Here is a 230,686-nt window from a genome sequence, read left to right on the forward strand (position 1 = left end):
TGAAACCGTCGGGAGATGAGGTTCTGACCGGAACTCCGGAAGAACGCCTGTACCGGTTCGTTGGAACGACAATCCCGGAATTCCTGGATCAGACGTTAAATTACGATCAGATCGTGAATAAATCTGTAAACCAGGGGATCGGAGTCAGCGAAAGTGATTGATGGAATGGAACGTATCGTGTATAATCAGATCGTCTGAATGAAACAGGATTTACCACAGACCAGGCAGAGACGCCGGATACACCGGCAGCTGCCTGGTCTGTCGGGCGCATGAGACACCCGAACGTTCCCGGCAGATCGCTGCGCTGTGTGGAAATGGAGAATGGGATCATCCGGACAAAAGATTTATGGAGGTTTATCATGGAATTTTTTGGCAATATCATAAAGGGAGTCATGATCGGGATCGCAAACATCATTCCCGGCGTTTCCGGAGGAACGATGGCGGTTTCCCTTGGCATCTACGATCGGCTGATCGGTGCGGTTTCAGGTCTGTTTAAGGAGTTTAAGAAGAACATCGCATTCCTGATCCCGATCATCATCGGCTGCGGGATCGGGATCGTGGGATTTACCTATGCGATCGAATATCTGCTCGACAAGCACACATTTGTGACATGTATGGCGTTCGTGGGTCTGATCCTCGGCGGACTTCCTGCGATCATTTCCTCCATGAAGTCAAAGATGACTTCCGGTGGGATCGGCGTGTTCGGGATCCTGGCGTTTGTGATCGCCTTCGTGATCTCCGGTGGAATGCCGCTCTTAAAGGAGAGCAAGGACGCTCTGACCGTGATCGCAGTGACTCCGGTGAATATGGTGATCTTATTTATTCTCGGAGTTGTGGCTTCTGCGACGATGGTGATCCCGGGCGTATCCGGATCCATGATGCTCATGATCTTCGGATATTATTACGCGATCATCAATACGATCAAGACATTCCTCGACAATCTCCGTGCGTTTGATCTCATGGGAATGAAGGATGGGATCCTGCTTCTGGCTCCGTTCGGGATCGGCGTGATCCTCGGGATTTTCCTGATCGCAAAGCTGATCACGTTCCTCTTTGAAAAATACGGGGTTCAGACATTCTGTGCGATCCTGGGACTTGTGATCTCATCCCCGATCGCGATTTTTATCAACACGGGTCTCGTATCGAAGCTTGGTTCCCTGTCCATCTGGGAGATCTTATTCGGGATCGTTCTCATGGGCGCGGGTGCGTTTGTGACGGTGTTTGTGGGAGAAAAATAATAAAAGAAAACCGGCGCTGCTGCTGGGATCCGTGGAAAGGGATTCCTGCAGACATCGCCGGTTTTCTTTCTGTCAGATGGTTTATTCGTGATCTTCGGTCACATTTGCCGTAGTCTCGGCGGATCCGTCTTCGAATTTCTCATCCGGAACCGTTTCGCAGGCGCAGGTATCATTGGATGTTTCGTTTTCGGCTGTCTCAGCTGTTTCAGCAGTATCGACAACGTCGACAGGAGCATCCTCCGGCATCACTTCCGCGATCTTAGCACCGCACTTGCTGCAGAAAGCGGCGGTCTTCTCGATCCTTGCACCGCATTCCGGACAGTGGATAAATCCTTCCAGGGTGGAGAGCTTGTCCTGGAGTTCATCGATCGTCTTTAAGCTTTCACGGATCAGGGCAAATTCTGCGGAGTAAGCTTCCTCGTCGGCTGTGTTTGCGGCTTCGAAGACTTTCTTGCCGATCTGGGCGTACTGGCGGTTCACCGCCTCTTTTTCTCTGGAGATCTGTGTTTTTAACTGAACGGTGTCGGAAACTTCCTTCGTTTTCTGAGCAACCTGTTTTCCGGCCTCCGTGAGACTGCGCTTCATATCTGTAAAAAATGCCATATGCAATAGACTCCTTTCTGAATATGGATCGTGAGCGGCTGTGTGAGAACAGACGCTGGATATTATCTTTATTTTAGTCTTTTTTGTGGGAGAAGTCAATCATTATGCTGGCAGCGTAACGACTTTGGTAGGTTGAAGCGGAAGAGAAAGTGTGCTATGATAATAGTCAGTTTACACATCGGACCACAGTCCGGGGGAAAGAGAGGAACTATTATGGGAGAGAAGAGAAAACCAGCAACGATCTGTATCCAGAGCGGCTGGAAGCCGAAGAACGGGGAGCCGAGAGTTCTCCCGATCTATCAGAGCACGACCTTTAAATATGAGACGAGCGAGCAGATGGGGCGTTTGTTCGATCTGGAAGAGGACGGATATTTCTATACAAGACTCGCAAACCCGACGAACGACGCAGTCGCAGAAAAGATCTGCGAGCTGGAAGGCGGTGTCGCTGCGATGCTGACTTCCTCTGGACAGGCTGCAAACTACTACGCAGCCTTCAATATCTGCAACGCAGGTGACCATATCATCAGCGCGGCAACGATCTACGGAGGAACCTCCAACCTGTTTACCGTTACGATGAAAAAACAGGGGATCGATGTGACGCTCGTTGATCCGGATGCACCGGAGGAGGAGATCGAGAAGGCGTTCCGCCCGAACACAAAGATGGTATTCGGCGAGACGATCGCAAACCCGGCGCTAGTCGTTCTCGATATCGAGAAGTTTGCCCGCCTTGCGCATAAACACGGCGTACCGCTGATCGTGGACAACACGTTCGCAACTCCGATTAACTGCCGCCCGTTCGAGTGGGGAGCAGATATCGTGACACACTCCACGACAAAATATATGGATGGCCATGCGATGACTGTCGGCGGCTGTATCGTTGACAGCGGAAACTTCGACTGGAATGCCCATGCGGACAAATTCCCGGGACTTACGACACCGGATGAGTCTTACCATGGAATCATATATACAGAGCGTTTTGGAAAGAAAGCGTACATCACAAAGGCGACAGCCCAGCTGATGCGTGACCTCGGATCGATCCCGTCCCCGATGAATTCCTTCCTCTTAAATGTCGGACTGGAGACTTTACACCTCAGAATGCCGAGACACTGTGAGAATGCACAGAAGGTAGCAGAGTGGCTGCTCGCGAGAGAGGATGTTGCCTGGGTCAACTATCCGGGACTCAAAGACAACAAGTACCATGCGCTCGCGGAGAAATATATGCCGAACGGAAGCTGCGGCGTGATCTCCTTCGGCTTAAAGGGCGGAAGACAGGCAGCAGGCGAATTTATGGACAAACTGAAATTCGTTGCGATCGTTACCCATGTCGCTGACGCGAGAACGTGCATCCTTCATCCGGCGAGCCATACCCACCGCCAGCTGACCGATGAGCAGCTTGTGGAGGCCGGAGTTGATCCGTCCCTGATCCGCTTGAGCGTCGGGATCGAGGATGTGGATGACATTATCGAAGATTTAAGACAGGCACTGGAAGATTAAAAACAGTTTTGCAGATCAGCCGACTGATCGGAGACTGATATGGACGAGATAAGTTGAGGCATAATATATGATGGAAATGGATGAAATGAAGGGAAAGGGAAAACGCGGACTTTTGAGAGTCGTATTCGGACGAACTGCGTTCTTCCTCTTATTTATCGCGCTGCAGCTGGCAGTGCTGTACTGGGTCTATGTGTGGCTGGACAAGCGATACCAGGCATGGGGATATGGTTCCTTTGCTGTGGTCAGCGCGATCCTCACGATCCATATCCTGAATGAAAAGCAGAATGCGAGCTTTAAGATGGCCTGGCTGGTCCCGGTCCTCCTGTTCCCGGTATTCGGAACCCTGTTTTATGTGTTCGTCCAGCTCCAGACAGAGACGAAGATCTTTGCGAGACGGATCGAACAGGTGAAAAAGAAGACGGATCATTACCTTGATCAGGACCCGGATGTCTGTAAGAGACTGGAACTCAGGAGCCGGAGCAATTCTAATCTCAGCCATTATATGAAGGAGAGCGGCGGCTATCCTACCTGGGACCGGACGAATTTCAAGTATTTCCCGCTGGGAGATGACTTCTATGAAGATGTTCTCCGGGAGCTTCAGAAGGCGAAGCGCTATATTTTTATCGAGTATTTTATTATCGCAAAGGGAGTTATGTGGGACTCCATCGTGAAGATCCTGGAGCAGAAGGTGAAGGAAGGTGTCGAGGTGCGGATCCTCTACGACGGAATGAACTCCTTCTCAAATCTGCCTCATGACTATCCGAAGGAGCTGGAGGCAAAGGGGATCCACTGCCAGATCTTTAATCCGATCCGCCCGGCGATCTCGACAAGCCAGAATAACCGCGATCACAGAAAGATCCTCGTGATCGACGGCCATACGGCATATACCGGAGGAGTGAATCTTGCGGATGAGTATATCAACCGGAAAGTCCGCTTCGGACACTGGAAAGACAATGCGATCCGCTTAAAGGGCGATGCGGTGAATAATTTTACCGTGATGTTTCTCCAGATGTGGGACGTCTGTGTGAAAAAGCTGGACTCCGATTTCGATTACAGCAGATATCTGGACACCGGCGATTATTTCCACGCCCCGGAGCTCAACATGGACGGCTTTTCCATTCCGTTTTCCGACAGCCCGATCGACGGGGAGCCGGTCGGACACCAGCTCTACCTGGACATCATCTACCAGGCGAGAAAATATGTGTACATCATGACTCCGTATCTGGTTCTGGATGACGATATGATCACGGCGCTCACCTATGCGGCAAAGCGCGGTGTGGATACAGTGATCATCATGCCGCATATCCCGGACAAGAAATCGGCGTTCATGCTGGCACATTCCTACTATACGGAGCTGATTGAGGCCGGTGTAAAGGTATATGAGTATCTTCCGGGCTTTGTCCATTCCAAGACATTCGTCAGTGATGGGGAGAAGGCAGTCGTCGGATCTGTAAACATGGACTTCAGGAGCCAGTACCTGAATTTTGAATGCGGTGTTTATATCTATGAGAATCCGGTCGTGAAGGATATCCGGTATGATTTTGATGAGACATTAAAGAAATGTGTCCGGATGACGAAGGAGAGTGTGGATGCACTTCCGACACTCCATAAATTCTGCGGAAAGGCGATGCGGCTCATTGCACCGCTGATGTAAAAAGAATCAGACGAAAAAATGGAGCAGAGAAGATCTGCTCCATTTTGTTTTCACTTGTTGAAATCCTGTGACGCAAAAGACCCTGTTATTCGTTTCCGCTCTTATCACTGAGCGGATCTGCAGAGGCTGTATTGACGGATGCTTCCGCGCGTTCCCTGAGACTTACTGAGGCATTTTCTTTTTTGTAAGCGGAGATGGCCTCAGCGATCCGTTCTTTAATGTACTGATCCTTTTCTAGTTTTCGTTCCGCTTCGTCCGGATTGTCGAGGATCGGCACAAAGAGAAATCTGCGGACAGCAAAGAGGATCGCGACGGCAATACAGCCGATGAGCGCCTCTTTTATGGCAAGGTGATCGATGACCATCTGTCTTGCGACAGAGAAGAGAAGAACTTCGACGATAGAGTCGATATCATGGCGGCAGAACATCTTCAGAAGCTCGACACCGATGACGAGATCAAAACTTTTCTTCATAAAGTCTGAGAGATCAAAGCCGTTGTCAAGATACAGACTGTACAGGTTTTGCGGGACCGGTATGAACGCGATACAGATCGCGACGATCAGGATCAGGGCACAGGCGATCTCAAGATAAGAGGAGACTTTCATGAGAAAAAGCTGTGTTCGCTGGATCCGTGGGCTGGTGTAATGTTTCATGTGGGGTACCTCCTGGGTGAATTTATCTCAGTCTGATAAGATCCCGGCTGCGTCCGGCCGGTAAAAAGCATCAGACTTATATACAACGTGAAAGCGTTCAGAAGATCTGATTCCATATGCCGGAAAAGTCATGACTTTTGTAACTTTAGACAATATGGACAAATAATTAAGAATATTATATAAAAATTTGGCAATGTTTTCAATTATAAATGTCGCTTGTGCAAGAAAAAATACAGGATCTGTTTTCTGGCTGACGACAGTGCCCGGGGAAGGAGCACCGTGTACAGTCACCGGGTGACGCCATGTTCACAATTTTTTAATAGAAAATTTTTTGCTTTTTGATTACAGATATGTTACACTAATGTTTGTATGTGCATGACAGGGACAATTGTCCCTGCCCACAAAACGCGCTGCTTCGTCTGATCGGAACGTGACAGACGGGGAGCGGAAATCGGAAACAGCATGGAGAGAAACATATGAATGATGATAAAGATACGGTAAACTATATGGATTCAATCAATAAAGCGAGCAGAAAGCGGAGAAGAAAACCGTCTTTCTGGGAACACTACGGGATCCTGGTGATCGGCGCAGCAGTTCTTGCGGTGATCGCCCTGGCGGTATTGTTCGGAGGAAAGGCTGTGACTGCGGTCCGCTCAAAGATGGCGGCAGCACAGGCGGCTTCCGAGTCGGCGGCGGAGAGCGAGAGTGCGGAGGAGTCTTCCCTTGCAGCGGAAGAGGAGAGCCGCGCTGAGATCGAATCAGAGTCTGAGGCGAGAGATGCGAAGATCCAGGAAGTGATCGATTCCTATTCAAATCTCGGGATCGCGAAGGTGACAGGATACCTGAATATCAGAAAAGACCCGGACGGAGCGGCGAATGTCATCGGAACGCTCTCGGACGGAAGTGCCTGTGAGATTTTAGAGACTCTGGATGGCTGGGTAAAGATCAGCTCCGGGGAAGTTGAGGGATATGCAAGCTCCGAATACATCCTCACCGGGGATGAGGCGAAAGAGGCTGCGAAGGACCTCGTGAAGGAGCGCGCCTATATTACGGCGGATAACCTGAATATCCGTGAGACTCCGTCCACAGACGGACAGATCGTCGGAAAATGCCTGCAGGGAGAGCTCCACGAGATCGTCGGGGAAGAGAACGGCTGGTATAAGATCTCCGGCGGTTACATCTCTGCGGATTATGCGGAGAAACGCTTCTGTATGAATGAGGCGAACAAGCTGGATATGAAGGCGATGGTCTTAAATTTCTATGACCGTCCCGGTGTTTCCAATGTCTCAAACTATCTGAATATCCGTGCTGGTGCCGGGGAAAATGAGAAGATCATCGGAAAACTCCCGAGTTATGCCGGATGCGAGATCCTGGAGGATGCGAACGGCTGGTACAAGATCAGTTCGGGCGGGATCACCGGATATGTAAAGAGCGATTATATCCTCACCGGAGACGAGGCTAAGCAGGCGGCGATGAACCATGCGGAGTTAATGGCGATCGTCCATGCGGACCGACTGAATGCGAGAACGGAGCCGTCCACCGATGCGAAGATCTGGACACAGATCTCTGAGAACGAGCGCTACCATGTCGCAGAACAGCTTGACGGCTGGGTAAAGATCGAATTTGATGAGAGCGGCGAGGGAGACGGAGATGATGAGATCTCGGCGGCCTATGTATCTTCCGAGTTCGTGGAGGTACGGTACGCCCTTTCCGAGGCGATCAAGTTCTCGCCGACGGAGGAGAGCGCGTCCTTAAGGAGCCGGATCGTAAACTACGCGATGAAATTCCTTGGAAATCCGTATGTATGGGGTGGAACGAGCCTCACAAAGGGAGCGGACTGCTCCGGATTTACAATGTCCGTTATGAAGAACTTCGGAATCTCCCTTCCGCATTATTCCGGATCCCAGGCAAAGAGCGGAAAACGGATCAAGTCGAGCGAGATGCGTCCGGGTGATCTGGTATTCTACGGAAACAGCCGTGGAAAGATCAATCATGTTGCAATGTATATCGGAAACGGGCAGGTCATCAATGCGGCGAGCCGCCGGAGCGGGATCAAGATCTCGACCTGGAATTACCGCACACCGATCTGTATCGTGGATGTGATCGGAAACCGTTCTTAAAACGGAGAATGACTCAAAACAGAATATGATTTCCTGAAATGGAATGGATAGGAAAACTCCTTTCTGTGCATACTGGGGATACCTGGTATGTCGGAAAGGAGTTTTTTGATATGAATGAAAAGGAACAGAAGGAGATAAAGGCGGAGGAGGAACGGATCCGGGAGAACGGTCAGGCGACGCTTGAGGAGAACGGAAAGCGGATCCATCTTTTGTCGATCATCGGGGAGATTGAGGGACATGAGAACCTGTCGGGAAGCACAAAGACGACGAAATATGAACATATCCTGCCGGAGCTCGCCAAGGTGGAGAGCGATGAGACGATTGGCGGTGTCCTGATCCTTGTCAACACGATCGGCGGAGATGTGAGCTGCGGACTGGCACTGGCGGAGATGATCGCCTCCTTAAGCAAGCCGACGGTGTCTCTTGTCATCGGGGACAGCCATTCGATCGGAGTTCCGCTTGCAGTGGCATCGGATTATTCTTTTATTGTGCCGACCGGAACGATGCTGGTGCATCCGGTGCGCATGAGCGGGATGGTGATCGGAACGGCACAGACGTATGAATATTTTGAGATGATCGAGGAGCGGATCATAAGTTTTGTGTCGGAGCACAGCCGGATCGACAGGGAAAGACTGAAAAAGCTCATGCACAATACAAAAATGCTGACAAAGGATCTCGGGACCGTACTTGTCGGAAAAGAGGCGGTGGAGTGCGGTCTTATCGACGGGGAAGGCGGGATCCGGGACGCGATCGGGAAATTAAACAGGATGATGGAAGAAAACGTTGTTTCCCACAGGTAGAAAATCCGGAACCGAAAATATGTTCGATTTGTGACTTCTTACGGTTGCATTTTGAAAATTTTTTTTGTATACTATACTTTGGGGTACTTGCCCTGTAAAATAAAAGGGGGAAAAGCACTTGGCTGGAACCAGGAAACAAAAAGAAACGACAAAACAATCACAGACGTCTGTGAGAACGAGATCATCATCAACAGCGAAGACAACAGGAAGATCCGCACAGGCGTCTAAAAATAAGACAGCAAAAAATCAGACAAGATCCACGGCAAAGAAGAGAGAGCCGGAACCGGAGTACGAGGAGGACACTGGATTTTTACAATCCGAAGCGGTGATCCTCGGAACATTCGCGGTATGTGTGCTGTTATTTTTGAGCAACTTCCATATCTGCGGATTCCTCGGAAATTTCTTCAGCCAGATCATGCTGGGTGTATTTGGCTGTATCGGCTATCTTGCACCGCTCCTGCTTTTCGCGGAGCTGTTATTTTACGCTTCAAATAAGGGAAATATCCGCGCGGTATACAAGATGATCGCGGTGGAGGTCCTGCTGATCGTGCTCTGCGGACTTGCGCAGCTGATCTTTGGAGGTGGATACCAGGAAGGGCAGACGATCCTCGATATCTACCAGTCTGCCGGCGCGAGCGGACTCGGCGGCGGTGTGATCGGCGGCGTCCTCGTCATGATCCTTCACACAGCGGTCGGAACGATTGGAGCCTATGTGGTCCTCATCGTGTTCATGATCATCTCCCTGGTATGCATCACGGAGAGATCGTTCGTGTCCGCGGTGAAGAGCGGAAGCGGAAAAGCCTACCAGTACGCGAAGGAAGATTACAGCAGAAGAAAAGAGATCCATGAGGAGCGCCAGGCTGAAAAGCGCAGACTCCGGGAAGAACAGCGCGTCCAGGGTGTAAACCTTGCGGCGACGGATTTCTCGAAAAATCCGGATTTCGGCGGGATCGCCGGCGGATATATGGGAGTTGTGGATGCCGAGGCGGTTTCTGAGACGGACGTGACGGAGGAGAAACAAGCAGCCTCCGGTACATATCATGAGGAAAAACAGGGTCAAAGATCAGAGGCGAAGCAGATGCAGCCGGATCCGGCCGATATCTTCAAAGGAAAGATCACGATGGGCGGACGTCCTCTTGAGGAGGCGGATGTCTCCCGGGAAGAGAGAACGGCGGAATCCCGTCCGGCGGAAGAGACTGCAAAGAATACAGAACGAGTTCCGTTTGCGGAAGCTCCGGCATCGGCCGGAACCCGTGAGGACGAGGACGTGTTTATCCGTCATGGGGAGAATGCCTTTGATGATCCGGATCTTTTCCCGGATGAAAAGAAGAGGGAGACGGAAGCCTGGGAGAGAAAACCGAAGGTGTCTGTCTTATCCAACATTCCGGATATCCCTGTCGGGGAGTCTGGGGAGGACGGTGAGATCCTCGCCGCGATGAGAAGAGACGCAGAGAGGAAAGCAAAGATCTTCCGCTCAGAGACCCCGGAGCAGAATGAGAGCGCAGAGAACCGGGAACCTTCAGAGATGCCGGAGACGGTATCCGCAGAGGGCGGACAGAAAATAGAAGCGGAGACAGGAGCAAAGAGCGGGGAAATGACCGCTGCCGCTGCTGAAAGTGAACCTGTATCCGTATCTGAAACCGCGGAAACTCCGAAAACGTCCCGGATTTCAGAAGAAAAGTCCGTGATGGATCTGACAGATGATGAACTTCTCGATACGGAGCCGTATGTGGAAAATGACGATTACTGGATCCAGGCGGCTGCGGAGCCGGGAAGCCGCGCTTACAGAGCGGCCCATCCGGAGAGTGCGGAGCACGATGATCCTGTGACAGAGTTCCATGATGACAGTGAACCGGACGAATGGGCTGAGGAAACCAGTCCGTCAAAAGTACAGGAGATCCCGGGGCCCGGACCAGGACCGGAGGATCCGATCGTGGAACCGGCGCCGGCTGCATCCGGACAGTCAGACATGGAACAGCCGACGTGCCGGGAAGAGCGTTCACCGGACCGTCCGGCAGCCCGCGAATCTGCAGACGACAGGCGCAGGGTCGTGACCGCATCCGGCAAGGTGATCGAAACGGATACAGAAGAGATCATAAAGAAAAAAGCGGAAGCGAGAAAGCGGGAAGCTGCCGAGAGAGAAGAGGCAGGAAACGAAGTCTTAAAGGAGATCAAACAGACGGAGGAAAAACCAAAGAAACCGTATGTGATCCCGCCGCTTGATCTCTTAAAGAAAGGTGTTCCTGTGACGGGACAGTCGGGGCAGGAATTTAAGGATACCGCGATCAAACTTCAGCAGACACTCCGGAACTTCGGCGTTGGGGTCACTGTGACGAATATCAGCTGCGGTCCGACGGTCACCCGGTATGAGCTTCACCCGGAACAGGGCGTGAAGGTGAGCAGGATCCTGTCTTTAGCGGACGATATCAAGCTGAATCTCGCGGCGGCGGATATCCGTATCGAGGCGCCGATCCCCGGAAAAGCGGCCGTCGGGATCGAGGTCCCGAACAAGGTCAACAGCATCGTATATCTGCGTGATCTTCTGGAAAGTCCGGAATTTAAAAACCATAAGTCAACGCTGGCGTTCGCCGTCGGAAAGGATATCGGCGGCCAGGTCATCGTTGCGGATCTCGCGAAGATGCCGCATCTTCTAATCGCAGGACAGACAGGTTCCGGTAAATCCGTGGGGATCAATACAATGATCATGAGCCTCATCTATCGGTCGTCACCGGATGACGTAAAACTCATCATGATCGACCCGAAGGTGGTGGAACTTTCTGTATATAACGGGATCCCGCATCTTCTGATCCCGGTCGTGACCGACCCGAAAAAGGCGGCCGGCGCGCTCAACTGGGCAGTTGCGGAGATGATGGACCGCTACAACAAATTTGCGGCCTCAAATGTCCGTGATCTGAAGGGATATAACGCGAAGGTTCAGACTCTGGCGGAGAGCGGGGATATCCCTGCTGATCAGATCCCGAAGAAACTGCCGCAGCTCGTCATCATTATCGATGAGCTGGCGGATCTTATGATGGTCGCTTCCAATGAGGTGGAGGACGCGATCTGCCGTCTGGCACAGCTCGCCCGCGCTGCGGGGATCCATCTTGTGATCGCGACCCAGCGTCCGTCCGTCAACGTCATCACAGGCGTGATTAAGGCGAACGTGCCGTCACGAATTGCCTTTTCTGTCGCATCCGGCGTGGATTCGAGAACGATCCTCGATATGAATGGCGCGGAGAAACTGTTAGGAAACGGCGATATGCTGTTTTACCCGTCCGGCTATCCGAAACCGCTCCGTGTTCAGGGTGCTTTCGTCTCGGACGGCGAGGTATCAAATGTAACCGAGTTCTTAAAAGAACAGAACACGGATGCAGGATATAACACGGAAATCGAAAAGAAACTGAGCCAGTCCTCCTTCGGAGGAGGAGCGGGCGGACAGAATGAACGGGACGCGCTCTTTACGGACGCGGGCAAGTTCATTATCGAAAAGGATAAAGCGTCGATCGGCATGCTGCAGAGAATGTTCAAGATCGGCTTTAACCGCGCTGCCCGGATCATGGATCAGCTTGCCGAGGCCGGTGTTGTAGGTGAGGAAGAAGGAACGAAGCCAAGGAAGATCTTAATGTCCATGGAAGAGTTCGAAGAATTCCTGGAAGCAGGATACTAGGAACTGCGGCAGCTGTGTGGATATCAGACGGCTGCCGGACGCGAACTGCGCAGATCCACTGAAAAGTTATGCTACTACAAAAGGAGGATACCGATTATGAAGACCGATATCGAGATTGCACAGGAGACAAAGATGCTCCCGATCACTACTGTTGCATCCCAGTATGGAATCACTGAGGATGACCTGGAACTTTATGGAAAGTACAAGGCAAAGATCTCCAATGAGCTCTGGCAGGAGATCAAAGACAGACCGGACGGAAAACTCGTTCTGGTGACAGCGATCAACCCGACTCCGGCAGGAGAGGGAAAGACGACCACTAGTATCGGACTTGCCCAGGCGATGGCAAAATGCGGAAAGAAAGCAATGCTTGCTCTCCGTGAACCGTCCCTCGGACCGTGCTTTGGGATCAAAGGCGGAGCTGCCGGCGGCGGATATGCCCAGGTTGTTCCGATGGAGGACTTAAACCTTCATTTTACCGGTGATTTCCATGCGATCACAACGGCAAACAACCTTCTGGCTGCTCTCCTGGACAACCACATCCAGCAGGGAAATGCACTTGGGATCGACCCGAGACAGATCCTCTGGAAGAGATGCCTGGACATGAATGACCGTGTGCTCAGAAACATCGTTGTCGGCCTCGGTGCAAAGGCGGACGGCTTTGTCCGTGAAGACCACTTTGTGATCACGGTTGCCTCCGAGATCATGGCGATCCTCTGTCTGGCGACGGATATGAAGGACTTAAAGGAACGTCTCGGAAAGATCATCGTAGCATATAATTTCGCGGGAGAACCGGTGACAGCGAAGGACCTCAACGCAATCGGCTCCATGGCAGCGCTCTTAAAAGACGCTATCAAGCCGAATATGGTCCAGACTCTGGAGCACACAGGCGCCCTTGTACATGGCGGACCGTTCGCGAACATCGCCCACGGATGCAACAGCGTTATGGCAACAAGAACCGCATTAAAACTTGCTGACGTTGCGATCACGGAGGCAGGATTCGGCGCGGATCTCGGAGCTGAGAAGTTCTTCGATATCAAATGCCGCAAGGCCGGCATCCATCCGGACGCAGTCGTTCTCGTTGCGACCGTGCGCGCGTTAAAGTATAATGGCGGTGTTCCGAAGGACCAGCTCTCCGAGGAGAACCTTGACGCGTTAAAGAAGGGAATCGTAAACCTGGAGAAACATATCGAGAATATCCAGAAATACCACGTTCCGGTCGTAGTTACCTTGAACTCCTTCCTCACAGACACCGAGGCGGAGTACGAGTTTATCCGGAATTTCTGCGAGGAGAGAGGATGTGAGTTCGCTCTGTCCGAAGTATGGGCAAAAGGCGGCGACGGCGGTATCGAGCTCGCAAAGAAGGTATTAAATACTCTGGAGACAAAGAAGAGCGATTTCGCTCCGTTATATCCGGATGAGATGGGAATCTCCGACAAAATCGAGACGATCGCGAAGGAGATCTACGGAGCCGGAAGCGTAAGCTATTCCCCGGCAGCGAAGAAGGCAATCGCAAAGATCACAGAGATGGGATTCGGCGATCTTCCGGTCTGCATGGCGAAGACCCAGTATTCCTTATCTGACGACCAGAAGAAGCTGGGACGTCCGGAGGGATTTGATCTGACTGTGCGCGACGTCTATGTGTGCGCGGGTGCCGGCTTTGTGGTTGCGCTCACAGGTGCGATCATGACAATGCCGGGACTTCCGAAAAAACCGGCGGCGGACAATATCGACGTGGATGAGAACGGAAAGATCACAGGACTGTTCTAAATTATAAAAGTGAAAGAAAACTTGCAGGCGGGCGCTTTTTGTTCCCGCCTGTGCGGGTTATGGGAAAGGATGACGACAGTGGTAATTGGAGATTGGTTAAAACGCATGAAATATGTTCTGGTTTCCGGCAGTCTGGATCAGAACGTGGATGAAGTGATCTATGATTCAAGAAAGGCGAGACCGGATTCTGTGTTCGTGTGCATTCAGGGCAGCACCAGGGATTCCCACGAGTTTATCCCGGATGTGTTAAAGGCGGGCTGCAAGGTCCTCGTGATAGAAAAAGAAGTGGAAGTCCCGGCAGATGTGACGGTGATCCGGGTAGAAAACGGAAGACTTGCACTGGCGGAACTCTCCGCGGCGAGATTCGGCTATCCGGCGGAGAAGCTGATCACGATCGGGATCACCGGGACAAAGGGAAAGACCACGACGAGCTACATGATCAAGGCGGTCCTGGAAGCCGCCGGAAAGAAGACCGGGCTTATCGGAACGAACGGAGCTGTCATCGGGGATGAGAAATTCCCGACCTCCAATACGACTCCGGAATCCTATGTGGTGCAGGAGTATTTCCACAAGATGGTGGAGGCCGGCTGCGAGTGCTGCGTGATGGAGGTTTCCTCCCAGGCACTGATGCTGCACAGAGTCGGCGGGATCATGTTTGATTACGGCCTGTTCACAAATATTTCCCCGGACCATATCGGGCCGAAGGAGCATAAGAGCTTCGAGGAATATCTTTTCTATAAATCAAGACTTCTGACTGTTTGCAAAACAGGTGTCGTGAACCGTCTGACCGACCACTATGAGGAGATCACCCGTGATGCATCCTGCAGACTGGTGACATACGCGCTGGGCGGGAATGCAGATTTTACAGGTAATGACATTCACTATGCGTCAGACCATGATTTCGTGGGGATCGAATTCTCCGTCCACGGACCGCTCAACGGCAGAGTCCGTGTGGGAATGCCGGGAAAATTCAATGCGGACAACGCTCTTGCGGCTCTCGCAGTGTGCTCTCTTGCGCTCTCCGGCGGAAGCGGAAACCTGGATGAAAAAACGCAGAAAGCAGTCCTTACTTCCCTTGAAAATGTCCGCGTGGACGGCCGCATGGAGATCGCCTATGTGTCAAAAACGTGCAGCGTGATCGTCGATTACGCGCACAATGCGGTCAGCATGGAAAGCCTGCTCTCGACACTCCGGGATTATCATCCGAAGCGTCTCGTCTGCGTCTTCGGCTGCGGCGGAAACCGTGCGAGGGACCGCAGATATTCCATGGGCGAGATCGGCGGAAAGATGGCGGATCTCTGCATCATCACAGCCGACAACCCGCGGTTTGAGAAGAATGAGGACATTATCAAAGATATCGAAGTTGGTCTTGCAAAGACGGACGGAAAGTATATCGTGATCCCGGACAGACGGGAAGCGATCTTTTACGCGATCCACAACGCTGAGGAAGGCGACATGATCGCGATCATCGGAAAAGGCCATGAAGACTACCAGGAGATCGAGGGAGTAAAGCACCATTTCCTTGACCGGGAAGTTGTGGAAGAGGCAGTAAAGGAGATTGGAAAGTAATGGAGAACGTAAGTGTTCAGGATATCGTTCGTGCCACCGGGGGCGTGCTGCTCTCCGGAAACAACGATGCCCTGTTAAATAAGATCCGTCTGGATTCCAGACAGGTGGAGGCGGGAGACCTCTTTGTGCCGATCATCGGTGAGAAGGTCGATGCGCACCGTTTTTTACCGCAGGTGGCTGAAAACGGCGCCGGCGCTGTCCTCACAAGTGAACAGAACGCGAAGACAGAGGAGATGGAAAAGACTTCTTGCGCATGGATCGCTGTGGATGACACGAAGAAAGCGCTCCAGGCAGTGGGACGTTATCTCAGAAAGCGCCTGACATTGCCAATCGTCGGCGTTACAGGAAGTGTCGGAAAGACTACGACGAGAGAGATGATCGCAGCGGCCCTCTCTGCCCGTTACCATGTATACAAGACTCCGGGAAACAGCAACAGCCAGGTCGGCGTCCCGATCACTGTGTCCGAGATCACAAAGGCGGATGAAGTCGGTGTCCTGGAGCTTGGAATGAGCGAGCCGGGCGAGCTCACCGTGATCGCGCAGATCGCAAAGCCGGATATCGCAGTGATCACAAATATCGGGATCACCCACATCGAGCAGCTTGGATCGCGCGAGAATATCTATAAAGAAAAGATGACGATCCAGGACGGACTTTCCGACGGCGGCGTTCTCGTCTTAAACGGCGATGACGATATGCTGCAGAAGACAAAAGGAAAGGACGGCGTGAAGACCGTCTACTACGGAACCGGTGAAAACTGTGATTACCGCGCGGTGGATCTCGTCCTCACGGACGGAAAAGCTGAATTTACGGCGCTCCACGGCGGAAAGACACAGAAGATCCGCCTGAATATCATGGGCATGCACAATGTGATGAATGCCATGGCGGCCATCGCGGTCTGCTGTGAGCGCGGCATGACGATGGCGGAGGCAGCGGAGGGACTTTTAACGTTCCACGGCTTCAAACACCGCCAGCAGGTCTATGCGGACGGACGCTTCACGGTGATGGACGATTCCTATAATGCAAGCCCGGCATCCATGAAAGCGGCGCTTGATGTATTTAAGGGACTCACCGGAAAGCGCCACATCGCTGTCCTTGCGGATATGAAGGAGCTCGGAGAAAATTATCTGGCCTACCACAGGGAGGTCGGTGAATACGCGGCAAATTCCGGGGTGGATCTCGTTGTGACACTCGGAGAGGCGAGCAAGTGTCTTGCGGAAGGCGTCCGTGCGGTGAAGGAGATCCCGGTCGTGGAGTTTTTAGACCGCGACGAGATGGTGAAGTATCTGGAGCAGGAAGTAAAAGACGGAGACTGTATCCTCTTTAAAGGATCCAACTCCATGGGACTTTCCGCTGTCGCGGACAAATTTGCGGAACTGGAAGAGAAGTAACATAAAAACTGCTATAAAGCTTCTCAAAGAAAGGAGGGACCCGGATTGGAACAGTACGCGGACATTATCATTGATCTTTCTGTAAAAAATGTGGACCGGATCTTCCAGTACCGGATCCCGGCCCATCTGAGAGAAGCTGTAAAACCGGGGGTACAGGTAAATGTCCCGTTCGGAAAGGGTGACACGGTGCGGAAGGGCATCGTCGTCGGGCTCTCGACGGAGACGGACTACGACCCGGAAAAGATGAAAGAGCTCATGTCGGTGGAGGAAGGTGCGGTCCCGATCCGTACCCAGATGATCTGTCTGGCGTTCTGGATGAAGGACCGCTATGCGACCACGATGAACCAGGCGTTAAAGACGGTCCTCCCCGTGAAGGTGAAAGTGACGCCCAGGGAGGAGCGGGTGATCGTTTCCTTAAAACCCCGGGAGGAGATCGAGACGCTGCTCATAGAAGCGGAAAAGAAGAAATTCCGGGCAAGAGTCCGGCTTTACCGGGCGCTCCTGGAAAACGATGAACTGCCGTTAAAGCTCACATCGGAGAAACTCGGCGTCACATCCGCTACATTAAAACCGCTGGTGGAAAAAGAGATCGTCGAATTAAAAGCGGCGCCGAAGGAACCGGGACACCTGGGAAGCTTTTCATCCGCGCGGAATATTTCCCTGAATGAGGAACAGAGACGGGCAGCAGAGACTGTGATCCGGGACTATGATTCCGGACTGAGAAATACCTATCTGCTCTACGGGATCACGGGAAGCGGAAAGACGGAAGTCTATATGGAACTCATCGATCATGTCCTGCGGGAGGGCAGACAGGCGATCGTTCTGATCCCGGAGATCTCCCTGACTTACCAGACCGTGATGCGCTTTTACCGGAGATTCGGAAACCGGGTCGGGATCATGAATTCCAGGCTTTCGGCCGGTGAGCGCTATGAACAGTCGGAACGGGCGGCAAACGGGGAGATCGACATCATGATCGGTCCTCGTTCCGCTCTTTTTACACCGTTCCCGGATCTCGGCCTCATCATCATCGATGAGGAACATGAAGGCGCATATAAGAGTGAGACGGCGCCGAGGTACGATGCGAGAGAGGTGGCGCGCGTCCGGGCAGATATGAGCGGGGCGGTCCTTGTTCTCGGATCTGCGACTCCGTCCGTGGAGAGCTACTACCGGGCGGAACGGGGGGAGTACCGGCTTCTGACACTCACAAAGAGAGCGAAGGAGAACAGCCGCCTGGCGGGAGTCCACATCGTGGATCTCAGGGAAGAACTCGCAGAGGGAAACCGCTCGATCTTCAGCCAGAAGTTAAAGAAACTGATCGAAGACCGGCTGGAGAAAAAACAGCAGGTGATGCTGTTCATGAACCGGCGAGGATATGCGGGCTTTGTGTCCTGCCGTTCCTGCGGAAAAGCGATGAAATGCCCGCACTGTGACGTGAGTCTTACCTACCACAGAAATGGCCGGTTAAAGTGTCATTACTGCGGATTTGAACGCCCGCTCCCGGATCGATGCCCGTCCTGCGGATCCCCGTTTATCGCGCCGTTCGGGACCGGGACTCAGAAGCTGGAAGAGTTCACAAAGCGGGAGTTCCCGACTGCCCGCGTGCTTCGGATGGACGCGGACACGACTGCAAAAAAAGGGGCTCATGAGGAGATCCTCGCCACCTTCGCGGAGGGGGGCGCGGACATCCTGATCGGGACCCAGATGATCGTAAAGGGACACGATTTCGAAAATGTGACGCTTGTGGGTGTCATGGCGGCGGACCTCTCCCTCTATGCGCCTGATTTTAAGAGCGCGGAGCGGACCTTTGAACTCCTGACCCAGGCGTCTGGCCGTGCGGGCCGCGGGGATCTTTCGGGGGATGTGGTGATCCAGACCTACGCGCCTGACCACTATGCGGTCTCCTCGGCAGCCGAACAGGATTATCTGCAGTTCTACCGGCAGGAACTTCTCTACCGGAAGATGATGGGATATCCGCCGCTCGTGGGACTCCTGACGATCGGTCTTTCTTCAAAGAGGGAGGCAGATGTTGTCCGGGCGTCGGAGGACTTAAAACGCGTTATCCTGCGGGAATACGCTCTGGACGGGCTGAAAGTCATCGGCCCTGTGGAGGATTCCCCGTATAAACTTAATGATAATTACAGAAAAATTTTATATATGAAACATGAAAGTTATGATATACTATTAAAAATCAGAAATTCTGCCCGGAAACGGGAGACCATCCCGGATCTCTTCCGGAATGTGTTTGTGCAGTACGATCTGACGTGACATCATGTTTCGGCAAAAACAATGCGGGAGCCTTTCTGGCCCCGGTATCATAAATATGAGAGGAAATAAGATAAAATGGCAATCAGACAGATTAGAACCATCGGAGATGAGATCCTTACAAAACCGTGCAAACCGGTAAAAGAAATGAATGAGAGAACGATCGAACTCATTGAGGATATGTTTGAGACAATGTACGAGAGCAACGGCTGCGGTCTTGCGGCTCCGCAGGTAGGTGTTCGCAAGCGCATCGTGGTCATCGATGTGGATGACGGAAACCAGTATGTACTGATCAACCCGGAGATCCTTGAGACGAGCGGCAGCCAGACAGGACAGGAAGGTTGCTTAAGCGTTCCGGGAAAATGCGGACAGGTGACCCGCGCGGAGCATGTAAAGGCAAAAGCGCTCAATGAAAATATGGAGGAATACGAGATCGAGGCGGACGGACTTCTTGCCAGATGCATTCTCCATGAGTGCGACCACCTGGACGGAAAACTTTATGTGGACCTTGTAGAGGGCGAACTTCAGGACACAGTCGGAGAGGAAGAGGAATAATATGCGTATCGTATTTATGGGAACGCCGGACTTCGCAGTTCCGACGCTGACCGCTCTTGTGGAGGGCGGACATGAAGTGATCGCTGCGGTGACGCAGCCGGATAAACCGAAAGGACGCGGAAAATCCGTTCTTATGACGCCTGTAAAGGAAAAAGCGATCGAGTATCAGATTCCGGTATACCAGCCGGTGAAAGTGCGGGATCCGGAATTTGTGGATCTCTTAAAAGTGATGGCACCGGACGCGATCGTCGTTGTTGCCTTCGGACAGATCCTGCCGAAAGTGATCCTGGATCTGCCGAAATACGGCTGTGTGAATGTTCATGCGTCCCTGCTCCCGAAATACCGCGGAGCTGCCCCGATCCAGTGGGCAGTCATCGACGGCGAGAAGGAGAGCGGTGTGACCACGATGATGATGGATGTGGGACTCGACACCGGAGATATGCTCGAGCAGAAAGCGATCCCGCTCGATGAAAAAGAGACGGGCGGAAGCCTGTTTGACAAGCTCTCTGCCCTTGGCGGATCAATGATCTTATCGACGTTAAAAGGACTCGAGGACGGAACGATCACGAGAACTCCCCAGGGAGAATCGGAGACTTCCTATGCGAAGATGCTCACGAAAGAGATGGGACATATCGACTGGACAAAGGATGCGGCGTCCATCGAACGCCTTGTCCGCGGCTTGAATCCGTGGCCGAGTGCCTATACTTCCTACGCAGGAAAAACCATGAAGATCTGGGCAGCGGATGTGGCTGACCTTCCGGGCGAGAGGACTCCGGGAAAGATCCATGTGACAAAAAATCAGCTCTTTGTGGAGACCGGTGACGGCGTCCTTGATGTAAAAGAGCTTCAGCTTGAGGGAAAGAAGCGGATGGATACGGCTTCCTTCCTGCGCGGCTTCCAGATGGAAGACGGAAGTTTCTGCGAATAAGGCCTGTGGCAGGATCACACTGCAGCGCTCAGGCAGAAAAGTGACTGTGAAGTCAACACGGGAACGGCAGAAACGACATCGAAAGGAGAGATGTTTATGTACGGAATGTATGGTTACGGTTATGGATACGGGTTTGACCCGACGATCATCCTTGTACTGATCGGAGTTGCCCTCTCACTCTGGGCGCAGGGACGTGTGAATTCCACGTTCTCCAGATACTCGAGAGTCCGCAGCATGACCGGGATGACGGGTGCTGAGGCGGCGAGACGCCTTCTGAATGCCCAGGGAATCTATGATGTGACGGTCCAGCCGATCGCAGGAGAGCTGACGGACCACTATGATCCGCGGACGAAGACCGTAAATCTGTCCCAGTCCGTATACGGGGCAACTTCCGTCGCAGCGATCGGTGTCGCTGCCCACGAGTGCGGACACGCGATGCAGGACAATGAAGGATACGCTCCGCTGCGCTTCCGGAGCGCTCTGGTCCCGGCGGCAAACTTCGGCTCTAAACTTTCCTGGCCGCTGATCCTTTTAGGACTTGTGTTCGGCGGACTTGGCTCCCCGCTCGTTGAGATCGGGATCCTGATGTTCTCCCTTGCGGTGCTGTTCCAGCTCGTGACGCTTCCGGTGGAGTACAATGCGTCCGCCAGAGCAGTGAGACTCCTGGATTCCCAGGGGATCCTTGCGGGCGAGGAAGTAAGCGGAACGAGAAAAGTTCTGAATGCGGCAGCCCTCACTTACGTGGCAGCGGCGGCGACCTCGATCCTGCAGCTTCTTCGTCTCATTATTCTCTTTGGAGGAAGAAACAGACGTGACAACTAATACGACAAATATCCGGGAGGTCGTCCTTGACGTCCTCCTGGAAGTCCTTGAAAACCACAATTTAAGCCACCTCGTCTTAAAACAGGCACTGGAAAAGTACCTGTTTCTGGAACGCCAGGACCGCGCATTTATCACAAGATGCGTGGAGGGAACGCTGGAATACAGGATCCAGATCGATGCGGTGATCGACCGCTTCTCAAAGGTAAAGACTGCGAAGATGAAACCGGTGATCCGCGAGATCCTCCGGATGTCGGTCTACCAGATCCTCTATATGGAACGTGTCCCGGATTCCGCTGTCTGCAATGAGGCGGTAAAGCTTGCAAAAAAGAGAAAATTCCAGGGACTTTCCGGCTTTGTAAACGGTGTGCTGAGGACCGTCTCAAGAGAAAAAGAAAATCTGTCCTGGAAGGATGCATCCATCCGGTATTCGATCCCGCAGTGGATGCTGTCCATGTGGGAGGAGATGTTTGGAAAAGAGACCGCGGAGACGATCGCGGCATCGTTCCTGGAGGAACGTCCGCTCACGGTGCGGTTTAACGAGAGTATTGCCCCTGCGGCGGAGACCGTCGAAGAACTGAGAGCCCAGAATATCACGGTGGATCTGTCAGATGTATTCCCTGGGATCGCTTCGATCCGCGGATTTGACTACTTAGACCGAGTCACCGCGTTCGCGGAGGGAAAGATCACGGTCCAGGATCCGAGCTCCTCTCTGGCAGCCCGGATGGCATCCATCAAGCCGGGAGACTTTGTCCTTGACGTGTGCAGCGCCCCCGGAGGAAAGGCCATGCACGCGGCAGATCTCCTGAGGGGGACCGGAATGGTGGAAGCGCGGGATGTGAGTGAGAGAAAGACGGACCTCATCGAGGAAAATATCATGCGCTGCGGATTTCCCAATATCCGGATAATGGTCTGGGATGCGACGTTCCTGGATCCGTCCATGATCGGACAGGCAGATGTTGTCCTCGCGGATCTTCCGTGCTCCGGGCTCGGGATCATCGGCAAAAAGCCGGATATCAAGGAGCGGATGACGAAAGATGAGATCGTGAAACTGGCTGGACTTCAGAGGGAGATCCTCTCTGTGGTGTCCCAGTATGTGAAAACGGGCGGAACGCTTGTTTACAGCACCTGCACGATCACAAAAGAAGAGAATGCAGAGAACGCGGACTGGATCGAAAAAAATCTGCCGTTTGAGAAAAAAGAGATCCGTGACCTTCTGCCGGAGGCGTTAAAAGTTTCCTGCGAGGAGAACAGGATCCAGCTTTTACCGGGAGTCCATCCGTGCGACGGATTCTTTATCTCGGCATTCAGAAGAAAATAACTGTGCAGATATACCGGACAGTTACAGAAAAAATAACAGAACTGCTGTTTTGGAGAGTGGAGAATGGAAAAGAAAGACCTGAAATCAATGACGTTGGAGGAGCTGACAGAGTTTGTGAAGGAACTCGGCGAAAAGCCGTTCCGTGCGAAACAGCTGTACCAGTGGATGCATGAAAAACTGGCCGCATCCCTGGACGAGTGCACAAACCTGCCGAAAGCGTTTAGGGAAAAACTCGCGGAGAACAGTACATATACGTCTTTACGGACCGTAAAAATGCTGGAATCCGGGATCGACGGGACGAGAAAATATCTGTTTGGTCTCGATGACGGGAACGTGATCGAGAGCGTCCTGATGAAATACCATCACGGAAATTCCGTATGCATCTCATCCCAGGTCGGCTGCCGCATGGGCTGCCGGTTCTGTGCGTCGACTCTGGACGGACTTACGAGAAACTTACGTCCTTCAGAGATGCTGGATCAGATCTACCGGATCCAGAGATCCACGGGAGAGCGCGTTTCCAATGTGGTGGTCATGGGAAGCGGAGAGCCGATGGACAATTATGACAACCTGGTCCGCTTCATCCGGCTCCTCTCCGACGAAAACGGCCTGAACATCAGCCAGAGAAACATCACGGTCTCCACCTGCGGGATCGTCCCGAAGATCTTAAAGCTCGCGGATGAAGGTCTTTCGATCACCCTGGCACTTTCTCTTCATGCGCCGGACGATGAGACGAGAAAGACCCTGATGCCGATCGCCAACAGCTACTCCCTGTCGGAGGTGCTTCCGGCATGTAAGGAATATTATAAAAAGACAGGAAGACGCCTGACCTTTGAGTACAGCCTGGTCCAGGGAGTCAACGACAACCTCGATGAGGCAAAGCGCCTGACAGCGCTCTTAAAGGATATGCAGGGCCATGTGAACCTGATCCCGGTCAACCCGATCAAGGAGCGTGACTTTAAACAGTCCAACCGGGACGCGATCGACGCGTTCAAAGGCTACCTTGAAAAACACGGGATCAACGTTACGATCCGCCGGGAGATGGGCCGCGACATCGGCGGCGCCTGCGGGCAGCTTAGAAAGAGTTACCTGAGTGAGGAGGGACTGTCATGATCTCTTACGCGAAGACAGATACCGGAATCGTGAGAAGATCCAATCAGGATTTCCTGTTTGCATCGGATCAGCCGGTGGGACCGCTCCCGAATCTGTTCATCGTTGCAGACGGAATGGGCGGACATAAAGCAGGGGATTTCGCATCCCGGTATGTCGTGGAACATATGAAAGAAAATATCGAAAATTCTGACGCTGTGAGTCCGGTGATGGTCCTGAGAAAAGCGCTTGAAAAGACGAATCTCGGCCTTTATGAGGAGTCCATGGAAGATCCGGAGCGGGAAGGAATGGGATCCACCCTGGTGGCGGCCACCATCGAGGACGATATGATGTATGTGGCAAACGTGGGGGACAGCAGACTCTACCTTCTGCGGGACAGCCTGGCCCAGATCACGCGGGATCACTCCCTTGTGGAGGAGATGGTCGCGAGAGGGAAGATGGAGCGGGACAGTGAATCCTACCGGAACCAGAAGAATATCATCACGCGCGCTGTAGGGATCGGAAAACGTGTGGAGGCGGACTTCTTCGAGGTGCCGCTTCTCGAAAGCGACTGCGTTCTGCTCTGCTCCGACGGACTGACAAACATGGTGGATGACGCAGAGATCAGCCGCGTCTTAAAGACGACGGATACACTGAAAGAGAAGACGGACGCCCTGATCGATGAGGCAAACCGGAACGGAGGAAAGGACAACATTGCGATCGTCCTTGTAGAACCTCAGATAAGTGAGGTGAATGTATGATTCTATATCCTGGAACGATGCTCCAGGATCGGTATGAGATCCTGGAAAAGATCGGATCTGGCGGAATGTCAGATGTGTATAAGGCAAAATGCCATAAGCTGAACCGCCTTGTCGCGATCAAGGTTCTGAAATCGGAGTTTACTTCCGACGCCACTTTTGTCAGCAAATTTAAGATGGAAGCCCAGGCGGCAGCCGGACTTTCCCACCCGAATATTGTCAATATCTACGACGTTGTGGATGAAGGAGACATCCACTTCATCGTTATGGAGCTCGTAGAGGGAATTACTTTAAAGAGCTATATCACGAAAAAAGGTCATCTTGAAGTGAAAGAAGCGATCGGGATCGCGATCCAGGTTGCCTCCGGGATCGAGGCTGCCCACGAGCAGCATATCATCCACCGGGACATCAAACCGCAGAATATGCTGATTTCCATGGACGGCAAGGTGAAGGTCGCGGATTTCGGGATCGCGAGAGCCGTCTCCTCCCAGACCATGAATGCGGCAACGGTAGTGGGATCCGTCCACTACATTTCCCCGGAGCAGGCGCGGGGCGGATACAGCGATGAGCGGAGTGATCTGTATTCTCTCGGTATCACGATGTTCGAGATGGTCACCGGTCATGTCCCGTTTGCGGGAGACAACACCGTGACAGTTGCGCTGGCACATCTGGAAGATCCGATGCCGGATCCGAGAACACTGAATCCGGAGGTTTCCCCGAGTCTTGCCCGCATCATCTTAAAATGTACGGAAAAGAGACCGGAACGCCGCTATCCGAGCGCGGCAGCCGTGATCAGCGACCTGAGAAGAGCGCTCTTAAACGACGATGATCCGAATGTCGGTGTGATCGAGGAGGAAGACCACAGCTCCGATACGATCGTGATCAGCCCGAATGAGCTGAATATGATCAAGACCAGGAGTGGAGAGCGGATCCGGGAGTCAAAGCCGGTGAAGGAGATCCGTGAGCGCAGGGAACGGCGTGATCTGGAAAAACGTTATGAGCAGCCGGAGGGCGCAAAGAAAGACCAGAAAAAGAGCAAAGAGAACGACGAAGCGACCGGGCTGGAAAAGATCCTGACCGGCCTGGGTGTTGCGGCAGCCGTGATCATCGTGGCGGTCGTGATCGTATTTATCCTGAAACTCGGCGGCCTCTTCAGGAGCAGCACGCCGGAAGATCCGACGGAGCAGGTCTCCCAGGAGGCGACCACGGAGGAGGCAAAGACCACAGCGGTATCGGAGACAACGATCAGCCAGAAAGAGGTCTACATGCCGAATCTTGTGGGACATTCACAGGATGAAGCTGAGAAGATTCTGCAGGGACTCGACCTTTCCATGCAGGTGGAGCAGGAAAATTCCGACGGTGTGGAAAAAGGCATGGTCATTTCCCAGAAAGAGAAACCGGATACCGTGATCCCGCGCTTTTCCAAGGTGACTGTCGTCATCAGCGCCGGATCTGACAAGGTGGATCTCGCGGAACTCGGACTTTCCGGAATGACTCTTGAGACGGCAGTGCGCCTCTTAGAGGGAAAGAACCTGAAAGCAGATGTGCAGGAAGAATCCAGCGAGGATGTCCCGTCCGGAACCATCATCCGCTATGAGCCGGAGGACAAAGTGGCACTCGGAAGTACTGTGACTCTGTATGTGAGCACGGGGCCGGAGGAAGAATTTGTCTCTGTTCCGAATCTCTACGGAAAGACAGACGCGGAGGCATCCGTACTTCTTTCTGCGGCAGGACTTGTGGCGGGCGAGATCTCAAAAGAGTATGACAGTACGATCTCGGCCGGTCATGTCATCAGCCAGGGCGTTGAGGCAGGAACCCAGGTCGCACCCGGAGAGACCGTGGATTATACCGTGAGTCTCGGACCGGAAGCGCCGAAAAAACAGTTTATCGCCTCCCTGGATGCAAGTTATCCTCTTCAGGTCTCCTACGGACCGGGGGCAGCGTCCTCCGAGATCCAGATCCTGATCCGTTTAAAACAGACGGTAAACGGAAAAGTGACCTACACGAAACTTGCAGAGCCGAAGTCCTACAGCGCGGACACGACCTTAAATATCAAGCTTGACAAGATCCGCGGCGCAGACGGCGTGCAGACCGGTGAAGTGGAGATCGTGGATCTCACGAACAATGTCGTTCTGACCTCGTACAACGTAACCTTTACGGAAGTTGACAGCTGATAAAAGGCGGCAGAGAGCGGATACGAAACCTGACTGCGGAGCATACGGGCAGTCAGGATGAGATATGGGAGAGTGTATGACTGGAAAAATCATTAAGGGGATCGCCGGATTTTACTATGTCCATGACGGCGTTTCCAAAGTATATGAATGCAAGGCAAAGGGCGTATTCCGGAACAGGAAGATCAAACCTCTTGTGGGTGACAATGTGGAATTCGATGTGCTCTCAGAGGAGGAATGCCTCGGAAACATCGTGGAGATCCTCCCGAGAGAGAATTCCCTGATCCGCCCGGCCGTCGCGAACATTGACCAGGCGATGATCGTGTTCGCGGTCGCTGATCCGGAACCGAACTTAAACCTTCTGGACCGGTTCCTTGTCACGATGGAAGCCCAGGATGTGCCGGTGGTGATCTGTTTTAACAAGACGGACCTCGGAAAAGAGGGAGAGGCTGACCGGCTCGCTGAAATCTACCGGAACGCAGGATATGAAGTTCACTTATCCTGCGCTCTTGAGGGAGATGGGATCGAGGCGATCCACGATCTTCTCCGGGGAAAGACGACAGCTCTTGCCGGTCCATCCGGTGTCGGGAAATCGTCCCTGACGAACCGCATCCAGCCGGAGGCGGAGATGGAGACGGGTGCTGTCAGCGAGAAGATCAGGAGAGGACGCCACACAACGAGACATTCCGAGCTGTTTTTCGTCGAGAAGGAAACCTTCGTGATGGATACGCCCGGATTCAGCTCGATCTTTGTTGACGATATGAAGCCGGAGGAATTAAAAGACTATTTCCCGGAGTTTGAAGCCTATGAGCCGGAATGCCGGTTCCTTGGCTGCGTCCATGTAGGAGAGCGGGAATGCGGTGTCAAGGATGCCGTAAAAGCAGGAAAGATCGCAGGATCCCGGTATGACAATTACCGGTTGATCTATGATGAACTTAAGAATAAAAGGAGATATTAAGATCATGTATATTTTAGCGCCATCGATTCTTTCAGCAGATTTTTCAAAACTTGGAGAGGATGTAAAGACTGTTTCCGACGCCGGAGCGCAGTACATCCATCTCGACGTGATGGACGGAGCGTTTGTTCCGAGCATTTCCTTCGGTATGCCGGTGATCTCTTCCCTCAGAAAGACGACAGATCGTGTGTTTGATGTCCACATGATGGTGGAGGAGCCGGGAAGATATGTAAATGATGTGAGAAAGGCCGGCGCGGACCTCATCTGTGTCCACCAGGAAGCCTGTCTTCACCTTGACCGTACGATTAACCAGATCAAGGAGACCGGCGCGAAAGCGGCTGTCGCATTAAACCCGGCGACACCTGTGGAGACTCTCTCCTGCATCTTAAAAGAGGTCGATATGTTCCTCATCATGTCCGTCAATCCGGGATTCGGCGGACAGAAATTTATCCCGTACACCTTAGAGAAGATCAAAAAGCTCCGCACCATGTTAAATGAGGCCGGTCTTACCACGGATATCGAAGTGGACGGCGGCGTCAATGCGGCAAATGTGAGAGATGTTCTCAACGCCGGTGCAAATGTCATCGTTGCCGGTTCTGCGGTATTTAAGAATGATGCGGCAGCGAATACACGGGAATTTTTAAAGATCTTTGACGAGTATTCTGCAAAATAGAACCGGCAAAGTCTGCGGTCACTGTGGTATCATACGGAATTCCCGCTTCAAGAATTCCCAGATACGAAGAGTAACGAAATCATTTCATCAGCCATGCGTTTCCTGTATGCCATGAAGATCATGGAACAGGAAACGTCATGGCTGGATTTTTATCTCAGTCAGATAAGATCCCACCTGATCGGATCAAAAGGAGTGTGACAACGAAAATGAGTTCAGATATGAAAGAAGCTGCGGACACTTGCCTGATCGTGTCCGGCGGGCCGACAGACCGGGAGTTTGCGGCAAAATTTGTGAAGAAGAGGAAGTACCCGTATGTGATCGCGGTGGACGCCGGACTGGCTGTCTGTGAGGACCTGGGACTTGTCCCGGATCTCGCGGTGGGGGATTTTGACACCTTTGGTCTGGAGCGGATGGAGGAGCTAAGGAAGAAGGAAGGCTGGGCAACGGATGTCCACAAACCGGAAAAGGATGAGACGGACACAGACCTCGCAGTTCGCTCCGCTCTCCGCGCCGGTTTCCGCACAGCCCATGTGCTCGGCGCTACGGGAGGAAGACTGGACCACGAGCTCTCCAACATTCACCTGATGAGGGCTGCGAAAGACGCCGGACTTTTTATGGAGATCTATGATGCAAAGAACCGGATCTTTCTCCTGACGCCGGACGATGAAGAACATTCCGTCTTTCGAAAGACAGACCTCTACGGAAAATACGTCTCTTTTCTGCCGCTCACGGAGAAAGTTCTCGGGATCACGCTGGATGGATTTAAGTATCCGCTCCATAATAAGGATATCTCGATCCTGGAAAACCCGAGTCTCTGCGTCAGCAACGAGGTCCCCGGGGAGTCTGCAAAGATCTCATTCCGTGAGGGGATCCTGATCTGTGTGGAATCCGGAGACTAAGATGCGGGATCAGGAAAACGCTGCAGAATGAAAAAGATGAAAGACTGAGCGCAGGACACAGGCAGAAGGCGGGACCGGAAGAGTGGAATAAGAATCTACTGGACTGCATAAAAAAACCAAAACTGGACATTTTGCACAATCCACATGCGTGTTACTATGGATGACAAGACAGAAGAGACAGCTCCTGCATGACCTGTCGGAATGGCTCCGGAAGCTCATATTCACGAAGAGCGATTCCTGATGCCGGACGGCATACATCTGAAGAGAACTGCCGGATGGACTGTCAGTAACACACGAGGGGAGACTTAATTATGAAAGAAAAGAATGACCAGTTAATGAAAATCGCGCAGGCGGGCCTGATGGCGGCGCTCTGCTATATCGGATATGCGGTGTTCCCGGCGATCTCAGCCAGCGGAAGCAAGATCCACATCGGAAATGCGTTCGTCGTCCTTTCCGCGTACCTCCTCGGAGGTGTCTACGGAGGTCTTTCCGGAGCGGTCGGCTTATCGATCGCTGATATTGTCGGCGGTTACGCGGCATCTGCACCGAGAACCTTTATCACAAAGCTTGTGATCGGCCTGATCGTCGGCTTCGTAGCTCATAAGATCGCGAAGCTTTCCGATGAACATGACCATGCGTATGTGATCCGCTGGTCCGCGATCGCTGCAGTCTGCGGTCTCGGCTTCAACTGCTTCTTCGAGCCGGCGTTAAAGTATGTATGGTACACCTTATTATTCCCGAATGCTGACAAAGCCGCATCCGCGATCAAGGCGCTCCTTGCGATCACAACGTACACGACGATCATCAATGCAGTGATCAATTCCGTGATCGCCGTGATCCTCTACGCAGCGCTCCGCCCGGCTTTAAGAAAAGCGGGGTTGATTGCTGCAGAGAGAGTGTAAACGATCAGGATTCAGGGAAAATAACTGAAAGATATGAATCAAAGTATTTTCCGCAGAATTTCTATTTGTCTATGTGCTGATGCCCGTGTGAACAGGAATCCCGGGAACGGCAGTGTATAAACGAGGGGGATTGCGGAAACACAGAAAGACTGGAAGAAAAATTATGCAGAAAAAAATTGCTGTGATCAATGATCTTTCCGGGTATGGCCGCTGTTCATTAACAGTGGCTATTCCTGTTTTATCGGTCATGGGCCATCAGTGCTGTCCGGTACCGACAGCGATCCTCTCGAACCACACGGAATTTCCGGTGTATTTCTTCGATGATTACACGGAAAAAATGACAGCCTACACTGACAAGTGGAAGGAACTCGGTCTCTCCTTCGATGCGGTGGCGACAGGATTTCTCGGCTCGGAGGCACAGATCGAGATCGTCATGGACATGATCCGGAAACTGGAGTCGGAGGAGACGTTTGTCGTCGTCGATCCCGTCATGGGAGACCATGGACATGCCTATGAGACCTACACGCCGGAGATGTGCGAGCAGATGAAGGAACTCGTCTGCATGGCGGATATCGTCCTCCCGAACGTGACGGAGTGCTGCATCCTCACGGATACCCCCTACAAAAAGGAAAACTGGACGCGGCGGGAGCTTTTAAATATGGCGATGATGCTTCGGCTCATGGGTGCGAAGTCAGTGGTCATCACGGGAGTCCGCGAAGGCAGCTATTACACGAACGTGGTCCTGGAACGCGGGCAGATGGAAGCAAAATTTATCAGGACAAGATCTTCCGGCGGCGAGCGCCCGGGAACCGGAGATGTTTTCTCCTCCGTTGTGGCGGGTGCACTCCTAAATGGAAAGTCCCTTCCCGAGGCAGTCGCTCAGGCAGCAGGTTTCGTGAAAGAGTGCATCAAAGTCTCCGATGAGGAGCAGATCCCGCACGCGAACGGCGTCTGCTTTGAGAAGATTCTGGGGAAACTGATAAAAAAGTAAGAGAAATCCCCTTCCTTTTCTCGAAGAAATATGATATATTTTTACCAAAGCGTGTTTTACGCAGAAAAGCCGTCAGATATCGGAGAACGTGTATCAGGAAAACTCCGGGTCCAAGGACGGCACCGGATCTGATAAAGCCGGAAGAGAGAAAATTTACGCGGCGTTTCCGCAGATCGACCGGAAATGAGCAGGCCTGATCCTGAAATGTTGGAATTGCTGCAAAAATAAGGAGAAAAGCGATGTTAGATTTAAGATTTGTAAGAGAAAATCCGGAAGTCGTAAAGCAGAACATCCGGAATAAATTCCAGGATGCGAAACTTCCGTTAGTAGACGAAGTGATCGAGCTGGACGAGGAGAACAGAAAAGTAAAGAAAGAGGCTGATGATCTCCGCGCAAACAGAAACAAGATCTCCAAACAGATCGGTGCGTTAATGGGACAGGGAAAGAGAGAAGAAGCAGAAGAGGTAAAGAAACAGGTTACCGCAGCTTCTGATCACCTTGCTGAACTTGAGGAGAAAGAAAAAGACCTCGAGGAGCGCATCAAAAAGATCATGATGACGATCCCGAACATCATCGATCCGTCCGTTCCGATCGGTAAAGATGACAGCGAGAACGTGGAAGTACAGAAATTCGGTGATCCGGTCGTTCCGGATTTCGAGATCCCGTACCACACAGAGATCATGGAGAGATTCAACGGAATCGACCTTGACTCTGCAAGAAGAGTTGCCGGAAACGGTTTCTACTACTTAATGGGCGATATCGCAAGACTTCATTCTGCAGTGATCGCATATGCAAGAGATTTCATGATCGACCGTGGATTCACATACTGCGTACCGCCGTTCATGATCCGCAGCGACGTTGTTACCGGCGTTATGAGCTTCGCAGAGATGGACGCTATGATGTACAAGATCGAGGGCGAGGACCTCTACCTCATCGGTACAAGTGAGCACTCCATGATCGGTAAATTCATCGACCAGATCATCCCGGAGGAGGAACTTCCGAAGACCTTAACAAGCTATTCTCCGTGCTTCCGTAAAGAGAAAGGCGCACACGGCATCGAGGAGCGCGGTGTATATCGTATCCACCAGTTCGAGAAACAGGAGATGATCGTTGTCTGCAAGCCAGAAGAATCCAAGATGTGGTTCGACAAGTTATGGCAGAACACCGTAGACCTGTTCCGTTCCATGGACATCCCGGTTCGTACCTTAGAGTGCTGCTCCGGTGACCTCGCTGACTTGAAGGTAAAATCTGTCGATGTTGAGGCATGGTCCCCGAGACAGAAGAAGTACTTCGAGGTAGGAAGCTGCTCCAACCTTGGCGACGCTCAGGCAAGACGTTTAAGAATCCGTGTAAACGGAGCGGACGGAAAGAAATATTTCGCCCACACCTTAAACAACACGGTTGTAGCTCCGCCGAGAATGCTGATCGCTTTCCTGGAGAACAACTTACAGGCAGATGGTTCCGTAAGAATTCCGGAAGTTTTAAGACCGTATATGGGCGGCAAGTCCGAAATCAAATAAATAAGGAATTTCATAAAGCTGTGGCGAGTCATTTTGTCACAGCTTTTTTCCGTTTTGTAACTGTTCAATACCCTCACGATTGCGGGCAGACATCCATTCCAAACCGGCTTCGCCGATGGGATTTTTGCCTTCAAACCTATGTTATATTACGGTCAGCGCAGCAAGTGCGCAGATCTACGGAACAGTTACTCTGTTTTTTATATTACAAAGGAGATGAGTTTCATGCCGGCAGCATTTGCACATGATCTTTACGGGAGAAAAGTATATATGGAGGCAGATCCGGTCATCAAGCGGATCATAAAGAAAGAGCGGTACTGCTTTCTTCTTGGCGCGCATGGACCGGATGTCCTGTTTTTTTACAAAGCGCTCGGAAAGAACAAGGTGAACCAGAAAGGCGTGAGAATGCACGAGGAACCGGCTGCAAAGCTTTTTGAGCGGGGAAAGATGCTGGTTCATGAAGCGGAGACGCGGGACGAGCGGGATGAGATGATCGCATACCTCATGGGCGTTGCCTGCCATTTTTGTCTGGATAACCGGGTCCATGCCTATGTGAACGCGGAGGAGAAACGGACCGGGATCACCCACGCGGAGATCGAGACGGAGCTGGAGAGACGGCTTCTGGAGCGCGAACACATGCGGCCGCTCCACTCAAACCTCACCTGCCATTTAAAGATTACTGCCCAGACTGTCCGCGCCTCCTCAAGACTTTTCGATGAGGACCCGATCAAGGTCGCAAAGGCCATTATGAGCTTTAGGACCATGAACCGGCTGTTCATCAACTCCAGCGAATGGACGAAGCGGTTCTGCTGCTTCCTGCTTCGCTTTACGGGCTGCTACGGGGTGATCCACGGCATGTTCATGAGAAAACAGCCGACACCGGGATGTGAGTCGATCACAGACCATCTGGAGAGCGAATTCCATGAGGCAGTCCCGGTCGGGGCGGAGCTTCTCAGCGACCTGTTTACATACCTGAGAGGAAAGGGACCGATGCCGGAACTGTTTTACGGAAACTTTAACGGGGAGACACCGGCGTAATTTTTGCAGACACAATGCGGAAAGAAACAAAAACTTGGAGAATAAAGGAGAACCATCATGCGGGGAAAGATCTATGGAATCGGAGTGGGACCGGGTGACCCGGAGCTTATGACATTGAAGGCGGTCCGCCTGATCCGAGAAGCAGATGTGATCGCGATCCCGGGAAAAGACCGGGAGTCCTGCACCGCATATCAGATCGCCAGCGGGGCAGTTCCGGAGATCAAAGATAAGGAGATCATCCCTGTGGTGTTTCCGATGACAAAAAATGAGACTGTGTTAAGGGAGAGCCATGAGGCGGCGGTTCAGAGCCTTACGGCGCTTATGGACCAGGGAAAGACCATCGCGTTTCTGACGCTGGGGGACGTGACGATCTATTCGACCTACGGCTATGTCCATCAGAAACTTTTGAGTCTCGGATATGAGTCGATCCTGGTAAACGGGGTCCCGTCCTTCTGCGCGGCGGCGGCAAAACTCGGGATTTCCCTCGGGGAAAAGGCGGAGGCGATCCACATTCTGCCGGGATCCTATCCGGTCGCAGACGGACTGGAGCTCCCGGGAACAAAGATCTTAATGAAGTCAGGAAAAAAGATCGGGGACGTGAAGCGGGAACTCATGGAAAGAGAGCTTCCGGCCTGGATGGTGGAAAACTGCGGAATGGACGGCGAACGGCTTTTTGAGAGCGCTTCGGATATTGCGGAGGACGCGGGATATTATTCCCTTATTATCGCGAAGGACAGGGAGGAACAGTAGCGCATGGAGACAAAAAAATGGCGGACGATCCGGATCGGAACGCGGAAGAGCAGACTGGCGCTCGTTCAGACAAAGATGGTTGCGGAGGCGATCCAGGCAGTATGTCCGGAGGTCGTGTGCGAGCTGGTGCCGCTGATGACAAAAGGCGATAAGATCTTAAAGACATCCCTCGTGGCGTTCGGCGGAAAAGGCGCGTTTGTCGAGGAGTTTGAGCAGGGACTGTTAAACGGGGAGATCGACCTTGCGGTCCACAGCGCGAAGGACATGCCGATGGATCTGAGCGACGGGCTCTGCATTGGGGCAGTTTTAAAACGGGAAGATCCGAGAGACGTCTTTGTAACGGTAAAAGGCCGGACTTCGGAGCGGATGCCGCGGATCATCGGAACGGGAAGCCCGAGACGCCAGGTTCAGATCATGGAGCGCGGGGACGTGGAGTGCAGACTTCTTCGCGGAAATGTTGATACACGGCTGGAAAAACTATATGCGGGAGAGTATGACGGGATCATTCTTGCTGCTGCTGGTCTCTCCCGCCTCGGACTTCTGGATGATCCGAGATTTTCATTTGAATTCCTGGAACCGGAAACCTTTATCCCGGCGGGCGGGCAGGGGATCATCGCTGTTGAGGCAAAAAAAGGCAGCGAGGTTTTAAAGATCCTGGAAAAACTGAATGACAGAGAGGCAGAGCGCGCCCTGTTTGCGGAGCGGAAGGTCCTGCGCCTTCTTGGGGCAGGCTGTACCGCGGCAGTTGGTGTGTACGCGAAGGAAGAGAATGGAAGCTTCCGGATGGATCTGATGAGGGAAACAAAGAACGGAGTAACCCGCACTCAGGTTTCAGGAGCAGCGGAGGATTCCATGAGACTCGCGGAGCTTCTTGTCAGACAGGGAACCGATGGGGATGTGCCGGCAGGAAAGGCATTTCTCGTCGGAGCAGGTCCGGGAAATGGCGGTCTGATCACTGTAAAGGGGCAGCAGATCTTAAAAGCGGCGGAAGTTCTCGTATATGACCGGCTTGGCTCCGAGGAATTATTGTCTTTAGTGCCGGAATCCTGCGAGCGGATCTATGTCGGGAAAGAGGCGGGTCACCACATCAAAAAACAGTCGGAGATCAACCGGATCCTTGTGGAGAAAGCACTGGAGGGGAAACGTGTAGTCCGCTTAAAAGGTGGAGATCCCTTCGTCTTTGGGCGAGGCGGCGAGGAGATCCAGGCACTCACGGAGGCAGGAATCTCCTATGAGGTCGTCCCGGGCGTCACATCCGCGATCGGAGCACTGGAAGCGGCCGGGATCCCGGTCACACACCGGAATATCGCAAGAGATTTCCATGTCTTTACAGGACATATCTCCCATGAGGACGGCGAAGGACTCTACGGGGATTACAGCTTGTATGCGAAACTCCCGGGAACCCTGATCTTTCTGATGGGATTATCCAACCTTGAGGAGATCGTGAAACGTCTCATAGATGGCGGAAAAGACGGGGAGACGCCCGCTGCCGTTGTGACGGACGGAACACTTTCGAGAATGCGTGTAGTGAGGGCATCCTTGAAAGACCTGCCGGAAGCCGTGAGAAAATCGGGACTCACACCGCCGGGGATCATCGCGGTCGGTGAGGTCTGCGCATTCCACTTTACATCCATGGTCCCGGGCGCGCTCACCGGAATTACAGTCGGAGTCACCGGAACGGAAGCCGTCGGAGGACGGATCATGGACCGGCTGGCAGTCGAAGGGGCGAAGACGATCCGCGCCGGGGAGTCGGTCGTAGTGAGAGAACCGATGGATCGCCTGGATCAGGCATTCACGGATCTTGCACAGTACAGCTGGGTGATCTTCACAAGCCGGAATGCGGTGAAGATCTTCTTCGAGCGGATGCATGAAAAGCATGTGGATCTCAGAAAACTCGGCTCCTTAAAGTTTGCCGCTGTCGGGCGCGGGACCGGGGAGTATCTCGCAAATATCGGGATCACGCCGGACTTTATCCCGAAAGAATACACGACGAAGGCGCTGGCAGACGGACTTGCGGCGCATCTGAAAGAAGCAGGAGAAATTTCCGGGATTTCCGAGAGTGGAAAACTTCTGATCCCACGGGCAAAACAGGGATCAAAGATCCTCACGGATCGGCTGGAAGAACAGGGATATCTGTTTGATGACATCCCGATCTATGATGTGCGGGCGGAGCAGACAGATCTTTCGCGGCTGAAACATGCCGACTACATCACATTTGAAAGTGGTTCCGGCGTCCGCGGATTTTTCGCAGGACGGGAGAAAGATGCGGCAGCTCTGTTTGGGACGGCGCGCCCGGTCTGCATCGGAAAAGTGACAGCGGCGGTCCTCGCGGAGTATGGAGTGACAAATGCCCTGACAGCCTCCGATTACACTGCGGACGGGATCCTGGAGGTGCTGCTGGCGGACCGGAATGAGATCGCGAGATAACAAAAGTTGCGGGGCCTGCAGGGGCAGAGGAAAACAATGGAGACGTTTGTATATAAGGACCATAAAAAGTTAAGATGCGGCTACACAACGGGAACCTGCGCGGCGCTTGCGGCCCAGGGGGCAGTGCGTTTCCTTCTCACTGGTTCCTGGAGAGAAACAGAGGAACTCATGACCCCGAAAGGCATCCCGGTTCGCGTGGCGCTGGAGGAGAAAACTTCCGGGGATGGCTGGGCGGAGTGCGCAGTCCGGAAGGACGCCGGGGATGACTATGATGTGACGAACGGGATCCTCGTGTACGCGCGGGCGGAATTTCCGGATGCAGAGACGGGAGCTGCAGACCATGCAGTCGGCAGTTTCCTTCCGCAGATCGTGATCGACGGCGGCATCGGGATCGGCCGTGTCACAAAGCCGGGACTCGACCAGCCGGTCGGCGCTGCAGCGATCAACTCGGTGCCGAGAAAGATGATCCGGGACGCCGTGGATGCGCTTCTCGAAGAGGCAGGGGAAGTCAGGTCTGTTCTCGTTACGATCAAGATCCCGGCCGGTGTGGAAGCTGCGAAAAAGACCTTCAATCCGGTCCTCGGGATCGAGGGCGGGATCTCGGTGCTCGGAACCAGCGGGATCGTGGAGCCGATGAGCGAGGAAGCACTCGTGGAGACGATCCGGACGCATCTGAATGTTTTAAAGGCGGAAGGGCGCCGCTGGGTCATTGCTGTACCGGGAAATATGGGAGCGGGATTTCTGCAAACATATTTAAAAAGCTGTCCGGGAAAATACAAATCCAAGGATGAGGCTTCAGGAATCTGCGATCAAACGGAACCGTTGGATCGTCAGTCCTCGGACTGTTCCGATCGAAACTCTTCGGTGAATTCTTCCGAACAGGATGAGCAGAAAAAAAGTCTGGAAAAATCACTCGTTACGATGAGCAACTTCGTCGGAAAGACGATCGACATCGCTGCAGAACTCGGCTTTTCCGGGATCGTGATCGCCGGTCATATGGGAAAACTCGTGAAGATCGGAAACGGGATCATGAACACACATTCAAAGGAAGCCGACGGGCGGATGGACACGCTCTTATCCTGCGCGCTTTCCGCGGGCACCGAAGATCTGGAGCTATTAAGAAAGATCCAGGGATCCAACACGACGGACGAAGCGATGGACCACTTAAAACAGGCAGGCATCCTGGAAGATACGATCCGCGTATTTCTAAAACGTGCCGCCTGGCATCTCGCCCACAGATCCCGGGACGAGCTGAAGACGGGAATGATCGTCTTCGGAACAAAAGGGGAGTACCTTGGTGAGACGGATGATGCGGCAGAGATCCTGAAAGAGGCACTGTCGGAGCTGAAAATGCAGTCGTTATGCGAAGAGGAAGATCATCGTAGGTAAGCCCGGTGTGTGGACATGTGATGACAGGGCATGAAGAATGTTAAATATCGATAAAAAATCGGGAGGAAGATGTGCATGATACATTTTGTTGGAGCCGGAAGCGGAGCGCCGGATCTGATCACGGTCCGGGGACAGAGATTCCTTCGGGAAGCGGATGTCGTGATCTATGCGGGATCCCTTGTGAATCCGGAACTGTTGAAAGAGACGAAGCCGGGCTGTGAGATCTTAAACAGCGCCTATATGACGCTCGACGAGGTGATCGATGCCATGGAGAAAGCGGAAGAAGCCGGAAAGATGACCGTGCGTCTCCACACCGGAGACCCGTCGATCTACGGAGCGATCCGGGAACAGATGGACCGTCTTGATAAGAAGAAGATCGCCTACGATGTATGCCCGGGCGTCAGCTCCTTCTGCGGGGCGGCGTCGAGTCTCCATGCGGAGCTCACACTCCCGGGCGTGTCCCAGTCCGTGATCATCACACGGATGGCAGGGCGGACGGATGTCCCGGAAAAAGAAAATTTCCGTTCCCTGGCAGCCCACCATGCGACGATGGCGGTCTTTCTCAGCACGGGTCTGCTCGCGCAGATGGAAAAAGAGCTGGCGGAAGCCGGATATGAGCCGGATACCCCTGCGGCGATCATCTACAAGGCGACATGGCCGGATGAGAAGATCGTCCGCTGCACCGTCTCCACGCTGGCACGGTCTGCAGAGGAAAACGGGATCCGGAAGACGGCGATGATCTTCATCGGTGATGTATTCGGGACAAGAGATCACAATGGTTATGAGGAGTCGAGACTTTATGCGCCGGACTTCTCCACAGAATTCAGAAAGGGGACGGACCAATGAAAAAACTGACTGTCGTCGGCATGGGCCCCGGCGAATATGAATCCATGACGCTCCGCGCCGTGAAAGCATTAAATACCTGTGATGTGATCGTCGGTTACACGGTCTATGTGGAACTCGCAAAGCCATACTTCCCGGAGAAGGAATTTCTGACGACCCCGATGAAGCGGGAGATCGAGCGCTGCGAGATGGCATTTGCGGAGGCGGAAAAAGGACGATCCGTCGCGATGATCTGCAGCGGGGATGCCGGAGTTTACGGAATGGCGGGACCGATCCTGGAGCTGGCAGAAAAATATGCGGATGTGGAACTGGAAGTAATCCCGGGGATCACGGCGGCGCTCTCCGGCGGAGCAGTCCTCGGCGCTCCGCTCATGCATGATTTCGCAGTGATCAGCCTGAGTGATCTTTTAACCCCGTGGGAGACGATCGAAACCCGTCTCGATGCCGCGGCAAAGGCGGATTTTTCCATCTGTCTCTACAACCCGTCGAGCAAAAAACGCGCCGACTATTTAAAACGTGCGTGTGAGATCTTCCTGAGGTATAAATCTCCGGAAACGGTCTGCGGGATCGCGAAAAACATCGGACGGGACGGGGAAATGAAGAAGGTCATGACACTCGCGGAATTAAAAGACTACGAGGCGGACATGTTCACGACTGTGTTTATCGGAAACAGCCGGACCGAAAAGTCTGTTCTTGGCGGACAGGACTGGATGGTCACACCGAGAGGATACCGGATATGAAAATAGAGGAAGAAAAAAAGATCGCGATCTTTGCGGGGACCACGGAAGGCCGGCTTCTCGCGGAGAGACTGGTCGGGAGCAATGTCCGGGCGGATGTTTTCGTCGCGACAGAGTACGGAAAAGAGGAGATCCCGGAGGCACCGAATCTCCATGTCTATGACGGGCGCATCGATGAGAACGGGATGGAGGATCTGTTCCGGGAAAAACGGTACGATCTGATCCTGGACGCGACGCACCCGTTCGCGAAAGCCGTTACGGCAAATATCCGCGAGGCGGCGAAGAAGACAGATACGGCGTTTTTGCGGATCCTGCGGGACGGAGGCAGGAGCGGAATTCGGGTCCAGACGCTGGAGGAAATCCAGGAAATGGCGGCTGACCGGAAAAATGAGCCGGTATTTGTCGATTCGGTCCGCACGGCAGTCGAATTTTTGAAAATGACCGAAGGACCGGTCTTTGTCACGACCGGAAGTAAGGAATTATCTGCGTTTCTGGAGCTTCCGGACTGGGAGACGAGAGTCTACGCGCGCGTCCTCTCGATGCCGGATGTTGTAAAGACATGTGCGGACATGGGATTCTACGGCATCCATCTGATCGCGATGCAGGGACCGTTTTCGGAAGAGCTGAATGTCGCGATGATGAGATCCGTCCATGCGAAATGGATGGTGACGAAGGAATCAGGGAAAGCCGGCGGCTTCGGGGAGAAAGTCAGCGCAGCGAAGAAAGCCGGAGTCGGACTCGTCGTGATCGGGCGTCCGGCGGAGGATGGGATCTCGCTGGAAGATGGAATCAAATATCTGGAGAAAAATTTTTCACTCGCAGCTTCCGATGGGCATGAAAAAGACGATGCGGACGACAGACCGGAACAGGTAGGAGAAAGCTGCCAAACAGATTCAGATCTGATAAACACAGATCATATCGCTCCGGAGAAAGCAGATCGGAACCAGCCCGCTCCTGCACAGGAAGACTCCGTCGGATCAGCGGTCGGAGAAAACATAAAAAACGAAAAAGTTCGCCAGGTTTTCCTCATCGGAACCGGCCCGGGAGATTCATCCTGGCTTACAGGCGAGGCAAAGAAACGTCTTGAGGCGTGTGACCTGATCGTCGGCGCCTCCCGTTGTGTTAGACAGCTTGCCGATTTCCATAAGCCGGTCTACGAGGCGTATCTGCCGGAAAAGATCGCAGATTATCTGGATAGCCATCCGGAAGCAGGGATCATCTGCGGAGCCATGTCAGGCGATACCGGATTCTACAGTGCGGCGGAGAAGCTCTCCACAGTCCTGGAGAAGCGTGGATCGTATGAAGTTACGATCATTCCGGGGATTTCATCGGTCGGATACTTTTTCGCAAAGATCCGGCACCCGTGGGATCATGTAACACTCTTCAGCATGCATGGTCAGGAGACAAATTTTGCGTCCGAACTGAAACGCACCGGACGCGCGTTCGTCCTTGGAGGCGGAGCCGATTTCTACGGGAAGATCTGCGGACAGCTGGAAGAACTCGGGATGCAGGATGCAAAGCTCTTTATCGGTGAGAATCTCTCTCTGGACGGGGAGCAGGTCCTCTCCGGATCCCTGGAGACATTCAGGGAGCGGAAGGCCCCGCCGCTTGCGGTCCTCTATGCGGAATGGAACGGTCCGCTCCGGCCGTTGTCACATGGTCTCCCGGATGAGGAATTTCTTCGCGGCAAAGTCCCGATGACAAAGATGGAAGTCCGCGCGGTTTCCGTATCGAAGCTGGAGCTGACGGAACATTCCGTTCTCTACGATGTCGGGGCCGGAACGGGATCGATCTCCGTGGAGTGCGCGGGACTTTCCGACTCGGTAAAAGTCTTTGCGATCGAGAAGAACCCGGAAGCAGTGGAACTTCTGGAGCAGAATTTCCGGAAATTTGCACTCACAAATGCAAAAATCATCGCGGGAAATGCCCCGGAGGCATTGAATGACCTTCCTGCCCCGACGCACGTTTTCATCGGCGGGAGCAGCGGAAAGATGGAGAAAGTCATTGCGCTCTGTCTCAAGAAGAATCCTAAGACAAGATTTGTCGTAAACCTCATCACACCGGAATCTCTTGCAGCTGTCCTTGCGGCGGCGAAGACACTTCCGGTAACGGAACCGGAGCTCGTGACCCTGACAGCAGCCAGATCAAAAAAAGCCGGAAACAGCCACCTGATGATGGGACTGAATCCGGTGTGGATCGTGAGCTTTGAAGGGAAGAAACAGGGAGAAGAACATGACGAAATATGAGATTTTGAAGGAGACGGAACTATTTGTCCTGGATATGGATGGGACTTTTTATCTGGACAATGATGTGATTGACGGAGCACTGGATTTTCTGGATGAAGTGAAAAAAGCCGGAAAACGATTTGTGTTTTTTACAAACAATTCATCCAAATCACCGGGAACCTATATTGATAAACTGGCAAAAATGGGATGCAATATTGGCAGAGAACAGATCATCACATCCGGCGATGTGATGATCCAGTATCTGAAAGAGTATTATCCAGGAAAAGAAGTCTACCTTGTCGGGACGCCGGATCTCGAGGATAATTTCCGCGAAAATGGGATCCGGCTGACGAAAGAGATGCCGGACGTGGTGGTGATCGGCTTTGATATGACACTGACGTATGAAAAGCTGGAACGCGCCTGCACATATATCCGGAACGGTGCTGTTTTTCTTGCAACCCATTTGGACATCAACTGCCCGACAAAAGACGGTTTTATTCCGGACTGCGGTGCCATATGTGCGGCGATCTCCCTGTCGACAGGGAAAGAACCGAAGTATGTCGGAAAACCATTTAAAGAGACAGTGGACATGGTCCTGGAACTGACCGGAGCGAAGCGTGAGGAAGTCTCCTTCGTCGGAGATCGTATCTATACAGATGTAAAGACCGGAGTGGCAAACGGCGCACATGGGATCCTGGTCCTGACCGGAGAGACAAAGCCGGAAGACATTCCGAAGTCTGACGTTGTTCCGGATGCTGTTTTCACAGGATTAAAAGAGATGGGAGAACTGCTCGGAGAAAAATGAACAGTGTCCATTTTGTACCCATCCATATGATACACTAAAAATAACCGATCCGCATAAATGCCGGAGACCGGAAACCGACCCGGCTTTCAGATAAGGCGGACATATGCGAAATCGGTCAGCAAAAGAAGAAAAGTGGATGACACATGGAAACAGATATGACAATGCTGGAAATCCCTGATCCCGTTCTACAATGTTTATACGGAGTATAAGCTGATGTGGAAACCGCAGCTCGCGTGGACTTACATCGGACTGGGAGTTTTCGCAGATATCTTTCTCGAAAACACAGGGACAAGCGCCCTGATGTTCCTCGGTGGTCTGATTTGCACGATTGCTTACCTTGTAATTGATTTCAAGGAAAAACAGCATGTTTCCAAAGCATTTGGACACGGTTTCGGCTTTGGCGTAGGACTTTTCTTCCTCCAGCCGATCTTCTCAATGATCCTCGGATTCGGAAGCGACCAGTACCAGGGAAATCAGTCATAAAAACAGAATATAAAAGATGGGAAGCAGGAGCACTTGGCGGCTCCTGCTTTTTTTGATGCAGAGGAAATAGCAATGAAATTTTTATCCAGGAGGACCTGTCCAAAAAATGTGAGGACAGACAGATATAATAAAATCATACTTCAGATGGAGAGTGAAAATAAGGAGTGGGGCAGGAGCAGAGAGATGAGAACGAAAATTCAGGACACGTGGGATATTTAAAGGACAGGTGAAATGATATAATAAAAATATCAAACAGGAAAGATGCAGGCAGAATACTTAAACCGAAGAAAAAAACACATGGAACAGGTTGCGGCATCATCCACAGGAATATCCGGAATTAGGAAAAGGGGGATCTATATGAGAAATATGACATTTGGAGGATTTTTAGCAGGCTTATGTACGATCATCGGACTTCTCTGTTTTATCGGAGCAGTCAGCGACGCAGCAGAACCGAAATGTATCGTGACCGGGTGCAGCAACAAGCGGGCACCGGAGAGCAGTTACTGTTATCTCCACAAACCGTACCGAAGATCTTATACAAGTTCTTACTCGTCGGGGAGTTCGGGCAGCAGTTCGTCCTCGTCCTACGGAAAGTCATCGGGAAGCAGCTCATCCGGATCATCCAGCTATAAAAGCAGCAGTACTTCCGGCAGCAGCTCTGCAGCATCCAGAAGCTCTTCTTCCTACAGCAAGCCGAAAAGTTCTTATGGAACCAGCAGCTACAGAAAAAGCACAGCGGATTCCTACGATGACGGATATGATGACGTCTATATGGACGGGGATTACGACGATGACCGCTATGCCAGAGACAGCGACTACGCGGATGGCGTCGATGATGCGCTGGATGAGCTGGGGGATGATTAGAAAAACAGCGGAGAAGATTGCAAACCATGTCTGGCGCTATGAAATTACTGATGGTATATAGAAACAAATGGAATGAAAATACAGAGTACAGGAGGAAACGTTTATGAAACATATTGTAATCGACCTGGAGATGAACAAGATCGCGCGCAGCTCAGAAGCGAGAAAAATCTGCAAAAGCGAGATCATAGAGATCGGAGCCGTCATGCTGGATGAAAACCTGCAGGAGATCGGGAACTTCCGTACATATGTAAAACCGGAATACAACGATAAGATCGCGGCGGAGATCCGGAATCTGACCGGGATCACAGACGCGATGGTAGCGAATGCACCGGTATTCAGGGAAGCATTCCGGATGTTCACAAACTGGTGCCTGGGAACCGGAGACGAGGTCACGATCTATGCCTGGAGTGACTCTGACTACAACCAGGTCGTAAAAGAGATCCTCTTAAAAGAATACGAGCTTTCCGACGAAGAACACGGTCTGATCGACACCGAGTGGACCGATTTCCAGAATGAATTCGATGCGCACATCGGATTCGAAAGACGGATCTCCCTGGAACTCGCCCTCGACATGGCCGGAATCGATTTCTCCGGCAGACAGCACGACGCCCTCGACGACGCCAGAAACACCGCCGACCTCCTCCACGTCTTCCGCGACCGTGATCTCTTCGAGAAGACTCTCCGTAAAGTCAAAGAAGCGATGGATCCGACGCCGCTGGGGAATACGCTGGGGAGTATGATTGATTTCTCGGGGTTTGTGGTGGGGTGATGCAGGTTAAAGCCAAACACTTGCAGAAATAGATTCCGAACACGGAATCAAATCTACATAAAGTGAAAATAAATTCCGAAATGGGAATATAATCCAGCTTTTCAACTTCAGAACTTCAGAACGAAAGTGTCATTAACTTGCCATTTAGATGTAAGAATGGTAAAATCGAGAATAACAGAAAAATACAGCAACGTAACATTATGAACGGAGTATACAGTTCATAACAAGTTTTTTTAAATTACCGGTCGGTGTCAACTCAATGCGTATGACATGCGGCTAGATAAGGCATTTCACCACGGTTATTATAAAGAAATGGTATCGTTGATCTGAAAAATTTTCGGACGGGCACTTAAAACGAATGATTCTCTACAATTCGCAGTGCTGACAGGGTGTCTTCGGGTCTCAAGAGCCTTATTTACAACAGATTATCTGACACGAGCCGGAAAAGCGGAGCGTGGAGTATATCAATCTTATAAAGGAGCAGCAATATGACAGAGCATAATTTGGCGAATGATTTGAGTAATACAGATTACACCTATTCGACAGATGTTATGACTGGTGGAAGTGATAGGAGAATGTATCTTTACTATCAGCTTATTGGCAGTTTGAAGAAAGCTGATAGTGTTGACATCATCGTCTCTTTTTTGATGGAATCCGGTGTTAAGATGCTCATATCAGATCTTGAAAATGCTCTGAAGCGAGGTGCAAAGATCCGCATATTAACGGGAAATTATTTGGGAATTACTCAGCCATCTGCCCTTTATCTGATCAAACAGAAACTAGGAGCTCAGGTGGATTTGCGTTTTTATAATGAGAAAGGGAGATCTTTTCATCCGAAATCGTATATTTTTCACTACAAGGAGCACAGTGAAATTTACATAGGTTCATCCAATATTTCAAGGAGTGCTTTGACTTCCGGCGTTGAGTGGAATTATAGATTCAGCAGCCGGACGGATGGTAGGAACTACGATAAATTCTATAATGTGTTTGAAGATTTATTTGAGAATCATTCAATCGTAATCGATGACGAAGAATTAAAAAGGTATTCCAAAGGATGGCATAGGCCTGCCGTTGCAAAAGATCTGGACAAATATGATGATTTCGATTCAGAAGAATCCAATGATGTTATCAGCATTTTTGAGCCTAGGGGAGCACAAATAGAAGCTTTATGTGCATTGGAAAGCTCAAGAGCGGAAGGCGCAAAGAAAGCCTTAATTCTGGCTGCAACAGGAGTAGGAAAAACATATCTGGCTGCATTCGACTCAAAGAATTACAAAAGGATATTGTTTGTAGCGCATCGTGAAGAAATATTAAAGCAGGCAGCAGAATCATTTCGGAATGTCAGGCACTCGGATGATTATGGCTTTTTTAATAATAATGAAAAAACTACAGATAAATCGGTGGTTTTTGCTTCTGTATATACGTTAGGGAAAAAGGAATATCTGAACGACCAATATTTCGAACCGGAGTATTTTAATTACCTGATTATTGATGAATTCCATCATGCGGTAAATGAACAGTATAGAAATATCGTGAAATATTTTAAACCACAGTTTATGCTGGGATTGACAGCCACGCCGGAGAGACTGGATGGTAAAAATATCTATGAAATATGTGACTATAATGTACCATATGAAATCACTTTAAAAGAGGCCATCAATAAGGGAATGCTTGTTCCGTTTCATTATTATGGAATTTTTGATCCGACGGATTATTCAAAGCTGCATATCGTAAAAGGCAGATATGATGAAACAGAGTTAAATAAGACTTATATTGGAAATGCGGTTAGATATGACCTGATTTATAAATATTATTGCAAATACGGATCTAACAGAGCACTCGGATTTTGCTGCTCCAGAGTTCATGCAAATGATATGGCCAGGGAGTTCTGCCGGCGTGGCATTCCTTCGGTAGCGGTTTATAGTAATTCGGAGGGAGAGTTTTCCGAAAACAGAGAGACAGCTATCAGTAAACTGAAGAACGGTGAAATCAAGGTGATTTTTTCTGTGGATATGTTCAATGAAGGAGTAGATATCACGTCTGTGGATATGGTTATGTTTTTACGTCCTACAGAGTCACCGGTGATATTTTTACAGCAGCTTGGACGTGGGCTCAGAAAAAGCAGAGGTAAGGAATATTTAAATGTGCTGGACTTCATTGGAAATTATGAAAAAGCCGGCCGTGTGCGTTTTCTCCTAACAGGTAAGACAGAGAATAAAACATATAATCAAGCAGATCGTTCTGACTTTCCGGATGACTGTATCATAGATTTTGATATGAAACTGATTGATCTGTTTTCAGAAATGGATAGAAAAAACCTGAAAATAAAAGATCAGATTGACAAAGAATTTTGGCGAATCAAGGATCAGTTAAACAAAATACCCACAAGGATTGACTTTTTTACATATGCGGATGACCAGATTTATGAACTGATGCTGGGACATGCTAAGGATAATCCTTTGAAAAACTATTTAGAGTATTTGAAAAGCTTTGATTTATTGACAGATGAAGAAAAAGTGCTCTATCAGGGGATTGGCAGGGAATTTATCAATTATATTGAGACCACAAATATGTCAAAAGTATATAAAATGCCTGTATTACTGGCTTTTTATAATCATGGTCAGATCAGAAATTGTGTAACGGAAGAACAGATTCTGGAAAGCTGGAAGGAATTTTTCTCAACCGGAACAAACTGGAAGGATTTACAGGATGGAATTACATATGAAAAATATTGTGGTCTTTCTGATAAAGAGCATTTGAAAAAAATCATTCAAATGCCGGTTAGATATTTATTGAAATCAGGGGTTGGATTTTTCAATCAAAAGGAAAAAACAGTGTTATCGTTCAGTGATGAACTAAGTAAAGTGATAGGAAATACGGCACTTATCCATCATATGAAAGATGCGATAGAATACAGAATCATGGATTATTATCAGCGTAGGTATAGAAATGAGGTGTGATATGGCAGATAATGAGAAGCACATGGATACGTCAACAATTGATTATTATAATAGAAATTATGATACATTTGTAGAGTCTACACGGGATGTAGATTTTTCTGAAATTCAAAATACATTTATGGATATGTTGCCTAATAAAGCTGAGATATTGGATTTTGGGTGTGGATCAGGTCGTGATACCAAATGCTTTTTGGATCAAGGATATCAGGTAGAGGCGATAGACGGATCGGTGGAATTATGTCGTCTGGCGTCAGAGTACACAGGAATTGAAGTAAGAGATATGCTGTTTCAAGAATTAGATGTACAAGAAAAATATGACGGAATATGGGCTTGTGCATCTATTCTGCATCTGAGTAGGACCGAATTATTTGATGTGTTAGAAAGGATGTCTCAAGCGTTAAAGAAAAATGGGATTATTTATACGTCTTTTAAATATGGTGATTTTGAAGGATTGCGAAATGGACGTTATTTTACTGATTTCACAGAAGAAACATTTGCCGTCCTGATATCTGGGATACCATCGTTATCAGTAGAAAAACAATGGATTACAGGAGATGCTCGAACGGGGCGCGAGAATGAAAAATGGTTGAATGTGATATTAAAAAAAGTTAATGGGTGTAGCGGTACTGATATGTAAATATAATCAGGTCGAAAATATAGGAGGCTGCCGATGGCAATAATCGAAATCAACAACTTAGGACCTGTTAAAAATTGTAAGATGAATTTGGAGCAATTCTGCGTATTAACCGGCCCGCAGGCGTCAGGAAAAAGTATAATAGCGAAAGCGCTATTTTATTTTCGGACAGTCAAGGAGATTGCCTGACTCTATATAGCAAGGAAAAGGCTTGCAGGAGAAGAAATGGAAAAGTTGTTGGCATGGTTTCTTTCAAAATGTGATAAAATGAATAGTTGCTAGTGGTTAAGTGCTAACAGAAGGGAGGTCAAAATCTGATGGGAACATTCGTAAATCCCGATAACAGCGCGTTCCAGGTTGCATTGAATTCAGAAATATATGTTGATAAAACCGGATTGATCGGATATACAAATAAAGTAATGAATACCTTGCAGGGCTACATTTGCAACAGCCGCCCGAGAAGATTTGGAAAGTCTATTACAGCTAATATGCTTACGGCATATTACAGCAAAGGCTGCGATTCAAAAGAAATGTTTGCAAATTTTGAGATTCGTAAACATCCGGATTTTGAAAAACATTTAAATCGATACGATGTGATTCATCTGGATGTTCAATTGTGTATGGAGCCAGCCGGCGGTCCAGATCAGGTGATCTCTTATATCACTAAAAAGACAATTGAAGAACTGCGCGCATATTATCCAGATGAAGTACCGGAGGAGGCGAATTCACTTCCGGAGGCCCTGTCTGGTATCAACACAGTAACTGGAAGAAAATTTATCATTATTATTGATGAATGGGATGTTCTGATCCGTGATGAGGGATCAAACAGAAAGATCCAGGACGAATATATTAATTTCCTACGTGGAATGTTCAAAGGAACAGAACCAACAAAGTATATTCAGCTAGCTTATCTCACGGGGATTTTGCCGATAAAAAAGTTAAAGACACAATCGGCGCTGAATAACTTTGACGAGTACACGATGCTTGATGCAGATATTATGGCACCATATATCGGTTTTACAGAAGAAGAAGAAGTGGTGTCGCTTTGCAAAAAATATGATAGAGATTTTGAAGAGGTGAAACGCTGGTATGATGGGTATATTCTGGAAAAATATCAGGTATATAATCCACGGGCGGTTGTCAGCTTGATGTTAAAAGGTCGATTCAAAAGTTATTGGTCAGATACTGGCTCATATGAGGCCGTGATTCCGCTGATTAATAAAGATTTTGATGGTTTAAAGACAGCATTAATAGAAATGCTATCCGGCGGAATGGTTCGGGTCAATGTCCGTTCTTTTCAAAATGACACGGTAAGTTTTGCAAGTAAAGATGATGTGATCACCTATATGATTCACTTGGGATATCTTGCGTATGATCAAGCATCGAAGAGCGCATTTGTGCCAAATGAAGAAATCAGACAGGAACTTACTGATGCAATAGAGAGCATCCCAACTTCCATCCGTCTCCCCCGCATCATGATCGCCGCCGAAAAGAGCGGCGGCGGGAAGACATTTTTCACCTGTGTGCTTCTTTCACTCCTAAAGGAGCGGATTGAGGCGGTGCGCGCCTTTAAGTGTGGCCCCGATTATATCGACCCGATGTTTCACCGGACGGTGCTGGAGATTCCATCGCGAAATCTGGACAGCTTTTTTGTGGGGGCGGATACACTGCGGTATCTGCTGGGACGGGAAGTTCTGGAGAATAAGGGGCTTCCGGCGAGACGGATCGCGGTCCTTGAGGGTGTGATGGGATTTTACGATGGTCTCGGCGGTGTCTCGGAGCGCGCCAGCGCATGGGAAGTGGCGGATCTTACGGATACACCGGTGATCCTGATCGTTGACATGAAGGGACGGAGTCTTTCGGCACTTGCCTCGATCAAAGGCTTCATGGAGTATCAGGAGAGGAGCCATGTTGCAGGCGTGATCTTTAACCGGCTGTCTTCGATGATATATCCGGGACTTAAGAAAAAGGCAGAGCAGGAGCTGGGGATCCGCGTGTTCGGATATATTCCGGAACTCAGGGATCTGACTCTGGAATCACGCCATCTGGGACTTGTCATGCCGGATGAGATCCCGGGGCTCAGGGAAAAGCTGGAGCTTGTAAAGGAGAAGATCCGTGCGGGGATCGATCTGGATGGGATACTGGAAGCAGCGGAGGAAGCTCCGGAACTTCTAATTAAGATTCCGGAAATCATAAAAAAACAGGAAGGAAAAACAATATCAGGAGTAGCAGCTGTCCATACTGCGTGTCATGCGGTTTTTGATGGAAGCAGAGCAATTTTTCAGGGAAAAAGAGAATTGGAAGCGCCTGTAGCAGATAATAAAAACTCCTGCATCCCCGTGATCGCAGTTGCAAGAGACGAGGCGTTCTGTTTTTACTATGAGGACAACCTGGATCTTTTAAAAAAACTTGGAGCCAGGATCCAATATTTTTCCCCGATCCGGGATCAGGAGATCCCGCCGGAGGCATCTGCGCTGTATCTTGGTGGCGGATATCCGGAGCTTCATGTGAAGGCACTTTCAGAGAATAAAATGATGCTTTCTTCGATTCGGGAGGCGATCAGGAATGGGATGCCCTGTATCGCAGAGTGCGGCGGCTACCTCTATTTGAAGGAGTCGATCGAAGATCCGGCTGGAAAGCGCTGGGAAATGGCCGATGTTCTTCCGGGAAACAGCCAGAATACAGGGAAACTTGGAAGATTCGGCTACATTACCGTGACAGCGAAAAAGGACGGACTTCTCGGACCGGAGGGAACTCAGTTTCGCGCCCATGAATTCCACCACTGGGATTCACCGGAAAATGGAACTGATTTTCAGGCGAAGAAACCGGTCGGGACCCGCGGCTGGGAGTGCGGATACACAACAGAAAGCTTCTATGCCGGTTTCCCACATCTGTATTTTTACAGCAATCCGGAGATCGCGGAGCATTTTGTAAAGCAGGCACAAAACTGGAGAGAAGCCTTTTGGGAAATCCAAAAAGAATGACATAAGGAAAGATAATGAGTGACAACACGATGACAACAGAGACAATCGAAGAAAAATTTCAAAGCTATCTGAAACAGATCGTCCCAGCCGACCTCCATGCGATGGAACTCGCAAAAAAGCGATGGGATTCCGTTGCAAAGCCGATCGGCAGTCTCGGGATCCTGGAGGACGATATTATAAGGATTGCCGGGATCAGGCGGAGTGCGTCCGGGATCACGCTTGATAAGTCCGCACTTGCAGTCATGTGCGCGGATCATGGCGTCGTTTCGGAAGGCGTGACCCAGACCGGGAAGGAAGTGACCCGGATCGTGGCGGAGAATTTCACGCGGGGGGAGACTTCAACTTCCAAAATGTGCCGGATTGCCGGAACAGATCTTTATCCCGTGGACATGGGGATGGACTGTGAAGTGATCGGAGTAAAACAGCCGGATCCGCACCGGATCATGGACCGAAAGATTGCGAGAGGTTCCGGAAATATCGTGAGAGAACCTGCGATGAGCAGAGGGGACTGCCTGCAGGCGCTTGTTTCCGGGATCGAACTTGCGTTTACGTTCCGGGATATGGGATATGAGCTTCTCGCTGCAGGTGAGATGGGAATCGGAAATACGACGCCTGCTGCCGCGATGAGCGCAGTGCTCACGGGACTTTCCCCGGAGGAAGCGACCGGACGGGGAGCCGGACTTTCGGATGCCGGGCTGGAAAAGAAAAAACGGGCGGTTTCGATGGCGGTTGGCCGCTTTTATGAAACATATCCGCAGTACCGGGGCGGAACGAAGGAAGATTATGAGAATGGGGCGCTCTCGGCTGTGACGGTCCTTTCGGAGCTTGGCGGTTTTGACCTTGCGGGAATGACCGGGCTCTTTTTAGGCGGGGCGGCGGCCGGACTTCCGGTCCTCATGGACGGGTTCCTCTCGACTGTATCGGCACTTCTCGCGGTCCTGATCCGCCGGGAGGCGAAAGATTATCTCTTTGCCTCGCACATTTCCAGGGAACCGGCCGGAAAAGCGGTTCTTGAGATGCTTGGACTTCCGGCGCCGCTCCATCTCGGGATGCATCTCGGCGAGGGAAGCGGGGCTGTGGCGATGATCCCGCTCTTAAAGATGGGGGCGAGTGTTTACGAAGAGATGAGCACATTTTCCGACATTTCCGTCGAGCAGTACGTGGATTATGAGAAGGAGGTCCGGACATGAGAGCGGCGATCATAGCGTTTTCGATGTATTCCAGGATCCCGATGCCGATGTTTGAGTGGAAGGAAGAGGACATGAAATACGCCATGTGCTTTTTTCCCGCGATCGGGGCAGTGATCGGAGCGGTGTTTTTTGGAATGTATCTGCTGCTTGACAGGATCCTGACGGGAAAGATCCTGGCAGCGGGGATCCTCCTCGCAGTGCCGCTTTTTATCACGGGCGGGATCCACATGGACGGATTTATGGACACCTGCGATGCAAGAGCGTCATATGGCGACCGGGAGAAGAAGCTGGGAATCTTAAAGGACACGCACACAGGAGCGTTTGCGGTGATCTTCGGAGGACTGTATCTGATCCTCTACGCGGCGGCGTGCACGGAACTTGATGAAGAAAGTGCGCTTCTCACAGCGATCGGGTTTATTCTTTCCAGGGCGCTCAGCGGCCTTTCCACCGCAACATTTCCGGAGGCGCGAAAACATGGGATGCTGGCAGATTTTATGAAGGATGCGAGAAAGAAGACCGTGGCAGTCTGCATGCTCGTGATCTTTTTCCTCGCGGCATTTCTGGAATTGCTCTTTGGTGGTATCTGCGGCGGTGTTGTTGTAATTACAACGGTTTTGATCTTTCTCTGGTATCGCCACATGGCAGTACAGGAATTCGGTGGTGTGACCGGAGATCTTGCCGGTTTCTTCCTGCAGATCTGTGAGCTTGGGATCCTGCTCGCGGCGGTGATCGGAAAGGCGGTGTTTTAAGTGAAACTTTTACTGATCCGGCATGGGGCAACGCCGGGGAACCTGGAGAAACGATATGTGGGCAGGACGGATGAGAGTCTGACGCAGGAATCCCTCGAAACGCTTGGCAAAGAGGCAAAAAAAATCCGGGAACTTGCCGGAAAACCTGCGGCGATCATCACAAGCCCGATGAAACGCTGCCTTGAGACTGCGGAAACACTATTTCCGGAACATGATTATCCGCAGGTCCCGAGGGTTCGGGTCGAAGATCTTTCCGAGTGTGATTTTGGAAAGTTTGAATATAAAAACTATCTGGAACTATCCGGGGACATGGAATATCAGCATTTTATTGATACGATGGGAGCTGAGGGATTCCCGGGCGGGGAGAGCACGGAAACGTTTAAAGCGCGGACTGTGAAGGCGTTCCGGGAGATCCTTGCGAGATTCTTCCGGGAGACAGAGGATCCGGACAAAACACTCGTCTTCGTCGTCCACGGGGGAACGATCATGGCCGTCATGGAGGCGCTTGCAAAAGAACGGAAGAGTTACTATGACTGGCAGGTCGGGAACGGCGAGGGGATCTTTGGGGAGATCGAAACGCCGGATGGACGGATCGGTCAGGTGCGGTTTCTTCGGAACAATCCAATATCATAGGGGGTGTAAAATCATGATTCTTTTATTATCGGTATGCAGCATCGGATTTCTGATCTACGGTGCACTTGTTGTCAGTGGGATCTATACGCCGATCAGCTCGAAAATTCTGGTTGAGGACGAGGAACGGGCGAAATGGTGCCATACGGAGGGCGTCACAAAGATGCTCTGGGGGCTGGATCTTGCGTTTTTGGTAATGTATCTTTGCCGTGTTTTCCCGGCATTTTTATGGCTTGGGCTGTTTCTTGTGCTGACGATCGTGATCATCATCATGGCTTATAAGAATAATGGAAAGTATTTAAAATGACGCAGAAAAACCAGACCAGTTCACTATATGAGGAATGCCGGTTTTGCGGTATGATAGACAACGAACGGAACAAACATTAAAGGAAGATTTTTATGACAGACAGACTCGAATTACTTGCAGTGGTCGCACTCGGATTTCTGCTCGATCAGGTCCTCGGGGATCCGCACTGGTTATATCATCCGGTGCGGCTCATCGGGGCTTATATTTCATTTCTGGAGAAAGGGATCCGGAAACTTTTTGGAGAGGGAGAGAGGGCGCTCTTAGCTGGCGGTGTGGTACTTGTTATTCTCGTGACCGGGACAACGGCGGTCGTATCCGGCGGGATCTTATACACCTGCGGCAGGATCTCCCCGTGGCTCCGGTTTCTGGCATCTGTGATCCTGTGTTATCAGCTTTTTGCGGTAAAATCCCTGAAGGATGAGAGCATGAAGGTGTACCGGGAATTGAAAAAGGACGACCTTGAAGCGGCGCGGTATGCGGTGTCGATGATCGTTGGGCGGGATACTAAAGTGCTCGATATGACTGGTGTCACGAAGGCGGCGGTGGAGACAGTCGCGGAAAATACGTCAGACGGTGTTGCGGCACCGCTCTTTTACATGGCGATCGGCGGACCGGTCCTCGGCTGGGTATATAAGGCAGTCAATACGATGGATTCAATGGTCGGGTATAAGAATGACAAATATCTGTACCTTGGACGGGCGGCTGCTAAACTGGACGACGTCTTGAATTTTATTCCATCGAGACTCTGCGCCTGGATCATGATCTTTGCGGCGTATCTGCCGTCCAAAGGGCACGAATTTGACGGAAAAAATGCGAAAAAGATCTTCCTGAGGGACCGTTTCAACCATGCGAGCCCGAATTCCGCGCAGACAGAGTCGGTCTGTGCCGGAGCGCTACGGGTGCGCCTTGCCGGGGACGCGTGGTACTTTGGAAAACTCGTAAAGAAGAAATATATCGGAGATGATCTGCGGCCGGTGGAACCGGAGGATATCCGCCGGGCAAACAGACTTCTTTACCGGACGTCGTGGATCCTGATGGGGATCTGTGCGGTGTGGGAAGCAGCTATGGAGATTTTATCGAAATTATAAGTAAGGAGCTAGGATTGACATGATCGATATTTATACAGAAAAAAAAGAATCTTCCAATTGGATCCTGAAAAATGATCTCTATTTTAATTTAACAAGAATCAGCAAGAATTCTCCCACCTCTATAGGTGGTGAGATGAATTGCCATCTCTTGCATAGTGCGATAGTTGGTATGTAGATATCAGATTATTGCACATAGCTGTGCTGTGTATTGTAAACTTCTCATATATTGATTTTTGTAGTCGTGCTATATCATCAATTCTGCATACAATGAATAAGCCTGAAGGAAAAATAGATTGCAGATCAAACAGAACAAATGTTCTGAAATGTAATAGACAAATGATCTCATTTGTGATATAATTAAATCAGTCGAAATAAAAAGAAAGGCTGATAAATATGAGAGAACTTGACAATAATGCACATTCAGTATTTTTACTCTGTTATCATCTGATTCTGGTCGTAAAGTACCGGAAAAAGGTCCTGAATGATCCGATCTCGGATCGCGCACGAGAAATCTTTGAATACATTGCGCCCAAATATCATATCACCCTGGAAGAGTGGAATCACGATGAGGACCATGTCCATATCATGTTCCGTGCCCATCCGAAGTCGGAACTCAGTAAATTTATCAATGCCTATAAAAGTGCCAGCAGCCGTCTGATCAAAAAAGAGTATCCGGAGATCCGGCAGAAGCTCTGGAAGGAAATGTTCTGGAGTCAGAGCTTCTGCCTCCTGAGTGCCGGCGGAGCTCCGATCGAAGTGATCCGTCAGTACATCGAGACACAGGGGGAGAAAAAATATGAACGTAGTATACCGGTTTCGGATCTATCCCAATAAAATACAACAGGAACTGTTTGCAAAAACATTTGGATGTGTCAGGTTCGTATATAACCGGATGCTGTCAGAAAAGAAGGAATGTTATGAAAAGACCGGAAAAAATCTGAAGGTTACTCCGGCAAAATATAAGGCAGAGTTTCCATGGCTAAAAGAAGTGGACAGTCTTGCTCTGTGCAATGCCCAGCTGCACCTACAGATTGCATATAAAAACTTTTTCAGGGATCCATCGTTTGGTTTTCCGAGATTCAAGTCAAAAAAGAATCCTGTTAAAAGCTATACCACAAACAGTGTCAATGGAAATATCCTGTTAAAAGATGGGAAACTGAAGCTCCCAAAGGCAGGCTGGATCCGGATCCGGCAGCATCGTAAGATCCGGAAAGATGCCTGCTTGAAAGGTGCATCCGTCTGTATGGAAGCTGATGGGCGGTATTATGTTTCTCTTCTGTATTTTTGTGAAGAAAAGCCGGTGGAAACAAGGAACATAAGGCAGGCCGTCGGACTCGATTTTTCCATGAAAGAACTATATGTAGATTCCAATGGAAAACATGCAGGTTATCCGCACTATTTCAGAAACAGCGAGGAAAAACTGGCGAAAGCGCAGAGAAAACTGAGCCATTGCCGGAAGGGAAGCAATCGTTATAAAAAACAGCAGAAAAAAGTGGCGCGGATCCATACGCATATCGCTCACCAGAGAAAAGATTATCTACATAAAGAATCAAGAAAGATAACCAATTTCTATGATATCGTATGTATTGAAGATCTGGATCTGAAGACGATGAGCGGGGAACATCATTTTGGAAAAAGTGTTCATGACAACGGTTGGAGAATGTTCACAGATTTTTTGCAGTATAAACTGGAACGGGAAGGAAAGAAACTTGTCCGCATCGACCGCTGGTATCCAAGTTCCAGAACATGCAGCTGTTGTGGAAAAATAAAACATGATCTGGAACTGGAAGATCGGGTATATCTTTGCAGCTGCGGAAACCGGATGGACCGTGATGAAAATGCGGCGGTCAACATCTGCCGGGAAGGCCTGAGAATATCCGGGATCATATTAGAAAAAAGCGAAAAAGCATCATAAAAATATATCAGACAAAAAGAACCGTGGGACACACGGGGATCGCTCGTGAATGCTTTGCCCAACGGGGTAATCGAACGAGAAGCCCCCACTTCAAGCGTGAGCTAAGTGGTGGGAGTATGTCACACACAAGCAATGAAGAAATGACAGAACAGGATAAAAATCTGATTTTTCAAGCGGATGATGCAATCCTGACACTTGATAAGCACATAGAAACAAAGTATGGACTGGGAACAATCCGAAACTTATCTTCTGGGTGTAAAACCTTGCTGAATATTGTAAAACATCCAGAAAAAGTGGTATGTGTTGAAGAGTGTGGTCCCAATGTTTTGAAGATGATATTTCAGCTGGATCACATAAAGATTTATATGTCACGTCCAAGTTTTGTTGAAATTCCGGACAATGCAGAAATTCGTTTTAATGAGAAAGATGTGGTGACAGGAAATGCTGGATATCAGACCTGGTGGACCAGAGAGTATGAAAGGAGAGAGAAAAATGATCTATAAAAATATTACTTTTCAGGCAGCTCCTTTTTCCTATGATCTGTCTTTTGACGATCGCATTACTCTTGTCGGAGGCGACAGCGGAACCGGAAAAACAGTCCTTTATGAAATGCTTGAGGACTTGAGACAAACTGACGCATATCATGCTATAAAATTATTTAATTATCGGTCGGAAAATATCCAGGAAGATCTTGAAACGTGCAGAAATAATTTTATTGTGATCGATAATGCTGATATTCTGATCAATGACGAGATCCGAAGATTTATTAACTTTGAGTTTTCAAATCAATATATGCTTTTCTTAAGGAACTGTGATGGCCTGAATGTTTCGGATAAGAGCTTTAAGGTATTGGAACTGGCAGATAATAAGATAACTCTAGAAGAGGAAGTTTGATATGAAGTATTTATGGACAGAGGACACTGGTGCAGGTCTTCATTTCTGGCAATTAGTAAATCAGCTTTTCTTCGAGGGTAAACTTATTGTCGAAAGTAAAGAGAGCAATCAAGGAATTCTGGATGCAATCTATCAGCTGCAGCCGGATACAGGAGATATCTATTATATTGTATTTGATTATGTAGTAGATAATCAGGATATCCGGAATAAATATCGTATTCTGAGATCATTCGCTGATCGGTCAGCTGGTCATGTTATAATCCTGGATATGATTTGTTTTGAATATCTGATATTGGCATTCGATCAATTAATTTCCTGGACAGGTACAGGGAAGAAGGATAAGATTGCGATGCGGGAAGAGATTCTTGCAGCAGTGGAAAATCATAGGATCAACCTGGCAGAGATTAAAGACGAAAAAACATTACAGTATTTAGCTGGATTTAAAAGGTTTTCAACAGAGCGTGTTATGAAATCACTGGCAGGTGAGCTGACTGAAAATGAAAAGTGGTCAATTCGGGGAGCTTTGTTGGGAGAGTGCTAAAATAATATTCCCGAGTGGATGCAAATTCACGCAGGAAGACAACATGACTGAAAAAGTGAAACACCACACAGTGGAGGAATTAAAATGGCAAAAGTGATCATGATCCAGGGGACCATGTCGAATGCGGGGAAGAGTTTTCTTGCGGCGGGGCTCTGCCGGATCTTTAAGCAGGACGGGCTTAGGACTGCACCGTTTAAGTCCCAGAATATGGCCCTGAATTCTTATATTACGCGGGACGGGCTTGAGATGGGACGGGCCCAGGTCATGCAGGCGGAGGCAGCCAGAATCGAGCCGGAGGCGGCGATGAACCCGATCCTTTTAAAGCCGACCTCGAACATGGGATCCCAGCTCATCGTGAACGGCGAGGTCCGCGGCAATTATCCGGCGGCGGAGTATTTTAAGATGAAAAAGAGTCTGATCCCGGACATCATGGATGCCTACAATTCCCTGGCATCCCGCTTCGATGTGATCGTTGTGGAAGGCGCGGGAAGTCCGGCCGAGATCAACTTGAGGGAAAACGATATCGTGAACATGGGACTCGCCGAGATGCTGGATGCGCCGGTACTTCTCGCCGGGGACATCGACCGGGGCGGCGTTTTCGCCCAGCTCTACGGGACAGCGGCCCTGCTCACAGAAGCGGAGCAAAAGCGGATCCGCGCCTTCGTGATCAATAAGTTCCGCGGGGATAAAGAGATCTTAAAACCGGGTCTTTCCATGCTCTATGAGCGGATCCGGATCCCGTTTGCGGGTGTGATCCCGTACATGGATGTGGACGTGGACGATGAGGACAGCCTCTCGGAGCGCCTGACAGAAAAACATGGAACCGGACCTCTTCTTGACCGCTCCGGCCATGCGGCTTTTGCGAAGATCTCCGTGATCCGGCTTCCGAGGATCTCGAATTTCACGGACTTTAATGCACTGGAGCGACTGCCGGGGATCGCGCTTTCTTATGTGAGCCGTCCGGAGGAACTGACCGGATCGGATCTCATCATCCTCCCTGGGACAAAGAACACCATGGGAGATCTCAAGTGGCTCCGCCAGAACGGGCTGGAAGCTGTAATCACGCGGATGGCGGGAAAAGGGATCCCGGTCATCGGCGTCTGCGGCGGGTTCCAGATGCTGGGAACGAGTCTTTCCGATCCGCATGGTGTGGAAGAAGGCGGAACGATGCGCGGCATGGAGCTCCTGCCGATCCGCACGAGCTTTGCGGAGAAGAAGACGAGGACGAGAGTAAATGGAACGGCAGCCGGGTTTTCAAACGATGGAGTACCGGTAAAGATCAACGGATATGAGATTCATATGGGAGAGACGATCCGGGACGGCGGACAGCCGTTTTCGTGGATCCAGTACGAAAATGGGGAAAATATCGCAGCGATGGCGACGGATTCCGATGCGCGTTCAGGATATAAAACGGATTCGAATCCGAATGGAGCTCCGGCCGGTGGGAAAGAAGACGGCTGTATCAGCGGAAACGTATTCGGAACCTATGTCCACGGAGTATTCGACACAGAAGAGATGCAGCATGCGATCCGCTATTTCCTCGCAGAGAGAAAAGGTGTTCGTCCGGAGACATATGAAAACGGGGAAACATTCTCGATGGCAAAGTATAAAGAAGAGCAGTATGACAAGATGGCTAAGATTATCCGGGAAAATCTGGATATGGATATGATCTACCGGATCCTGGAACGAAAGGATGTGAGATGATGAGTGGACTTGACTGGACCGAAGAATTAAAAAAGCGGACGGGGATCGATTTCCTGACAACCCGCCCGATGGAGATCGAAAAAAAGAGTTTTGAGATAATAAAAGGAGAGCTGGGCGAGGAATTTGTTTCCCGGTATCCGGCTGATGCACTTCCGGTTCTCTGCCGTGTGATCCACACCACCGCCGATTTCTCCTACCGCGACACCCTCACGATCACAGAAGGCGCGATCGGACTGGCAAAAGAGGCGATCCATCGGGGGCTTCCGATCATCACCGATACGACGATGGCGGCATCCGGGATCAACAAGACGGCGGCCAGAAAATTCGGGATCGATGTGCACTGCTTTATCGGGGATGAGGATGTGAAGGAAGCTGCAAAGGCGAGCGGGATGACGAGATCCGCGGTCAGCGCCGAAAAGGCGGCGCGACTTTATTCGGAGTGTATCTATGCAGTCGGAAACGCGCCGACGGCGTTAATGCGCCTCTATGAGCTGATCGAAGAAAAAAAGATCCGGCCGGCGCTCATCATCGGAGTACCGGTCGGATTCGTGAACGTAGTCGAGGCAAAGGAACTGATCCTTCGGACGGATGTCCCGGCGATCGTCGCCAGAGGACGAAAAGGCGGGAGCAATATCGCCGCGGCGATCTGCAACGCACTGTTATATGAGGCGGGAGGACGATAGCGGTTCGCTACTTTACTTCCTGCACCGGGATTCCCGGAACTGCCATCAGAGAGTAGTTGGTGTGATAGACAACGAAACCTGGTGCGGCTCCGGGAACTTTTTTTAAGTTCTTCCGCTGGATATAGTCGACTTCGACCTTCTCATTCCCGCGGCCTTTGGAGTAGTAGGCAGCCAGCGCACCGGCTTCCTCAAACACGCGGTCCGGGAGCTCTTTTCCCTCAGTCTTTACGATGACATGGGAGCCCGGGATTCCTTTTGCGTGGAACCACCAGTCACCGCCGTTGGCAAACTTGAAGTCGAGTTCTTCATTCTGGTAGTTGTTTTTTCCGACATAGATGTGGAATCCGTCGCTGGAAAGGTAGTGGAACGGGCGGCTTGTGATCTTCACCTTTTTGCCGCCTGTGTAGTGGCGCTTGATATAGCCATACTCCGTGAGCTCTTCCTTGATCTGGACAAGGTCCTCCTCGAGTCTTGCGATGTCCATCGATGTGCTGATGGATTCCAGGTGGGCGATCTCCGCCTTCGTCTGTGCGAGCTGCTCGGTGACGGCCTCATAAGTCCGCTTCTGTTTATTGTACTTGTCAAAATACCGCTTCGCGTTCTCCTGAGCCGTCATCGTCGGATCCAGCGGGATCGTGATCTCTGTATTGTCGTAATAATTCAGACACTTAAAACTCTTTTCTCCGCCGGAGAGACCGTACCCGTAGGTATTTAAAAGTTCTCCGTAGATCCTGTATTTTTCCCGCTTTTCCGTATCCCTTAACTGCTTAGTCTGCAGATCCAGCTTTCGGACGCTGCGCTCCAATGCGTTGGAGATGATCTTTCTGAGGTCCGTGGATTTCTGGTGGATCCTGGATACCATGTTCTTTTCCGCATAGTAGCGCTCTAAAAGTTCACTGATGGAGGAAAAGTTCACGGTCTTATAATTGCCGCCTTCCATCATCGTGAGCGGTACCGATGCGAATTCGACCGGTTTCTCGCCTTCATAGATGATATTCGGCGTAAAATTGCCTTCGCGGACATCGTCCATGATCCAGGTGAACGCGTGGAAGAGATGTGTGAGTTCCGCATCGGAAAATTCCTTCGCGGAGACATCCCCGTCGAGTGATGCAAGGTGGCAGATCTCGGCGGCAATGACCGGGCTTAAACCGGTGAGATCCATGTAGAGGGCCTTTGAGAGGTTCTGCGGGGTGTTGTGCAGGAGTTCCTTAAATTCTGTCTCCGTGATCGTCAGCGGATCTTTCTTCTCCCCGGAGTGCGGGATAAAGTAATCGCGTCCCGGGAGTACCTCTCGGACAGAGCTTACCTGTGCGGAGATATGTTTGATGCTGTCGAGGATCACGTTGTTCTCATCGCAGAAGATGATGTTGCTGTGTTTTCCCATGAGCTCGATCACGATGAATTTTCTCCGGAGATCGCCCATCTCATCGAGATGCTCGACCTCGATCCGGACGATCCGCTCCAGTCCCGGCTGGGTCACGGAGATGATCCTGCCGTTTGCGATATGCTTTCTTAAAAGCATGCAGAAGTTCGGAGCCGTCATCGGGCTCGGTTTGTTGTTTGATGTAAAATAGAGGAGTGGGAGACTGGCGTTCGCCGATATGAGCAGACGCACGTTCTCCCGGTTTCCTTTAATGGTAAAGAGTAATTCGTCCTTTTCCGGCTGGGCGATCTTTGAAATCCTGCCGGAGGCGATCTTTTCGTTCAGGTCGCGGACAAGGTTCGCGATCACGATTCCGTCAAATGCCATGGTGTATGAGTTCCTTTCGTTTTATCGATCATAAATTCTAAGATTGTCTGATATGTGTACGCTCGGGAGACTCTCTAAGAGTATCTCCCGAGTGTGGGAATGGGCGGATCGGATCTGCTTCATGAAAAGTGTTCATGAAAGATCGCGTTGATCCGTTCCGTCAGCTCTGCGACCGAGTGGGCCCGGCTTCTGGAACATTCCCGCGCAGGGCGGCCGCAGAGGAGACAGGTCCGGCCCGGCTGCCCGATGTCACTTCTTGAGATCTTTTTTCCATCCCGCCCGATGATATCGATGTCGTAGAGTCTTCCGAGATCGGACGCGTCCTCTAACGGCACGAGAAGGCGTTTTACAGCGAGCGCATCCGCATCCACGCAGAGAAATGCCTCCGGACCGGTCTTATCGAGGATTAGGCTGCGCTTTAAGACCGAGATCTTTGCGGTATCCAACGCGGAAACGATCTCCGAAAGTGCAAAGGCAAATGCCTCCGGAACAAGCGGCAGGACCTTGACCGGCCCCGGGATATTTAAGGTGAAGGAGACGAGAACGCCGGGAAATTCGGAGAGAAGCTGTTCCTGCATCCAGACGCGCCGTTCCCTGGCGTTTAACATATCCGGAAGCTCGGCATCGGCACCGATGAATTTTTCTAATGTTTCTTCTTCTGCGTCATTTAATAATAACTGTTCTATTTCTGGATCATTCCATAAAAATTTTTCCATAAAAACCTCAGATCTCATGCAGGATCTCAAGAAATCCTTTCATATATTTTGTGAGATACATGTCCTTCCGGTAGCAGGCGTAAAAATGTCTTGGATTCTCCACACCGAGGATCGGATAGGAGAAGTAGGCGGAATCCGGCGAGTTATCAGTCTCGACATAGGAATCCGGACAGGCCATCACGACAGGACTTGCCGCAACGACATGTTTTCCGACCTCGATGCTGATCGTGACAAGGTCGATCTTCGGCTTCATGTCCCTCGTGATAAAGAGGGAGTCCTGGATCGTCCGGACGGAGTGACCGGACTGGCTGGAGATGAAGGTCTCATCGCGCGCCTCCAGGATATCGATCGGTGTCCCGGGCGCGATCCGTTTCGCAAGTTCGCATTCGCGGTTCACGATGAGGACAAGCTTTTCCTCCTGGATCAGGTCGTAGACCAGTTCCTCGTGGCGCGGGAATGTCGTGAGAAGTGCGATCCCGACTTCCCCCTCCAGGACGCTTTTTTCCATGGTCGCAGATCCCTGCTCATGGAGTTCCAGCCCCACATGGGGGAATCGTTTCTTAAAACGCGGGTATAATTCCGGTAACAGCTCCATGCCGCGCTGGACCGAGATCCCGAGGCGGATGGTCCCGAATTCTTCCTTGCTCAGCTCCTCGACCTGTTTTCTCAAGTTTGTGGAGATCGTTGTCACCTGCCTCGCCGCCTCCACGTAGAGCTGTCCGGCCGGCGTCAGGGTGATCGGATCGGTGGAGCGGTCAAAGATCGGGGCGCCGAGATTGCTCTCGGCGGTCTTTATGATCTGGCTCAGAGAGGGCTGGGAAACGTAGAGCTTTTTTGCCGCGTTTGTAAAGCTGCCTTCCTTCAGGACGGTCAGAACATACTGCATGTGTTTTTCATTCATAGAGGCGTCCTCCCCTGACTTTTTATCTCAGTTAGATAAAACTCCTGTTTTTCCTTTCTATTCTATCACATCCGGTCGGAAAAGACAACGCGGGGAAACCGGAGCGTTCCTGCCGCCGGACCGAGCCGATGCCCCATAAGAATTTCCCTATATTCGCTATAGAGGGATATGTATTGGATTAAAAAAAATGCAAGTGATATAGTAATGCCATAGAAAGTTATAGAACTCAGGTGGGAAAACAAACGAAATTTGTGCATCCTGCATAATGAGAAACGGAGGGAATATATGGAAATCAAGAAGACAGCCATGGCCGGCACACTGGAATCCAGCGATGCCCAGGTAACCGTGGAGCCGGGCGAAGGAAAGATCGAGCTCACGATCGAGAGCAGCGTGATCCATCAGTACGGCAGACAGATCCGGAAAGTCACACTGGAGACCCTGGACCGTCTCGGCGTGGACAGTGCAAAGGTCACGATCTTTGACAAAGGAGCGCTCGACTGTACATTAAAGGCGAGAGTTGAGTGTGCGGTCTACCGTTCCAACGGCATCACCGAAAATCTTCCGTGGGGAGGTGTCATCAAATAATGCATCCGAATAAAAAACGCTTAAGAAGATCCATGATGTTTTTAAACTGCCAGAAACCGGGTCTCATCAAGGATCCGTATATCTATAAACCGGACTCCATCATGTTGGACCTTGAGGACGCAGTTGCCGAGAACCAGAAGGACGCAGCGAGATATTCCTTATATCATGCACTTCAGGAGATCGATTACCGCGGTGTTGAGAGAGTCGTAAGAATCAATGGTCTTGATACCCCGCACTGGAAAGAGGATATCCGTGTCTGTGTTGCCGGAGGTGCTGATACGATCCGTATCGCAAAGACCGAGACAGCACAGGATGTTAAGACCGTTGAGGAGCATGTCCTTGCGGCAGAGAAAGAGTTTGGACGCCCGGAGGGAAGCACGCTCTTAATGGCAGCCTTAGAGTCCTGCAAAGGTGTTTTAAATGCCTTGGAGGTATGTCAGTCTTCTGACAGACTTATCGGAATCGCTTTATCCGGCGGAGATTACACAAAGGACCTCCAGACAACGATCACAGGAACCGGAGTGGAGCTTATGGGAGCGAGACAGCACATGATCATGGCGGCGAGAGCGGCAGGTGTCCAGTGCTGGGATACAGTGTTCACAAACCTTGACGACATGGAAGGTTTCGAGAATGAGACAAGAATGATCAAGATGATGGGCTTCGACGGAAAGTCTCTCGTAAACCCGAGACAGATCGCCATCGTCCATAAGGTCTTCACACCGTCGGAAAAAGAGATCATCTTCGCGGAGAAGGTTGTCCGCGAGATTGATGACAAGAAGGCAAAGGGAATCGGAGTCTTCACCGTTGACGGAAAGATGATCGACATCGCATTCTACGACGGAGCAAAGAGAACACTCGCCATGGCGAAAGCAGCAGGCGTTTATAAGGGGGATTTATAAGATGATCAATGCAGTTGGAAGAGAAATTCCCGAAGAGATCTTAAAAGCAACAGGCAAGGAGCCGTTCAAGGGCGTCTATGCCTATGATAATTACGAATATACAAAGGCGGCTCCGACCGTCCGTACATTAAACGATCCGACAAGAAGCAAGCTTGTCGAGAACATCCATGATGCCCTTGTAAAATGCGGCATTAAGGACGGCATGGTCCTTTCCTTCCATCATCATTTCCGTGAGGGTGACTATGTGGTAAACATGGTCATGGAAGAGGTCCATAAGATGGGCATCAAGGACATCACGATCTGTGCAAGCTCCTTAGGAAAAGCTCACGATCCGATCGTTCCGTACATCGAGGATGGCACCATCACAGGAATCCAGTCCTCCGGTGTCCGCGGAAAGATCGGTGAGGCGATCTCCACAGGACGGTTAAAAAACCTTGCGATCATGCGCTCCCACGGTGGACGTGTCCGCGCCATCGAGTCTGGCGAAGTCCATATCGATATCGCCTTCATCGGTGCTCCGACATGTGATGAGTATGGAAACATGCGCGCAAACGGCGGAAAGAGCGACTGCGGCGTATTATCTTACGCAATGGTCGATGCCCAGTATGCGGATAAGGTTGTTGCCGTGACAGACTGCCTCGTTCCGTTCCCGAACATTCCGGCAAGCATCTCCATGGTCGATGTGGATTACGTTTGTGTCGTAGATGAGATTGGAAATCCGGCCAAGATCGCGACAGGTGCTGCAAAACCGACGACGGATGTCAGAAAGATCATGATGGCGGATTACTGCACAAAGTTCGTAGTCAACACCCCGTATTTTAAGGAAGGTTTCTCCTACCAGACAGGTGTCGGCGGAGCTTCCATCGCCTCCACGATCTCCCTTGGAAAGATCATGGAAGAGAGAGGCATCCATATGGGACTTGGCCTCGGCGGAATCACCACTCCGATGTGTGATCTGTTGGCGAAAGGTCTCGTAAACAAGCTCGTTGATACCCAGGATTTCGATCAGGGTGCCATCGAGTCCATCAAGACAAATCCGAACCACTTCGAGATCTCTGCGTCCGAGTACGCGAACCCGTTCAACAAGGGCGCTTATGTCAATAAGCTGGATTTCGTGATCCTTGCATCTCTTGAGGTTGACGTAAACTTTAACTGTAACGTCGTTGTCGGTTCCGACGGCATGATCACAGGTGCTCAGGGCGGACATCCGGACACGGCAGCAGGAGCGAAGTGCACGATCGTCATTGCTCCGCTGCTTCAGGGAAGGATCCCGGCAATCTGTACAAATGTTACAACGGTAACGACTCCCGGTGAGTCCGTTGACGTTGTCATCACAGACTACGGAATCGCCATTAACCCGAGAAGACAGGACCTTATCGAGTGCATGAAAGGCGTTGACCTTCCGTTCTGCACGATCGAAGAGCTCCGCGATAAGGCGTACGCCATGGTCGGAACTCCGGATCCGGTGCAGTTTGACGACCGCGTGGTCGGCGTGATCGAGGCCCGCGACGGCACCATCATCGATGTGGTCAGAAAGATCAAAGACTATGAATTTGAGGATGAACAGTAATCTGCCCGTCCCGGTGCTGTGAAAACAATTTCCCCAGACATGTTTTCGCAGCGTATACCCCCTTGATAAAGGAGAATTTGAGTATGTCTGAAATTCCCGATGATCCTCGGTGTGATCCTCGTCCTTTTCGGATACTACACCTGGGACAACTTTGCAAAGCTCATCAAGAGCGGCTTTTCCAGCACCGGCCCGACAGCGGCACTGTTCGTATTCAGCGTCCTGTACTTCGGGATCATGACAGATGCCGGAATGTTTGATGTCATCATCAACAATCATGCGGGTCCGGCACTGACCATGTGTTCGACTCTGATGGCGGCGGCTGTCCTCATGGGTGTCCTTGTAAAAGAGGTCGAAGGGACCACGAGCGTCATCACCTGCATGTCCGGACTGATCAGTACCTTCCTCCCGGCAGTCCTCGGCCGTCATCTGCCGCTCGCACTCGCGTTCGACACCGACAGCTACTTCTACGGAATGCTTCCGGTCATGATCGGCATCGGAGAGGGCTTCGGGATCCCGGCGCTCCCGATCGCCGCAGCGATGGCAGTCTGCAGAAACTGCGCGACCTTCATCAGCCCGATGGTACCGGCAACACTCCTCGGAGTCGGCCTTGCGGATGTGGACATCAACCAGCACATCAAGAGCAACTTCTTGTGGGTATGGGGATTCTCCTTTATCTGCATGATCGCCGCGATCCTGTTTGGGATCATTCCGGTGTAAGCACGTTTACAGAATGGACAATTTCCCTGATTTTGATATAGCGGCTGTCTGATATACCCCACCGGACAGCGCAGAATACCTCCCATATGAATGAAAAATCCCCAGCGGTCAGAATGCGAAAAGCCGCTGGGGATTTTTCTGCCTTATTTTTCATATGCGATCAGAAACAGAATATTTGCACAGAAATCTGGTTGACTGTAATTTTTATTTGCCGTATAATAATGGTTATCTATGGGAAAGCGAGGCATGTCTGAATGATTAAGAGCATGACCGGATTCGGCCGCCACGAGTTAGTGACGGACGAGTGTAAGATTTCAGTAGAGATAAAGGCGGTAAACCACCGGTATCTTGATCTGGGAATTAAGATGCCGAAGAAATTCAATTACTTCGAAGCATCCATGCGTACCCTCTTAAAGGATTATATCCAGAGAGGAAAAGTAGATATATTTGTGACATACGAGGATTATACCGACGCAAAGGTATTCCTCAAATATAACAAGTCTCTTGCACAGGAATATATGGACAGCTTTAAAAAGATGGCTGATGACTTTGATATCGACAATGATGTGAAAGTGTCCATGCTGGCAAGATGCCCGGAAGTCCTCACGATGGAGGAAGTTCCGGAAGATGAAGACCATATGTGGGAGCTCCTGAAAGATGCGCTCTCAAGAGCCTGTGAGGGATTCGTGGAGTCCAGGATCCGCGAGGGCGAGAATTTAAAGAACGATCTCGTAGGAAAGCTCGAATATATGCTGACACTTGTCGACTTTATCGAGGAGCGCTCCCCGAAGGTGATCGCGGAGTACCGCCAGAAGCTGGAAGACAAGGTAAAAGAACTTCTCGCGACCGCATCCGTGGACGAGTCCCGGATTGCAACGGAAGTTACGATCTTTGCAGATAAGATCTGTGTGGATGAGGAGACCGTCCGCTTAAGAAGCCACATTGAGGGAATGAAGAAGGAACTTTTAGCCGGCGGAAGTGTCGGAAGAAAGCTCGACTTTATCGCCCAGGAGATGAACCGTGAGGCAAACACGATCCTCTCAAAATCAACGGATCTCGAGATCTCCGACCGCGCGATCCTCTTAAAGACAGAGGTCGAGAAGGTAAGAGAGCAGATCCAGAACATCGAATAAAGATTGTGTTAGTACGGAATGCGGAGCAATCCGCGGTCCGCGAAACCAGCAGAATACATGATTGAGTAATCAGGAGGCATTTGTAATGCAGACAAAAGGAGTCCTCGTTGTAGTTTCCGGATTTTCCGGAGCAGGAAAAGGAACCGTGATGAAGGCGCTCTTGAATAAATATGATAATTACGCGCTTTCTGTATCGGCGACCACGAGAAATCCGAGACCGGGGGAGGAAAATGGAAGAGAGTACTTTTTCCTGACCGAATCCCAGTTCGAGGATATGATCAAAAATGACGAGCTGATCGAACATGCACGTTATGTAGATCATTATTATGGAACACCGAAAAAATATGTGGAAGAAAAGATGGCTGCAGGAAAAGACGTGATCCTTGAGATCGAGATCCAGGGAGCACTCAATATCAAGAAGAAATTCCCAGACGCGCTTCTCGTATTTATCGTACCGCCGACTGCGGAGGACCTGAAAAAACGTCTTACCGGCCGCGGAACTGAGAGCGCGGAAGTGATCGAAAAACGTCTCCGCCGTGCCGCGGAGGAGTCCGACGGAATGGATTCCTATGACTATATCGTAGTCAATGACGATATTGATACCTGCGTGGAAGATCTCCACAGCCTGATCCGCTCCAGCCACTTTAAAGAGTCCGCGAATACGGATCTTGTGGCGAGAATGAAGCAGGAGCTGCACGATATGACAAAATAAAGAATGTATCCGTAAAAATGCTACATGCAAAACCGGATACTTCAGATATTTAAAATTTATAACAAAAAACAGCAAAACTTCTCGCATCTTTACAGATGGAGAGGAAAGCTGCAACCAGGAAACTCATGATCTGAAAGGGGTATATTTTATGTTACATCCGTCTTATACAGACTTAATCGAAGCCGTAAACAGCGACGTTGAGCCGGGCGAGCAGCCGGTCGTTCAGAGCCGTTATTCCATCGTCATCGCAGCATCCAAGCGTGCGAGACAGCTGATCGCTGGTGACAAACCGCTCGTAGCAGGCGCTGCCGGAAAGAAACCGCTGTCCACCGCTGTCCAGGAGCTTTATGAGCAGAAAGTAAAGATCCTCACAGAGGACGAGGAGCCGGAGATCGAGACTGATTTCGAGGTGAAGGAGAGAACTCCGGAAGAGATCAAAAAAGAAGAAGAGTACGCGGAAGAATAAAAGCGATCCGCCCGGCCGTGTGATGCCAAGCCACGGACGGACGAACCGGAGAAATATGTTGGAAAGGGGAGGAAAACGGCTGAATCTGGCTTTAGTTTCCTCTTTTTTTCGCTGGCGGTTCCAAAAATGCCGGATACAGCTGCGGACCGCGAAGTTATACAGAGAAAGGAAAAACAAACAGAATGAATTTACTTTTCATATCACTGGGCTGTGATAAGAACCTTGTCGATACGGAAAAAATGCTGGGAATCCTCGGGAAAGAGGGCTATTCCTTCGTGGATGATGAAAATGAGGCAGATATCGTCGTTGTCAATACCTGCTGCTTTATCGGCGATGCAAAAGAAGAGAGCATCAACACGATCCTTCAGATGGCGGAGTTAAAGAAAACAGGCCGCTTAAAGGCGCTGATCGTAACCGGATGTCTCGCACAGCGCTACAAGCAGGAGATCATTGATGAGATCCCGGAGGTAGATGCGATCCTTGGAACGACTTCCTATGAGGCAGTCGGGGAGGCGATCAAAGAAGTCATGCACGGAGAAACACCGGAGGTCTTCGAGAGCATCGATGCGCCGGTGAGCAAGACTACAGACCGTCTTGTGACGACAGGCGGACATTATGCGTTCTTAAAGATCGCGGAGGGCTGTGACAAGCGCTGCACGTACTGCATCATTCCGTATCTTCGCGGAAAATACCGCAGCGTTCCGATGGAGCAGCTTGTGAAGGAAGCGGAGGAGCTTGCAGAAAAAGGCGTGAAGGAGCTGATCCTGGTAGCCCAGGAGACAACTCTTTACGGAAAAGACCTCTACGGCGAGAAGAAACTTCCGGAGCTTTTAAGACGTCTGGCAGCCGTATCCGGAATCCAGTGGATCCGTCTCCAGTACTGTTATCCGGAGGAGATCACCGATGAGCTCATCGAAACGATCAAGACCGAGGAAAAAGTCTGTAACTATCTGGACATCCCGATCCAGCACGCAAGCGATGCCGTGTTAAAACGGATGGGCAGAAGAACCAACAACAAAGAGATCCGCGGACTGATTGCGAAACTCAGAAAAGAGATTCCGGACATCGCACTCCGCACGACGCTGATCTCCGGTTTCCCGGGAGAAACCGAGGAAGACCACGAGATCCTGATGCAGTTTGTCGATGATATGGAATTTGACCGTCTCGGCGTATTCGCATATTCCCCGGAGGAAGATACCCCGGCATTCAGCTTTGAAAATCAGGTTCCGGAGGAGGTAAAACAGGATCGCCGCGATGAGATCATGGAACTCCAGCAGGAGATCGCTTTTGAGAAGTCTGAGGCAATGAAGGGACGCACCCTTGAAGTCATGATCGAGGGCAAGGTTGCTGATGAGAACGCCTACGTCGGACGTACCTACATGGACAGCCCGAACGTGGATGGACTTATCTTTGTAAACACCGGACTTTCCCTGATGTCCGGAGATTTCCTTAAGGTACGCGTCACAGGCGCGTCCGAATATGATCTGATTGGGGAGGCAGAGGATGAATTTACCGAATAAACTGACAATATTACGAGTGATCATGATCCCGTTTTTCGTAGCTGCGCTTCTTTATGACGGCGGCGCAAACCAGAACATGCGTTATGTGGCGGCGGCGCTCTTTATCATCGCGAGCCTGACCGATATGCTGGACGGAAAGATCGCGAGAAAGTATAATCTGGTAACAAATTTTGGAAAATTTATGGATCCGTTGGCGGATAAACTGCTTGTCTGCTCCGCACTGATCTGTATGATCGAGCTTCGTGAGCTTCCGGCCTGGATGGTCATCATCATTATCAGCCGTGAGTTCATTATCAGCGGCTTCCGTCTGGTGGCATCCGACAACGGTGTTGTCATCGCGGCGAGCTACTGGGGAAAATTTAAGACCACATTCCAGATGATCGGTGTGGTTCTTCTGATCTTTAACATTCCGGCATTGTCCACATTGACGACAATCATTGTCTGGATCGCTCTTGCATTGACAGTAATTTCACTTGTTGACTACATTGTGAAGAACGCCGGCGTTCTTACGGAAGGAAAAATGTGATGATTCGAACAGAACAGGGTTATGCCCAGATATTTAAAATTTACGGAAAAAGCGAGACGGAAGTAAAGGAAAAGCTTCAGGACCTCTTAAAGTGCGGCGGCGCTGTCGTGATCTACACGAGACGCCGCGGAAAAGATGTCCATGTTCTTGCGGAGACACAGGCGGAGGATGAGGAGTCCGCCAAGGCGGCGTTAAAACCTGTTGCCAAGGAGATAAAAAAGGCACTGGGCGACATGTATTATTCCACGAAAGAGAATGAGACGATGGAAGAGACCGTTGTGCGCCTCCTCACAAAGTACGGACTCACGGTGACAACGGCGGAGTCCTGCACCGGCGGCATGGTGGCTGCAAAGATCATCAATGTGCCAGGTGCGTCTGACGTATTTGATCAGGGTTATATCACATATTCGAACAAATCAAAGAGAAAGATCCTCGATGTCAGCAAGGCAACTTTAAAAAAATACGGGGCAGTCAGTGAGCAGACCGCAAGGGAGATGGCACTCGGCGGTGTTCTCGCGGCTGATGCGGATGCCTGCGTTGCTGTAACGGGGCTTGCTGGTCCGGACGGTGGAACAGAGGAGAAGCCGGTGGGACTCGTATACGTTTCCTGCTGCATGAAGGACGAATTGATTGTGGAGGAATGCCACTTCAACGGTACAAGACAGGAGATCCGGGAACATGCCGCGGTCACGGCGCTGGACCTTTTGAGAAGAATGATCATCAGATCTAGACAGTAGACCGGGTCCAGGCGTGACCTGGTCATAAATATTAAGGGATGAGCAGGTGAATCATGCGCTGGTATGAAAAACTGTATGTCGGGGAAAAAGCGAAAAAGCACAGATACGAAACGATCCAGGCGGTCCGAAATGGAAGACCAATGGGCTTTTATGTCCTGACTCCGGCGGCTGGGGAGCGTAACCTTTTAGATATCTATCCGGCGCTGACATTAAAGCTTCCTTACTATGAAAAGCAGGATCTTCTGATCGTAGGGATCGCTGCGGATTTTGAGGATGCGGCGGCGCTTGCGGGGCGGATCATCTGTGAGGTCTACAAAAAGACCGGCGGGTATGATGTGAACTCCTTTCTTTTCGGAAAGGGGTGCTGCGAGTGATCCATATTTTGCTGATGATCTTAAAGGTCATCGGAGTCATCCTGTTAGTGATCCTTGGACTGATCCTCGCTGCGGTATTGCTGATCTTGTTCGTTCCGGTGCGATACCGGGCGGATGTCTCCTTCGAAGGAAAACCGGACGGGGAGGCGTCAGTGAGCTGGCTTCTACATCTCGTGCGGATCCGGGTGAGTTATCACGAACACGCGGATGTATCCGGGCGGGTGCTGTGGTTTAAGCTGTTTGATGTGAGATTGTGGCCGCCGGAGGATGAGGAAGAACAAAAAACAAAATCAGAAACGGAGCCGGTTTTTGCGGACTTTGAAAAAACACCGGTACTGTCAGAAAATGATTCTGAAATCAGAAACACAGAGGTATCTGTTTTAACTGAAAACGAGCAGCAGGAAATACCTTTGGAAACAGTTGCGGAGACATCGGAAGCGGAAGAGAAAAAAACTGCTGTGGATGACAGGACAGCTGTCCCTGCGGAAGATGATGAACTTGTTGTCCATGCAACGGAGCTTGTTTCAGGATCGAATGAATCTTCTTCTCCCAGCGCACTGCCGGCGGGTGCTTTGAAAAACTCCTCAAAGGGAAATTTTAAGGAACCCTTTGAGAAAGAGGAACGTGTGGAGAAGGTTAAGAACTGTTTCGGTGCGAAGATCAAAGAAAAATTGGCGCGGCTTATAAAAAAAGCCCGAACTCTTTGGAATAGGATCCGGGAACTGCCCGGAAAGATCCGGAAGCTGGCCGATGGGATATCAAAGAAGAAAATTTCTCTGGAAAAGACCTGGGACAGCATCTCGATGTTCTGGCACGACGGGCAGAACCAGAAAGCGTTTCACCTTGTCTGGAAGCGCGCAAAAAAACTTGTCCGCTACGTTCTTCCGAAAAAGATGCAGGGACGGATTCACTTCGGTTTCGATGATCCCTACGATACGGGGCAGGTTCTTACGGTGGTCAGTCCGTTTTATGGCTTATACGCGAGAACACTGACTCTGGAGCCGGATTTCAACGGAACGGCGCTTGACGGAGAACTTCATTTTAAGGGGCGGATCGCCCTGTGGTATCCGCTTTGGACGGCAGCAAGACTGTTTATCAGTAAAGATTTCAGAAGATTACTTCGTTTCTTGAGGAAAAGAGATTCTGGGATGAAAAAAGCATAGATTTAGGAGGAATCGGTATGGCAGAAAATCAGTTTCCATCTACCGTGGATGCACTGTTTAAGGGGATGGATCATTTCATTACATCAAAAACCGTTGTGGGCGAGCCTGTGAAGGTGGATGAGAACACGACGATCATCCCGCTTGTGGATGTGACCTGCGGCATGGCAGCCGGTTCCTTTGCACAGTCCGCAAAGACAAATGGCGGCGGCGGTATGAGCGCGAAGATGAGCCCCAGTGCCATCCTCGTGATCCAGAACGGCATGACAAAGCTCGTAAATATCAAACATCAGGATGCAGTCACCAAAGTCCTTGACATGGTCCCGGACATTGTAAACCGCTTCACCGGCGGCAATGATATTACTCCGGACGCGGCGGCAAAAGCGGAGAAGATGGCAGCTGAGATGGAGAAAGAGAAATGAACACAATTCCTCGGAGCGATCCGGGGAATTGTTGTATCTGAACGCCATTTATGATAAAATGGTTTTAACGATTTCGGGGTATGAGAGGAGGGAATAAGCGTGACACATTTAAATATCCCGGTAGGAATTTCTGATTTTGCTGAGATCCGGCAGAACGGATATTATTATGTCGATAAGACAGGCCTTATTGCCGAGGTATTAAAAGCTCAGGCAGTAAAAGTGACACTGATTACCCGTCCAAGGAGATTCGGAAAGACATTGGGGATGAGTACTCTGGAAAATTTCTTTAGTATCCGAAAAGACAGTGCGGTATTGTTTCAGGGACTGGGGATCATGAATGCTTCGGCGCTCTGTCAGAAATGGATGAATCAGTGTCCGACGATCTTCCTTTCGTTTAAAGATGTGGATGGCCTGACTTTCGATAGTGCCTACGGAATGTTGGAAGCAACGATTGCTGAATTATTTCGAAAATATACAGACCTTCTGGACAGCGAAAATGTAAATGATTATGACAAAGAAGCTTTTCGCCGTATCTTAAAAGGCGAAGCCGGTACGACCGGAATCAAGAAAAGTCTCTCTCTTCTCATGCGAATGCTGAGTGATCATTATGGAAAACAAGTGGTGCTGTTGCTGGATGAGTATGATGTTCCTGTGGCCAAGGCGAGCAATCACCATTATTATCAGGAAATGTTAGAAGTAGTGAAAGCAATGATGAGCACTGCATTAAAAGACAACAATGCCCTTCAATTTGCAATCATTACCGGCTGCCTGAAGATCGCGAAAGAGAGTATTTTCACCGGAACAAATAATTTCGTGTCAGATACGATCACTTCTTCCAGGCTGAATGAATACTTTGGATTTACGCAAGATGATGTAGACAGGATTTTACGGGATGCGGATGCCAAAGATCATGCAGAGGCGATGAAATATTGGTATGACGGATATCATTTTGGCGATTTTGATGTATATTGTCCGTGGGATGTGATGAATTACCTGTTTGATCTTTCGAACGATCCGAAGGCAAGACCTGCGAGTTACTGGAAGAATACGAGCGATAACGCAATCATCCGCTCCTTTATCGATTATTCGGGGAGCAGTATTACCGGAAAACTGGAAACATTGTTAGCGGGAGGAACGATCTCACAGAAGGTTGAAGAAAACCTCACATACGATCTTCTGCACTCCTCAGAAGAAAATTTGTGGAGCATTCTTTATCTGACCGGCTATCTGACAGGGGTTCGCGGAGAAGATCAGACTACAAAACTTATGATTCCGAACGCGGAGATCCGGGAGATCTTCGAGTCGACTGTCGTAAAGTGGTTTCAGGACAAAGCGAAAGGAACTGACCGAAGAACTCTGTTCCATGCAGTATGGAATGGTGACAGTGAACTTTTGACGCGTGAGATGAGCACGCTGTTGAGAATGACCATCAGCTATCATGATTATAAAGAAGATTTTTATCATGCATTCCTTGCTGGAATCTTCGCCTGTGCGGGGTATATGGTGGAATCCAACCGAGAACACGGTGAGGGACGGAGTGATGTGATCGTATGCGATTCGGAAAACGGACGGCTCGCTGTCTTTGAGGTTAAGTGTTCTGCCGCACTTGAGAAAATGGAAGAAAGCTGTGAAACGGCATTGCGCCAGATCGATGAACGCATGTATGCAAAAGAGTTTGAAGACAGCTATGATCAGGTTCTCTGCTATGGAATTTCTTTCTATAAGAAACGCTGTCTGGTAAAGAAAATTCACTCGTGAACTCGTGAAATTCATGATTACTGGAAAGATACAGAACTGTTGCGAATCATTATCTAAAAGACCGCATAATCTGTCATAGACATTCCTTTTTGGGAGAATGGGTATGAAGCGATTATGCGGTCTTATGCTGTTCTGCGTAGGTTTCGGTATGACCTGGGCGTTAGTGCTGCCGACGACATTTTTCCTTGTACTCACGGCGGCGGCGCTGATGATCGTGGGGTATAATCTGTTTTGTGGGTAAAAATATTAAGCCCGTTAGTATTAGATTCTTATTTTTGTCGACATAAAAACCAAACAAAATATTGTCCCTTGTTGAATGCACTGCACATTATATATTAAATAAATAACAAGAAGCACAGGAGATGGATTTATGCTATTCTTAGTATTATGCACCTTTTCAGAAGATGAGCAGGTTTGGATCGAACAATTATTTAATGAAAATCACACCCTTTTATATAAAGTTTCTTATCAGTTGCTTCAATCAGAAACAGACGCGGAAGACGCTGTTGCACAGGCATTTTTAAATATAATGGAACATTTTGAAAAAATCAGCCAGTTACCACGCCGCGACCAGATTCCCTATAGTGTTATTATTGCAAAGAATGCATCCTATGATATTCTTCGTAAGAAGAAAAAGATGATTCCGGTGGAAGAGTTTTATGAAACAAGGACGGATTCTGGAGTAGAAGAAGCTTTCTTTGAAAAATTCAAGAAGGAGCAGTTGGCGGTGGCATTAGAACATTTAGAAGAAAATGATCGAACACTTCTTATGTTTCGATTTGGTCGTAACATGTCATTAAAAGATATCGCAGTGCTGATGGGAATCTCGGAAGAGACAGCTAAAAAGAGGAGCCAGCGGGCAATAAAAAAACTGAAGAAAAAACTGGAAGAAATTGAGAGGTAAAAAGTGACAAGTATTTTAAGAGAAGTTTGTCGAGAAAGATTGAATCAAGAGTGGGCACAAGCTGATAAGAGTCTAGATAATTACAAAAATGTGATGTCAGAAGAAAGTAAATTGATTGACGAAGGGGAAATTAGAAAAAACATTTTGGATAAGGCAGCAAATAAAATTCTTGCACTCCCATTCCCGGAACAGGCTGTATTTCATCTTTATTATGCTTTTCACTTAGATGACTCGCAGATTAATGAAATTCTCATGATTCCGTATGCTCATGGAATGCGGATTAGTATGTTGAATTACCTTCAAAAATGGACAAGTACTCCAGAAATATTTGCATGTCCAGAAAGCATTTCTCAGATATGCACAATATCACTGACAAAGCTAATGGCTGAGATAAATACAACAGAGGATATCCAACATGTGTATTCTAGACGTTTCAGAAAACAATTACGGAAAATCCATATTACACAACAACCGACAGATCATTTATTTCGTGGAATTTTGCGGGCTGCAGCTGTTTTTCTTGCGATTTCTCTCGGATTTTCAACAGCAATGGTCACAAATGCGGAATTTCGTGGAAAAATTTTGGAATGGATCGTGGAGACATATCCGAAGTATTCTAAAATCGGGTTGGAAGGTATACAAAATAAGCATGTCATAGAGGAAGGGAATAATTTAGGTTCTTTCCAGATTAACTATATTCCAGATGGATATCAATTGGTATATCAGAGCAATCTCCCATTAATGAAAAAATTCAGATATAAAAATTCAGAAAATACCAGTATTACAATACAAGTTTCACCTGGGAATGGGTCAAATAATTATAATACGGAGAATTCAGAAATAAAGTCATGTATGATCGGAGAGAAAAATGTATTATATTGGGAAAAAGATGGAGTCCGAATGTGTGTGATTAAGGAAGGGGAATGGCTGATAAGCGTTGTCACAGAACTTCCATTTAATGAAGTATTCAAAATTGTGGAAAATATAAATTATTGTAATTGACATGTCCCTAAAGTCTCATTTGACCGTTATATAGATGAAAAAGATAAAGGAGGACGTGTTTATGAAAAGACACAAGTATGATAACTGTAACTGTTTCTGTTATATCTATAACAGCAGTGATTGTAGGATATGCCGGAGTTGCAGCCTTTACCGGTGCGGCCAAAAGTAAAGTCAGCAAATGTGCGGCATCTATAAAAGCACTGATTGACGTAGCTGCTAATGATGACGTGGTTACAATGACTTTTCGTTATAAATGCAAAGAGGTGTGGGAGTCTGATTCATCTTATTCTGATGGTGGATTTTGGTTTTTGGGATATGTGACAGACTCTTCATATTTTAAATATACTATTAATTAAAACGCTTATGCTAACTGCTAATATCGCAAAATTATTTATTCCTATTGAGATCTGTTTTGCTGATATGATATTAGTTTTCTATGAAGGCTATTAAAGCAAAAATCAGTTTTTCTAAATCTAATTAAGAAGGTGATACATGCTTTTTTTATTAATAATCACACCTATTGTCCATTTCTTGTTTGCAAAAACAAAGTTCACAATAACGAGAATTATAATTGTATTGCTTCAAGAAATTATACAGACGATGATATGGAAACGGATATATGCAAATCGTACTAAATGGTTTTCGTATTTTCTAATATTATTTGGTACAATAATTCCATATATGCTATATTTAGATAAGGATATTCCTAGTGGTTATATGGCAACTATAATATTAATAGCGCTTTTTTTATGGATAGAACTTCTACAATATCAAAGAAAACTTCTGTTTTTCACTTTTGGTGTATCGATAGCATGTTTATTATTATATTATAAAGGATTTCCAACGAAAATGTGTGAAATATTTCCGTTATTAGTATACTGCATAGAAATATTTCCGTTAATGCTCCAAGCAAAAAAAGAAAAGTAAGGGAATGCCTGACAATAACTCGGATATGAGTGCAGAAACAAGAGTATATCATATATCCTTCGGATAATATAATAGGTTTTGCGATGGAAAGTCCCGAATACTGGTAAAGAATGAATAAAAAGATCGAGCTACTAATAATAGATGCTCACAGAAGTTTTATAGATACGAAAAATAAAGGCACCCTCATTTGAGGATGCCTTTATTTCGATTCCCTATCTTGTTTAGGGCGAATGGATATGAAGCGATTATGCGGTCTCATGCTGTTCTGCGTGGGTTTCGGCATGACCTGGGCCTTGATATTGCCGACAACCTTTTTTCTTGTGATTACGGCGGCAGCGCTTATGATCGTGGGATATAATCTGTTTTGCGGGTAAAACAGGACAGATGAGTGATGCCGGATCTTCAATTCTGATTTTTCGGGCAAAGGAGTCGAAAAAACGGCACACCGCATTCTTGTTACTTTCGTGATGAGCAGGTGTGCCAAAATTTTTTATCAAGACGCAGAGCAGACGTTTGATATATAGGAATGTTTTTGATATAATGTAAACACGGAGTAACTGTTCAGTAGGTCTGCGCACTTGCTGCGCTGACCGTAAGAAAACATAGGCTGGAGGGCAAAAATCCCATCAGCGAAGCTGATTTGGAATGGATTTTTGCGTGTAACTATGAAGGTACTGAATAGTTACAACACGGAAGTATAAAGATGGAGAGGAGGACTTTTATGGGACCAATTTTTGAGGGTGATGGATGGTTCTGCGTGATAGCGATCATTGTTTCGAAGCTTTTAGCGGATATTCCCTGGCTGTCAGATCAACTGAGACTCCCGGGAATCGTGATGATCTCACTGATTTTTGCCCTGTTTTACGGGCCGGAACCAAAGCGGATCTCGAAAAAAATTTTCGTGGGAGGAGTAGTGGCCCTTACGGTCGCTTCGCTGCTTGGAGAGCTGGTCGGGAATTTTATTGGAAAAGGTATCTGAATCGTTCTGTTGGGAATGCAGATCTGAATAAAAAAATATGCGGGCACATGAAAAAGGCACCCTCACATGAGGATGCCTTCATTTCATTTCCCTATCTTGTAAAAGGAGGATTAAGCTCTCTCAACGAGACCGGATCTTAAGCAGGAAGTGCATACATACATCTTGCGGGAGCCGCCGTTAACCTTAACCTTTACAGATTTTACATTCGCGTTCCAGATTTTATTGGATCTTCTATGGGAATGGCTTACTCCATTACCAAAGTGAGCCGCCTTTTCGCAAATAGCACATTTAGCCATGATTCCACCTCCTTAATCATTCATACGGTTGGATGCAAAAATCCATAACATGGATATCATAGCAGAAGATTGCGTATTTTGCAAGCAAAATTTTTAAAAATTTCACATTTTTTTGAAAAATAGGTGGAATCCCATGGACAGAGAAAACGGGATATGGTATATTAAGGTTATCAAAGTTCAATAAGAAAGGAACTTTTGCGCCTTGATATCAGGATACGGCGCTTATTATCAGTAGGAATGGAGGCTTAGAGTATGAAGGGATGTATTAACAATAAAATGGGACAGATCCAGATCGACACCGATGTTATCGCTCTTTATGCCGGCACGACAGCGGTAGAATGCTTTGGAATCGTGGGAATGGCTGCAGTAAGTATGAAAGACGGTCTGGTAAAGCTTTTAAAGAGAGAAAGCCTGACTCACGGAATCAATGTAACGATCAATGATAATGCAATTGAAATCGACTTCCACGTAATCGTATCCTATGGCGTCAGCATCTCGACCGTAGCGGATAACCTGATCGAGAGTGTGAAATACAAAGTAGAAGAGTTCACGGGAATGCCGGTTGAAAAGATCAATATCTTTGTTGAAGGCGTTCGAGTGATAGATTAAGGAGGAAGTAAAATCCATGGAATTAAAGTCCGTAGATGCCGCTCTCTTACAGAAAGCGGTTCTGGCCGCAGCGAAAGGCCTTGAGGCAAAAAAAGAATGGATTAACGAATTAAACGTATTCCCGGTTCCGGACGGTGATACGGGTACGAATATGACTATGACGATCATGGCCGCAGCAAGAGAGGTGGCTGCGATCGAGAATCCGACAATGGAGTCCATCGCGAAGGCTCTCTCATCCGGTTCCTTAAGAGGCGCCCGCGGTAACTCCGGCGTTATCTTATCCCAGTTATTCCGCGGCTTTACAAAGGAGATCAAGGAATCCAATGAGATTACCGTGACAACTCTGGCAAACGCGTTTACCCGCGCGACTGAGACTGCTTATAAAGCAGTTATGAAGCCGAAGGAAGGTACGATCTTAACAGTTGCAAAGGGAATGGCAGAAAAGGCCGTTGATCTTGCGACACAGACTGACGATGTGATCGACTTCCTGACCCAGGTGATCGAGGAAGGTGACTATGTATTAAGCCAGACTCCGGAGATGCTCCCGGTATTAAAACAGGCGGGTGTAGTTGACTCCGGCGGACAGGGTCTGATGCAGGTCATGAAAGGCGGTCTTGACGGTCTTTTAGGAAAAGGGATCCCGTTTGATGCGGTCGCTCCGGCCTCCGGAAATGAAGGATCCGCAAAGCCGAAGGTGGCTGCAGGAAGTGATGATCTTTCCACATCGGATATTAAATACGGCTACTGCACTGAGTTCATCGTAAACGTGGAAAAACCGTACGATATGGAGGAAGAGCAGAAGTTTAAAGGATATCTGGAATCCATCGGTGACTGTGTTGTCGTTGTCTCCGATGACGATATCATCAAAGTCCATGTTCACACGAACCATCCGGGTCTCGCGTTCGAGAAAGGCTTAACCTACGGTTCCCTTTCCAGAATGAAAATCGACAATATGCGCGAGGAGCACCACGAGCGTCTGATCCAGAACGCGTCGAACGTTGCCCAGACACCGGATGCCCCGGCGGAGGCAAAAGAAGAAGCTCCGGCTGCAGATGAGCCGAGAAAGCCATACGGATTTATCGCTGTCTCCATCGGCGAAGGTCTCGGCGAGATCTTTAAGGGGATCGGTGCCGACTATCTGATCGAGGGCGGCCAGACGATGAACCCGAGTACCGAAGATATGTTAAATGCCATCGATAAGGTCAACGCTGACGTGATCTATATCCTTCCGAACAACAAGAACATCATTCTTGCCGCAGAGCAGGCAAAGAGTCTTGTGGAAGATAAGAAGATCTTCGTCGTTCCGTCAAAGACCGTACCGCAGGGAATCGCAGCTCTCATCAACTTCCTCCCGGATCTTTCTCCGGAAGCGAACCTTGAGAACATGACTGCTGAGATGGGACATATCCGTACCGGCCAGATCACCTACGCAGTCCGCAATACAAACATTGACGGAATGGAGATCCACGAGGGCGATATCATGGGAATCGGCGATTCCGGCATGCTGGCAGTCGGTCAGGATGTGGAGGAGACGGTTCTTGAAACCTTAAAACGCATGGTGGATGATGAATCAGAACTCATCAGCGTCTACTACGGCGAAGATGTGACGGAAGAGAAAGCCGAAGCGCTCGTAAAGAAGGCGCAGGAAGCATTCCCGAACTGTGAAGTGGAATTAAACGACGGCGGTCAGCCGATCTATTATTACCTGCTCTCTGTAGAGTAAGCAGAAAAGTGTCCCGGAAATTGCAGGAACCGCTCAGAGTGTTTCTGTACGATCCTGTATTTCCCGACATATGTACAACGACAGAAAAAGCTGCTCCTTTTGGTCAAGAGACCTGACGAGGCAGCTTTTTCCGTTGCCGCCCGGTTGAAAGGAATAGTCCGCGGCGGATCCTGGCATGCAGATATGAGGCCAGAAGAAATGAGAAAGGAGCATGAAACCGATGGCAAACGACCAGTCCATAGAGACCTTAAAAGGGATCGGAGAAAAAACAGCAAAACTTTTTGAGAAAGTCGGGATCCGCACCATCGATGACCTGCTCCATTACTATCCGAAGGGATATGACACGTACAGGGAGCCGAAGGCGATCGGCGAGCTCTCCGAGGATGAGACCGGCGCTGTAGAGGGCTTTTTAAAGAGCGGAGCGACCGGCGTCCATATCAATGGGCTTTCGATCGTCCAGGCGACGATCAGCGACATGACAGGGAAACTGCGCCTTGTCTGGTATCATATGCCGTACCTGAAAAATACGCTCCGTCCGGACAGTCACTTTATTTTCCGCGGACGTGTGATCCGGAAGAAGAACGGTCTCACAATGGAACAGCCCCAGATGTTTAAACCGGAGGCATATGAGGAACTTTTATCCAGCATGCGCCCGGTCTATGCACAGACAAAAGGTCTTGGAAATAAGACGATCACCTCCGCAGTCGAACAGGCGCTCACGATCCGCACCCTGGAGAGGGATTATCTTCCGGCCAGCTTAAGGATCTCCAACGAACTTGCGGAGTATAATTTTGCGATCGAGCACATCCACTTTCCGGCAAACGAGGAAGACCTGAGATTTGCGAGAAAGCGGCTCGTCTATGACGAGTTCTTCTTCTTTCTTCTGGCTGTGCGCCATTTAAAGGAAAAACGCCAGAACATCCGGAGCCCGTTTCATGTAGAAAAGCAGGAAGAATGCAGAAGACTCCTGAAAGATCTGCCGTACAGGCTCACGAATGCCCAGCTGAGGACCCTGGAGGAGGTGCTGGGAGACTTAAAGAGCGGCTCCGTCATGAACCGCCTGATCCAGGGAGACGTTGGTTCCGGCAAGACGATCATCGCGGTCCTGGCACTCCTGGCGGTCTGTGAAAATGGGTATCAGGGCGCGCTGATGGTCCCGACTGAAGTCCTCGCGAGACAGCACTATGAGTCTGTGGCGGAATTGTTTGCCGCACATGGAGTCGAAAAGGAAGTGGTGCTCATCACCGGATCCATGACGGCAAAGGAAAAACGGCTTGCCTACGAAAAGGTTGCTTCGCACGAAGCGGATATCATCATCGGCACGCATGCCCTGATCCAGGAGAAGGTCGTCTATGACAATCTGGCGCTCGTCATCACGGATGAGCAGCACCGTTTCGGCGTCGCCCAGCGGGAAATGTTTGGAAGCAAGGGACAGTTGCCGCATGTGCTCGTCATGAGCGCGACGCCAATCCCGAGGACCCTGGCGATCATCCTGTACGGGGATCTCGACATCTCTGTAATTGATGAACTTCCGGCGAACCGTCTCCCGATCAAAAACTGCGTGGTCGACAAGAGCTACCGCCCGCGCGCCTACCGTTTTATCGAAAACGAGGTAAAAAATGGGCGCCAGGCATACGTGATCTGCCCGATGGTGGAGGAGAGCGAGATGATCGAGGCGGAGAATGTCCTGGACTACACGAAGATTTTAAGGGAAAATCTGCCGGGGATCCGGGTCGAATACCTCCACGGAAAGATGAAGGGAAAAGAGAAGAATAAGATCATGGAAGAATTTGCCGCAGGAAATATCCAGGTCCTGGTCTCCACCACCGTTATCGAGGTCGGCGTCAATGTGCCGAACGCAACGGTGATGATGATCGAGAATGCCGAACGGTTCGGTCTTGCACAGCTCCACCAGCTTAGGGGGCGCGTCGGGCGCGGAGACAAGCAGTCCTACTGCATCATGGTCAACGCGTCCGGAAACAAGGAGAAGAACCGGCGTCTGGAGGTCCTAAATAAATCCAACGACGGATTTTACATCGCTTCCGAGGATCTCAAACTCAGGGGCCCGGGGGATCTCTTCGGGATCCGCCAGAGCGGCGATCTCGAATTCCAGCTGGCGGATATCTATACGGATGCCGTGACACTGAAAAAGGTGTCCGAGGATGTGAATCGGCTTCTGGCGAGGGATGAGAACCTGGAAGAGGAAGAAAACCGGGAACTGAGAAAGCGGCTTGACCGGTTTATGGAAGAGAAGTACGAGAAGCTGAATTTATAGAAAAAGAGGAGAATGACACACATGACAAGACTTGATGAACTCTTATATGAAATGACACGCTATGACGATAAGGATGTACGACGGATCCAGCACTTTTTAAAGGTGCATGAGTTTGCGAGACTGATCGGTCTCGCGGAGAACCTCGATCCATACACCCAGGAGGTCCTGGAGGCCGCAGCGATCGTTCATGATATCGGAATTCACAAGGCAGAAGAGAAATATGGACGGAATACCGGAAAATATCAGGAGATGGAAGGTCCGGGAGAGGCACGGACGATGCTCACGGCGCTTTCCTGGCCGCAGGAGGTCATTGACCGCGTCTGCTATCTCGTGGGACACCACCATACCTACGACAACATTGACGGAATGGATTACCAGATCCTCGTGGAGGCGGACTTCCTTGTCAACCTCTTTGAGGACGGCTCCACGCCGGATATGCAGAAAAACGTATTTATCCGGAATTTCCGGACGGAGGGCGGAAAACGCCTGTTCCGCCTGATGTTCGAGAGCGGAGAAAACGAAAAATAAACCGCCTGGACCCAATGGTGCCGGGCGGCAACGACGATTGAAAGTAAGAGGAAAGAATCTATGATGATCGAACTGAAACAGGTATTTTCAGGAAAGCGCCTGGAGGAGGTCCATGCACTCTATGAGACCGCCTTCCCAGCATGTGAGAAAAAGCCGTTTTCCATGATCACCGCCGGTCAGGAGACAGGACTTGTCGAGATCCTGGCGATCGAGGAGAATAACGGATTTCTCGGTCTCGCCATCATGGCGAAAGCGGGAGACCGCGTCCTGCTCGATTATTTTGCGATCGCTGATCAGGCGCGCGGACATGGCGTGGGATCCGCAGCACTTAGGGCACTTCGCGGGAAATATCAGGGCATGCGGCTCATCATTGAGATCGAGAGTACAAAATGTGTGGATGAGGAGGAACTTTTCCTTCGTACACGCCGGAAGAAGTTCTATCTCCGGAATGGGTTCACGATGCTGCCCTACGATATCGATCTCTGGGGAACCGAGATGGAGATGCTGTCGAACGGAATGCCGTGCTCCTATGAGGAATATCTGGATATCTACACGACTGCGTTCGGGGAAGAGGTCTCGGACCGGATCCACTTTTTGCGGGAGGTTCCGGCGGCGGAGGAAATCTGATCACAGATAGAGCAGAAATGATCCGCATGGGACCGCGTGATCAGGGATATTGCCGCTGTGGAAAGAAAAGGTATGGCAAATTCACAAAAAGTACACAGTGGTGTGCTATAGTTGGCACAAATAAAGCTTTGCCAACAATTAACGATGAGAGGATTACAAAATATGAAAAAACATGTATTATTAGGAGCACTGCTCCTGACTGCAGCACTTTCTGCAAGCATTACCGGCTGTTCTTCTTCCGGCACAAAAGAATCCGGCTCTCCAAAGGTGGAAATCGCTGAGATCCGTGATGAGACCGTGGAACCTGACTTTTCCGGCGCTGATATCGAGGTATATTCCTTAAATGCACCGATCGACTTCGATTATTCCAGTGCGGACACCGACATGATCTTTAAAAAGAAGGACGGAGTATGGCTGGATGCCATGGATTCCGCGATCCCGATCAATCAGGATAAATTTGATGCGATGGCCCGGAACTTCTTAAATCTCCACGCAGTTTCCGAGATCGCGGATGCAGACGGCAGTGATCTTTCTTCTTACGGGCTGAGCGAACCGGCATATACGGTTACGATCACAGATGGAGAAAAAGGAGCAATCACCATGGATATCGGAAATCAGGACGCCGATGGCAATTATTACCTTTCCGATGAAAAGAAGATCTACACGATAAAGGCTGCCACCGTGGATTCCCTGGTATTCGATTACTCTACACTTGTTGTCCGTGACGGTCTTGATCTTCAGATCTCCCCATCGGATATTCAGAGTGTCTCCATCACAATGGATGGAAAGACAACGACCATCAGCAGCTCCGATACGGAAGCGATGACGAAGATCGCAGACGGGATCAACAACCTCAAGGCATTTGATTATGCGAGCTATCATATCCTGAGTCAGGAACTTACAAATGCAGATCTGACGACGGATACGCGCAACACCTTCCAGGCAGAGCTTACGGTAAACGGAGAGAAGAAATCTCTCATAGTCTATGTCGGAACCTATGCAAATCCAGATCAGACATACCGTTATATCCAGCTTGACGCTTCCAACATGATCATGGTGGTCGACAATAATGTCGTTTTGAATCTTTTAAACGGAATGATCCCGGAAAAAGATCTTCAGTAATGCGGAAGAGACTTGTTTTGCAAAGTTTCTGAAAATTTTTCAGGTCAGAAGGCAAGGAAAAGGAGAGAGAATCTACCTTTTCCTTGCCTTTTTTTCTTGTTTGAGCTATTATAATACATAACTTTGAAAATAAAGGAGAGAAAAACATGAATCGATTACTCGATCTCTTCCTTACGTTTGCCAGAATCGGCGGTCTTACCTTTGGCGGCGGATATGCGATGCTTCCGATCCTCCAGAGAGAAGTCGTTGAGAAAAAAAAATGGACAACGGAAGAAGAACTTATGGACTATTACGCGATCGGACAGTGTACTCCGGGCGTTATCGCGGTAAATACAGCGACTTTCGTCGGTCAGGGACTCGCAGGTCCGATCGGCGGTATTGTTGCAACCCTGGGAGTTGTATTCCCGTCCCTGATCATCATCACGGTCATCGCAGCGTTTATCCAGAACTTCGCACACCTTGCGATCGTCCAGAACGCTTTCGCGGGGATCCGTGTCTGTGTCTGCGTCCTGATCTTCAATGCGGTCGTAAAGCTCTGGAAAAAAGCGGTCGTCGATAAGCCGACACTTGTGATCTGCGTGCTCGTGATCCTCGGCTCCGCGCTGACAGATCTTTCCCCGATCGTATTTGTAATTTTTGCGGCGGTTGTTGGAATTATCCTGAAGAATAAGGAGGTGGCTTCCAAATGATGATCCTGATCCGATTATTCTTCGAATTTTTCAAAGCCGGACTCTTCGCGATCGGCGGCGGAATGGCGACACTGCCGTTCCTCTATAATATCTCCGACAAGACCGGATGGTTCACTTACGGACAGCTTGCCGATATGGTGGCGATCTCCGAGTCCACACCGGGACCGATGGGCGTCAACATGGCAACCTATGTCGGCTTTACAACGGCCGGACCGGTCGGCGCAGTCATTGCCACACTCGGTCTGATCACACCGTCGATCATCGTGATCCTGATCATTGCCGGCTTCTTAAAGGCATTTAAGACAAACAAATATGTCCAGAACGCCTTTTACGGTCTCCGCCCGGCCTCCACAGGCCTGATCGCGGCGGCAGGACTTTCCGTCCTTTCACTGGTCCTTCTTCATAAGGACGCCTTCGCGGCGAGCGGAAAGATCACAGACCTGATCAGTATCCGCAGCATCGTCCTTCTCGTGGTGCTCTACTATTTCACCGCGATCTGCAAAAAAACAAAAGGACTTCACCCGGTAGCGTTCATCGCGGCTTCCGCTGTGATCGGGATCGTACTCCGGTTCGGTGGAGTATAAATTTCAGTACATCAGCCTGTGGGGGATCTTCCGCAGGCTTTTTATTTACGCGAACAGCGAGCCAAAGTCCGCGCTTGCGCGAGACCCTGGCGACTGTCGCGATAACAAGGGGAAACCCGCGAAGCGTGTTTTCATCTGCTTTTCGAATATATGTTCGATAGAAAACACTTGCAATTCTGGAAGTTTTGAGTGTATAATAGGAAAAGCTGACTACAAAACATGGCCGGAGCATTATGCAGCGGCCACGAAAATAAAAATGAAACTGCGGCGGGGAAATGCTCTCTGCCGCAGTTTATGACTTATAATTGGAGGTCTTTACATGGCGAAAGCACAGTATAATGCTGACAGTATCACCGTACTGGAAGGACTGGAGGCAGTCCGCAAACGTCCCGGAATGTACATCGGAGGCGTTGGAACTAAGGGCTTAAACCATTTGATATACGAAATCGTCGACAATGCGGTGGACGAGCACCTGGCCGGATTCTGTACAGAGATCACGGTAACGCTGGAGGCGGACGGATCCTGTACCGTAAAAGACAACGGCCGCGGGATCCCGGTGGAGATGCACAAAAAAGGCGTCTCCGCAGAGCGCGTGGTCCTCTCAACTCTTCACGCGGGCGGAAAATTCGACAATAATTCCTATAAGACCAGCGGCGGACTTCACGGCGTCGGTTCTTCTGTTGTAAACGCTCTGTCGGAACGGATGAAGGTCAAAATTTCCAGAGATGGAAAAGTATATTATGATGAATATGAGAAAGGGCATCCGGTCGTTGAGCTGAAGGACGGTCTTCTTCCGGTGATCGGAAAATCGAAGGAGACGGGAACGGAGATCAACTTCCTGCCGGATCCAACAATCTTTGAGAAGACAAAATTCAAGGCGGAGTGGCTGAAGAGCCGCCTTCATGAATCTGCATACTTAAACCCGAAGCTGATCCTTCACTATGTAAATAAACGTGCGGGCGAAGAGGAAAGCGTAACTTACCATGAGCCTGACGGGATCGTCGCTTATGTCCGTGAACTGAACAACGGAAAAGAACCGATCCATGAGCCGGTATATTTTAAGGGCAGTGTAGACCAGATCGAAGTGGAAGTCGCATTCCAGTTTGTGGACGCCTTTGAGGAGAATATCCTCGGATTCTGCAACAACATCTTTACCCAGGAGGGCGGATCCCACCTGGTGGGCTTTAAGACGAAATTTACCCAGCTGATCAACTCCTACGCGAGGGAACTCGGCATCTTAAAGGAGAAAGACAGCAACTTTACCGGTGCTGACACGAGAAACGGCATGACGGCCGTTGTCGCCGTAAAACACCCGGATCCGATCTTTGAGGGACAGACAAAGACAAAACTTGCCAGTGCCGATGCGACAAAGGCCGTGTTCACGATGACAGGGGAGGAGCTGGAGCGCTTCTTTGACCGTAACCTTGACACCTTAAAAGCGATCATCGCCTGTGCAGAAAAATCCGCGAAGATCCGGAAAGCGGAGGAAAAAGCAAAGACAAACATGCTCTCCAAGTCAAAGTTCTCCTTCGACAGCAACGGAAAACTTGCAAACTGCGAGAGCCGTGATCCGTCGAAATGTGAGATCTTCATCGTCGAGGGAGATTCCGCCGGCGGTTCCGCAAAGATGGGAAGAAACCGTCAGTTTCAGGCGATCCTGCCGATCCGCGGAAAGATCTTAAACGTGGAAAAGGCATCGATGGACAAGGTTCTGGCAAACGCCGAGATCAAGACGATGATCAACGCGTTCGGCTGCGGATTTTCTGAAGGTTATGGAAATGACTTTGATATCACAAAACTGAAATATGATAAGATCGTCCTGATGACCGATGCCGATGTGGACGGAAGCCATATCGACACCCTGCTCCTGACGTTCCTCTACCGCTTTATGCCGGAGCTGATCTACGACGGTCACGTTTATATCGCGATGCCGCCGCTCTACAAGGTCGTTCCGAAGCGCGGGGAAGAGCGCTATCTGTACGATGACAAGGCGTTAGAAGAGTACAGAAGGAGCCATTCCGGGGACTTTACGCTTCAACGCTACAAAGGTCTCGGTGAGATGGACGCGGACCAGCTCTGGGAGACGACTTTAAACCCGGAAAACCGTGTCTTAAAGCGGGTGGAGATCGAAGATGCCCGTATGGCGAGTGAGGTGACGGAGCTTCTGATGGGAAGCGATGTCCCGCCGAGAAAGAAATTTATCTATGATCATGCCGATGAGGCGGAGATCGACGCATAAAAGGAGAAGTTACCATGTCTGAAAAAATATTGCGAACTGAATATTCGGAGGAGATGCAGAAGAGCTATCTGGACTACTCCATGAGCGTCATCACCTCACGAGCGATCCCGGATGCCAGGGACGGTTTAAAGCCGGTACAGCGCCGAGTTCTCTATGATATGAGCGAGCTCCATCTGGACCACGACAAGCCGCACCGGAAATCGGCCCGTATCGTCGGCGATACGATGGGTAAATATCATCCGCACGGTGACAGCTCGATCTATGAGACGTTAGTCGTATTATCCCAGGATTTCAAAAAAGGAATGGCTCTGGTGGATGGTCACGGAAACTTCGGCTCGATCGAAGGTGACGGCGCTGCAGCCATGCGATACACTGAGGCGCGCTTAAAGAAGTTCGCGGAAGAAGTTTATTTAAAAGATCTTGATAAGACCGTGGATTTCGTCTCGAACTACGATGAGACGGAAAAAGAGCCGGAAGTCCTTCCGGTCCGTGTGCCGAACCTTCTCGTAAACGGCGCGGAGGGAATCGCAGTCGGAATGAGCACCAGCATCCCGACCCACAATCTGGGCGAAGTGATCGATGCGGTGAAGGCGTATATCGACAACCGCCTTCTCACCGTGGAAGAACTGATGGAATATATGCCGGGACCGGATTTCCCGACCGGAGGTATTATCGCGAACAAGAGCGATCTTTTACAGATCTATGAAACCGGGACCGGAAAGATCAAGCTCCGCGGAAAGATCGAGGTGGAGCTCGGAAGAAGAAAAGCGGACCGCGACAAGCTCGTGATCACAGAGATCCCATACACGATGATCGGCGCCGGGATCAACAAACTGCTCGTCGATATCGCCGATCTCGTGGAGACGAGAAAACTCACCGATGTGGTGGACATCTCGAACCAGTCAAACAAAGAAGGCATCCGAATCGTCCTGGAGCTCAAGAAGGACGCCGATGTCAATAAGATCAAGGCGCTCCTCTACAAGAAGACGAAGCTGGAGGACACTTACGGCGTCAATATGCTGGCGATCGATGAGGGACGCCCGGAGACGATGAACCTCAAACAGATCTTAAATACGTTCCTGGAATTCCAGTACCGGAATATGACGAAGAAGTACAATGTGCTCCTCGAAAAGGAACTGGAGAAGAAAGAGGTTCAGGAAGGTCTCATCGAGGCCTGCGACGTGATCGACCTGATCATCGCCGTACTCCGCGGCTCAAAGAACATGAAGGACGCGAAGGAATGCCTGATGACGGGAAATACCGAAAAGATCAGATTCCGTGTGCCGGGCTTTGAGGAGGATGCAAAGAATCTTCACTTTACCGAGCGCCAGGCGACAGCGATCCTCGAGATGCGCCTCTATAAGCTGATCGGCCTCGAGATCCTTGCACTCCAGAAATCGTATAAAGAGACCCTGCGGAAGATCCGGGAATATCAGCATATCCTCTCCAACCAGAAAAACATGGACGTTGTCATCAAGGAAGATCTCGATGCGATCAAGGCAGAGTTCGCAGAGCCGAGAAGAACACTCATCGAGGACGGCGAGGAGATGGTCTATGTGGAGGCGAAGGAAGCAGCGAAGGAAGTGATCTTCGTTATGGACCGCTTCGGCTACTGCAAGACGATGGACCGCTCCATCTATGAGAGAAACCAGGAAACGGTGGACAGCGAGAATGTCCGCGTCCTCCCGGTGATGACAGATGATAAACTCTGCATGTTCTCTGATACCGGAACCATGTATCAGGTGAAAGTCGCCGAGTTCCCTGCGCTCAAAATGAAGGATAAAGGAATCCCTATCGAGAATGTCAGCAAATTTGACGGCAAGACGGAGACACTTCTCTTTATGCTTCCGGCTTCCGGCCTTGCAGGGAAAAAGTTCCTGTTCGCGACATCCCAGGCATCCGTAAAGATCGTTCCCGGTGAGGAATTTATGACGGCAAACAAGACCGTTGTCGCAACGAAGCTCGCCGAAGATGATAAACTTGTGGAGATCCGGGAAATCGGCACGGAAGTCGACGTGGAGCGAGATGTGGTTCTCCAGACTGTGGATGGAATGTTCTTAAAATTCCCGCTCGCGGAGATCCCGGAACTTAAAAAGAACAGCCGCGGCGTTCGCGGGATCCGTCTCGAAAAGGAAGATACGCTGGAACATGTCTATCTGCCGGATGTCGACGGAACTGCTCACTATAAAGGAAAAGAAGTTGCCCTCGGACGGTTAAAAGCCGCAAAGAGGGATGGAAAAGGGACGAAAGTTCGGTTATAATATATAGGAATAGCATTCGATAAAAAAGGAGGAACTACCATGAACGTACCAACACCTCATATCGCAGCAAAAGAAGGCGAGATCGCACCTTCCATCTTACTTCCGGGCGATCCGCTCCGTGCAAAATTTATCGCTGAGAATTTCCTTGCAGGAGCAAGACAGTTTAATGCCACAAGAAATATGTTCGGTTATACCGGATTTTACCGTGATAAACCTGTTTCCGTCATGGGAACGGGAATGGGATGCCCGTCGATCGGAATTTACACCCACGAGCTCATCGAGGGATATGGAGTAAAGAAACTGATCCGTGTAGGCACGACAGGAGCGATCTCCGAAGATGTTCATATCCGTGATCTCGTATTCGCCATGGGCGCGTGCACACAGACAAACTATGTGAAGGAATTCGGACTTCCGGGAGACTTCGCTCCGATCGCAGACTTTGGTCTTTTGATCAAGGCAGTCTTCAATGCGGAGCAGGAAAATCTTCCTTACCATGTAGGAAATGTCCTCACATCGGATCTTTTCTATGAGCCGGAAAAGAAAAAGCATGACGGACTCCAGTTCGCCGATATGGGAGTTCTCGCAGTGGAGATGGAGACAGCTGCTCTCTACGCGAACGCTGCCCTCGGAAAAGCGCGGGCACTCTCCATCTTGACCGTATCCGATTCCATGGTGACAGGAGAGAAGACGACCGCCGAGGAACGCGAGACTTCCTTTGCAGATATGATCCGCGTAGCGCTTGAGGTCATTTAATGCTTGCATTTTTTGTCATTTTGAGTTAGGATAGACATCAACACGAATGTTGCGTACATGGAGACATATGTCCGTGACGGGTGGAAAAATGGCAAGCCGTCAACTGAAGATGACTGTCAGGCAAAGATGAGGAGATATGTGTGATGGAAAAGAAACTTAGAGTTGGTATCCTTGGAGCAACAGGTATGGTAGGACAGAGATTTATCTCTCTCCTTGAAAACCACCCATGGTTTGAAGTGACGACCGTGGCTGCCAGCCCGCGTTCTGCAGGAAAGACATATGAGGAGGCTGTTGGAGGCCGTTGGAAAATGACGACTCCGATGCCGGAAAAAGTAAAAAATTTAGTCGTTATGAATGTAAACGACGTTGATGCCGTATCAAGGACCGTTGATTTCGTATTCAGCGCCGTTGATATGACAAAAGAAGAGATCCGTGCGATCGAGGAAGCTTACGCAAAGACAGAGACACCGGTTGTATCCAACAACAGCGCTCACCGCTGGACACCGGATGTTCCGATGGTGATCCCGGAGATCAACCCGGAGCACTTTGACGTGATCAAATTCCAGAAGCAGAGACTCGGCACAACACGCGGATTCATCGCGGTAAAACCGAACTGCTCGATCCAGAGCTACACTCCGGCCCTCAGTGCATGGAGAGAGTTTGAGCCGTATGAAGTAGTCGCTACTACATACCAGGCGATCTCCGGAGCAGGAAAGACCTTCAAGGACTGGCCTGAGATGGTCGAGAACGTGATCCCGTACATCGGCGGCGAGGAAGAGAAGAGCGAGCAGGAGCCGCTCAGGATCTGGGGCCACTTAGAGGGCGGCGTGATCGTAAAGGCAAAAGAGCCGGTGATCACATGCCAGTGCGTCCGTGTGCCGGTATTAAACGGTCATACAGCTGCTGTATTTGTAAAGTTCAGAAAGAAAGCATCTAAAGAACAGCTCATCGAAAAACTCGTAAACTTCAAGGGACTTCCGCAGGAGTTAGAGCTTCCGAGCGCACCGAAGCAGTTCATCCAGTACATGGAAGAGGACAATCGTCCGCAGGTTAAGCTGGATGTCGATTTCGAGAACGGAATGGGCGTATCCATCGGACGTTTAAGAGAAGATACCGTCTACGACTGGAAGTTCATCGGTCTGTCCCACAATACAGTCCGCGGCGCTGCAGGCGGAGCAGTCCTCTGCGCAGAGCTTCTCACAAAGCAGGGATATATCACAGCAAAATAAAAACAAGGGGCCCGCTTTTTCGCGGGCTCTTTTTACGCAGAGGAGGTATTATCATGTCAGTAACAAAAGAGCATTTTGGGGAGATGCCGGATGGAAGAGAAGTAAGCCTCTACACGATCAAAAATAAAAACGGGCTGATGGCATCCGTCACAGATCTGGGGGCTGTCTGGGTCCGCATGATCGTTCCGGACAAAAACGGGGTTATGGACGATGTGATGCTGGGGTTTGACGATGCTGCCGGTTATTTAAAGAACGGTCCGCACTTCGGTTCCGTCGTCGGTCGTATCGCAAACCGCACCGGAAAAGGAAGATTTTCCCTGAACGGGACCGAATACACACTGGCGATCAATAACGGTCCGAATAATCTCCACAGCGGTCTTGATTACTACGACGCAAGACTCTGGAATGCGAAGGAAGAGTCGGAAAACAGCGTCACTTTTACACTCTTAAGTCCGGACGGGGATCAGGGCTATCCGGGAAACGCCATCGTATCCGTCACCTACACGCTGACTGACGAGGATATGCTGACACTGACTTACCGCGTTCTTTCCGATGCGGATACGCCTGTGAACCTGACAAATCACGGATACTTTAACCTTCTTGGAAACAATGGCGGTTCTGTCCTGGAGCACCAGGCGCGGATCCTTGCCGATTTTTATACTCCGTCCGATGAGACGTCGATCCCGACCGGTGAGATTCTTCCGGTAAAGGGAACTCCGATGGACTTTACGGACTTTCATGTGATCGGAGAGCGGATCGATGAAGATTTCGACCAGCTCGTTCAGGGACATGGCTATGATCATAACTGGTGTCTTTCCCACGTTCGCGGTGATTTGGGTCTTTCCGCGCAGATCTTCTCCGAGGAAAGCGGAAGAGCCATGGATGTCTATACGGATCAGCCGGGGGTCCAGTTCTATACGGCAAACTGGCTGGAGCAGGGGAACGGAAAATCAGGTGCTTTCTACCATGCGAGAACTGCTTTCTGCTTTGAGACCCAGAACTTCCCGGATGCAGTCAACGAGCCTCATTTCCCGTCACCGATCGTAAAAGCTGGAAAAGAGTGGAAATCCGTGACAGGATACCATTTCTATATTCATGAGTAAAGGACCAAAAATGAAAAATTTAAATGAACGCAGCGTCAGGATCCTGGCATCACTGGGGCTGATCCTGACGACCATGATCTGGGGTTTTGCCTTCGTTGTGATGAAGAATTCCGTGGATCTGATCCCGCCGACGTATCTTCTGGCGATCCGTTTTTCCATGTCTGCGGTCCTGCTTGCCCTGTTATTTCATAAAAATCTGTTCGTAGCGGACCGCCAGACGATCCTCTGCGGCGCGATCCTGGGAATATTCCTCTGCCTGTCCTACCAGTTCCAGACTTACGGTCTGAAATACACGACGGCCAGCAAAAACGCCTTTATCACGACCCTGTATGTGATCATTGTACCGTTTTTCTACTGGATCGTCAGCAAAAAGAGACCGACAGGGCGAAATATCGCTGCAGCGTTTATCGCAGTCATCGGTCTCGCACTTTTATCTCTGCAGGGCGACCTCACGATCAATTTCGGAGATTTTCTGACACTGGTGTGCGGTCTGATGTTCGCAGTCCATATGGTATTTATCGACAAATTCACGGAGCACCATGATCCGATCGCACTGACCGTGATCCAGATCCTTGCGGCTGCCATCATCAACTGGATCTGCGCGCCGTTTCTCGACGGATCCTTTGATTTCGCGGTCCTGGCGAATCAGTCTCTGATCGTAGGCCTGCTGTACCTTGCAGTTTTCTCGACGACCGTATCGTATCTCTTACAGAATATCGGTCAGAAATATTTAAGCGCCTCCACATCGGCGATCCTTCTTTCCCTGGAATCTGTGTTTGGGACACTGTTTTCCGTGATCTTCTTAAAGGATGTGCTGACCGGAAAGATGTTAGTCGGATGCGCCCTGATGTTTGCGGCACTAATCCTGTCGGAGCTTCCGCAGAAGAAAAAAATAACGATCCTTTCATCCCGGAGAATTGCGGTCCGGGGTGGGAGAGAATAAGATAACTAGGAAAGAGGTTTCATGGGAAAAGCATTATTTATCGCCGAAAAACCGAGCGTTGCCCAGGAATTTGCGAAGGCCTTAAAGGTTTCCGGGAGAAAAGGAGACGGATATATCGAGTCCGATCAGGCGATCGTGACCTGGTGTGTCGGACATCTGGTGACCATGAGTTACCCGGATGCGTATGATCCGGCCCTGAAACGCTGGAGCATGGAAACTCTGCCGTTTCTTCCGAAAACATTCAAATACCAGGTGATCGACGATGTGAAGAAACAATTTACGATCGTGAGCGGGCTCTTAAACCGGGCGGACGTGGACACGATCTATGTCTGCACTGACTCCGGGCGTGAGGGAGAATATATCTACCGCCTGGTGGAGCAGATGGCAGGCGTAAAAGGAAAAAAACGCCGCCGTGTCTGGATCGACTCCCAGACGGAGGAGGAGATCCTGCGCGGAGTGAGAGAGGCGAAGGACCTCGCAGAGTATGACAATCTCGCGGCGTCCGCATATCTCAGGGCAAAAGAGGATTACCTCATGGGCATCAATTTTTCCAGGGTGCTCACCCTGAAATACGGTCCGTCCGTGGCGTCCTATCTCCGGGAAAAGCGGGCGGTGCTCTCTGTGGGACGCGTGATGACCTGCGTTCTCGGCATGGTCGTCCGCAGGGAACGGGAAATCCGTGAATTCGTAAAGACTCCGTTCTACCGCGTCATCGGCTCCTTCGATGTCCCGGATCACGAGACAGCAGTCATCGAGGCAGAGTGGAGAGCCGTGGAAGGTTCCCGGTATTTTGGAACACCGGCGCTCTACAAGGAGAATGGATTTAAGGAGAAAAAGACGGCGGAAGAGCTGATCCGGTTCCTGAGTGCCGATCCGATGGAGGGAACACTTCTCGCTTTGGACCGGAAAAAAGAGACGAAAAATCCGCCGCTCTTATACAATCTCGCCGAGATCCAGAACGATTGTTCGAAAATGTTCAAGATCAGTCCGGATGAGACTCTAAAGATCATTCAGGAACTCTACGAGAAAAAGCTGGTGACATACCCGAGAACCGATGCACGAGTCCTCTCCACCGCAGTATCGAAGGAGATCTATAAAAATATCGGCGGTCTCCGGAATTTTGCTCCTCTCGCGGATTTTGCCGCGAAGGCACTTGACAGCGGAACATGGAAGCAGATCGCGAAGACAAAATATGTGAATGATAAACAGATCACTGACCACTATGCGATCATCCCGACCGGTCAGGGATTCGGAGCGCTGCGAAGCCTGAATCCGCTGGCTGCAAAGGTGTATGAGCTGATCGGACGCCGGTTTTTGAGCATTTTTTATCCGCCGGCCGTCTACCAGAAGTTTTCCCTGCGGATCGAAAAACAGGGGGAACAGTTCTTTGCAGCCTACAAGGTCCTCGCGGAAGCGGGATATCTGGAAGTTGCGAATGTCCCGTCAAAAAAGAAGGCGGAAAGCAGCGGTAACAGCAAAGCGGAAAATTCCGGTGCGTCCCAGGATTCCCAGGCGGAGGAGCTGGATCCGGGTCATGATGAAAAAGCAAAGGATCTTCTTGCCATGCTCTCCGGGTTGAAAAAGGGACAGAAATTAAAGCTCCTAAAGCTTGAGATAAAAGAAGGCGAGACTTCCCCGCCAAAGCGCTATACGTCCGGTTCCATGATCCTTGCAATGGAAAACGCAGGTCAGCTCATCGAGGATGAAGATCTGCGCGCCCAGATCAAGGGAAGCGGGATCGGAACAAGCGCCACCCGCGCGGAGATCCTGAAAAAGCTGTTCAACATCAAATATCTGGCGTTGGCAAAGAAGACCCAGGTCATCACGCCGACACTCCTCGGAGAGATCGTCTTTGATGTCTGTCAGGCATCCATGAGGCAGCTCTTAAATCCGGAACTCACGGCGAGCTGGGAAAAAGGCCTGACGTATGTGGCGGAGGGAACGATCACGCCGGATGAATACATGGAAAAACTGGAGCGCTTTGTGACACTCCGGACAAACGGCGTCAAACAGACGAACAATGCCTATATGCTGCGTCCTTACTTTGACGCTGCGGCACAATTTTATAAAAAGTAGCAGGAACATGCCTGTAAAAAATGTGCTTTGGCACATTCTCGCGCAGGGTACGGTCGCTTGCGTCGTCTGATCAGACGGCAGATTGGAGAATGATATGAAAAAAGAAGAAACAAAAATCGTGGATCTCTATGATCTTTCCCACACCCAGGCTGCAGACTTCCTTCGCCAGTTCACCTATCCGTGGGAGGCACTGGCCCGTATCAAAGAGTTCATCCTTGAGCTTGGAAAGACACTCCCGGAGGATGAATATGAAAAGCGCGGAGAGACCGTCTGGGTCCACAAGTCTGCAAAGGTGATGCCGAGCGCATATCTCGGTGAGAATATCATCATCGGCAAGGACACGGAAGTTCGCCACTGTGCATTCCTTCGCGGAAATGCGTTGGTCGGAGAGGGCGCTGTTGTCGGAAACTCCACAGAACTCAAAAATGTGATCCTGTTCGATAAGGTGCAGGTTCCTCACTATAACTATGTGGGGGATTCGATCCTCGGATACCGCGCCCACATGGGAGCCGGTTCCATCACTTCAAACGTAAAGTCCGATAAACTGCTTGTCAAAGTCCATGCGGAGGACGGCGATATCGAGACCGGGATCAAGAAATTCGGCGCCATGCTCGGCGATTGCGTGGAAGTTGGATGCGGATCCGTCCTGAATCCCGGCACTGTGATCGGCAGAAACTGCAATATCTACCCGCTGTCCAGCGTCCGCGGATGTGTGGATGAGAACTCTATCTATAAAAAACAGGGCGAGATCGCAAAGAAAGTACAGGAATAACTGTTTTCTCTGAAAACAGATAAAAAGAACAAGTCCCGGCAAACAAGTGAAAACGCGCTTCGCGAGTTTCCCCTTGTTATCGCAACAGTCGCCAAGGTCATGCGCAAGCGCAGACTTTGGCTCGTTGTTCGCGTAAATAAAAAAGGTAAAAGAAAAACCACGATGCCTGCCAAAAAAACAGGTATCGTGGTTTTTGTCTTTTATCTGTTTAAAGCCTGGCATTCGCGATCTTCTCAGGAGAAAAGACCGGAATGTTCCGGATATTCACGGATCAATTACTTTGTTCCGAAGATACGGTCGCCGGCATCACCAAGACCCGGGCAGATGTACGCGTTCTCGTTTAATTCACGGTCGAGATGGCCGACATAGATCTGCACGTCCGGATGTGCCTCATGAAGCTTCTTTACTCCTTCCGGAGCGGCGATGATGCACATAAATTTGATGTGTTTTCCGCCGTGCTGCTTGATAAAGTCGATCGCAGCGACTGCGGAACCGCCGGTCGCGAGCATCGGATCTGTGACAACGATCGTTCTCTGCTCGATCGGATTCGGAAGTTTGCAGAAATATTCGTGCGGCTCATGAGTCTCCTCGTCGCGGTAGAGACCGATATGACCGATCTTTGCGGACGGAACGAGGGAAAGGACACCGTTTACCATTCCAAGACCTGCGCGCAGGATCGGAACGATCGCAAGTTTCTTACCGGCAAGCATCGGAGTCATACAGGTCTCGATCGGAGTCTCGACCTCAACGTCCTCAAGCGGAAGATCGCGGAGCGCCTCATAACCCATCAGGGTTGCGATCTCCTCAACAAGAGTACGGAACTCATTTGTTCCTGTGGTCTTCTTTCTTAACATGGAGATCTTGTGCTGAACCAGCGGGTGGTCAATATACGTTACATTTTCCATTAATAGATACCAGCCTTTCTGTGATCTGCCAAAGTCTATAGACCGATTGGCAGATCATGTTTTTTCCTTCCCTTTATCATACCAAAACGCAGGATAGAAATCAACCGGATCGTTTCTCAGATCATCTATTGTTATTTTGTTTCCGGTGAATATTTTACAAGAGCATAATCACCCGCCGCATGGCTCACTGGAATGATCAGGTAGATATCTCCGTCTTTTTCGTAGGAAAACGCCTGCGGGAATGTCCCGTCCTTTACGGAAGTAAAATCACATTCTGCAAACACCGTCTGCCAGAGTTCTTTTCCGCTGGACTTGATGGAATCCTTTACTTCAGCTGCTGTGTCCGCCGGTTCTACCACCACAACGTCATCGGAAGAAAGATATTCCGCGATGGAATCCGCATCTGCATACGCAGTCAGACCGATTGGTGATCCTGTATTTAAGTTCACAGAGACGGCATAGCGCACATTTGACGGATGGGCTGTTTCTGCAACGTTTACCATTCCGTGGAATGTAAATACCGCCTTATTTTTATCGAGGGATACCAGATCACAGTTGATGGAAACCTCATCCTTTTCGGTGTCCAGTTCCCAGGCAGTGATGATCGAGGTCGCCTCTTTCTTTAAAAGCTCATTGACGGCCTGGGTCATGGATGCATCACGGAGATTGGAGAGGATTGGGTATTCGATGGAGACCTTTCCGGTCTTTTCGGTCGCGATCTTTGATTTCACGCTTAACGCGTCGGAGGCGTTGGAATCCTTTTGCGTCTCGACCTCAGAAGATCCGGCTTTTGAAGCATCCGTTTTTGAGGAGTCACTTTTTGAATTGTCTGCTGCCGGATCAGCCTTTGTTTCATTGGAAGTAGTTTCCGCCATGGTCTCCGCAGCGGACGTATGAATTCCAGAGATGTCCACAGCCTCGTGTTTTTTGCATGCGGTGATGGATAATGCGGCAAACATTGTTAAAGCGGCAAATTTATAAAGATTTTTTCTCATAAGAAGATCAGCTCCTTTTATCGTATTTTAATGCGGCACCGGAATAGGCGAATGGAAGAAAGCTTGTCCGGTACCAGGTTTATCTTTCTAAGACAGTTATATTATATCATGAAGACCTGCCTCTTGTACATGAACGCCACATTACGATTTTGTTAAATAAATGAAAGCATTTCATAAGGAAACGCCGGGATCGTTGATAAGTAATTTTAAATACTCAATCTGCAGGAAGTATGTTATCATAAAATTAAAACCCGTCGCCGGTACAAATTCCGGTGATCTTATACGAAAACAGGAGGAGTACTTCCATGAAGTTATTATCACTTTCAGAGGAGTTAAAAAACAATTCTTATCCGGGAAGAGGAATCGTGATCGGAAAATCAGCCGATGGAAAAACAGCTGTGACCGCATATTTTATCATGGGCAGAAGCAGCAACAGCCGCAACCGTGTCTTTGTGAAGGACGGTGAGGGGATCCGTACCCAGGCATTTGATCCGTCAAAGCTCGAGGACCCGAGCCTCATTATCTACGCCCCGGTGCGCGTTCTCGGAAATAAGACCATCGTGACAAACGGCGACCAGACCGATACGATCTATGAGGGAATGGACCGCCAGCAGACCTTCGAGCAGTCCTTGCGCTGCCGCGAGTTTGAGCCGGACGGCCCGAACTACACTCCGCGCATCTCCGGAATCATGCACATTGAGAACGGGAACTACAATTTTGCAATGTCCATCTTAAAGAGCAGTGATGGAAACCCGGATAGCTGCAGCCGCTTTACATACGCATATGAGAAGCCATTAAGCGGTGAGGGACGTTTCATCCACACCTACATGAACGATGGAAATCCGCTTCCGAGCTTTGAGGGTGAGCCGAAACGCATTGCCATCGAGGGCGATATCGACAGCTTCACAAAGAATGTATGGGAGAGTCTGAATGAGGACAACAAGGTTTCCCTCTTTGTCAGATTCATTGATATCGAGACCGGAAAGTATGAGACAAGAATCGTAAATAAAAATCACTAGTCGTATCAAAAGGAGAAAAACAAATCATGAATGAAATGGAATTAAAATACGGATGCAACCCGAACCAGAAACCGTCCCGTGTATACATGGAAGACGGAAGTGATCTTCCGATCACAGTCTTAAACGGAAAACCGGGCTACATCAACCTTCTCGACGCGTTGAACGGCTGGCAGCTCGTTAAGGAATTAAAGGAAGCGACAGGTCTTCCGGCAGCTACTTCCTTCAAGCATGTTTCCCCGGCAGGTGCCGCAGTAGGTCTTCCGATGGATGCAGTTTTAAGAAAGATTTACTGGGTGGACGATCTCGGTGAGCTTTCCCCGCTTGCAAGTGCTTACGCGAGAGCAAGAGGCGCAGACCGTATGTCTTCCTTCGGCGATTTTATTTCCCTCTCCGATGTCTGCGACGTTGACACCGCAAAACTCATCAAGCGTGAGGTTTCCGACGGTGTGATCGCTCCTGGCTATGAGCCGGAAGCTCTTGAGATCTTAAAACAGAAAAAGAACGGCAAATACAACGTGATCCAGATTGATCCGTCCTATGTTCCGGCTCCGATCGAGCACAAGCAGGTATTCGGCGTGACCTTCGAGCAGGGAAGAAACAACTTAAAGATCGACAAAGATCTTTTATCCAATGTTGTGACAGAAAACAAGGAGATCCCGGATTCCGCAAAGATCGACCTTATGATCTCCCTGATCACCTTAAAATACACCCAGTCCAACTCCGTCTGCTATGTAAAGGGCGGACAGGCGATCGGTATCGGCGCCGGCCAGCAGTCCCGTGTCCACTGCACACGCCTTGCAGGCCAGAAGGCGGACAACTGGTTCCTCCGCCAGGCACCGCAGGTATTAAATCTTCCGTTTATCGACAAGATCAAACGTGCGGACCGCGACAATGCGATCGACGTTTACATCGGAGACGAGTACATGGATGTTCTTGCTGACGGCGAATGGCAGAAAGTCTTCACGGAGAAGCCGCCGGTATTCACGAAAGAAGAGAAGCGCGCATGGCTCGACAAGATGCAGGATGTGGCTCTCGGATCTGACGCCTTCTTCCCGTTCGGCGACAATATCGAGCGCGCACACAAGAGCGGCGTAAAATATATCGCACAGCCGGGCGGATCTGTCCGTGACGACAATGTGATCGAAGTCTGCAATAAGTACGGAATGGCGATGGCATTCACAGGCATCCGTCTGTTCCATCACTAAAACTGCTTGCAATTTTCATGTTCTTATGATAAACTTATATGCGGCTGTTGAAATATACAGCCGCGAAGATATGCCGGCGTGGCGGAATGGCAGACGCATCAGACTCAAAATCTGACGGGGGTAACTTCGTGCCGGTTCAAGTCCGGCCGCCGGCAGAAACGAAAAGACATGACTCTCATTAGATGGTCGTGTCTTTTTGCGTTTACGCGGACAATGAACCGGGATCCGCGTATATTCAGGCTGAAAGGAGTGTGTTCCATGACCTGTATGGAAGCAGAAAAGATGGTAGTTCCGTATATGAAGGACGAACTGTCCCCGACGGAGCTGGAAGATTTCCTGGACCATATCAAAACGTGTGAAAACTGCAGGGAAGAACTGGAGATCCACTACATGGTGGATGTGGGGTTAAAAAAGCTGGATGAAGCGGATGGAACATATGACATCGTGGGGGATCTGAAACGAAAGGTAGCGGAATCCTACCGGTCCCTGCGCCATATCTCCACATTCCAGATCGCATCCTACGCGATCTCGACTCTGTGCGGAATGGCACTCATCGTCATGATCCTTTTGCAGCTCCGCATCTGGACAACGATGGGATATCTATAGATTTTAGAGGAGTGAACATGGAAAAACTCGTATTGATCGACGGTCACAGTATCTTAAACCGCGCATTCTACGGTGTGCCGAACCTGACAAATTCGGAAGGTCTCCACACGAACGCGGTCTATGGCTTTTTAAATATTTTATTTAAAGTTCTCGATGAGGAGAAAGCGGACTACCTTGCGGTGGCTTTTGACCTGAAAGCCCCGACGTTCCGCCACAAAATGTTCGACGCCTACAAGGGAACAAGAAAACCGATGCCAGAGGAACTTCATGAACAGGTACCGCTCATGAAGGAGGTCCTGACCGCCATGGGTGTCCCGATCCTCACAAAAGAAGGCTATGAGGCGGATGATATCCTCGGAACGATCGCAAAGCGGGAGCAGAAAGAGGGATATGAGGTGACGATCCTCTCCGGAGACCGGGACCTTCTGCAGCTTTCCGACACCCATATCAGGATCTGTCTCCCGAAGACGAGCCGCGGAACGACGGAGGTCCACAATTATTACCCGGAGGACGTGATCCGGGAGTACCAGGTGACGCCGGAACAGTTTATCGAGGTGAAAGCCCTGATGGGCGACCAGTCCGACAATATCCCGGGCGTCCCGTCCATCGGTGAGAAGACGGCGACAAACCTCATTGTCCAGTACCAGAACCTGGAAAACATCTACGCCCATCTCGACGAAGTGAAACCGCCGCGCGCGAAAAAGGCGCTGGAAGAGTATAAGGATCTCGCAGATCTTTCCTTAAAGCTCGCAAGGATCTGCATTGACGCCCCGATCGAATTTTCCATGGCGGATGCGAAACTGGAAAATCTCTACACGCCGGAAGCGTATGAATATATGAAACGCCTGGAATTCAAGTCGATCGCGGCGAGATTCGGCGAGGAGATCAAACATGAAAGCGGACCGGAGAAACAGTTTGTTCTTGTGGAGGATTTTTCCGAGGCGGATGCGCTCTTTGAAAAAGCAAAAAAGGCGGACCGCATCGGAATGGAACTTCTTGCAGAAAACGGTTCCGTGACAGCCCTCGCCTTATGTTTTGAGGAGACCGGAAGCTATATCTTCCCGGTCGGCGGCTTTATGACGGAGAGCTATATCGCCGGAAAATATGAGGAACTTTGCCGAACGGGTCATGCCTGGGTCCTGGATCTCAAGCACTCCCTGCCGTTCGCGGATCTTTCCTACGGGGAGACGGTCTATGACGCCGGGGTTGCGGCATATCTCTTAAACCCGTTAAAGGATTCCTACGGCTATGACGACATTGCGAGAGATCTTCTCGGGATGACGGTCCCGTCCAGGGCAGACCTGATCAAAAAGCTGTCCTGTGAGGACGCATACGCGAAGGAACCGGAGAATTTCACCCGTATGGCGGGACTTATGGCCTACACAGCCTTTGCGGCCGGGAAACCGCTTCTGGAGCGTCTGACGGCAGATGGAATGGAAGAGCTGTACCGCACGATCGAGCTCCCTCTGATCTATACCCTGTTCCATATGGAAGCGGAGGGGATCGCAGTCCGCAGGGAAGAACTTGCCGCTTACGGAGAAAAGTTAAAGAAACAGATTGCAGTCCTCGAGAAGGAGATCTGGGAGATGACCGGACAGGAGTTTAACATCAACTCCCCGAAACAGCTCGGCGAGATCCTGTTCGAAAAAATGCAGATCAAAGGTGGAAAGAAGACGAAGACCGGTTACTCCACAGCGGCCGATGTTCTGGAGAAACTTGCCCCGGATTATCCGGTGATTCAGAAGATCCTGGACTACAGACAGTATACAAAGCTGAATTCCACCTACGCGGACGGTCTCGGAACCTATATCCGGGAAGACGGACGGATCCACAGCCGGTTCAACCAGACGATCACGGCGACCGGCCGGATTTCCAGCACGGAGCCGAATCTCCAGAACATCCCGATCCGCATGGAACTCGGAAGAGAGATCCGGAAAGTCTTTGTCCCGCGCGATGGATTTATCTTCCTGGATGCCGACTACTCCCAGATCGAGCTGCGCGTCCTTGCCCACATGTCCGGCGATGAGCGCCTGATCGAGGCGTATAAGACCGCCCAGGATATCCACGCGATCACAGCTTCCCAGGTATTCCACATCCCGCTTGATGAGGTCACACCGTTACAGCGACGCAACGCGAAGGCCGTGAATTTCGGGATCGTGTACGGGATCAGCGCCTTCGGACTCAGCGAGGACCTGAGCATCTCCAGAAAAGAGGCCATGGATTACATCGCTCGCTATTTTGAGACATATCCGCAGGTAAAAACCTTCCTCGACAGCCTTGTTGCCCACGCGAAGGAGCAGGGATATGTCACCACGATGTTCGGACGACGCCGCCCGGTACCGGAGTTAAAGTCCTCGAACTTCATGCAGCGTTCTTTCGGAGAACGTGTAGCCATGAACTCCCCGATCCAGGGAACGGCTGCCGACATCATCAAGATCGCGATGATCCGGGTGGACGAGCGGTTAAGAAGGGAAAATCTCCGTTCCAGACTGATCCTGCAGGTGCACGATGAACTCCTCGTCGAGACGGCGGAGGACGAAAAAGAGATCGTCATGAAGATCCTCTCCGAAGAAATGCACCATGCGGCATCCTTAAAAGTGGAGCTGGAGATCGACATGCATGACGGAAAAAACTGGTTTGAGGCGAAATAGATGAAACAGAAGAAAATTATTGGGATCACCGGCGGAGTCGGAGCCGGAAAGAGCAGTGTGCTCGCGGTACTGAAGAACGATTTCGGGGCGAAGATCATTCTCGCGGATCTTGTGGCCCACGATCTCATGGAGCCGGGAAGTCTGGGACTCAGAAAGGTCACAGAGGCGCTTGGAACGTCATTTCTCACCCCGGACGGAGCCGTGGACCGAAAAGCGCTGGCGGACCTGATCTTCCGGGATAAAGAAGCATTAAAGACGATGAACTCCATCATCCATCCGTTAGTCTGGAAGACGATGAAGGAAGAGGCGGAGGCCGCCAGTGAAAACCTCGTGATCATCGAGGCAGCGGTCTTTGACACTGCGCCGAAGAACTTCTTTGACGAGCTCTGGTACGTCTACACGACAAAAGAGAACCGGATCGTCCGCCTGATGGAAAACCGCGGCTACAGCCGTGAAAAATGCGAGGACATCATCGGAAGGCAGGCGTCGGAGGAGGAATACCGCGCGCTCTGCAGCCGTGTCATCGACAACAACGGGGACGAATCCGATATCAAACGACAGCTGAAGGAGATCCTTGACCATGAGATTTGTTAGTATTGCCAGCGGAAGCAGCGGAAACTGCATCTACACAGGGACGGAGGAGAGCCACGTCCTGATCGACGCCGGCATCAGCGCAAAGCGGATCGAGCAGGGTCTTAACGAGGTCGGCTTAAAGACGAGCGAACTGGACGGCATCTGCATCACCCATGAACATTCCGACCATGTAAAGGGGCTGGGCGTCCTTGCGCGAAAATATGAAGTTCCGATCTACGCCACAGAAGGGACACTCGACGAGATCCGGAAGATCAAAGGCCTCGGCGAATACCCGGAGGAGCTGCTGCACCCGATCCTGCCGGACACCGAATTTTCCCTCGGGGATCTGACGATCAAGCCGTTCCACATCGACCATGATGCGGCCGACCCAGTCGCTTACCGGATCCAGTCGGGAAATAAGTCTGTGGCAGTCGCAACGGACCTTGGACATTTCAACCAGTACACGATCGACCATCTCCTCGATCTCGACGCGGTGCTCTTAGAGTCCAACCATGACCTTCGGATGCTGGAGACGGGACCGTACCCATACTACTTAAAACGCCGGATCATGGGAGATTTCGGCCATCTCTCCAACGAGAACGCCGGACGCCTCTTAAACTGCATCCTGAGCGGCCGATTAAAGCACATCCTGCTGGGACATCTGAGCAAGGAGAACAACATGCCGGAGCTGGCCTATGAGACCGTCCGGCTGGAGATCGACATGGGAGACTGCCCATACCATGCGGATGATTTTCACCTGGCAGTCGCAAAGAGAGATGAGATGTCGGAGATCATCAGTCTGTAGCAGATTTTGCTGATGCTGCGAAAAAACACTTGCATCATACCGGCTATAATGATATATTTTAAGAAAATTTTACGCTTTATCACTGCATAAAGCTACCTTTCCCCGGGATCCATATGTTCCGGCAACGATCTCAGTCCGGACGGATCCAGATCACAATACGCGGAAGGCACAACACAAGGAGGAAAATTTCCATGGATAAAGTTATTATCACCGTAGTAGGAAAAGACACCGTAGGCATCATCGCAAAGGTATGTACATATCTTGCGGACCATAAAATTAACATCCTTGATATTTCCCAGACCATCGTCCAGGAATACTTCAACATGATGATGATCGTGGACGGAAGCGGAGCAAACGTTTCCTTCGATGAAATGTCTTCCGGACTCGATGAGATCGGTGCCGGGATCGGCGTCAACATCAAGTGCCAGCGTGAAGAGATCTTTACAAAAATGCATCGTATCTAATGACAGCTTGAGGAGAGGGAAACAATTATGATTACACATCTGGAAGTCAACGAGACTAACAATATGATCGAGCACGAGAACCTGGATGTCCGCACCATCACTCTTGGCATCAGCCTTTTGGACTGCTGTGACTCCGATCTCGAAAAATTAAACGAAAAGATCTACAACAAGATCACGACACTCGCAAAGGACCTGGTCCCGACCGGAAAACAGATCGAGCGCGATTTCGGGATCCCGATCGTCAACAAGAGGATCTCCGTGACACCGATCGCCCTTGTCGGCGGAGCAGCCTGCAAGAGCCCGGAGGACTTTGTGACGATTGCAAAGACCCTGGACCGTGCGGCAAAGACTGTAGGCGTCAACTTTATCGGCGGATATTCCGCTCTTGTATCCAAGGGCATGACAACAGCTGATGAGAACCTGATGCGCTCCATCCCGCAGGCGTTAAAAGAGACCGATTTTGTCTGCAGCTCCATCAATGTCGGCTCCACAAAGACCGGTTTAAATATGGATGCAGTCCGCTTAATGGGCGAGATGGTCGTAAGAACCGCAGAGTACACGAAAGACAACGACTGCTTAGGCTGCGCAAAGCTTGTTATTTTCTGCAACGCACCGGACGACAACCCGTTCATGGCGGGAGCATTCCACGGCGTTACAGAGGCAGACGCGATCATCAACGTCGGCGTCTCCGGACCGGGCGTTGTAAAGACGGCTCTCCAGTCTGTTCGCGGCGCTGATTTCGAAACTTTATGTGAGACGATCAAAAAGACGGCATTCAAGATCACCCGTGTCGGCCAGCTCGTAGCGAAAGAGGCATCCGCGCGTCTCGGGATCCCGTTCGGCATCATCGACCTGTCCCTGGCTCCGACACCGGCTGTCGGCGATTCTGTCGCTGAGATCCTGGAGGAGATCGGTCTGGAACGCGCAGGTGCCCCGGGTACAACAGCCGCTCTCGCCATGTTAAATGACCAGGTAAAGAAAGGCGGCGTTATGGCTTCCTCCTACGTCGGCGGACTTTCCGGCGCCTTCATCCCGGTCAGCGAGGACCAGGGAATGATCGATGCGGTCAACGAGGGCGCTCTTACGATCGAAAAACTGGAAGCGATGACCTGCGTATGCTCTGTAGGTCTTGACATGATCGCAGTTCCTGGAGATACGAGCGCAGCGACGATCTCCGGCATCATCGCAGACGAGGCGGCGATCGGTATGGTCAACCAGAAAACGACAGCAGTCCGCCTGATCCCGGTGATTGGAAAGGGCGTCGGCGAGACGGTCGAGTTCGGCGGTCTTTTAGGACATGCGCCGATCATGCCGGTCAACTCATTCAGCTGTGAGAAATTTGTGAACAGGACCGGAAGGATCCCGGCACCGATCCACAGCTTTAAGAACTAAACAGGAGAAACTATGAGAATCTATCTGATCCGTCACGGCAGGCAGAACAGCCCGCTTTGCAACGTAAATGTGCCGCTTTCCGATGCAGGAAGGCGGCAGGCCGAGCTCCTCGGCAAGAGACTGAAAAAGGAATCCATCGACGCCGTCTGGTCCAGTGACCTGATCCGTGCCCGCGAGACTGCTGATATCATCAATGAGAAGATCCGTGCACCGAGGATCATCCGGGAAGGACTCCGCGAGATCTCTTTCGGTGATCTTGAGGGACTTTCGGACGATGTGATCATGGAGCGCTACGCGGACTTTTTCGCCGCGAGAGCGTCCATGAAACAGGATCTTCCATATCCGGGCGGAGAGAGTGCGGCGGATGTGATCCGTCGTGCCGTTCCGGTCATGGACGAAATCGCAAAGTCCGGCGCGGAGACGGTCGCTGTCGTCACCCACGGAGGCGTGATCCGGAGTCTTGTGACCCACTATCTTCACATGGACGGGGCGTATGTTCCGCTTCTTGCGAGACATCTGGAAAACTGCGGTATCACGGAATTTTATTACCGGGAATCCGACGGCGAAATGCTGTTAAACCGTTTTAACGATTTTGCCCATCTGACGGATCATCCGGAACTTTTGCGCGGCGGCTGGGGAGAGAAAAAGTGATGGGAAAGAGAGAACTTCACAGTGTACTCACTGATTTTTTAAATGAAAACCTGATCCAGGCGACTGCCAGCGGTCAGGCGGAGAAAAATGATTTTCTGAAGGCACGGATCCGCCCGGTACTGGCAAAGGACGTCCTGCATTTTCAGGCGGAGGAATTTATCGGAAAACAGGCTTTCCACAAAAATCTGACAGCCGAAGAAGCGGCTGCCTATCTGGAAGGTCTCATGGAAACAAGTTTCCGCCAGCTCCAGCTCGAGGCGAGAGATAAGAGCGGTTCCGTTCTTGTGAGCAAAAAGGGAAAGGTGACTGTTAAGGTAAAGAAAAAGCCGGTTTCCGGGAATACCTCCGGAAATGGGGCATCAGCTTCCGGAACGAATGGTTCCGACGCTTCCGACGCGGCTCTTCAGGCTGCCTGGGCGAACGGACTTTCCCATAACCGGAAGAAGCGCTACATCCTCGAAGAGGGGATCCCGGTCCCGTTCCTCGTGGAGCTCGGTGTCCAGACGAAGGACGGGGCGATCGTCCATGCGAAGTACGACAAATTCCGCCAGATCAACCGTTTCCTCGAATTTATCGAGGACGTGCTCCCGAAGCTTGATAAGAATAAAGAGACGAGGATCATCGATTTCGGCTGTGGAAAGTCTTATCTGACGTTCGCGATGTATTATTACCTCAAGGTCTTAAAGGGATACCCGGTGCGGATCACCGGTCTGGATCTGAAAACAGACGTGATCGAGCACTGCTCGCAGCTTGCAAAGAAGTTCGGCTATGACTCCCTGGAATTCCTTCACGGCGATATCGCTTCCTACGAGGGCACTGACCAGGTGGATATGGTCGTGACACTGCACGCCTGTGACACAGCGACGGACTACGCGCTGGAAAAGGCAGTCCGCTGGAACGCAAAGGTGATCTTATCTGTTCCCTGCTGCCAGCATGAGGTCAATAAGCAGATGAAGAGCGATCTCTTTGCCCCGGTATTCCGCTACGGGATCATCAAAGAGCGCATGGCCGCCCTCTACACAGACGCCCTGCGCGCGGAGATCCTCGAGGCCATGGGGTACCGGGTCCAGATCCTGGAATTCATCGACATGGAACACACGCCAAAGAACCTCCTGATCCGGGCTGTAAAGCAGGGAAAGAAGAAGGAGAACCGGAAGGAGATCGAAGCGATCCTGGAGGCGATCCATGCGGAGCCGACGCTTTACCGGCTTTTATTAGAAAAGAGCCCAAACGTATAACTGCCGCCGGCAGCTCAAAAAAGCCGCAGATACCTTTTCATGGTGCTGCGGCACATTTTTTATCCGCTGATTTCAAATCCCTGCATGATCGCATGTTTCAATGTAATATTAGGATATTGACAGAAAAAGGAGTACAGCTTACTATGGAACGTTTATATCAGTATGATGTCGTTGTTGTTGGAGGCGGGACAGCCGGTGTGTCTGCTGCGGTCGGCGCTGCGAAAACTGGAGCGAAAACACTTTTGATCGAGAGAAATGCTTATCTTGGCGGAGAGGCGACCCATTCCGGGGTCAGCACCTTCTGCGGCTTTTTTACCTGCGGAAAGAATCCGGTTCGTGTCGTTGAGGGCGTAGGGCAGCTCGTGTTAGATGAGATGGGGGCTCTTGGGCCGACCGTGGACTATGTCATTTCCGCGACCGGAAACTACAATGTCAATTTCCAGCCCGAATACTTAAAATGTGCGATGGACAATCTGTTGGAAAAAGAACATGTGGATTACTTTTTGCATACATACATGACCAGTGCGAAGGTGGAACTTGGATCCATTGTTTCTATTCAGTGTTCCGATGATGAGGGAAGCTTTACCGTAATGGCAAAAACCTTTGTGGATGCATCCGGAGATGCGAATCTCGCTCATCGCTCCGGGGCAAAACTGATATGGGGCGGAGACGACGGACACCCGCAGGCGGCAACCATGCCATTCCGGTTAAGCGGTGTCAACACGAACTGTGACATGTCACCTGAAGCTGTGGGGCGTGCAGTAAGAAAGGCCAAGGAGGCAGGAATCCCGAACCTTACAAGAGAAAAGGGATTTATCCTGAAAAAAGAGCATTCTGATATTGTCAGTGTTCTTCTTCCAAGTGTAATTCCGGAGGGACTGACAGCCGCAGACCTTACCCATATGGAGCGGGAAACCAGAAAACAGGTGCTCAGTTATGTACAGGCCTTAAAAACCTACATGCCTGGCATGGAGCACGCAGAGTTAGCGGTCATCGGACCGTCCATCGGTTTTCGGGAAACGAGAAGAATGGTCGGAAAAGAAACCCTTACCGTGGATGATGTGCTTACCGGAAAAAAGTGCCAGAACAGTGTAGCCCGCTGTGGGTGGAAACCGGAGATCCATAAAGATGTTGACAAGATGGCAACTTATCTGGATGTGAAGGAAGGAAGCTATTTCGACATTCCACTTGGTGCACTGCAGTCAGAAAACATCGAAAACCTATACGGTGCAGGCCGTATGATTTCTTCCGATGAAGCAGCATTTGCGGCAGTCCGCGTCATGGGAACCTGCTTTGCAACCGGACACGCCGCCGGAGTTGCCGCCGCATGTCATGCCCTGGAGGGAACAGCAGAGATAAAACACGTTCAGGAGGTTTTGAAAAAGCAGGGGGCATTGGTATAGGATGCGTAGAGAATATCCGAAAAACGGTATCAATTTCTGAAATGCGTCTTGAAGACGTTTTTCGATTTCTGAAATGCGTCTCGAAGACGCTTTTCGATTTTTGAAATGGTCTCGAAAAAGACAGAAGTCTAAAAGACGACGTAATGATCAGAAATACGGAAAACCCGGATACTCACAGAATATCCAGGTTCTTCACACTCTTTCTCCGGTCTTCCTCGATCGCCGCATAGAATTTTCTTGTAATATTTACATCATTATGGCCAAGAATATCTGCAACCAGGTAGATATCGTTGGTCTCCTTATAAACAGCGCTGCCATAGCTGCTCCGCAGCTTGTGCGGCGTTATTTTCTTTTTCGGTGCGATGATCGATGCGTATTTCTTTACAAGGTATTCCACGCTCCGCACCGTGATCCGCTGATTGCGCAGGGAGAGAAACAGGGCATTTTTGTGTTCCGGCAATGTCTCGATGCCGGTCCGGACCGACAGGTACTCATTCAGGCGCCTTGCCACCTCCGCATTGAAATACACGGTCGTCTCCTTGCCGCCTTTTCTGCGGATATGGATCCCGCTTTCTTTCATGTCTACATCATCCAGGTTCAGTCCGACACATTCCGATACGCGGATCCCGGTTCCCAGCATCAGTGCCAGGAGAGCGCTGTCGCGGAGTCTGGTCCGTTCATGAAACGCTTTCTGTCTGCCTGACAGGCCGGATCCGCTGTCAACTTCCGCCAGCAGCTCCTTCATTTCCTCCGAATTGAGCCGGACGATCTCTTTGGCATGGGTCCGCGGCATCTGCATGGAAAGTGTCGGATTTACCGTTAAAAGTCCCACGCGGCAAAGATATCCAAAGAAACTCTTCAGTGAAAAGAACTTCCGTTTGATCCCCTGTTCCCTGTTCATATTCTTGTGTTCCGGATCATTCGGGCGGTATTTGAGATCTTCCAGGTAACGCTCGATATCCTGCACGGAAATCTGCGAGAGAGCTTCCGTCTGCAGCTGCTCCAACGGAATTTCTTTCCATTCCTCCTTTATCTCCTTCAGAAAATGAAAAAACATCGTCAGATCATACGCATAGGACAGCCGGGTCATGGAAGATGTCGACGGCTCGATCCCGCGAAAAAAGTCTGTACAGCAGGATGGGAGAGCAGAGAGCATTGCCTTCAGCTTTTCTTCATTTTTCTGATCCCGCTGTGCAAAGTACTGCGACTCACTCATACTGTCTGCTCCTTAATATTCCCTGAATTTTTGCCGGAAGAAGCATCAGCAGATGCCCGGAAATGTTCAAGTTCCGCGATGAGGCGGGCATTTTCCCGGTCAAGCTTGCGGAATTCTTCCTGCATTTCCCGTTCTTTGGCTGCAACAGCCCGTTCCATCGCAAGATCCGCCTGCATCTGTGCCTGCTTTAAACGGTTCTGGCAGTCCGTCTCTTGTTCCTTTAACTGGCTGTTTAACCCGGCAAGCTGCATTTTATTTTCAGCAGCCGCATGTTCCAGATCCCGGACCATGGCTGTAAGTTTCCCGATCTGCTCTTCGTAATCCTTTTTTGCCGCAGTTTCATTCGCGAGCTGACGAGAGAGTTCTTCCTGCTGCCTGCTCAGCTGTTCATTTTCTGATTTGATCGCCGCACTGATCTTAACGATCTCGTCATAATGGGCCGCCTTTTTCTGAAGCTGTTCCACCTGGTCTCTCAGCACATGGTTCAGTTCTTCCAGATCATTGGCCGACTTCCGGGCAGCCTCCATCGCCTGTTTCATACTGAGAGCATTTTCTTCGATTTGTTTTTTCTCCTCGGTCAACGTCTCAAACGATCCGGCCAGTTTCTCTTTTTCGTCCACAGCCTGATCGGCCTTTTCCCGCAGTTCATCGATCGTCCGGTCTTTCCGCTGCAGATCCGTTTTAAAACGCTCCGCCACGCGGGCCTCCGTCGTGTTTCCAAGTTCAAGACTTGTGAGATATGCGGCAAGAAGATCTTTTGTCAACCGCTCAAAATTTTCTATCTCAACGGCACGCCCCGGGGTCGCTGCCTTTGCGTTATTTAACTCCAACACCTGGATCAGATGATCGAATCCCTGTGCCTGATTCATTCCATTTGCAGTGCAGAACGACCTGAACGCGTCCGCAGATGCCTGGTCGATACGAAAATTGACCTGCCGGATCTCTTTTTCATTCTTTTCTGTGCTCATTTTACCGTACCTCCTGAATTGTTCTTAGTATAGCATGGCATGGGAGAGGAGTCAACTTGATCATGCGAATGATATACATGTTATACATAGGTATTGCTATACATAGCTATTAAGGGACAAAAGTCAGAGAAAAAGCAGGCAAAAGCGGAGAGAACAGAGTTGAATACAGGGAAAAGGTGTAAAAAAGCAGATAAAACGTCAGAAAATTCAAAAGCGTGCGCACACAATTAAAACAATTTGGCTCAGAACCCGCCGAAACGGCCCGTATTATTTCGCAAAACCCGAGTTTTACGCAATAATATGGGGTGAGAGATACAGAACAATGGAAGATGCAAGTTGACTATACTTTTATTGAAATAGAGCGTCAATTCGAAGAAAAATAGCCGATTGCATTGTAATAGTAGAGTTAATATCGTGAATTAGTCCTATCGAATACAAAAAGCAGTTTAAAGTTTGCTATAGAACACTATTTTCTTAAATTGAGAGATATTTTCTTTAAAAAAGTCCATCCACAATTGTTTTAGAATTAAAAAGGACTCGTAAATTTTTATCATGCAGCACCTCGTTCCTTTTCGATCATTCCCATAAGTTCTTCACAGAATTCCGCATAATCGCTATGACCGAGCAGGAGCATCTTGTTATACAGTGATTCCATGGTCCTCTCAAAACCGGCGACGTCCTTCTTCCATACCCGGCAGGTAATAATGCAGTACGGAGAACCATTTCGTTTAAATTCATGACCGAATCGTACGGGAACCTGATTCTGCGCAAACAGAGCATCTGCAAGATAGTCTTCATGGTCGACGTACATGTACTGGCAAGAGAGGATGGAAAGTCCGCCCAGTTTCAAAAAATTTTTCATAATTTTTTCTCTCCTTACACTTTTTCCGTATCGTTTTCTTATAGTATGATTATAAGAGAGACGAGCCGGAATGTCATTGAACCTGTAGTTTAAGAAGATCCGTGAAAAAGAAATATCCCCGTCAATGACGAGGATATCTTCGATACTGGTATGTAACAGTCTGCTGAGGATGATAAAGTTATCCAGGCTCGGCAGAGATTTTCCGGAGATCCATTTATAGATCGCCTGCGGGTTTTCAAAACCAAAAGCTCCCTGGATTTCACGGATCGTATAGTTCTGCTCCGAGAGTAACTGTTTGATCCGCTTCCCGGTTTCTACTGGCCGGATTGACAGATACATTGGTTCCATTTGCTCATTCCTCCATGATTCTGCTCCATCCCGAAACACTGTCCTTATATTAACATAAAACTGAGAAAATGAGTAGCAGAAAATTGCTTTTTCATGATGGCTGGTGATTTTATAGGACACCATCTATGCTATGATACAGGTATCAGTTCCGCCAGTCGGATTTTCATTCTGGCAAATTTAAGAATTTATTGTATACTATCACTATATAGTATGAAATAGCTTGCAAAGAAAAGGGAAGTATGATTATGCCAAAAGGAACCAATCAGAAATTAAAATTATATCGTCTGGCTCAAATTATGCTGGAACAGACAGATGACGAGCATTATATCACGATGGCAGAGATCATGGAGGCGCTAAGACGATACGACATCACTGCGGATCGAAAAAGCCTTTATAATGATCTGCGTGACCTGTCCTCTTTTGGAATCGAGGTTGAGGGTGAGTCTGTCGGCAATCGTTACCATTATCATGTGGTCAGCAGACCATTTGAACTGCCGGAACTGAAGCTGCTTGTAGATGCCATTCAATCATCTAAATTTATTACAGAAAAGAAAACGAATATTCTGATCAAAAAGCTCGAGAAACTGGTAAGCAAATATGATGCCCAAAAGCTGCAGCGTCAGGTTTATGTATCCGGCCGGATCAAAACGATGAATGAAAGCATCTATTATTCGGTCAATACGATTCATGCCGCTATTTCTGAAAACCGGAAGATCAAATTTCAATATTACCAGTGGAACGCGAAAAAGGAAATGGAATTGCGGCATAATGGGAAATGGTATCATATCAGCCCATGGGGACTCCTGTGGGATGATGAGAATTATTATATGATCGGTTTTGATTCAGAGGCTCAAAAGATAAAGCATTACCGTGTGGACAAAATGCTGAAAATCAATTTATCAGAAGAGCCCCGTGATGGAAAAGAAGCTTTCTCAAAACTCAATATGGCAGATTATACCAAAAAAAGTTTTGGCATGTATGGCGGTAAGGAAGAAAAGGTTAAGCTTTTGATCCATAATGATCTGGTCGGGGTTATCATTGACCGATTTGGGAGAGATATCATGCTGTTCCCGGCAGATGCAGATCATGTCACCGCCAATGTAGATGTCCGTGTCAGCCGGCAGTTCCTGGCCTGGGTATTTTCACTGGGCCCAAATGTAAAAATTCTCGGACCGGAGGATGTTGTGGAAACCATGAAGAGAGAAGCTTCCCGGCTGATGGAACAGTACGGAGGCTGATATGTCAGTCAACAGTAAAAAATTTTGTACTTTATAGTTAGGGGTTAATAAATGGCTTAGATACAAGGATTATAGCATAAAGTACAAAATTTCAAAATGTACTTTATTTCAGAATGTACTTTATTTCGAAACAGAATAAAGTACATTTTTTATTGTCCGGATGTAGTGGGGGAGTGGTTTTAGGGGAGAAAATAAAGTACATTTTCAAATCGCTCCATTTTGGAAATTTCATAAATAGTGGAAAATAGAGATGCCGATGATTTCAGAACATGTCAAGATGTTGATACTGTTTGGCTCATTTTGTAATGATCACTATTGCCTGTTTTTAGTCATAATTGAAAAACACGCACCGCATTCTCGTTACTTCAGTGATGAGTTAGGTGCGCTATTTATTTACAATAATATCGAACATATGTTTACATGCTTAGTAACATATGGTATAATATTCATATGGAAAAAGATATATTTACTATTAAAGAAAATTCTCTTTCGTATGGTAGAGGATATGTGTACTCGCTTCAATATCATCTGGTCTGGTGCACGAAATACCGAAAGAAAGTTCTGACCAATGGTGTAGATCAGGAGTGCAAAGAAATGTTGCAGGAAATCGCACAAGAATATCAATTTCGGATCCTTGCGATGGAAGTAATGCCGGACCATATCCACCTGTTACTGGATTGTAAACCGCAGTTCTTTATTTCGGATATGATCAAGATCATGAAAGGAAATCTTGCGAGACAGTTGTTTCTTGCACATCCGGAACTGAAAAGGGAGCTGTGGGGCGGACATCTCTGGAACCCATCTTACTGCGCTGTGACCGTCAGTGACCGAAGTCGGGAACAGATCATGGCTTATATCGAAGGACAGAAAGAAAAAGAGAACAGAAAGTAGAGGAAACCTATGCAGGTCGTATCCAGCTATGGCGCGGAAATTAAAAATAAGAATATCCCGATCCGCCATACGCTGGCGCTTTACCGGGAGGCGGTCCGCTGTCTGACGGAGATATATGAGACCGTATGGACAGAGTTATCCATGATCGATCAGATAAAACGGAGATTTAATGAGGCGGAACATCTGGTACATGGAACAAAGAAGAATCATGCAAGATTTGACTTCGATGCCCGTTTTCCGAAAATGCCGTCATATCTGAGAAGAGCGGCGATCCAGCATGCGCTCGGGAGTGTTTCCTCGTACCATACAAGATTGGAACAGTGGAAAAATGGAGCGATTTCCGGAAAACCGAAGCTTGTATATGAAAACCATGCGATGCCGGTATTTTATCGGAATGTCATGTACAAACCAGGAGAAGAGAGTGAAGACGCAGCCTGCCTGAAACTTTATGATGGTCATGACTGGAAATGGTTCCGCGCAGGTCTGCTTCATACGGATATGGAGTACCTGCGCAGGCACTGGTCCGGGAAAAAGTCTTCTGCTCCGGTTTTGGAAAAACGACATCAGAAATATTATCTCCGCTTTTCTTATACGGAAGAAGTTACATTATCAAAAACACCTGTAAAGGATCAGCTCATCTGCAGTGTGGATCTTGGAATCAATACGGATGCAGTCTGTAGTATCATGCGGTCAGACGGAACTGTCCTGGACCGGAAATTTATCAATTTCCCCAGTGAAAAAGACCGGCTGTCCCATGTACTCGGAAGGATCCGGAGATTCCAGAAGGAACACGGTTCCAAGCAGATCGGAAGCCGATGGGCGTATGCGAAACGTCTGAATACGGAACTTGCCAGAAAGACTGCCCGTTCGATCGCAGAATATGCTCATGAGAATCATGCGGATGTGATCGTGTTTGAGTACCTGGAAATGAAGGGAAAGATTTCAGGAAAGAAACGACAGAAACTGCATCTTTGGAAGAAACGGGAGATCCAGACTATGTGTGAACACAAAGCACACCGGTATGGGATCCGTGTGTCCCGTGTCTGCGCATGGAATACCAGCCGTCTGGCGTATGATGGAAGCGGACCGGTCAGCCGAGATCCGAAGAACCACAGCCTGTGTGTTTTCCAATCTGGAAAACAGTATAACTGTGATCTGTCAGCATCCTACAATATCGGAGCGAGATACTGGATTCGGGAAATCATAAAAACCTTACCGGAAGCGGAAAGGTCTTCACTGGAGGCAAAAGTACCTGCGGTGAAGCGCAGAACCTCATGTGTTTATGCTGACCTGCTCATCCTTCAGAATGAGTATGGATGTTCGAAAGCTGCATAAACACAGGCAGATATCCGGAGGACTACCTGTTATGTGGAACCCAGCCGTACCCGGCATGGAGGATGCGCATATCTGCGCAGTTCTAAGTTTCAGGCGTATCCGCCGGTATCCGGTCTTGCCGTTTAAAACGGCTGAGAAGCATGTGACTTTAGTCATGTGAGGTTCACATCCTTATATCTATTGCATTTTGGCAAATTTAAAAGGAAGGTTCCTTTGCCGTAGCAGATGACACCTTCCTTTAATGAATGATTTTTCTGTTGTCCGCCAACTGATCGGTACCCGAAGTCCGATAAGCAATTTAGATAAATTGGATTCTTATAATATTATGGTTTTCAGAACTTATTTCTTATCTTTTGGTATTCTCTAGGTGAATATCCTTTTAGCTTGTGGAAGAGTCGGCTGAAATAAAGCTGGTTATCATACCCGACAATCTTAGAAATCTCATTGATGGAATAAGTTGTTGTTTCAAGTAAAATCTGAGCATTGGTGATTCGGATTCCTACAATAAATTGCATTGGTGTGGAACCAGTGAATTTTTTGAAATTTCGGATAAACCAGCTGACACTCATCCCTCGTGAGGCAGCATAATCGTCAATATTGATATTCTGATGATAGTTTTCACTGAAAAAGGTAACAGCGATATCCATCTCACGATCAAGATATTCATTTTTTGATATGTGCTCTCTAGTCAGTTCCCGGTGAAAGCTAATTAAAAGATGACGTAGCAAAAGGACAAGCATTTCCTCATAATTATCCTGACAGCGTTGGAGCTCGATGATAATACGTTTGAAAATCCGTTCATATTCGTTAGATGAACCAACGTGAAAGATACGTTCTTTATCTGGAAATCCATATTGGCGTAGGATATTTTTCACATCGCTTCCTGTGAAGTGAATCCAGTATACTTCTGTCTTATCTTCTCCATAATATTCATATTTCTGAAGTTCTTTCGGTCTGTAAAGTACAAAGTTACCGGCAGGAACAATCGTTTCGTTATCTACATTATCAAAATGGAAATGTCCACAACCAGCAGTGATATATATAATCTGATAATCCAGACGTCCTCTCGGACGGTAGGTGGGAAGCTTGGGAAGGCTGGAAAGACGATAAGTACCACAGCTTCCTACAATCAGTGGACGACTTTTGTCTTTAAAATCCATATGTGAGTGGTTCAAATAACCGGCGTTCATATACATAGGACGTCACCTCTTTTCATACTTTTTATTATTGTATCATTTAGTGCATGTTTTGTCCAATCTAATTCATAGACATATTTTGCGGATTAGGATAATCTATATTTAGAAAACAAAGAAACGTAAGAATAAAAGGAAAGGATCAGATTTTCTGTGGGAGAACAAAGAGCAAAAAAGTATATGTTTTGGAGGAGAGCTATTTATGATTGTACCGCGTTATTATGAGAATTTAAGTGTATTGCATGAAAACACAATGCCAGCCAGAGCCTATTATATTCCGGCATCCAAAAAAATGGATAACCTGGTGGAACACAGAGAAGAATCAGATCGTATGCAGTTATTGAATGGAACTTGGAAATTCCAGTATTTTAACAGCATTTATGACATTCAGGATTCTTTCTTTGAGAAGGATTATGATACGGAACACTTTGATGTGATTCAGGTTCCGAGTGTATGGCAGATGGCAGGATATGATGTGCATCAGTATACAAACATCCGGTATCCGTTTCCGTTTGATCCACCATACGTGCCGCAGGATATTCCGTGTGGAGCTTATGTGCATACTTTTGATTACAGCAGAGATGAGAAAGCTTCAAGAGCCTTTTTGAACTTTGAAGGGGTAGACAGTTGCTTTTATGTATGGATCAATGGCTCTTACGTAGGATACAGTCAGGTTTCACATATGACCAGTGAGTTTGATATTACCGATGTACTTCAGGATGGAACGAATACCGTGGCAGTTTTAGTAATGAAGTGGTGTGATGGTTCTTATCTGGAAGACCAGGACAAATTCCGTATGAGTGGTATTTTCCGGGATGTGTACATTTTAAAACGTCCGGAGCAGGCAATCAGCGATTACCATATAAAAACAAAAATTGAGGATATGATTGCAAAAGTAGAACTTGACATGAAGTTTTACTTCCCAGTAAATGTAAAGATTTCGATAGAAGACAGAAACGGAGCAGTGGTAGCAGTAGGAAGTATTGCCGAAGAAGGAGCTGCTGTTTTAGAAATTGCAAGTCCGGAACTTTGGAATACAGAAAATCCATATCTGTATAAATTGATTCTTGAGACAGAAAATGAAGTAATCGTAGATCATATTGCACTCAGAAAGATAGAGATTAAAGATCAGGTTATTTACTTAAATGGACAGAAGATTAAATTCCGTGGAGTCAATCGTCATGATTCTGATCCGGTTACTGGGTTTACGATCAGCCGGGAACAGATTATAACGGATCTTACGTTAATGAAACAGCATAATTTTAATGCGATCCGTTCCAGCCACTATCCGAATGTACCATTTTTCTATGAAATGTGTGACAAGTATGGATTTATGGTGATAGATGAAGCAGATATTGAGGCTCATGGACCATTTATGCTCTACAGAAAAGAAGACACCGATTATAACCGGTTCAAACGGTGGAATGAAAAGATTGCTGATGACCCGGTATGGGAAGAGGCAATCGTTGATCGTGTGAAACTCATGGTGGAACGTGATAAAAACCGTTTTTGTATTGTCATGTGGTCAATGGGAAATGAGAGCGCATATGGTTGTAACTTTGAAAAAGCATTGGAATGGACAAAAAAATTTGATCCAGACCGTATCACCCAATATGAGAGTGCAAGATATCGTAATTACGATAAAACATATGATTACAGCAATCTGGATGTGTACAGCCGTATGTATCCAGCTCTTTCTGAGATTCAGGAATATCTGGACAAGGATGGAAGCAAACCATTCCTTTTGGTAGAGTACTGTCACAGTATGGGAAATGGTCCTGGAGATTTTGAAGATTATTTCCAGATGATCCAGGATAACGATAAAATGTGCGGCGGCTTTGTTTGGGAATGGTGTGACCATGCGATTGCTCATGGGACTGCTGAGAATGGAAAGGCAATCTACGCTTACGGAGGTGATCATGGCGAAGAAATCCATGATGGTAATTTCTGCATGGATGGATTAGTATATCCGGACAGAACGGTGCACACAGGGCTTTTGGAATACAAGAATGTTTATCGTCCGGCAAGAGTTATTTCCTATAACAAAGAAAGCGGAGAACTGGTGCTTCATAACTACATGGATTTTGATGACTTGAAAGATTATGTGAAGATCAATTATGAACTGACACAGGACGGGCTTGTAATCAGCAAAGGTAAACTTTCAGAGGTTTCAGCGGCACCACACAGTGAAGGAAAAATAGACCTTAAAATCAATGTGCCAGAGAGTGGAAAATGTTATTTAAAATTTATTTACCATCTGAAAAAGAAATTGCCACTGCTGGATGAAAACTATATTCTTGGATTTGATGAAATTGAGGTAAGCAAAGATGATGCAAAATGTAAACTTGCAGAGAAATGGCTACAAAAAACAGCAGTGGACTCTGAACTACAGGTAAATGAAAATGATACACAGATTCATATCAAGGGGCGTGAATTTGCTTATACCATAGACAAACGTACTGCACTCTTTACAGAGATGAAATTCGCAGGGCGGGAATACCTGAACCATCCGATGGAATTAAATATTTGGAGAGCTCCAACAGATAACGATATGTACATTAAGTCTGAATGGAAGAAAGCACATTATGATAGGGCTTATACAAGAGCCTATACGACAGAGGTCGTGCAGGGAAGACATGGGGTAAAGATTATAAGCCATGCTTCTGTCGTGGCAAAAACAGTACAGAAGATTCTTGACGTGATGATTGCATGGAAAATTGATGACATTGGACGGATTGATGCAGATATTGCAGTAACAAAAGATGATGAGTTCCCGGATCTGCCGAGATTTGGTGTGAGAATGTTTCTGGACAAGAAACTTACAGATGCCAGATACTTTGGAATGGGACCACAGGAAAGCTATCGAGATAAGCATCAGGCTGCGAGTCATGGCCTGTATCGGGCAAATGTAGGTGACCTGCATGAGGATTATATCCGCCCACAGGAAAATGGTAGTCATTATGATTGTGAATACGTAGAACTTAACAACAGCCGATATGGCATTGTGGTATCTGCGGAAAACGCTTTCTCATTTAATGCTTCTTATTATACACAGGAAGAACTTGAGAAGAAAACGCATAATTATGAATTGACAGAATCAGATAGTGTAGTATTTTGTGTTGATTATGCATTAAATGGAATTGGCTCTAATAGTTGTGGCCCGGTTGTATTGGATCAGTACCGATTTGATGATGTATTGTTCCGGTTTCAGTTTACTCTGGTACCGTATGTAAAGGGGTAATAAAATTTCAGGTGACCTGTAAACAAGGAAGGAGAGTATGGTTGTCCTATGGGAGAAAAAAAGTATTTAAAATGGTATAACAAAATTGGATATGGTTCGGGTGATATTGCAGGTAATGTAGTCTATGCGTTCCTGACATCCTTCATGATGCCCTATCTGACAGACTCAGTAGGACTTGCTGCAGGTGTCGTAGGTACCCTGATTGCCGTATCAAAACTATTTGATGGTTTCACGGATATATTTTTTGGATCAATGATTGACAAAACACACAGTAAAATGGGAAAAGCAAAGCCTTGGATGCTGTATGGATATATTGGCTGTGCCATTACATTAGTCTGCTGTTTTGCGGTACCAGTCAGCTTGGGGACGACTGCTAAATATGCATGGTTCTTTATCTCTTATACACTGTTAAATGGTGTGTTTTATACAGCAAACAATATTGCGTACTCAGCACTTACGTCACTGATTACAAAGAACAGCAAAGAGCGTGTACAGATGGGATCTTACCGTTTTATTTTTGCATTTTCAACAAGTCTTCTGATTCAGGCGATTACAGTTGGATTTGTAGATAAATGCGGTAGAGATGCTGCGGCATGGAGAACGGTTGCTATTATCTATGCAATCATTGGTCTGGTCGTAAATACGATTTCAGCACTTTCTGTTAAGGAACTTCCGGAGGAGGAACTTAATGAAGGAGAAGTAAAGAATGATAATGAAAAGTATGGAATGGTACAGGCATTCAAGCTTCTTGTTAGAAACAAATATTACATGATGATTTGTGGAACATATATTTTACAGCAGTTATACGGTGCCATGATCGGAGCCGGGATCTATTATATGACTTGGGTGCTGAAAAATAAAAATTTGTTTGGCCAGTTTGCATGGGCGGTAAACATTCCACTGATCATTGCCTTGATTTTCACACCGACATTAGTTGGTAAGTGGAAGGGTATGTATAAACTGAACTTGAGAGGTTATGTTTTAGCAGTCATTGGTAGAGCACTCGTTGTTGTTGCCGGATATATGGGCAATATTCCGCTTATGATGGCGTTTACAGCTCTTGCAGCATTAGGACAGGGACCATGGCAGGGAGATATGAATGCGGTCATTGCTTCCTGCTCTGAATACACTTATCTTACACAGGGAAAGAGAATTGACGGAACTATGTACTCTTGTACGTCTCTAGGCGTAAAGATTGGTGGCGGTATTGGAACCGCTGTTGTTGGATGGATGCTTGAGCTCAGTGGATATGTCGGAAAAAATGCAACTCAGCCACAGTCTGCACTTGATATGATGCAGTTCATGTATCTTTGGCTTCCGTTAATCTTTGATGTATTGATTATGTTTGCACTTTCAAGAATGAATGTAGAAGGTGCAAACAAGAAACTGAAAGCAGAAAAAAGAATTGCTGCAGATGAAATAACAGATGCATCAGACATAAATTAGCATTTGACAGGGAAAAAGCATTGTTTGAACATTGTTCAATGAGGCAATGCTTTTTCTATATAAATATTTTCAGGACTAATCAAAAAAAGAAAAGGAGAAATGATCTATGAGCAGTATTTTGGTATTAGGCGGAGCTGGTTATATTGGTTCTCACACTGTGTATGAGTTGATTGCCGCAGGAGAAAAACGATGGTACATGCGTAAGGGATTACATCCATGTGAATGACCTTGCACAGGCTTATATTCTTGCCATGGAATATTTAAGAAACGGAAATGAAAGTAATATTTTTAATTTGGGTAATGGAGTCGGATTTACGGTAAAGATTCTTGGATGGAATCCTAAATTTGATGATCTTGAGACGATTATTACAACTGCATGGAAATGGCATAGAAATCATCCGAATGGTCTTAAGCAAAATATTCAGTTTTCACAAAACAGTCTGTTTAGTATTTATACATGGTATGGATGCGCAAAATATTCTGTGTAGAATAGTAAAAGGTCATTCAGGTATTTTTTAAGGTTGCTCATTTGCAATTCCTCCTTTCCTTGTTTACAAGTCGATTATAGGATAGATAAAAAAGGATTGCTTGCCAAATCGAAAGAAGATATAGACAAATGTTGCAAAGGAGAGTATTTCATGCAGTTAAAATATGTTGACACAAAAGAGGAAATTATAGCGGTCAATAAAAAGTCAAAACATATTGAACCTCATCTTCATAATGCACTGGAGATTGTATGTGTAACAAATGGAGCATTAGAGCTTGGTGTCGGACAGGAACTTTACCATATGGAAAAAGGAGATATTGGATTTGTATTTCCAGATATCATTCATCACTATCAGGTACTGACACCCGGTGTAAATAAGGCCATTTATCTGATTGCATCGCCATTTGTGATTAGTAAATTTGCAGATATCATGCAATCCATGGCTCCCGAATATCCGATTATCAGAGCGGAAAAGGTTGAACAAGAGGTATATAGAGTTATAAATGCAATTTTAGAGACAGAACAGCCAGATATAACTGTTGCACAGGCATATCTTCAGATTGTGTTAGCACGTTGCATGGGAAAATTGAATTTGGTAGAAAAGAGTAATGTGGGAAGCAGGGATCTGATTTACCAGACGGTTTCATATATATCAGCAAATTTCAAAAAAAAGTTTTCGCTGGAAGAGATGGCAAAAGATCTGGGGGTAAGCAAATATGTCTTATCTAGGCTTTTTTCTCAAATATTCCATAGAAATTTCAATCAATATCTTAATGATGCAAGGTTAAACTACGCATGTTATCGTCTGGAAAATACGAGGGATTCTATTACAAATATTTGTCTGGATAGTGGATTTGAAAGTCAAAGAACGTTTAACCGAACATTTAAAGAAAGATACAAAATATCGCCGAGTGACTATCGGAGTAAATGCGTGAAAGATATGTTGTTATAAACGGTTCTATTAATGGAAAATGAGCAGAAAACACAGACCATCGAAACGCTGCGGCAAACCATTAAGGAATGGGAGGTTGCATGAAGAATTGGAGAAACTGTTTCCAGAATTAAAATAGACACATATAATTGAACCGGCCTTCCATACATTGAGAGGGCATTCTTAATCAAAACATAAGGGAAATCCGTATAGAAATACTGCAGACCGCCCCATCCAAAAGGAAAAGGTGGCCTACAGTTCCATTCTGTGAATTTTATTACATCATTGGGCGTACAGTCCGGATACTTACAAATACGTTCCAGCGTGATAAGCGTAATGTTCATATTCCTTTTCAAACTGTCAAGCGTATGGTTACAGAAGCAAGCCGAATGGCAGTGTACTAAAATTTGGTGGATGTAATTGAAGAAAAAATATGATATCATGTGAGTAACAAGTCGGAATTTGGAGGTAAAAAGCATGATGAAGCTCGATAATTTTATTAATATGATGACGGGACACTTTAATAACAAAGAGCAGTTTGATAATATGCAGAGAGAAGGGAAAACATATCCTTATGCAGAACACATTAATACAATCTGTAATGAGAAAATTTTAAACCTTCCTAAAGATTTTAATGGTAAATTTGTTGTTGAAGAAAGCTACTATGAGACAAATGGTAAACGCCATGCTTCCCCACATCTTTTCCTTATTACAGAGAAAGAAGACGGAATTGTGTTGTATTCTTATGAAATACCAGAAGGAGAAGATAAAAGTACGTTTTCATATGATTCTATGAAAAATGCTGACTACACTGAATTGAAAAAATCTGAAAAATTCACTCCGGCGCTCTATCATGAAAAAGATGGAATCTGGGAAGGAGGCAGTACAAGCCAGTTTTCACAGGTAATGACATTTAAGCTTTGGGAAAAGTTTTCTGATAGTTGTCTGGAGGTATCTGAAAGCATGGAAGTTAATGGAAAGAAAACTTTTGGATATGATGAACCAATTATCTATAAGCGAGTATAATCCAAGAATGAAATGTTGCGATAAATTTCAAATTTATGGAGGCATATATTATGAGAGTAATCATTTCAATCATTCTAATGGTAATTGCAGCGTTGGTCGGTTTTTTCTTTGGTGCTGGAATGAACGAAGCAATGGGTGGAGCAATACTACTTTCAATGATTACAGGTTTTGCTTGCACTATTAATGCTATTGAAAAGAACAAGAAGGACTGACAACTCCCTGTTTTGAGAATTGAGAAAATCGATACTTGTAGATGGAGGTAATCAAAATGAAAGAATATCAATATTTGATTGGAAAAATTATTGTCGCAGTGGCAATTATAGTTGCCGCAATCATTATAGCGCAGGCTATTGGTGGAGCTGGAGAAAGTATCCGTAGTAGCTTGTTGCAATTAAGGGATGCTCTTCGATAACTTCCAGTTTGCCGAGGCCAAAAGGTTAAAACAGAATATCGCGGAGGCGATGGCATGAATAAACTATACGATTTATTAAAATATATTATCTATGCAAGTTTCTACATGATTGCGATTAAAACGGGTATGGATTTCTATGGGTATAAGCGCTTTCCGAAACTATACGAATCGTATTCTGCACCGTGGTATACAGAAGCATTACTGTATATCGCTGCCTCGCTTTTCGTGATTGTCGTATATTTTGTGCTCAGAGTATAATCATTGGACGAAAGATGAAGAAGAGGTGAGCTATATTGTTTATGCTGTTTGAGTTTATGTTTCCGATTATCTTCGTAATGGTTTTTGGCATGATCATCTTCCAGTTTGTGACAGGAATCGGAACATGGCATAAAAACAATCAGTCACCGCGTTTGTCGGTGAGTGCAACCATCGTCGCAAAGCGTGAAAATATCACACATCATAGCCATGCAAATGCGGGTGACCTGTCAGGAACGCATGGCTACCATTCGACTTCAAGTACCAGCTACTATGTCACGTTTCAGGTAGAGAGCGGTGACCGGATGGAATTGCCGGTTTCTGGCAGAGAATATGGAATGCTGGCGGAAGGCGACATTGGGAAACTTACGTTTCAGGGAACGAGATATCTGTCATTTGAGCGCGTGTGATTCGGGAGGTGATAGTGTGAAAGAAATTAGTCTTTTTCATCGAAAAATTTTTTTAGCTTTCACGCAGTCTTACAACATTCCGCGCCGACCGTCTGCGTTCTTCCTCCTGAGCCGCATAATGTTTTCTGGTCGTATTGACATCATTATGGCCTAAGACGGAGGCGACGAGGTAGATATCGCCGGTTTCCCGGTAAAGGCTTGTACCGTAGGTGCTGCGGAGCTTGTGTGGAGTGATCTTTTTCAGCGGTGTGACAAGTTTCGCGTATTTTTTTACGAGATTTTCCACGCTGCGCACATTGATCCGTTTTCGCTGCATGGAGAGGAAGAGGGCATCCTCATTTCCTGGAACGGCATCGATCATTTCCCGCTCATCAAGGTAGTTTTCCAGCACATCACGGACTTCATCGCTGAAGTAGATCACGGATTCCTTTCCGCCTTTCCGGTAAACTCTGGCACCGCAGGTATCAAGGTCGATATCATTGATATTTAATCCAACGCATTCAGAAACACGGATACCGGTTCCGAGGAGGAGTGACATCATTGCAAGGTCTCGAACTTTTGTTCGCTCATGGTAAAGTTTCTGTTTCTCGGTCAGTTTATCACCTTCCTCAACTTCATCGAGGAGCTTTGCCACCTCATCGATCTCCAGACGGATAATTTCCTTTTCGTGGAGCTTCGGCATGCGCACGAGGGCGGCGGGGTTCTTCTCGATCCGCTCATTTCGGAAGAAATAGCTGTAGAAGCTGCGGAGAGAAGAGACCTTCCGCATGAGTCCACGTTCTGTATTTATAACATCTTCATTTGTATCACTCGGATGACATTTCAGATAATCAATATATTCCTCCAGATCTGTCACCGTCAGCTTTTCAAGATCAGACGGTGTGAGAGTATGGGACGGATTGTCAAAGGTGCCGGGATTGGCGGTCTTTAAGAACTGAAAAAATATTTTCAGATCATATGCGTAGGCAATCCTGGTTCTTGTGGACGTGCTTGTCTCGATTCCGCGGAAAAAATCGGAACAGAAAGAAGGGAGTTCCTTCTGCAGTTCCCGAAGTTTCTTGATATTTTCAATATCCTTCTGTTCATGGTAGGAGAGTGTGGCCATCAGAATTCCTCCTTTTTATTCTTGCTTTCACGGTCATTTTCATGGCAATTATGTGATTCGGAAAGTTGTTCTTCCGCACCGGTCTGATCGCTCTGCATTTTCACAGATGTCTCTGATCGACAGGTTTTATCAGCCACTTCCTCAGATGTTCCAGCCATTCCGATATTCCCAGAATTCCAGCCTTCAATATTTCCAGATGTCACCGCATGAAACAGCCGTTCCTTAATTCCCGGATTTTCTCTATTTAACTGCTTGGTTAAATTTTTAACATATTCGCGTTTTGTATGTCCATCCGCGGGGCATGGATTTTTGCACACAGGAAGATTATACTTATTCTTAAATCCGATCACATCCGCTTCAGAGACATACATGAGAGGGCGGATCACTGTGAGCTCTGTGCGGTCCAAAAATGTCTTTGGCGGGAATGTATAAAAACGTCCTTCGAACATTAAAGACAACAGCATCGTCTCAATAATATCATCCTTATGATGCGCGTAAGCGATCTTATTGCATCCGGCGGCCTTTGCCTCAAGGTTTAGGGCTCCTTTGCGCATTTTCGCACACAGAGAGCATGGATTGGACTCTTTACGGGTCTCAAAAACGATTTTCCCGATCTCGGTGGGGATTATCGTGAGCGGTACCTGAAAGCCTTCGCAAAAGGCCTTTATGCCGCTGAAATCCTGAATTCCGAATCCGAGATCGACTGTGAATGCATGAAGCGTAAAATGTTTCGGGTAAAAGCGCTGCAGTTCATGGAGCGCATAGAGAAGAGCCAGACTGTCCTTACCGCCGGAGACACCGACAGCAATATGGTCCTGATCATCGATGAGAGTATAATCATCAACAGCCTGACGAACCAGGCTTAAAAGTCTTTGTAATTTCATTAGAAAACCTCATTTCATGGAAAACATGGTAAATCACCGGAATTTCACCATAACTATTCGATAAACTGTTCTTTCACGAATAGTTAGAAATCTAACCATATCATACTCTATTCCATCCCCAATGTCAATATTCCGGCTTTCAAAACAAAAAATGCCATAATATATCTATCATTCATTTATTCAGCACACTAAATCTAAATAAAGCAAGCACCTTCTCTCCAGCCGCATTCCAGTCTTTCTAGACCCCTGATGTGCTGTAAAGAAGGTGCTGCACATGATCCGTATAAAAATGTTCATCACAATCATCAAATCAATTTCATACAGATCAAATTATTTAAAATTACTTTTTAGTCCCCAGAACCAGACAAATCGGTTAATTCCCAGAACTACATTCCATTAATCCAGCAGATTTCTATAATACGGCCAGTTCGCGTTCATCACGCCAATTGTGACATTGTTCGCGGAACCCGTCTCATGGACACACTGGATCTGTCCGTTTGAGGTAAATCCGAGGAACATGATAACATGCGGTGTGGATCCCGTGATTACCACAATATCGCCCGGCTTCAAATCCTGACGTTTTACCTGCCGTCCAAGAGTCCTTAAGCCCTCTGTGCCCTCATACGGCAGATGCGTTCCTGTGACGGACCAGTATACCCAGTTGACCCATCCGGAGCAGTCGAGTCCCTTTAAGATACGTCCCTTGTGGTCCGGGATCGTGACAGAACCGAAATTGTTGCCGGTGTAATTCTGGGCGCTGGCTTTTCCGCCCCAGTAATACGGGACTTTTCCGACAGACTGGAGTGCATACCGGATAATGTCCTTTCTCGTCTCCGACAGATCTTTCGGAAGTTTGCCCATGTAGGTGTCGATCTCAGCAGTGGAAAGCGGCGCTCTCGTTCCCTCCACGACTACGTTTAATCCGTAAGTTGCTGTCCAGTCCTGACGGTTGATATGGCTTACGAAAGAAGTCATTCTGCGGTTCCAGCCTTCCCAGCCGGTTCCGTCTGCGGTTACTGATGCAGTCTCTCCCACCGCATTTCCCGCATCATCGATGCTGTAAAGGTTTGCGCTCTCGCTGAGGGTCCGGATGATCGCTGTGATCTTAAGATCGACATGTCCCGGGCAGATCAGCGCATGGGAGGCGGCCGCATGGACGGTGTACTGCTCCACTGTTTCAGCTTGTTCATCAGAAACAGGGATGAGCTCCGGATCGGTTTCCGGCTCCTCACTTTCCGCGGATGCTGTTATCTCCGCAGGTGCTGCAGTTTCCGCGGCCGCATGGACGATATAATCGGAGCTTGCATCGGAATCTCCGTTGTCACTGACACGGATGACCTTTACCGTGGTCTCTTCCGCTGCCTCAGAAGAAGGTGCTGTTGTCTGCGGCGCTGTCTCCGCCTGCGCCGAAGGTGCCGCTGTCTGCGGTGTTGTCTCCGGAGCTTTTGTCGTCTCAGCCGCTGTAGTGGAATCTTCCACACGGACGATCGTCGTCTTCTTCTTCGTCTCCTGGATCACGCTCTCCGCTGTCTCAGCCAGGGAATCCAGGGCACTCGTGGTCGACTCCTTTGTCTCAGCTCCTTCTGTGTGGTTTGCAGCTGACGGCGGTACCGTTGTTGTCTCAGCTGCCGTTGTAGTGCCTTCCGACGCCCCCTGCGCGGAGGAGGCGGACGAAGAGCTGCCGCTGTAGCTCTCCCCGTTCACGGAAACCGTGTCTCCGGCTTGGTCGATGACCTCATCTCCCACATCTGTCCGGATCTCGGTATCGATATTCCGCCCGGATACGAATGTATCCTCTCCTTCCAGCTCAGAATCTCCCTCTTCCGCGGACGCGTTCGGATCCACACAGCCATCACAGTAGTAGACGTTTCCCAAAACTGCCTGGTAGGAATGTGATTTTGTCCAGAGATCATTGACGTAGGCACGGATCGAATCAAGGTCCGTGATCCCATTGTAATAAGCATATACACTCGCCATGGAAAGAATGTCCTGGGCATTGGAGACCGCGGATGTGACCTCTCCGTCTCCGTTGTAGAACGTGATCTTTACATTCTTAAAATGTTCCACATACCAGGTGGACGGATCATTTTTATTCTGGGTCTTTGATGTCGGATTGTACTGTCCGAGAACGGAGGATGCCTTGCGTCCAAAGGCAGGCGCCAGCTTTACCGGTGCCGTATTTGCCATATCGTAGATCGCAGCAAACCATTTGGAATCCTTCTGGATCAGCTCCTTCATCAGGATCTCCGCATAGCTTGTCTCCGATCCCTCTGCGTACATATTTGCGAGATTTAATTTATACGGGGCCGGAGCATCCGGGTCGATCTCCGCTGTGGTCTCCTCAGTCTCTCTCTCCGTCGGATCCTCGAGGATATCAAAGGTCTCCGGTTCTGTGATCCTCTCTGTACTGATCTCAGCCGGGGCGGCCACCGGAATATATGGCACCATCGCGGAAAACGCGATACAGGTGCACAAAGCCATCGCCAGAAGCGGTCTTGCATTCTGTCTGCGCGTCACCCAGCGCATACAGTCCGCCGCGATCTTTTCGACCTGTTCACGGATCTTTTCTTTATCGAAAGGTAATTTATGAAAATCTAAATGGTCTTTGAACTTCATTTTCGAGCGTACATCTCCTGCATTATGTAAATATAACGGTGTAAGTATAACATATAGAGGAAGGAAAATTGTTTAAGATTTTTTTAATTTTCCAAAATCAGCAGGTTCTTACAGCCCCGGAATTCCGGCATTTTTTTCGGCAAATATATGGCACGATCCGGTCCTTGTTGACATTCTTCATCTTTTCCCATATACTGAACAATATAAGGACATTGTGGCCGCTATGTGATGAAGCTCTTGCTTTTCCGTAGTAGAACGGGACAGTGTCCGGGCAGGTTTCTGCAGCCGCTATGTGAGCCGTTGATCCGGCCGTAGTTAAACGGGCAGCGACCTGCCATTTTTTTGCATATACCGGCGTATCCGTCACGGTCACACTCCTTTCTCAAAGACATTAAAGTCAGTCACCGATTGACTTTCCGGACATTTACTATTATAATCCTAGCAAATTCATTTGAATAAATTTACCGCATACGGGCACACATGATCCGTGCACGGTAACAGGATTCTGCCAATACCGGTTCAACCATCAGGAAATGGAGATGATATATATGTGTGGAATTATCGGATACTGCGGTCCTTTAGATGCGCAGACAATATTGCTAGACGGCCTTACCCAGCTCGAATACCGTGGTTATGACAGCGCCGGGATCGCCCTGTTTGATGAGAACTCAAAGATCCATTTTATCAAAAAAGTCGGAAAAGTTGCCGCTCTCCGCAAGGTGTGCGAGGAAAATCCGGTCGTGTCTCACTGCGGGATCGGTCATACCCGCTGGGCAACGCACGGCGGCGTCACCAGTGAAAACGCCCATCCGCATGTTGCAGGGAAGGTGACGATGATCCATAACGGCATCATAGAAAACTATCACGCCCTGACGGAAAAATACCACCTGGAAGGAAAACTTCACTCCCAGACGGACACGGAAGTTGCCGCAGCAACCTTAAACGAGATCTACAACGGTGACCCGATCCCGTCGATCCGGAAATTTTTAAACCAGCTGGAAGGCTCCTACGCCTTCTGTATCATGTTTGAAGACCGTCCCGGCGAGATCTATGCGGTGAGAAACGTAAGTCCGCTCGTAGCGGCTTACACGGCTTCAGGCGCCATGATCGCCTCCGACCTGACCGCACTTCTCCCGTACTCAAAGAAATACTTCGTTGTTCCGGAAGGAAAGCTCGTACAGCTCACCGCCTACCACGCTGATCTCTACGAGCTTGACGGCACAAAGACTGAGCCTGAGATCCTGGAGGCATCCTGGAACACGGACGCTGCCATGAAAAACGGGTTCCCTCACTTTATGATGAAGGAGATCCACGAGCAGCCGGAAGTGTTAAAGAAAACGATCCTGCCGCGTCTCACAAAAGGTCTCCCGGATCTCACCGACGAGAAGATCCCGGATGAGCTCTTAAAACGGATCACAAATATCCGCGTCATCGCCTGCGGAACTGCCATGCACGCCGGGATGGTCGCAAGAGCCCTGATCGAGCCACGTCTCAGGATCCCGGTCACAGTGTCCATCGCCTCCGAGTTCCGCTATGAGGAGCCGCTGATCGATGACTCCACGCTCACGATCGTGATCTCCCAGTCCGGCGAGACGATCGATACCCTGGCGGCGCTGCGCCTCGCGAGAGAATGCGGCTCCACCGTGATCTCGGTTGTAAATGTAAAAGGTTCCACGATCGCCCGCGAAAGCGACTATGTGATCTACACGCATGGAGGCCCTGAGATCGCCGTGGCGAGCACGAAAGCCTACACGGTACAGATTGCCGCCCTCTATCTTCTTTTCTGCCGTATGGCGCTTATACGCGGCGTATACACGGAAGAACATGCAGAGCAGTTCATGAGTGACCTCTTAAACTGTGCCACCTCCATGGAGACCATGATCCGGGAGGAAAATACGATCAATGAGATCGTCACCCATATCGTAAACTACCCGGATGTCTTCTTTATCGGCCGCGGAATGGACTACGCATTCTCCCTGGAGGGCGCGTTAAAGCTGAAAGAGATCTCCTACATTCATGCGGAGGCTTACGCAGCCGGTGAGTTGAAGCACGGAACCATCGCTCTGATCACAGACCATGTTCCGGTCATCGCGATCGCGACCCAGAAGCATATTTTCGCAAAGACAATCTCGAATATCCGCGAGGTGAAAGCGCGAGGTGCTTATGTGATCCTCCTCGTCACGGAAGATACCGCTGTCGACGAGGGCATTGCAGACGTGATCATCCGCATTCCAAGGGAAGATGACAAATTCACCGTGTTCCCAATCGCCGTTGTCCTTCAGCTCATCGCCTACTACGCTTCCGTCCAGAAAGGTCTTGATGTGGACCAGCCGAGAAACCTGGCAAAATCCGTGACGGTGGAATAAATAAAACAAGTTTATACAAAAAACCACCGGTTCAGGCAGATACATCCTCGCCCGGACCGGTGGTTTTTTACGCTTTATTCTTCTTTTTTATCCATTCTGATCCTTCTGTACGTTCGCCGGATGGCTTCCGTCAGAACCACTATTTCTTATAAGCGCCCTTGATCTTCGCAAATTCCTGGATCATCTTCACAACTCCGTCATATCCGATCTTGCTGCTGTTCATGCAGAGATCATAGCTCTTGGAATCGCCCCAGCGCTTGCTGGAATAATAGTTATAGTAACTGGAACGCTTTTTATCGGTCTTGATCATGAGATCCTTCGCCTGAGATTCCGTGATCTTATGGCGCTCCATCAAAGTCTTGATCTTCACATCCTCATCGGCGGTGATAAATACCGATACCACATTCGGGTAATCCGCCAGCGCGTAGTCAGCGCAGCGTCCGATAATTACGCAGGATTCTTTATCCGCAAGATTTTTGATCGTATCAAACTGCGCAAGGAAGATCTTATGGTTGATCGGCATATCCATATATGCAGAGTTCGTATATCCAAGGGAATACGTATCCATTACCAGAGAATATAAGAAACTGCTCGTCGGTTTCTCGTCATGGGTCTCAAACAGCTCTTTGCAGAGACCGCTCTCTTTTGCAGCCAGATTCAGGAGCTCTTTGTCATAACATTTTATACCGAGTTTTTCTGCTAACGCCTGCCCGATATGTCTTTCTCCGCTTCCGCATTCTCTTCCGATTGTAATAATAAGGTTATCACTCATATGCCACAGCTCCTTTCTGTCATCAAGCTTTCCGATAGCTATATTATACAAAAAATATAGGCGATATGCAAGAGTTATTCCATAAATTTTCTGAATTTTTGTATCAGTATATGCATAAAGCAGAATAAAAAAAGCCGGGAAAAATTATCCCGGCAATTTTCTTAAAAGCTCCTCAAAATACTCCGGCAGCGGCGCCGAAAACTCCATATATTCCCCAATCCGCGGATGAACGAACCCTAAAATCCCTGCGTGCAGTGTCTGCCCCTGGAGCTTATACGGACATTTTGCCGGGCCATAGACGGCATCCCCCAAGAGCGGATGTCCAATGCTCGCCATGTGGACACGGATCTGGTGCGTTCTCCCCGTTTCCAGGCGGCACTCGATATGGGTGAAATCCTTGAATCTCGCGATCACCCGGTAATGGGTCACCGCGGATTTTCCGTTATTGTAATTGATCGCCATCTTCTTCCGGTCTTTCGGACTTCTTCCGATCGGCGCGTCGATCACGCCCTCATCGTCCTTTAAAACGCCGTGAACGATCGCCTGGTAGCGGCGGGTGATCGAATGTTCTTTCAGCTGTGCTGCGATGGAATTGTGGGCGAGATCATTCTTGCAGGCGATGATGACGCCGGTCGTGTCCATATCGATCCGGTGGACGATCCCCGGGCGCAGAACCCCGTTGATCCCTGAGAGATCTTCCTTACAATGGTACATCAGCGCATTCACCAGAGTCCCTGTGTAATGTCCTGCTGCCGGATGGACCACCATGCCCTTCGGCTTGTTCACCAGGATCACATCGTGATCCTCATATAAGATATCGAGCGGGATATCCTCCGGAACGATCTCTGGCTCCACAGCCTCCGGCACCTCGAAGGAGATCGTATCCCCCTCTGCCGCCTTGTAGCTCGCCTTCACCGGGCGCCCGTTTACCATGACTTCCCCGGATTTTAACAGCTTCTGCAAAAACGAGCGCGACAGATCTTCATACTGTTCCGCAAGGAACTTGTCGATCCGGTCTCCAGCCGTCTCCTCGGTCACAAAACATTCTTCTCTCACTGCTCATTCTCCTTATTTGATGAGAGGAAGGAAAGCTCATCCTCCTTGTAGAAAAAGCCGATCAGCAGGATCAGAAGTCCGGCCGCGCAGACCACGTAGCAGTCCGCCACGTTAAAAATCGGGAAGTCGATGAGGCTAAAATAGAAGAAATCCACCACGAACCCCCGTACCGCACGGTCGATCAGGTTTCCGACAGCTCCGGAAAGGAGAAGGATCATGGCGATATAAAGAGGCAGGTACCGGCTTCCGGACGGAAGTTTTGCCACAAAGACAAGGACCGCGATCACAACGGCCGCAGCCACCAGGAAGAAAAACCACTGTTTTCCCTGGAGGATCCCGAAAGCCGCTCCCCGGTTTTCCGAGTATAAAAGCTCAAAGACTCCCTTGATCAGCACCAGCGGTCCGTTGACGCGCAGCGTGCTGTAAGCCATACTCTTCGCCCACTGGTCCAGGGCGATGAGCAGGGCAGAACAAACGGCAAGAATGCCGTAGCGTTTTCCGATCGTATTCATAAAACACTCCTATCTGAAAATGGCTGCAAGGGCGCGCTCCATCTCCTCTTTTGTGACGGTCCGGTCGATGTAGGCATGTCCCACACGGTCCAGAAGGATGAACTTGATCACGCCGGCCTCCATCTTTTTATCATTTTTCGTCGCCGCGATCACTTCCTCCGGATCGAGACCGGAAACAGATGTCGGAATGGAGAAATACTCCATCAGTGCCCGGTATGCATTGATCTCATCCTGGTTCACAAGACCGCGCTCCTTACAGATATTCATGGCTGCAAGGGCACCGACCGCAACACAGTGACCGTGGAGCATCGTAAAATTCTTTAATTTCTCGATGGCATGCCCCAGCGTATGACCAAAGTTTAAGGTCGCACGCTCATTCTGCTCGGTCGGATCGATCTCAACGACCTCACGTTTGATAAAATCGCTTCCCTGGATCAGAAGTTTTAATGTATCCGCATCCTTTGCGAGGATTTTTTCTTTGTTGGCCGCGATCCAGTCAAAGTATTCCCGGTCACGGATCAGACCGTGTTTGATGACCTCTCCCATGCCGCCGGAAAACTGGTTGTCCGGAAGTGTGCGAAGAACGGACACGTTCGTGTATACAAGTTTCGGCATATGGAAGGCGCCGACCATATTTTTGTAGGAATCAAAATCAACCCCCGTCTTTCCGCCGATCCCGGAGTCCACCTGGGATAACAGGGTTGTCGGGATCTGGACAAAATCAACGCCGCGGAGATAGGTAGCTGCGACAAAGCCGCAGAGATCGCCCGTAACGCCGCCGCCCAGTGCGACGAGAAGATCTTTCCGGTCATAGTGGTTTAAGATCAGATGTTCGTAAGCTCCCTGGACCGTCTTTAAATTCTTGTTCTCTTCCCCTGCCGGGAACACATAGGAAGTGACCTCGCGGCAGCAGCCGAAGAGGATCCTTGTCACCTCATCGAGATAGATGTCAGCGACATTGGAATCCGCGATGATGCAGATCTTCTTCTTTTCGGTGCCGAGAACGGAGATCTCCTTTGCAAGTGAATCAAACGAGTCCTCCAGGACAATATCATAAATAGTCTTCCCATCCATGTGGACCGGGATCCGGTTTACATGTTCTTTGATCATAAGGATAACCTCCTATTTGTAGCGGTACACCACGACGGATGTACGCCCCTTTTTCGTAAGATTTCCCGGCTCTCCGAACCGGAATTTTCCGATCCCGCGGATTGACAGGATCTCTCCGCCCCGCAGGTTTAACGATACATTTGTGCAGACAGCTCCGTTTACGGAAACCTTCTCACCTTCAATATAGACTGCTGCCTTTGTCCTGGAAAGTCTCGCGCACAGTGCGACGACCGAGTCCAGGCGGACCGAGCTCACCGTTCCGGAAACCTCCTCCGTCTCCGGTTCCGGGAGATCCGAAAAATCCGACGTGATCTCTGTGATAACAGAAGTGTGCCGGATCATCGTGAGGTTCTCCGCAAGGTATCTGCTCATCTTTTCCATGACAAAAGCCCAGGCATTCCCCTCCTGCAGAACAATATCTCCGATCATGGACCGCTCGATGCCGAGATTCATGATCGCACCGAGATAATCCCTGTGTGTCAGCTCCTCCGCAAAACGCCGGTTCGCGGGCGCGATCTTTAAACACACAAACGGCGGAGCGTAGAGTTCCTCCTCGTAGGACGCCAGAAAACATAAAACCTTCCGTTCAGACATCGGAAAGCCGCCGGAAAGTACGAACTTCACCGGCGGCAGCGTAGCCGACATATTCTGGAAGACAGTCTGTTCTGCAAGTGTCAGAAAATCTGTGTGAAGCGGGATATCGCGGGAGTAAGCGTTCTGCGCCAGTTCCTGGATCCGCTTTTTAAAAAGCTGTTCTTCCTTTTCCATATCGATCCTTTTTACAGATGAATGTTGAGTCCGGATACGTCTAAGTTTCCTCCGGAAAGAAGATCCTGGAAGTCACCGGACAGTTCAACGGACTGCGGGGTCGCAATAAAAATGTAATTGGAAATCTTCTGGAGATTTCCGTTCATGGAATAGGTGGATCCGGATGTGAAATCGATGATCCGCTGTGCGGTCTCGGTGTGAATCCCCTCCATGTTAAGGACTACTGCCTTTCCGGCAAGCAGATAATCGCAGATCTCCTTTGCGTCATCCAGGGATGTCGGTTTGATCAGAGAAACCTCCATCCCGTTTCCGCGGCGCATCGGAACGACTTTATTGTTGTTTGTGGCGCGAGGTAAGAATCTCGGTTTCTCCTCCTCATAATCATCCAGATCATCGGCTGCCTGTTTCTTAAAAAGGCTCTTTCGTGCCGGTTTTTCATCCTCATAATCGTCATCTAAGAAGTAATCGTCATCTTCATCGTCGTTCAGACGCATCGTATCCATAATCTTGCCTAAAAAGCTCATATCTAGTTCTCTCCAATCTATCTGGAACCAAAGATTCCGGTCCCTACTCTAATCATGGTTGCACCTTCCTCAACAGCCACCTCGAAGTCGCCGGTCATACCCATGGAAAGCGCAGTCATAGTACCATTATCAATGTTTTTACTTTTGATGTCAACATATAATTGATATAATTCTTTAAAATATTTTCGATTTTCTTCCGCGTCTTCGACGTTTGGAGCGATCGTCATCATCCCCTTTACGCAGACATGCGGGAATGCCTGGATCTCTTTCAGGTTCGGGATCACATCCTCTAAGAACATGCCGAATTTGCTCTCCTCCCTCGCTACGTTGACCTCGAGGAGCACGTTTGCGATCATATCACGCTTCGCCGCTTCCTTCTCGATCTTCTCTGCGAGATGGACGCTGTCACAGGAGTGGATCAGGACCGCCTTATCGATGACCTGTCCGACCTTGTTTGTCTGGAGATGTCCGATCATATGGAATCTCGCATCCTCCGGGATCTGCGGACGTTTTTCCGTGATCTCCTGCACCTTGTTTTCACCGAAATCACGCTCCCCGGCCTCATAAGCTTCCATCAGCATGGAAACCGGCTTCGTCTTGCTGACGGAGATCAGGGTAACTTCCTTCGGGTCTCTTCCCGCACGAAGGCAGGCCGCATTCACGCGTTCTCTCACATTTTTTATATTCTCTGCAATTGACATGATAAAACCTCCTACTGATAGATGATCATTCCGTTTCCGGTCACGGCATTCGCGTCAAGGACAATGTGGTCGTAGACGGACAGACCGTAGTCCGTTCCCTTTTTGATCGTGTAATATTCATCATTCGAAGAAAGAATCTCAATTCTCCGGAATACCGTATAACCGCGGTTGATATTGTAGACACCCTGTACAGACTGGGTCATTCCGATCTGATAGCGCTCCCCGGAATCATCCTTCGTGAGGAAGTCCCCGGCTTTCAGCTCGCTGTTTTCCCCGGCGTCCACGTAATAATATTCGTCATCCGCGTAGTAGATCGTACACGGAGTGACAACTCCCACCGTCTTTCCGTCCGCATATGTCTCTTTCCGGAAACCGCTCTGAGAGACTATCGAGGTGTCGGAAGAGTCTTTCTTCCCGCTCACATAGTAGTCTTTCGGGATCACATAGAACGTCACATCGGTCACGGAACTTCTCGGGATCTTGAGTCCGCGCACTTCATCCGTCACGATCTCAAAGTCCACATAGCGGTCCGATACAAACTGCTCCATATATTTGGAAAAATCGAGTTTTCCGTATGTTTTTCCGTCTCCCCCAGTCACGGTGGAGAATGCCCCCGAAGTCTCCAGGTCACGCCCTGTAAACTTTACTGTCAGGGATGTCTTCCCATTATAAGTGGTAAGATCTTCATCGGAAAGTGGAAATACGATCGACCAGTCCTCGGAGGTAATGATCTTATAAGCCGGAGCCCCCGTCTCCACGAGCTGCCCGGAACGGATCCCGGATTTTTTATAGCTGCTCTTGTCAAACATCTCAGCAGTCACCTGGTTTGGTGTCAGAGTCTCCATCGAATCAATGGAGTACGAAACAACACCGGCCACATCGGACCGCACCTGGGTAAAATTCCCGCCGAGTTCTGAGATCGCGCTGTCCAGATTTTTCAGTGTATCCACGCTGACATACTCCAGGACTTCTGAATCCAGAGTATTCTTTGTATCATAGATTTCGCGGAAATCCTCGTTGGTGAATGTCTGGCTGAAGCTCGACAGCTGTTTTTTTAAAGAAGCAAGATTCTCCTTTGAGAGCGCGACCGATCCGTCTGTTTTCTCCGCGAGCAGAGCCGAAAGTGTTCCGGTCTCATCGATCGAGTAGACTCTTGTGCCAACGGCTGCTCTCTTTCCCTCACGCATATAGAAGTTGATGTTTCCGGCACGGTCCGTATATTTCGGCTCCTCCGTCCGGAGAATGATCCCGGTGTGCCTCGTATCATTTACGATACTTCCTTCCACAACTTCATAAAACTCCACCTTGTCCCTGCGAAGGTAGGTATAGAGATAAAACGCCATATATAAGAAAATGAGGGCAAAAATGATCATGCCCACATTGATATTCAGGGGCCGGCGATAACGAACGACTTTCCTGTTCTTTTTCTTCGCCAATTGATAAAACCTCCCAACGGTCATATTCCGCTTTATGATACCATCATTCAGAAAAAAGTTCAAGCGGACAGACAAAAAAGCAGAAAAAAGCCGGTCCACGGAAAATTCCGAAGACCGGCCTGCAATTTATCTCTGGATCGAGATTATTTCTCTTCTTCTTTCTTTACTTCAACCGGACGGTTGATGCGTGCTGTGATCTCAGCCTTGATATTTGCGATAAATACATTCAGATCCTCTGCACCCTCATCGCCTTTGAAGCGGCTTCTTACGGATACGGTTCCGTCTGCCTGCTCTTTCTGTCCGACAACTAACATGTACGGGATCTTCTGACCCTGTGCCTCACGGATCTTGTATCCGATCTTCTCGGAACGGAGATCGATCTCGGAGCGGATATCCGCTGCGTCAAGAGCTGCCTTGACGGATTTTGCGTACTCCTCGTATTTCTCGGAGATCGGAAGAACCTTGACCTGAACAGGTGCAAGCCATGTCGGGAATGCGCCTGCAAAGTGCTCGATCAGGATACCGATGAAACGCTCGATGGAACCGAAGCATACACGGTGGATCATGATCGGTCTGTGCTTCTCACCGTCAGCTCCGATGTACTCAAGTTCGAAACGCTGCGGAAGCTGGAAGTCAAGCTGGATCGTACCGCACTGCCATGTTCTGCCGATCGCGTCTACCAGATGGAAGTCGATCTTCGGGCCATAGAATGCGCCGTCGCCTTCGTTGATCACATAGTCGAGTCCAAGGTCATCAAGCGCACCCTGTAAGGAGCTTGTTGCAAGCTCCCAGTCCTCGTCGCTTCCCATGGAGTCTTCCGGTCTTGTGGAGAGCTCTACATGGTACTTGAATCCGAACAGGGAATATACCTGATTGATGAGGCCTGCTACGTTCTTGATCTCGTCGCGGATCTGCTCCGGAGTCATGAAGATATGGGCATCATCCTGTGTGAAGCAGCGTACACGCATAAGACCGTGAAGCTGACCGGATTTCTCATGACGGTGAACGATACCAAGCTCGCCCATACGGAGCGGAAGGTCACGGTAGGAACGCGGCTCGGAAGCATAAACAAGAACGCCGCCCGGGCAGTTCATCGGTTTGATCGCGTAATCTTCGCCGTCGATCACAGTTGTATACATGTTGTTCTTATAGTGATCCCAGTGACCGGATGTCTCCCAGAGGCTTCTGTTTAAGATGATCGGTGTGGAGATCTCTACATAACCTGCTTTTTTATGGATCTCGCGCCAGTAATCAAGCAGTGTATTCTTTAAGATCATTCCCTTCGGAAGGAAGAACGGGAATCCAGGACCTGCATCGCTCATCATGAAGAGACCGAGCTCTTTGCCGAGCTTTCTGTGGTCACGCTTCTTCGCCTCTTCCATCATGGTAACGTAAGCTTCCAGGTCTTCTTTCTTTGCGAAAGCTGTCGCATAGATACGTGTGAGCATCTTGTTCTTTTCGCTTCCGCGCCAGTAAGCACCGGCGATGTTCATGAGCTTGAATGCCTTGCCGACTTCCTTTGTGTTCATGAGGTGCGGGCCTGCACAGAGGTCTGTGAACTCGCCCTGTTTGTAGAAGCTGATGATCGCATCTTCCGGAAGATCCTCGATGAGCTCTACTTTGTACGGCTCATTCTTTTCTTTCATGAATTCGATCGCCTGCGCTCTCGGAAGCTCGAAGCGCTCTAACGGAAGAGCTTCTTTGATGATCTTCTTCATCTCAGCTTCGATCTTTGCGAGGTCATCGGATGTTACCGGCTCATCGCGGTCGATATCGTAGTAGAAGCCGTCAGCGATGGACGGACCGATCGCAAGCTTTGTCTCCGGCCAGAGTCTCTTGATCGCCTGAGCCATCACATGGCTTGCTGTGTGGCGGAGTGCTGCAAGACCTTCCGGATCCTTTGCTGTGAAGATATTTAATGTGCAGTCCTTGTCAACGATCGTGCGCAGATCCTTTACTTCTCCGTCGATCTCTGCGACACAGGCCATTCTTGCAAGGCCTTCGCTGATATCTTTTGCGATGTCGATGACAGCCATCGGCTGTGCGTACTCTTTAAAAGAGCCATCTTTTAATGTTACTTTCATGGTCATTCTCCTCTTTCTTGTGGAAAAATTTTATGCTGTTTTCCGTTTCGCGAAAAAAAAGTCCCTTGACTGTACACGAAATACAGTCAAGGGACGAGATTACCCGTGGTTCCACCCTGCTTGTATAGAAAATCTATACCACTTCATTTGATGATAACGGAATCACCGTTCCCGATTAAGGGACACTCCAGGGCGGTCTTCGGTTCGTTCCGTGCAGGATATTCTCATCAAACATATCCCTCTCTGAGCATTTTCCGAACGTACTCTTCCTGTCAACGTGTTATTTTTTTCACTTGTAAATCAGTATATCACCGGAATCAGATTTGTCAAGATTTATTTGCTGTAATTTTCCGAGTTCCTTCGCAGACCGCCAAAGCTCGCGGTTCCTGCTGTTCATGGTCCCGAAGACTGTGAGCGGGCAGAGAACGGCTTCGCAGGAATCCAGAAGTTTTTCTGCCTGAAGATACGCCTGCTCTCCCACCGGCTCAAACGGGATCTCGGAGACCACCTCTGCCGCCAGCGCCATCGCCGTCTGGTACTCCACATCATTTTCATGGATGACCCCGGCTGCAAACGCGATCCCGGCTCTGTTTAAGGCGTGGTATACAGGGATCCCGCTCCCCATCCCGCCGATGACAAACACCTTCGGAGTTCCGTCTGTCCGCGGAAGCTCCGGAAATCCAAGCGAAGTCAGATAGCTCCCGTGCCGGATCCCGTAGAGGTTCGCGATATACTCCTTTTCAAACACTTCCTCCGGGGTTCCTGCTCTTCCGATCGTCCCGTGTTCCGCACAGAGCACGTAATCGGAGATCCGCTCCGCAAGGTCCAGCTCGTGGAGCGACATCAGGATTGCCATATTTCTTTCGTGAACCAGCCGTTTCAAAATATCAAGGAGCTCGAGTTTATGCCGGATATCAAGAAAGGAGGTCGGCTCATCGAGGACCAGGAGTTCCGGTTCCTGGCAGATGGCGCGAGCCAGAAGAACGCGCTGCTTCTGTCCATCACTCGTGTTCCGGAACAGGATGTCCGCAAGGTCTTCGCACTGCACCATGGAAAGGGCGTCCCGGACTTTTTTCTTATCTTCCCCGGACAGGATCCCGAACCGGCCGGTATACGGATACCGCCCGGCAGCGGCCACATCAAAACACGTCATAAGCTCCGGATCCGGCCGCCCGGTCATGACCACGGCAGTCTTTTTCGCAAACTCATGGTCGGAATATTCCCCGATCCCCCTGCCGTCCAGATAAACACTCCCGCCCAGAGGAGAAAGCTCACGGATGATGCTCTTTAAGATCGTGGACTTTCCGGCCCCGTTCGGTCCGATCAGCGTGACGATGGAGCCGCGGCGGATGTTCATGGAAATATCGGAAATGATCGGTTTTCCGCGGTATCCGACGGTCAGGCAGTCGGCTGTCAGGTAGGTCTTCATACGTTCTCCTTTCATGCTGCTCACAGGCTGATAAGCTGTGGTCTACAAGCTGCTCCATACTTTCCCGGTATCAGCGTTTTGCCCTCTTTATCATCATCACGATCACCACCGGCGCTCCGAACACTGCGGTCACGGAACTGATGGAGAGCTCCGTAGGCGCGAATAATGTCCTCGCCAGCAGATCGCTGAACAGGCAGAAAACAGCCCCGCCGAGGAAACATCCCGGGATCACAATGATCGGCTTCGCGGTCTTAAAAAGCTGCCGGATCACATGGGGCACCGCGATCCCGACGAATGAGACCGGACCGGCAAACGCAGTCACTGTGGCTGAGAGGATGCTGGACAAAAGGATCAGTTCGATCCGGAACCGTCTGATATTGACTCCCATGTTTCTCGCGTAGACTTCTCCCAGCTGGTAAGCTCCCATGGCTTTTGAGAGCAGCATGGAACCAAGAAACGCCGCTGTGACTACAAGGGAGCTGATCTTCACCCCATCCATCGAGATCCCGGAAAAGCTTCCCATGGACCAGTTGTGGAGATTTACGATATTCGAATCATCCGCGAACGTCACGATAAAATCCGTGGCCGCAGAACAGATATAGCCGATCATAATGCCGCTGACCACTAACATGGACATCTGAGGGATCTTTTTTGAGACCGTCAGGACAAAGCCCATGGACACCATGGCGCCGAGAAATGCCGCAAGGATCATGGTCCAGGAATTCATGATCAGTCCCTGTCCGAGGAACACGACCATAAAGACCGATACGACAAGCTTTGCTCCGGACGAGATCCCGAGGACGAAAGGTCCTGCGATCGGATTTGAGAAAAATGTCTGTAAGAGAAAACCGGATACGGAGAGTGCTCCGCCGAGGGTCAGGGCAGCGAGCATTCTCGGAAGCCGGATATCAAAGAGGATATGCCGGACCATATCGGTCCCCTCTTTCGCCGTCAGGGCCGCGAGGAGATCTGCTGCCGATACCCGCACGCTGCCGACCGCCAGGCTCAAAAAGCCGAGTCCTCCGAGCAGCACGATCAGGAGCAGATAGGCGCGGATGATCCGCTTTGTCTGAACTTCCATAGCTTCCATGTCTCCTTTCATCGACCGCGGTTTTTAAGCTGTTTTGTAACTATTCAATAGGTCAGCGCACTTGCTGCGCTGACCGTAATAAAACACAGGCTTGAAGGCAAAAATCCCATCAGCGAAGCCGATTTGGAATGGATTTTTGCTCGTAACTGTGAGGGTACTGAACAGTTACGTTGTTTTTTATTTCAGCTGGTGCAGATACGTGAACGCATACTCCCGGTTTCCGGAGAACACTGCATTCATGTCCCGGATCATGTCCCCGAGCCCCATGGTCTCCTGGAACATGTTTTTCCCGGTACACCAGACATTGCCCTCTTTCACCGCCTTGAAATCCGCAAAGAGCTGGTTTTTTGCACACAGTTCGTCGATCGTGGTAAGTTCCCCGTCGATCGTGCTGTTGTAGATCAGGACATCCGCGTCTTTTGCGGCGGCATAGAAAGACTCAAAATCCATGTTCATCGTGGAAAGCGCATTCTCACCGGTCCCGGCATTTTCCGGCACATACGTTCCTCCGGCGATATCGATCATCTTCGCGATATAATCCCCGTTCTTCCGGACATTGACGCTTCCGGAATTTGTCACATAGAAAAATGCAGCTGTCTTTCCGGACGGTTTCATGGCGAGGACATCCGACAGAGCATTCATATTTTCCTGAAAGATCTGATCGGCCTCCTCCTCTTTTCCCGTCAGAAGACCATAGAGGCGGATCCACTCCATTCTCCCGAGCGGATGACTCTCATAGCTGGACCGCTCCACGAGGACCGGGATCCCGAGGCGTTCCAGCTGTTCCTTGACCTCCGGGGTATGGTAGATCATCGTGGATTCCACTGCAAGCTCACAGGAGCTGCTTACGATCGTTTCGTAATCCGGTGCGCTGTACTTTCCTGCATAGGCAATCTTTCCCTCTTCCATCGCAGTTTTCGCCTCCGGAAGGTACCATCCGGTCTCCTTTGTCCCGGAAAGTGCAATGGAATCCAGGGCATCCAGGCGGATAAAATCATCCATGGCGGAGGTCGCCACAAGATAGATATTTTTTACCGGTTTATGAAGGACCGTGATCGAAGCCGGAAGTCCGTCAGGCGCGGACACACCTTCCGGCAGCAGGAGAAACTGATCCGCATCCCCGATGGTGATGAGGGCGATGCCGTCCTCATAATAGTCTGCTGAAAACTGGTCGGCGTAGAGAAGATCCATGGAGCCTGTCGGGGACATCTCCTCCCAGTTAAGAACCGGCAGATCTTTGTTTTGCTGAGCCTGAAGATTTTCCTCACTGCCATCCACGGAAGCGGTCGTGTGGTTTTCCCCTGTAGACGGCGCGGCCGTCCCGGGTTCCGTTTTTTTCGAACAGCCGGAGCAGGCAAACGCAGCAGTCATGAGGATTGCCGCAGCCAGAACAGATCTAAAAAGTGTATAACGCACCCGCGTCCTTCTTTTCTGCTTCCTGGGATCAATTTGTCTTCTTTCCATATTTACTGTTTCTGCTCCGCCAGGGTACTGGAATCAAAGGTCAGCGTATACTCGATCTCATGAGGCGTGCTCATGGCAGTTGTATCCGCAAAGATCGTAAGCGGGCTGTCAAATCCAGCTACCGGGATCACAAATGTGGAGTTTCCCTCTGTATTAACCGGGAGGAATTTCTCTTCCTCTACCCGCACATAGTCATAATTGGAGCTGCTCCAGATGATCGTCGCCTCCGCTTTTCCGTCTTTGATCTCGATCACAGCCGGAGATTCCACGGATGCACGTCCGGATCCGCCGCTCAGGGAGACTTCCGCGGTGTAAGTTCCATCCGCAAGGGAGAGATCCTGGACGGTTTTTAAGGAAGAATTGAGAAGCGCGTCTGCCGGGATCCCGGATGCCTCAAAGACAAGCTCCCTGTCATACCATTTCTCTTTTTTCTTGCTGAATGCAGCGCACGGAAGCACCTCATTTAAGGCCTTGACCGGAACAGTAAAGCTGTGTGTTCCGTCAGAATTCTCCTCGAAAGGAATCCGGTCTGTCTCCGCGGTCTTTGCAGCCTCCTCTCCGGTTCCCATATAGACATACAGGTATCCGGTCCCGCCCATCGTCATTTTCGCGGTCATGGCGCCGTCTTTGACTGTCAGCGTACAGGATGTGATCTTAAACATGGAAGAGCTGGACTCCACGGAAATCTCGTAGGTTCCCTCTTTCAGATCCTCTGCAGATACCGGGACGAGTCCCGTCGTGTCAAGTGTCTGTTCTGCGGCAGTCTCCTCGCCGGAAGCAACGGCTGCCTTTGTCTCATCGGCCGAAGCAGTTTCCGCTGTTGTTTCCGCCGTGGTCTCTGCAGAAGCAGCTGTCGTTTCTGCCGACCCGGACTGTCCGCAGGCTGTGGACAGAGCGCAGACAACTGCGAGTGCTAATGAAAATTGTTTTAATTTACGCATAAAGTTTTCTCTCCTTTTGTAACCGGAAATCATCGGGGCATCCTGGACGGTTTCCTGAAGTTCCTTTCGCAGGCTGGAGTTTCCCGCAAGTGCACCTCCGGTTATATAAAAAGGCGGCCGAATCCTCGACCGCCCATATCTAAACATTCTTATTTTGCGAGACTGTCCACTGCAGCCTGGGCATGCTGTACGAAGAGCTGCTGGATCGGCTCAAGCTCACCAAGACCTCTTACAAGGCAGGTTACCTCATAGCCTGCAGCCTCAAACTGGCTCTTCCAGGAGTCATCGTCGTCACCGGCCATATCGTTGTTTGCGTGGTCACCTGCTACGATCATAAGCGGCTCAAGAACAACTTTCTTGTAGGAACCTTCCTTTACCTGATTGATGACATCTTCACAGGACGGAGTTGCCTCAACGGTACCTACATAGTAGTTGTCAAAGCCCTCTTCCTTTAACATATCCTGCATTTTCTGGTAAACGGCGTTGGAATCAGCCTCTGTGCCGTGACCCATGAAGCAGATCGCGGTCTCACCGTCATCGTACTCTTTTGTTGCGTCTGTGATCGCGGAGATCACTGCCTTGAAGTCATCATCAGAAGTTAAGAGCGGCTCACCGACAGCAACCTGCTCGAAAGCGTCGGAATTATCAGCTAACTCGTTTACAAGATCTGTGTACTCAAGACCGTTCATAAGGTGGGTCGGCTGTACAACGAGAGTCTTGACACCGTTGTCAACAGCGCGGTTTAAAGCCTCTGTCACGTTATCGATCGAAACATTGTCTCTCTTTTTTACATGGTCAATGATGATCTGGCTTGTGAAACCTCTTCTTACGGAGTAATCCGGGAGTGCATTTTCGATCGCATTCTCGATCGCGCCGACTGTCAGTCTTCTGCTGTCATTGTAGCTTGTACCAAAGCTCACAACAAGAAGTTCTTTCTCGCCGATCTCATCCTGATTTCTTGTGTTATCCATGGAAGCGTCTCCTGTATTGTAGTTTTCCTCGTCCTCTTCTGCAGCTGCTGTCTCTGCGGCTGTAGTCTCCTCAGCTGTTGTCTCTGCAACGGTTGTGGTCTCCGCAGCTGTTGTCGCTGCTGTCTGGCTTCCGGAGCATCCGGAAAGGATCGCCATGGATACGGCTGCCGCTGTCATAACGGCGTAGATGTTTGCTTTTCTCATTTACTCTTCTCCTCGCTTGAAAAATGATTTTTTAAGGTCCCCGGCTGGTTTTTCCCCTCCAAACGAACATCCGGCAGGTTTCCTGGCTCATCCATCATCATGCATGAAACGCCTTCCCGGCAGGTTTCGCCAGTGACTGTCCGCATAACACGGACAATATTCATGCACTCCGGATCTACAGTGACGGGCTCGCACAGGCGTCTGACCTGTTTCCCTTTTAACTCTCAGAGATCGCCGTTTGGGATATCGTACAACCATCCTCCGGCGGTCTGTGACAGCACCGCATGTAAATAGACCTGTGTCATTTATCATAACACCTTGGCAGTAAAAAAGCAACCGGATATCCCGACAATATTCACATCCGGTCCCGATCAATGGATACCCTGCGGGATTTCCGATCTGAAAATCCCCGGTCATCGGGTTCTGCAAATATTTTCCGAAATATCCGATTGCTTTTGATCATTTTTTCTAACTGAATCCCCGGAACCGGACCTTGATCAGTGGGCTTTCCGGTTGATGAACTCGGTCTTTGTCTTTGAATATGTGAACTTCTGGCTGCTGTAGAGCCCGTAATATCCCGACAGTGTGAAGCTGATGGCAACGGCAACCGCAAAATACGGCATCGCCTCAAAGCCGAAGAGCTCGAAGCCGAGGAACATGGTCGCGATCGGGCAGTTTGTGACGCCGACGAAGGTGGCGAGCATGCCTGCTGCCGCACACAGGGACGGTTCAAAGCCTGTGAGCAGTCCGAACGTGCACCCGAATGTGGATCCCACTGCCAGTGTGGGAACGATCTCTCCGCCCTTAAAGCCGCCGCCGAGGGCCACCGCCGTGAAGACCATCTTGAAGAAGAACGCCAGGTATCCGGCATCTCCTTCCACCGCCTGTTCCACAAGATTAAATCCGGCTCCGCAGTAATCCCTGCCGAACACCAGCGCGAGTCCGATGGAAAGTACTGCTGCCACAAGAATGCGCAGATAAACGTTGTCGATCTTTTTCTTGTAGAGATGCTGGGTCTCATGGAGCAGGATGCAGAAGCAGACGCTTAAAAGCGCACAGGCCAGTCCGAGTCCGACGGTGTAGAGCGCCGGTACAAGGGAAAATTCCGGAACATGGAGGATCTGGAACGCTTCCCCGTGAAGTCCGAGCGCACCGGAAATCTGGGCACCGATGAAGGAGGCAAAGACACACGGCACGAGAGCCGCGTAATAAGCGACACCGATGCTGATGACCTCGATTCCGAACATGGCGGCAGCCAGAGGCGTCCCAAAGATCGCCCCGAAACAGCCGCTCATGCCGCTCATGATCATGACTTTTTTGTCCCTCTCATCCATATGGAAGAGATCCCCGAGATAATTTCCGATGCAGCCGCCGATCTGTAAGGCAGCTCCCTCTTTGCCGGCAGACGCGCCGACCGCCTGGCTTAAGATCGTGGAGACAAAGATACACGGCAGGGTCGTCATATGGATCTTCTCGTTGGATGAGATCGACTCCAGGATCAGGTTCGTCCCGCGGTTTCCGATCTCGTGGAACATCTGGTGAAGAAGGACGATCAGAACACCTGCCACGGGCATGAGATACAGCATAAAGCTGTAAGTTTTAAACAGCCGCTGAGCGTAGATGACCCCGTATCCGAAAACGGTCCCGATGAGACCGCAGACGGTTCCCATTACAATAGAAATCGCGGTCCAGCGGAGAAAATACAGGATATTCTTGCTGAGAGCAGTATGAGTTTCGCTTCTGTACATACATTTTCCCCTTATTCAGCAGACCGTCGGGCATTTCACGAAGTTTGACAAATTGATATATGCCTGACCGCGTTCCATGACCGGCGGTCCGTTCATCACACCTCCCGCAGAGGCGGGAGAATCCCTGGTATCATTACATATAAATTCCGGAAGTCTTGGAGATTACCGGGCAGTAGCCCGCTGTTTCCAGAGCCTTGATGATCTGATCCTTGTGCTCAGTTCCGAAGGACTCTAATGTGATCGTAAGTTCCACACCCGCTGCGCGGTTTACATTTGCGAATACGTTGTGCTCGAGCTTGATCACGTTGCCCTGCTCTTTTGCGATCAGTGCAGAAACAGCTGCCAGCTGGCCAGGCTTATCCGGAAGCATCACGCTTACCGTGAAGATACGGTCTCTCTGCATCAGTCCGTTCTGGACAACTGTCGCCATCGTTAAGACATCCATGTTTCCGCCGCTTAAAACGGATACGACTTTTTTGCCTTTGAAGTCAAGATGCTTTAAAGCCGCAACGGTCAAAAGACCGGAGTTCTCGACGATCATCTTATGATTCTCTGCCATATCGAGGAAAGAAAGAGTCAGTTCGGAGTCGTCCACTGTGATGACCTGATCCACGTTTGCCTGAAGATACGGGAAGAGCTTGTCGCCCGGCGTCTGGACAGCGGTACCGTCCGCGATCGTGTTGATCTTGGAGACGGTGGTTACCTCTCCGGCCTCTAGGGATGCCTTTAAGCAGGCAGCTCCTGTCGGCTCAACAGCGATGACCTTGATCTTCGGATTTAAGAGTTTTGCGAGTGTGGAGACGCCTGTACAGAGTCCGCCTCCGCCTACCGGAACGAGAATGTAATCCACAGTCGGGAGTTCTTTGATGATCTCCATCGCAATGCTGCCCTGGCCGGTCGCAACTTCCAGATCATTGAACGGGTGAACAAAGGTATATCCGTGCTCGTCTGCAAGCTCGTATGCATGGGCACATGCCTCATCGAAGACATTTCCGTAGAGGACAACGTCGGCACCGTAGGATTTTGTGCGGTTTACCTTGATGAGCGGTGTTGTCACCGGCATAACGACGGTTGCTTTCACACCGGCAAGTTTTGCGGCATAGGCAACGCCCTGGGCATGGTTTCCGGCAGATGCGGTGATCAGACCGCGGGAACGCTCTTCCGGTGAGAGCTGGCTGATCTTATAATAAGCGCCGCGCACTTTGTATGCACCGGTGCGCTGCATGTTTTCCGGTTTAAAGTAGATCTTGTTCCCGTAGCGCTCAGAAAAATATTCACTGTAGATCAGTTTTGTCTCCTGAGTGACCTTTTTTACGATCTCAGATGCTTCTTCAAATTTTTCGAGTGAAAGTTCCTGCATTTCCATTTGTATTCTCCTTCATATTCATTCCTGATCGATCTCATCGGTGGAACATTTTTCTGTCTTTCCCATAGTTGTCTGCTATACCGGCATTCATCTGGCTGTTTTCTGCCTGAAATGCATCGGTCATTCCGGCTGTTTCGCAAACAATGCGTTTACGAAGTCTTCGGAATTAAATTTCTGAAGGTCGTCGATCTTCTCCCCGACACCGACATATTTGACCGGGATCCCAAGTTCCGACTGGATTGCAACCGCGATACCGCCTTTTGCGGTCCCGTCGAGCTTTGTGAGGATGATGCCCGTAATGTCGGCAGCTTCCATGAACTGGCGGGCCTGGACCAGAGCGTTCTGTCCTGTCGTTCCGTCGAGAACAACGAGTGTCTCACGGTAAGCTTCCGGGTACTCCTTATCGATGATGCGGTTGATCTTTTTTAACTCCTCCATGAGGTTCTTCTTATTATGGAGTCTTCCCGCGGTATCACAGATCAGGACGTCTGCGTTTCTCGATTTTGTCGCGGAGATCGCGTCGTAGATCACGGCAGCCGGATCGGATCCCTCTTTCTGGGCAATCAGCTCCACGCCGGCACGGTTTGCCCACTCTGCCAACTGGTCGATCGCTGCAGCACGGAAGGTATCAGCCGCCGCAAGAACAACCTTCTTTCCCTCTGCCTTTAACTGGTCTGCAAGCTTTCCGATGGACGTCGTCTTTCCGACTCCGTTGACACCGATGACGAGGACAACGGATTTCCTGTTTTCAAACTCATACGCATTCTCGCCAAGATCCATCTTTGCACGGATGCTGGCGATCAGCGCCTCCCGGCATTTCTCCGGTTCTTTGATATGCTGCTCTTTTACGGTCTTTTTCAGGTCTTCAATGACCGCCATGGTCGTCTGGATTCCCATATCGCCCATGATCAGAGTCTCTTCAAGCTCCTCGTAGAAATCATCATCAATCGCGGAGAAGCCGGAAAAGATGGAATCCATTCCGGATACAATGTTTTCTCTGGTCTTCGTGAGACCTTCCACAAGGCGCGAGAAAAAGCCCTTTTTCTTCTCTTCCATATGAATCCTCCAATTATTTCAGATCGTTTTCGATCAGGTTTACGGAGACAAGCGTGGATACGCCTTTCTCCTGCATCGTGATTCCGTAGAGCCGGTCAGCCGCAAGCATCGTGCCTCTTCGGTGGGTGATGACGATAAACTGGGTATGTTTTGTCAGTTTGTGCAGATATTTCGCATAGCGGTCGACGTTGGAATCGTCAAGCGCCGCCTCGATCTCATCAAGGAGACAGAACGGGGACGGTTTTAAGTTCTGGATCGCAAAGAGCAGGGCGATCGCCGTCAGTGCCTTTTCACCGCCGGACATCTGCATCATGTTCTGAAGTTTCTTTCCCGGCGGCTGGGAGATGATCTGGATCCCCGCCTCCAGGATATCTTCGTCCTCGATCAGCTCAAGACTTCCGTGTCCTCCTCCGAAGAGTTCCCGGAATACCTTGTCAAACTCTGCCCGGATCAGGGCAAATTTTTCTGTAAACTGCTTTCGCATTCCGATATCCAGCTCTTCGATGATCTTATAGAGGGCATCCTGTGCCGCGACAAGGTCATCATGCTGGGTCTTCATGAACTCGTAACGCTCAGAGATCTCTTTATAATCCTCGATCGCATTGACATTGACATTTCCGAGTCCGCGGATTGCATTCTTCCGTTCAGCGATCTGGCGTTTCATATCCGCCGCATTCGTCAGGGTCTCATCCCGGAGAAGCTCCGCTGTTGAGAAGGTGAGACCATATTCATTCCACATATAGTCCACCTGGGAATCCTGGCGTTCCGCAAGCTTGTCGTTCTGGTTCTGAAGACGGATCAGCTCCTTATCGAGATCGGAGATTCTCGCAGAGAGCGCTTCCCGCTTTTCGAAGAAGCCTTTCTGTGCCTCGTTTTTCGCGGCTTTTTCTTCCTGGGCAGCAGCCATCTCCTGACGGTACGTTTCCGCATCCTTTCCGGCATCTTTGATCTTTTCCTTCAGTTCTTCGATCTGTGCCAGACGTTTTTCCACCTCATGCTTACTGTCCGTGTGTCCGTCATGCAGAGACATTCTTTCGGAGAGCAGCCGCTCTTTTTCGTCTTCGAGACGATGGATGTTCTGGTCGAGGAAGGAATCCTGCTGCTTTAAGTTTGCTGCTTCCAGCTGGACTTCGGAGAGCGCCGCAGATGCAGTATCCCGGTCGGCCTTTGCCTGTTCCAATGCGGTGGAATCCGTCCCGATCTTTGTCTCCCGCTCCGTGTTTTCCTGTTCCAGCCGCTCCATCTCTTTCGCGATCGCGGCGAGACTTGCGCGGAGTTCATGGATCTGTTCTTCCAGCTGACGGTTTTCCTGGTTCATGTCCGCGGAGGATTCATAGAGTTCTTCTTTCTTTCCTTCCAGCTGCTTTAACGCGATCTTTGTCGTATTCTCTTCCAGATATTTTTCCTGGAGAGCACTCTTTACCGACTCCAGCTCCCCGCTCTTTTCCTGGAATATGCCTTCCTGGAACACGGTCTCCGCCTGGATCTTATCGACGGTCGTCAGCGCGCGTTTACATGCCTCCTCCAACTCCTCCATCTCTCTCTTTCTTCCGAGAAGATTGCTGGAGTTTCTAAAGGCACCGCCGCTCATGGAACCGCCCGGATTTAAGAGATCGCCCTCCGGCGTTACGATCCGGATGGAGTGCCGGTATTTTCTCGCGATGGCGATCGCATTGTCGATGTGATCCACCACGAGGACGCGGCCGAGGAGATATCTGGCAAGTGCCTGATATTCCGGACGCACGCGGACAAGATCTGCAGCGATCCCGATCGCTCCCGGTTCTTTTAGCGCGCCTGGCGTCTTAAATCCATCCCCGGATGAGATCGCGGATAACGGCAGGAAGGTCGCACGACCGAACTTGTTCTTTTTCAGGTGTTCGATCAGGACTTTTGCGGTCTGCTCGGAATCTGTGACGATGTTCTGGATCGATCCGCCGAGCGCTGTCTCGATGGCGATCTCATATTCTTTCGGAACATCGATCAGATCAGCCACAACGCCGTGGATCCCTCTCACACGGTCCCTGACTTCCATGACACGCTTGATGCTGTTTCCATATCCATCATAACGCTCCGCAAGGTTCCTTAAGGATTCCAGTTTTGTGTGGGCCGTATGGTAATCCTGTTCCGTGTGGCTTAAGTTTCTGTTTAAACGGCGGATCTCTTCGTTCGCCGCCTTCACCTCTTCCTCCAGGGATTCCGCCTGGGAGAGGAGTTTTTCGATCTCCGCATCGATGGCAGTCAGACGCTCGTTCTGCTCTGAGATCTGGTTATCCCAGTTTTCCTCATCACTCTTTACTTTTAAGAGTTTCTGGGCTACCTCAGATCTGCGGACCTGGACCTGCTCCAGCGTGGTGACATCCTTCTGCTTCTTTACAGAGAGTTCTGATTTTTCATTCAGTGCTTCGATCTTTGCACTCTTTAACTCTTCGATGGACTGTTCGAGACTGTCAACGCGGCTGCCGGAAGTATTTACGGTGTTCTCCGCATCGGAAAGTCGTTCTGACACTTCCCGGATTCTGGTCCCGAGAGCCTCTCTCTCCTGCCTGATCGATCCCTGTTCTTTCTCTTTGGCCGCCAGCTCCTCATCGATGGCAACCGTCCTGTTTTTGATGTGCTCCGCATTCAGTTCCTCTGTGCGGATCTGCTCTTTTATGACATCGATCTGTCCTTCCAGGTTTCCTGCGGACAGTTTCGCCTCATTTTCGGCATTCTGCTTTTCCGTGATCTTTTCGTCCAGCAGACGGACCGCCTCGGAGATCCGGTCATATTCCTCTTTCAAAGCTTCGGCAGCGGCTTTGGAATCTTCCATATCGCCGTTTACGGTGTGCTCTTTCTGTGCGAGTTCCCGTTTCTGCTCCTCGATCGCTTTCAGGTCTGCGAGGAAGAGGTTCACATCGAAACGCTTCAGCTCTTCCCGGAGTCTTAAATACTCTTTCGCCGTCTCCGCCTGTTTTGCAAGAGGTCCCACCTGCTTTTCAAGTTCGCTCAGGATATCCGATACGCGGACGAGATTCTGCTTCTCATCCTCGAGTTTTTTCTGGGCGATCGCCTTTCTGCGCTTAAACTTTACAATCCCGGCCGCCTCATCAAAAAGCTCTCTGCGGTCTTCCGGGCGTCCGCTTAAGATCTTATCGATCTGTCCCTGCCCGATGATGGAGTAGCCTTCCTTACCGATACCGGTATCATAAAAAAGCTCATTGATATCCTTCAGCCTGCAGGCGCTTCCGTTTAAGAGGTACTCACTCTCACCGGAGCGGTAGATCCGCCTGGAGACCGTCACTTCATCGTAATCGATGGCAAGCTGGTGGTCGGAATTGTCCAGGGTGATCGCCACATAGGCAAATCCCTGGGGTTTTCTTGTCTCTGTGCCGGAGAAGATCACGTCCTGCATGGACGCACTTCTGAGCTGCTTTACCTTCTGCTCACCGAGCACCCAGCGGACCGCGTCGGCAACATTGCTCTTTCCACTTCCGTTCGGACCAACGATGCCGGTGATTCCGTTGTGGAATTCAAATACGATCTTATTTGCAAAGGATTTGAATCCCTGTACTTCGATACTCTTTAAATACATGCGTTATTTTCCTATTTCTATAATGTGACCATTCCGGTCCTCACGGGTCCCGATCTTATTTGATCCTGCAGATCCCGTGGTAAGCTGCAACCTGCTCGGCCGCTTTTTTCGTGCGTCCCAGACCTCTGCCGATCTCCTCATCGCCGATCTTTACGCACACCTCGAAGGACTTGTTGTGATCCGGTCCCTCTTCCTTTATCAGTTCATAGACAAGTGTTTCTTTGTACTTTGCCTGAACCATTTCCTGCAGGATAGTTTTGCTATCGTAAAAGAGCTGCTTATGTTCGATATCATTTAAAATGAATTTATGGATAAACTCTTTTGCATTAGCAAGACCACCATCCAGATAGATCGCACCGATCACTGCCTCCATCGCATCGGAGACAACAGACGGACGTTTTCTTCCTCCGGTCAGGTCCTCGCCCTTTCCGAGCAGCAGATAATCACCTAACGGGATCACTTCCGCGCAGTAAGCGAGCGTCGGCTCACAGACAAGACTGGCACGGAGTTTTGTCATCTCGCCCTCCGGCATGGACTCATAAGTGTGAAACAGAAAATCGCTGGAGATCACCTCGAGCACGGCATCGCCCAGAAATTCCAGGCGCTCATTGCAGCGCGTCTTATCCCAGTGTTTTTCGTTCGCGTAGGAACTGTGTGTCAGGGCGTGAGTCAGAAGTCCCGGATCTTTGAACCGGTAGCCGATCACTTCCTGAAGTTTTTCTAGTTTTTCTTTCATTCGATTTGCCTTTCTTCTGCCATGTATCGCAAAGAAGGTGTCTCTTTGCGGAGACACCTTTTCCTGCTACTAATTTAATGCGTTTTTGATCGCCTCAACAGCATCGCCGACACTCGCGATCTTCTCAGCTTCCTCAGTCGGGATCTCGATGTCAAACTCTTCTTCGATTCCCATGATGATCTGGAATACATCCAGAGAATCCGCGCCGAGATCGTCAACGAATGTTGTATTCATTGTGATCTCCTCCGGATCAATGTTGAGAACCTCTGCGATGATCTGCTGTAATTTTTCGAACTCCATAATTTCCATCCTCTCTTATTTTGCTTTTTACGGAGACACAAAACTGTGCCGTTCCATATATTTAATTTTTGCATCCGGACTGTTGCCGGTTGTCTTCTGATGTAATTTTATGCGGCGATGTGAACTGCCGCATATTGGTGTTTTTCAACCTGTCTATGCAGTTTCTTCCGGTGCAAGGCATTCCCGGATCTTATCCGAGATCTCATTCTCCTTGAAGGAGATGCACTGGATAATCGAATTCTTTACTTCTTTTGCCTTGGAGCTTCCGTGAGTCTTCACAACGAGTCCCTTTAAGCCCAGGAGCGGTGCGCCGCCGTATTGGCTCGCATCAAAGCTCTTCAGCGTGGATTTTAACGCCGGTTTGATCAGAAGAGCTCCGATCTTGCTTCTTAAATTGCTCATCAGGCCTTTCTTCACCATTGTCATCATCGTTGCGCCGACGCCCTCATAGAGCTTTAAGATCACATTTCCGACAAAGGCCTCGCAGACGATCACATCCGCGCCGCCGTGCGGGATCTCACGGGCTTCGATACTTCCGATAAAGTTGATATTTTTACATTCTTTTAAGAGCGGGAAGGTCTCTTTCACGAGAGCATTTCCCTTCTCCTCCTCCAGACCGATATTGACGATCGCCACTCTCGGATTTTCGATTCCCATCACATATTTCATATAGAGGGAACCCATCTGGGCGAACTGTACCAGGTGGGACGGTCTCGCGTCAACGTTTGCCCCGCAGTCGATCAGAAGGGAAACTCCCTTTTCCGTCGGGATCAGCGGTGCGAGCGGCGGGCGCTCTACGCCTTTGACGCGGCCAACGATGACCTGGCCGCCTACGAGGACGGCTCCTGAGCTTCCCGCAGATACAAAGCCGTCAGCCTCGCCGTTTTTCACGAGGTTCAGACCAACTACAAGGGAAGAATTCTTTTTCTTACGGATCGCATTGACCGGCGGTTCTCCCGTCTCGATCACTTCCGGGGCGTCAACGATCTCGATCTGCTCTTTTTTATAGGTATATTTCGAGAGCTCTTTTTCGATGACATCTTTCTGTCCTGTCAGACAGACCGTAATGTCGTTCCGCTCTGTGACCGCGTCAACGGCACCCTTTACGATCTCTCCAGGGGCGTTGTCTCCGCCCATGGCGTCTACTGCAATTTTTATCATGTATTTTCTCTCCAATTCCTGCCCGCGGCGGGAAGTTCTTCTAAATATTCCCCATACGCGGATCATCCCATCGAACACCGCAAAATGATACGGCTGCTCTCAGGGACTTTTATAGTAACTAATATACTAAATACCATTCATAAAATCAATACTTTTTTCGTGAACAGAATATGTTCCTTTTTTAACATTTTTCGCAGTCAGGTTTTTCCGAACGGGAAGTCCCCTGCAATACCGCTGCGGCTGCAAATTTTGACGATTCAGAATGCAAAGCACCGGAAAACTCATACATTCCGGCAACAAGTACATTATATATAGAAGAAACAGGATTGCTGCGGCTGCACCGCTCCGGAATGAACAAAAAGGGCCATGGCAGCTGCACCGGAGCTCCGGCCAGCTGTCATGGCTTCTTTTATTATCCCTGCACAAGTTTTCGGATCATCTCGCTCACCTGCGCCGGGTTCGCTTTTCCTTTCATCTCCTTCATGACCTGTCCCATGAGGAATCCGATGACTTTATCTTTTCCTTCCTTCAGCTCTCCAACCGCTTTCGGGTTTGCGTCCAGGATCTTTTTCACGGTCTCCTCGAGAAGACCGGAGTCGCTCTCCATCTTCAGTCCGTGTTCCTCCACATAGACAGACGGATCCACGTCGGACTCGAACATCGCAGCGAACACCTCTTTCGCAGTCTGGTTATTGATCACACTCTTTTCAAGGAGTTCGATCAGTGCTGCCAGATGCTCTGCGGAAAAGACGATCTTTGATGCCTCCATCTCCTTCTCCTTTAAGAGACGGAGTGTCTCCCCGGTCAGCCAGTTTGCCGCTTTTTTCGGAGCTGCTCCGACTTTGATCGTGTTCTCAAAGAGCTCTGCAAGCGCCTTATCGGCAGTCAGGATATCGGCGTCATAGGCACTCAGACCGTACTCCGACTGATATCTCTTCGTTTTCGCCTTCTTTAACTCCGGCTGTGCCTTGCGGATCGAGGCGATCCAGGCATCGGAGATATCGATCGGCGGAAGATCCGGGTCCGGGAAGTAACGGTAATCCTTTGCATCTTCCTTGGAACGCATCGCGTGGGAAGATTCCTTGTTGTCATCCCAGCGTCTCGTCTCCTGAATGACGGCACGGCCGTCCTCGAGAAGCTCGATCTGGCGTTCCCGCTCTCCCTCGATGGCATGGGCGATCGCCTTGAAGGAGTTTAAGTTCTTCATCTCGGTTCTCGTTCCGAACACCGGACTTCCCACCTCGCGGACAGAAAGGTTTACGTCGGCACGCATGGAACCTTCCTGGAGACGGCAGTCGGAAACACCGAGATACTGCATCGTGGACTGAAGATGTTCCAGGTACTGGATGACCTCGTCGGCACTTCTCATATCCGGCTCCGACACGATCTCAATTAACGGCACGCCGCTTCGGTTGTAATCGACTAAGGAACTGTCGGTCCACTCATCATGGACCAGTTTTCCGGCATCCTCCTCCATGTGGATCTCATGGATCCCGATCCGCTTTGTTCCTGCCGCCGTCTCAAGCTCCACGTAACCGTCATGGCAGATCGGCAGATACAGCTGGGAAATCTGATAGTTTTGCGGGTTATCCGGGTAAAAATAGTTTTTCCGGTCAAATTTACAGAACTGGTTGATCTCACAGTTTAACGCAAGTCCGGCGCGGAGAGCGAACTCCACAACCTGCTTATTTAATATAGGAAGAGATCCCGGCATACCTGTACAGATCGGGCACACATGTGTATTCGGCGCAGCGCCGAAATCTGTTTTGCATCCGCAGAAGATTTTTGTCTTTGTGGCAAGTTCTACATGGACCTCAAGACCGATGACTGTTTCATACTGTTTCATGATAAGGTCTCCTTTCTGGCAAACGGAAGTGTCCATTCACCGCGGACATGTTCGATGGCGGATGCCGCTGCAAATAATGTCTTTTCCCTGAAGCAGTCGCCGAGAAGCTGGACGCCGATCGGGAGTCCTTTTTCGTTTACACTGCATGGAACGGTGAGTCCCGGAAGACCCGCAAGGTTGACAGCAACCGTATAGATATCGCTCAGGTACATCTTCATCGGATCGCTCAGGGAGGTTCCGATCTTCGGAGCCGCCGTCGGAGCTGCCGGTCCTAAAATGATGTCATACTTCGCAAATGCCTCATCAAAGGCTTTTTTGATCAGTGCACGCACCTTCAGAGCTTTCAGATAATATGCGTCATAATATCCGGAGCTTAAGACGAAGGAACCAAGCATGATCCTTCTCTTGACCTCCGGTCCGAAGCCCTCGGATCTTGATTTCTTGTACATGTCATGAAGTCCCTCGTAGTCCTTTGCCCGGTGGCCGTACTTGACGCCGTCAAATCGCTCTAAGTTGGAGCTTGCCTCCGCGGCCGCAATGACATAGTAGGCCGGAATCGTATATTCCATGAGACCGAGATCAAAGTATTCGACCTCCGCCCCGCATTCTTTCAGGTAAGCCGCACACTGTTCCACCGCTTCCCGCACATCTGCGTCAAGACCGTCGGACAGGTACTCTTTCGGGATCCCGATCTTCATGCCGCGGACATCTTTTCCGATCGCCGAAGTGAAATCCGTATCCTCCCGCTCCATGGAAGTGCTGTCCTTCTCATCGTGGCTTGTGATCGTCTCAAGAAGCGCTGCACAATCGGCCGCATTCTTTCCGACCGGTCCGATCTGGTCGAGAGAAGACGCATAAGCGACGAGACCGAAACGGGAGACGGTTCCGTATGTCGGCTTGATCCCCGTGACGCCGCAGTAGGAACTTGGCTGACGGATCGAACCGCCGGTATCGGAGCCGAGAGCCGCAAAGCACTCACCCGCAGCGACCGCCGCACAGGAGCCACCGGACGAACCGCCCGGAACGTGTTCCGGATCCCACGGGTTTCTCGTAACCTGAAATGCAGACGTCTCTGTCGTACTTCCCATCGCGAACTCGTCCATGTTTGTCTTTCCGAGGATCACCATTCCGGCATCCGTGATCCGGGTGACTGCCGTTGCGTCATAGAACGGGACGAAGTTTTCCAGGATCTTTGACGCACATGTCGTCTTCATTCCCTTTGTACAGATATTGTCTTTCACTGCGATCGGGACCCCTGTAAGCGGCCCTATATATTTTCCTGCGCGGATCCCCGCATCCACTTCTCTCGCCCGTGCCAGGACCTTCTCCTCATCCACGGTGAGGTATGCGCGGATCTTCTGATCTTCCTTCGCGATCTGTTCCAGGGACGCTTTCGCGGCTTCCTCGGAAGTGATCTCGCCTGCTTTTATCTTTTTTGCCAGCTCTGTGGCGGAAAGTTCCAGTATCTTCATATCCGTCTCCTCCTAACCGATCGTCTTCGGAACAAGGAACTGTCCGTCCTTTTCCTTCGGTGCATTTTTCATCAGCTCTTCCCTCGGGGTGCTCTCCAGGACAACGTCCTCACGGAACACATTTTTGATCGGGAAGATATGGGTCAGCGGCTCCACATCGGAGGTATCCAGCTTATTTAACATGTCCACATAGTCCAGCATCTGCTGAAGATCGTTTCTTGATTTCTCTTTTTCTTCATCCGTCAGATGAAGTTTTGCCAGGATCTCGATCTCATCCATGGTCTTATCGTTGATCATCTCTGCCATAATTATCCGTCCTTCCTGAATGGTCTGCGTTTTTTCCATCACGGTTTTAATCTTGTCATGTCTCTCGGGAACAGGCACGCCTCACGGACGTTGTCCTCGCCGATCATCTTCATGGTCAGACGCTCAAGTCCAATCCCGAGACCGCCGTGCGGCGGCATTCCGTATTTGAAGCAGTCGAGGTAATCTTCCATTCCCTCTGTATCCATGCCTTTCTCCTCGATCTTCTTTAAAAGTGTCTCATAATCGTGGATCCTCTGGCCGCCCGTCGTGATCTCAAGGCCACGGAATAAGAGGTCAAAGCTCAGGGTAAATTCTTTGTTTTCCGGATCATCCATCGCGTAGAACGGACGTTTCTTTGACGGATAATGGGTAACGAACACGAAATCTGCACCGTACTCCTCTTTGAAGTACTCACCGATCAGTGCCTCTTCCTCCGGCTCCAGATCGTGCGGGCTTCTGATCTGTCTGTCATACTTCTCAGCGATCAGGCGCTTCGCCTCATCAAAGCGGACATACGGGATCTTTTCCACGTTCGGAAGTTCGATCTTTAAAAGTGCAATCTCTTTCGCGTAATCTTTCTTCAGAAGTTCTACCACATACTGGAGCATCGCTGTCTCCATTCTGCAGATGTCCATGAAGCTGTCGATGAATCCCATCTCAAAGTCAAGACTCGTGTACTCGTTTAAATGTCTCTTTGTGTTGTGTTTCTCCGCACGGAACACCGGACCAGTTTCAAAGACTCTGTCGAAAACGCCGACCATCATCTGTTTGTAGAACTGCGGGCTCTGTGCCAGAACTGCCGGTCTGTGGAAATACTGGAGCTTAAAGAGGTTTGCGCCGCCCTCTGCGGATTTTGCACCGATCTTCGGGGTATGGATCTCGGTGAATCCCTGGCTTGTCATAAATTCACGGAAGCCGCGGCAGATGCCTTCCTGGATCCTGAATTTTGCACGCTCACGGACATTTCTGAGGGCAATGGCACGGCGGTTTAAGTTCGCTTCCAGCGATGTCGGAAGTTTCCATTTGTCGATCGCGATCGGCATCGGCTCTTCCGGTTTTGAGAGGATTTCTGCGTCCGCAAGGTGGATCTCGATCCCGTGCGGTGCACGCTCTTCCCTGAATACGGTTCCTGTCACGCGAACCGCCTGTCCTTCACGGATCTCTTTGAGCGTCTCACTTCCGATCCCGTCCTGGACTACGGTCTGTAAAAGACCTTCCCGGCTTCTTAAGATCACGAAGGAGATCTCTCCCATATCGCGGATGCTGTGTACCATTCCTTCTGCGGTAACTTCGGTACCAACGGACTCTTCTCTTTCCAGTTCTTCAAGAGTTTTTACTTTGCTGTCTTTTAATCCTGTTACAAACTCCATAATCGGTTCCTCCTCGTTTTGTGGGGTAATTGAGGCTTTCAGAGTAAGCAAAAATCCCGCCCCGGAGAATTTTGCTCTTATCATTCTCCGGGACGGGATCTTTTTATTTCCCGCGGTACCACCCGCATTGCATTTTCATGCCACTCATGAGTCGCCGCTTTCGCTGTCGGACCATCATCCTAACGACTCGGCCGCGTAACGTGCGGCTTGCGTGCTGTCCTACCATCGGTTCCGATATCGAGCAGCCGGCTCCGGAGCGTTCCCGCCTTTCTCATCTCTTCCGCGCTCTCAGCTGTCACACGGTTCTCTGTAAAGTTCTTCGAAAGGGAGTTTCCTTCAACGCCTTTGTTTGATATTTTTTTGATGTCTCTTGTTTTATCAGAGATTTTTGATTCTGTCAAGTGCTTTTAAAGAATTTTCATAAGTTCCGAATGCAGTAATCCGGAAATATCCTTCACCAGACGGGCCGAAACCTGCACCAGGAGTACCCACGATTCCCGCATTGTCTAACAGGAAATCAAAGAAATCCCAGGACTTCATGTTATTCGGGGTCTTTAACCAGATATACGGGGAGTTTACGCCGCCGTATACGGTATATCCGGCATCCTTTAAGCCGTCATAGATCGTCTTTGCGTTCTTCATGTAGCGTGCGATCTGCTCAGCAACCTGTACTTTTCCCTCCGGAGAGTACACTGCCTCGCCGGCACGCTGGATGATATACGGAGTTCCGTTGTACTTGGAACCCTGACGGCGCATCCACATCGCATTTAAGCTCACATCGCCGCACTTTAAGTCCTTCGGGATCACGGCAAAACCAAGACGCATACCGGTAAATCCGGCTTTCTTGGAGAAGCTGCGGAGCTCGATGGCACATGTCTTTGCGCCCTCACACTCATAGATGGAGTGCGGAATGCCAGCCTCAGTGATATATGCCTCGTAAGCAGCGTCATAGATGATCACAGCGCCGTTCTTGTTTGCAAAGTCTACCCATGCCTGGAGATCTGCCTTCTTGATCGCCTCACCGGTCGGGTTGTTCGGGAAGCAGAGATAGATCAGGTCCACGTGCTCCTTCGGGAATTCCGGAAGGAAACCGTTGTCTGCAGTACACGGCATGTAAACGATCTTGTCAAAACGTCCGGTCTCGCTGTTGTAGAGACCGCTGCGACCTGCCATAACGTTGGAATCCACGTATACCGGGTATACCGGGTCGCATACTGCGACTACGCTGTCTAAGGAGAATAATTCCTGGATATTTCCGCAGTCACACTTTGCACCATCGGATACAAAAATCTCATCTGCAGAGATGTCGCAGCCTCTCTCCTGGAAATCCTCTTTTGCAATGATATTTCTTAAAAAGTCATAGCCCTGCTCCGGAGCATAGCCGCGGAAGGTCTCCGCATGACCCATCTCATCGACAGCTTTGTGCATTGCCTCGATGATCGCCGGAGCGATCGGCTGAGTCACATCACCGATACCAAGGCGGATGATCTCCTTTTCCGGATGCTCTGCCTGGAATGTGGATACTCTCTTCGCAATATTTGCGAACAGATAGCTGCCCGGCAGTTTGGCAAAATTTTCATTGACTTTAAACATGGTCTCAATCCTCTCTTTCTGTCTGTAAATGCATTTAGGATATTTTTCATGAATAAATATACCACACAAATGCAGGAACTGCGATAATAATTTGGCTAACGCATTAACTTTTTTTAATGATAAACAGTTAAAGTCAAACCATTAATCTTCCTGGATCAGCATTGTGACCATATGGGCGCTCTCCGCCATGGTCCGTCCTGTATCCATGCTGGTCTTCTGAAGATACCGGTGTGCCTCCGGCTCAGAAAGATGGTTCCGCTTCATGAGAAGCTTTTTCGCACGTCTCAAAACCCCCTGCTCCTCAGCACTCTCAACAAAACCTGCAAAGAGCGGATGTGCATGGTTCGGTCTTGACTTGAATTCCGGATGTGCCTGAATCCCCACATAGAACGGGTGATCCGGGATCTCAATCATCTCAACGATATGTCCGTCCGGGGACTGTCCGGAGAGCATCATGCCGTGAGATGTAAAGTCATCACGGTAGTCATTGTTGATCTCAAAACGATGTCTGTGGCGCTCGTTGATCATATCTGTTCCGTAGAGGGAATATGCTTTCGACTTTTTATCAAGGACACACGGATAGGAGCCGAGACGAAGCGTTCCGCCAAGGTTCTCCACGCCGTTCTGATCCGGCATCAGATCGACAACCGGATGGGTTGTCTCCGGATCCAGCTCGGAACTGTTTGCATCCGCATAGCCGAGAACATTTCTCGCAAATGCCACCATGGCCATCTGCATGCCGAGGCAGATCCCGAGGAACGGGATCTTGTTCTCTCTCGCATAGTTTGCAGCCAGGATCATGCCTTCGGTTCCTCTGGAGCCAAAACCGCCCGGGATGATGATGCCGTCAACACCGGCGAATGTATCGTCGAGAGCTTCCGGTTTTAAGAACTCGGAATCGACCCATTTGATCGTCACTTTTGTGCGGTTTGCGATCCCGCCGTGCTTTAACGCCTCCATGACACTCAAGTACGCGTCATGCAGTTGGATGTATTTTCCTACCAGTGCGATCGTGACCTCGCTTGTCGGATTCTTTAATGCATCGACCATCTGTTTCCAGTCACCAAGCTGCGGTTCCGGACACGGAAGATTGAGGCATTCGCAGACCACATGAGCCAGGCGCTCTTTTTCCATGGCAAGCGGCGCTTCATATAAATATTCTACATCCAGGTTCTGGAGAACATGGTCTTCCGGAACGTTGCAGAATAAAGCGATCTTGCTCTCGATACCGTCCTCGAGCGGAACCTCTGTACGGCATACAATCACATCCGGGGAAATTCCCATTCCCTGAAGTGCCTTGACGCTCTGCTGGGTCGGTTTCGTCTTTAATTCTCCTGACGCCTTTAAATACGGAACGAGTGTCACATGGATCAGAACGGAATTCTGATATCCGATCTCGTGGCGGAACTGGCGGATCGCCTCCAGGAACGGCTGGCTCTCGATATCGCCGACGGTGCCGCCGACCTCGATGATCGCGATGCGGTCCTCGTCCGGGGATTTCGCGCGGTAAAATCTCGCCTTGATCTCATTTGTGATGTGGGGGATCACCTGTACGGTACCTCCGCCGAAGTCTCCGTGGCGTTCTTTCTGAAGAACCGTCCAGTAGATCTTACCAGTGGTCACGTTGGAATTTTTGTCAAGGCTCTCATCGATAAAGCGCTCATAATGTCCAAGGTCCAGGTCGGTCTCTGTTCCATCGTCGGTGACGAACACCTCTCCATGCTGGATCGGATTCATGGTACCCGGATCAATATTAATATAAGGATCGAACTTCTGCATCGTGACCTGGTACCCTCTTGCCTTCAAGAGACGTCCAAGGGATGCGGCTGTAATACCTTTGCCGAGTCCGGAGACAACGCCTCCCGTGACGAATACGTATTTAACTGCCATACCTTACCTCCAAATATATATTGTAAATGTGGGGAACTTGTAACTGTTCAGTATTTTTCACAGTTACGGGAACTTTTCCTATGATGTGCGAAAACTGTCTGCTTCATGCTCATGCAACATTGCATGAAAAAAAGGTGACAGAAGTACTAAGACTCTGACACCTTTGTCTAATCAATCACATCATATGAAACTCATTTTTACGCAGGGATAATTGCTCATAGGTTTTGTTGCTGCGTTAAAAAAATATGGAACTACTATATTCCATTTTTTCGAATTTGTAAAGTAGTTTTTTTACAGTTTTCAAAAGTTTTTTATCCGGAATCACAGGACCACTTTCTTCTTTTTTATCCGGGTCTTGCGGCGTCATCAGGTATCCCGCCAGACTGGTGAAGCAGAAAAACTTAATAATAGGAACGCTGTCTGTGATCGGAAAAATTTTTAAAAAAATGTGTTGACAAATCCCGGAAAATGAGTATATTATACCACCATAAGAGCAAGGGCGCTTGGGTGCATGATACATACACCCCGGCGCCCTTCTCGCATTTCACGGATCTTCCCCACAAACCCCCATTTGGGATCCGCGAAATGATGACTGTCTGTTCCATACCCCGGAGCAGACAGCAAACTTTGTATAATTTCCCGCAGACAGGGAGCAAGGAGGTTCCCCAGCGGAGTTGAAAGGAGAAATATCTATGAGCAAAAGTATTCCTGAACTGTATGGCAGTCTTGTATTCAACGACTCCGAAATGAAAGCACGTCTCCCGAAGGATGTCTACAAAGCCCTTACAAAAACGATCAACAGCGGTTCCCATCTGGAGCTGGATATCGCGAACTCTGTTGCAGTCGCAATGAAAGAATGGGCGCTCGAACACGGTGCTACCCACTTCACTCACTGGTTCCAGCCGATGACAGGCATCACTGCTGAAAAGCATGACAGTTTCCTCTCTCCGACCGGTGTTGGCGAAGCAATCATGGAATTTTCCGGAAAAGAACTTGTAAAAGGTGAGCCGGACGCTTCCAGCTTCCCGTCAGGCGGCTTACGCGCCACCTTCGAAGCCCGCGGATATACCGCATGGGATCCTACCTCTTTCGCATTCATCAAGGGACATACACTCTGTATCCCAACTGCCTTTTGTTCTTACAGCGGCGAGGCACTCGATAAAAAGACTCCGCTGCTCCGTTCCATGGAAGCCGTCAGCAAAGAAGCTACCCACTTACTTCACATTTTAGGAAAAACAGACGTCAGACGCGTCAACACCACCGTTGGTGCAGAACAGGAATATTTCCTGGTCGATAAAGACTGCTACCGTCTGAGAAAAGATCTGATCTTCTGCAGACGTACCTTATTTGGTGCTCCGGCTCCGAAGGGACAGGAAATGGATGACCATTACTTCGGTTCCATCAAACCGAGAGTCGAAGCTTTCATGGAGGACCTGAACGAAGAGCTCTGGAAACTCGGCATCCCGGCAAAGACAGAACACAACGAGGTTGCTCCTGCACAGCATGAGCTTGCTCCTGTCTTTGAGACCGTCAATGTTGCCGTTGACCACAACCAGCTCGTTATGGAGATGATGAAGAAGGTCGCTGACCGCCATGGTCTTGCGTGCCTGCTCCATGAAAAACCGTTCGAGGGCATCAACGGAAGCGGTAAGCACAACAACTGGGCACTCTCCACAGATTCCGGCGAGAACCTGTTAAATCCGGGAAAGACACCGGCTGAGAACACACAGTTCTTACTGTTCTTAGCAGCTGTTGTTGAGGCTGTTGATGATTACGCCGATCTGTTAAGGATCTCCGTTGCCACAGCCGGAAACGACCATCGTCTCGGCGCAAACGAGGCACCGCCAGCTGTTGTATCCATGTTCTTGGGAGAAGAACTTGAGGCTGTTGTCGATTCCATTAAATCTGATACATATTTTGAAGGAAAGGGCGCTGTTCAGATGTCCATCGGACCGAAGGTGCTCCCGCACTTCACAAAAGACAACACGGACCGTAACCGTACCTCACCGTTCGCCTTCACAGGAAATAAGTTTGAGTTCCGTATGCCGGGTTCTTCCCTCTCCCTGTCCGGTCCGAACGTGATCTTAAATACAGCCGTTGCCGAGTCCCTCGCCGGATTCTGCAAAGTCCTGGACGGACTTACCGGGGAGAACCTCGATTCCGCAATTCATGAGCTCTTAAAAGATACCTTTAAGAAGCATGAGCGGATCATCTTCAACGGAAACGGCTACACAGACGAATGGCTTGCAGAAGCCGAGAAGCGCGGTCTTCCGAACTTCAAGTCCACACCGGAGGCTCTTCCGCATTTCATCGACGAGAAGAACATTGAGCTCTTCACAAAACATGAAGTCTTCACAAAAGAGGAGCTCTTCTCCCGTTACGAGATCCTTCTTGAGGATTATGCGAAGACTCTCCACATCGAGGCAAAGACTATGGAGGAGATGGTTCAGAAAGACTTCCTTCCGTCCCTGTTCTCCTATGTGAATGACCTTGCATGCACAGGAAGCTCTAAAAAAGAGCTCGTTCCCGGCATTACAACAAAGGCCGAAGAAAAGCTGATCATAAAGCTCTCCGGGCTCGCAGATGTGATCTCTGATGAGCTCGATACCTTAAAGGATATGATCGGTACCGCCGAAGGTATGGATGACTACTTAAAGGCTGGCACCTACTACCACGATACGATTCTTACCGAAATGGAAAAGATCCGTCTGGCTGTCAACGATGCGGAAGTCCTGATCCCGGAGGATTATCTCCCGTATCCGACATACGATGCATTGCTCTTCTACATTTAATTGTTTTGCTCATAGGGAAGACCGCCGGTTACCAGAGAAATCTGAACCGGCGGTCTTTTCGTATCACATTTTAAAAAAATTTCCAGCGTCACTTTCTTATCCGTTCTGACACCTCTTTATGAAAGTTTAACTTTCTTGAACTCTTCCATGAAATCAACAATATAGTTTGCTGTGGTCTCGAGCATTTCCTTGCCCCACTCTTCTGTAGCGGTACTCGGATGATCCGGTCCAATCCAGCCGCTGTCGGTAACATGCGGAGTTTTGCGAAGAATCTCAACGGTAACTCCCTTATACTCAACAGAACGGAAACCGGTTGTCTTCAGATTCTCAGACAGATGCTTAAACTGGAGTTCACCACCTATCTCACTCTTATCAACTAAAGACGGATCAATTCCAAGAATCGCAGCCGTTTCCTCACCACCGCCGTGGCCGCCTTTCCACGCCGGGTTCATATCCCATGCCATCAGCCACCAGTTAAGCATAGCAACCAGACAGCCCTTATCCTCGAATTCCATGCCAAGGCGCTGAATCATCTTGATGTTTCCGCCGTGTCCGTTCAGGAAAACGAATTTTCTTGCGCCGTGCCGATACAGACTCAGGAAAACCTGACGGCAAAACTGATAGAGTACCTCGTCGTCAATATCAATTGTACCAGGATACGGAGCAAAATTGGGGCAGGAACCATATGGAATGGTGGGAGCAATCAAAACATCACTCTTCTTCTCAATTTTCTCCAACAAGTGCTCCGGAATCAGTGTATCGGTTCCAAGCGGCATGTGACGGCCGTGACACTCAATACTGCCGATAGAAACAAGTACCATATCATTTTTTTCAAAATATTCCTGAGCTTTCGGCCAAGTCAAATTTTCGAGTCTCATAGTCTCTTTCCTTTCATATATATGATTTTATAATTTATATTAACTGTTAATAATCTACTGTTCCTCTTTAGTATTTGCTTTATTATCTGACACTTTTGGGATTTCCGAGCATTTCTTTATAAAACAAGTATAGTCTATGGTAATAGGATTGTCAATATTTCCAATCGACAACAATAGCTTAGCAGAAAACGAATCATAAATTTAGGATGTCGATTTGTGGTTTTTACGCCATCGACATCCTTAACACCAATACATATTTGTTTTTCAAAAAGCAAGAAGCCAGACACCGCAGGATCTGACTTCTTGCTGTAGGCGAAAAAATCCCCCGGTGGAAAACCACCGGAGGATCTCATAATTCTTAATTAGTCTTCAACTTTAACGATTTCACGCTTGTTGTAGCTGCCGCATGCCTTGCATACTCTATGAGGCATCATTAAAGCACCGCACTTGCTGCACTTTACTAAGTTCATAGCGGACATTTTCCAGTTCGCTCTGCGGCTGTCTCTTCTCGCTTTGGAAGATTTATTCTTAGGACAGATAGACATGGTTACACCTCCTTAAACTGTTTGAAAATATCCTGGATGGCTGCCATCCGCGGGTCAGGAACCCATGTATCACAGCCGCAATCTCCCTTGTTGAGATTTGCTCCACATCTACTGCAGATTCCCTTGCAATCATCCTTGCAAAGGACCTTCATAGGCAGGTACAATGATAACTCATTGCAAACCAGCATATCGGCATCCAGATTATAACCAGATAAATAAGATTGTTCATCCAAGTCCTTCACTCTGTCCTCATCGGAAGCATTCATATCGATCTCCTGGTCAAACTCGATATCTGTGGTGTAATTCACCGGTTCCAGACATCTTGAACAGGGAATCGCAAGAGTCACGGAAGTATTTCCCGTAAGACTCAGCTTTCTGTTTCCAAGGTTTTTTACAGTGATCTTTACCGGGTTCGCAGAGACCACCGGATACTCAACTCGGGAACCCTTGTAAGCTTTCGCTTCAAACGGTACTTCCCAGGTTTTCTCTTTGCCTTCCAGAGTAAAAACTTCAGATAAATTAATCAGCATATTATGTTTCTCCTAATACGCACTAAGATATTATATATGAACAGGAACAATTTGTCAACAATTTTTCTAATAAAATATTAAATTTTAAAAGCTCTATTTTTCATGCATTTCTGCGCTCAAACCATATTCTTGTGACAAATTCTTAACCGCGCCAGAGCGCGCATTAAGAGCACCAGAAACGAATATTTTCGTACCTGGGATAAGAAACCCCAGCGTATGTCGTAAGAGTTCCAAAGCCGTCCTGAGGGCGTTAAAACCTCCAGACAGCACAGAAGCCAACCCGCTCATCTCCTGCTCTCACAGGGTTCTGAACGGGTCAGCGTCATTGCTAATCGATCAAACCGTATGCTGATTCAGATGAGAAAGCACTTATGCAAGCAGGCTTGCAGCCCATCTTTTCATCGAGACCGGCGCACGGCTGAACTGTACCCTGAATTATTTTACAAGAGCTAAAGTCTCTCTTGCAATCGCAAGCTCCTCGTTTGTCGGGATAACCATAACTTTAACCTTGGAATCCGGTGTGGAGATTACGATATCTTTTCCTCTTACGCTGTTAGCCTCGTCGTCGATCTTGATGCCAAGGTAGGATAAATGCTCGCAAACAGCTTTTCTCATGGACTTGCCGTTCTCACCAAGACCTGCTGTGAATGCGATCACATCTACGCCGTCCATAGCTGCTGTGTAAGCACCGATGTACTTAACAACGCGGTAGTTGTAAGCTGCAAGAGCTTTTGCTGCGCGGTCGTTGCCAGCCTCAGCTGCTTCCTCGATGTCACGGAAGTCGCTGGATACGCCGGACAGGCCAAGAACACCGGACTTTTTATTCAGAACGTTCATAACACCTGCGATATCGAGGTTCTCTTTCTTAGCGATGAACTCCATGATAGCCGGATCCATATCACCGGAACGAGTTCCCATAATAAGACCCTCAAGCGGTGTAAGACCCATGCTTGTATCTACGGATTTGCCGTTCTTTACAGCAGAAAGGCTTGCGCCGTTTCCAAGATGGCAAACGATGATCTTTAAATCCTCGTACGGTTTTCCAGCAACCTCAGCAGCTCTCTTGGATACGAAGCTGTGGGAGGTTCCGTGGAAGCCATATCTTCTTACTTTGTACTTCTCGTAGTACTCGTACGGAAGGCCGTAAAGGTAAGCCTCCTCCGGCATTGTCTGATGGAATGCAGTATCGAATACAGCTACCATCGGTACGTTCGGCATAAGCTCCTGGCAAGCGCGGATACCGATCAGGTTTGCCGGGTTGTGAAGCGGTGCAAGATCGTTGCACTCTTCGATTGCTTTCATAGCCTCATCTGTGATCACTGTGGAAGAAGTAAACTTCTCACCGCCGTGTACGACACGGTGACCAACAGCGCCAACCTCTGCAAGGCTTGCGATAACGCCGCTCTTCTTGTTTGTGAGAGCGTCTAATACCATCTGGATCGCCTGTGTGTGTGTCGGCATCGGGGAAACGGTAACTTTCTTCTCTCCGCCTGCCGGCTGGTATGTGATCTGGCTTCCTTCGATACCAATTCTCTCGCAGAGACCTTTTGCAAGAACTGCCTCTGTATCAGAGTTGATTAACTGGTACTTTAAGGAAGAGCTTCCGCAGTTGATAACTAAAATATTCATGACAGATAAAACTCCTTGTGATTATAAAATAGAATCTGTGTCTTCCGGTCTCCGGAACGAAGACTGGATATTACAGTTGTTGCCAAAAAGGGAACGCCGTTTCCTCTTGATCGATTTTGCGTCGTTCCCCATTGTTGTTAAGTAATTATAGATTAAGCCATCTGAGCCTGTACAGCTGTAAGAGCTACTACACCAACGATATCCTCAGCAGAGCATCCACGGGAAAGGTCGTTGACCGGTCTTGCGATACCCTGGAGCATCGGGCCGTAAGCTTCTGCTTTAGCAAGTCTCTGAACCAGCTTGTAACCGATGTTGCCGCAGTCAAGGTTCGGGAAGATAAGAACGTTAGCATGACCTGCAACTTCGCTTCCTTTTGCTTTTGCTTTTGCTACGGACGGAACAATCGCTGCATCGAGCTGTAACTCGCCGTCAAGGTCAAGCTGCGGGTACTTCTCGTTTGCGATCTTTGTAGCCTCTACAACCTTGTCTACAAGAGCGTGCTTTGCGCTGCCCTTTGTGGAGTGGGAAAGCATAGCTACGATCGGCTTCTCACCAACAAGTGCGCGGAAGCTCTTAGCGGAGCTGTCAGCGATTGCAGCGAGCTCTGCAGATGTCGGATCCTGGTTTAAACCACAGTCAGCGAATAAGAATGTGCCGTTTGCACCGTACTCGCAGTTCGGAACGTCCATGATGAAGAAACCGGATACAAGCTCTGTTCCCGGAGCTGTCTTTAAGATCTGAAGAGCCGGTCTTAATGTATCAGCTGTTGCGTGGCAAGCACCTGCAACAAGTCCGTCAGCGTCTTTTTCTTTTACCATCATAACGCCGTATGTGATGTAATCTGTCTTTAAGATCTCCTGTGCTTTCTCGAGAGTCATACCCTTTTTCTCTCTTAATTTGAACAGGGTCTCTGCGTAGTGGTCAAACTTCGGATCAGTATCCGGATCTACGACCTTAAGGCCAGTAAGGTCAACTTCCAGCCAGTGAGCACCATCCATGATCTTTTCCTCTTTTCCGATCATGATCAGGTCAGCGGTCTTCTCCTTTAATACCTGTGCTGCAGCAATAAGAGTTCTCTTATCGTTGCTCTCCGGCAGAATGATTGTCATTACATCCTGTTTTGCCTTTTCTTTCATAAGATCAATAAATGCCATGATGATTGACTCCTTCCTCAATATGGGTTTTCATACGTATTTTTATTATATCGCAGCTAAATACTGGATACAAGACTATATTCTCCAATTTTTTGCACTTTTTTCAATACCTCTCGTTAAATTTAAAACAATGCGGTAAAAAAACGGGCACAGCGGAAGTTTGACCGGAAGCAGCTGCCTGCCTATCGGGAAATTTTATCGAACGTTCCGGTAACAAGTGAAAACACGCTTCGCGAGTTTCCCCTTGTTATCGCGACAGTCACCAAGGTCTCGCGCAAGCACGGACTTTGGCTCGTTGTTCGCGTAAACAAACAGCTCCGGTCGACCAGGAATACTGATTGCCGGAGCTGTTTGTATCTTTTATCTTTTCTCTGCAGGACCGCAGTCATATTTATTGTTCGCATTGCTGCAGCAGTCTCTGTCAGTATCATTTTTCGGTCAGATCTTCTCATACCGCTCAACATCTACAACAAAGATCGTCGCACCGCCGACATCGACCGACATCGGCATTGTTGCGCAGTGGACCATGGAGGAACCGGATACATACGGCATATTGATCGTGATCTTCTGGTGATGGCCGCACTCCTTTTTAATAATATCGATCGCTTCATCAACCCGCGCTTCTTCCGTCACGATCATCAGGGTCGTATTCCCTTTTTTCAGGAATCCGCCGGTCGTGGAAAGACGGGTCACGCTGAATTTGTGTTTTGTGAGTGATGTCGTCACATCGTCCTCGTTGTCATACCGGATAATTGCGTAGATCAGTTTCATATAGCATCCATCCTTTCTGCGTCTTATTTCGAAGATTGCGGTATGCGCCGCAAAGATATAACTGTAACACTAAGGCAGCCGCTCTGAATTCTTTCTGATATTTTTGAATATTCTTATCATCCTGGAACAATCAGTCTTTCACACGCTGCTTAGATGCAGTATATCACATTTTTTCTTTGAGAACAATAAATATTGCATTAAGATTTTGTTTCGACTATGATATTAGATAACGAATGCAGGCAAATGATCTGCACAAGTTGAGGAGATCTACTATGAAAACAGCTGCCATCATTGCAGAATACAATCCATTCCACAATGGCCATAAATATCAGATTGAAGAGACAAGACGCCGGACCGGAGCCGATTTCATCGCGGTCGTCATGAGCGGTGACTTCGTACAGCGCGGGGCCCCGGCAATCTACAGCAAGTTTCTCCGGACTCGCTCCGCGCTTCTCTCCGGCGCTGACCTCGTTGTCGAAATGCCCGTTTTCGGAAGTCTGAGCGCTGCCCAGGATTTCGCACGTTGCGGAATCTCTTTGTTTCATCATATGGGGATCATCGATGTGCTCTCCTTCGGCAGTGAAGCAGGGGAAATCAAAAAATTGCAGGAACTGGCAGACCAGGCCGGCACAGAGACGGAAGAACAGTCGGATCTGATCCGTAAAAGTCTCCGAAGCGGCCTTACCTACCCACAGGCACTGGCTCTTGCCAGAAAAGATTCTGTTCCTGTATCGCCCAACGATATCCTTGCGGTTGAGTACCTGAAGGCATTAAAGGAATTTTCTTCCGCGGTCGAACCCTGGACCCTGAAACGCTCCGATCCCGGGTATCACTCCGAAGGGCGGGACGGCTCTTTCGCTTCTGCAACAGCGATCCGAAAGGCGATCTCTGCGCAGGATCCGGATTTTCTCTCAGCTGTTCTCCCGGATTCCCACTTTGAAAGTCTGCAGGCCGAATCCGAGGTTCCATTATTTCCGGATGATTTTTCTCTCCTGATAGAACAGAAGATCCTGACTTCCGCTCTGGAAAAAATTCAGAGCATTTCCGGTATGCCGGAGGACCTCGCCGCAAAGCTCTATAAAAACCGTCTGGAATTTCTCCGAACCGATGCACTGACCGCAGCCAGAAAAGACCGGCAGTATACTTACGCGAAGGTCAGCCGCGCTCTTATGAATCTCATGCTGGATATCACAGACAAGGACCAACGGGGATTTGCTGCCTGCGATTACGCTCCATGGGTCCGGATCCTGGGATTCCGAAAAACATCCGCAGCACTTTTATCGGAATTGAAAAAGCATTGCGATATCCCTGTCATCGTCAAGACCGCTGATGCCAACGAGATTCTCTCCCCGGAAGTCTATCCGCTTTTTGAGAAAAATCTGACCGCATCTGAGATCTGCCGGATGGTGCGGGAGCTGAAATCAGGAAAGGTACAAAAAAACGAATTTACCCGTTCGCCGATCATGATCCCGTGAACTATATCGGCAATTGAATTACCGCGCATCTGCATTTTAGATCACCGTATCTACGATGTAGATGCTTCTTTTTTCCGGTTCCTTTTCTCCGCATATTTGGCTGACACTTCTTCCGACTGCGACGGACATTGGCTGGAATAGCTCTCTTCCTGCCGGATCTGCTGTCACGCACGTTTTCAGATCACGCCGTCCGATATTCTGACAGTGCTTCCCACGCCTTCCCGACCGCGTTTTTTTGTTATCACGATCTTTTTTTCAATCCTGTCTTTCAGCTCCGCAACATGAGAAATGATACCGACAAGTTTTTTTCCGTCCGCAAGATTTCCCAGTGCCTTTACCGCCTGGTCCAGCGCATCCTCATCAAGAGAACCGAATCCTTCGTCCACAAACATGGCATCCAGCTGGATCCCGCCTGCCATAGACTGGATCTCATCCGAAAGTCCCAGCGCCAGGGAAAGCGAGGCCTGGAACGTTTCGCCGCCGGAGAGCGTCTTTACACTCCGCTCACTTCCGTTATAGTGATCGATCACATTCAGTTCCAGTCCGCTCTTGTCCTTTTTGTTCCCCGATGTCTCACTTCTTTTCAGTTCATACTGACCGCTGCTCATCGTCATCAGCCGGATATTCGCCCGCCTCAGAATCCGGTCAAAATACGCCATCTGGACATAGGTCTCAAGTTCGATCTTCCGCTTTCCATTCAGTGTCCCGGCTGCCGTGTCCGCAAGTGAGTGGACCCAGATATATTCCTGTTCTGTCTGTTCCATGAGATTCTGCCAGGTGCAGACCTTCTCGTAGATCTTCCGGTTGTTCTGTAAAGCCGAATGGAGCTGTTCCCGCTGTTTTAATGTTCCTGTTTTTTTCGTCTCCAGGCGTTCCAGCATCTCTGAGAGTTCCGTTTCCTTCAGCTCTTCTCTTTTTCCGATCTGTTTTTCCAGTGTTTCCACCGCAGAATCCAAGCTCGCCATATCTCTCTGGTATTTTTCCATTTTAGCCTTCGCGCTGCTTTCTTCCAGCTCCAGCTCCCTTTTCTGCGTTTTCATCATTTTCAGGTTTTCTTCGATCTCTGCCGCATTTTGCCCTTCCAGCCTTTCCTGAAGCTCTTTCACCTGCACCTTCAGCATTGACAGGGATGTCAACAGGTTCTGCTCCGACAAGGCAAGCGCCGTATTTTTTTCTTTCGCCGTCTCCAGAGCCTTTTCCAGCTTCTTTATTGAATCTTCCAGCGTTTTTAGCTGTTTCAGCTGTTCTGCATTCGATCTGATACGGATTTCCAGTTCACAAAGTTCTTTCTCCGTCTTTGTTATCGCCAGTCTGGCTGCCGTCATACACTCCGCAGGATCCGATATCTCTGATATCCTGTTATACAGGTCTGCTTTCAAAACGGCAGGAAGCTCCACTATCCTCTTTATCTCGAGATCCAGATTTTCTTTTAAGTTTCCGGCTCTCTCGCTCAGCCTCTCAGACTTCACTCCTGCCCGTTCAGCTTCCTTCTTCCTTAGTTTCAGTTCTTCCTGATCCGGGATCTCTTCTGCAAGCTCAGCAGGAGCCGGGTGATGACAGGAACCGCATACCGGACAGGGGATTCCTTCCTCCAGATCCTGTGCAAGAATGCCGGCCTGGGCATTCAGAAACAGTGTTTCCAGGTGTCCATACCGTATGCGGCTCTCATCACGCAGGGAAATCGAGATTGCGTACTCTTTCTGCACATCTTTCAATTCCCTGTAAGTCGACTCAAGCCGCTCCAGGTGTTCTTCCAGTTCCTTTTTCTGTCGCAAAAGTGCTTCTTTCGCATTTGACAGCTGCTCTTTCTCCACCGGTGCTCTGGAAATCTTCTCTCTGTCCCCAGACCGGTTCTCCAGTTCTGTTTGCAGAAGATCCGTCTGTTCCTGCATCGACTTTCTATCTGTCTGAACGCTCAAAAGTGTCTGTTCTTTCCCAGCCGCTTCTCCTCTTTTCTGATCCAGTTCCAGAAATCTCTGACTATCCAGTTCCAGTTTCTGAACTTTCTTTGCCAGTTCTTCGCGAAGCTCCGACTTTTTCTCCACTTTTTTCCATTCTGCAAGGACCGCTTCATACTCCGGATTCAGTCGTTCCCGTTCCTGTTTTTTATTCTCCAGTTCTGCCTCGATCCGTCTGATCTGGGCCGCCTTTCCCTTTTTTTCATTTACCGCGCGGATCTGCTTTTCCAGGCTCTGCACAGATCCATCCAGCGTTTCCAGATGTACCTTTTCTTTTTCTGTCTCACTGCGCAGCAGCTCGATCCCCCGCATTGTTTTTCCTTCAAAGTGTACCTTTTTTAAGGAATTAAATTCCTGTTCCGCCGCCGGATCTTCCTCAAAGCAGGCATCCTCCAGGTACTGGGTAATGCTCCGGCGCAGATCATCATAATCTTTTCGTCTGCGCTTTTCCTCGTCCCGCAGACGCCACTGGATCTCCTGAAAGATCTCCGTGTGAAAGATCTGACGGAAGATTTCTCCGCGTTCCGCAGTCCCTGCGATCAGAAGTTTCTGGAAATCCCCCTGGGCGATCATCGCAATCTGAGTAAACTGTTTATAGTCGAGACCCATCAGCTCCGTCACAGCCTTTGTGACCGCGCCCATCTTTGCCACTGGCTGACGTCCGTCGGGATAGATCAGTTCCGCATCCGCTTTTTTCGTTGTAAATCCGGTTCCTCGCTTTTTCGGGCATTCATATTCCGGATTTCTTCTGACGATATATTCTTTTCCCTGATAGGCGAAAGTCAGCTCCACAAACGTCTCCGTCTCTGCTTTCGCATATTTGCTCCGGAACATTCCGGCTTCCCGCACAGTTCCGCTTGCCTCACCGTACAGGGCAAATGTGATCGCATCAAAGATCGTCGTCTTACCGGCGCCGGTATCTCCCGTGATCAGGTAAAGACCGTGTTCTCCAAGTTGTTCAAAATCGATCGTGTTCTCCCCCGCGTATGGGCCGAAGGCACTGATCACCAGTTTTTCAGGTTTCATTCTTTTATCTCCCGGATCAATTGCTCTGCAAAATTCTTCTGCTGTTTCGTCATAGGCTGATTATTCTGAAGTTCATAGAACTCATAAAACAGTTCGATCTCTGTCTTTTTTTCTACGGCCTGCGCTGCATCGACCTCCTGAGTGGTTTTTGTCCTCTGATTGTCATACAAAAGCTGCATGATATTCGGGTAGATCACACGCAGTTTCTGAAGACCGTCCGGCACATCATCCTCGTCCGTCAAGGTCACCTGGATATAATCTTCACGGTTCATATCTCTGTAAAAAGAACGGTCGGTAAGTTCCAGATAAGTGCCCCGGAGCTTCCTCATATCCCGGAGAGGTTTTAACGGCAGCAGGCTGGTCCTTACTGTTCCTTTTTTCTCCAACTCCACGACTGTAATTGATTTCTCCTGGTCCACCTCCGAAAATGAATATTTTAAGGGAGTCCCGCAATAGCGAACCCGGTCAGTTCCTACGTTTTGGGGACTGTGGATATGTCCAAGTGCTGTATAATCAAACGGTGTAAAGACCGCTGCGTCAATGTTGTCGAGACCACCGACCTGAACATCCTCCGACTCGCACCTGGAAGCTCCCGTGACAAACTGGTGTGCGACAAGGATGTTTCTATCCTTCAGATCGATCTCCATATGGCGGATCACCGTCTCCGCCGCAGTCTGGACATCCGTTACCAGATCCGCCTCATTCTCAAATACATGCCGCACAGTCGAAGGGCGGATAAACGGGAGCAGGTGGATCCAGACTGTTCCGTATTGATCCTTCAGCGGAATCTTCGTGACACTCCCATCATATACAGGCGAAAGGTAGATCCCCCGGCTGTTCAACAGTCTTCCGCCGAAAGCCAGCCGTTCCGCCGAATCATGGTTCCCGCTGATAATAAAAACAGGAATCGCTCTCCCGGCAAGCCTTGTGATAAATTCGTCGAACACCTGGACCGCCTCCGCGGACGGGATCTGCTTGTCATAAATATCACCGGCCAGGATGATCCCGTCCGGCTTTTCTTCTTCCGCCAGATCAAGAATTCTTTTAAGAATATATTTCTGGTCTTCGATCATCGAAAACTCATTGACTCTCTTTCCGATATGAAGGTCCGATAAATGGAATAATTTCATTGGTTCCTCCTATTGCTCTCTCTTCTGCTCCTCCTATTGTACCGTTTTATCCCGGCAATAGCAAGCAAGGAACTTTTGGCCGCCGGTCAGCTGGAATGCAAGTATCCCGGAGAAAGAACAAGATCCCCGGACATCATTCTGCCCAAAGGATCTCGTTTGCAGCCCGGAGAGTCTTTCTCTCCGCATCCTCTCTTCTGTATCTTTCTGTCTTATATCATCACTTTATATACGGGTTTCCCGGCGTCTCCGCATAATACTCCACGGAGATCATATCACCGGCACGGAGTTCGTCAGAAACCATTCCGTTGATCAGTTTCAGCTCATATACATATTCCCGCACGGACATACCGGAATGATGATAATAAGTTTTTGCAACAGACCAGAGGGTATCACCTTTTTCCACCTCGATCGTCGTATAATAGCGGTTATAGACGGCATCATCCTCGTCTTCATTCGCCATAACCAGGGTCTTTCCAAAAAAGCAGGACATGATCATCACGATCATCACAAGAGCGATCAAATACTTCTTCATATTGGTTCCTCCTCTGTATTCAGTAAGTGCAAACTCATGTTCGGGAACATCTGTTCTGGTTTAGATTCTATCACGCGAACATATGTTTGTCAATTCTTTTTCTCCATTTTTTCGAACAAAAGTTTGCTTTTTTTCGCAGTTTATGATACTATGTATGCAGAGAAGAAATATTCTTTTGCAGATTATTACAGCGGTCGTCAAATGTCTCCCCGTGTATGCGCGGTTGCCATTTTCCTAATCGCCGTGACGAATAAAAGGAGGGGTCTCATGAGTCAGGGAAAAATTACTGATAAGCAGAAAGAAATACTTGAATATATAAAAGAAATGATCTTAAAGAAAGGATATCCGCCGGCTGTGCGCGAGATCTGTGAGGCGGTTCACTTGAAATCCACCTCCTCGGTCCACTCCCACCTGGAATCCCTGGAGAAGAACGGATATATCCGCCGGGATCCGACGAAGCCGAGAACTATCGAGATTCTCGATGATGATTTCGCTCTTACAAGACGTGAAGTTGTAAATGTGCCGGTGATCGGTACGGTCGCCGCCGGAACTCCGATCCTCGCGGAGCAGAATATCGAAGATTATCTTCCGATCCCTGCCGAAATGCTCCCGAATAAAGAAGTATTTATGTTAAAGGTAAAAGGAAACAGTATGATCGAAGCAGGGATCTACAGCGGTGATAAAGTCATCGTTGCAAAGCAGCCGGACGCCGAGAACGGCGATAAAGTCGTTGCGCTCGTTGATGACTCCGCGACCGTAAAAACGTTCTACAAAGAGAACGGTCACTTCCGTCTCCAGCCAGAAAACTCCACGATGGACCCGATCATCCTGGATCACGTAGAGATCCTCGGTAAAGTCATCGGTCTTTTCCGCATGATGAGTTGATTTGTTTATAACAAAAGAAAAATCCCCGGCAGTCCGCTGTGTTTTTGCAGTGGAACTGTCGGAGATTTTTTCATATCTTCCAGGCTGTGCTCTTGCGCTGTTGTCCCTTTCCCTATTTCGAGAATACCAGTCGAAATATCTTATGCCCGAAATGAGATGCAGCCGTTTGTCGGGTTAAATATTATTTCATGATTTTCCAATGTATCATTTACTCCTATAGAGCTCGGCAAACCAGAATCTGCGATTCTAATGTTTTTGCTTTAATTCATAGGACGGATGATATAAGCCGGTTGGTTCGTAAAATTCGTCACCAATATAGTGAAAACCCAGCTTACGCAAAACCTTTGCAGATTCAGTATTATGAGGATTATGTCCTGCAAACAGTGCGTCTGCTTTCTAAATGGAAAACGCGTAGTTGATGACAGCCGATGCAGCTTCCACTGCGTAGCCTTTTCTCCAGAATTGCGGAAGCAGATGAAACCCGATCTCATATTCATTCTTACGATATGGTCGCAATCCGCAGCATCCAATCGCGAGATCCAGGGTGCGTTCGGCTTTGAGAACCCGCAGGCAATCTATAAGTGGATCGCCGGGAAATCACTTCCAAGCCTGAACAACTTTATCATTCTCAGCAGACTGTTACATACCAGCATTGAAAATATCCTCGTCATTGACGGGGATATTCCTCTTTTATGGGTTTCTTTAAACCAAGGGTTCAATGACATCTTCCCTCTCTCGCCTTATAATCGTGTCATAAGGAATTGATGCGAAGGAGGCGAATACATCATGAAAATGACTTCGGCTTATGCCAATAAACTGCTCAAAAGCCTGGCGGACGAAAAGTCCTACTGGGAAGCCAAGGAAGCGACATCCCGTACATACGTTGCCGCCGTCAGCGAGGAACCGGTCATTCCGGAGTATGACTACTCCGCCGTTTCCGAGACGTTGAAAGAAATTGATCGAAAAACCGTTATTATCAAGCACGCCCTGAACCTGGCCAACGCAACAGCAAAGATCATGGTAGGCGATACGGAAATGAGCGTCGACAGCATTCTGGTAAGGATGGCACAGCTCAACTCCCGCAAAGCGACCCTGGACACCATGCGGAAATGCCTTCCGAAAATGAGGGAATCTTCCCATGCATTCAGCTCCAGGAATGCCGTTCCTGAGTATCGCTATACCAATTACGATCCAGAACTGGTAAAACAGGATTACGAACATATCTCCGGCGAAATCATGGAAATGCAGATTGCCCTTGATCAGTACAATCAGACGTTCCTGTTTGAAGCGGACATGTGACATACTCCCACCACTTAGCTCACGCTTGAAGTGGGGGCTTCTCGTTCGATTACCCCGTTGGGCAAAGCATTCACGAGCGATCCCCGTGTGTCCCACGGTTCTTTTTGTCTGATATATTTTTATGATGCTTTTTCGCTTTTTTCTAATATGATCCCGGATATTCTCAGGCCTTCCCGGCAGACGTTGACCGCCGCATTTTCATCACGGTCCATCCGGTTTCCGCAGCTGCAAAGATATACCCGATCTTCCAGTTTCAGATCATGTTTTATTTTTCCACAACAGCTGCATGTTCTGGAACTTGGATACCAGCGGTCGATGCGGACAAGTTTCTTCCCTTCCCGTTCCAGTTTATACTGCAAAAAATCTGTGAACATTCTCCAGCCGTTGTCATGAACATTTTTTCCAAAATGATGTTCCCCGCTCATCGTCTTCAGATCCAGATCTTCGATACATACGATATCATAGAAATTGGTTATCTTTCTTGATTCTTTATGCAGATAATCTTTTCTCTGGTGAGCGATATGTGTATGGATCCGCGCCACTTTTTTCTGTTGTTTTTTATAACGATTGCTTCCCTTCCGGCAATGGCTCAGTTTTCTCTGCGCTTTCGCCAGTTTTTCCTGGCTGTTTCTGAAATAGTGCGGATAACCTGCATGTTTTCCATTGGAATCTACATATAGTTCTTTCATGGAAAAATCGAGTCCGACGGCCTGCCTTATGTTCCTTATTTCCACTGGCTTTTCTTCACAAAAATACAGAAGAGAAACATAATACCGCCCATCAGCTTCCAGACAGACGGATGCACCTTTCAGGCAGGCATCTTCTCGGATCTTACGATGCTGCCGGATCCGGATCCAGCCAGTTTTGGGGAGCTTCAGTTTCCCATCTTTTAACAGGATATTTCCATTGACACTGTTTGTGGTATAGCTTTTAACAGGATTCTTTTTTGACTTGAATCTCGGAAAACCAAACGATGGATCCCTGAAAAAGTTTTTATATGCAATCTGTAGGTGCAGCTGGGCATTGCACAGAGCAAGGCTGTCCACTTCTTTTAGCCATGGAAATTCTGCCTTATATTTTGCCGGAGTGACCTTTAGATTTTTTCCGGTCTTTTCATAGCATTCCTTCTTTTCTGACAGCATCCGGTTATATACGAACCTGACACATCCAAATGTTTTTGCAAACAGTTCCTGTTGTATTTTATTGGGATAGATCCGAAACCGGTATACTACGTTCATATTTTTTCTCCCCCTGTGTCTCGATGTACTGACGGATCACTTCGATCGGAGCTCCGCCGGCACTCAGGAGGCAGAAGCTCTGACTCCAGAACATTTCCTTCCAGAGCTTCTGCCGGATCTCCGGATACTCTTTTTTGATCAGACGGCTGCTGGCACTTTTATAGGCATTGATAAATTTACTGAGTTCCGACTTCGGATGGGCACGGAACATGATATGGACATGGTCCTCATCGTGATTCCACTCTTCCAGGGTGATATGATATTTGGGCGCAATGTATTCAAAGATTTCTCGTGCGCGATCCGAGATCGGATCATTCAGGACCTTTTTCCGGTACTTTACGACCAGGATCAGATGATAACAGAGTAAAAATACTGAATGTGCATTATTGTCAAGTTCTCTCATATTTATCAGCCTTTCTTTTTATTTCGACTGATTTAATTATATCACAAATGAGATCATTTGTCTATTACATTTCAGAACATTTGTTCTGTTTGATCTGCAATCTATTTTTCCTTCAGGCTTATTCATTTTATGCAGAATTGATGATATAGCACGACTACAAAAATCAATATATGAGAAGTTTACAATACACAGCACAGCTATGTGCAATAATCTGATATCTACATACCAACTATCACACTATGCAAGAGATGGCAATTCATCTCACCACCTATAGAGGTGGGAGAATTCTTGCTGATTCTTGTTAAAGAATTTTCCGTACAGGGTCTTTAAAAATGCAGATGGGATTGTTAACGTTCAGTGACATGGATTGTTTTGTTATTTTTTATCCGTTGTATCTTTCGGTTCATGGTACGCTAATTCAGCAAATATCAATGGTAAATAATCCCCCTGTAGAAAACCCGTGAGCGATCACGCTGGTGCCGGGGTACGGTTTCAGGCACCACGGCTGCGGAATGTGAATTTCGCAGCCTTTTCCTTACAGACAGCTATCACAAAGGAGGAGCCTATGAAAAATTTTCTGAGACTGGACGGCCTGTCCATCCTGTCCGTCCCATATATGTACATCGACCACAAGGACTATCTTGCGGATTCCCTGCTCGCGCAGAACCATGTTTCCGTGCGGTTAGGAAACGAATTCTCACGGGACGATTCCCCGTACCGTATCATTCTCTGCAAAGTCAGAAAGAAAGATACGGCGGAATTTGAGAAATCCATGGAGTCCTTACGCAACAAGATGCTTCTTTTCGGGCACAACGATTACATGGAATTCTGCAACGGCATCATGGAAACACTGGAACAGAATCGAGGTGCTGCATGAAGAAATCATTTGTCCCGATCAGCAAACAGACTAAGAAAGCACAAAAAGCATACCATTCCTTACGGCGTTCCACCTGGGGCATCCTGAACCCGGCAACGCGGACCATGCCGAACGGCAGGGCATACAACCGGAAGAAACAGAAAGCCCACGACAGAAGCGGCAGGGAATCCTCCTTCGACTCCCCGCCGCTTTTTTACCCGTCCATGCCTATCAATCCCACAGGTTCCAAAAATATTTCGTCATAAGCTCCATGCCCTGCTTCAGGCACCGGTCCCGGTACTCACGCAGTTCTCCCTCGGCCGCCAGCCACTTTTCCGATATCTCCGCATATTTCGGAACATCGCTCATCGTATACAGACGATGCGTATGCTCCCGCTTTTCCCTTGCAATCTCCTCTTCCGTTTTCAGTTTCTCTCCGAACATGCCGTATTTTGCCGTGAATTCTTCCCGTGCCAGGTCATGTTCTTTCTCATACGGATTTTTCTTTCTGCACGTGCCCTCATTTGCTTCCCGGAACAGAAATTCCATTCTTCCCAGAATACGGTCCCATTTCCGGATGTTTTCTTCTTCCGCTCCTTTAAAGGAGCCGGGGTAGCCATGACTGTTAACACGAAGGTCATGGATCATGTTCGAAACAACCGTAAGGAACCATTGGTCGATCGACCAGGTGTCACGGTAACAGTATCCGTACCTCAGTCTCTGATAAATGCAGACAATGTCTTCTCTCCATATGGAAATCCTTTCCCATAGCGATTCTCTCTTACGGTGCGACAGAAAAACGGAACATTCTTCCTTCCGTCTCTTTCCGTTTTCCTTCGGACTCATTCGCTTTGTAATTCTCTTTGCGGTTTCATCCATTGTGCTTTCTCCTTTCCCGTAATATCCCTGATACGACAGTTATATCACTGCACAGGAAAGACTGCATTGAACCTCTGGGTGAACTACCCATTGTCTTAAGCCAATGGGCTTCCTGCTTCATCGACCTCGTAACCTACTATCTCCACAGGCGTTAATTTGGGCAGTCCCTGCCCTATATATTTCTTTATGCTATTTGTCTTAATCCTTCTGTCAGTATATTTTTCGCGGCATTGATATCCCTGTCATGTTCTGCTCCGCATTTCGGGCATATCCATGTCCTCACTGACAAATCTTTTGTATCTGGATTCTGATACCCGCAAACAGAACATAATTGACTACTGGCATAAAATGTATCTATTTTGATGTATTTCCTGCCATTCCATTTTGCCTTATACTCTAACTGTCTTGTCAGCTCATACCATGATGCATCACTTATGGCTTTTGCCAGATGATGATTTTTTACCATGTTTTTTATCTGTAAATTCTCTGAAACTATCACTTGGTTTTCGCTGATAATCTCATGTGAAACTTTATGCAGATAATCTTTTCTCATATTCCTTATTTTCTCATGGCATATTGCTATCTTTTTCTTTGTTTTATAATAGTTCTTACTTCTCTTTCCTTTATGTGACAGTTGCCTTTGCAGCTTTACAAGCTGTTTCTCGTATTTTTTTATAATTTTTTGATTCTCATATACCTTCCCATCGGAAGTAATACATAAATCTTTAAGTCCTAAATCGATTCCTATGTTATGATTTGTATGTGCCAGTTCCTTATGCTCCGTTTCTACAAGTATGGACACATAGTATTTTCCACTGGAAACCTGCGAAACGGTCGCTGACTTAATCTGCCCACGATATTCCCTGTGTAACCTTGCTTTTACCGCTTTTAATTTTGGCAATTTTATCTTCCCTGTCTCAAAATCTACCGCTATATTTCCATTTGTGAAGTTTGTTGTGTATGATTTATGGTTATCGTGTTTGCTCTTGAATTTCGGATATCCTGCATGTTCCTTAAAAAATTTTTGATATGCAGCGTCCATGTGATAGATTGCGTTGGTCAGAGCAAATTTATCTATTTCTTTTAACCATTCATAGTCTTTCTTTAATTCTCTGTTACAGTAATTATTACAATCCGTTTTACTAACTGACTTTTTCTCTTTCTCGTATATTTCTTTCCGATATGCCAATGTCTGATTGTAAACAAAACGGCAACAGCCAAATGTTTTTGCAATCTGAATTCTTTGTTCGCTATTAGGATATATCCTGTATTTATATGCTTTTAACACCCACTGTCGCCACCTTCCTACCCTTGATTTTCTATATATTTTCTCAACATCTCTTCTGATACATTTCCTACACTGCAGACAAAATATCCGTCCGTCCAAAAAGTATGTTCTTTCCAGAAATGTTTTCGTAGATAATCCGGATATCTTTTCCAAATATGATAGGTTGTATAACTCTTCATCAGATTTACTATTTTACTGATAGACATTGTTGGTTCTGTTTCTATCATGTAATGAATATGATCTTTATCTGTCTCCATATATCTGATAATGACTTTATGCTTTTGACATATCTCATAAGAAAACTGCTTTATATCATCTGATATTTGTTTTGACATCAGCAATTTCTTTCTATACTTGCATACGAATATGATACTGTAACAAATATTTGTGTCTGTTTTTGATTTCCACGTTTCCATAACGCAAGTATAGCACAAACCTCCGCTTCCGGCTACCTTAACCCACCGTCTAAAGCCAGTGGGATTGCGGTAGCCCTATTTCAAAGAAGGATAAATGTCAGCTGATCTGAGCATTCATCCTCTTCCATTGTTTCCTATAATATTGCTATTTAGAAGTCATCATCCATATCACAATCATCGAAGTCAATGTCATCCTCGTCGTCATCATCTTCATCGAAATCTCCGGCATCTCCAAAAAGAGCCTCGTGTTCCTCTTTGCTGGTACACATTAATTCATCCCATAAGAATCTTTCAGTTGCATCAATTTTTCCATCACCGTTAAAATCCTTCCACTTCATACCGGCGCCCTCCTTAAAGATTGCTGATTTGTTTTTCTTTGTACCCTTATCATAACACAAATGCTGTCCAATAAAACGGACTATTCATATTTATTACTTTGTTTGAAATATCTTTTTGGAATCTGTAAACTCCCTATTACCTCGTTATTGGAAATCTGGCAGTTCCAGCCTTTTTAATTTGTGAGCATCCAATCCGATAACCGTCTCCACACCGTTCACTTCGGCTATCTCCCAGAACTCCTTCCAATAATGATGTTTGTGTCGCATGGAGGAACAATTCTTTTCCAGAGGCAATCCATATTTCACAGCTGCATCAATCACCCGTACAGCAACTGCTTCCATTTCCAGAGTCCAGATTTTCTGTCTTCTGAAAATCCGATCCGGATGAGCAACGATCTTGAAACAGCCTGTTTTCATTCCCGCGATCATCGCATCGCCAAGAACTGTGTATTCGTCAACCTGTAATCGTTCTTTCGGCCATTCGAACGTATAATGCTCTCTGTCTTCCGGGTCTTCTGCCATATGCTGTCCAAGCAAAAGAATTTCCAAATCCGGATTATTGGAAAGTTCTTGATAATATCCACTCTGATCATATCTGGAAAAATACTCAATCTCCAGTCCGATATGAATTTTGATTTTTCTCTGATACTGTTCCTTCAGATTTTTAAGAGTGGATATGTATTCCGGCAGTTCCTCATACTTCATCCGTCCGCCAAACGGATTACCGGGGAATGGAGCGTGATCCGTAAAGCAGATATCAGTTGCTCTAAGACCAATCGCTTTTTTGATATATTCTTCATCGGATACCATCTCTGCATGTCCGCAGCGGAACGTATGCACATGGAAAAGATATCGTTCTCCTAATGAAATCATTTTTACGCTCTCCTTTCATGGTGCCAAACACATGACGGCATACCATTAAATACATTTTATAAACGGTAGGGTATCCGTTTGAATTGTAGAGCCGTATAATCCAGCTGTATAGCAGTTCTCCAGGATACGGCCGGAAACATGTCGGCATGGTTATTGCATTCATGTAATCTTCTCTCTTTCATCATTATTTTTTGTGAAAGAATTATGGAAAGAAAACGATTTGTTTTGGCAAAAAAAGAAGCACGGACCGTGACGATCCGCGCCTCCTGTCGTAAGTACAAATGCTTTATATTTTGGGAATACCGAGCGAAATTTCTTCTGCCTGAAATGAGATGCGGCCGTTCTGAGTAAGGGAGAAGCCGTGAGTGATCATATTCTGGCACACCTGCATATAAACCAGTACATTTTTCTGTCTGGAAACCAGATTTTGCAGATGCAGTTTGATTTCCCAATCATTGACCTCACGACCATACTTAATCGCTTTCACAATACGAAGCATCGGATGAGCGGGCTCGCGGATCTCTTTTACCCATTTCTTCCGCTTTTCCTCAAATTCTTCCATGGACATATCCATAAATTTGCCATCCTTAATGTCCGTGATGATATCCGGATACTTTTTGGTTCCCCAGATATCCAGATATGAGCAGCGGGCTTCTACCGGAGTGAACAGCACCTCCAGCAGATACTCCAAATCGGGATCCGCGTCCACTCTTGAACCAAGCCCCAACCCGATATCATGGCTTTCTTTGGAGATCAGTTCTTCCAGTGTGTCGTACAAATCAAACATCTCATGAGTGTCCGGGATAAACATAGTTTTCCATCATATGAATTTCTCCTTTCCTTCCAGAACAATAGATTTTCTTCCGTATTCTTCGTTTTCCAGTTCAATCGCATTTGCCGAAGTTTTTATTGAATCTGATCAGATATATTTTTTGATCCATTGATCAAGGAATGCCATCTGATTGTCCGTGTGAAACCAATGTTCCCCGCCTTTCATGACGGTCAGTGTGGCACCAATCTGGTCTGCAAAACAGGAAATGGTTTCATAAGATGTCAGGCTATCCCGATCCCCGTACAAAATGTGTGTCGGAACATTCCATGCAACAGGATGTTCTTTTACATAACAAAGATATTCCCATGAAAGTGTTTCACCGAACGCTGTCGGGATATTCTTCCTGCACTTAAGCTCTTCTTCCGTAACATTGGCCCACAGCATCATATCAGAAATCAGCTTTTTCATGTCTACGACTGGTGAAATAAAATAAGCTTTGCTGATTTTTTTGTCCGTTAAAGCGTTCATGGAAAAGAAAGCTCCTATGCTGTTGGCAATGATTTCCACAGGCTGAGCATTCCGGCAGACCGTGTCAAAGAATTTCGGAAATTCTTCCCTGGCCTCCCATGGTGTCTGCGATTCATAATCAAAACCAATGACATCACAGTTGCCAAAAGCGGCTTATAATGAATGGCTTCTTCGGCATTACCGCCTTTGCCGTGAATGTATATGATAGTTTTTGCCATAAAATGATTCTCCCAGTACGTTCAATTTATTCTGTCTCCAGTATAAGCCGCCGCACGGACTGCGTCAATCACACACTTGTGTATAAGAGAAACATAGAATCCCACGCAGCACTTCGGAGACGCAGGTTGAGTGTAATTACGACACTCCGCCTGCTGTCCTTTTTACCTGCATTATGATAGAATGGACCCATAATGATCGAACACGCAAAGGAAATGATGGGTATGAACATTGAATTAAGAAAACTTCTGGATTCGGATAAGGAGACATACTTCGAATTGGAAAATGAAACATGGGTAAACAAGCGCATGCTGCAGGACGAAGAAGCGAACGACCGATCGTGGAAAGCCATGTTTGCCGATACCGAGGCTCATTATGCCGTTCTTATGGGCGATCAGGTCTGCGGATTTGCTTCCATTCTGAAACTGGGCGAAGAAGTTCAGGAATTTGGGCTGGAACTTTTTGAAAGATTCCGTCATCAGGGGATTGGATATGCCGCTTTGGTTCGGTTACTGGAAATCTGTAAGAATGAATATCATGTGAAGAAACTCCACAGCAAGGTATACCCGGATAACTTTCCAAGCATTTTGCTTATGAGAAAGATCGGCGGTACTCCCTATGAAATCACGGAGAACCCGTGCATCGAGGAATCTTTACGGACAGAGTTTCAAAAAGACAATGCTGAACTGATTTCGGATAACGTGAAAAGAATGGCGGAACTCTTTGGCGTTGAACCGGAGCTGCTGCTTTCCAATTTGCTGGTATTTCAGATCCCGCTCCAGCCTGCGGAAATACGTTTTTCTCTTTCTTTGACCGGTGATCTCAGTTATGAGAAAAAGATAGAAACCAAAGCAATCAACCACATGTATCAGGAAACAACTCGGATTCTGAAATCCATACTGGAAAAGGCGAAAAAAGGCACAGAAGAAGATTTTAGGAAAGAAATGATGGATATGATTGAAAATCTTGAATCGCGTATGTAATGCAGGACTGAGCAGGGAGATTTTTGAAATTCTGTGAATCATCGTTTTTTCAGGTAAAGAAAAAGCACGGACGCTGGGTTCGTGCTTTTTCTTTGGGTAAATTGGTGAGTTTAGATTGTTGGAATGAAGGTGCCGTTGTTCCAGGTATCTGCTCGTTTTGTGAATTCAGGATGAGACCAGTATCCTACAAACATATTTTCAAAATCGGATACATTTGTAATGTCCCAGTGTTTGATGCCGCTTTCCTGCCGATTCTGAAAGACTTTGCGGAGATCACCGGTTCCAGACTGAAAATCCAGCAAGACCCGTGGCATGACATCACGGCAACTTTCAGCAGTCAGTGCGGCATTGATATTACGCCGCGTGAAAAGAGAATGCGTATGGTCATCTCGGCCGCCGATCATATCAGCATCAATAAACAGACTGATTCCGACCGGGTGGATTTTTCTCTTATCTTCGGTTTTCCGGATGATGCAGAATAAGAAACAACAGGGATGTACGGATCAATCTAAATCCGTCATCCCTGTTTTCGTATATATACATCTCTCCTACAGCTCGTCCACCGACTCCACGATCTTTCCGTCTCTCCAGATCCTCTCAAGATCATAGAACAGACGGTCTTCCTTGGAGAATACGTGTACGATCACATCGCCGTAGTCCATGAGTACCCATGTAGAGCTCATGCTGCCTTCTTTCTGGTGGCACTCGTAACCTGCCTTGAAGAGCTTCTCCTCCACGTTATCAACTAATGCCTGTGTCTGGTTTGCGTTGGAAGCGCTCGCGAGAACGAAGTAATCCGCGATCACGGAAACGCCTTCAATGTCGATAATTTTTACATCTTCGCCTTTTTTCTCTTCCAAAGCCTCGACTGCAAGCTTTACCATTTCTTTTGACTGATTCAACTGATTGTTCCTCCTTGTCTTGATCGGTCTCTCCGGCCGCGCCGGCTGTCTCTTTCTGTTTTTCTGAAACGACACGGCGCATATCCTGGCAGGCCGCCTCCGTCATCGGATCGATCTGGCACCCGGTGCTCTTCAGATACTCGAGAATGCTCTCCATGATCTCAAAACATGCCTGATCCAGGTCAATAAAGGCAAGCTTCCGCATTTCAGGAAGATTTGCCGCCTTGGACCGTCTCGGTTCAATATAATCCGCCACATAGAGGATCTTGTCGAGCAGACTCATGCCCGGCTTTCCCGTCGTATGGCAGGTGATCGCGCTTAAGATCTCCGGATCATCCACTCCATATTTGTTCTCAGCCATCCACGCCCCGAGTTTCGCATGGAGCAGGGACGGGTCGCGCTCTTCCTCGGCTGTCACCGGGATCCCGCGGTCCAGACATTTCTGAAGCATGACCGGATTTTCAAAGCGTTTTGCCGAATCATGCAGAAGTCCCGCAAGATCGGCTTTATCAAGATCGTACCCATACCGCATTGCAAGCGCCTGACAGGTAAATTCTACGCCGAGCGTGTGCTCGTACCGGTACGCATCGAGTTTTTTCTTTAAATGTTTTCTGATTTCAGGTACCCGACTATCCATAATGAATCTTCTTTCTGAATCTGCCCCGCCGGGATATCTCCCGCACGGATCCTTCGTTTTCACCTGTTTTATTACAGTCAGGAGCCGGACTGTCTCCTTGCAGTTTACCTGCCTCTATTTCCTGTACAATCCTGTTTCCCTGATGTAATTTGCAACGGCTTCGGGCGTGTCTTTCGAGAGGTCCTCCCCCAGCGCCGCCCGTTTCCGGATATCCGCGGACGCTTCCTCGATCTTCGGGTTGTGGAGGATCCGGATATCAGCCCCATATTTTTTATTGAGGTAAGAAACCTCATCTTCAAGGGAAACACCGCCGTCCTCGTATGTCCTTCCGGAGACCAGGAGTACCGCCTGTGCCATCACCTGTTCGGGATGATACCAGGATTCCAGCTGATACAGGGAATCTGCCCCGATGATAAAATAGACCTCGATATCCGGGTACGCTTCCTTCAAAAGCGCCAGTGTCTGCGCCGTGTAGGTATTTCCTTCGCGTCCCATCTCAAAATCGGAGACCGAAAAATACGGAACGGATTCCGTGGCAAGCTCCAGCATCCGGATGCGCGCCGCTCCGTCTGTGATATGATGATCTTTTTTGTGCGGCGGAACATGAGACGGCATGAACCAGATCTCATCCAGCCCATACTCCCGGTGAGCCTGTTCTCCAAGGAGCAGGTGTCCGTTATGGACCGGGTCAAATGTTCCCCCAAGAATACCAACGCGTCTCATAGGATCCTCCATTACCGACAGGATTATCGTTTTTCCTGTTCTTCCCGTTCCGCAGTCCGTGCGGAGATCACTTTCGCAAATTTCCGGCACAAAGCGACATTCAGGAATACAGGTATTTCCGCGGCAATTACGGAAGAACGATCTTCCGGTCTTTCTCTTCCTTCGCCGGTTTGTACAGAACGATCATCTTTCCGATCACCTGTACAACCTCAGAATGAGTACGCTCTGCAAGGATCTGTGCAAGGTCTTTTCCGTCATCCGCACAGTTCTTCAGAACGTGGATCTTGATCAGCTCTCTCGCGTTTAATGCTTCCTCAACCGATTTTGTGATCTCCGGTGTGAGGCTGGATTTACCGATCTGTAAAACGGCATCCATCGTCATTGCAAGTCCCTTTAAATAGGAACGCTGTTTGCTTGTCATAATAACTCCTTTTCATATATGGAAAAGCGCGGCTCCCTGGATGTTCCCATGAAACGCCCGGGAAGCTCCGGCGCATTATTTATAGTAATCAAATACGAGTCCGTACATGCGGACGGTATCGCCCTCCTGGATCCCCGCTTTTTCAAGATCTGCAAGGATTCCGGACTGCTTTAAGAATTTCTGGAAGAAGTCAAAGCCTTTCTCGGAATCAAGATTCGTGTATCCGAGCATCTTCTCGATCCTCGGTCCCTCGACCACGTAAATGCCGTCCTCATCCTTCTCGACCGTGTACGGAAGGGAACGATCGCCGACATACTCGATCTCGAACTCTTTCTCGAAGATCTTCGGTGTGCGGTCTGTATTTTTGATCACATCATAGAGATAATACAGAAGATCGTTCACGCCCTCGCCGCTGACTGCGGAGATTCCGAATACCGGGATCCCCATCGGCTCGAACTCTTTCTTTAAATCTGCAAGCGGATCTGCGCCCTCATCATAAACTGCATCCAGCTTGTTGGCTGCGATCGCCTGCGGAAGCTTTAAAAGCTCCGGGTTGTAGGCGGAAAGCTCATCCATGATCGCATGAACATCCGCGATCGGATCACGTCCCTCTACGGAAGCCGCGTCAACCACATGGAGCAGGACTTTCGTGCGCTCGATATGACGAAGGAACTCATGTCCAAGACCGGCTCCCTCGGATGCGCCCTCGATCAGTCCCGGGATATCCGCCATTACAAAGCTGTTCCCGTCACCGAGATTTACAACGCCAAGGTGCGGATTCAGGGTCGTGAAATGGTAGTTTGCGATCTTCGGTCTCGCATTGGAAACGCGGGATAACAGGGTGGATTTTCCGACGTTCGGGAATCCGACAAGTCCCACATCCGCGATCACCTTTAACTCCAGCTGTACCCAGAGTTCCTGTCCCGGCTGTCCCGGCTGGGCATATTTCGGAACCTGCATCGTCGCTGTTGCGAAGTGCATATTTCCAAGGCCGCCCTTTCCGCCCTTTAAGATCACTTCACGGCGATTTTCGCCGGACATATCCGTGATCACTTTTCCGGTTTCCAGGTCCTTAACGACAGTACCTTCCGGGACCTTGACGATCAGGTCCTTTCCGTCAGCGCCGTGGCAGCGGCGTTTTCCGCCTTCCTCGCCATTTCCGGCCGCATATTTTCTTACATGACGGAAATCTACGAGCGTATTTAATCCATCATCCACTTCGAAGATGATGTCTCCGCCTCTTCCGCCGTCACCGCCGTCAGGTCCTCCATTCGGAACATACAGTTCACGCCGGAAGCTTACATGTCCGTTTCCGCCGTTTCCTGATCTGATAAATACTTTTGCACTGTCTGTAAACATGGAAAACCGTCCTCTCAATAAATCTTTTGTAACTACTCAGTATCCTCAAGCCTGTGTCTTATTACGGTCAGCGCAGCAAGTGCGCAGACCTACTGGATTGTTACAATCTTTTACCTATAAAAAATGTAACAGCAAAACCTTTCTTTCCTGTTTCCATGAATCCCGAGTCTCACTGTTACACTGCCATCTAATCTTAAAAAAGCTCCATACCATCCAGTATGGAGCTCTTCGTTATTATTCGTTGATTGCCTGAGGATATACAGAAACCTGTTTTTTGTCTCTGCCCTTTCTCTCAAACTTAACAACACCGTCAACTTTTGCGAATAATGTATCATCGCCGCCGATGCCTACGTTAAGACCCGGATGGATCTTTGTTCCGCGCTGTCTGTAAAGGATGTTGCCAGCTAATACGAACTGTCCGTCTGCTCTCTTAGCTCCAAGGCGTTTGGACTCAGAATCACGTCCGTTCTTTGTGGAACCAACACCTTTCTTATGAGCAAATAACTGAAGGTTCATCTTAAACATATCGTTACACCTCCCTGAATCGAAATTTGATATATTCTGCTCCATATTCATCCCGGATGTTTTCGAGTCCGAGGATCAGGGATTTCATGAGGAGCTGCGACTCAGAACTTATTTTATCCGGGAAGGAAAAAGAAAAGCTTCCGCCGTCTTCCCCCACACTTCCTTCGAAGTGGTCGTCCGTAAATGTTTCAACGGAGTTTGCCATGTTGAGAACCAGTGCGGAAACAGCAGCACAAATCACGTCCTGTCCGTATTCTGCATAGCCAGCATGACCATTGATATCGATTCCCTTTACTACTTCGTTCCTGTCACGCAGGATATTTACCTGAATCATAATCTTAATTAAGCATTGATCTTTTCAATCTTAACCTGAGTATAAAGCTGTCTGTGGCCATTTTTCTTATGGTAGCCAGATTTGCGCTTATACTTGTAAACGATAACTTTTTTGCCCTTGCCAACTTTCTCTACTGTTGCAGATACTGTTGCACCCTCAACGGTCGGGCATCCGATTGTAAGCTCTCCGTTGTTAACAGCAAGAACCTGATCAAAAGTTACTGCAGAACCAACCTCTGCGTCGATTCTCTCGATCTTGATGCTGTCGCCCTCGGCTACTCTATACTGCTTACCGCCAGTTGCAATAATCGCGTACATATTGCACCTCCTATTATCATTACTCGCCAGTTATGGTGTCCTCCGTTATGGAGTCCTTGGAAACCTCACTGTGCGGCACACTAGATAACTATATCAAATACTTTTCTTGTTGTCAATCACTTTTTCTGCAATTTTTTACATTTTTATTTTCTGTCTCCGGGGCTCTCTCTTCATATCTGAAATCCAGCTCTCCCAGTGAATATCTTCATTCAGAGCGAAGTTTTTTCCGTTCACCAACTGTTATCTTCTTTCTGTCTACACCCGCACCTGCTCATGCAGCGGCCGCCGGATCTTCTTTCTCGTGAGCTCCACAAGGCCTAACGGCGTCATGTCCACGAGGACTGTCTTTACGGGATCGGCAGCAACCGCCCGCCGCATCGCCGCCAGGAGCGCTTTCCGGCTCTCCTCCTCTTTCATGTCGATAAAATCAACAATGATGATCCCGGAGAAATTCCGGAGTCTCAGCTGGACAGCGATCGCCTCCGCCGCCTCCAGATTCGTCTTCAGATACGTCTCCTCCGAAGTTTTCTTTGAGACACTCTTTGCCGTATTGACGTCGATCACCGTGAGCGCCTCCGTCGGCTCGATCACAAGATTTCCGCCGGATTTCAGCCAGACCGTCTTCGCGAGCGCCTGCGACAGGATCGTCTCCAGGTGATAGAGCGCGGTGAGTGGAAATTCATCCTCATAAAACCGGATCACCGGTCTCCCTGCGCCCATGCCTGCGGCGTGCTCTCCGGAGCCAGCCGCATTGGGAGATGCACCGGAAATCGCATCCGGAAGAACCGCCGTTCCCAGTGCATCCTGAAGTTCCTTATAAACTTCCGGCAGGTCCGTAACAACCTCAAGACCTTCCGAGATCTTCAGATCCTGCACCGTGCGGACTGCAAAGCTCTCCGGCCGGTACAGCACGCTGCAGCATGTCCGGCTCGCCGCTATCCTGCAGATCTCCCGGTAACGCTCAAACAGTGATTCAAACTCCGCAAACACCGCGTCGAGCCCGGCTGTCTCCCCGTTTGTGCGGATGACGAGACCGCAGTTTCCGTGGGAAGTCTCTTCCCAGCGGCGTTTTGCCGCCTCCCGCCATTCCTTGTCGCGGATCTTTGCGGAGATCCCGAGGGAACTCGCCCCCGCAGTGAGCACTGCCGTCTGCCCGGTCAGTGTGAGATTCGAGGTGAGGACTGCGTCCTTCGTCTTCACGGCGGACCGCTCCACCTGGACAAGGATCTCATCCCCCGCTTTTAACGGGCCATGATCCGGCTTCCCGTCCGCATACAGCGGGCAACTGTTCTCCTTCAAGCTGTAAAACCCGTTAACTCCCGGCCGGTACTCCACGAAGGCCGCGTTGATGTTCTTTGCGATATTCTTTACTTTTCCGACGAAGATGACCCCCGTCTCTTCCTCCGCCGCCTCCGGCTCAAAATCGATCCGGACGGCACGTCCATTTTCAAAAAGCACTGCGGCGGTCTTCCCGCGCAGTGCCGTAATGATCAGCTTATCCAATCTTTTCTCCAATTTCTTCCCCGAATGATTCCAGAGTCACAAAATCATGGTCTCCTGCATCCGCGTAAACTTCCTCACGGTTGATGCGGAATGCAAACTGCGGATACTCTTTTCCGATGGACTTGCAGTACGCCTCAAGAACGAGCTCCGGCTTTACGTTGGCAGCACTTCCGGAAGATAACTGGAGGAACAATCCGTCTCCGTTCTCCGCGCGGTGTGCCTTGTAGATCAGGGGCTTTAAGTCCATTTCCTTCTCGCCCTTTTTCGTCTTTTTCACGATATTAAGGTTCCCGTTTTCGATGAAATCAAGGATTCCTGTATAGAACTCCTCCGCCGTCATGGAGAGTCCGTTCTCGTAATCATCCCTCAGGACGATCGTGTAGTCACAGGCTGCGACGATACTCATCGCATTCTCCGCATTGTCCGGGAGCAGACGGTAGCTTAAGACCTCCACGCCCTCGACCATCGTCTCATTTAAGCGTTTTACCATCTCCACAGAGGAATCCGTGGACAACACTTCGATATCGAGGTACTCTCCGCTTCCCGTGAGGCCGACACCGAGCGGAGCCGCAAAGGACATGATCTGGTGCGGGGAGAAACCTTCCGAATAGCGGATATCCACATCCGCGCGGCGCATCACCTTCTGAAAATACCGCATCGTGTCGAGATGTCCGATGAACTTCATCGCTCCCTGCTTGGAAAACTTAATTCTGATCTTCATAACAGACACCTCCCCCAAATCTTCTCACGCCGCATCCCGAGCATCTCATCCGGCAGTTCGGGGTAACGGTCTCTTTCGTCGCATTGATCCATTCTCTCTTTAAAAATTCCTTCGTCACACCGGTATCGATGAAATCCCATGGGAATACTTCGTCGAGGGAACGCGCTCTCGTCGTGTAGAAATCAATATCCACGCCGCATGTCTCAAATGCGTTCATCCAGACATCATTCTTAAAAGTCTCAGACCACGCATCATAGAGTGCACCCTGTCGGTAAGCCTCCTCGATGACAGCGGCAACCTTCCTGTCTCCGCGGGCCAGAACGCCCTCAAGGACGGTCACATCCGCCTCGTGCCAGTTGTACTTTAAGCTCTTGTGGTTTAACATCTCATGCATCTTGTGGTTTACGACGCGCGCTTTTCCGAGGAATTCTTCCTTCGTGCTCATCTGCGCCCACTGGAACGGGGTAAATGGCTTCGGAACAAAGAAGGAGGTACTTGCAACGACCTGCACCTTTCCGTTTCTCTGGTCCTTCGGGATCTCGTAATACTTCTCCGCGATCTTCTCGGAAAGCAGGGCGATCCCTTCCATATCTTCCACGGTCTCTGTCGGAAGACCCAGCATGAAATACAGCTTTACACGGTTCCATCCGCCCTGGAAGGCCAGTGCGGATCCGTTTAAGATATCTTCCTCTGTCAGTCCCTTATTGATAACATTTCTCAATCTCTGGGAACCCGCCTCCGGCGCGAAGGTCAGGCTGCTCTTCTTGACATCCTGAACCTTGCTCATAACGTCAAGGGAGAAGGCATCGATACGCAGAGACGGCAGGGAAACGTTCACGCCCTTGCCATGGAAGGTATCAATTAAGAATGTCACAAGTTCTTCCAGACTTCTGTAGTCACTGGAACTTAAGGAGCTTAAGGAAATCTCCTCATGTCCCGTATTCTTTAACATCCTATAAGCCAGCTCTTTTAAGCGTTCTACGTTCTTCTCGCGGACCGGACGGTAGATCATCCCCGCCTGACAGAAACGGCAGCCGCGGATGCAGCCGCGCATGATCTCAAGAACCACGCGGTCCTGGGTCGCCTTGATAAACGGAACCAGCGGTTTCTCCGGGTAGACGGACTCTGTCATTTCCATAACAAGCTGCTTTTCTACCTTCTCCGGCACCCCCGGCGCTGTCGGCAGAAAGCTCCTGATCGTGCCGTCTTCCTCATATGTCACTTCGTATAAGGACGGAACATAGATTCCAGGAATTCCCGCTGCCTTTCTTAAGAACTCCTGTCTGGAATCCCCGTTCTTTCTGGACTCCTTGTAGATATCAAGAAGCTTCCGGTAGGAGACTTCTCCCTCTCCGATATAAAACATATCAAAGAACACCGCGATCGGCTCCGGGTTGTAGGAACACGGACCGCCACCGATGACGACCGGATCATCCCAGGTACGCTCCTCCGCATGAAGCGGAATGCCGGAAAGCTCCAGCACCTGTAAAATATTCGTGTAGCACATCTCATACTGAAGCGTGATTCCAAGGAAATCGAATTCCTTCACCGGGTCCTGGGACTCAAGGGCAAATAATGGGATATGTTTCTCCCTCATGATCTTATCAAGATCCGTCCACGGGGAGTATACGCGCTCACAGTACACGTCCTCGTACTTGTTAAACATATCATAAAGAATCTGGATTCCCAGATGGGACATTCCGATATCGTATACATCCGGGAAACACATGGCGAACCGGACGTCCACAGCGGACGGATCCTTCTTCACCATATTCACCTCACCGCCGATGTAGCGGGCGGGCTGCTGGATACTCAAGAGTATCTCTTCTGGCAATGCTAATTTTCTCATAATTACCTATTTTTCCTGTCTTATTTAAAGTTTGCTGTTTCTATCTATCCTGTTGCGGACACACGAACCCGCAGAAACGTAGTCAATCCGCATCATTATACGTTATTTTCCTGTTTTCCGCAAGGGATTATTCTCGGTTTACCCCTCAAACATCTCCGCAAATTCCTCCGCAAACTCATCTTTCAGCATAAACCGGTCGATCATGCCGTTGTTCAGGTACCATTCGAAATCGGCTCCTCCCTGTTCCGCGATCAGGATCAGACGAATCTCCGGATTGATGCGGCGAACTACCTCACACAGTTCGATTCCGTTCATGGTCGGCAGTGTGTACTCCGCGATCAGAAGATCATAGGCTGACGGATCTTTCTGGACCCGGTCGATAAGGGCCGCCGGGTGTGCATATAGATCCACTGTCTTCCGGCTGTGAGATGCGGCCGCTTTCCAGGTCTTTGCAGATTCTTCGCCGGATACAATGGCGATCTTTTGTACATGCTTCAGCCGTTTCCGGCCGTCAGCTTCCACTTCCTGGCCGCTCTGCGGGATCTCAATGACAAATGTTGTTCCCTCACCCGCTTTGCTCTCTATACAGATCGTTCCACCGACCGATGTCACCATATTCCGAACCACCGAAAGACCGAGTCCGGTACCCTGTCTCGATCCTTTTGTTGTGTAGAACGGTTCAAAGATCTTCTGCATGGCATCATCTCCGATTCCGCAGCCGGTATCAGATACCTGCAGGCGGATCGCATCGTTCCCTTTTGCCGTCAACCGGATCCACAACTCCTTTCTCTCGGTCTTTTCCATAGCCTGAAACGCGTTTTTGCAGAGATTCATCAAAATGTGCTCCGCCATCCGTCTGCGTCCTAACACATATAGCGGTTCCTCCGCAATCTCTGTTTTCAACGTGATCGCCGCCGGGGCAAGCTGCCGCACGATGGATACCGCATTCCTGACTTCTTCCGTAAAGTTCAGTGGTTCCAGCCGCACACCGGTATCCTGTCTGGAAAAGGCGAGCAGTTCTTTTGACAGATTCGATGCCTGATCCACCGACTTCGTGATCTCATGGATCATCTCCTGATTCTCGGAAGAAATGGATTCATCATTCTCAAGAAGCTCCGCATAGATCAGCACCGGTGTCAGATAATTGTTGAATTCATGTGCAATGTGGCTCGCCATCATTCCCAGAGACTGGATCCGCTGGTAATGCCGGATCTCGTTGTTCTTCTGGACCAGCATCTCCATTCCGCGATTGATCTCCTTTAAATATGCGATCTCCTTCTGCTGGGATTCCGCCAGAAAACGGTTCCTCAGGAAAAACACCATGATCACCACAAGGATCATCATATACAGGACCATCACGCCGGTCAGCATGGCCATCATGCTCTCAAGCGGTCCCGAAAGTTCATGAACCGGCAGTGTGGAATTGACAATCCAGCGTTCTCCCTGGATCGAGATCGCCTGAAATGCAACGACGCGGCGGACTTTTTTTAATCCAGGATCATCCCAGACATATGTATCGATCACACCGGTTCCGGAGTTCTCATTTTCCTGCCTCATGATCCAGGCATTCAGGCTGCTCATGTCAAGATATGGATACCTCTCAATACGTCCATCTACCGCTTTAAGACCGATCTGGTTCTTTACATGATGCATGATGATGTTCATATTCTGGTCTTTGACGCTGGAATATCCGGCTTCTCCGATCTTTACCGGCGCGACGATCTTCTCATACAGCGCTCCAAGGTCCATGGCAAATGTGAGCATATAGACCTCAGATCCGACAGGGACATTCTTCTCAATATAAAGCTCATACCATCCCGTCTGATCTGATATTTCTTTTCCCGTGATCTCTGCAGGATGATTTCCGTTCTGGGAATCCACTATTTTCACTTCTCCGTCCGCAGATTCCTGAAATGTCTTTTTCCCCGGTTCATACCGGAATTTTGTTCCATCCGGTTCCGTCACAGTAATCCAGTTATAGATCCCTGCATTTTCCTTTAAAAAGTAGGCTGTCCTCGCATTGATTCCGCCAGACTCCGCCCAGACATTTTCCGGCATTCCTTCCCGGGAATAAAACAGGTCAATCTCCTCCAGCTGTTGTTCCATGTAGGAATTGAGGTTATTTCCGACGATTCCCGCCATGGTTAAAAGCTGGCTTTCCTCCGTCCGGATCACCTGCTCCCGGTACTGACTGTAAAGCCGGGAACCTGCAAATACCACAATCACTGATAAAATGATCAACAGACAGACCGCCACCAGTCTTAATTTCTTTTTATTTAAAAATTCTTCCATTTTTTATCCCTATACATTCAGCATATATCCAATTCCGCGCACCGTCTTCAGATACCGGGGCTGCTTCGGGTCATCCTCGATCTTGTTCCGGATCCGTTTCACATAGACGGTGATGGTATTGTCATCCACCACTGCCTCATTCCACACCTGAGTATAAAGCTGTTCCTTCGTAAACACCTGTCCCGGATGCTCCATCAGGAACCGGAACAAGGTCATCTCTCTGGCAGTAAAATTTAACGGCTCACCGTTTTTCAGGCACTCCATCTTTAAGGTATCTACCGTAAACGGGCCCTTGCGGATCCCAGCGTCTCCGGATGCCCCCTGGCTGTAGATCTGACTTCTGCGGATCAGTGCCTTTGCTGTCTGGATCAGGATCGCAGTATGAAACGGCTTTGTCAGATAACTGTCCGCGCCAAAGCCCAGCCCCAGCACCTGATCCATCTCATCGGATTTTCCCGACAGCATCATGACCGGCGTGTGGTCTCCCGCGGCGCGCATTGCCTGCAGCACATCATAACCACCCACATGTTCCATCATTACGTCCAGGATCACCAGATGGAACTGTTGTTTCTTTAAAAGTTCCAGAGCCTCGCTTCCATCGGCTGCCTCCGTCACCTGCATTCCTTCACGGGTCAGGGCGGTCCGCACAGCCAGCCGGATCGCCCGCTCATCGTCCACCAGTAGGATTTTTTCTGTATTCATAAACTTTCTCCTGCATCATTTTTCTTTCATTATAGCAAAAAATCCTGTTCTGCGGTACAAGATCCGTACTGCAGAACAGGGTTTTCATTCGTTATGTATCATTTAGATGGCAACAATGCCAAGAATCACACCGAATACCAGCATGATAAGGCTGATAATGTAGTACGGCGGAATGCTGAATTTCATATGATCTTTCAGCTCTGTTCCGGTCAGACCGATCGCAAGGTAAGTTGCCGGTACTAACGGGCTTACCATTAACGCGAGGTTCTTACCGATCAGCATGGTCAGAGCAGTATTCAGGGAAGCCACGCCATAGGTCTCGCCTACCTGCATAACTAACGGCATGATGCCATAGAAGTATGCGTCTGTTCCAACGCAGAGACCAAGCGGAAGCGCAAGAATACCAAAGATGATGTGAACGTACTTTCCGAGAGCTGCCGGAATGATCGCCATGATCGCATTTGCCATTGCTTCCAGCATACCGGTTCCGTCGAAGACACCTACCATAGCACCTGCGGCAAACAGTGTTGCGGAAATGATCAGGGCTGCCGGAGCATGCTTCTTGATCAGCTTGTCCTGAGTCTTCTGGTTCGGGTAGTTGACAGCCAGAAGGATGCAGAGACCAAGCATGAAGATTACATAGGATTTACCGATACCTGTGGATAACAGGGCAATCACACCTACTGTAAGTAAGAAGTTGAAGATCAGGTAAGCGTTGGATTTTCTTAAATCAGCCGCCTCTTTCTTCGCTTTCTCATCAGACTCCACCTCTACGCCCTTTCCAGCGCCGGCACCATGCCTGATCGCAAACATGCCGAGGAGTACAGCAAGAATGATGTTCATCATCAGGCCGACAACCTGAAGCGGGATCAGCATGTGCCATAACTCAGTGGCATCCATAGCGAGTACCGTAGCCGCTCTCGCTGTCGGACCGCCCCACGGAAGCAGGTTCATAACACCCATGCAGGCACCTGTCAGGCAGAGAAGAATACGGGAGTCAATGTTCATCTTCTTATATACCGGGTACATTGCCGGGATCGTAATGAGAACGGTGACAGCCGTAGTACCGTCCAGATGAGCGATCGTTGCGATCAGCGCTGTAACTACAGTGACCGCAATTACATTGTTTCCGGCTTTTTTTACCAGCCAGCCTACGATAACATCAAAGAGTCCGGTGTCTGCCAGAACACCAAAATAAATTACTGAAAAGATAAATAAGATACCATTGCTTGTGGTGGTTTTGATTCCATCCGCAATGAAGTCCATGACCTCTACCGGGGAGAAGCCAAGGATCAGGGCTGCAATGACCGGAATCACCGCCAGTACCACGATCGGAGACATTTTGCCCTTTAAGAGCAGTGCTACGATCGCGATGATCATCAGAAAACCAATAGCTGCTGTCATAATCATCTTCCTTTCTGGATATTTGTTAAATTCCTTACAGATTCATATTTTACAGACAGCAGTTTAATTGTTCATGACTGGAAAATGACAATTTTGTCATATTTTTGCGGTTTCTTCCTGTTTCCGCTTCCGAAATTCCTCTTTGATCTGTTCCAAAAGCTCTGGTCTTTCAATCATGTCGATGCATGTTCCCGCAAGGATCTCCGAACCGGACCGGATCGCTTCATGAGCCCGCTCCGTCTTTCCCGCATCGAGATATTCCTGCGAATGCGCCGCGGTACCCTCTGGCACAAACGCTGTGCGGATGCAGCATCCGGGCACATCATACATAACATTTCCAAAGTCCGTGGAGCCCGTCTTTTCACGCGGTCCGGCGAGCTGTGGTGCCTCAAATTTTCTTGCATTTTCCATGATCAGGTCATTCAGGGTCAGGCACGGGATCTTTGCCTGAAACGGGTAACTTCTCTCTGTCTCACAGGTCGTTCCCGTCATCAGGCACGCACCCTTTATGATGTCCTGAAATCTCGGAACGATGACCTTCTCCAAGTAATCCGTACTATAAGAGCGAAGTGTATACTCTGCCTTTGCCGTCCCGGGAACGATGTTCGATGGACCGCCGGCATCAAGGACCGTATAATGCATTCTGGAATCCTCAAGAACATGTTCCCTCATAAACTCGATCCCCTGAAAAGAAAGAAGCGCGGCATCAAAGGCGCTCTTCCCTTTGTGCGGGCTCATGGCGGCATGGGCCTCTACCCCATGAAAGGTAACATAAAAGCACTCAAGTGCCATACAGCGGACATCGACGCAGGTATTGGGAGCTGCATGCATCATGAGCGCAAGATCAATATCCTGAAAGCATCCTTTCTCCTTCATAATGATCTTTCCGCCGACCGTCTCCTCCGCTGGTGTCCCGTAGATCACGATCTTATAGGGCTGATCCTTACAGAGATCCCGAAGTGCCAGAGCAGCTCCGATCACAGACGGTCCCTGCATGTGATGACCGCAGGCATGACCGATCCCTTTCAGTGCGTCGTACTCTGCCAGGAATCCAAAGGAAGGTCCTCCGTTTCCCTGTTCATAGACAGCACGGAAAGCGGTCGGAAGACCCGCGATCCCACGCTCGATCTGAAATCCCTTTTTCTCCAGATAATCTGTAAGGATCGCACTGGAGCGGACTTCCTCAAGCCCCGGCTCAGCCAGGTCATAAATCCTGTCTGCCATTTTGGTAAGCTCTGCCATGTAAGGCGCAACGGCCTGCTTTATTGTTTCTTTCTTCATATCTCCATTCTCCTGTCACAATTTCGTGAAGATCCAAAGCGATCCGATCCATTCCTGAATTCCAGATCGATCTCTTTCAGCAGTTTTCTAAGCTCCGTCACCATCCGGTTTCTCTGTCTCACGAATGTTGTCTGATAGAACAGGCTCCAATCCGCGGGACTGTTTTCAGGGAGCGCCTTCGCGGAAGCTTTAAGAAGCTGCAGCGGACCATATGCAAAAGAAGTATCCTGTTCATACGCGGAGCCTGTGGAGTGCATAAGACGGCTGAAAACTCCTCCGACGAGACGGCAAAGGCGGTTATGTTCTTCGATCTTCTCCGTTCCCCATATATGTTCAAGCGTTTCACAACGATCCAGAACCTCTTTTAGAAGTGTTTCGATCTCATCCGCCGCCTGTTCATGCTCCTCTGAATTTTTTAACGTCTCAAAGTATGGAAGCCAGGTTTTTGCATAGCCGCGATAATCGGCAGGAAGCTTCTCCTTCGAGAGGAGTTCATACAGCAGAACGCCCACGACTCTCCCATCCCGCAAAAGCCCGTCAAGATCGATCTTGTCAAAGGTATCATCAATCGTATGCCACCAGTACACGCCGGGGCCCGGAGCATCCGAGTGTTTTCGTTCTTTTTTCGCCTCATAACGGGGATTGATGTGATATGGGATCTCTGCGCCCCAGAGCGACTGGTCCGCTCCCCGCCCGATACGCCCAAACATCATTTCCGCCGCCGGATCTACCTTCCGCACCTGCTCTTTCAGCCATTCCTCGCCCTCAAGCCCCGCTGTCCGGATCGCAAGCGTATGGTCTGCTCCTTTTGATCCCAGAAGATCAAGATTCAGGTGAGCGATGCAGTGCTCCTCAAGCTCATCCCAGTGGTGATCACAATACCAGGTGGATCCCATATAGCGCCCGTTGGAATGTCCCGGCCACCAGGCGATCCGCAGGGAATAGAGCATCTCATCCTGATGTTCTTTCATATAACGAGCAAGCTCCAGAGCCAGCGCATTTGCCGTGCAGTTGTCAAAAGCGCCACGATACCAGGTATCATAGTGACCGGAGAGCAGGACAAAATCCCTGCTCTTTCCCGGGATCTCGGCGATCGGCAGCGCGACGTTTTTTACGCATGTGTCCACCTCGCTGGAAAGCTGCGCAAAAAGCTGTTTTCCTTCTGCCTCATATGTTTTCAGCTTCCGGATCAGTTTCTCCCCGCAGGGCTTTGAGACGGCGACCACCGGCATCCGTAACTGGAACAGAGATGAGTCCATATCCGGAGTTCCCCAGACAGGACTTACCGTGTCCTCATGGACCGCATCCTCGTCGGAGGTCCAGATCTGGATCCACCCGGCCGCTCCATGCTGCTCCAGCAATTTTGCGTAACGCTCATCAAATCCGTACCCGAGGACAAGCTTTCCGGCAACCGTTTCCATAAACTGTTTCTGTTCTGAAAGGGAGACTTCCGTTTTTGTTCCAGGATCGTAAATCAGCGGGATCTCGATCCTCCCTTTTGTGCTCTCCGAGAAAGACCTTGGACGGCAGGGGAACTCCTCACCATCTGCGATAAGGACACTGCTCACCGGATTGCTCAGATAAGCCGGAAAATCCTCCTCATGGCAGGAGATCCCGGATTTTTCCAATACCTCAAGAATATACTCGACCGCGCGATACGCCTCGGGTTCACCAGAAAGCTTGTCGAACGAACAAAGGTACTCCAGATGTTCTCTTAAGCGCTCCTTCACTTCAAAATCCTGCATCTTCTCTTTTCCTCCGTCTTAATAGCCGATCATGAGTGCCCCAAGCATGAACAGACATCCGAAGAATGTCCAGATCAGGAATAACGGCATCATGAATTTTAACCATTTTACATACGGGATCTTCGAAACGACGAGATACCCCATCAGCGCAGAGGATGTCGGAAGAACAGAGTTTGAAAATCCGTCTCCGAGCTGGAACGCAAGGACAGCTGTCTGTCTCGTGATACCGATCAGATCCGCAACCGGTACCATAAGCGGCATGGTAACCGCGGCCTGTCCGGTACCGGAGGTGATCACACAGTTGACAAGTGACTGTGCAAGGAACATTCCGATGGCTTTTAAGGACTGCGGAAGAATGTTTACGATACTTGCGATTGCATGGACGATGGTGTCAAGGATCATCGCGTCAGATAATGCAAGCTCAACACCGCGGGCAATACCGACGATCAGAGCTCCCACAACGATTCCCTTCGCTCCGTTTCCGAACGTAGCGGCGATCTTGTTTGGGCTATAGCGGTTCACGATACCGCAGAGCACACCCATCGCGATAAAGATCGCAGACATCTCCTCAAAATACCATCCGAGCTTACTGAGTCCATAGATCAGGACCGCAAAGCCGGCTACGATCACTGCCAAAGTCAGACCATGGGTCAGGTTCAGCGCTTCTTCTGTATCATCGAAAGTAAATTCCTGATCCTCAGGCTCTCCGTAAATGATACTCTTTGTCGGGTCCGCTTTCACGCGCTTTGCGTACCAGGTAATGTAGACCGTATCGATCACCAGAAGAACTCCGAGAATAAAAATGCGGTATCCCATACCGGAAAACATCGGGATCTCCGCAATATCCTGAGCAACACCGACATTGAAGGGATTCAGGATTCCGGCTGTAAATCCGGATGCGGCGCCCATAGCAATCATTGCGGTACCTGTCACTTTGTCAAGTCCCAGAGATGCCGCAAGGGCAATTCCGATCGGCACAAAGATCATGACCTCCGCAGACATTCCCATCGTTGTTCCAAAAACAGAAAATAACAGCAGAAATGCAGGGATCACAAAATACTCGCGGCCGCGGAAGGCTTTCGCCATCTTCTTGCAGAGAACTGTAAGGATCCCTGTGGATGTGATGATCTCAAAGGAGCCGCCGATAATAAGGATAAACGTAACTGTGCTTGCCGCCTTTACGATCGCCCTGTAGATCAGTGCCGGAACGGTTAAAAAGCTTACCGGGTGAGATTCGACATAATGGAAGCTCCCTGCTTCCACGAGGGTTCTGTTTGTCGCCTCATCCGTATACCGGGTATACTCTCCGGCAGGCACAACATAAGTGGCTGCGACTGCCAGAAGGATCAGCACTACAAGGATCACAAATGTGTGCGGCGCCTGAAAAGGCTTTTTTTCTTTTAATGGTTTCATACTTTCAATCCTTCCTTGATTTGTTTTCTTTCTTAGACTATAATCAAGATATAAAATTAAAGCAAGTTTAATATTTTTATTGTTTTATTTAATATTGTTTATTTTTATGCGAAATTGCAAATATTTATTCAGGGAAAGGACCAGCGAAACGCCATGGATATGCGGGAACAGCTCTATATGCTTGAAATTGAAAAACACAGGGGAATTAAGGATGCGGCGCAAGCCCTGCATATCTCTCCGCCTGCCCTCAGCATATTTTTAGGAAATCTTGAAGAACGCACCGGGACAAGATTTTTCGACCGGATCGGGAAACAGTTTGTCCCAACCGAGGCCGGAAAGATCTATTTGGAACATGCAAAAGAAATGATAAAAATAGAAGCCCATTATGAAAATGCGCTTCAAAAATACATGGGTGGCTCTTCGGGAACGATCCGTTTCGGAATCCATCCCAGAAGAACACTTTATCTTCTTGCGAAGGCACTGCCTGTCTTTTCCGCCCGCTACCCGGACGTAAAGCTGATTCCATATGAAGAATCCACTGAGCAGATGATCCGGCACCTGCTTGCCGGAGAGCTTGATTTTGCCATTGTCAACGAATCCTCCAGCCATCCGCTGCTGGAATACTGCCCTCTCTATGAGGACTATATGGTCGCTGTTGTCTCCGCCGGGCACCCACTGTGCACCGGCGCGGCAAAGAAAAGCCGGAAAGATCCATGTCCGAGGATCGATCTCAAACGATTTAACGGGGAACGTTTTATCCTGCAAAAGCCGGATCAGTCCTCCAGGCACTACACAGACCTTGCCATCGCTTACGATCACGCCGAACCGGGACAGGTCTTTCTCCTCGAAAATCTTGAATCTGCCTGTCAGCTCGCAGCAGAAGGCTATGGGATCGCATTCAACTTCTACCAGTATATGAAAAATTTCCACTATCCCAAGCCTGTCCGCTGCTTCCGGATCGGAAATCCAGCTGATACTACCAGCTACTCCATCGTTACGCTGAAAGGAAAACAGACACTTCCGGCGATGGAGGAGCTGATCCGGCTGCTGCGGGAGTCCGCGTGAGGGCTATTGATTGTTCATAAGCATAAAAGAGTGGATAGTGCCCCGTTCTACTACGGCAGGCAAAATGCCCAACACATAGCGGCTGCATCTATCCACTCATATTATGAGTATACGCAAAATAGCGGAGAATTGCAATGGGGGGATAGATTTTTTGATTCACACCTCTGCAAGATGATAACGATTTGTGACACATATTTCAATCCACGCCTCCGCGGGGAGACGACGTTGAACAAGCAGGAGATAAGGCTTTCGTTGGACGGATTTCAATCCACGCCTCCGCGAAGGAGGCGACTCGTTACATCGTAGGTGACACGATCTCCGTGGAAATTTCAATCCACGCCTCCGCAAGGGAGGCGACTTTATCTTTTTCAACTGCATCTGGTACGTAACTATTTCAATCCACGCCTCCGCGAAGGAGGCGACCCACCCAATAATGCATAAATGATCATTCTCTGGATTTCAATCCACGCCTCTGCGAAGGAGGCGACCCTCATATGCTTCCGCGATTCTCTTCATTTTTGCATTTCAATCCACGCCTCCGCGAAGGAGGCGACGCAGCCATATTCGTGCTGCTTCTTTCGGCATGTATTTCAATCCACGCCTCCGCGAAGGAGGCGACAGTACATATGGATATTTCCCAGGATGCTGCGTCATTTCAATCCACGCCTCCGCGAAGGAGGCGACTTTTCCTCGTTGGCTGTTGTCTGATCTGTTTGTGATTTCAATCCACGCCTCCGCGAAGGAGGCGACTATAAGATCGATTGTTGCTTTGCTGATAATCGCGTATTTCAATCCACGCCTCCGCGAAGGAGGCGACACTGAGCAAACAGATAATTTTGCGTTGTGTAGAATTTCAATCCACGCCTCCGCGAAGGAGGCGACGTTGTCCATTTTTTGCTATCCTTGTTATATGTTTATTTCAATCCACGCCTCCGCGAAGGAGGCGACACTAAAAAATGGGAAAATGGCGAAAACCTTGAGGAATTTCAATCCACGCCTCCGCGAAGGAGGCGACCTTTATGCCGACGTGGAAGAGGACGACAAAGAGGATTTCAATCCACGCCTCCGCGAAGGAGGCGACCCGGCGGAATTTCGTATAATATTAATATAAAGAAATTTCAATCCACGCCTCCGCGAAGGAGGCGACTAACCTGTCACTTTACACGCCGGAGGGGTGGCTATTTCAATCCACGCCTCCGCGAAGGAGGCGACCTCTACCTCCGCTGTCATTTCCCGTGTGAATGTATTTCAATCCACGCCTCCGCGAAGGAGGCGACTGGAAAGACGGCGTTCTCCACATTGGTACAATGATTTCAATCCACGCCTCCGCGAAGGAGGCGACTGCAGCCGGAGATCGTGACGTTATCGTTTTTTGAATTTCAATCCACGCCTCCGCGAAGGAGGCGACAACGCCCGATCGCCGGGGCCTTCACTTGCAGAATTATTTCAATCCACGCCTCCGCGAAGGAGGCGACTATCCTTGATCTCTGCAAATTTCGCGATAACAGAAATTTCAATCCACGCCTCCGCGAAGGAGGCGACCGTTCGATCGCTGCATCAAGCTTTTTGCTTACGATTTCAATCCACGCCTCCGCGAAGGAGGCGACTAGGATTTCATCTATAACAATGTTTTCATATGGAATTTCAATCCACGCCTCCGCGAAGGAGGCGACAAAGGCCAGACGGCAGCGGAGACGGATGATTTTGGATTTCAATCCACGCCTCCGCGAAGGAGGCGACAGCATAAAACCGTATAAACAAACGACACCAAGTAATATTTCAATCCACGCCTCCGCGAAGGAGGCGACGAAACGTCAAATTCAACGCCTTCCGTGTGAACGATTTCAATCCACGCCTCCGCGAAGGAGGCGACGTTCCAAATACGGGCGTTCCGCTAGTCCATAATATTTCAATCCACGCCTCCGCGAAGGAGGCGACTTCCGGGCAGTCAGACAGCACCACGACAGGAAAATTTCAATCCACGCCTCCGCGAAGGAGGCGACTTTTTCCGCAAAGAAAAACAGTCCATCGTCAGTATATTTCAATCCACGCCTCCGCGAAGGAGGCGACAGCATTGATTACTAAAATTCATCTAAAACATCACATTTCCTTTCGACATACTGCACATAAATCTCCATTCAATGTGAATTATCTATTCCAATAATCAATGTATTTCATAATTTTTGTGCATTTTTTTAGGTGCGAATCCCTTAGCATTTTTATGTGTGCTTTTGGTTCGCACAGACTTGCTTTTACACGATCAGCACATCATCGGCAGCTATTCCCTTGTCAACACCGATCTGCTCCACCTTGGTTGCATATTTGTTTCCCAAGTAATAAAAACGGAGACTATCAACGCTGACATCAATAATGTCTGCAAGAAGTGATTTTAACATGATACATTGTGCGTTATCTACGATACACTCAAAAACAGAATTCTGTACGCGTCTGCCATAGTTTACACACTGCTTGGCAACTTTCCTAAGACGCGCACGCCCTGCTGCTGTTTCTGTGTTTACATCGTAGGTAATTAATACTAACATATGTCTCACCTCATTTCCATAAAAATGTTGGATAGGAATCTAAATCTCCGCGTAGATATCGTGCTAAAAGCATAGCCTGCGCATACGGAACCATTCCCCATTCTATTTTTTCATTCAAAAATGGATGGGTAATAACCTCCTTTTTCTTCTTCTGCCATTCCGTTATAAGCTTTTTTCGACAGTCATCATCCATCAAAACAGCTCTATTTTCTTTCTGTTTGAAGTCTTTTCCTGTTACGATTTTTTTGTTGATCAAGGATAAAACAAATCGATCTGCTACTACAGGGCGTAATTCTTCAATCAGATCAAGCGACAGTGATGCTCTTCCCGGACGATCGGTATGTAGATATCCAACACACGGATCCAATCCAACACTTTCCAATGCCGCCGTGATATTATTTGTCAATAATGTATACACAAACGACAACAACGCATTTACATTATCCATAGGTGGCCGCTTACTTCGTTCATGAAAGAAAAAGTCCTTTTTCTGCTGCAAAATCAGTTCGTCATATACTCCAAAATATATACTGGCCGCCTCACCTTCATATCCCCGAAGCTGTTCTCTTGAAATACTGTCCTGAATTCGGCTCAGCGCCTCCTTCAATTGAAATGAAGCTTTTTTCAATCGTTCCGTATCGACCTGAAGAGGATGATCTCGCAATGCTCGCTCAATGACCCAACGGGCATTGTATACTTTTCCAGTTATACAATTTTTTGCGATCTCCAACCCTATCTTCTCTGTTTTGCTGCTCATATACTGCTGTTCCCGTAAAAGTACATTTCCATGAACTCTTCCCGTTACACGTGCCAGAAATTTTCCCTGTGGTGTTATATAGCACAGGGAAATATTTCTGTCTGCACATGCACCCATAAGTGCCGGACTCGTACCGCGATATCCAAATGAGACAATTCCTTCAAGATTATGCAGAGGCAGCCGACCGAGTTCATCCTGATGCTCATAAATGACGACATTTTCACCATCCAGTGCCAGATAGCTGTTCTCAGACGTTACATACAATGTATTCAGCAGTTTTTTCATTCTTCTTCCTCCGTAAGTCTCTTTGAAATATATTCCTTTACACTTCCGGAACGATTCATTTTGGGAAGACAGATATCTTTTAAGGAACACGACTGGCATGCCTTACTATACTTTGATTTTGGCGTATATCCTCTTTGATAATACTGATGCATCTCCAAAAACATATCCTGTACTTCAGTCCGAAGTTCCTGTGTGATCTTGACGATCTCACGCCGCCTGGTTTCTCCATAAAAAAGTGCGCCTTCCGGAATTTCTGTCGAAAACATCTCTTCCAGACATATTGCTTGTGCTGTAAGCTGCAAAATATCCTCTTCCGTATGTTTCGGTCTGCCTTTCTTGTATTCTATCGGATGTATTGAATACAATCCTCTATGACCGTGCAAACTTATACCATCCTCACACTTATGAAACTCAACGACATCACATTCACCGGTCACACCCATTTCCTTAGAGTGCACAGGAAGGGCTCGTACATAAATTACATCCTTTCTTTTCTCCGTCAGATATGGATCATGTGCTTTTTTGTGCATCAATTCACCGATTACTGTATGCTCATTTTCTGCCCATTGATGCTCAATATGAATAAATGCCCATTGCCTTCTGCAGAATTTGAAATGCTGAATTCCTGATATCATCAAATAGTCATCTTCAGAATAACTCATTCAATCATCCTTTTCACTTCAACAGATTCAGGTATTTGTTCTTCGTGAATAGTAACCTCATAATCACGATAATTTCTCGGATACATGACATCATTCTTTCTTGTCACTTCCACTGCGTCAAATAATTTATATGCCGGGCAATCTCCTAATTCTTTACTATGTTTAAATACGATCAATTCACGAACAGCCATTTTTCCTCTTGCGGCCGAATGATCATTTTCAAACATATTTATAATTGCTTCCCATAAAAGTTCCAAATCTTCCTCAGAAAATCCTGTCACCTTTCGTGCCAGATTTGCCGATATATAACCCTCTGCCCTATAAAGTCCATATGGCACGATGCTTTTCCGTCCCATTTCTGTTTTTTTATCCTCAGCATCTTTTTCAGTCGTAATTGCTACTCTTGTAATTGTAACCTCTTGGCTGATCACCGGGTCAATGCTTCTCGCGAATCCAATCTGAACCGGCCCTCTGACCTGTCCACAATTTAAAGAGGCTTTCATAAATGTTGTCATGACCGCACCAAAAGTACGAATATCAAAAAAGTTCTGACACATATAATCGCGAATTTTAATATCTGCCTCAGGATCATTCTTCTTTAATTTTTTCAGACCTTCTGTCACCTTTTTATCATCTGTATCCGTAATTCCAAGATCCTCACAGGCTCTCCTGTCACTTCTATTTAACGGAACATCTTCTCGGATATAGATCTGGTATCCTTTCTCTCCCTCTTTTACCGTTTCCACATAATTTCGAATTTTACGTTTCAGGCAAACGTCTGTAACAAGTCCCAAACCACTTTCCGGATCAATGCGCGGCAAATTTCCCGCATCAGGATCTCCGTTCGGATTTCCGTTTTCTACATCAAACAATATTACAAATTCATACCTGTTTTTAATCACTTCGCTCATTCCTTATCCTCCCGTTTTGTATATTTATCCTGTAACTGGTGATAATATCCTAAATCAAACATTCCCTGTTCTTCCAAAGTCAGGCGCATCGGAATTTTATTCACTTCGCCAAGAATCTCAGTCAACAGTTTTTCATAATAGACTTTTGTTCCCACATTATCGCGCTCCAGCTTCTTGATATGGCTATTCTTCAGTCGAATTAAAATAGGAAAAACTGATGCTGGTGTCGCGCAGGCCGAATTAAAATATCTATCACGAATTGTAGAAGTAATTCCCGGATTGGCATCCTTCTGAACAAATTCAAGTACTGCAAACAAACGCCCCAGCAAATATGCCGGATCCTTACAGCTTTTATTTAATCCCATAAAATTCACTCCTTCCTTCCAATTTGTATTTCGTATTAGATATGATTTGATAATTGCGGCACGCCCCCAGGTCATTTTTTTATCTCCCTGGTCAGCCCGAATTCGAATTAATGTGTCCGTATAAAGGCTCGCCGGATAACGTCCGCCTGCAAGTATTGCCTGTAACACCATAGATGCCATATTAGCGACAGGATTTTTATCACGAGAATTCATATTAACGGTTTCCATTAACATCTCTCGTATTCCTATATATTCCTGCGTCTCCCATGATGGCTTTACAATTCTGGTTCGTTCATAATGTTCCGACAGATGCTCCAAAATCTTTCCAAATGAATTTTGATAGAAAAAGCGAACGGAAATTCTTGCGGCATTCGGTGCAAGACCTAAAATATAAAATTTTTGATCCGGATCCAAGCTAATGTCTTTTATTTCAATAGGCTGGTCTTTCTTTATGCATTCGAAAATCTCATATATCGTCTCCTGATTATCAATGGTTGGCTCAAGAGAAAACGAAAAAATATCCTGATAGGTCTGTTGTCCGTTATCCGCCCAATATATTACAATCGTATCACCTAACTGAAATGTATATTTTCTCTGTGCTAAAAGATAATTCAGTGCTGTTGTATAAGCAAATTCTGCATATTTTCCTACCGGAGCATTATAGCTTTGTTCTTTCCCATATGATTCGAACGCTGGAGCATTAAAAGATACCAGTGCTGCACCACTGGATTGTGCTCCGGGAACACCTTTGATTGCTCTGTGGATTCGAGATACCTTCGTCTTCACTCCAGTAACTAAGCAAGTTCCAATCGCCTCATCTTCTGTCTTGGTACCGGATATCTGCATTTGATCCCACATTGACCGGATTGCTTCATCTTCTTGAGCTTCCAACCCATTCAAAATAAAAATCAGATTGCCGCCATCTGTGATTTCTTCCCAGATTGCTGTTTGGGCTAAATCTTCCGGTAAATGCTCAGGATCCCAATTCTCAAAATATGCCCGGATCGCAGATGCCATTTCTCCTTCCACACTGCCTAACAGTTTTAAATGCTTTTCTTTCGCAACCTGAAAACAATCCAGCATTCGTTTTGAGCTTCCATCTTTATCCAGACCCAACATATATTTGGAATTATCACATAGAAAATTTGCCGCTACTCCTGAAGATCGCGTTACCATCTGGGGAACATTTCTGAAATCCGGAACCAAGACCTTTTTTTTGCCACGTTCTTCTTCCTTTTTTAAGTTTATAAAACCTCTGACCGTGCCATCTGACGCCAGATCAATTGCATATGATACTTTTGCTTCACACCAACCTTCTCTAGACACACGATTGTCTGCTGCCAGATTTTCATACTGTTTTACAAGTGCCTGAAGTATCACCGTATCACCTCGCAATTTCTTAAATCGATTATGCCATGTTTCATGACTGCGCGGAAAAACATAGGCTCTATATGATCAGGATCTGTATAATCCATATCATATAACATAAAGCCCAAATCCTTCTCCTGAACATTTTCATAATACGAATCACATTTTTCTTCTTCCCACAAAGCAAAATTTGCCGGGAACTCCCGACAGCCAAAACATGGCATATGGTAACATTCTCCCCGTTTAAGCCTTCGCATCATAATATCCTGGAACTTGCCTGGATTGTCTGTGCTATTTGCCTTGTCAGTCATTTCAAAGTGCGCTTCGATCACATACTCTACGTCACAAAGAATCAACGAAGCCCTTTGGACAATATCCTCTTTTGTATTTATGTACAGTAGTTTATCTGCACCATTATAAACCTGCAATACATTATTGGCAGAAACTTTGCTCTTTACCTCATTTCTCCGTACACTGGTAAACCGGATTGGCTTGTTTACATAAATCTTGTCAATTACCCATCTAAGACCTGGATGCCAGTAAATTGCTTCGAGAATTCCTCGCGCTGCTGACGGTGTGATTACATCATAGCTGCAGCGTTCCACCTTCATTTCCGGACGGGAAAATAAAGCGTAATCCCCCCAAACCTTTACTTTCACACTCATAGATTTCATCACCTCTTCCTGTAATACTTATGTGATTTTTAACTTTGCAAAGTTCGAATGTGCATTTTCCTGTTTCGTTCGCTGATGTTGTTCATTTTTCTATTTTGTGATATATTGTCTGTTTTTTTATATCTATACTATATCACATTCAAATTTTAAAATCAACACCAATTGTATTTTTGTTGGATAAACTTTCAACGAAATATTTTATTTGTCATATATGAACCATATAAATTAATCGATATTCGACCTATGTTTTTTACACAAACAAATTATTTTATATTATAATTTGTTTGTCAGCTCTTATTTTTCAATATAAGCTGTGGGTTGAAATGTTGACAGTTTTGCCAACACAGAGCAAGGTCCAACATGGATAAAACGTTTTATCCCGTTGGACCTCCATTTTAGAAACAATTAACGATCCTTTTTCTCGACCACTAATAAAATACTCCCATCCCTGATTCGATTTTTAATGTAAGCCCCCATTCCTTCGTATACTCATCTTCTTTACAAAGTTCATACAAATCCCTGATATCCTCCGATATTGCCCGAAGCATCCCGGCATCATACAGCATTTTAAAATTTTTCTCGTATACATTAACACAATACTGTCCTGCTTTTCTCATCAATGATTTCGTATATCCCTTACAACGAATTTCGCTTAAGATCTGTTTCGCCTCTTCCTCGCGCGGAATCAAAATCGAAATTGTATTCTCTTCTATCAGTTTGAACTCTTTTGCAGCTGTCGAGAAATTGTAACTGTTCTTTTTAAACTCACCCATGATATTCTTTTTATCCAAGACATTTCTTTGAAGATAATACAATTCTCTGAAATATTGTTCAACAGTTTCTGGGTCCGAGAAATCCATCCCCCGGTTCATAAGCGAGTTTGCTACATCCATTTGTTTTCTCTGCCCCGGCATGTACTCTCTTTCCGCCAATGAAAAGATGTAGACATTACTATCTTCTGCTGCCTGTTTTCCTTCACGATTGCACCTACCTGCAGCCTGAATCATAGAATCAACTCCCGCAAGCTGACGGTATACCGAATGAAAATCAAGATCAACTCCTGCTTCCACCAAACTCGTGGCTATTAAAATACAGGATTTTCTGCACTCCCCTTCTTTCTGTTTTAATCTCTCCCGCACTTTCTGAAGCACGGACATTCGATGTTTCGGATACATTGATGTGGAAAGATGGTACACGTGCTCTTTTCCATTCCCTTTTAATTTTTCGTACACGGATTGTGCCCGCGCTTTTGTATTGACAATGCAAAGTGTTTGTTCTTCTTCCATTAAACGTTCCACAAGCTCATCCTCACTGATTCTGCCAATTGTCCGGAAACTTGTTCTCGTAAAATACTGAAACTGCTCTTCTTTTCTCGGACATAATTCGCGAATATTCCATTCATTCCGAAACAATCCATCCAATGCAGGTTGTGTTGCAGTGCAAAGAACAAGACTTGAGTGATAGTTTTGAACCAGCTCTTCCATCACCGCCAGACATGGGATTAGATAATCAGTTGGCAGCATTTGCGCTTCATCAAATATGATCACACTATTTGCAATTCGATGTAATTTCCGGCACTTCGAGGATTTATTAGAAAACAAGGACTCAAAAAATTGAACATTCGTTGTGACAATAACTGGTTTATCCCAGTTCTCCGCTGCAAGCTGCATTGGTCGAAATTCCTCGGAAGATTCATAGTCCACATTATAATGATTTTCGAGAACATTTTGGCTGCCCAATATATCCCGAAATACTTTTGCGTTCTGCTCAATTATGCTCGTATATGGAATTACATAAATTACCCGTTCCATCCCGTATTCGATTGCATGCTTCAAAGCGAATGCCAAAGATGCCAATGTTTTTCCTCCTCCGGTTGGCACCGTAAGGCGGAACATTCCCGGTTCTTCTTTTCCTGAAGCAATGCAATGTCGTAAAATTTCACTGCGCCGTCCATTAATAGTTTCCAAATTTTCATTTGACAGCCAACCGCCTACATGGTTGTATAATCTTTGATATAACTTATTTAACGGATCGCCCGCATCTCGATTTGTTGCTCCATTCTCCATGAAATATTCTGTGTCTAAAAAATCCGCATCTACCAGGCAGGAATACATCATCCGAATAAAAACACTAAGTGAAAAATCCGGAGTTACCGTCTTCTGGGGATTGAAAGGAAATGTTTTTAAACATGGAATGTTTATTTCATCTTTATAACGGCTAAAATCATCCACCCCTTTCTTCAATCGTCCAAACAGACTCGATTTATCCAATCCTGATATAGTCCCCGTATTCGGCAAACCTGCATGATGCCCGGCAATACAATAGCTTAAGATCCCATATAAGCCACCCATCTCATAGCATACTTTTGCTCCTGCAGTTGAATGGTCCACTTTAATATTGTTGTCTCCCTGAATTTTCTTCTGAAACCGCTCAGAATACTTACCAATATCATGCAACATTCCGACACAATATCCCCAATCATCTTTGCCAAATGCTTTAGCAAACATTGCTGCCAATTCGGCAGTTCCTATGGAATGCTCTTTTATGGTCTGTTCCCGTTCCCCTTCTATGTGTGCCAGATATTTCATCCTGTCTCCTTTCAGTTCATTTCTTCTCTGCAACGAATTCCTGATATTATTCCATGTCTGAAAATAGCCGCCATCACCTGCAAATCTCGCAGATCCCAGTTTTCTCCGTCAGCTTTCTCTTCCTGACTGAGCCGCACCTGAATCCACAGAATTTACCTTTTATATAACTCTTATATTACCATATTTTTCTGCCTTTTAGGTGATTTTTGGAGCGTTTACTATCATTCGCACATTCGTGTCTTTTTGTGTACCAGGGAATTTTTCGGCATTTCCCGATATACAAAACAGGCAGCCGACCCATCCCTGAATCAACTGCCCATTCCCGTTCATCAAATATCCAATTTTTAAATTTTCTTCTTCTCTTCCTTCTCCAAAATCTTCGCCTCTTCCATCATCTCTTCTGCCTCTTCCTCTGTCTCCTCCGGAGTCTCATCTTCTACCGGAAGTTCACCGATACTGATAAAGATCCGGGCGACGGCAAGGGGAATAAAACCTACACAGGCGCCGAGGGCGTTGCCGAAGGCAGCTACACCAGTGACACCGAGGAGAGCGCCGAGGAAGAACATAAGTACCGTGTTGCTGTAGAGCACCGCTTTTCTCTTAAATTCTTTATCTTTCGTCAACGCATACTGCGTCCAGCCGAGGACGGATTGTTTGAAGTTGTTTGTGATGAAGACCGTCGCACTGTTGAAACCATCTGCGCCGGAATATACACCCCACTGGAATGCCGAGCAAAAAAAGATCGGGTAAACGCCCGCAATCGGCGAGAACCAATCCGGCAGCAGGGCCGTAAGTCCGAGACCGGCCGCATCCACCCAGATCGCCAGCTTCCGCATATGTAAGTTTGTATAGTTTGTCAGCATATAGGAGGCGATCACACCGCAGGCGAAGATCACCATCGCCAGCAGACGGAGTCCCACTTCCTCCCATTCCATAAATCGGACGTTCGAAGCCATCTCCATCAGGTTTCCCGTCTGTGCGGAGCCGAAGACTCCGGCATGGGAAAGGATTGCATAACCGCCGAGGAAACCGCCCACAAAGGAAATATTCCAATGCAGGATCGCGTCCAGACGTCTTTGAATCATTTTTATCATAATCTGTACCGCCTTTCTGCGCATGATTATATCATGAATGCTCTGCCCCTTCAATATAAAGACATGTTCTAAATTACATTCATACATCCAAAAAGAAAAGCGGGAAGCGACATCCAGCGCCTCCCGCATTTTCTAAACAGCCATATCCTGATCCAGATTTTATGCCTGCTTCTCAACCTTCGTAAACTTTTCTGCGATCTTAAGAAGCAGCTCCACGGTCTTCTCCATGGACTGAATGCAGATGAACTCATACTTTCCATGATAGTTATGTCCGCCGGTACAGAGGTTCGGACATGGAAGTCCCATGTAGGAAAGTCTCGATCCATCCGTGCCTCCGCGGACCGGATTGATCGCCGGAATCTCGATGCCAAGCTCCTTAAATGCCTCAGCAGCCACATCCATCAGGTACATATGCGGACGGATCTTCTCAGCCATATTGTAGTAGGTATCTGCGATCTCCACCTCGACTGTTCCCTCACCATACTTCGCGTTCAGGAACTCGCCGATCTTCTTTCCGAGTGCTTTTCTCTCCTCAAACCGCGTCATATCATGGTCACGGACGATATAGTGGAGAGTTGTATTCTCCACATTTCCTCCGATGTTGTTCAGATGGAAGAATCCCTCATATTTTTCCGTATACTGCGGCTTCTCGTTCTCCGGCAGCATCGACTGGAATTCCAGACCGATCAGGATTGAGTTTTTCATCTTGTTCTTCGCGCTGCCCGGATGAATGTTACTTCCATGGATCGTGACTTTCATGGATGCTGCGTTGAAGGTCTCATACTCCATCTCGCCCCAGGCGCCGCCGTCAACGGTATAAGCCACATCTGCGCCCCAGCCGGGAACATCAAAGAAGTCAACACCGTGTCCGACTTCCTCGTCCGGTGTGAAAGCGATCTTGATGGTTCCGTGCGGGATCTCCGGGTGTGTCAGAAGTGTCTCCGCCATGGTCATGATCTCAGCAATTCCCGCCTTGTCATCTGCACCTAACAGTGTAGTTCCATCGGTGGTGATCAGATCCTGCCCCACATAGTTTTTTAAAAATGGGAACATCTTTGTTGTCATCTTTACACCGAGTGCCTTATTTAAAGTGATATCCTTTCCGTCGTAGTGCTTGACGAGCTGTGGGCGGACATTCTCATCCGGACAATCCGGTGAAGTGTCCATATGCGCGAGGAAGCCGACAGTCTGGCAGTTATAATCCCCGTTTGCCGGAATCGTTCCGTACACGTAACCGTGCTCACTCATGGAGACGTCCTTCACCCCGATATTCTTTAACTGTTCGGACAGAAGCTTCGCCAGAGCGAACTGTTTTTCCGTACTCGGAACTGTCCCCGCATCCTCTGCTGACTGCGTATCGAATGCTACATACTTGAGAAAATAATCAACTACTTTTGACATAACCCTTCTCCTTTACCGTATCATTATTTATCAGACATCCACGATCTTTTTTACTGACCGCGGTTATGTCCCGCAGCAGCCTGCTTCGTCCGGATCGTTCCGGGTCCACAGCATCACTGCTTCACAGGATTTTTCCGCTGTTGCGGTTTTATCCTGGCCGTTCCTTAATAGTTTCCCCTGAGGATCTTCGCAAGCTCTGAATTTTCATCCAGAATGATCGTCTTATTATCTCCCTTGAGACTCGCCTTTAACGCGTCCAGACTGCGGATATAATTATAGTAATCGGCCTTTCCCTCGTCATTGTACGCGCCGGAAAGGATCCTCATATACTCTGCCTCGCCTTCCGCCCGGATCTTCTCCGCCTGGGCCTGCGCCTCGGAAATGATGATGGAGACTTCCTTATCTGTGCTGTTCTTGATGACATTGGACTGGTACTCACCGTCTGCGATATATCCGGCAGCGATATTCTGCCGTTCAGAGATCATACGCTGGTAAACAGCCTCCTTGTTGGAATCCGGAAGGTCTAAGAGCTTCGTCTCCACCTTTTTTACCTTGATTCCGTAGCTGTCCAGAGAAGAACCGATCTTTTCCGTGATCATCTCTGCCAGCTTTCCGTCACGGCCGGAGATCACATCTGCCTGATCCGTGGAGGAAATGACATTTTTCACAGCATTGTATACAACAACGGAAATTCGGCTTTCCGCATTTGCCTTGTTCGCTCCGAGTCTGGACAGGTATGCCAGCGGATCTGTAACACTCCACAATGCGAAGGAATCCGTTACCATCACCTTTTTATCCCTTGTATTAACCTCACTCGGAATAAGGTCATAGATCATCTCATAATTAGGAATCGACTGCGTTGTCTGAAGAAACGGGATCTTAAAGCTGAGACCCGGCGTCTCGACCACCCGGACCACTTTTCCAAACTGGAGAATGAGCTTATACTCGTCATTGTATGTGCTCACCATACTTCCCTGAAGCAGAACAACGATCAGAAGAAGAACAACGATTCCTATGATTCTTTTTCCTGTCTTTTTCATTTAGTTCCCTCCTCCCGTCTGTGCTGCGTTGCCGGAAGCTGCCTCTGAAAATGGTTCTAACGGCAGCAACGTCTGTGTGCCGTTTCCGCCGGTGATGATGACCTTGAGATCCGGAAGAACTTCCTCCATAGTCTCATAGAACATACGCTTTTTTGTGATCAGCGGGTACTTCACATATTCCGCGTATGTGTCCTCAAAACGCGCCACCTGTCCGTTTGCCTCGTTGATCCTCTGCTCTTTGTATGCCTCGGCATCCTGCAAAAGCTTATCGGCCTTTGCCTTCGCCTCCGGAATGTTCTCAGACTGATATTTCTTTGCGGAGTTGATCGCCGTCTCCATGCCCTGTTTCGCATCCTCAACCGCCTTGAACGCATTCGCCACATCATCTCTCGGCATTTCCGTATCCTGAATCGACACGTTGTAGATTCCATATCCGATATTTTCCTCGACAAGACGGTTTGTGAGCTGCTCTTTGATCCGCTCCTGAATCTGAGTCTTTCCGGTAGTGATCACATCATCAACATTATAAACGCCGACGGTATCGCGGATGTAGCTCTGAGCCAGATTTTTGATGATAGACTCGTACACACTTCTGTGGCGCACTGCCTGAACCGGATCCGTGACCATGTATTCCACATAGAAATCCACGTTTGTCAGATTAAAATCCTTTGTGATCATCAGGCTCTCGTTCTCGATAGATACCGGATTGTCTATGGAGGCGCCGTCCGCCCGGGCCGGGTCCGTCGTGTAGCCGATCTGCATACCCGTGATGGCCTTGGAAACCTTAGTCACGCGCTGGATCACCGGAATTT

General features: G+C 48.8%; 207 protein-coding genes, 1 tRNA gene, 2 pseudogenes, 1 CRISPR repeat array, 1 riboswitch and 1 other annotated feature (2 of these 213 running past the window's edge). Of the genes and pseudogenes, 120 read left to right on the top strand and 90 right to left on the bottom strand.

All coding sequences use genetic code 11. The features are described from left to right. Both ACXMYH_RS07835 and ACXMYH_RS07840 read left to right on the top strand, forming a co-directional pair. Window positions 1–161 carry the 3' end of a DUF6449 domain-containing protein gene (locus ACXMYH_RS07835; RefSeq protein ID WP_486555826.1) on the top strand. The gene continues 2,314 nt to the left of window position 1, outside the view, so the window shows 161 of its 2,475 coding nt (coding positions 2,315–2,475); the start codon falls outside the window, past its left edge; the stop codon is at window positions 159–161. A 198-nt stretch (window positions 162–359) separates the two neighbouring features. Beyond that, window positions 360–1,238, top strand: a complete 879-nt coding sequence (locus ACXMYH_RS07840; protein ID WP_118532036.1) for a DUF368 domain-containing protein — start codon at window positions 360–362, stop codon at window positions 1,236–1,238. A gap of 81 nt (window positions 1,239–1,319) precedes the next feature. Here ACXMYH_RS07840 and ACXMYH_RS07845 read toward each other — a convergent pair whose 3' ends face one another. Next, complete coding sequence (locus tag ACXMYH_RS07845; protein ID WP_486555827.1) at window positions 1,320–1,841, bottom strand: zinc ribbon domain-containing protein; 522 nt, start codon at window positions 1,839–1,841, stop codon at window positions 1,320–1,322. 213 nt (window positions 1,842–2,054) lie between these two features. On the opposite strand from ACXMYH_RS07845, the gene ACXMYH_RS07850 reads away from it, so the two are divergent. Then, window positions 2,055–3,335, top strand: a complete 1,281-nt coding sequence (locus tag ACXMYH_RS07850; protein ID WP_486555828.1) for an O-acetylhomoserine aminocarboxypropyltransferase/cysteine synthase family protein — start codon at window positions 2,055–2,057, stop codon at window positions 3,333–3,335. 67 nt (window positions 3,336–3,402) lie between these two features. Continuing rightward, window positions 3,403–4,989 carry a cardiolipin synthase gene (gene cls, locus ACXMYH_RS07855; protein ID WP_486555829.1) on the top strand — a complete coding sequence of 529 codons (1,587 nt, stop codon included), beginning with the start codon at window positions 3,403–3,405 and terminating at the stop codon, window positions 4,987–4,989. 85 nt (window positions 4,990–5,074) lie between these two features. Here cls and ACXMYH_RS07860 read toward each other — a convergent pair whose 3' ends face one another. Then, a complete protein-coding gene (locus ACXMYH_RS07860) occupies window positions 5,075–5,641 on the bottom strand; it encodes a hypothetical protein (RefSeq protein ID WP_486555830.1) in 567 nt (188 codons plus the stop codon). A gap of 476 nt (window positions 5,642–6,117) precedes the next feature. On the opposite strand from ACXMYH_RS07860, the gene ACXMYH_RS07865 reads away from it, so the two are divergent. From ACXMYH_RS07865 to ACXMYH_RS08100, 48 genes are all read left to right on the top strand, one after another. After that, window positions 6,118–7,761 (top strand): C40 family peptidase, encoded by a 1,644-nt coding sequence (locus ACXMYH_RS07865; RefSeq protein ID WP_486555831.1) that lies wholly within the window; start codon window positions 6,118–6,120, stop codon window positions 7,759–7,761. A gap of 110 nt (window positions 7,762–7,871) precedes the next feature. Beyond that, window positions 7,872–8,561: a ClpP family protease gene (locus ACXMYH_RS07870; RefSeq protein WP_118532117.1), complete on the top strand. Its 690-nt coding sequence runs from the start codon at window positions 7,872–7,874 to the stop codon at window positions 8,559–8,561. A gap of 118 nt (window positions 8,562–8,679) precedes the next feature. Continuing rightward, window positions 8,680–12,228, top strand: a complete 3,549-nt coding sequence (locus tag ACXMYH_RS07875) for a DNA translocase FtsK (protein ID WP_486555832.1) — start codon at window positions 8,680–8,682, stop codon at window positions 12,226–12,228. Between the two features lie 96 nt (window positions 12,229–12,324). After that, window positions 12,325–13,995 (top strand): formate--tetrahydrofolate ligase, encoded by a 1,671-nt coding sequence (locus tag ACXMYH_RS07880; protein ID WP_486555833.1) that lies wholly within the window; start codon window positions 12,325–12,327, stop codon window positions 13,993–13,995. Between the two features lie 69 nt (window positions 13,996–14,064). Beyond that, window positions 14,065–15,564: a UDP-N-acetylmuramoyl-L-alanyl-D-glutamate--2,6-diaminopimelate ligase gene (locus ACXMYH_RS07885; protein WP_486555834.1), complete on the top strand. Its 1,500-nt coding sequence runs from the start codon at window positions 14,065–14,067 to the stop codon at window positions 15,562–15,564. Further along, the gene (locus ACXMYH_RS07890; RefSeq protein ID WP_486555835.1) at window positions 15,564–16,952 is read left to right on the top strand and encodes a UDP-N-acetylmuramoyl-tripeptide--D-alanyl-D-alanine ligase; all 1,389 of its coding nucleotides are present in this window, start codon (window positions 15,564–15,566) and stop codon (window positions 16,950–16,952) included. The genes ACXMYH_RS07885 and ACXMYH_RS07890 overlap by 1 nt, the downstream gene beginning before the upstream one ends. A gap of 45 nt (window positions 16,953–16,997) precedes the next feature. Further along, window positions 16,998–19,217 (top strand): replication restart helicase PriA, encoded by a 2,220-nt coding sequence (gene priA, locus ACXMYH_RS07895; RefSeq protein WP_215702509.1) that lies wholly within the window; start codon window positions 16,998–17,000, stop codon window positions 19,215–19,217. A gap of 75 nt (window positions 19,218–19,292) precedes the next feature. Next, complete coding sequence (def, locus tag ACXMYH_RS07900; protein ID WP_118298097.1) at window positions 19,293–19,769, top strand: peptide deformylase; 477 nt, start codon at window positions 19,293–19,295, stop codon at window positions 19,767–19,769. 1 nt (window position 19,770) lies between these two features. Then, on the top strand, window positions 19,771–20,697 hold the full coding sequence (fmt, locus tag ACXMYH_RS07905) for a methionyl-tRNA formyltransferase (RefSeq protein WP_118298098.1): 927 nt from the start codon (window positions 19,771–19,773) through the stop codon (window positions 20,695–20,697). A 96-nt stretch (window positions 20,698–20,793) separates the two neighbouring features. After that, a complete protein-coding gene (locus ACXMYH_RS07910; RefSeq protein ID WP_118298099.1) occupies window positions 20,794–21,519 on the top strand; it encodes a zinc metallopeptidase in 726 nt (241 codons plus the stop codon). Further along, complete coding sequence (gene rsmB / locus ACXMYH_RS07915) at window positions 21,509–22,837, top strand: 16S rRNA (cytosine(967)-C(5))-methyltransferase RsmB (protein ID WP_486555836.1); 1,329 nt, start codon at window positions 21,509–21,511, stop codon at window positions 22,835–22,837. The genes ACXMYH_RS07910 and rsmB overlap by 11 nt, the downstream gene beginning before the upstream one ends. 63 nt (window positions 22,838–22,900) lie before the next feature. Beyond that, window positions 22,901–23,947, top strand: coding sequence for a dual-specificity RNA methyltransferase RlmN (gene rlmN, locus ACXMYH_RS07920; protein WP_118650133.1), 1,047 nt, complete (start codon window positions 22,901–22,903; stop codon window positions 23,945–23,947). After that, the gene (locus tag ACXMYH_RS07925) at window positions 23,944–24,684 is read left to right on the top strand and encodes a Stp1/IreP family PP2C-type Ser/Thr phosphatase (RefSeq protein WP_118298102.1); all 741 of its coding nucleotides are present in this window, start codon (window positions 23,944–23,946) and stop codon (window positions 24,682–24,684) included. The genes rlmN and ACXMYH_RS07925 overlap by 4 nt, the downstream gene beginning before the upstream one ends. Beyond that, window positions 24,681–26,855: a Stk1 family PASTA domain-containing Ser/Thr kinase gene (gene pknB / locus ACXMYH_RS07930; RefSeq protein WP_118532064.1), complete on the top strand. Its 2,175-nt coding sequence runs from the start codon at window positions 24,681–24,683 to the stop codon at window positions 26,853–26,855. The genes ACXMYH_RS07925 and pknB overlap by 4 nt, the downstream gene beginning before the upstream one ends. A gap of 76 nt (window positions 26,856–26,931) precedes the next feature. Continuing rightward, complete coding sequence (rsgA, locus tag ACXMYH_RS07935; RefSeq protein WP_118298104.1) at window positions 26,932–27,810, top strand: ribosome small subunit-dependent GTPase A; 879 nt, start codon at window positions 26,932–26,934, stop codon at window positions 27,808–27,810. 4 nt (window positions 27,811–27,814) lie between these two features. After that, window positions 27,815–28,480, top strand: coding sequence for a ribulose-phosphate 3-epimerase (rpe, locus tag ACXMYH_RS07940; protein ID WP_118532066.1), 666 nt, complete (start codon window positions 27,815–27,817; stop codon window positions 28,478–28,480). A gap of 206 nt (window positions 28,481–28,686) precedes the next feature. Next, the gene (locus ACXMYH_RS07945; RefSeq protein WP_243022308.1) at window positions 28,687–29,379 is read left to right on the top strand and encodes a thiamine diphosphokinase; all 693 of its coding nucleotides are present in this window, start codon (window positions 28,687–28,689) and stop codon (window positions 29,377–29,379) included. Window positions 29,380–29,690: 311 nt separating this feature from the next. Continuing rightward, window positions 29,691–30,281 carry an ECF transporter S component gene (locus ACXMYH_RS07950; protein WP_118532068.1) on the top strand — a complete coding sequence of 197 codons (591 nt, stop codon included), beginning with the start codon at window positions 29,691–29,693 and terminating at the stop codon, window positions 30,279–30,281. Between the two features lie 163 nt (window positions 30,282–30,444). After that, a complete protein-coding gene (locus ACXMYH_RS07955; RefSeq protein WP_118321011.1) occupies window positions 30,445–31,272 on the top strand; it encodes a pyridoxamine kinase in 828 nt (275 codons plus the stop codon). A 239-nt stretch (window positions 31,273–31,511) separates the two neighbouring features. After that, window positions 31,512–32,792, top strand: a complete 1,281-nt coding sequence (gene serS / locus ACXMYH_RS07960) for a serine--tRNA ligase (RefSeq protein WP_118298108.1) — start codon at window positions 31,512–31,514, stop codon at window positions 32,790–32,792. Between the two features lie 222 nt (window positions 32,793–33,014). Then, window positions 33,015–33,827 carry a zinc dependent phospholipase C family protein gene (locus ACXMYH_RS07965; protein WP_329752458.1) on the top strand — a complete coding sequence of 271 codons (813 nt, stop codon included), beginning with the start codon at window positions 33,015–33,017 and terminating at the stop codon, window positions 33,825–33,827. A gap of 57 nt (window positions 33,828–33,884) precedes the next feature. After that, entirely contained in the window at window positions 33,885–34,577 is a 693-nt protein-coding gene (gene cobI, locus ACXMYH_RS07970; protein WP_486555837.1) for a precorrin-2 C(20)-methyltransferase, read from the top strand. A gap of 3 nt (window positions 34,578–34,580) precedes the next feature. Next, window positions 34,581–37,004, top strand: coding sequence for a hydroxymethylbilane synthase (hemC, locus tag ACXMYH_RS07975; RefSeq protein WP_486555838.1), 2,424 nt, complete (start codon window positions 34,581–34,583; stop codon window positions 37,002–37,004). Window positions 37,005–37,040: 36 nt separating this feature from the next. After that, window positions 37,041–38,393: a cobalt-precorrin-5B (C(1))-methyltransferase CbiD gene (gene cbiD / locus ACXMYH_RS07980; RefSeq protein ID WP_486555839.1), complete on the top strand. Its 1,353-nt coding sequence runs from the start codon at window positions 37,041–37,043 to the stop codon at window positions 38,391–38,393. Between the two features lie 75 nt (window positions 38,394–38,468). Further along, the gene (gene cobM, locus ACXMYH_RS07985) at window positions 38,469–39,239 is read left to right on the top strand and encodes a precorrin-4 C(11)-methyltransferase (protein ID WP_486555840.1); all 771 of its coding nucleotides are present in this window, start codon (window positions 38,469–38,471) and stop codon (window positions 39,237–39,239) included. After that, window positions 39,236–39,976 (top strand): precorrin-3B C(17)-methyltransferase, encoded by a 741-nt coding sequence (cobJ, locus tag ACXMYH_RS07990; RefSeq protein ID WP_486555841.1) that lies wholly within the window; start codon window positions 39,236–39,238, stop codon window positions 39,974–39,976. The genes cobM and cobJ overlap by 4 nt, the downstream gene beginning before the upstream one ends. Next, window positions 39,973–42,219, top strand: a complete 2,247-nt coding sequence (cobK, locus tag ACXMYH_RS07995) for a precorrin-6A reductase (protein ID WP_486555842.1) — start codon at window positions 39,973–39,975, stop codon at window positions 42,217–42,219. The genes cobJ and cobK overlap by 4 nt, the downstream gene beginning before the upstream one ends. Then, on the top strand, window positions 42,206–43,003 hold the full coding sequence (locus ACXMYH_RS08000) for an HAD-IIA family hydrolase (protein ID WP_118513382.1): 798 nt from the start codon (window positions 42,206–42,208) through the stop codon (window positions 43,001–43,003). Before cobK ends, ACXMYH_RS08000 begins: the two co-directional genes overlap by 14 nt. A gap of 213 nt (window positions 43,004–43,216) precedes the next feature. After that, a complete protein-coding gene (locus ACXMYH_RS08005; protein ID WP_215702515.1) occupies window positions 43,217–43,486 on the top strand; it encodes a DUF5684 domain-containing protein in 270 nt (89 codons plus the stop codon). Between the two features lie 72 nt (window positions 43,487–43,558). Beyond that, window positions 43,559–43,705, top strand: coding sequence for a hypothetical protein (locus ACXMYH_RS08010; protein WP_215702516.1), 147 nt, complete (start codon window positions 43,559–43,561; stop codon window positions 43,703–43,705). A 138-nt stretch (window positions 43,706–43,843) separates the two neighbouring features. Beyond that, window positions 43,844–44,350 carry a hypothetical protein gene (locus tag ACXMYH_RS08015; protein WP_329752446.1) on the top strand — a complete coding sequence of 169 codons (507 nt, stop codon included), beginning with the start codon at window positions 43,844–43,846 and terminating at the stop codon, window positions 44,348–44,350. Window positions 44,351–44,453: 103 nt separating this feature from the next. Further along, window positions 44,454–45,119, top strand: coding sequence for a 3'-5' exonuclease (locus ACXMYH_RS08020; RefSeq protein ID WP_142411514.1), 666 nt, complete (start codon window positions 44,454–44,456; stop codon window positions 45,117–45,119). A gap of 488 nt (window positions 45,120–45,607) precedes the next feature. Then, window positions 45,608–48,079, top strand: a complete 2,472-nt coding sequence (locus ACXMYH_RS08025) for a DEAD/DEAH box helicase family protein (protein WP_486554646.1) — start codon at window positions 45,608–45,610, stop codon at window positions 48,077–48,079. Between the two features lies 1 nt (window position 48,080). Continuing rightward, window positions 48,081–48,716 (top strand): class I SAM-dependent methyltransferase, encoded by a 636-nt coding sequence (locus tag ACXMYH_RS08030; RefSeq protein ID WP_486463494.1) that lies wholly within the window; start codon window positions 48,081–48,083, stop codon window positions 48,714–48,716. Between the two features lie 33 nt (window positions 48,717–48,749). Continuing rightward, the gene (locus ACXMYH_RS08035) at window positions 48,750–48,902 is read left to right on the top strand and encodes a hypothetical protein (protein WP_486554647.1); all 153 of its coding nucleotides are present in this window, start codon (window positions 48,750–48,752) and stop codon (window positions 48,900–48,902) included. A gap of 128 nt (window positions 48,903–49,030) precedes the next feature. Then, window positions 49,031–51,697 (top strand): cobyrinic acid a,c-diamide synthase CobB, encoded by a 2,667-nt coding sequence (locus tag ACXMYH_RS08040; protein WP_486554648.1) that lies wholly within the window; start codon window positions 49,031–49,033, stop codon window positions 51,695–51,697. A gap of 14 nt (window positions 51,698–51,711) precedes the next feature. After that, window positions 51,712–52,887, top strand: coding sequence for a nicotinate-nucleotide--dimethylbenzimidazole phosphoribosyltransferase (locus ACXMYH_RS08045; protein ID WP_486554649.1), 1,176 nt, complete (start codon window positions 51,712–51,714; stop codon window positions 52,885–52,887). Continuing rightward, window positions 52,884–53,636, top strand: coding sequence for an adenosylcobinamide-GDP ribazoletransferase (locus ACXMYH_RS08050; protein WP_486554650.1), 753 nt, complete (start codon window positions 52,884–52,886; stop codon window positions 53,634–53,636). Before ACXMYH_RS08045 ends, ACXMYH_RS08050 begins: the two co-directional genes overlap by 4 nt. Further along, a complete protein-coding gene (locus tag ACXMYH_RS08055) occupies window positions 53,637–54,269 on the top strand; it encodes a histidine phosphatase family protein (protein ID WP_486554651.1) in 633 nt (210 codons plus the stop codon). Between the two features lie 13 nt (window positions 54,270–54,282). Further along, a complete protein-coding gene (locus tag ACXMYH_RS08060) occupies window positions 54,283–54,573 on the top strand; it encodes a hypothetical protein (protein WP_118298130.1) in 291 nt (96 codons plus the stop codon). Between the two features lie 92 nt (window positions 54,574–54,665). Further along, window positions 54,666–55,661: an adenosylcobinamide-phosphate synthase CbiB gene (gene cbiB / locus ACXMYH_RS08065; RefSeq protein ID WP_329752622.1), complete on the top strand. Its 996-nt coding sequence runs from the start codon at window positions 54,666–54,668 to the stop codon at window positions 55,659–55,661. 393 nt (window positions 55,662–56,054) lie between these two features. After that, window positions 56,055–56,495 (top strand): IS200/IS605 family transposase, encoded by a 441-nt coding sequence (gene tnpA / locus ACXMYH_RS08070; RefSeq protein ID WP_486554652.1) that lies wholly within the window; start codon window positions 56,055–56,057, stop codon window positions 56,493–56,495. Beyond that, window positions 56,458–57,576: an RNA-guided endonuclease TnpB family protein gene (locus tag ACXMYH_RS08075; RefSeq protein WP_486554653.1), complete on the top strand. Its 1,119-nt coding sequence runs from the start codon at window positions 56,458–56,460 to the stop codon at window positions 57,574–57,576. The genes tnpA (ACXMYH_RS08070) and ACXMYH_RS08075 overlap by 38 nt, the downstream gene beginning before the upstream one ends. A 116-nt stretch (window positions 57,577–57,692) precedes the next feature. Continuing rightward, complete coding sequence (locus ACXMYH_RS08080; protein ID WP_486554654.1) at window positions 57,693–58,079, top strand: DUF4869 domain-containing protein; 387 nt, start codon at window positions 57,693–57,695, stop codon at window positions 58,077–58,079. After that, a complete protein-coding gene (locus tag ACXMYH_RS08085; RefSeq protein WP_118532791.1) occupies window positions 58,069–58,470 on the top strand; it encodes an ATPase in 402 nt (133 codons plus the stop codon). Before ACXMYH_RS08080 ends, ACXMYH_RS08085 begins: the two co-directional genes overlap by 11 nt. A gap of 1 nt (window position 58,471) precedes the next feature. After that, window positions 58,472–59,011 (top strand): hypothetical protein, encoded by a 540-nt coding sequence (locus ACXMYH_RS08090; protein ID WP_486554655.1) that lies wholly within the window; start codon window positions 58,472–58,474, stop codon window positions 59,009–59,011. A gap of 84 nt (window positions 59,012–59,095) precedes the next feature. Further along, the gene (locus ACXMYH_RS08095) at window positions 59,096–60,715 is read left to right on the top strand and encodes a cobyric acid synthase (RefSeq protein ID WP_486554656.1); all 1,620 of its coding nucleotides are present in this window, start codon (window positions 59,096–59,098) and stop codon (window positions 60,713–60,715) included. After that, complete coding sequence (locus tag ACXMYH_RS08100) at window positions 60,715–61,398, top strand: precorrin-8X methylmutase (RefSeq protein WP_252197372.1); 684 nt, start codon at window positions 60,715–60,717, stop codon at window positions 61,396–61,398. The genes ACXMYH_RS08095 and ACXMYH_RS08100 overlap by 1 nt, the downstream gene beginning before the upstream one ends. 7 nt (window positions 61,399–61,405) lie before the next feature. Here ACXMYH_RS08100 and ACXMYH_RS08105 read toward each other — a convergent pair whose 3' ends face one another. The 3 genes from ACXMYH_RS08105 to ACXMYH_RS08115 form a co-directional block, all read right to left on the bottom strand. After that, window positions 61,406–63,148 carry an Rqc2 family fibronectin-binding protein gene (locus ACXMYH_RS08105; RefSeq protein ID WP_486554657.1) on the bottom strand — a complete coding sequence of 581 codons (1,743 nt, stop codon included), beginning with the start codon at window positions 63,146–63,148 and terminating at the stop codon, window positions 61,406–61,408. A gap of 119 nt (window positions 63,149–63,267) precedes the next feature. Further along, the gene (citX, locus tag ACXMYH_RS08110) at window positions 63,268–63,864 is read right to left on the bottom strand and encodes a citrate lyase holo-[acyl-carrier protein] synthase (RefSeq protein ID WP_486554658.1); all 597 of its coding nucleotides are present in this window, start codon (window positions 63,862–63,864) and stop codon (window positions 63,268–63,270) included. 7 nt (window positions 63,865–63,871) lie between these two features. Continuing rightward, window positions 63,872–64,765 carry a LysR family transcriptional regulator gene (locus ACXMYH_RS08115; protein ID WP_118532785.1) on the bottom strand — a complete coding sequence of 298 codons (894 nt, stop codon included), beginning with the start codon at window positions 64,763–64,765 and terminating at the stop codon, window positions 63,872–63,874. Window positions 64,766–65,050: 285 nt separating this feature from the next. On the opposite strand from ACXMYH_RS08115, the gene citD reads away from it, so the two are divergent. The 19 genes from citD to ACXMYH_RS08210 all read left to right on the top strand — a co-directional run bounded on the left by citD (window position 65,051) and on the right by ACXMYH_RS08210 (window position 81,156). Next, window positions 65,051–65,350 carry a citrate lyase acyl carrier protein gene (gene citD / locus ACXMYH_RS08120; protein ID WP_486554659.1) on the top strand — a complete coding sequence of 100 codons (300 nt, stop codon included), beginning with the start codon at window positions 65,051–65,053 and terminating at the stop codon, window positions 65,348–65,350. Then, the gene (locus ACXMYH_RS08125; protein ID WP_021904969.1) at window positions 65,350–66,249 is read left to right on the top strand and encodes an aldolase/citrate lyase family protein; all 900 of its coding nucleotides are present in this window, start codon (window positions 65,350–65,352) and stop codon (window positions 66,247–66,249) included. The genes citD and ACXMYH_RS08125 overlap by 1 nt, the downstream gene beginning before the upstream one ends. A 1-nt stretch (window position 66,250) precedes the next feature. Further along, window positions 66,251–67,819, top strand: coding sequence for a citrate lyase subunit alpha (citF, locus tag ACXMYH_RS08130; protein WP_486554660.1), 1,569 nt, complete (start codon window positions 66,251–66,253; stop codon window positions 67,817–67,819). A 99-nt stretch (window positions 67,820–67,918) separates the two neighbouring features. Further along, complete coding sequence (locus ACXMYH_RS08135; protein ID WP_486554661.1) at window positions 67,919–68,536, top strand: hypothetical protein; 618 nt, start codon at window positions 67,919–67,921, stop codon at window positions 68,534–68,536. A 254-nt stretch (window positions 68,537–68,790) separates the two neighbouring features. Beyond that, the gene (locus ACXMYH_RS08140; RefSeq protein WP_118298142.1) at window positions 68,791–69,669 is read left to right on the top strand and encodes a YicC/YloC family endoribonuclease; all 879 of its coding nucleotides are present in this window, start codon (window positions 68,791–68,793) and stop codon (window positions 69,667–69,669) included. Between the two features lie 85 nt (window positions 69,670–69,754). Beyond that, complete coding sequence (gmk, locus tag ACXMYH_RS08145; protein ID WP_118298143.1) at window positions 69,755–70,381, top strand: guanylate kinase; 627 nt, start codon at window positions 69,755–69,757, stop codon at window positions 70,379–70,381. A gap of 148 nt (window positions 70,382–70,529) precedes the next feature. Next, on the top strand, window positions 70,530–70,847 hold the full coding sequence (gene rpoZ / locus ACXMYH_RS08150; RefSeq protein WP_118298144.1) for a DNA-directed RNA polymerase subunit omega: 318 nt from the start codon (window positions 70,530–70,532) through the stop codon (window positions 70,845–70,847). A gap of 182 nt (window positions 70,848–71,029) precedes the next feature. Beyond that, complete coding sequence (gene rimO / locus ACXMYH_RS08155; protein ID WP_486554662.1) at window positions 71,030–72,367, top strand: 30S ribosomal protein S12 methylthiotransferase RimO; 1,338 nt, start codon at window positions 71,030–71,032, stop codon at window positions 72,365–72,367. Further along, a complete protein-coding gene (gene pgsA, locus ACXMYH_RS08160) occupies window positions 72,351–72,893 on the top strand; it encodes a CDP-diacylglycerol--glycerol-3-phosphate 3-phosphatidyltransferase (protein WP_015554586.1) in 543 nt (180 codons plus the stop codon). The genes rimO and pgsA overlap by 17 nt, the downstream gene beginning before the upstream one ends. Then, entirely contained in the window at window positions 72,893–73,630 is a 738-nt protein-coding gene (locus ACXMYH_RS08165) for a nicotinamide-nucleotide amidohydrolase family protein (RefSeq protein ID WP_486554663.1), read from the top strand. Before pgsA ends, ACXMYH_RS08165 begins: the two co-directional genes overlap by 1 nt. Window positions 73,631–73,683: 53 nt before the next feature. Next, entirely contained in the window at window positions 73,684–74,004 is a 321-nt protein-coding gene (locus ACXMYH_RS08170) for a hypothetical protein (RefSeq protein ID WP_021904976.1), read from the top strand. Continuing rightward, window positions 74,001–75,167, top strand: coding sequence for a DUF2953 domain-containing protein (locus ACXMYH_RS08175; protein ID WP_486554664.1), 1,167 nt, complete (start codon window positions 74,001–74,003; stop codon window positions 75,165–75,167). Before ACXMYH_RS08170 ends, ACXMYH_RS08175 begins: the two co-directional genes overlap by 4 nt. Before the next feature lie 17 nt (window positions 75,168–75,184). Next, on the top strand, window positions 75,185–75,586 hold the full coding sequence (locus ACXMYH_RS08180) for a GerW family sporulation protein (RefSeq protein WP_015554583.1): 402 nt from the start codon (window positions 75,185–75,187) through the stop codon (window positions 75,584–75,586). A 99-nt stretch (window positions 75,587–75,685) separates the two neighbouring features. Further along, complete coding sequence (locus tag ACXMYH_RS08185; protein ID WP_486554665.1) at window positions 75,686–77,344, top strand: AAA family ATPase; 1,659 nt, start codon at window positions 75,686–75,688, stop codon at window positions 77,342–77,344. Between the two features lie 103 nt (window positions 77,345–77,447). Further along, window positions 77,448–77,585, top strand: coding sequence for a hypothetical protein (locus tag ACXMYH_RS08190; protein WP_166462275.1), 138 nt, complete (start codon window positions 77,448–77,450; stop codon window positions 77,583–77,585). Window positions 77,586–77,714: 129 nt separating this feature from the next. Continuing rightward, window positions 77,715–78,248 (top strand): RNA polymerase sigma factor, encoded by a 534-nt coding sequence (locus ACXMYH_RS08195; protein ID WP_117469642.1) that lies wholly within the window; start codon window positions 77,715–77,717, stop codon window positions 78,246–78,248. A gap of 3 nt (window positions 78,249–78,251) precedes the next feature. Continuing rightward, on the top strand, window positions 78,252–79,250 hold the full coding sequence (locus tag ACXMYH_RS08200; RefSeq protein WP_486554666.1) for a DUF4367 domain-containing protein: 999 nt from the start codon (window positions 78,252–78,254) through the stop codon (window positions 79,248–79,250). Between the two features lie 77 nt (window positions 79,251–79,327). Beyond that, the gene (locus tag ACXMYH_RS08205; RefSeq protein WP_486554667.1) at window positions 79,328–79,606 is read left to right on the top strand and encodes a hypothetical protein; all 279 of its coding nucleotides are present in this window, start codon (window positions 79,328–79,330) and stop codon (window positions 79,604–79,606) included. A gap of 1,292 nt (window positions 79,607–80,898) precedes the next feature. Then, on the top strand, window positions 80,899–81,156 hold the full coding sequence (locus tag ACXMYH_RS08210; protein ID WP_329752611.1) for a hypothetical protein: 258 nt from the start codon (window positions 80,899–80,901) through the stop codon (window positions 81,154–81,156). 110 nt (window positions 81,157–81,266) lie between these two features. On the opposite strand, the gene rpmB is transcribed toward ACXMYH_RS08210, so the two are convergent. After that, window positions 81,267–81,452: a 50S ribosomal protein L28 gene (rpmB, locus tag ACXMYH_RS08215; RefSeq protein ID WP_015554580.1), complete on the bottom strand. Its 186-nt coding sequence runs from the start codon at window positions 81,450–81,452 to the stop codon at window positions 81,267–81,269. A gap of 252 nt (window positions 81,453–81,704) precedes the next feature. Here rpmB and ACXMYH_RS08220 point away from each other — a divergent pair, with 252 nt between their 5' ends. The 16 genes from ACXMYH_RS08220 to ACXMYH_RS08295 all read left to right on the top strand — a co-directional run bounded on the left by ACXMYH_RS08220 (window position 81,705) and on the right by ACXMYH_RS08295 (window position 100,985). Continuing rightward, window positions 81,705–82,061, top strand: coding sequence for an Asp23/Gls24 family envelope stress response protein (locus ACXMYH_RS08220; protein WP_015554579.1), 357 nt, complete (start codon window positions 81,705–81,707; stop codon window positions 82,059–82,061). 16 nt (window positions 82,062–82,077) lie between these two features. Further along, window positions 82,078–83,784, top strand: a complete 1,707-nt coding sequence (locus ACXMYH_RS08225; RefSeq protein WP_329752610.1) for a DAK2 domain-containing protein — start codon at window positions 82,078–82,080, stop codon at window positions 83,782–83,784. Between the two features lie 220 nt (window positions 83,785–84,004). Next, on the top strand, window positions 84,005–86,059 hold the full coding sequence (gene recG, locus ACXMYH_RS08230) for an ATP-dependent DNA helicase RecG (protein WP_486554668.1): 2,055 nt from the start codon (window positions 84,005–84,007) through the stop codon (window positions 86,057–86,059). A gap of 21 nt (window positions 86,060–86,080) precedes the next feature. Continuing rightward, window positions 86,081–86,587 (top strand): HD domain-containing protein, encoded by a 507-nt coding sequence (locus ACXMYH_RS08235; RefSeq protein WP_118298154.1) that lies wholly within the window; start codon window positions 86,081–86,083, stop codon window positions 86,585–86,587. Window positions 86,588–86,647: 60 nt separating this feature from the next. Next, window positions 86,648–87,214, top strand: a complete 567-nt coding sequence (locus ACXMYH_RS08240; protein ID WP_118532735.1) for a GNAT family N-acetyltransferase — start codon at window positions 86,648–86,650, stop codon at window positions 87,212–87,214. A 162-nt stretch (window positions 87,215–87,376) separates the two neighbouring features. Continuing rightward, window positions 87,377–88,336: a DUF4340 domain-containing protein gene (locus tag ACXMYH_RS08245; protein ID WP_486554669.1), complete on the top strand. Its 960-nt coding sequence runs from the start codon at window positions 87,377–87,379 to the stop codon at window positions 88,334–88,336. Between the two features lie 146 nt (window positions 88,337–88,482). After that, complete coding sequence (locus tag ACXMYH_RS08250; RefSeq protein WP_118298157.1) at window positions 88,483–89,025, top strand: chromate transporter; 543 nt, start codon at window positions 88,483–88,485, stop codon at window positions 89,023–89,025. Further along, window positions 89,025–89,609, top strand: coding sequence for a chromate transporter (locus tag ACXMYH_RS08255; RefSeq protein ID WP_118321109.1), 585 nt, complete (start codon window positions 89,025–89,027; stop codon window positions 89,607–89,609). The genes ACXMYH_RS08250 and ACXMYH_RS08255 overlap by 1 nt, the downstream gene beginning before the upstream one ends. 319 nt (window positions 89,610–89,928) lie before the next feature. Beyond that, the gene (locus ACXMYH_RS08260) at window positions 89,929–91,848 is read left to right on the top strand and encodes a DNA gyrase/topoisomerase IV subunit B (RefSeq protein WP_118298159.1); all 1,920 of its coding nucleotides are present in this window, start codon (window positions 89,929–89,931) and stop codon (window positions 91,846–91,848) included. A gap of 14 nt (window positions 91,849–91,862) precedes the next feature. Continuing rightward, entirely contained in the window at window positions 91,863–94,109 is a 2,247-nt protein-coding gene (locus ACXMYH_RS08265; protein WP_486554670.1) for a DNA gyrase/topoisomerase IV subunit A, read from the top strand. Window positions 94,110–94,148: 39 nt separating this feature from the next. Then, window positions 94,149–94,862, top strand: coding sequence for a purine-nucleoside phosphorylase (gene deoD, locus ACXMYH_RS08270; RefSeq protein WP_118532729.1), 714 nt, complete (start codon window positions 94,149–94,151; stop codon window positions 94,860–94,862). A gap of 143 nt (window positions 94,863–95,005) precedes the next feature. Beyond that, window positions 95,006–96,091 (top strand): aspartate-semialdehyde dehydrogenase, encoded by a 1,086-nt coding sequence (gene asd / locus ACXMYH_RS08275; RefSeq protein WP_118298162.1) that lies wholly within the window; start codon window positions 95,006–95,008, stop codon window positions 96,089–96,091. 53 nt (window positions 96,092–96,144) lie between these two features. Continuing rightward, a complete protein-coding gene (locus tag ACXMYH_RS08280; RefSeq protein WP_486554671.1) occupies window positions 96,145–97,194 on the top strand; it encodes an aldose epimerase family protein in 1,050 nt (349 codons plus the stop codon). 10 nt (window positions 97,195–97,204) lie between these two features. Next, entirely contained in the window at window positions 97,205–98,137 is a 933-nt protein-coding gene (locus ACXMYH_RS08285) for a DMT family transporter (RefSeq protein WP_486554672.1), read from the top strand. Between the two features lie 21 nt (window positions 98,138–98,158). After that, window positions 98,159–100,213: a DNA topoisomerase gene (locus tag ACXMYH_RS08290; protein WP_118532723.1), complete on the top strand. Its 2,055-nt coding sequence runs from the start codon at window positions 98,159–98,161 to the stop codon at window positions 100,211–100,213. Window positions 100,214–100,307: 94 nt separating this feature from the next. Beyond that, a complete protein-coding gene (locus ACXMYH_RS08295; protein WP_118532721.1) occupies window positions 100,308–100,985 on the top strand; it encodes an acyltransferase in 678 nt (225 codons plus the stop codon). Between the two features lie 275 nt (window positions 100,986–101,260). On the opposite strand, the gene upp is transcribed toward ACXMYH_RS08295, so the two are convergent. Together upp and ACXMYH_RS08305 are read right to left on the bottom strand one after the other, a co-directional pair. Beyond that, window positions 101,261–101,890, bottom strand: a complete 630-nt coding sequence (gene upp, locus ACXMYH_RS08300) for a uracil phosphoribosyltransferase (protein WP_117470249.1) — start codon at window positions 101,888–101,890, stop codon at window positions 101,261–101,263. A 131-nt stretch (window positions 101,891–102,021) separates the two neighbouring features. After that, entirely contained in the window at window positions 102,022–102,885 is an 864-nt protein-coding gene (locus tag ACXMYH_RS08305) for a hypothetical protein (protein ID WP_486554673.1), read from the bottom strand. Window positions 102,886–103,190: 305 nt separating this feature from the next. Between ACXMYH_RS08305 and ACXMYH_RS08310 the strand changes: the two genes are divergently transcribed. From ACXMYH_RS08310 to ACXMYH_RS08365, 12 genes are all read left to right on the top strand, one after another. Next, a complete protein-coding gene (locus ACXMYH_RS08310; RefSeq protein ID WP_118298167.1) occupies window positions 103,191–103,904 on the top strand; it encodes an IMP cyclohydrolase in 714 nt (237 codons plus the stop codon). 26 nt (window positions 103,905–103,930) lie between these two features. After that, window positions 103,931–105,109, top strand: a complete 1,179-nt coding sequence (locus tag ACXMYH_RS08315; protein ID WP_329752606.1) for a phosphoribosylaminoimidazolecarboxamide formyltransferase — start codon at window positions 103,931–103,933, stop codon at window positions 105,107–105,109. A 72-nt stretch (window positions 105,110–105,181) separates the two neighbouring features. Next, a tRNA-Leu gene (locus ACXMYH_RS08320) sits at window positions 105,182–105,264 on the top strand. Window positions 105,265–105,367: 103 nt separating this feature from the next. Next, complete coding sequence (locus ACXMYH_RS08325; protein WP_118532717.1) at window positions 105,368–105,715, top strand: anti-sigma factor family protein; 348 nt, start codon at window positions 105,368–105,370, stop codon at window positions 105,713–105,715. Window positions 105,716–105,732: 17 nt separating this feature from the next. Then, window positions 105,733–108,366, top strand: a complete 2,634-nt coding sequence (gene polA / locus ACXMYH_RS08330) for a DNA polymerase I (protein ID WP_486554674.1) — start codon at window positions 105,733–105,735, stop codon at window positions 108,364–108,366. Then, window positions 108,367–108,960: a dephospho-CoA kinase gene (coaE, locus tag ACXMYH_RS08335; RefSeq protein WP_118298171.1), complete on the top strand. Its 594-nt coding sequence runs from the start codon at window positions 108,367–108,369 to the stop codon at window positions 108,958–108,960. Then, window positions 108,947–109,744: an MBL fold metallo-hydrolase gene (locus ACXMYH_RS08340; RefSeq protein WP_118298172.1), complete on the top strand. Its 798-nt coding sequence runs from the start codon at window positions 108,947–108,949 to the stop codon at window positions 109,742–109,744. Before coaE ends, ACXMYH_RS08340 begins: the two co-directional genes overlap by 14 nt. A 191-nt stretch (window positions 109,745–109,935) precedes the next feature. After that, window positions 109,936–110,208, top strand: a complete 273-nt coding sequence (locus tag ACXMYH_RS08345) for an ACT domain-containing protein (protein ID WP_118298173.1) — start codon at window positions 109,936–109,938, stop codon at window positions 110,206–110,208. 27 nt (window positions 110,209–110,235) lie between these two features. Further along, window positions 110,236–111,600, top strand: coding sequence for a PFL family protein (locus ACXMYH_RS08350; protein WP_118532711.1), 1,365 nt, complete (start codon window positions 110,236–110,238; stop codon window positions 111,598–111,600). Window positions 111,601–111,612: 12 nt separating this feature from the next. Next, window positions 111,613–112,251, top strand: a complete 639-nt coding sequence (locus ACXMYH_RS08355) for a histidine phosphatase family protein (RefSeq protein WP_118532709.1) — start codon at window positions 111,613–111,615, stop codon at window positions 112,249–112,251. Beyond that, window positions 112,251–113,489 (top strand): class I SAM-dependent methyltransferase, encoded by a 1,239-nt coding sequence (locus ACXMYH_RS08360; RefSeq protein ID WP_486554675.1) that lies wholly within the window; start codon window positions 112,251–112,253, stop codon window positions 113,487–113,489. The genes ACXMYH_RS08355 and ACXMYH_RS08360 overlap by 1 nt, the downstream gene beginning before the upstream one ends. 143 nt (window positions 113,490–113,632) lie before the next feature. Next, the gene (locus ACXMYH_RS08365; RefSeq protein ID WP_329752602.1) at window positions 113,633–114,892 is read left to right on the top strand and encodes an FAD-dependent oxidoreductase; all 1,260 of its coding nucleotides are present in this window, start codon (window positions 113,633–113,635) and stop codon (window positions 114,890–114,892) included. Window positions 114,893–115,064: 172 nt separating this feature from the next. Here ACXMYH_RS08365 and ACXMYH_RS08370 read toward each other — a convergent pair whose 3' ends face one another. The 3 genes from ACXMYH_RS08370 to ACXMYH_RS08380 all read right to left on the bottom strand — a co-directional run bounded on the left by ACXMYH_RS08370 (window position 115,065) and on the right by ACXMYH_RS08380 (window position 118,286). Continuing rightward, on the bottom strand, window positions 115,065–116,108 hold the full coding sequence (locus ACXMYH_RS08370) for a tyrosine-type recombinase/integrase (protein WP_405579304.1): 1,044 nt from the start codon (window positions 116,106–116,108) through the stop codon (window positions 115,065–115,067). Beyond that, on the bottom strand, window positions 116,105–117,076 hold the full coding sequence (locus ACXMYH_RS08375) for a coiled-coil domain-containing protein (RefSeq protein ID WP_405579307.1): 972 nt from the start codon (window positions 117,074–117,076) through the stop codon (window positions 116,105–116,107). The genes ACXMYH_RS08370 and ACXMYH_RS08375 overlap by 4 nt, the downstream gene beginning before the upstream one ends. Before the next feature lie 550 nt (window positions 117,077–117,626). Further along, on the bottom strand, window positions 117,627–118,286 hold the full coding sequence (locus ACXMYH_RS08380) for a helix-turn-helix domain-containing protein (RefSeq protein ID WP_486554676.1): 660 nt from the start codon (window positions 118,284–118,286) through the stop codon (window positions 117,627–117,629). A gap of 245 nt (window positions 118,287–118,531) precedes the next feature. Here ACXMYH_RS08380 and ACXMYH_RS08385 point away from each other — a divergent pair, with 245 nt between their 5' ends. The 3 genes from ACXMYH_RS08385 (at window position 118,532) to ACXMYH_RS08395 (ending at window position 121,750) form a co-directional block, all read left to right on the top strand. Next, window positions 118,532–119,524 carry a helix-turn-helix transcriptional regulator gene (locus ACXMYH_RS08385; protein WP_118321049.1) on the top strand — a complete coding sequence of 331 codons (993 nt, stop codon included), beginning with the start codon at window positions 118,532–118,534 and terminating at the stop codon, window positions 119,522–119,524. Window positions 119,525–119,974: 450 nt separating this feature from the next. After that, a complete protein-coding gene (tnpA, locus tag ACXMYH_RS08390) occupies window positions 119,975–120,415 on the top strand; it encodes an IS200/IS605 family transposase (RefSeq protein ID WP_118606968.1) in 441 nt (146 codons plus the stop codon). A gap of 9 nt (window positions 120,416–120,424) precedes the next feature. Then, complete coding sequence (locus ACXMYH_RS08395) at window positions 120,425–121,750, top strand: IS200/IS605 family accessory protein TnpB-related protein (protein WP_486554677.1); 1,326 nt, start codon at window positions 120,425–120,427, stop codon at window positions 121,748–121,750. Between the two features lie 332 nt (window positions 121,751–122,082). On the opposite strand, the gene ACXMYH_RS08400 is transcribed toward ACXMYH_RS08395, so the two are convergent. Next, the gene (locus ACXMYH_RS08400; protein ID WP_486554678.1) at window positions 122,083–122,946 is read right to left on the bottom strand and encodes a helix-turn-helix domain-containing protein; all 864 of its coding nucleotides are present in this window, start codon (window positions 122,944–122,946) and stop codon (window positions 122,083–122,085) included. Window positions 122,947–123,145: 199 nt separating this feature from the next. Between ACXMYH_RS08400 and ACXMYH_RS08405 the strand changes: the two genes are divergently transcribed. From ACXMYH_RS08405 to ACXMYH_RS08440, 8 genes and pseudogenes are all read left to right on the top strand, one after another. After that, window positions 123,146–126,184, top strand: a complete 3,039-nt coding sequence (locus ACXMYH_RS08405) for a glycoside hydrolase family 2 TIM barrel-domain containing protein (protein WP_486554679.1) — start codon at window positions 123,146–123,148, stop codon at window positions 126,182–126,184. 48 nt (window positions 126,185–126,232) lie between these two features. Next, window positions 126,233–127,630, top strand: a complete 1,398-nt coding sequence (locus tag ACXMYH_RS08410) for an MFS transporter (RefSeq protein ID WP_486554680.1) — start codon at window positions 126,233–126,235, stop codon at window positions 127,628–127,630. A 188-nt stretch (window positions 127,631–127,818) separates the two neighbouring features. Next, window positions 127,819–128,118: pseudogene (locus ACXMYH_RS08415) on the top strand (NAD-dependent epimerase/dehydratase family protein); the annotation flags it as partial. Between the two features lie 150 nt (window positions 128,119–128,268). Continuing rightward, entirely contained in the window at window positions 128,269–129,069 is an 801-nt protein-coding gene (locus ACXMYH_RS08420) for a helix-turn-helix transcriptional regulator (RefSeq protein ID WP_329752533.1), read from the top strand. Between the two features lie 456 nt (window positions 129,070–129,525). Then, window positions 129,526–130,074: a hypothetical protein gene (locus tag ACXMYH_RS08425; RefSeq protein ID WP_486554681.1), complete on the top strand. Its 549-nt coding sequence runs from the start codon at window positions 129,526–129,528 to the stop codon at window positions 130,072–130,074. Window positions 130,075–130,124: 50 nt separating this feature from the next. Beyond that, entirely contained in the window at window positions 130,125–130,286 is a 162-nt protein-coding gene (locus ACXMYH_RS08430; RefSeq protein ID WP_015554547.1) for a hypothetical protein, read from the top strand. A gap of 56 nt (window positions 130,287–130,342) precedes the next feature. Further along, window positions 130,343–130,486: a hypothetical protein gene (locus ACXMYH_RS08435; RefSeq protein ID WP_015554546.1), complete on the top strand. Its 144-nt coding sequence runs from the start codon at window positions 130,343–130,345 to the stop codon at window positions 130,484–130,486. A gap of 299 nt (window positions 130,487–130,785) precedes the next feature. Beyond that, complete coding sequence (locus tag ACXMYH_RS08440) at window positions 130,786–131,151, top strand: DUF2500 domain-containing protein (RefSeq protein WP_486554682.1); 366 nt, start codon at window positions 130,786–130,788, stop codon at window positions 131,149–131,151. A gap of 52 nt (window positions 131,152–131,203) precedes the next feature. On the opposite strand, the gene ACXMYH_RS08445 is transcribed toward ACXMYH_RS08440, so the two are convergent. From ACXMYH_RS08445 to ACXMYH_RS08455, 3 genes are all read right to left on the bottom strand, one after another. After that, entirely contained in the window at window positions 131,204–132,256 is a 1,053-nt protein-coding gene (locus ACXMYH_RS08445; RefSeq protein ID WP_118298042.1) for a tyrosine-type recombinase/integrase, read from the bottom strand. Further along, window positions 132,256–133,140, bottom strand: coding sequence for a tRNA lysidine(34) synthetase (locus ACXMYH_RS08450; protein WP_486554683.1), 885 nt, complete (start codon window positions 133,138–133,140; stop codon window positions 132,256–132,258). Before ACXMYH_RS08450 ends, ACXMYH_RS08445 begins: the two co-directional genes overlap by 1 nt. 396 nt (window positions 133,141–133,536) lie before the next feature. Then, a complete protein-coding gene (locus tag ACXMYH_RS08455) occupies window positions 133,537–135,756 on the bottom strand; it encodes a C40 family peptidase (protein WP_486554684.1) in 2,220 nt (739 codons plus the stop codon). A gap of 548 nt (window positions 135,757–136,304) precedes the next feature. On the opposite strand from ACXMYH_RS08455, the gene glmS reads away from it, so the two are divergent. Further along, window positions 136,305–138,122 (top strand): glutamine--fructose-6-phosphate transaminase (isomerizing), encoded by a 1,818-nt coding sequence (gene glmS, locus ACXMYH_RS08460; RefSeq protein WP_486554685.1) that lies wholly within the window; start codon window positions 136,305–136,307, stop codon window positions 138,120–138,122. A 139-nt stretch (window positions 138,123–138,261) separates the two neighbouring features. Here the strand turns inward: glmS and ACXMYH_RS08465 are convergent, their stop codons facing one another. From ACXMYH_RS08465 to pyrG, 27 genes are all read right to left on the bottom strand, one after another. After that, window positions 138,262–138,894, bottom strand: coding sequence for a cytidylate kinase-like family protein (locus ACXMYH_RS08465; protein WP_486554686.1), 633 nt, complete (start codon window positions 138,892–138,894; stop codon window positions 138,262–138,264). A gap of 144 nt (window positions 138,895–139,038) precedes the next feature. Further along, window positions 139,039–139,950: an RluA family pseudouridine synthase gene (locus ACXMYH_RS08470; protein WP_118533039.1), complete on the bottom strand. Its 912-nt coding sequence runs from the start codon at window positions 139,948–139,950 to the stop codon at window positions 139,039–139,041. Beyond that, window positions 139,947–140,462 carry a signal peptidase II gene (lspA, locus tag ACXMYH_RS08475; RefSeq protein WP_486554687.1) on the bottom strand — a complete coding sequence of 172 codons (516 nt, stop codon included), beginning with the start codon at window positions 140,460–140,462 and terminating at the stop codon, window positions 139,947–139,949. The genes ACXMYH_RS08470 and lspA overlap by 4 nt, the downstream gene beginning before the upstream one ends. Before the next feature lie 9 nt (window positions 140,463–140,471). Then, the gene (aroB, locus tag ACXMYH_RS08480) at window positions 140,472–141,572 is read right to left on the bottom strand and encodes a 3-dehydroquinate synthase (RefSeq protein ID WP_215702041.1); all 1,101 of its coding nucleotides are present in this window, start codon (window positions 141,570–141,572) and stop codon (window positions 140,472–140,474) included. A 12-nt stretch (window positions 141,573–141,584) separates the two neighbouring features. Further along, on the bottom strand, window positions 141,585–142,340 hold the full coding sequence (locus tag ACXMYH_RS08485; RefSeq protein ID WP_118533035.1) for a YlmH family RNA-binding protein: 756 nt from the start codon (window positions 142,338–142,340) through the stop codon (window positions 141,585–141,587). An 11-nt stretch (window positions 142,341–142,351) separates the two neighbouring features. Continuing rightward, window positions 142,352–142,864 (bottom strand): cell division protein SepF, encoded by a 513-nt coding sequence (locus ACXMYH_RS08490; protein WP_118298034.1) that lies wholly within the window; start codon window positions 142,862–142,864, stop codon window positions 142,352–142,354. A 17-nt stretch (window positions 142,865–142,881) separates the two neighbouring features. Continuing rightward, complete coding sequence (locus ACXMYH_RS08495) at window positions 142,882–143,565, bottom strand: YggS family pyridoxal phosphate-dependent enzyme (RefSeq protein WP_118298033.1); 684 nt, start codon at window positions 143,563–143,565, stop codon at window positions 142,882–142,884. Between the two features lie 11 nt (window positions 143,566–143,576). Next, on the bottom strand, window positions 143,577–145,001 hold the full coding sequence (locus ACXMYH_RS08500; protein ID WP_182426852.1) for a biotin/lipoyl attachment domain-containing protein: 1,425 nt from the start codon (window positions 144,999–145,001) through the stop codon (window positions 143,577–143,579). Window positions 145,002–145,144: 143 nt separating this feature from the next. Further along, on the bottom strand, window positions 145,145–147,085 hold the full coding sequence (gene thrS, locus ACXMYH_RS08505) for a threonine--tRNA ligase (RefSeq protein WP_118533033.1): 1,941 nt from the start codon (window positions 147,083–147,085) through the stop codon (window positions 145,145–145,147). 86 nt (window positions 147,086–147,171) lie between these two features. Further along, window positions 147,172–147,370, bottom strand: a binding site (T-box leader). 4 nt (window positions 147,371–147,374) lie between these two features. Beyond that, window positions 147,375–148,514: an ABC transporter ATP-binding protein gene (locus ACXMYH_RS08510; protein ID WP_329752511.1), complete on the bottom strand. Its 1,140-nt coding sequence runs from the start codon at window positions 148,512–148,514 to the stop codon at window positions 147,375–147,377. 70 nt (window positions 148,515–148,584) lie between these two features. Beyond that, on the bottom strand, window positions 148,585–149,595 hold the full coding sequence (locus ACXMYH_RS08515; RefSeq protein WP_215702045.1) for a FecCD family ABC transporter permease: 1,011 nt from the start codon (window positions 149,593–149,595) through the stop codon (window positions 148,585–148,587). Between the two features lie 186 nt (window positions 149,596–149,781). Further along, complete coding sequence (locus ACXMYH_RS08520; RefSeq protein WP_346011200.1) at window positions 149,782–151,020, bottom strand: ABC transporter substrate-binding protein; 1,239 nt, start codon at window positions 151,018–151,020, stop codon at window positions 149,782–149,784. A 50-nt stretch (window positions 151,021–151,070) separates the two neighbouring features. Next, window positions 151,071–152,009: a hypothetical protein gene (locus ACXMYH_RS08525; protein WP_486554688.1), complete on the bottom strand. Its 939-nt coding sequence runs from the start codon at window positions 152,007–152,009 to the stop codon at window positions 151,071–151,073. Between the two features lie 149 nt (window positions 152,010–152,158). Further along, window positions 152,159–153,184 carry a sirohydrochlorin cobaltochelatase gene (locus ACXMYH_RS08530; protein ID WP_486554689.1) on the bottom strand — a complete coding sequence of 342 codons (1,026 nt, stop codon included), beginning with the start codon at window positions 153,182–153,184 and terminating at the stop codon, window positions 152,159–152,161. A 55-nt stretch (window positions 153,185–153,239) separates the two neighbouring features. Further along, window positions 153,240–153,438, bottom strand: a riboswitch (cobalamin riboswitch). A 243-nt stretch (window positions 153,439–153,681) separates the two neighbouring features. Further along, window positions 153,682–154,932, bottom strand: coding sequence for a chloride channel protein (locus ACXMYH_RS08535; protein WP_215702048.1), 1,251 nt, complete (start codon window positions 154,930–154,932; stop codon window positions 153,682–153,684). Between the two features lie 133 nt (window positions 154,933–155,065). After that, on the bottom strand, window positions 155,066–156,298 hold the full coding sequence (gene ilvA / locus ACXMYH_RS08540; RefSeq protein WP_486463591.1) for a threonine ammonia-lyase: 1,233 nt from the start codon (window positions 156,296–156,298) through the stop codon (window positions 155,066–155,068). Window positions 156,299–156,418: 120 nt separating this feature from the next. Continuing rightward, entirely contained in the window at window positions 156,419–157,354 is a 936-nt protein-coding gene (gene ftsY / locus ACXMYH_RS08545) for a signal recognition particle-docking protein FtsY (protein WP_118321069.1), read from the bottom strand. A 13-nt stretch (window positions 157,355–157,367) separates the two neighbouring features. Then, window positions 157,368–160,925 (bottom strand): chromosome segregation protein SMC, encoded by a 3,558-nt coding sequence (gene smc / locus ACXMYH_RS08550; RefSeq protein WP_215702050.1) that lies wholly within the window; start codon window positions 160,923–160,925, stop codon window positions 157,368–157,370. A gap of 55 nt (window positions 160,926–160,980) precedes the next feature. Continuing rightward, complete coding sequence (rnc, locus tag ACXMYH_RS08555; RefSeq protein WP_329752509.1) at window positions 160,981–161,661, bottom strand: ribonuclease III; 681 nt, start codon at window positions 161,659–161,661, stop codon at window positions 160,981–160,983. A gap of 69 nt (window positions 161,662–161,730) precedes the next feature. Next, the gene (gene acpP, locus ACXMYH_RS08560) at window positions 161,731–161,961 is read right to left on the bottom strand and encodes an acyl carrier protein (RefSeq protein WP_015554516.1); all 231 of its coding nucleotides are present in this window, start codon (window positions 161,959–161,961) and stop codon (window positions 161,731–161,733) included. A 153-nt stretch (window positions 161,962–162,114) separates the two neighbouring features. Beyond that, window positions 162,115–163,122: a phosphate acyltransferase PlsX gene (gene plsX, locus ACXMYH_RS08565; RefSeq protein WP_118298022.1), complete on the bottom strand. Its 1,008-nt coding sequence runs from the start codon at window positions 163,120–163,122 to the stop codon at window positions 162,115–162,117. 412 nt (window positions 163,123–163,534) lie between these two features. Next, on the bottom strand, window positions 163,535–164,968 hold the full coding sequence (gene gatB, locus ACXMYH_RS08570; protein ID WP_215702052.1) for an Asp-tRNA(Asn)/Glu-tRNA(Gln) amidotransferase subunit GatB: 1,434 nt from the start codon (window positions 164,966–164,968) through the stop codon (window positions 163,535–163,537). Further along, window positions 164,965–166,440 carry an Asp-tRNA(Asn)/Glu-tRNA(Gln) amidotransferase subunit GatA gene (gene gatA, locus ACXMYH_RS08575; RefSeq protein ID WP_486554690.1) on the bottom strand — a complete coding sequence of 492 codons (1,476 nt, stop codon included), beginning with the start codon at window positions 166,438–166,440 and terminating at the stop codon, window positions 164,965–164,967. The genes gatB and gatA overlap by 4 nt, the downstream gene beginning before the upstream one ends. Before the next feature lie 12 nt (window positions 166,441–166,452). Then, window positions 166,453–166,746: an Asp-tRNA(Asn)/Glu-tRNA(Gln) amidotransferase subunit GatC gene (gatC, locus tag ACXMYH_RS08580; protein WP_118298020.1), complete on the bottom strand. Its 294-nt coding sequence runs from the start codon at window positions 166,744–166,746 to the stop codon at window positions 166,453–166,455. A gap of 38 nt (window positions 166,747–166,784) precedes the next feature. Continuing rightward, entirely contained in the window at window positions 166,785–168,116 is a 1,332-nt protein-coding gene (gene aspS / locus ACXMYH_RS08585; RefSeq protein WP_142411584.1) for an aspartate--tRNA(Asn) ligase, read from the bottom strand. Between the two features lie 378 nt (window positions 168,117–168,494). Beyond that, window positions 168,495–169,709: an LL-diaminopimelate aminotransferase gene (locus ACXMYH_RS08590; protein WP_215702054.1), complete on the bottom strand. Its 1,215-nt coding sequence runs from the start codon at window positions 169,707–169,709 to the stop codon at window positions 168,495–168,497. A gap of 141 nt (window positions 169,710–169,850) precedes the next feature. After that, window positions 169,851–171,599, bottom strand: coding sequence for a CTP synthase (pyrG, locus tag ACXMYH_RS08595; protein WP_486554691.1), 1,749 nt, complete (start codon window positions 171,597–171,599; stop codon window positions 169,851–169,853). Between the two features lie 692 nt (window positions 171,600–172,291). Between pyrG and ACXMYH_RS08600 the strand changes: the two genes are divergently transcribed. After that, window positions 172,292–174,391, top strand: a complete 2,100-nt coding sequence (locus ACXMYH_RS08600; RefSeq protein ID WP_486554692.1) for a glutamine synthetase III family protein — start codon at window positions 172,292–172,294, stop codon at window positions 174,389–174,391. Window positions 174,392–174,507: 116 nt separating this feature from the next. On the opposite strand, the gene ACXMYH_RS08605 is transcribed toward ACXMYH_RS08600, so the two are convergent. The 6 genes from ACXMYH_RS08605 to ACXMYH_RS08630 all read right to left on the bottom strand — a co-directional run bounded on the left by ACXMYH_RS08605 (window position 174,508) and on the right by ACXMYH_RS08630 (window position 179,898). Continuing rightward, the gene (locus ACXMYH_RS08605; protein ID WP_118298013.1) at window positions 174,508–175,269 is read right to left on the bottom strand and encodes a creatininase family protein; all 762 of its coding nucleotides are present in this window, start codon (window positions 175,267–175,269) and stop codon (window positions 174,508–174,510) included. Window positions 175,270–175,631: 362 nt separating this feature from the next. Then, the gene (gene rpmF, locus ACXMYH_RS08610) at window positions 175,632–175,814 is read right to left on the bottom strand and encodes a 50S ribosomal protein L32 (RefSeq protein ID WP_015554505.1); all 183 of its coding nucleotides are present in this window, start codon (window positions 175,812–175,814) and stop codon (window positions 175,632–175,634) included. A 2-nt stretch (window positions 175,815–175,816) separates the two neighbouring features. Continuing rightward, the gene (locus ACXMYH_RS08615; RefSeq protein WP_021905044.1) at window positions 175,817–176,344 is read right to left on the bottom strand and encodes a YceD family protein; all 528 of its coding nucleotides are present in this window, start codon (window positions 176,342–176,344) and stop codon (window positions 175,817–175,819) included. A 435-nt stretch (window positions 176,345–176,779) separates the two neighbouring features. Continuing rightward, a complete protein-coding gene (locus tag ACXMYH_RS08620) occupies window positions 176,780–177,973 on the bottom strand; it encodes an acetate kinase (RefSeq protein ID WP_118735412.1) in 1,194 nt (397 codons plus the stop codon). A 152-nt stretch (window positions 177,974–178,125) separates the two neighbouring features. After that, the gene (pta, locus tag ACXMYH_RS08625) at window positions 178,126–179,127 is read right to left on the bottom strand and encodes a phosphate acetyltransferase (RefSeq protein ID WP_117470288.1); all 1,002 of its coding nucleotides are present in this window, start codon (window positions 179,125–179,127) and stop codon (window positions 178,126–178,128) included. Window positions 179,128–179,565: 438 nt separating this feature from the next. Beyond that, window positions 179,566–179,898, bottom strand: a complete 333-nt coding sequence (locus ACXMYH_RS08630) for a cyclic-di-AMP receptor (protein ID WP_118298009.1) — start codon at window positions 179,896–179,898, stop codon at window positions 179,566–179,568. A 272-nt stretch (window positions 179,899–180,170) separates the two neighbouring features. Here ACXMYH_RS08630 and ACXMYH_RS08635 point away from each other — a divergent pair, with 272 nt between their 5' ends. Beyond that, window positions 180,171–181,373, top strand: a complete 1,203-nt coding sequence (locus tag ACXMYH_RS08635; RefSeq protein ID WP_215702058.1) for a tRNA(Met) cytidine acetate ligase — start codon at window positions 180,171–180,173, stop codon at window positions 181,371–181,373. Window positions 181,374–181,549: 176 nt separating this feature from the next. Here the strand turns inward: ACXMYH_RS08635 and ACXMYH_RS08640 are convergent, their stop codons facing one another. The 3 genes from ACXMYH_RS08640 to ACXMYH_RS08650 form a co-directional block, all read right to left on the bottom strand. Beyond that, on the bottom strand, window positions 181,550–184,357 hold the full coding sequence (locus ACXMYH_RS08640) for an AAA family ATPase (protein ID WP_486554693.1): 2,808 nt from the start codon (window positions 184,355–184,357) through the stop codon (window positions 181,550–181,552). Further along, entirely contained in the window at window positions 184,354–185,487 is a 1,134-nt protein-coding gene (locus tag ACXMYH_RS08645) for an exonuclease SbcCD subunit D (RefSeq protein ID WP_486554694.1), read from the bottom strand. The genes ACXMYH_RS08640 and ACXMYH_RS08645 overlap by 4 nt, the downstream gene beginning before the upstream one ends. A gap of 217 nt (window positions 185,488–185,704) precedes the next feature. Further along, complete coding sequence (locus ACXMYH_RS08650; RefSeq protein WP_118298004.1) at window positions 185,705–186,019, bottom strand: LysM peptidoglycan-binding domain-containing protein; 315 nt, start codon at window positions 186,017–186,019, stop codon at window positions 185,705–185,707. A 267-nt stretch (window positions 186,020–186,286) separates the two neighbouring features. Between ACXMYH_RS08650 and lexA the strand changes: the two genes are divergently transcribed. Beyond that, the gene (gene lexA / locus ACXMYH_RS08655; RefSeq protein ID WP_118298003.1) at window positions 186,287–186,904 is read left to right on the top strand and encodes a transcriptional repressor LexA; all 618 of its coding nucleotides are present in this window, start codon (window positions 186,287–186,289) and stop codon (window positions 186,902–186,904) included. Between the two features lie 396 nt (window positions 186,905–187,300). Here lexA and ACXMYH_RS08660 read toward each other — a convergent pair whose 3' ends face one another. Beyond that, entirely contained in the window at window positions 187,301–187,420 is a 120-nt protein-coding gene (locus ACXMYH_RS08660) for a GNAT family N-acetyltransferase (protein ID WP_486554695.1), read from the bottom strand. Between the two features lie 270 nt (window positions 187,421–187,690). Here ACXMYH_RS08660 and ACXMYH_RS08665 point away from each other — a divergent pair, with 270 nt between their 5' ends. Beyond that, window positions 187,691–188,203, top strand: a complete 513-nt coding sequence (locus ACXMYH_RS08665; protein ID WP_486554696.1) for a hypothetical protein — start codon at window positions 187,691–187,693, stop codon at window positions 188,201–188,203. Window positions 188,204–188,322: 119 nt separating this feature from the next. Here the strand turns inward: ACXMYH_RS08665 and ACXMYH_RS08670 are convergent, their stop codons facing one another. Next, window positions 188,323–189,441 carry an RNA-guided endonuclease TnpB family protein gene (locus ACXMYH_RS08670; protein ID WP_486554697.1) on the bottom strand — a complete coding sequence of 373 codons (1,119 nt, stop codon included), beginning with the start codon at window positions 189,439–189,441 and terminating at the stop codon, window positions 188,323–188,325. Beyond that, window positions 189,404–189,844, bottom strand: a complete 441-nt coding sequence (tnpA, locus tag ACXMYH_RS08675; RefSeq protein WP_486554652.1) for an IS200/IS605 family transposase — start codon at window positions 189,842–189,844, stop codon at window positions 189,404–189,406. Before tnpA (ACXMYH_RS08675) ends, ACXMYH_RS08670 begins: the two co-directional genes overlap by 38 nt. Window positions 189,845–190,409: 565 nt before the next feature. On the opposite strand from tnpA (ACXMYH_RS08675), the gene ACXMYH_RS08680 reads away from it, so the two are divergent. After that, on the top strand, window positions 190,410–190,721 hold the full coding sequence (locus tag ACXMYH_RS08680) for a hypothetical protein (RefSeq protein WP_486554698.1): 312 nt from the start codon (window positions 190,410–190,412) through the stop codon (window positions 190,719–190,721). Continuing rightward, complete coding sequence (locus ACXMYH_RS08685) at window positions 190,718–190,966, top strand: hypothetical protein (RefSeq protein WP_486554699.1); 249 nt, start codon at window positions 190,718–190,720, stop codon at window positions 190,964–190,966. Before ACXMYH_RS08680 ends, ACXMYH_RS08685 begins: the two co-directional genes overlap by 4 nt. On the opposite strand, the gene ACXMYH_RS08690 is transcribed toward ACXMYH_RS08685, so the two are convergent. The 8 genes and pseudogenes from ACXMYH_RS08690 to ACXMYH_RS08725 all read right to left on the bottom strand — a co-directional run bounded on the left by ACXMYH_RS08690 (window position 190,932) and on the right by ACXMYH_RS08725 (window position 196,012). Further along, entirely contained in the window at window positions 190,932–191,579 is a 648-nt protein-coding gene (locus ACXMYH_RS08690; protein WP_215703600.1) for a hypothetical protein, read from the bottom strand. The two genes, ACXMYH_RS08685 and ACXMYH_RS08690, sit on opposite strands and share 35 nt — an antisense overlap. 184 nt (window positions 191,580–191,763) lie before the next feature. Then, a complete protein-coding gene (gene tnpB, locus ACXMYH_RS08695) occupies window positions 191,764–192,867 on the bottom strand; it encodes an IS200/IS605 family element RNA-guided endonuclease TnpB (protein ID WP_486554700.1) in 1,104 nt (367 codons plus the stop codon). A gap of 17 nt (window positions 192,868–192,884) precedes the next feature. Further along, window positions 192,885–193,283: pseudogene (tnpA, locus tag ACXMYH_RS08700) on the bottom strand (IS200/IS605 family transposase). A gap of 149 nt (window positions 193,284–193,432) precedes the next feature. Next, a complete protein-coding gene (locus ACXMYH_RS08705; RefSeq protein ID WP_118529910.1) occupies window positions 193,433–193,621 on the bottom strand; it encodes a hypothetical protein in 189 nt (62 codons plus the stop codon). A gap of 144 nt (window positions 193,622–193,765) precedes the next feature. After that, on the bottom strand, window positions 193,766–194,494 hold the full coding sequence (locus tag ACXMYH_RS08710; RefSeq protein ID WP_486554701.1) for a PHP domain-containing protein: 729 nt from the start codon (window positions 194,492–194,494) through the stop codon (window positions 193,766–193,768). 286 nt (window positions 194,495–194,780) lie between these two features. After that, a complete protein-coding gene (locus tag ACXMYH_RS08715; RefSeq protein ID WP_486554702.1) occupies window positions 194,781–195,272 on the bottom strand; it encodes a hypothetical protein in 492 nt (163 codons plus the stop codon). 141 nt (window positions 195,273–195,413) lie between these two features. After that, window positions 195,414–195,794 carry a hypothetical protein gene (locus ACXMYH_RS08720; protein WP_486554703.1) on the bottom strand — a complete coding sequence of 127 codons (381 nt, stop codon included), beginning with the start codon at window positions 195,792–195,794 and terminating at the stop codon, window positions 195,414–195,416. A 14-nt stretch (window positions 195,795–195,808) separates the two neighbouring features. Beyond that, window positions 195,809–196,012 (bottom strand): hypothetical protein, encoded by a 204-nt coding sequence (locus tag ACXMYH_RS08725; RefSeq protein ID WP_486554704.1) that lies wholly within the window; start codon window positions 196,010–196,012, stop codon window positions 195,809–195,811. Window positions 196,013–196,288: 276 nt separating this feature from the next. On the opposite strand from ACXMYH_RS08725, the gene ACXMYH_RS08730 reads away from it, so the two are divergent. After that, window positions 196,289–196,993 carry a GNAT family N-acetyltransferase gene (locus tag ACXMYH_RS08730; protein WP_486554705.1) on the top strand — a complete coding sequence of 235 codons (705 nt, stop codon included), beginning with the start codon at window positions 196,289–196,291 and terminating at the stop codon, window positions 196,991–196,993. A 23-nt stretch (window positions 196,994–197,016) separates the two neighbouring features. Then, window positions 197,017–197,475, top strand: a complete 459-nt coding sequence (locus tag ACXMYH_RS08735) for a hypothetical protein (RefSeq protein WP_329751361.1) — start codon at window positions 197,017–197,019, stop codon at window positions 197,473–197,475. Between the two features lie 66 nt (window positions 197,476–197,541). On the opposite strand, the gene rsfS is transcribed toward ACXMYH_RS08735, so the two are convergent. The 17 genes from rsfS to ACXMYH_RS08820 all read right to left on the bottom strand — a co-directional run bounded on the left by rsfS (window position 197,542) and on the right by ACXMYH_RS08820 (window position 215,121). Further along, on the bottom strand, window positions 197,542–197,895 hold the full coding sequence (gene rsfS / locus ACXMYH_RS08740; RefSeq protein ID WP_117484561.1) for a ribosome silencing factor: 354 nt from the start codon (window positions 197,893–197,895) through the stop codon (window positions 197,542–197,544). Then, the gene (gene yqeK / locus ACXMYH_RS08745; protein ID WP_118322677.1) at window positions 197,810–198,532 is read right to left on the bottom strand and encodes a bis(5'-nucleosyl)-tetraphosphatase (symmetrical) YqeK; all 723 of its coding nucleotides are present in this window, start codon (window positions 198,530–198,532) and stop codon (window positions 197,810–197,812) included. Before yqeK ends, rsfS begins: the two co-directional genes overlap by 86 nt. A gap of 114 nt (window positions 198,533–198,646) precedes the next feature. Continuing rightward, window positions 198,647–199,255, bottom strand: a complete 609-nt coding sequence (nadD, locus tag ACXMYH_RS08750) for a nicotinate-nucleotide adenylyltransferase (protein ID WP_118529892.1) — start codon at window positions 199,253–199,255, stop codon at window positions 198,647–198,649. A 127-nt stretch (window positions 199,256–199,382) separates the two neighbouring features. Continuing rightward, entirely contained in the window at window positions 199,383–199,676 is a 294-nt protein-coding gene (gene yhbY / locus ACXMYH_RS08755; protein WP_015554475.1) for a ribosome assembly RNA-binding protein YhbY, read from the bottom strand. Window positions 199,677–199,751: 75 nt separating this feature from the next. Then, a complete protein-coding gene (gene obgE / locus ACXMYH_RS08760) occupies window positions 199,752–201,035 on the bottom strand; it encodes a GTPase ObgE (RefSeq protein WP_118322675.1) in 1,284 nt (427 codons plus the stop codon). Between the two features lie 234 nt (window positions 201,036–201,269). Continuing rightward, a complete protein-coding gene (gene rpmA / locus ACXMYH_RS08765) occupies window positions 201,270–201,560 on the bottom strand; it encodes a 50S ribosomal protein L27 (protein ID WP_015554473.1) in 291 nt (96 codons plus the stop codon). Between the two features lie 4 nt (window positions 201,561–201,564). Then, window positions 201,565–201,894 carry a ribosomal-processing cysteine protease Prp gene (locus ACXMYH_RS08770; protein WP_015554472.1) on the bottom strand — a complete coding sequence of 110 codons (330 nt, stop codon included), beginning with the start codon at window positions 201,892–201,894 and terminating at the stop codon, window positions 201,565–201,567. 8 nt (window positions 201,895–201,902) lie between these two features. Continuing rightward, window positions 201,903–202,211, bottom strand: coding sequence for a 50S ribosomal protein L21 (gene rplU / locus ACXMYH_RS08775; RefSeq protein ID WP_021905027.1), 309 nt, complete (start codon window positions 202,209–202,211; stop codon window positions 201,903–201,905). Window positions 202,212–202,466: 255 nt separating this feature from the next. Continuing rightward, complete coding sequence (locus tag ACXMYH_RS08780) at window positions 202,467–203,726, bottom strand: ribonuclease E/G (RefSeq protein WP_486554706.1); 1,260 nt, start codon at window positions 203,724–203,726, stop codon at window positions 202,467–202,469. Next, a complete protein-coding gene (locus ACXMYH_RS08785; RefSeq protein ID WP_118529888.1) occupies window positions 203,707–204,435 on the bottom strand; it encodes a TIGR03936 family radical SAM-associated protein in 729 nt (242 codons plus the stop codon). The genes ACXMYH_RS08780 and ACXMYH_RS08785 overlap by 20 nt, the downstream gene beginning before the upstream one ends. Next, window positions 204,419–206,284 carry a TIGR03960 family B12-binding radical SAM protein gene (locus tag ACXMYH_RS08790; protein WP_486554707.1) on the bottom strand — a complete coding sequence of 622 codons (1,866 nt, stop codon included), beginning with the start codon at window positions 206,282–206,284 and terminating at the stop codon, window positions 204,419–204,421. The genes ACXMYH_RS08785 and ACXMYH_RS08790 overlap by 17 nt, the downstream gene beginning before the upstream one ends. Before the next feature lie 138 nt (window positions 206,285–206,422). Next, window positions 206,423–208,576, bottom strand: a complete 2,154-nt coding sequence (locus ACXMYH_RS08795; RefSeq protein WP_486554708.1) for an ATP-binding protein — start codon at window positions 208,574–208,576, stop codon at window positions 206,423–206,425. Between the two features lie 9 nt (window positions 208,577–208,585). Continuing rightward, window positions 208,586–209,278 (bottom strand): response regulator transcription factor, encoded by a 693-nt coding sequence (locus ACXMYH_RS08800; protein ID WP_117483142.1) that lies wholly within the window; start codon window positions 209,276–209,278, stop codon window positions 208,586–208,588. 102 nt (window positions 209,279–209,380) lie between these two features. After that, window positions 209,381–210,682, bottom strand: a complete 1,302-nt coding sequence (locus ACXMYH_RS08805) for a CitMHS family transporter (protein WP_486554709.1) — start codon at window positions 210,680–210,682, stop codon at window positions 209,381–209,383. A gap of 96 nt (window positions 210,683–210,778) precedes the next feature. Then, a complete protein-coding gene (locus ACXMYH_RS08810; protein ID WP_015554464.1) occupies window positions 210,779–211,963 on the bottom strand; it encodes a M20 family metallopeptidase in 1,185 nt (394 codons plus the stop codon). After that, the gene (locus ACXMYH_RS08815; protein WP_486554710.1) at window positions 211,960–213,708 is read right to left on the bottom strand and encodes a M28 family peptidase; all 1,749 of its coding nucleotides are present in this window, start codon (window positions 213,706–213,708) and stop codon (window positions 211,960–211,962) included. The genes ACXMYH_RS08810 and ACXMYH_RS08815 overlap by 4 nt, the downstream gene beginning before the upstream one ends. Window positions 213,709–213,726: 18 nt before the next feature. Next, window positions 213,727–215,121, bottom strand: coding sequence for a YfcC family protein (locus ACXMYH_RS08820; protein WP_015554462.1), 1,395 nt, complete (start codon window positions 215,119–215,121; stop codon window positions 213,727–213,729). 177 nt (window positions 215,122–215,298) lie between these two features. Here ACXMYH_RS08820 and ACXMYH_RS08825 point away from each other — a divergent pair, with 177 nt between their 5' ends. After that, window positions 215,299–216,186 (top strand): LysR family transcriptional regulator, encoded by an 888-nt coding sequence (locus tag ACXMYH_RS08825; RefSeq protein ID WP_486554711.1) that lies wholly within the window; start codon window positions 215,299–215,301, stop codon window positions 216,184–216,186. Between the two features lie 260 nt (window positions 216,187–216,446). Beyond that, window positions 216,447–218,256: a CRISPR direct-repeat array (repeat unit 32 nt; unit sequence ATTTCAATCCACGCCTCCGCGAAGGAGGCGAC). Between the two features lie 182 nt (window positions 218,257–218,438). Here ACXMYH_RS08825 and cas2 read toward each other — a convergent pair. The 11 genes from cas2 to hflK all read right to left on the bottom strand — a co-directional run. Continuing rightward, window positions 218,439–218,729 (bottom strand): CRISPR-associated endonuclease Cas2, encoded by a 291-nt coding sequence (gene cas2 / locus ACXMYH_RS08830; RefSeq protein ID WP_117567102.1) that lies wholly within the window; start codon window positions 218,727–218,729, stop codon window positions 218,439–218,441. A 10-nt stretch (window positions 218,730–218,739) separates the two neighbouring features. Next, window positions 218,740–219,771 (bottom strand): type I-C CRISPR-associated endonuclease Cas1c, encoded by a 1,032-nt coding sequence (gene cas1c / locus ACXMYH_RS08835; RefSeq protein ID WP_486554712.1) that lies wholly within the window; start codon window positions 219,769–219,771, stop codon window positions 218,740–218,742. After that, entirely contained in the window at window positions 219,768–220,433 is a 666-nt protein-coding gene (cas4, locus tag ACXMYH_RS08840) for a CRISPR-associated protein Cas4 (RefSeq protein WP_486554713.1), read from the bottom strand. Before cas4 ends, cas1c begins: the two co-directional genes overlap by 4 nt. Beyond that, window positions 220,430–221,344, bottom strand: coding sequence for a type I-C CRISPR-associated protein Cas7/Csd2 (cas7c, locus tag ACXMYH_RS08845; protein ID WP_486554714.1), 915 nt, complete (start codon window positions 221,342–221,344; stop codon window positions 220,430–220,432). The genes cas4 and cas7c overlap by 4 nt, the downstream gene beginning before the upstream one ends. Next, on the bottom strand, window positions 221,341–223,089 hold the full coding sequence (gene cas8c / locus ACXMYH_RS08850) for a type I-C CRISPR-associated protein Cas8c/Csd1 (protein WP_486554715.1): 1,749 nt from the start codon (window positions 223,087–223,089) through the stop codon (window positions 221,341–221,343). The genes cas7c and cas8c overlap by 4 nt, the downstream gene beginning before the upstream one ends. Further along, the gene (gene cas5c, locus ACXMYH_RS08855; RefSeq protein ID WP_486554716.1) at window positions 223,086–223,742 is read right to left on the bottom strand and encodes a type I-C CRISPR-associated protein Cas5c; all 657 of its coding nucleotides are present in this window, start codon (window positions 223,740–223,742) and stop codon (window positions 223,086–223,088) included. The genes cas8c and cas5c overlap by 4 nt, the downstream gene beginning before the upstream one ends. Window positions 223,743–224,179: 437 nt before the next feature. Further along, window positions 224,180–226,339, bottom strand: a complete 2,160-nt coding sequence (gene cas3, locus ACXMYH_RS08860; protein ID WP_486554717.1) for a CRISPR-associated helicase Cas3' — start codon at window positions 226,337–226,339, stop codon at window positions 224,180–224,182. Between the two features lie 344 nt (window positions 226,340–226,683). Further along, window positions 226,684–227,433: a YoaK family protein gene (locus ACXMYH_RS08865; protein ID WP_486554718.1), complete on the bottom strand. Its 750-nt coding sequence runs from the start codon at window positions 227,431–227,433 to the stop codon at window positions 226,684–226,686. A 159-nt stretch (window positions 227,434–227,592) separates the two neighbouring features. Next, window positions 227,593–228,834 carry a peptidase T gene (gene pepT, locus ACXMYH_RS08870; protein WP_486554719.1) on the bottom strand — a complete coding sequence of 414 codons (1,242 nt, stop codon included), beginning with the start codon at window positions 228,832–228,834 and terminating at the stop codon, window positions 227,593–227,595. A gap of 164 nt (window positions 228,835–228,998) precedes the next feature. Then, on the bottom strand, window positions 228,999–229,874 hold the full coding sequence (gene hflC / locus ACXMYH_RS08875; protein WP_015554456.1) for a protease modulator HflC: 876 nt from the start codon (window positions 229,872–229,874) through the stop codon (window positions 228,999–229,001). Further along, window positions 229,875–230,686, bottom strand: partial view of an FtsH protease activity modulator HflK gene (hflK, locus tag ACXMYH_RS08880; RefSeq protein WP_486554720.1) — the 3' portion only. The gene runs 352 nt beyond the window's last position; the window shows 812 of its 1,164 coding nt (coding positions 353–1,164); the start codon falls outside the window, past its right edge — the gene reads right to left on this strand; its stop codon occupies window positions 229,875–229,877. It abuts the gene before it with no gap.

Source organism: Pilosibacter sp. NGB245, from assembly GCF_057397225.1.

Coding starts and splice junctions, on each gene's coding strand:
- ACXMYH_RS08095 (WP_486554656.1), top strand. CDS start 59,096: ATGGCAAAAGTGATCATGATCCAGGGGACCATGTCGAATGCGGGGAAG.
- ACXMYH_RS08315 (WP_329752606.1), top strand. CDS start 103,931: ATGAATGAAATGGAATTAAAATACGGATGCAACCCGAACCAGAAACCG.
- obgE (WP_118322675.1), bottom strand. CDS start 201,035: ATGTTTACAGACAGTGCAAAAGTATTTATCAGATCAGGAAACGGCGGA.
- tnpA (WP_486554652.1), top strand. CDS start 56,055: ATGAGAGAACTTGACAATAATGCACATTCAGTATTTTTACTCTGTTAT.
- rpoZ (WP_118298144.1), top strand. CDS start 70,530: ATGTTACATCCGTCTTATACAGACTTAATCGAAGCCGTAAACAGCGAC.
- ACXMYH_RS07925 (WP_118298102.1), top strand. CDS start 23,944: ATGATCTCTTACGCGAAGACAGATACCGGAATCGTGAGAAGATCCAAT.
- ACXMYH_RS08295 (WP_118532721.1), top strand. CDS start 100,308: ATGAAAAAAGAAGAAACAAAAATCGTGGATCTCTATGATCTTTCCCAC.
- rpmB (WP_015554580.1), bottom strand. CDS start 81,452: ATGGCTAAATGTGCTATTTGCGAAAAGGCGGCTCACTTTGGTAATGGA.
- rpe (WP_118532066.1), top strand. CDS start 27,815: ATGTATATTTTAGCGCCATCGATTCTTTCAGCAGATTTTTCAAAACTT.
- ACXMYH_RS08485 (WP_118533035.1), bottom strand. CDS start 142,340: ATGGAAAAGGAAGAACAGCTTTTTAAAAAGCGGATCCAGGAACTGGCG.
- ACXMYH_RS08165 (WP_486554663.1), top strand. CDS start 72,893: ATGATTCGAACAGAACAGGGTTATGCCCAGATATTTAAAATTTACGGA.
- cls (WP_486555829.1), top strand. CDS start 3,403: ATGATGGAAATGGATGAAATGAAGGGAAAGGGAAAACGCGGACTTTTG.
- ACXMYH_RS08310 (WP_118298167.1), top strand. CDS start 103,191: ATGAAGTTATTATCACTTTCAGAGGAGTTAAAAAACAATTCTTATCCG.
- def (WP_118298097.1), top strand. CDS start 19,293: ATGGCAATCAGACAGATTAGAACCATCGGAGATGAGATCCTTACAAAA.
- ACXMYH_RS08140 (WP_118298142.1), top strand. CDS start 68,791: ATGATTAAGAGCATGACCGGATTCGGCCGCCACGAGTTAGTGACGGAC.
- aspS (WP_142411584.1), bottom strand. CDS start 168,116: ATGGAGTTTGTAACAGGATTAAAAGACAGCAAAGTAAAAACTCTTGAA.
- ACXMYH_RS08125 (WP_021904969.1), top strand. CDS start 65,350: ATGCATCCGAATAAAAAACGCTTAAGAAGATCCATGATGTTTTTAAAC.
- citX (WP_486554658.1), bottom strand. CDS start 63,864: ATGGAAAAATTTTTATGGAATGATCCAGAAATAGAACAGTTATTATTA.
- ACXMYH_RS08000 (WP_118513382.1), top strand. CDS start 42,206: ATGACGAAATATGAGATTTTGAAGGAGACGGAACTATTTGTCCTGGAT.
- ACXMYH_RS08090 (WP_486554655.1), top strand. CDS start 58,472: ATGAAGTATTTATGGACAGAGGACACTGGTGCAGGTCTTCATTTCTGG.
- ACXMYH_RS08670 (WP_486554697.1), bottom strand. CDS start 189,441: ATGAACGTAGTATACCGGTTTCGGATCTATCCCAATAAAATACAACAG.
- citF (WP_486554660.1), top strand. CDS start 66,251: ATGATCAATGCAGTTGGAAGAGAAATTCCCGAAGAGATCTTAAAAGCA.
- ACXMYH_RS07890 (WP_486555835.1), top strand. CDS start 15,564: ATGGAGAACGTAAGTGTTCAGGATATCGTTCGTGCCACCGGGGGCGTG.
- yqeK (WP_118322677.1), bottom strand. CDS start 198,532: ATGGATAGTCGGGTACCTGAAATCAGAAAACATTTAAAGAAAAAACTC.
- asd (WP_118298162.1), top strand. CDS start 95,006: ATGGAAAAGAAACTTAGAGTTGGTATCCTTGGAGCAACAGGTATGGTA.
- rpmA (WP_015554473.1), bottom strand. CDS start 201,560: ATGTTTAAGATGAACCTTCAGTTATTTGCTCATAAGAAAGGTGTTGGT.
- ACXMYH_RS08075 (WP_486554653.1), top strand. CDS start 56,458: ATGAACGTAGTATACCGGTTTCGGATCTATCCCAATAAAATACAACAG.
- ACXMYH_RS08290 (WP_118532723.1), top strand. CDS start 98,159: ATGGGAAAAGCATTATTTATCGCCGAAAAACCGAGCGTTGCCCAGGAA.
- ACXMYH_RS07885 (WP_486555834.1), top strand. CDS start 14,065: ATGACGACAGTGGTAATTGGAGATTGGTTAAAACGCATGAAATATGTT.
- ACXMYH_RS07965 (WP_329752458.1), top strand. CDS start 33,015: ATGCCGGCAGCATTTGCACATGATCTTTACGGGAGAAAAGTATATATG.
- ACXMYH_RS08360 (WP_486554675.1), top strand. CDS start 112,251: ATGGGAAAGAGAGAACTTCACAGTGTACTCACTGATTTTTTAAATGAA.
- deoD (WP_118532729.1), top strand. CDS start 94,149: ATGAACGTACCAACACCTCATATCGCAGCAAAAGAAGGCGAGATCGCA.
- yhbY (WP_015554475.1), bottom strand. CDS start 199,676: ATGACAAGCAAACAGCGTTCCTATTTAAAGGGACTTGCAATGACGATG.
- cbiB (WP_329752622.1), top strand. CDS start 54,666: ATGACAGACAGACTCGAATTACTTGCAGTGGTCGCACTCGGATTTCTG.
- gatC (WP_118298020.1), bottom strand. CDS start 166,746: ATGGCAGAGATGATCAACGATAAGACCATGGATGAGATCGAGATCCTG.
- pepT (WP_486554719.1), bottom strand. CDS start 228,834: ATGTCAAAAGTAGTTGATTATTTTCTCAAGTATGTAGCATTCGATACG.
- ACXMYH_RS07845 (WP_486555827.1), bottom strand. CDS start 1,841: ATGGCATTTTTTACAGATATGAAGCGCAGTCTCACGGAGGCCGGAAAA.
- rimO (WP_486554662.1), top strand. CDS start 71,030: ATGAATTTACTTTTCATATCACTGGGCTGTGATAAGAACCTTGTCGAT.
- ACXMYH_RS08105 (WP_486554657.1), bottom strand. CDS start 63,148: ATGGCATTTGACGGAATCGTGATCGCGAACCTTGTCCGCGACCTGAAC.
- ACXMYH_RS08345 (WP_118298173.1), top strand. CDS start 109,936: ATGGATAAAGTTATTATCACCGTAGTAGGAAAAGACACCGTAGGCATC.
- ACXMYH_RS08050 (WP_486554650.1), top strand. CDS start 52,884: ATGAGAGCGGCGATCATAGCGTTTTCGATGTATTCCAGGATCCCGATG.
- ACXMYH_RS08260 (WP_118298159.1), top strand. CDS start 89,929: ATGGCGAAAGCACAGTATAATGCTGACAGTATCACCGTACTGGAAGGA.
- ACXMYH_RS08265 (WP_486554670.1), top strand. CDS start 91,863: ATGTCTGAAAAAATATTGCGAACTGAATATTCGGAGGAGATGCAGAAG.
- ACXMYH_RS08370 (WP_405579304.1), bottom strand. CDS start 116,108: ATGAGTGAGTCGCAGTACTTTGCACAGCGGGATCAGAAAAATGAAGAA.
- ACXMYH_RS08865 (WP_486554718.1), bottom strand. CDS start 227,433: ATGATAAAAATGATTCAAAGACGTCTGGACGCGATCCTGCATTGGAAT.
- ACXMYH_RS08190 (WP_166462275.1), top strand. CDS start 77,448: ATGAAGCGATTATGCGGTCTTATGCTGTTCTGCGTAGGTTTCGGTATG.
- ACXMYH_RS08180 (WP_015554583.1), top strand. CDS start 75,185: ATGGCAGAAAATCAGTTTCCATCTACCGTGGATGCACTGTTTAAGGGG.
- ACXMYH_RS08805 (WP_486554709.1), bottom strand. CDS start 210,682: ATGACAGCAGCTATTGGTTTTCTGATGATCATCGCGATCGTAGCACTG.
- ACXMYH_RS08650 (WP_118298004.1), bottom strand. CDS start 186,019: ATGAAGAAGTATTTGATCGCTCTTGTGATGATCGTGATGATCATGTCC.
- pknB (WP_118532064.1), top strand. CDS start 24,681: ATGATTCTATATCCTGGAACGATGCTCCAGGATCGGTATGAGATCCTG.
- ACXMYH_RS08340 (WP_118298172.1), top strand. CDS start 108,947: ATGAGATTTGTTAGTATTGCCAGCGGAAGCAGCGGAAACTGCATCTAC.
- rlmN (WP_118650133.1), top strand. CDS start 22,901: ATGGAAAAGAAAGACCTGAAATCAATGACGTTGGAGGAGCTGACAGAG.
- ACXMYH_RS08450 (WP_486554683.1), bottom strand. CDS start 133,140: ATGAAATTACAAAGACTTTTAAGCCTGGTTCGTCAGGCTGTTGATGAT.
- thrS (WP_118533033.1), bottom strand. CDS start 147,085: ATGAAAGTAACATTAAAAGATGGCTCTTTTAAAGAGTACGCACAGCCG.
- rpmF (WP_015554505.1), bottom strand. CDS start 175,814: ATGTCTATCTGTCCTAAGAATAAATCTTCCAAAGCGAGAAGAGACAGC.
- ACXMYH_RS08025 (WP_486554646.1), top strand. CDS start 45,608: ATGACAGAGCATAATTTGGCGAATGATTTGAGTAATACAGATTACACC.
- ACXMYH_RS08815 (WP_486554710.1), bottom strand. CDS start 213,708: ATGCAGGATTTTGAAGTGAAGGAGCGCTTAAGAGAACATCTGGAGTAC.
- ACXMYH_RS08820 (WP_015554462.1), bottom strand. CDS start 215,121: ATGAAACCATTAAAAGAAAAAAAGCCTTTTCAGGCGCCGCACACATTT.
- ACXMYH_RS08060 (WP_118298130.1), top strand. CDS start 54,283: ATGATTCTTTTATTATCGGTATGCAGCATCGGATTTCTGATCTACGGT.
- ACXMYH_RS08430 (WP_015554547.1), top strand. CDS start 130,125: ATGAGAGTAATCATTTCAATCATTCTAATGGTAATTGCAGCGTTGGTC.
- ACXMYH_RS08255 (WP_118321109.1), top strand. CDS start 89,025: ATGATCCTGATCCGATTATTCTTCGAATTTTTCAAAGCCGGACTCTTC.
- ACXMYH_RS08770 (WP_015554472.1), bottom strand. CDS start 201,894: ATGATTCAGGTAAATATCCTGCGTGACAGGAACGAAGTAGTAAAGGGA.
- ACXMYH_RS07840 (WP_118532036.1), top strand. CDS start 360: ATGGAATTTTTTGGCAATATCATAAAGGGAGTCATGATCGGGATCGCA.
- nadD (WP_118529892.1), bottom strand. CDS start 199,255: ATGAGACGCGTTGGTATTCTTGGGGGAACATTTGACCCGGTCCATAAC.
- ACXMYH_RS08640 (WP_486554693.1), bottom strand. CDS start 184,357: ATGAAACCTGAAAAACTGGTGATCAGTGCCTTCGGCCCATACGCGGGG.
- ACXMYH_RS08225 (WP_329752610.1), top strand. CDS start 82,078: ATGGAATTAAAGTCCGTAGATGCCGCTCTCTTACAGAAAGCGGTTCTG.
- cas2 (WP_117567102.1), bottom strand. CDS start 218,729: ATGTTAGTATTAATTACCTACGATGTAAACACAGAAACAGCAGCAGGG.
- ACXMYH_RS08030 (WP_486463494.1), top strand. CDS start 48,081: ATGGCAGATAATGAGAAGCACATGGATACGTCAACAATTGATTATTAT.
- ACXMYH_RS08690 (WP_215703600.1), bottom strand. CDS start 191,579: ATGGATGAAACCGCAAAGAGAATTACAAAGCGAATGAGTCCGAAGGAA.
- ACXMYH_RS08240 (WP_118532735.1), top strand. CDS start 86,648: ATGATGATCGAACTGAAACAGGTATTTTCAGGAAAGCGCCTGGAGGAG.
- pgsA (WP_015554586.1), top strand. CDS start 72,351: ATGAATTTACCGAATAAACTGACAATATTACGAGTGATCATGATCCCG.
- ACXMYH_RS08195 (WP_117469642.1), top strand. CDS start 77,715: ATGCTATTCTTAGTATTATGCACCTTTTCAGAAGATGAGCAGGTTTGG.
- ACXMYH_RS08530 (WP_486554689.1), bottom strand. CDS start 153,184: ATGAGAAAAGCAAACATCTACGCCGTTATGACAGCGGCAGCCGTATCC.
- serS (WP_118298108.1), top strand. CDS start 31,512: ATGTTAGATTTAAGATTTGTAAGAGAAAATCCGGAAGTCGTAAAGCAG.
- ACXMYH_RS08350 (WP_118532711.1), top strand. CDS start 110,236: ATGATTACACATCTGGAAGTCAACGAGACTAACAATATGATCGAGCAC.
- tnpA (WP_118606968.1), top strand. CDS start 119,975: ATGGAAAAAGATATATTTACTATTAAAGAAAATTCTCTTTCGTATGGT.
- rplU (WP_021905027.1), bottom strand. CDS start 202,211: ATGTACGCGATTATTGCAACTGGCGGTAAGCAGTATAGAGTAGCCGAG.
- tnpA (WP_486554652.1), bottom strand. CDS start 189,844: ATGAGAGAACTTGACAATAATGCACATTCAGTATTTTTACTCTGTTAT.
- ACXMYH_RS08525 (WP_486554688.1), bottom strand. CDS start 152,009: ATGCGTAAATTAAAACAATTTTCATTAGCACTCGCAGTTGTCTGCGCT.
- ACXMYH_RS08235 (WP_118298154.1), top strand. CDS start 86,081: ATGACAAGACTTGATGAACTCTTATATGAAATGACACGCTATGACGAT.
- ACXMYH_RS07850 (WP_486555828.1), top strand. CDS start 2,055: ATGGGAGAGAAGAGAAAACCAGCAACGATCTGTATCCAGAGCGGCTGG.
- ACXMYH_RS08785 (WP_118529888.1), bottom strand. CDS start 204,435: ATGAAGATCAGAATTAAGTTTTCCAAGCAGGGAGCGATGAAGTTCATC.
- ACXMYH_RS08210 (WP_329752611.1), top strand. CDS start 80,899: ATGGGACCAATTTTTGAGGGTGATGGATGGTTCTGCGTGATAGCGATC.
- cobI (WP_486555837.1), top strand. CDS start 33,885: ATGCGGGGAAAGATCTATGGAATCGGAGTGGGACCGGGTGACCCGGAG.
- gatA (WP_486554690.1), bottom strand. CDS start 166,440: ATGAAGATACTGGAACTTTCCGCCACAGAGCTGGCAAAAAAGATAAAA.
- ACXMYH_RS08620 (WP_118735412.1), bottom strand. CDS start 177,973: ATGAATATTTTAGTTATCAACTGCGGAAGCTCTTCCTTAAAGTACCAG.
- ACXMYH_RS08170 (WP_021904976.1), top strand. CDS start 73,684: ATGCGCTGGTATGAAAAACTGTATGTCGGGGAAAAAGCGAAAAAGCAC.
- ACXMYH_RS08080 (WP_486554654.1), top strand. CDS start 57,693: ATGTCACACACAAGCAATGAAGAAATGACAGAACAGGATAAAAATCTG.
- cobJ (WP_486555841.1), top strand. CDS start 39,236: ATGAAAAAACTGACTGTCGTCGGCATGGGCCCCGGCGAATATGAATCC.
- ilvA (WP_486463591.1), bottom strand. CDS start 156,298: ATGGAAATGCAGGAACTTTCACTCGAAAAATTTGAAGAAGCATCTGAG.
- ACXMYH_RS08400 (WP_486554678.1), bottom strand. CDS start 122,946: ATGTATATGAACGCCGGTTATTTGAACCACTCACATATGGATTTTAAA.
- ACXMYH_RS08015 (WP_329752446.1), top strand. CDS start 43,844: ATGAGAAATATGACATTTGGAGGATTTTTAGCAGGCTTATGTACGATC.
- ACXMYH_RS08825 (WP_486554711.1), top strand. CDS start 215,299: ATGCTTGAAATTGAAAAACACAGGGGAATTAAGGATGCGGCGCAAGCC.
- cas4 (WP_486554713.1), bottom strand. CDS start 220,433: ATGAGTTATTCTGAAGATGACTATTTGATGATATCAGGAATTCAGCAT.
- gatB (WP_215702052.1), bottom strand. CDS start 164,968: ATGAAACAGTATGAAACAGTCATCGGTCTTGAGGTCCATGTAGAACTT.
- recG (WP_486554668.1), top strand. CDS start 84,005: ATGGCAAACGACCAGTCCATAGAGACCTTAAAAGGGATCGGAGAAAAA.
- ACXMYH_RS08245 (WP_486554669.1), top strand. CDS start 87,377: ATGAAAAAACATGTATTATTAGGAGCACTGCTCCTGACTGCAGCACTT.
- hemC (WP_486555838.1), top strand. CDS start 34,581: ATGGAGACAAAAAAATGGCGGACGATCCGGATCGGAACGCGGAAGAGC.
- ACXMYH_RS08385 (WP_118321049.1), top strand. CDS start 118,532: ATGCCAAAAGGAACCAATCAGAAATTAAAATTATATCGTCTGGCTCAA.
- hflC (WP_015554456.1), bottom strand. CDS start 229,874: ATGAAAAAGACAGGAAAAAGAATCATAGGAATCGTTGTTCTTCTTCTG.
- ACXMYH_RS08725 (WP_486554704.1), bottom strand. CDS start 196,012: ATGGCAAAAACTATCATATACATTCACGGCAAAGGCGGTAATGCCGAA.
- ACXMYH_RS08645 (WP_486554694.1), bottom strand. CDS start 185,487: ATGAAATTATTCCATTTATCGGACCTTCATATCGGAAAGAGAGTCAAT.
- cobM (WP_486555840.1), top strand. CDS start 38,469: ATGATACATTTTGTTGGAGCCGGAAGCGGAGCGCCGGATCTGATCACG.
- ACXMYH_RS08405 (WP_486554679.1), top strand. CDS start 123,146: ATGATTGTACCGCGTTATTATGAGAATTTAAGTGTATTGCATGAAAAC.
- cas5c (WP_486554716.1), bottom strand. CDS start 223,742: ATGAGTGTGAAAGTAAAGGTTTGGGGGGATTACGCTTTATTTTCCCGT.
- ACXMYH_RS07910 (WP_118298099.1), top strand. CDS start 20,794: ATGTACGGAATGTATGGTTACGGTTATGGATACGGGTTTGACCCGACG.
- ACXMYH_RS08100 (WP_252197372.1), top strand. CDS start 60,715: ATGAGTGGACTTGACTGGACCGAAGAATTAAAAAAGCGGACGGGGATC.
- ACXMYH_RS07945 (WP_243022308.1), top strand. CDS start 28,687: ATGAGTTCAGATATGAAAGAAGCTGCGGACACTTGCCTGATCGTGTCC.
- plsX (WP_118298022.1), bottom strand. CDS start 163,122: ATGATAAAAATTGCAGTAGACGCCATGGGCGGAGACAACGCCCCTGGA.
- ACXMYH_RS08380 (WP_486554676.1), bottom strand. CDS start 118,286: ATGGAACCAATGTATCTGTCAATCCGGCCAGTAGAAACCGGGAAGCGG.
- ACXMYH_RS08365 (WP_329752602.1), top strand. CDS start 113,633: ATGGAACGTTTATATCAGTATGATGTCGTTGTTGTTGGAGGCGGGACA.
- ACXMYH_RS08720 (WP_486554703.1), bottom strand. CDS start 195,794: ATGAACGCTTTAACGGACAAAAAAATCAGCAAAGCTTATTTTATTTCA.
- ACXMYH_RS08515 (WP_215702045.1), bottom strand. CDS start 149,595: ATGGAAGTTCAGACAAAGCGGATCATCCGCGCCTATCTGCTCCTGATC.
- ACXMYH_RS08665 (WP_486554696.1), top strand. CDS start 187,691: ATGAAAATGACTTCGGCTTATGCCAATAAACTGCTCAAAAGCCTGGCG.
- pta (WP_117470288.1), bottom strand. CDS start 179,127: ATGGCATTTATTGATCTTATGAAAGAAAAGGCAAAACAGGATGTAATG.
- ACXMYH_RS08305 (WP_486554673.1), bottom strand. CDS start 102,885: ATGAGAAAAAATCTTTATAAATTTGCCGCTTTAACAATGTTTGCCGCA.
- ACXMYH_RS08510 (WP_329752511.1), bottom strand. CDS start 148,514: ATGAAGACCTACCTGACAGCCGACTGCCTGACCGTCGGATACCGCGGA.
- ACXMYH_RS08005 (WP_215702515.1), top strand. CDS start 43,217: ATGTGGAAACCGCAGCTCGCGTGGACTTACATCGGACTGGGAGTTTTC.
- ACXMYH_RS08615 (WP_021905044.1), bottom strand. CDS start 176,344: ATGCTGATTAATTTATCTGAAGTTTTTACTCTGGAAGGCAAAGAGAAA.
- ACXMYH_RS07860 (WP_486555830.1), bottom strand. CDS start 5,641: ATGAAACATTACACCAGCCCACGGATCCAGCGAACACAGCTTTTTCTC.
- ACXMYH_RS08045 (WP_486554649.1), top strand. CDS start 51,712: ATGAGTGACAACACGATGACAACAGAGACAATCGAAGAAAAATTTCAA.
- ACXMYH_RS08795 (WP_486554708.1), bottom strand. CDS start 208,576: ATGGAAGAATTTTTAAATAAAAAGAAATTAAGACTGGTGGCGGTCTGT.
- polA (WP_486554674.1), top strand. CDS start 105,733: ATGGAAAAACTCGTATTGATCGACGGTCACAGTATCTTAAACCGCGCA.
- ACXMYH_RS08590 (WP_215702054.1), bottom strand. CDS start 169,709: ATGTTTAAAGTCAATGAAAATTTTGCCAAACTGCCGGGCAGCTATCTG.
- ACXMYH_RS07950 (WP_118532068.1), top strand. CDS start 29,691: ATGAAAGAAAAGAATGACCAGTTAATGAAAATCGCGCAGGCGGGCCTG.
- aroB (WP_215702041.1), bottom strand. CDS start 141,572: ATGATCAAAGAACATGTAAACCGGATCCCGGTCCACATGGATGGGAAG.
- ACXMYH_RS08490 (WP_118298034.1), bottom strand. CDS start 142,864: ATGAGCTTTTTAGGCAAGATTATGGATACGATGCGTCTGAACGACGAT.
- ftsY (WP_118321069.1), bottom strand. CDS start 157,354: ATGGAAGAGAAGAAAAAGGGCTTTTTCTCGCGCCTTGTGGAAGGTCTC.
- cas3 (WP_486554717.1), bottom strand. CDS start 226,339: ATGAAATATCTGGCACACATAGAAGGGGAACGGGAACAGACCATAAAA.
- ACXMYH_RS08135 (WP_486554661.1), top strand. CDS start 67,919: ATGATCCTCGGTGTGATCCTCGTCCTTTTCGGATACTACACCTGGGAC.
- ACXMYH_RS08705 (WP_118529910.1), bottom strand. CDS start 193,621: ATGAAGTGGAAGGATTTTAACGGTGATGGAAAAATTGATGCAACTGAA.
- ACXMYH_RS08710 (WP_486554701.1), bottom strand. CDS start 194,494: ATGATTTCATTAGGAGAACGATATCTTTTCCATGTGCATACGTTCCGC.
- ACXMYH_RS08440 (WP_486554682.1), top strand. CDS start 130,786: ATGCTGTTTGAGTTTATGTTTCCGATTATCTTCGTAATGGTTTTTGGC.
- ACXMYH_RS08375 (WP_405579307.1), bottom strand. CDS start 117,076: ATGAGCACAGAAAAGAATGAAAAAGAGATCCGGCAGGTCAATTTTCGT.
- ACXMYH_RS08020 (WP_142411514.1), top strand. CDS start 44,454: ATGAAACATATTGTAATCGACCTGGAGATGAACAAGATCGCGCGCAGC.
- ACXMYH_RS08280 (WP_486554671.1), top strand. CDS start 96,145: ATGTCAGTAACAAAAGAGCATTTTGGGGAGATGCCGGATGGAAGAGAA.
- ACXMYH_RS08630 (WP_118298009.1), bottom strand. CDS start 179,898: ATGAAACTGATCTACGCAATTATCCGGTATGACAACGAGGACGATGTG.
- ACXMYH_RS08205 (WP_486554667.1), top strand. CDS start 79,328: ATGATAACTGTAACTGTTTCTGTTATATCTATAACAGCAGTGATTGTA.
- ACXMYH_RS08435 (WP_015554546.1), top strand. CDS start 130,343: ATGAAAGAATATCAATATTTGATTGGAAAAATTATTGTCGCAGTGGCA.
- upp (WP_117470249.1), bottom strand. CDS start 101,890: ATGGAAAATGTAACGTATATTGACCACCCGCTGGTTCAGCACAAGATC.
- ACXMYH_RS08800 (WP_117483142.1), bottom strand. CDS start 209,278: ATGAATACAGAAAAAATCCTACTGGTGGACGATGAGCGGGCGATCCGG.
- cas1c (WP_486554712.1), bottom strand. CDS start 219,771: ATGAAAAAACTGCTGAATACATTGTATGTAACGTCTGAGAACAGCTAT.
- ACXMYH_RS08790 (WP_486554707.1), bottom strand. CDS start 206,284: ATGAGAAAATTAGCATTGCCAGAAGAGATACTCTTGAGTATCCAGCAG.
- ACXMYH_RS08035 (WP_486554647.1), top strand. CDS start 48,750: ATGGCAATAATCGAAATCAACAACTTAGGACCTGTTAAAAATTGTAAG.
- ACXMYH_RS08455 (WP_486554684.1), bottom strand. CDS start 135,756: ATGAAGTTCAAAGACCATTTAGATTTTCATAAATTACCTTTCGATAAA.
- coaE (WP_118298171.1), top strand. CDS start 108,367: ATGAAACAGAAGAAAATTATTGGGATCACCGGCGGAGTCGGAGCCGGA.
- ACXMYH_RS08010 (WP_215702516.1), top strand. CDS start 43,559: ATGAAATTTTTATCCAGGAGGACCTGTCCAAAAAATGTGAGGACAGAC.
- ACXMYH_RS08465 (WP_486554686.1), bottom strand. CDS start 138,894: ATGAGTGATAACCTTATTATTACAATCGGAAGAGAATGCGGAAGCGGA.
- ACXMYH_RS07880 (WP_486555833.1), top strand. CDS start 12,325: ATGAAGACCGATATCGAGATTGCACAGGAGACAAAGATGCTCCCGATC.
- ACXMYH_RS08410 (WP_486554680.1), top strand. CDS start 126,233: ATGGGAGAAAAAAAGTATTTAAAATGGTATAACAAAATTGGATATGGT.
- cbiD (WP_486555839.1), top strand. CDS start 37,041: ATGGAGACGTTTGTATATAAGGACCATAAAAAGTTAAGATGCGGCTAC.
- ACXMYH_RS08425 (WP_486554681.1), top strand. CDS start 129,526: ATGATGAAGCTCGATAATTTTATTAATATGATGACGGGACACTTTAAT.
- ACXMYH_RS08355 (WP_118532709.1), top strand. CDS start 111,613: ATGAGAATCTATCTGATCCGTCACGGCAGGCAGAACAGCCCGCTTTGC.
- ACXMYH_RS07955 (WP_118321011.1), top strand. CDS start 30,445: ATGCAGAAAAAAATTGCTGTGATCAATGATCTTTCCGGGTATGGCCGC.
- ACXMYH_RS08535 (WP_215702048.1), bottom strand. CDS start 154,932: ATGTACAGAAGCGAAACTCATACTGCTCTCAGCAAGAATATCCTGTAT.
- gmk (WP_118298143.1), top strand. CDS start 69,755: ATGCAGACAAAAGGAGTCCTCGTTGTAGTTTCCGGATTTTCCGGAGCA.
- ACXMYH_RS08085 (WP_118532791.1), top strand. CDS start 58,069: ATGATCTATAAAAATATTACTTTTCAGGCAGCTCCTTTTTCCTATGAT.
- ACXMYH_RS08395 (WP_486554677.1), top strand. CDS start 120,425: ATGCAGGTCGTATCCAGCTATGGCGCGGAAATTAAAAATAAGAATATC.
- ACXMYH_RS08325 (WP_118532717.1), top strand. CDS start 105,368: ATGACCTGTATGGAAGCAGAAAAGATGGTAGTTCCGTATATGAAGGAC.
- ACXMYH_RS08495 (WP_118298033.1), bottom strand. CDS start 143,565: ATGTCAATTGCAGAGAATATAAAAAATGTGAGAGAACGCGTGAATGCG.
- ACXMYH_RS08285 (WP_486554672.1), top strand. CDS start 97,205: ATGAAAAATTTAAATGAACGCAGCGTCAGGATCCTGGCATCACTGGGG.
- rnc (WP_329752509.1), bottom strand. CDS start 161,661: ATGAAAGAAAAACTAGAAAAACTTCAGGAAGTGATCGGCTACCGGTTC.
- ACXMYH_RS08420 (WP_329752533.1), top strand. CDS start 128,269: ATGCAGTTAAAATATGTTGACACAAAAGAGGAAATTATAGCGGTCAAT.
- pyrG (WP_486554691.1), bottom strand. CDS start 171,599: ATGGCAGTTAAATACGTATTCGTCACGGGAGGCGTTGTCTCCGGACTC.
- ACXMYH_RS08685 (WP_486554699.1), top strand. CDS start 190,718: ATGAAGAAATCATTTGTCCCGATCAGCAAACAGACTAAGAAAGCACAA.
- ACXMYH_RS08605 (WP_118298013.1), bottom strand. CDS start 175,269: ATGAGACTCGAAAATTTGACTTGGCCGAAAGCTCAGGAATATTTTGAA.
- ACXMYH_RS08040 (WP_486554648.1), top strand. CDS start 49,031: ATGGGAACATTCGTAAATCCCGATAACAGCGCGTTCCAGGTTGCATTG.
- ACXMYH_RS08220 (WP_015554579.1), top strand. CDS start 81,705: ATGAAGGGATGTATTAACAATAAAATGGGACAGATCCAGATCGACACC.
- citD (WP_486554659.1), top strand. CDS start 65,051: ATGGAAATCAAGAAGACAGCCATGGCCGGCACACTGGAATCCAGCGAT.
- ACXMYH_RS08115 (WP_118532785.1), bottom strand. CDS start 64,765: ATGAATGAAAAACACATGCAGTATGTTCTGACCGTCCTGAAGGAAGGC.
- ACXMYH_RS08810 (WP_015554464.1), bottom strand. CDS start 211,963: ATGAAGAAAGAAACAATAAAGCAGGCCGTTGCGCCTTACATGGCAGAG.
- cobK (WP_486555842.1), top strand. CDS start 39,973: ATGAAAATAGAGGAAGAAAAAAAGATCGCGATCTTTGCGGGGACCACG.
- lspA (WP_486554687.1), bottom strand. CDS start 140,462: ATGAATACGATCGGAAAACGCTACGGCATTCTTGCCGTTTGTTCTGCC.
- acpP (WP_015554516.1), bottom strand. CDS start 161,961: ATGGAGTTCGAAAAATTACAGCAGATCATCGCAGAGGTTCTCAACATT.
- ACXMYH_RS08635 (WP_215702058.1), top strand. CDS start 180,171: ATGAAAACAGCTGCCATCATTGCAGAATACAATCCATTCCACAATGGC.
- lexA (WP_118298003.1), top strand. CDS start 186,287: ATGAGTCAGGGAAAAATTACTGATAAGCAGAAAGAAATACTTGAATAT.
- smc (WP_215702050.1), bottom strand. CDS start 160,925: ATGTATTTAAAGAGTATCGAAGTACAGGGATTCAAATCCTTTGCAAAT.
- ACXMYH_RS07865 (WP_486555831.1), top strand. CDS start 6,118: ATGAATGATGATAAAGATACGGTAAACTATATGGATTCAATCAATAAA.
- cas7c (WP_486554714.1), bottom strand. CDS start 221,344: ATGAGCGAAGTGATTAAAAACAGGTATGAATTTGTAATATTGTTTGAT.
- ACXMYH_RS08250 (WP_118298157.1), top strand. CDS start 88,483: ATGAATCGATTACTCGATCTCTTCCTTACGTTTGCCAGAATCGGCGGT.
- glmS (WP_486554685.1), top strand. CDS start 136,305: ATGTGTGGAATTATCGGATACTGCGGTCCTTTAGATGCGCAGACAATA.
- rsgA (WP_118298104.1), top strand. CDS start 26,932: ATGACTGGAAAAATCATTAAGGGGATCGCCGGATTTTACTATGTCCAT.
- ACXMYH_RS07870 (WP_118532117.1), top strand. CDS start 7,872: ATGAATGAAAAGGAACAGAAGGAGATAAAGGCGGAGGAGGAACGGATC.
- fmt (WP_118298098.1), top strand. CDS start 19,771: ATGCGTATCGTATTTATGGGAACGCCGGACTTCGCAGTTCCGACGCTG.
- ACXMYH_RS08445 (WP_118298042.1), bottom strand. CDS start 132,256: ATGGCCACACTCTCCTACCATGAACAGAAGGATATTGAAAATATCAAG.
- ACXMYH_RS08680 (WP_486554698.1), top strand. CDS start 190,410: ATGAAAAATTTTCTGAGACTGGACGGCCTGTCCATCCTGTCCGTCCCA.
- ACXMYH_RS08600 (WP_486554692.1), top strand. CDS start 172,292: ATGAGCAAAAGTATTCCTGAACTGTATGGCAGTCTTGTATTCAACGAC.